Raw genomic sequence first — 230686 nt, forward strand, 5'->3', positions numbered from 1 at the left:
TATGAGTTGTATTCGGAGACGAGCGAAGGGATGATCTACGGCTGCTTAATGCATTTGATGGTGAAACGATTAGCGGGGATGGCTGATTAATATTGTCTTTATAAATCAGCTCTGAAAGCACAACCACAGCACCCTGCAATGGCTGATGGGTCACCGCAGGGCGATCGCCACCCAACAGACCAGGGATGCTCGTTTCTTTGTGGTGGGTTGTGGTACGTGGAGATGGTCGTTGAATGGGTGGCGGTGCATGGGAGATGAATGGAGATTATTATTTCCTCCCAACCGAATTACGGTCGTTGAATGGGTGGCGGTGCATGGGAGATGAACCCAAATTGTTGTTGATTTCCCAGCGTTCTCCCATGCACCCTACGGGTCGATCGAGCGGTGGTGGGAGATGAATGGAGATTATTATTTCCTCCCAACCGAATTATGGTCGTTGAATGGGTGGCGGTGCATGGGAGATGAACCCAAATTGTTGTTGATTTCCCAGCGTTCTCCCATGCACCCTACTACGGGTCGATCGAGCGGTGGATGGTGGAATAGGGCCAGTCGGTGGGGGTGATGGCGTGGCCGTGTTTAACGGGGTTTTGGTGAATGTAGTGGATGTGGTTTTGGAAATCGGCCTCATCACGAATTTGGTGTTCCCAAAACCGACGTTGCCAATAGGGGTGATCGCCTCGGGTTTGACGCGATCGACTGCTGGGTAAATCGATCGGGAATTGACGGTTGCAAACTCGAGTGGTGCGAGTTTTGATCAGCCGCCACCGGGTCGAAAAATCGTCGTCGCCTGTCGGTAGCGTCCAGATGCAATGAAGATGATCGGGCAGCAGCACCCATGCATCGATCGAGAATGGATAGGCAGCTTGGGTGGTGCGAATGGCTTGGCGCAGGGCTTGCCGGGCGATCGGCTCACAAAGCCACGGATAGCGACCATAGGTGACAGCCGTAAAAAAGTACGTGCCCCCCTCCGATCTCCAGCGCCGATAATTGGGCATCGCATCCATCCCCGCAACAGATCACCCCATCCATTATTCACCACCCCACAAATCCCACCAATCCCGTAGGGTGCATGGGAGCAAGCCCCAATAGTCACGAAACGGTTAATTCGTACTCCCATGCACCGCAGCCCGATTGCCACCCAACCGATCATGGTCGTTGGATGCGTCACAGGTGGCGGTGCATGGGAGATGAACCCAAATTGTTGTTGATTTCCCAGCGTTCTCCCATGCACCCTACATTTGTATGGGAGCCTTTCGCCAGTTTTCGTCCGCTACGGTTGGTTGAAGGGGGTTGGGGCGGGGCCCAGGTCTTGGAGCTTGCGGGCGAAATAGCTTTCGCGGTGTTGCAACTGCTTCGCCAAAATCACCGCCTGTTCGTAGGCAATGCGGGCCCGATCGCGCTGATTCAAACTGACAAACAAATCACCCAACTTTTCGTAGGTGTCCATCATTCCGTAGCCGTCCGCCGCCTCGCGGGCCAACTCCAACAGGCTGATGTAAAGACTGGCGAGCAGATCGGGTTTGTCGGCAAAGGCGGGGCGGCTGCGATAGAGAGTGGCCAGGCGATCGAGCGCTTCTCGGGCAATGCCCAACTGCTTGATGGAGCGGGCGGCGGCGGCCGTTTCGCGATATTGCAACACCGCCTCTTCCACACGATCGGCCCGGTCAAAATTGGCAGCTAACTCGCTCATCAAGGGCGGAATGAGCCGCACAATCCCCAATTCCTGATAGACCCCCAACAAGTCGCGCTGGGCGGCGATCGCCTCATCCCATTGGCGCGATCGATTCAGCAACATCACCAATTCCCGCGCATAGCGCACCTCGGCCTGGCGATGAGGCGGAATGGTGGGTTCTGTGCCCGGCGGCACGGGAACCGCCACCCAACGACCCGCAGCAATTTTGGCCCGCTCGATCGCCAGCAGCTCCCGGTAGGCATCCACAGCCGCCGCATCCTCAAACAGGCTGGCTCGCAATTGGCCGATCGCCACCAGATATTTTTCAATTCCCGTGGGATCGTCGGCCGTTCTGGCCATCAACAGGCGCGGTTCCAACACCGCCAAGGCCAACTTGGGCGCACGCACTTGGTAATAGGCCAAGCCCAGGGCCTCCAGCAGGGCCGGATCTTCAGGGATGGGCAGCGGTTGTTCGTCAGGCAAAACCAGCTTGGGGCCCGTTTGCCCCGCTTGGATCGCCTTGATTCGATCGGTCACCACCCGCGTTTCTTCCACGGCCCCTTCCCGCCAAGCCAGCTCGCCCACTCGTCCCAGGGCCGGCAATTCTGCAAATACGCCCAAAAACCGCCGCAATCGCAGTTCTCGATTCCAAAGGGCGAAGGCTTCTAGGGTTTTGCCGGCCCGCAGGGTGGCCGCCGCCTGGAGGTTCAATTCATCGAGGGCCAAACGCAGCCGATCGCGCTCCGTGGGTGACAGTTCCCGCTTCATGGGAAACTCCGGCAGCAACGGATCCGCCTCTAGCAGTTCCAGCGGACTGGGTGGAAATTCATCCTTAACCGGCCGCGAAAAGATATCAAAAATCGGCAGGTTATCCAGAAAAGGTAACTGAGCGCGAGCCACTTCCCCGGCGCTGGCCAAGACCAGGGCGATCGCCCCCGCTGACATTGCCCACCGCAGCGATCGCAGCAGTCCATTCAGGGAAAATTCGGTGCGGGAAGGAACGCAACGGGCAGGCATGGGTGAATTGTCCCCGGAAAAACTGAATGAAAAAGAGACTGGAATAAAAAAGAGACTGAACCGGGCGCGACGGGCGAGCAGCGGCGAACCGTAGTGTTACTTTACCGTAGTGTTTTGCTGGCGGCACTTGGCCATGGTTGCTGATGGTTCTGGTTTGCGCCCGCCCAACCGTTGGGATGCATTGCTGACCTTGCGGGGGGTGGCTTGCTGTTTGGTGATTGTGGCCCACTGCGGCCCGCCGGCCCAAAGCTTGGTCTGGGCTGGACAGGATTGGAGTTGGCTGCTGTTTGCGCCGGGGGGCGTGGCAGTGCGGGTGTTTTTTTGCTTGTCGGGCTACTTAATCGGTAAGGGATTTTATACCGAACGCTATCGGCTCGATCGCCCTGGCATCATTCGATATTTTCAAAACCGCGCCACCCGAATTTTGCCGCTTTACTATGCCTGTATTTTGATATCGGCAGCGGTGTTTTATCCCCACAGTTGGCAACCCAATCATTGGGGTCATTTGCTGCGGTTGCTGACTTTTACCTATGAGCATTCTTTGCCCTTTGAGTTTAATGCACCCCTATGGTCGCTTTCCACGGAAGTGCAATTTTATGCGATCGCCCCTCTTATTTTTTGGGCGAGTCGGCGCTGGCTGAAAACCGGGCAATTATTACTGGTGGCCATGGCAGCAGTGACCAGTGGATTAATGCTCTATCGGTTCGGAGTTTTTGAGTTAATTGAACAATTATTGGGCAGCACAGAGGGAAATCCCTATTTTATTCGCTATATCTATACTTTTTTGCCGGCCAATTTAGATGCCTTTCTGGTCGGTTTTTGGCTGAATCCGCTGATGCAAAAGCTGCACCAAAGCCGACCCCCAACGATCGACCCAGCGGAGGGACAAACAGACCTGATCGAGCCAGGGCAACGGTTACCGGTTCGGCCCTGGGTGGCCCTGGCTTGGGGCCGATCGATTCTGGGGCTGCCCTGGAAAGGCTGGGCGATCGGGGCGATGGTGTTGCTTTATGGGTTGGCCGCCTGGTGGAAATATCAAGGGAGCGATCGGGTGTTGTTGGTGGCTCCGGGGCTGACGGTGTTGGCGACGGGGCTGTTTATTTTTGCCTTTGAACGACGGGTTTATTTCAGTTCTGGGCGCAACCGGCCGCTCTCGCGATCGGCCATGGCGGCTAATCCGCTCCGGGCTTGGGAATTGCTCGGGTTGTTGTCTTTTGGTCTTTATGTTTGGCACTATCCCTTACTGAAGGTGATCGGCCCGTTGATCACGAATCGATCGTCCTTGGTGGCCTATGGCGAACGGTTGGGGTTGGTGTTTTTAGGGTCGATCGCCCTGGCCAGCTTCACCTACTGGGCGATCGAAATTCCGGCAATCCGTTGGCGCAAAAAAGTCCAGCGATCGCCCGAACGATCCCTTAATGATTCCAATCGCTGAGTTTGAAGCCCAAGAATCGATCGAACAATCCCGATCGCCAGATATATCGCAACAGCAAACACCAACTCAGGGCGATCGCCCCAATCAGCAAATAGTCCACCGGTTGCAACAGCGCCAACTCAAAAAACTCGCGCGTTCCCGGCAGGGCCACCAAACCGGCATAGATCCCCAATAGGCCCAAGGCCAGCAGGGAATAGCGGCGATCGCCACAGAGGGGTTCCGCTGCCACCCAAGGCCCCGCTGGCGGCTTCAAAAACGGCACAAGCAACAGGCCACAGCTTACCAACAGCGTCACCAGGGCGCTGCGGGGCACGGCCAAGAGCGCATCGTTCAAAACCACCAACTCTTCGCCCGTTTGGGTGGCGTTCCAAATGGTGGTGACCAAATAGCCCAAGTAAACCGCCACCGCGATCGGGGTGAGGGTCAAGGTCGCAGGCAAGGTGAAATTCAGCATGGACTTGAGGACGCTCTTTTGGCGCGGTTTCCCGGGCCGGGCCCACAGGGGAAATCCAAAGGTGGGCAGCCCCACCGCCACGATCGTCACCACGGCGCTGTGTTTATTCAGCAGCGGAAAGGTTCCCAGCACTTGCCCCGTACATAAAATCAACAGGGTGACGCAAAACACCCGCACCATAAACAGTTTCAGCACATCGCGGATGCCGTTGCCGATCCGTTGCCCTTCCAAAAAGGTATAGGGCAGGGTCTCGAAGGAGTCGCCCAGCAACACAATGTCGGCGGCGCTGCGGGTGGCTTTGCTGCCACTTTCCATGGCAATGCCCAGGTTGGCTTGCTTCAGGGACAACACATCGTTTACGCCATCGCCAATCATGGCCACATAGTTGCCCGCACGTCGCAGGGCCGTGACTAAGCGGGCTTTTTGTTCCGGAACGATCCGCCCAAAGATTTGATGCTCGATCGCGGCTTGGGCAAATTCCGCCTCAGTCATGGCGGCCAGGTCGGCTCCGGACACGGCCGACAGGTTTTCGCCCAAACCCACCCGAGCCGCGATCGCCCGCACGGTGTCGGGGTTGTCGCCAGAAATAATCTTCAGCCGAATGCCCGCCTCGGCAAATCCTTGGAGCGTTTCCGTCACGCTGGGGCGCAGCTCGTCGCTAAACACCAACAGGCCCAGGGGTTGCAAATCCTGGGGCAGGGGGGCGCTGTCGCGTTTGGCGGGCTTGGGCGGAATGGTGGGACTGACGGCAAACAGCAACACCCGAAATCCTTGGCGAGCCAGGGTCTGGGCCTGATCGCGCCATTCCGGGGGCAGCGGCTCCGCCAGGCCCACGCTCACCATTTCCGGCGCACCCAGGACGTAATACCCCACCACGGGCCCGGCGGTTTGCGGGGCGATCGGGTCAGGCCCAAAGGCGATCGCGCTCCACTTGCGGGCTGATGAAAAGGGAATTTCATAGAGCGGTTCTTGGCCGGGAGCGGGGCAACCGAGGGCGATCGCCTCGCTGGTGGCGTTGCCGGAACGGGTGCTGGCGGCATAGGTTCCCACCTGTTGGGTCAGGGTGGCCAAGTCCTGGCCGGGGACGATCGGCCACAGTTCCGTGAGCTGAATTCGGTTCGCCGTCAAGGTTCCGGTCTTGTCCACACAGAGCACGTCTATATTGCTCAGGGATTCCACAGCGTTGGCCTGTTGAATCAGCACCCGCTTGCCCACCATCCGCACCGCCGCCAGGGCATAGGACAGGGTGACGGTTAAGTACAAACCGCTGGGAACCAGACCGGCAATCACGGCCGATCGCTGCACTGTTTCATTGAAGGAAATGGCTTTGGCAATGAACCCGATCGCCACCAGGGCCCAAAAAAAGCAGGCAATGATCATAAAAATCCGAATCACCAAATTCACTTCCGATTGCAAGGGCGTGAGCATTTGGCGAAAGGTGCGGGCACTTTCGGTGAGTTGGTGGGCCAAGCTGTTACGGCCCACTTTTTGGGCTAAATAATAGCCACTACCGCTTAAACAAATGGTTCCCGAAAAAACAGGGCTGCCGGTTTCCTTTTCAATGGGGTCTGACTCTCCTGTTAAGAGCGATTCATCGGCGGCGATTTCTCCGGCCATCAACTCCCCATCCACCAGAATTTGATCGCCCGATCGCAACACTAAAACATCACCCGCCACGATTTCGCTCGGGTCAATATCCTGTTCACGGCCTTCGCGCACCACGGTGGCCTTGGGCCGGGTTAAAAGGGCAATTTCATCGAGTTTGCGCTTGGCCGCCACTTCTTGAATGGCATTAATCACCACGCTGCTCAAAATGACCGCCGCCACCAGGATGGCATCGCTAAAACTGCCTAAAAATAAGAAAACAACACTAATGGCAACGAAAACAAAATTAATAAAGGTAAAAATGTTTTCCCGGAGAATTTGCGCATATGAGCGACTGGTTTTCAGGGGGGCATCATTACCCTGGCCGGCGGCCCGGCGCTCCAGCACTTCGCTGCGGGTCAGACCTTGGAGATGGGGCGGAAGATTCGGCTGATTCACGGGTGACAGGCGATGGACGGGCGATCGAACTAGCAGGCCATCATACCCGGCCCGATTGGGTCTGGCTCGATCGCGAGCGATCGCCCTTGGTGCGGCGGGTCAGTGCCGAATTTCGGGATAATGGGGATCGTTACGGTTCGTTACATACTCCTTCGACACCTCACGCGATCGCCCCATGCCCCGAGATCTACGCGGCTTCTTGAAGCTTTTGGATGAGCGCGGTCAACTGCGCCGGATTACGGTTCCCGTTGATCCCAACCTGGAAATTGCTGAAATTGCCAACCGGATGCTGGCGGCGGGCGGGCCGGCCCTGCTGTTTGAAAACGTGAAGGGCAGCCCTAGCTCCGTGGCCGTGAACCTGTTGGGCACGGTGGAGCGCACCTGCTGGGCCATGAATATGGATTCGCCCGAGGAGTTGGAAACCTTGGGCCGCAAGCTGTCGATGTTGCAGCAGCCGAAGCCACCCAAGAAAATTTCCCAGGCGATCGAGTTTGGCAAGGTGCTGTTTGATGTGTTGCGCGCCAAGCCCGACATTGACCTATTTCCCGCTTGCCATCAGGTGATGAAACGGGGCGAAGAGGTGAATCTCAACGAAATTCCGATGATTCGCCCCTATCCCGACGATGCGGGCCATGTGGTGACGCTTGGGCTGGTGATTACCAAAGATTGCGAAACCAAGATCCCGAATGTGGGGGTTTACCGGCTGCAACGGCAATCGAACAATACGATGACTGTTCAGTGGCTGTCGGTGCGGGGCGGCGCGCGCCACCTGCGGAAGGCGGCGGAACGGGGCCAAAAACTGGAGGTGGCGATCGCCCTGGGGGCTGACCCGTTGTTGCTGATGGCGGCGGCCACACCGATCCCCGTGGACTTGTCCGAGTGGCTGTTTGCGGGTCTCTACGGCGGTTCCGGCGTACACCTGACCAAGTGCAAAACCCTGGATTTGGAAGTGCCGGCCAACTGCGAAATGATTTTGGAAGGGACGATCGACCCGAGCGAAACGGCGATCGACGGGCCCTTCGGCGACCACATGGGCTACTACGGCCCGGCGGCTCCCGGCCCCCTGCTGCGGGTTCATGCCGTCACCCACCGCAAGGATCCGATTTACCTGACCACCTTCAGCGGCCGACCGCCCAAGGAGGAGGCGATGATGGCGATCGCCCTCAACCGGATTTATACGCCGATTTTGCGGACGCAAGTGCCGGAAATTACGGACTTTTTCCTACCGATGGAAGGGTTGAGTTATAAAGCGGCAATCATCTCGATCGACAAGGCCTATCCGGGTCAAGCTCGCCGGGCCGCTTTGGCGTTTTGGAGTGCCTTGCCCCAGTTCACCTACACCAAATTTGTGATCGTGGTGGACAAGTCCATTAATATTCGCGATCCGCGCCAGGTGATGTGGGCCGTTTGCTCCAAGGTTGACCCCGATCGGGATGTGTTTATCCTGCCGGAAAATCCCCTGGATTCCTTGGATTTTGCCACCGAAAAAGCCGGTCTTGGCAGTCGGATGGGCATTGATGCCACCGATAAGATTTATCCCGAAATTGATCGGGAATGGGGCAAGGTTTTGGAATCCGATCCAGAGGTGGCCGCCACGGTCGATCGACGTTGGGCGGAATACGGCTTGGCAGATATTAATCTGATGGAAGTGGATGCCAATTTGTTTGGTTACGACATTCAGAGGTAGGCGATCGTGGCGGTAATCCGGGGGCTACATGTGGCGTTGAATGTGACCGATCTCGATCGCGCCGCCGAATTTTACGGGGGATTGTTGGGGCTGGAATTAATCGATCGCCCTCTGAAATTTCCCGGTCTTTGGTATGCGATCGGCGATTGGCAAATTCACCTGATTGTTGCGCCCCGGGTGGTGAACAATATTCAGGACGATCGTTGGGGTCGCAATGCCCACCTGGCGATCGCGGTGGATGACCTAGAAGCCCTGAAAACCCAACTCACCGAAGCGGGTATTTCCTGGCAAGCCAGCGCCTCCGGTCGCGCCGCCATCTTTGCCCCCGATCCCGACGGCAATCTCTTAGAATTCCAGCAATCCTAAACCCCTCTCGATCCATTGCCCATCACGCAAGCCATCGTCTGCGCTGAAATGTCGTAGTACTCACATCTCTGACAATCAGCGCGGCTAGAATAATGGGCAGCCTTCGCAATCGGTCATCAGTGGAGCAGGAGTATGGCAACTGATGCAACCTCAATTCAGAAAATTTACGATCGCCTAACTATCACTCCCGAACAGCTCAAGGATTTCTGCATTCGGTGGCAGATTGCCGAATTAGCCGTGTTTGGTTCAATTTTGCGAGACGATTTCCGCGATCGCGGAGATGATGTCAGTGATATTGATTTACTTTACAGCCTGAATCAGTCTTCAAGTCATAGCCTTTTCGACATCATGCAGATGCGCGAAGAACTAGAAAAGCTTTGCCATCGAAGAATTGACTTGATTAGCAAACAAGGAATTAAAAATAGTCGTAATTGGCTGCGCCGCCAAGAAATCTTAAATTCAGAGATGATTCTATATGCTCAAAGACAGTGCATCCAGAGATGATCAATCCTTACTGTATATTGCCGACTCCTTGCCTGATGTTTTGCGACAGATTGAGCCACTACTACCAACGCCACCTCAAAATTCATAGCCCATTAATGATCTAAGTTAGTGTCCCAGCTGTTATCACTAGTTCAGAGAGTAAATGATATGAAAACTAATACAATATCAATTCGAGAAGTCTACGATCGCTTAACCATCACACCCGAACAGCTCAGAGATTTCTGCATTCGGTGGCAGATTGCCGAATTAGCTGTGTTCGGTTCAATTTTGCGAGACGATTTTCGATCTGATGGAAAAAATCTTAGTGATGCAGATTTCTTATTTTGCTATCTGCCAAACGCAAATATGAGCTTACTGCGACGAGCAAGAATGGCAATAGAATTAGAAGCCTTATGTCACCGATCCGTTGACTTGATCTTATTAAAGGAAGTCCTGACTAGCCATAACTTAAGTCGAAGAAATGACATTCTAGATTCAGCGATGTGGATTTATGGACAGAAATCGAGATAGGGATGCAATCGTTGATATTCTCCAAGCGATCGAAGAGATTTTGTGCTCGATGGCTGGTGTCAGCCTAGATCAGCTATCTACCAACCGAGAGAAGCAAGCTGCCATTCTTTATTTTTTGATCATTATTGGTGAAGCAACCAAGCGTCTATCTTCAGAATTTAGAGCAACCCATTCAAACATTGATTGGAAGGGAATGGCAGGAATGCGAGACATTCTAGCGCATCAATATGATCGTGTTGATGTCCAAGTTATTTGGGATGTTGTACAAACGGACTTAATACCTCTATCTCAATCGTTGAAACATCTACTAGAATAGCAATAGCACTATAAAATCGTCTGACAAATCAATTAACTATGTAGTTCCAAAACTTCCTAAATAAACGACAAAAACATTAAAGTCAAAATACGTAATGTGCTTTATATTAATTGGCTTAGATTAGCTCTTAAATTCATATTTAAAACCGAAATAAACACTCTAATTTTTATACTAAAAGTAAGCAAAATGATCATAAAAATGGGCTGACAATTGCCAGCCCGTATTCTACTCGTTACTTTTAAGTTAGTAGACAAACTTAGGACTGACCCGGTAGCAAAAACCGAATCATCATATACAAAGAAGCAGCAACTAGTTGGGCTAGCATCACCGGAATTCCATACTTCAAAAAGCGGTGAAAAGAGATGCTTTTGCCGTGCAATTCAGCAATTCCAGCCGCCACAATGTTAGAAGAAGCGCCAACTAGGGTTCCATTTCCTCCCAAGGTTGCGCCATACATCATTGCGTAAAACAGGGGCAACACTTGTGGAGGAAAGCTCCCAGAATAATCCTGCGCCAAAATTTCTGGCCCAGCCATCCCTACATTCACCACATATTCCTTGAGCAGGGGAACCATTGCCACGACTAAAGGAATATTGGGAACAACGCTAGACACCAAGCCCACAAAGAAAATCAGGGCGATCGAACCCAAGAAAATATTGGTTCCGAGCATAGCTGCCAAGGCTCCTGACAAAAGACTGACCACGCCAGTTTTTTGCAAGCCGCCGATCAGCACAAAAATGGACATGAAAAACAGCAATGTGCTCCAATCCACATCTCGCAAAATGTTATTAACGGTGTCAATTTTGCTGTGATGAGCTAAGAGCAAGGCTAACGCAGCACCTAGGAGGGCAACGGCGGCGGGAGAAACAGGAATGGGTAACGACTCACCAATCACAAAAAAGACCAACACGAGCAGCACAATCAGACCACCAAAGGCTAATGTGCGCGGGTGATTAATTTTGGGATGGGGCAAGTCGTCCAGATTTTTCAGCTCTTTCTTCCAAGTGGTTCGGAACAAAATAGGAAGCAGCAGAACAAGCACTCCGATCGCCACAGCACCCCCTAGGCTAAGGCGAGTTAGGTATTCGGTGAAGGTTAAATTTACTGCGTCCCCAACAATGTAGGTGGCTGGGTCACCCACAATGGTTAAAAGTCCGGCACTGTTGGCCACAAAAACCATCAAAATCAGAAGGGGCACGAAATCTACGCCCACTTCTTCTGCCAATGGGGGAATTAAAGGAGCCAACAACATGACTGTGGTGGCGTTTGGCAAAACAGCACAAATGGGCGTTGTGATGCCCACAATCCCTAACAGTAAATTTTTGCCTTTGCCTTGGGCCAAAATCACCATTTGGGTGGCTAAGTAGTCAAAAACTTTGGTGGGTTCAAAGGCCCGCACCAAAATCATGACCCCCAAGAAGAGGGCGAGGGTTCCATGGCTCTGGCTGATGTACCCGATCGCCTCTTTCAAGCTCATTACGTGGGCAAACACCAACACCAGCGCTCCCAAAAAGGCTGCAACCGTGAGGTGAATCCATTCCGTCATGATCACCACAATGACGGTGATGAAGACAATTCCGGCAATCCAAGCGTCTAGGTTTCCGATTTGCTCTAGCATTTCCGATTCTCCTTCCATTGGCTGACGAGGTTAGCTGACGGGCTAGGCTTGGAAGTAGCCTTCTTGCAGCACAAGATTCGCCCCAAAATTTAGGCTGGTTCCCCCGCTCGATCGCCCTGCTTCAATTGAACTTAAAGACCAGAGCCGATCGATTAAGCGTTGACTACGAGATAGTGAAAGTTGCAATTTGTCCATGTCGTTTATCAATGACATAAAGCGACTTAATCCAATCAAGTGTCTACTCAAAAAAATCCAAACTTGGTCTAATTGCCCTTCAGCTAAAAACGTCTGCCTTGAGGTTGGCTAACCATGACTGATGAAATTTCTTGACGAATTGCCAAAAAGTTTCTTCACTTTGCTATTGATTTTGCAATCACCAAAACCAATAGCTCTAGGCATGTCATTCCAAGCATGGAGACAATGCATGAAGACTCAGGTGGAATCAGCCTAAAGACTGTGGGCAACTGATAGATTTCGATGAATTTCTTTTGAGTTGGCTCGGTGGATTCAAGCCTGTGTCATGGATCACAGGTTATTTGGACAGACTGCCGTTTGACGCTAGCATGGATAACTTGGGTGGGTCAATCAAGGGGCGATCGCCTAGGATTTGGCTCTAGGTACAATTCCCAAGTTCCGGTACTGTGAATAAACGAGTCAAACTCACCGTAAATTGAGTCACCAAATCGCCGTTAGACCCCGAGCAATGGATATCAAAAATGGATTCGTCGGGACAGTTGGTAATACTCCACTGATCCGGCTCAACAGCTTTAGTGACGCAACCGGCTGCGAAATCCTGGGTAAAGCGGAATTTTTGAACCCTGGTGGGTCGGTTAAAGATCGGGCGGCCCTTTACATTATTGAAGATGCGGAACGGCGCGGGTTGCTGAAACCCGGCGGCACGGTGGTGGAAGGCACGGCAGGCAACACCGGAATCGGCCTCGCCCACATTTGCAACGCCAAGGGTTACAAGTGCCTGATCGTGATTCCCGATACCCAGTCCCAGGAAAAAATCGACCTGCTGCGGACGCTGGGGGCGGAGGTGAAGACTGTGCCCGCCGTGCCCTACCGCGATCCTAATAACTATGTGAAGCTGTCGGGTCGGTTGGCGGCGGAAATCCCGAACGCCATTTGGGCCAACCAGTTCGACAACTTGGCGAATCGTCAGTCCCACTACGAAACGACGGGGCCGGAGATTTGGGCGCAAACAGACGGCACGGTGGACGCTTGGGTGGCGGCGACGGGCACGGGCGGAACCTACGCGGGGGTGGCGATGTTCCTGAAGGAGCAGAACCCCCAAGCGCAAATGGTGCTGGCGGATCCGATGGGCAGTGCGCTCTATAGCTACGCGAAAACCGGGGAGCTGACGATGGAGGGCAGCTCAATCACGGAAGGGATCGGTAATTCGCGGGTGACGGCGAATATGGAGGGCGTGCCGATCGATGATGCGATTCGAGTGACGGATCCGGAGGCGCTGGCGGTGCTGGCTCAGTTGATGAAAAAGGAGGGGCTGTTTATGGGCGGCTCTGTGGGCATCAATGTGGGGGCGGCGGTGAAGCTGGCGGAAAAACTGGGGCCGGGCCACACGATCGTCACGGTGCTGTGCGATGGCGGGTCGCGGTATCAGTCGCGGCTGTATAACGCGGAGTGGCTGGCCAGCAAGGGGCTGGTGATGCCGGATTAATGCAGGTTAAATCCCTGCAAGCCGGAGGGCGCAACGCCTTGCGCCCCTACGGAGGTGGTGGTGCGAGCGCCCGGTGAACCGGTGACGATCGGTGGTGCGTACCCGGCGCGGTAGGATAGGGAGTCGCAATTTTTGTTGCTATCCGTTTGCTTCGTCCTGTCGCTCCATCTGTCGCCATGACCGTTACCGCTGGGAACTGGGCCGCCACTGCCGGTGAGGCTGAATTGCGCGATCGCCTGTTGGATTTGCTGTGCGATCGCGCCTATCGGGAGGGGGACTTTACCCTTTCGTCGGGCCAAAAAAGCACCTATTACATCAACTGCAAACCGGTGACGCTGCATCCTGAGGGGGCGTTGGCGCTGGGGCGGTTGCTGCTGGGGCAAGTGCCGACGGGTGCGGCGGCGGTGGCCGGGTTGACCCTGGGGGCTGACCCGTTGGTGTCGGCGGTGAGTGTGGTGTCAGCGCTGGAAAACCGCCCGATTTCTGCCCTGATCATCCGCAAGGAAGCCAAGGGCCACGGCACGATGGCCTACATTGAGGGGCCGGCGTTGGAGCCGGGTTCGTCGGTGGTGGTGCTCGAAGATGTGGTGACGACGGGGGGGTCGGCCTTGAAGGCGGTCGATCGCCTGCGGGAAGCGGGCTACCAGGTCGATCGGGTGGTGGCGATCGTCGATCGGCTCCAGGGTGGCGCGGAACTGTACGCGCAACATGGCTTGGCCTTTGAGGCGCTGTTCTCGATCGCCGATGTCCAGGCCCATTACGCGGCGCGATCGACCCAACCTTAATCGATCACCCGACCCGCATTTCCGTAGGGGCGCACAGCGGTGCGCCCTCCGGTTCGATCAATTCGGGTGGGGGCTGGGCACACGCGATTCGCCTTCCAATTCGATCAATTCGGGTGGGGGCTGGGCGCACGCGGTGCGCCCCTACGGGTAGATTTTCGTATCGAATTTTGTTGTCTGAAATCTGTTTTTGGGAGCTTGTAACCGTGACTGGAACCCGCCTGCAAAACCAAGTGGCTGTTGTGACCGGGGCTTCTCGGGGGATTGGCCGAGCCGCTGCCCTCGCCCTGGCCGCTGAAGGGGCCAAGGTGGTGGTGAACTATGCGGCCTCCAGCGGGGCGGCTGAAAGCTTGGTGGCGGAAATTGCCGGGAACGGGGGCGAGGCGATCGCCGTGAAAGCCGACATGTCCAAGCCGGACGAGGTGGACGCGCTGTTGCAAGCCACCTTGGACAAATGGGGCCGGGTCGATGTGTGGGTGAACAACGCCGGGATCACCCGTGACACGCTGCTGCTGCGGATGAAGCTGGAAGACTGGCAGGCGGTGATTGACCTGAACCTGACCGGCGTATTTTTGGGCACGAAGGCCGTCAGCAAGGTGATGCTGAAGCAAAAGTCTGGCCGGATCATCAACATCGCTTCCGTGGCGGGGCAAATGGGCAACCCGGGACAGGCCAACTACAGCGCTGCGAAGGCGGGTGTGATTGGTTTCACGAAGACGGTGGCCAAGGAACTGGCGGCGCGGGGAATTACGGTGAATGCGATCGCCCCCGGTTTCATCAGCACGGACATGACCGAAGGCTTGGACAGCGAAGGCATCCTGAAGGCGATTCCGTTGGGTCGCTACGGCAAGCCCGAGGAAATCGCGGGCACGGTGGCCTTTTTGGCGGCCGACCCGGCGGCAGCCTACATCACGGGTCAAACGATTAACGTCGATGGCGGCATGGTGATGGCCTAGGGGTTGATTCGTTTTCTGCACATTCCGGAGCTAAATCATGAGAGCCACGCGCTGGGCGATCGCCCCGGAAGATGCCGATCGCGCCGCTGAAATTGCAGCGGCCACGGGCCTGTCGCCGCTGTTGGCGCAGGTGCTGATTAACCGGGGTGTGGATTCACCGGAGCTGGCGGAGCTGTTTCTCGATCCGGATTTGGCGGAACTGCCCAGCCCGATCGCGGAGTTTCCCGATTTGGCCCCGGCGCTGGATCTGTTGGCGGAAGCGATCGAACGGGGCGATCGGCTCGGGATTTGCGGCGACTACGACGCGGACGGCATGACCAGCACCGCCCTGCTGATCCGCGCCTTCCGCCACTTGGGAGCCGATGTGACCGCCTCGATCCCGAGCCGGATGACCGATGGCTACGGGATTAACCAGCGGATCGTGGAGGAGTTTCACCAAAACGGGATTAGCCTGATCCTGACGGTGGACAACGGGATCGCCGCCTACGAGCCGATCGCCCGGGCCCGGGAACTGGGGTTAACCGTGATCCTGACCGATCACCACGATGTACCGCCCCGGATTCCGCCCGCCAACGCGATCCTGAACCCGAAATTAATCGACCCAGCCTCGCCCTACGCCGGATTAGCGGGGGTCGGTGTGGCCTACGTGTTGGCCGTGGCTTTGGCCCAGCGGATGGAGCGATCGGCCCCGTGGAAATCCCTGTTGCAACTTTTCACCCTGGGGACGATCGCCGATCTTGCGCCCCTGACCGGCGTGAATCGGCGCTGGGTCAGGCGGGGCCTCAGTTTGTTGCCCTTTTCGACGGTTCCCGGAATTCGCGCCCTGCAACAGGTGGCGGGGATCAGCGTGGCCGGCGATGGGCAAGGGGACGGTAACGCCACGGCCAGCACCAGCAAAGGCCCCCTAAAACCGGAGGCGATCGGCTTTCGGCTCGGGCCGCGAATCAACGCCGTGGGGCGGATTCACCAGCCGAATGTGGTAATCGACCTGCTGACCACCGATGACAGCGGCGAGGCCCTGGAGCGGGCCATGCAGTGCGAGGAAATCAACCAGAAGCGCCAACAGATTTGCAACCAAATTGAGCAGGAAGCCCATGCCTGGTATCAGTCCAGCGATTTGGATCTGAAGGCGGCGCGGGTGATGCTGGTGGTGCAACCGGATTGGCACCACGGGACGATCGGGATTGTTGCCTCGCGGTTGGTGGAGCGTTACGGCGCGCCCGTATTTATCGGCACTTACGAAGAAGAAAACCCCGAGCAGGTGCGCGGTTCCGCCCGCAGCATCCCCGAATTCAACGTCTTTGAAGCCCTGGAATATTGCAAAGACCTGCTGACCAAACATGGCGGCCACCGGGCGGCGGGCGGCTTTTCGCTCCCGGCGGCCAATTTGCCCGCTTTTGAGGCGCGGTTGCGGGAATTTGCCCAAACCTGCTTGCAACCGGAGCATATTTGCCCGCTGGTGCAGCCCGATGTGCGGGCCAGCCTGGGCGAGCTGGATGGGGAGCTATACGAGCAAATCGACATGCTGCACCCCTGCGGTATTGGTAACCCGGATCCGGTGTTTTGGTCGCCGGGGTTGCAGGTGGTGGGTCAGCGGCAGTTGGGCCAGGATCGCAAGCATTTGCGGCTCACGGTGTCCGATGGGACGGGCCAAATGGAGGCGATCGCCTGGCGCTGGGGCGATGCATTTCCGTTGCCGCCCGTGGTGGATGTGGCTTATCAGCTCAAGGAGAACCACTGGAACGGCGCGGTGAATTTGGAATTGGACGTGGTGGCGATCCGGCCCGCTGTCGCTGGTAGTGCCCCGGTGAGATCGCCCGTCCTAGCCGATCGCCCGGCCACCTACGATCCAGCCGTAACAGCCGCCATGCCAGACAAGGTGCTTGAGCATCTTGCTCCCCCGAGTCCCAAGCGAGCCAGCTTTACCTTCCGCGATCGCCCCTACAACTGCGCCTGGGGCGATCGGGACGGCCAACCGGAACTCCGGATCCGTAACCCCGAGGGTAAAGTGCTGGCCCTTGTTGACGGGGAACCCACCGGACTGCTTGGCCCCAACCGGGAAACGGCCGAGCCGGTGGATTTGAATCATCCTTTCTTTCGATCACTGATTGCCGCCGCCAAAGGGGCCCTAACTGGGGTTGATCCCGCTAATTCAGGCCTAACTGGGGCTGAATGACCGATAGCACCCGATCGCCCCTCAACAATTCCTCCGCCGCGGCCGCCTGCATGGGTTTGGCAAACAAAAAGCCCTGGCCATAGTCACAGCCCAACTGCTCTAGGCATTGCAACTGTTCTGGGGTTTCAATGCCCTCGGCCACCGTGTGAATGTTCAAACTGCGGGCTAAGTTCACGATCGTCCGCACAATGGCGGCGCTGTCTTCCGAGTAGGGCAGATCCTTCACGAAGGAGCGATCGACCTTCAGGGCATTGATCGGGAACTGCTGCAATCGGCTGAGGGAAGAATAGCCCGTGCCGAAATCATCAATGCAGGATTGCACCCCCAACGCCTTGAGCCGTGCCAGTTTATCCACCACCGAATCGACCCGCTCCGCAATCACACTTTCGGTCACCTCAATCCGCAAACAGGCCGGCGGCAAGCCCGTTTCCATCAGGGTTCGTTCAATCTGCTGCACCAAATTCGCTTGGGCAAACTGTCGCCCCGCAATGTTGACGCTAATGGAGAGGGGGAGATGGCTATGATCCCGATGCCAGTGCGATCGCCACTGTTGCAGTTGGGCACAGGCCGCCGCCAACACCCATTCCCCCAAATGCACAATCAGATCCGTTTCCTCTGCTGCCGCCACCATCACGGACGGCGAGATCCAACCCTGTTGGGGGTGGTTCCAGCGCACCAGGGCCTCAAAGCCCACCAACCGCCGATCTTGAATGCGGACGATCGGTTGGAAATAGACCTCTAAACCGTTGTTGCTGAGGGCTTGGCGCAAATCGCTTTCGATTTGCAACTGCGTGAGGGTGCTGTGGTGCAACATTGGCTCAAAGACTTGGGAGCAGCCCTTGCCGTTAGCCTTGGCACGATACATGGCAATATCCGCATCGCGCATGAGGTTTTGCCAGTTGGCGTAGGGCTGTTGGGTGGCGGGATCCTGGCTGAGGGCCACGCCAATGCTGGCGCTGGTGTAGAAGTCATGGCCATGGATATGAAAGGGCTGTTTCAGGTGTTCCTGCACCCGATCGGCCACCCAAAGGGCTTCCTCACTCGTGCCCACATCATCCAAAATCACGGCAAACTCATCGCCCCCCAGCCGGGCCACGGTGTCGTTGCACCGCAGGCAACTTTGCAGACGGCGGCCAATTTGCACCAAGAGTTCATCGCCCGCATGGTGTCCCAGGCTGTCGTTGACCACTTTGAACCGATCGAGGTCCACATACAACACCCCAAACATCCGATTGGCGTGGCGCTGGGATTGGCTGAGGCAAACTTTCAGCCGATCGACAAATAAGTTTCGATTGGGCAGCCCGGTCAGGGCATCGTAGAACGCGTTGTAGGTTAGCTGTTCTTCCGCCTGTTTGCGGGCGCTGATGTCTTCAACCAGGGCCAGGGTGTAGGGTTGTGCGTCGCTGGCGGATTGCACCAGGGAAACGGTCACATTCACCCACTGGAGCTGACCGTCCTTGCGCAGGTAGCGTTTTTCCAGGGAAAAGGAGGAAATGTCGCCTCGCCAAAGCCGCTGGGATTGTTGGAGGTTTTCGGCCAAGTCGCCGGGATAGGTCAAATCCTGAAAGGTTTGCTGCAAAAGTTCTGCTTCTGTGTAGCCCAGGAGGTTACAGAACCGCTGATTGACATGTAAATAGCGACCGTTGGGGTCAATTTGGCAAATCCCGATCGCGGCCTGTTCCACAATTGCCCGAAACCGTTCTTCGCTTTCTCGGAGGGCTGCTTCTGAGCGCTTGCGTTTGTCAATGTCGGTAATGGATCCCACCATTCTTTGCACTTGTCCCCGGCGATCCCACTGGGCTTGACCCCGAGCCGAAATCCATTTGTATTGGCCATCACGACATCGCAGCCGATATTCCATGGAATATTCATCGATTTTGCGGTTGACATAATCGTCAAAGCCCCGCAAAACCCGACCCAAATCATCGGGATGCACTCTAGAAATCCATTCCGATCGGCGGTTGCCAATTTGATCGGCTTGATAGCCCAACATGGATTTCCAGCGGCTGGAGTAGACCACTTCATCGGACTTGGGGTTCCAATCCCAAATACCGTCATTGTTGCCCTGGAGCACCAGTTGCCAGCGGTCTTCGTTGGATTGCGCCCGATCGGCCAGGCGGGCGGGCAATTGCATCCAGCGATAGATCTGTATACCGCCAATGATCGCCAAGCCACAGCCGGTTAACCAAGTCCAGAGCGATCGACGCGAGTACAGCACCCAACCATCTCGGGGCAGGGCCGCCAGTTCCCAATGGCTGTTGCCCACTTGCAGGAACGATCGCACCGGTTGCTGGCGAGCCAAAATTGATTCCCCAAACTGTCGCTCCAGCGCTTGACCTCGCACCCACACGGCCAGATGCACCGACGATTGGCGATTAGCGCGCAAATCTTCCACCACTTGGTTAACCTTGATCGCCACTTGCACCTGGATGGGGGGTTGACTCGAGGGGGCCAACTGGCGAATGGGCATGGTGGTGTTGATGAGAAGCAGAGGCCGGGGGCGATCGAACTGGAGACGGGGGAGACAAACGGGATTTAAATCCCAGGGTAAATCCGTGGCTAATGTCCAAGAAGGGGCCCGCGATCGACCCGCTGCGATCGGCTGAGGCGGACAAGCGGCTGAAGTGGGAACTCGGGGGTTAATTTCGGTGGGTGACAACGGGGGATAGCGGTATACAACCCGCGGCCCCTGCACCACCTGCACCGCTTGGATGGCCGGATCATCGGCAATGATTGAACCGGCAAAGGCGTTGAATGCTGCGGTGTTGAGTCGCCCTTCGGTGGCAATGTAGGTGGCGAGGCTGTAGCCCAGCATGGCCCGCACCTTCAGGTTGCTTTGAATTTGGGTTTCCAGGGCCGTCAGCTCCGCCGAAATGCGCGATCGTCGATCGTATAAACGGCGATCGCGATCGGCCTGATCAAACAGCCAAGTGCCGGCCAAAATCGCAACAACAGTTCCGCTCGCAACGATCGTGGGTAGCCAAGGCATCTTCATAGACAAAACCAAATAAGCACAAAGCGACTGGGCCGCCGCGTGATTGTTGGGGCTTCGGGGTGGGTGGTGACCTCCCGACAGACAGTTGGCAGGTGAGCGATCAACTGGGCGATCGAGGGCAATCAACGGGGATCGCTATCCGATCCACGGGCGATTGCCCAGCAGTCAACGGGGAATTGATAGGCATCAACGGGGGATTAACAGGTGATTGACAGGTCGTCAACAGGTCGTCAACAGGTCGCTAGCAGGTCATGAACAGGGCAATTAACACACAGGCAACTAACACACAGGCAATGGGCGATTGACAGGCAATTAACGATTGACAGGCAATTAAGAGGCAATCAATAGGCAACCCATCGGCAATCAACAGAAGAAATCTTGGCCATTCGTCACCGAGCAGACCGGATGCAATGCTGTGATCAAAGTGATGGCATAACAAAGATCTTTGGAGGAATATCTTTGCTCAAGGGTATTCCTCCAAAGATATTCGCCCCTTCTTGCTTGGTGTTGAACAAGGTCACATTTTAGGTGATGAATGAGAATTGCACCCTTTCATATTTCGTCTGAGGTCTGGATCAAGGGGCTGGTAGCCGCTGGGCCGACGGTCGATCGAGTCGGTTTGGCTCCGGATCCCCTGCGATCGGTGACCGAGCAAACTAGTTAATCAGTGGCTGAGTGGGCGATCGGGATTGGGCCATTGCCACGGGATGCGCTTAGGAAGTGGGTTTTGAAGTGGATTGGAAAAGGAATTTTGAAAAAAGCAGCAAAATGCCTTTAAAAAATGACTAAAGAAAATGACTAGAAAAAATCACCCAAGAGCCGGTCGGCAAAATAACTTGAAAAGTGGTTCTAAAATACTTCAGAAATGGCTGAATAATGCTGGTGTTTGCCCAAAAGTCCCATGGGAGACTGGGATAGCCTGAGCTAAGAGAGCTGGAACAGGATGGATCGAGATTGACCGATCCCACACCACTTTCACCCGCACCATTTTCAAAACCTGCCGACCGGGTGATGCGAGTCTTTTTCCATTCTTGGGCCGACGGGGCCGGTTTAACCTTGCTCTTCCAGAATGCGGGAAAGCAGGGGTTGCAGCGAGCATTCTAAGGGGTTTTGTTGAGATCATCTGGCTGCAAAGGTAACAGCACTTGATAGATATTTGTGGCCCGTTCTCGCCCCTTGAGGGTAACTGGGCCAATGAAGCGGGTGGGAAAGCGGTCGCGCACATGGCGATAGGTTTCTTCTTCAATGAAAATGCGACAAAGCCCCCCATCAAAGGACTTGTCATAACTTTCCAATCGGGCGGCTATGTTCACAGTGTCCCCAATAACGGTGTATTCCAACCGGCGGACATTGCCAATGCAACCACTCATCACGGGGCCCGAAGCGATGCCAATTCGGATGGCGGCGGTGGGGCGGCCCCGATCGCGCCACTGTTGATTTAAGCGCTGGAGCCGTTGACCCATCTCCACAGCACAGGTGACGGCGGCGATCGCATCGTCACCCACCTGGTGATCGCGCGATTGGGGAACCGGTACGCCAAACAGGGCCATGATTGCGTCGCCAATGAACTTGTTCACGATGCCGTTGCGATCGAGTACGCTTTGGGTCATGGACTGCATATATTCATTCAGCCAGGGAAAGATAATTTCCGGTGGGTTGGATTCCGCGATCGACGTGAACCCCACCAAATCCGCAAACATGACCGTGGCTGGCAAAATTTGCCCAATGAATTCTCCGCGCCGCACAATTTGATGGCGGCTTTGCCAAATCACCTGGGCCACCTGCGGTGTAACGTAGCGCTCAAACAGCTCGGTGATGGTTTGTCGATCGCGCCGTTCTTTGGCCGCCAACCCCAACGAGGCCCCAAAGGAACCGCCCACCAGCCCCAAAACCGGCGGCACTAGCGGAATCCAAACCATCCATTGCAACGCTTGCCAAGCGGCCGCCAGAATGGCCACGATGCCCAAAGCCGTCATGGCAAACAACAGCAACGGTTGGCGTAGGGTCCAGCCCAGCAGCGTGCCCCCCACAGTCCAAAGCACGATCCAGCCCATTTCCCAGGAGTCGCTCCAAACCTGAAGAAGGGGCCAGCCGTCGATCGCCGCCGATAGCAGTTGACTGGCGATCGTGGCATGGATTTCCACGCCGGAGGTCAGTTGCGGGCCCTGGTCTGTGTCGCTGTAGGGGGTATAGAACCGATCGCCCAGACTTTCCGCCGTGACCCCCACCAATACCAGTCGATCGTAGAGGGCATCCAGGGGCACTCGTCGATTCAAAACATCATTGGCCGAATAAACCTGGAACCCGCAATTGCGCTGGCTGTCGGTGGGACAGGCCAAGCCGCGATAGTCCAACAGCAGTTGATAGCCATCATCGATCGCCCCCACATAGGCTCCGTCATTGCCCTGGAAGGGGGCGATGGTGGCGCGACCCAGTTGATAGAGGCCCGCTTCTTCATCAAGGGCTTCCAACGTGATCGGGTTGGGTTGGCGCTCCAGATAGTTCAGCGCCAATTGGGTTCCCAAACCAAAGACCGCTTGATCCTGCTGGTCAGCCAGGGACAAAATCGCCCGCCGTACCTTGCGATCGGGATCCAGCAGCAAATCCGACGCGGCGATCGCCCCAGGTTTGTGGATGAGGGCCGGGGGCGGCGCGATGCCCTCGCCACTGACCTTGCGGATCCCCACCAGGCGATCGGACTGGCGCAGCAACTTTTCCAGGCGATCGTTGCCCGGGGGCATGGGAAAATCCCGCACCAAATCCAGCCCAATCATCCGGGGTTCATACTCTTCCAACGTTTCCAGCAAGTCCGCCAACTTTTCATCGGATAGGGGCCATTGCCGAAACAAGCGCAAGTCCGCTTCCGTCACCACCACCAACACCACCCGTTGCTCCAAACGGGCCGGCCGCCACCGCACCAGCAAATCAAACGCGGCCCACTCTGTCCCCTGCATCCAGCCCAACCCCCGCACCATCACCACCACCACCGCCACCAACAGGGCGATCGCTGTCCCATCGCGCCAAGACAGCAACACTGACCCGGCCCATAACCGATTCAGGAGGCGAATCCATTTCGTAATGGTTTTAAGCAAGGGTTGAGCCAACATGGAACGCAGGCGACGGTGGGCGGATGGTCATGGGGATGGCCGGGCCGGTCAGGTGCTAAATCATTGCTTCGTTGATCCGCTCAGATCTCTTTGAAGTTTCTCGGATTTCCTGAAATCTTCTCGGATCTCCTTGAACCTCCTTAGATCTACTCAGATCGCTGGATTGCTATGAATTGATGATGCTTGAGATCAGTAATTGAGTGAGAGTCGCCGCGATCACCCCCTACCTTAGCCTTGAATCCTCAGAATCGCTGATTCTGGAACATTTGTAGCCTGCTTGGCTGGAGAACGAGCAAGATCCCCGAATTAGAACGAAGAGGCGTTGCGGGCCAAGGCGGCGGCTGGTTCGTCAAAATTGATACTTGAATGGTCTCCTTCTTACCCCCTAGTCCCGTCGCGATCGGGATCGGGTCAGTGTTTGGTTGGCATCGGGTCAAGGCTTAGCAAATCTCGATCGACCCGTTTCATGGATTCTCTAAGGCTTTCGCCCTCTTCCAATGCCCTGGACAAGCCTCCCCCAAAGCCGGACAATCTGAGGCGGTCTTTTTGCGATCGCCCTTTCGATCACCCGCCATGAGTCAAGCATCTACACAACCCAACACCCAACCCAAATTGATCATCCACGGCGGTGCGGGCAGCTCGCTCCAGGGCAAGGGAGGCGTGGCCGCCGTTCGGGCGCTGCTGTCCGGCATTGTGGAACAGGTCTATGAACGTTTGTTGGCCGGAGCCAGCGCCCAGGAAGCGGTGGTGCTGGGCTGTCGGTTGTTGGAAGATGAACCGCGCTTCAATGCGGGTACGGGATCGGTGTTGCAGTCCGATGGGCAAATTCGGATGAGCGCATCTCTGATGGATGGCAGCGCCCAACGGTTCAGCGGCACGATTAATGTGTCGCGGATCCAAAACCCGATCGAACTGGCGGCCTTTTTGCAAACCCAGAGCGATCGGGTGTTGTCGGATGTGGGATCGGCGGAGTTGGCGCGGGAGCTAGCCCTGCCGATCTATAACCCGCTAACGGATTTGCGGCTGAATGAGTGGATCGAGGAGCGCAAGGACAACTTCAGCAAGCGATCGATGGCTTCCACGATCGCCGAAGTCGAAGCCGGTGCGCGGTCGGACTCGGCGGGCCGCGGCACGATCGGCGTGGTAGCGCTGGATCAGCAAGGGCGCGTGGCGGCCGGCACGTCCACCGGAGGCAAAGGCTTTGAGCGCATTGGCCGGGTCAGCGACTCCGCCACCCCAGCGGGCAACTATGCCACGGCCCGCGCGGGCGTGAGCTGCACCGGTATTGGCGAAGACATTTTGGATGAATGCTTGGCGGCCAAGATTGTGATCCGGGTGGATGACGGCTTGGGCCTGGCAGCGGCCTTTGAAAAGTCGATGGCGGAGGCGGCCGATCGGGGTCGCGATTTGGGGGCGATCGGGCTGGATGCTACCGGGGCGATCGCCTGGGGCAAAACCAGTGAAGTCTTGCTGGCGGCCTACCACAACGGCACGACCCTGGGCGACACGCTGGAGTTGCCCGACGGGTTGCAAGTGGGCGGTTGCTAGGGGCGATCGGCTCCGGCGTGGCCCGTTGGATTGGTTAAATGGGACTGGTTAAAATTGACCTAGCCAAACCCTGCCGCGCCGCCATGATTGCCGTTCCTAATTACATCAGCCCTACGGATTATTTAGAGCTAGAACAAGCCAGCCCCCACCGCCACGAATATCGTCAGGGGCTGGTTTATGCGATGGCGGGCGGCACGGATAACCACGATCGAATTGCCCTTAATTTGTTAACGCTTATTAATTTGCACTTGGGTAATTCGGACTGTCGGTTTCACTCGGGCAATGTCAAAGTTGCCTACCAAGATCAGTTCTATTACTATCCCGATATTTTTGTCACCTGTGACCCGCGCGATCGCCTGGATCGCCAAGTCAAACGCTATCCCAAATTGATTGGAGAAGTGCTTTCGCCCAGTACCCAATTATTCGATCGCACCCAAAAGTTTGAGGACTATCAAAAACTGGATTTGTTAATGGAATATCTGTTAATTGCACAGGATCAACCCCTGGTCAGTTGTTATCGTCGCCAGGTCGATGGTGCTTGGGTCTTAACAGTTTACCAAACGGGCGATCAAGTAATGCTAACCAGTTTGGATTTGGAGTTTCCAATCAGCGCCCTTTATCAAGGCTTGGATTAGCGACTCAACGCTATTTTTTGATTAGCCGCTTAATATTATTTGCCAATTATTTGCCAATACAAAAGCGGCTGAAAATTCGATCGAGCACGGATTCTGTGACCTCTTCGCCAGTGATTTCCCCCAGGGCTTGAATCGCGTCCCGCAGGTCGATCGTCCAAAAATCCAGGGGTAATTGTTGATCCATGGTTTCGCAGACCCGCCCGATCGCCTGTTGGGCCCGCAGCAAGGCCGCCGCCTGCCGCTGATTAATCGCCACATCCAAATCCGCCGCCTGCACCCGACCCGATCGGGCAATTTGCAAAATCGCCTGCTCCAAATCGTCAATGCCGCGCCCTTCCGCCGCCGCCGTGTAAACCACTTGGGCAAAATCCTGGGGCAACAGAGACGAAATCGTTTCCGGAGCCACCAAATCGATTTTGTTCACCACCAAAATGGTCGGCGGCAGAGGTCGATCGGGGTCGGCGGCGCGGATTTGTTCATAGATGGCTCGATCGCCCCCCGTCCAGCCCCGGGGCGCTTCGATCACCAACAGCAGCAGATCCGCCGATCGAGCCGCGGCCCGCGATCGCTCCACTCCAATTTTTTCCACCAGGTCATCGGTTTCCCGAATCCCCGCCGTATCCAGCACTTGGATTGGGATGCCGCCCACCACCAGCCGCGATTCCACCACGTCCCGTGTGGTTCCCGGCAACTCCGTGACGATCGCCCGATCGCTACGGCTCCAGGCGTTTAACAGGCTGGACTTGCCCGCGTTCGGTCGCCCGACGATCGCCACCTTCAAGCCGCTGCGCAACAGCTCGCCCCGATCGGCCGTGGCCAACCAGCGATCGACCTGGGTAGCGATGGTTTGCAGGGCCGCCGTCACGGCGGGCAAATCCAGCGGCGGCAGGTCATCTTCAAAATCAATGCGGGCCTCAATTTCCGCCAACCAGTCCATACAGCTCGATCGCAAATCGCGAATCGGCCGGGCCAGCTTCCCTTGCACCCCCGCCAAGGCCGCCTGGGCCGCCTGGGGCGACTGGGCCCCCACCAAGTCCGCGACGCTTTCCGCTTGGGTCAGGTCAATCCGCCCATTCAAAAATGCCCGCAGCGTAAATTCCCCCGGTTGCCCCAGACGCGCCCCCTGCTGCAAACAGAGCTGTAGCGTTTGTTGCACCACCATCATTCCCCCGTGGCAGTGGAGTTCCACCACGTCCTCGCGGGTGTAGGTGCGCGGAGCTGCCATCAACAACAGCAGGGCTTCGTCAACGGTTTCGCCCGTTTGGGGATTGTGCAAATAGCCATACAAAATTCGGTGGCTTTCCCAGGGTTGGGAGCCAGGGGCCCGAAAAATTCGCCGGGCGATCGCCCAGGACTCGGGCCCCGACATCCGCACAATGCCAACGCTGCCCTGTTGCGGCACAATCGCCGTGGCGATAGCGGCGATCGTGTCTTGCTTTGTGGCCGATGCACCCATAGGTTCGGTCTGTTGCAATCCTCTGCAATGGTTCTGTTTTCAGGAATCAGGGGACTAATCTAGGGCATGAATTCGCCCAAATTAGCCCATGGGTTTAGAAAACTCATTCAGGGGCTGAATTATGAGGAGATTAACTCTCAGGAGTTGAATTCTCAGAAGTTGAATTCGAGGGCGTGGGGATCAATGCGGCCTGTTCCAAAGCCAGCTTTTGGGTCAATTGGGCCCGCAGGGTTTCGATGCGCTGCCGATTGAGTCCCAAGTCTGATTCCCCCAATCGCGAAGCCGATCGCACCTGAATTTGATTGGTTTCTCCATCTAGCAAAAATTCCACATCATCCACAAACCCCAGCAGCGGTGTGGCGAATTCTGCGTAGAGATAATCGGGCGATTCAGTAATCACGGTGGTGCGTTCCGTCGCTTTCACCAACTCGGTCAGGGCCGCAAAGACATGATCCGCATCGCCCATGATCTGGAGCGGGGCGATCGTGTGTTGCAAATCCGTGATTGGGGTTTGGCTGCTGACGCAATTGGGACTGTTGGGACAGGGGCGAAGTTGACCCGCCACAGCGCCCAAGTTTTCGGGGCGATTGCCCGCAAACAAATTGCCAAAAACAGAACCCATGACCGGCCCGGGCGCGGCCCAGGCCGTGGTTGCCGGTAGCCACAGCAGCAGGGCCGCCACCCAAGCCAACCAGCCGGGGGCGTTGCCGTTGCCCGATCGCAGCGAATGGCTTTGGGTTCTGAACTGATTTTGATCTTGTGGTTTCCCCATCACCCCACCCATAGGTTGCATCCGCCGTTTGTTAATTTTGGGTCTTGAATTGAATGAACTGAGTTGGACGAACTGAGCTTAGCCAATTGAGTTGGATCGGCTCAGTTTTTAGCCTAGTTGAGCTGAATTTTGGTCAAGTCAATTGGGCAAATCTTCAGGCCAGCACTGTTGCAAAATCAGGGATGCATCTTCACGGAGCCAGCCCGACGCTGCGGAACGGATGCGTTCGATCGATTTCCCTGGCCCTAGAGTAACGATTTCCCAAAAAGTTGGCTGGCTGGGATCAGGGTTTGGGCAAAACCACGGGCGCAAACATGAGCGCAAAAAAGGGCGCGGTAGCTCCCACGCCCTGGCCCTTAAGTTGTTTTGGCTTGAACGGAAGCTCAAACCCCACTCGATCGAGCTTGGGATTTAAGCAGCCGATTCCGCTTCGGCGGCGGCCTTCACCTTGCGAGGATCGAGCTTAATCGTCAGGTAGCGAATTACGTCTTCGCTGAGGCGCATGGCCTTTTCCATGGGGGCGATGTGGCTGCCGGTGGCGTGTTCGTAGTTCATTTGGATGTACACGCCTTCGCGGCAACGGTTGATTTCATAGGACAACCGGCGCTTGCCACGATGTTGGATTTCGAGGCCGGTGGCTCCTTGCTCCGTCAGCATCGTCCGATATTTGTTGATGTTGGCATCCACGGCCTCTTCGTTGAGGTCGGGGCGCAGGATGTACATCGTTTCGTAGAGGCGATTTGCAGACATGGATGGGTAGTTCCTTGCGGACAATAGAATGGTCGATCGGGCTGACTGGGGGGCAATGCTGAGGGCCCCGCTGTTGCCGATCGACAAGGATTCACGGGCTGTATATCATACCCCACCGAGGGGCTGCCCGATCGCCCGAATTCTCCTGATCGCCCCGATGCCGTGAACAGCGATTAGCGCACCTGCATGTGCACCGCTTCCGAGAGGCTGGGAATTTCTGCCAAGCGCCCCAAAGCCGACTGGACGATCGAGTAAATGGCCGCGACCACAACTCCCAAGAACACCGTGCTGGCCAGGGTTTGCACCACAAAGCCCCCGATCGGCTGGAAAACATACTGAATCACCAGCCCACAAAGGGACACCAAAATCGAAATCAGAATCGATTGCATGGTGTTGAAACGAATGAAATAGCTGATGTTGCTGTTACGAACCACCAACAAGAACAGCACCAAAAAGATGATGAAGCTCATGAAGGGAATTTGGTAGAGCTGAAGCAGGGGCAGCAGCGGCACATACAACACCGTCAAAAACGGCAGTTCCCGGAAGATGGAGCCACCAAAGCCCACCACATCCACCAGCGGCAGGGCATAGACCAAAGCACCAAACAGGCGATCGCGCCAAGTTGTCGTCGTTCCGCGCCAGTTCACGATCGGCATCTCCCGAGAGCAATGAATTGATCTATTTTAGACGCTGGTTTTGGGCGGGCCATGGTGCGATCGCCCCACTTGATCGCGCTTCTGCTGGCGATCGCCTGTGGATCATGGGTGGATACTCAATCATCGAGGCGGGCGGCGGCGGCTAGGTCATCAGCCGGGCGCAACCAGTGGGCAAATTCATCGGCAAAATTGCCCGCCAAAATAGCCGATCGAATCCGTTGTGTGAATCGGATTAGCTCCGTCACGTTGTGGATTGCCAGCAGCGTGTAGCCCAAAATTTCCTTGGCGCGGATCAGGTGGCCGATGTAGGCGCGGCTGAAGTTTTGGCAGGTGTAGCAAGGGCAGGTTTCATCCAGCGGCCGGAAATCTTCCCGGAATTGGGCGTTTTTCAGGTTCCAACGCTCACCCTGCACCAGGGCCGCCCCGTGCCGCGCCAGTCTTGTGGGAATCACGCAATCAAACACATCAATCCCGGCAGCGATCGCCTGGGCCATTTCTCGATAAGTCCCCACCCCCATCAAGTAGCGCAATTTGTGGGGAGGCAACAGGGGCGTGGTGGCTTTCACGATGTGCTCAATCAGTTCCGGCGGTTCCCCCACGCTCACCCCCCCGATCGCGTAGCCGGGTAGATCCAGGGCCGCCAAATCCGCCGCCGCCTTGGCTCGCAAATCCGCGTAGGTTCCCCCTTGGACAATGCCGAATAGGGCTTGATCAGAACGCTGATGGGCCTCGATGCACCGCAGCAGCCATTGGTAGGTGCGATCGGTCGCCTTTTCCACCTGTTCGCGGGTGGCTGGGTAGGGCGGACATTCATCAAACGCCATGATCACGTCGGATCCGAGGGCGTTTTGAATTTGAATGGATTTTGCGGGGGTGAAATCAATAATGCTGCCGTCGTGGGGCGATCGAAACGTCACGCCCCGATCGCTAATTTGCCGCATTTCACTGAGGCTAAACACCTGAAACCCGCCCGAGTCCGTCAGAATCGGCCCCTGCCAGTTCATAAACTTGTGCAGTCCGCCCGCCGCCTGCACGATGCCTTCACCCGGTTGCAAATGCAGGTGATAGGTATTCGACAAAATCATCTGGGCCCCGGTGGCGGCCACTTGATCCGGCGACAGGGTTTTGACATTGGCCAATGTGCCCACGGGCATAAAGCGAGGGGTTTCCACAATGCCGTGGGGCGTGTGAAAAACACCAACGCGGGCCGATGTTTGGGAACATTCAGCCACTAACTCAAACCGAAAATCGGGGGCAATAGCACTCATGAACGGGGGCAAAATTTTTCGGACTGCTGAGCGAATTTCTGAAAACCCAAAACGGATTTTTGCTAACTCCAACGATCAATCCAGACAAGGGGATTAAGCCCCTTGCTGCCCAAGACGATTGGGACTTGATCAGGGCTTCAAGATACTTTTCAAATATTCTCCAAGTCTCTTATCCCGAAAACTCGGGTAGGTTCCTGAATTGAATGTTGGATTTAGCTTTGAATGAACGGTTGGATTGAGTTGAATTGAATTGGGAAAATTGAATTGGGTTGGATGGAGTTGAACTGGGAAATTTAGCGTGCCGCCCGCACCAGCAGCCCCGTCCCCAACGCCCCAACCACCAGCAAAGGCAACCAAGCCGCCACCATCGGCGACAGAAACTCTGTGCGGGCCAAGGCATCCATCAGGAAAGCCAACAAATAATAGGCGAAAATGACCACCACGCTCACACCAAAACTGGTGGCGCGGCCAAGGCGTTGATGGCGACGATTGGCCAGTGCTGAACCCACCAAACCAAAGCCTACGCAAATGAAGGGAAATGCATATTTTTGCTGAATTCGCAGCTCTAACTTGGTGATTTCTGCTCGCTCGCCGCTCTGACGCAAAATGGCCAAACGCTCCTGGGCTTCGGCAATATTCAGCTCATTGGAGAAGCGATCGCGCACGGCCAAATCAAGGGGCGTTCGGGGTAGCTGCAACCGTTGTTGTTCAAAACGCAAAATATCGCGGTAGGAACCATCGGGAGCCACCAAATAAATCGTGCCATCTCGGAAATCCCAGGCCCGTTCTTGGGGATTCCAAACGGCAGATTTGGCGGTCACAATCTGACTGATGCCCGCCTGGGAGCGATCGATAATCGTCAGGGACAGCATCTGCTTGCCGTCATAGCGCTCGGCATAAAACACACGACTGAGAATGCTTTTTTTCTCGCCGTCCGGTTTTTCAACTTCGCTGAATTCCCGATAGAAAATATTTTCTTCCCGGAAAGAGGGTTGATTATCGTCGGTTCCTAGGGCACGCTCCAAAATGGTGGTGGCTTGGTAGTTGGCGGCGGGCACTAATGCTTCGTTAAAAACAAAAGTTAAACCCGTGACAAACAGGCTGAGTACCAAGGCCGGCGCAACAATTCGATAAACCCCAATGCCGCAACTGCGGAGGGCCACCAATTCGCTGTCGTTGGACAGCCGCCCAAAGGCCATCATGGAGGCCAACAGGGTGGACATGGGGAAAGACAGCACGATGAAGTAGGGCATTTGCAGCAACATCACCTGCATGGCCAGGTGAATGGGCAATCCTTCTTCTACGACTTTGCGCACGAGGTCAAAAACCGTGCCGACGGAAACCCCGATCGAGGAGAATGCACCAACCCCAAACAGAAAGGGCATGGCCAATTCCTTGGCCAGGTAACGATCCATCACGCTGATTTGTGGCAGCCAGTTTTGCCAAGGAGGGGCGGAGGATGGCTGGGGTACGGTGTTGGAGGTCATAGGGTGTCTGGTCGGGAATAGCGGCTGAGGGGCCTGCGAGAAGGCGAGGGTTGGAGTGGGGGCTGAGGCAGGGGCGGAACGTTAGGGCTGAAATTTGTCACCCAAGTAATATTGCCGCACCAAGGGGTTGCCATACAGCTCGGTGGCGTTTCCGGAGGCGAGGATCTGGCCTTCCCGCAAAATATAGGCGCGATCGACAATTTCCAGGGTTTCCCGCACGTTGTGATCGGTAATCAGAATCCCCATGCCCTGATCGCGCAGGCCGGCCACGATGCGTTGAATTTCGGCCACTGCGATCGGGTCAATGCCCGCAAAGGGTTCATCCAGCAACAGGAACTGGGGCCCCTCCAATCCCACGGCTAAGGCGCGGGCAATTTCCGTGCGGCGGCGCTCACCCCCTGACACCTGAATTCCCGGCGTGTGGGCCACTTTCTCCAGCCCAAAATCTTGCACCAACTGCTGGAGACGGCGCTCCTGCATCTCTCGGGGTAGCTTGGCTTGCTGCAACACCAGGCGCAAGTTATCCGCCACACTCAGGTGGCGAAACACACTCGGTTCTTGGGCCAGGTAACCAATGCCGAGGCGGGCCCGTTGGTGAATGGGTTGTTCGGTAATGTCTTGGTCATCAAGCCACACATGGCCGCTGTCGGGCCGTTCCAACCCCGTGGCCATATAGAAAACGGTGGTTTTGCCTGCGCCGTTTGGCCCCAGCAGCCCAACCACCTCCCCCCGTTCCACCGTGAGGCTAACGCGGTTGACAATTAGACGCTCACCGTAGGCTTTCTGGACGTTTTCAAGAACAATCTTCAACGGTGTACCCCCACGAAAGGATGCAAGCCGGCCAGCGGCGATCGAACAGCGGTAAATTTTAGGGCGCGGTGGGGGCAAACAGCGAAGGCACGGCCGGCGCGGCAGGCAGTCCCCCCGCCGGCCCCGAAGACGAAGGCAAGACCGTGGGCGTGGTGGTGTCCAACACTAAGTAGACCGATTCCACTTGGCGGTTGGGCAAGGGCAGCGCGATCGATCGCCCTTCATCGACATAGTAGGTGACCGTTTCGGCCCGCAGGCTATTGCCGTCTTGCAGCACAAACACATCACCCGACATCACCAAACGGCGTTCGTTGCTGAAATATTGTGCCTGGGCGGCGGTGGCTTTGAGCATCCGAGCGGGATAGTCCACCTGAACGTTGCCCCGCGCCGTCACAATTCCCGCGATCGAGTTGGCCTCTTGCACGTCGGAGATGACCGTCATCGGCTGGCGCACTGGAACCGGCTGCGTGGGGGGCGCTGGCTGGGCGATCGCCTGGGACACCTGCCCAATTCCCATCGCCGCCGCCATCAGACTGGCTCCCATGGCCCGCCGGGCCCGCTTGGCTGCGGCCCTTTGGCTCGATCGAGTTGTGCCCACTGGTTGACCCACCATAGTCATTGGTTCAAAAACGAAGGTTTAAAGGCAAAGAAGAGACGGCTAATGCTAAAGATGGCTAACTCAACGATCGCCCAGTAGCCCACTTAGCAACTGATGAGTTCGATCTCTGGATCGACGTTGCAGGGCACTTTAGGGGGCTGCTGCTTCAGTGGTCTATTGAATTTGGCAACACACCAGAGACAACCCACATTAACCCAAGAGGGGAGATCACCCGACAGCGATCGCGCACCATTGGGATTAATTAAGATCATAGGATCGCCCCAGATAGTTTAGCGAACGCTTGCAACGCCAACCGTTCGTCATTGCCCATTTGCCAAGCGGTGGTGGCGGCCCATGCCTCAAATGTCCGTGCTGTCGCTCATTTTGCCCCTACCTCTCTGCCTCAAAATTCTAAAGATTCAGAACCGATCACCCCGGTTCCCACTGGAGGCTGAATGCGTCCGGCGATTGTTGTCCGTAGTTTGTCTGTAGTTTATCTATAGTTGTTGCTGGTTCGTTGCTGGTGGTTTTTGGGAATTGGCTTTTGATGACCCTGGCAGATGGTCGATGAACTACCTAAAAATCATCTGTGCGTGATCTATGAATGGTTGCCTATGAATCGCGATCAATTAATTGCGATTTGTAAGTTGTTTTCTGACGATTATTCTTTAAATGCTCTAATTAATTGCTCTAATTAATTTTCCCAAGTCATAGATGATGCTTATTGATTTCGCTCCCGTCCCCGATCGATCCGAAATAACCAAACCATCAGCGCCACCACACCCGCTTGCAGTGCCAAATTAGGCAACACATCCGTCGGGTTTTCGCCCGCTAGCAATTTTAGTAAAAAAATGAACCCACCCAGTGCTCCCGAAGCAGCAAAAGCACCATAGAACAAGCGCCGAAGACCTCGATAGGGAGCGGCGGCCTCTGCTCGCAGTCGAGCCATGGTTTCTGCATCTAGTTGGCGAGGACGATTGGCCATGTTGGGGGATTGCCTGATGAAATTGGTGTTGGTCTGGAACGTTTGGGCGGCTTTGGGCAACCGTTTGGTTATTTTATCACTAGGTCACTCGATCGCCTGATCTGGTAACTTAAAGGATTGCTCGCGCCTAAAATTCTTTGAATTACTGATTGTGCTTATTAAGGATAAATCAATAGCGGTTCATTCATCAAAGCATCTATTAATTAATCTTTTGGTTGATTTCTTTACTTGGTTCTTAAGATTAGTTCTTGAGACTAATTTTACGGCTACTTTTGTCTTGAATAAATTGAAGCTGATTTTCGATGAATCCTAACAGGTTTTTGCAGTTCAATAAATTGATCTGGAGCATCCAATTCTGCTTCTTTATGCCTAATTAAGGCGATCGAGTTACCCCTGCTCTGATGAATTGTCTAGGGTGTCATGACTTGATGAATATTGATCGGTGGCTATGACTCCATGCAAATCACAGGGAACAGGAATGGGTTGATAGGTTCATCCAGCCAAGGACGAAAACGACTAGCTGCGATCGCGTTGTTGGGGTTTGGCGATCGGCTGGGGTTCAGATGATCCAAAACAGACAGTGCCCAAGATAGCCAGTGTCGTTCAACTCGAGGAATCGGCTATTGGTTGTGAGGGTATCTGAACAGCCTAAATTGCTACCTTTCGGGTCTTACCAACCCGACAAAGACAAGGAGCTTAAGCCCCTTGCTCTAACGACGATTAGCGCTCGATCTGTGTCAAAAAATACTGTTCAGACAGTCCTCTGAGAGAAATTTCAATCCTTTGGCGAAGCTACCTGGAAAAGGCTTTCAGAAAGCACCTCAGTAAGAATATGCTATGCTTACTGAAACTAATTCTCAAAGATTTAAATGCTCCTCAACCTTAAAGCGATTCGCTTGTTGAGAAATCTTTGAGTTAAAACAGTTTTGGAAATACTTTCACGACTTCAGGTTCGGGCATGGGGTTTGGCATCAGAGGGGCGATTGTGGGCGATCGCGCGGCAACCGGTAAGAGGGATCGCTCATTGAAATGGGAACTTGGGGGCGCGATCGGGCGCGGAATGTTGCTCACGGTCTCGATCGCCCTGGGGTTGACCCTGAGCGGTTGCCCCACCCAGCCCACGGCCCAGCGATCGCCCGGAAACCCCAAGGACTGTCCGAGGTGTGATTTTGCGGGCAAGGATCTGAGCAATCAAGACTTTGCCGGGGCGAACCTGAATGGAGCCAACTTTCAAAAGGCCAATTTGACCGGGGTGAACCTGAGCCAGGCCAAGCTGGACGGGGCCAATTTTCAGCAAGCGAATTTAACCAAAGCCGACCTGAGCCAGGCGGGCATGAACCAAGCCAAGCTGACGGGGGCGAACCTCAGCGAAGCCCGGCTCACCAAAACCTATCTTCGGGGGGCTGACTTGACCCAAGCCAAGCTGACGGGGGCCGACTTGAGCGGCGCAGATTTGCTGAACGCCAGCCCCTCCAAGCTTGATCTCAGCGGGGTCAAAACCCTGGGCACAACCTTGCCGGATGGGAGCCAAGGAAAATGAGCAGTAACCTTCCGGTTTCCGATCAGGCCTTGGTGACTGTGCGTTCAGAAGAAGTTCCTAGGACTGCTCGATCGGCGATCGTGGGGAGCCAGGGGCCCGACGCAGGGGCGATCGACCCGATGGAGGAGTCCCCGCCTAGCCATTCCCCCACCAGAAACCCATCACCCAGCAGCGCATCGCAACAAAACGCCCCCCCAAGGCGAGGGCCCGAGTTGGTGGATTGGTCTCCCAGTGCCAAAATCAGCCTTTGGGGGGCCATGGGCCTGGGCGTGGTGGTGTCCGTGGTGCTCCATGGGGCGGTGTTGTTGCTGCCAATGCCCAAGGAGCCGGACAAGGTGGCCCTGCCCCTGAGCGCCCAAGAGGCCCCCATTCGGGTCACCAATTTGCCGAAAACCACCCCGGCCCGATCGACCCCTTCTCCCAGCCCCGCGCGATCGACCCCGGCCCAACGCCGGGCCGATCGGGCCGCAACCCCAAAACCGAAAGTCAATCAGCCCAATCGGGTGGTGGTTCCCAAGCCCCAAACCGCCAAACCGGCCCCGGCTCCGTCGGCAGCACCCAGCCCAAGCCCCAATCCCACACCCAGCCCCACACCCAGCCCAAGTCCTAGCCCCGAACCTAGCCCTAGCCCCACGCCCCAAGGCTTACCGGCGTTGGCGGGGTTGAATGCTGGCGGGGCCGCTTGTGCCCCCGATCGCCCCGATGGGTGCTATTCCCTGCCGGAAAACCTCAGCATTCACAGCGTCACGCCAGAGGTGATCCAAAATTCCCTGGGCCCCGATGTGACGGTGGCCGAAATTCCCGCAATCTACGAAAACACGGAACAGGCTCGGGAATTTGTGGTGTCGGATCCCCGTCGTGATTCAGCCGATCAAGTGGTGGGTTATTACTACGTAATTTCCACTCAAGTGCGCGGTCAGGTGGGAGCCATCATTGTCGGCAGCCGCGATCGACTGCTATCCCTGGATGCTATCCAAGCGGCGGCGGGTGCGGAAATTAATTAATTAATTAGTTAATTACAGCTCTTACCTCAATTACTAAGCATAGTCGCCCGTAGGGTGAGCACTGCCCACCAAACCGTTGCTTCATGGCATCTGCAATATGGCGTGCCAATAATTCTAGGTAAAGGCTGTAATTAAAAAAAAGAGTCTTGAAAAGAGATTGAGAGATTTTTAAAAAGAAATTCTCGGAAAGAGGTTTTCGGAAAGCAGCTTGCCAGAAAATCTTTGGGCGAAATTGCCATGGCAATGTTTGTGTTAAGGCAAGGTTTCGATCAACAATTGCCATGAAAAACTCCCAAGCCGAGACATAGCCTCGCTTGGGATAGATGCTTGCTGAACATAGACAGTGGAACGCCGTGGGCCGATCGCGCAATCAGCCCCCGCTGGTCAACTGGCCCTAGCGCCAACCGGCCCGATCCATCAGTCGGAGGGCGCGATCGTTGTTGCCCCCAAACTCATTGGCACTGGCGCTAGAAGACTTGAACTGTCCAAAGCTAGACAGGGTGGGATCCAATGCCACGCCGGACAACACCGGATATTCATAGCCACTGCGGGCAAAGAGTTCTTGGGCCTTTTGGGTTGCCAAAAAGTCAAGGAACTTCACGGCTGCTTCCGGGTTCTTGGCGGTTTTAATCACGCCGCCGCCGCTGATGTTGACGTGAGTGCCGCGTCCCTGTTGATTCGGGAAGAACACACCCACCTTGGCGGCAATCTCCCGCTCAGCGGCATCTTTGGAATTGACCAAACGGGGCAGGTAATAGGTGTTGGCGATCGCGATCGACCCTTGACCCGCTGCACAGGCCTTGATCTGAGCCGTATCGTTGCCTTCCGGGGGCCGAGCGAAGTTTGCCACCAGGCCGCGCACCCAGGTTTCCGTGGTGGGTTCGCCCAATGCGCCCACCAGCTCGCCAACTAGGGATTGGTTATACACATGGCTCGAAGTCCGCACCAAAATCTTGCCGCGCCAACGGCTATCGGCCAAGGCCTCGTAGGTGGAGAGGTCTGCGGGGTTCACCAGGTCTTTGTTGTACATGATCACGCGGGCCCGCTTGGACAGGGCGAACCAGTGACCATTGGGGTGACGCAGGTTGTTGGGAACCGCCCGATAAAGGTTGGGGGCAGCGCTTTGGGACACGGGACGGAACAGGCCGGCCTTGTCGGCTAACCAAAGGCGACCGGCATCCACGGTAATCAGAACATCGGCGGGACTGTTGACCCCTTCCGATTGGATGCGCTCGATTAGGGCATCGGCGCTGCCTTCCACCAGGTTGACTTTGATGCCGGTGGCTTGGGTAAAGGCTTCATACAGTTGGCGATCGCTGTCGTAGTGGCGACCGGAGTACAGGTTCACTTCCCCTGCACCTTGGGCGTTGGCCCGGTTCAGTCCGCTCAGGGCCACGGTGGCTAGGGCTGATCCCCCTGCCAAGAACACCCGCCGAGTCAGTTTACTCGTCATTTTTCGCTCTTAGGAATGCAGTAATTGAATTTTGGGTGGCGAAAGCAGTATATCAATACTGAGAAATATTCTCAAAATTCTCTGGAATTTTTCCTAAGGACTCTCCGAATGGCTTGAACAAATAGACCTCTTGCACGAATCAGCTCGTTGCCCTCATCCCCCAACCCCTTCTCCCAAGGTGGGCGAAGGGGAGCCAGAACTGCTGGGTTACGGCGATCTCGTGGCGGGTGATCAAGTCCCTCTCCCGACTTGGGAGAGGGATTTAGGGTGAGGGTCTTGATTAATGCAAGAGGTCTAATCTTGAGGTGCTTTCGGAACTGTCCTCGGTGGCGGGCGCGGTGTTTGGGGGGAGAGCCACTGGGGAAGTGTTGAGCGATCGAGCGGGGGCTGCAAAGGGAAACGCCCGGCCCATCCAGGGGATGGCCAGGCGCTTTTAAGGTTTCAAAAGGATCGATCGGAAGTTTGGGGAATGGAAAGTTTTGGGAATGGATGGAAACGAGCGACCGTTTCTAGCCTTTGCCGGTTTGGGCCAAGACCCGATCGGCGAGTTTGTCGGGCACTTCCTGCAAGTGGTCATGCTGCCAAGAGAACGTTCCCACGCCCAAGGTGAGCGATCGCAATTCCAAAATCAGGCTTTGCATTTCCGCATGGGGCAGATAGGCCTGCATGGTGTCCCAGCCGGCCCAACCGTCCTTGGGCCCGTAGCCCATCAGTTGGCCGCGCCGCCCGGTCACTAGCTGCATGACCTTGGCGGTGAACTCACTGGGCATGGCAACTTCCACCAGGTCGATCGGCTCCAGGAGTACCGGTTGGGCTGCCGGAATGCCCGTTTTCATGGCCACGTGGGCCGCCATCTTGAAGGCTTGCTCGGAGCTGTCAACGGAGTGGTAGGAACCATCGGTGAGGGTCACGGCCACATCGACGATCGGGAAGCCCAGGGGCCCGCGATCGAGCGCTTCTCGCACCCCCGATTCCACACCGGGGATATATTGCTTGGGCACAACACCGCCCACAATCCTTTGCTGGAAGTCGTAGCCTGCGCCGCGTGGTTGGGGTTGAATGTCCAAATACACATCCCCAAACTGACCATGGCCGCCGGTTTGGTGCTTGTAGCGCCCATGGATTCGGGAAACGGGTTTGCGAATGGTTTCCTTGTAAGGCACTTGGGGCAGGTGGGGAGCCATGGGCAGGTTGTACTTGCGCCGCAGTCGATCGATGGCGATTTGCAGGTGAATTTCCCCTTGGCCCCAAAGGATGATTTCGTGGGTGTCGCCATGTTGTTCCCAGCGGACGGCGGGGTCTTCGTCCGTGAGCTTGGCCAGGGCGGCGGTGAGCTTCACTTCGTCGCTGCGGTTTTCGGGAACGATCGCCCAAGCAAAAACCGGCGGCGGTAATTCTGCTTTGGGCAACTCATCCCGCCCGATCGCCCGATCGAGTGCCAGCACCTCTCCGGTGGCCACCCCGTCCAACCGCCCAAGGGCCACAATATCGCCCACTTCGGCCCGGCTCAGGGATTTTTGTTGGCTGCCCATCAGGCGATAGAGGCCACCAATGCGAACGCCATTGAGGCTCATGCCATCTTCGATCGCGCCATTCCAGACCCGAGCGATCGATAGCTTGCCCCCTTGGCTGGCATACATGGTTTTCAGCACCTGCACGATCGGGCTATCGGCATCGGGGGCGATCGCGTCCACCCCGCGCTCGGTGGCCGTCACCGTTGCGTCTGGGGCTTCCCGGAGCAGGGCATCCAACAGCGGTCGCACGCCCAAGTGCTGTTCCGCCATGCCCACAAACACCGGCACGATCTGATCGGCTCCCAACTCCAGCCTCAGATCCACCAAAATTTCTTCTTCGCTGGGTTGAATATCCTCCAGCAATTTTTCCAGCAGCACATCGTCATGGTCGGCCAAGCTTTCCAGCATTTCGTGGCGAGCCACTTGTTCTTCCGCCCGCAAATGTTCGGGCAGCGGCACGGGGTCATCGCCTTCCGCGTCGGGGTGGTAGTGATAGGCCGTTTCGCTGACTAAATCGATGTAGCCGATCGGGCTGTTGCCTTGGCGAATCGGGTATTGGTGCAGCACGATCGGGCGGCTGGAAACGGGCCGCAACACCGACAAAATATCGGCAATGGGACTCGATGCCCGATCCATTTTGTTAATGAACAACACATGGGGAATTTTCCAGGTGTCCAAAAACTGAAACAAAGGAGCCAACACAATGGCGCGATCGATCATTGGTTCGCAAACCACCACGGCCGCATCAACCCCGACCAAAGCGTTGTAGGTTTCTGCGGCCAACTCCACGGAACCTGGGCAGTCAATCCAATTAAATTGCACATCCTTATAAGCGGCGCTGGCCACATTTAGCTCCAGGCCCATGCCCCGATCGCGCGCTTCCGGGGAACTGTCACCCACCGTATTGTTATCTTTAATGCTGCCCTTGCGCGTGGTTGCGCCCGACAAAAACAAAATACTTTCCAAAAGCGTCGTTTTGCCACTGGAGTAGGGACCCACAATGGCAATATTTCTGATGCGGGGGGTACGGTCACCTTTCATGAAAACCTCCATGGGAATGAAAATTCCCAGTAAAAAATTGATGTCAGCTCAATGCAGGCTGAAATGATTGCAGACTGAGAAAATAGAACTAGGGAAAATAGGACTAGGGATGAAGTGCAGAGTTGATCAGTGTGATGTCTGATCAATATCAAATTCAAAATCTTGCAAAATTTGATGAGAAATCAGATCAAGATCAAATTCATGCCTAATTCATGCCTAAAAGATTCCCGATTCCCAATGAACGAGAACAAGAGAAAAATGCTCGGCTAATGCTCGGCCAATGTTCGTCAAATACTCAGCAAAGATTCAATGAACGCCGTAATGGAGCGTTGCCAGGGGCGAGCGTCGTAGGCTCAGTGCTCAAAGCCACTGGATGAAATTTGCAAAATTGAGTTGACTAGATTGAATGGATCAGATGATTGGCGAGTAGAAAGAATTATGGTGCGATCGCCCGTTGACAGGGAAAAGGAGGAGCGATCGGGACTGTCTACCAGAAATCTGATTGGGTTCTGACTGGGTTCTGATTTGGCTCTGATTTGATTATGAGTGCTTGCAGAATTCTTTAGGCCAATTACTCAATGGTTGTTTATAAATTCGCGCAGTTTATCAACTGTTTTTGGTTTTTTGTTAGGGATTGTGAATAAAAATTAACTCGTATTTGAATCGCTGCCAATTCAAGCTAGGTCAATTCCTTTGGTTAAAAATTTACCGATCGATCGGGCGGCGCTTGGGGTTGGGAGTTGGATCCGGCGATCGATTCGCCATCCACAATCCTCAATTTTAGTGACCCAGAAGCCAGCGACTTGGCCGCTGGCTCCCGAAACCTAGGATATGGCTGGGGTTTCCGGTTCATGGGACTTGGCTTGCAAAACCGCCAACGCCCATTGCCGGAATTGCAGATAGGTCATCAGTTCGATCGTGCCGGAGAGCAACATTTGCGAGTAGCGATCTTCCAATTCCTGCAACCGCTGAACCGCCACCGATAGCGGCATATTCAGCAATGCTTCGGAATCATCCAGCAGGTTCACCGTTTCGCTGAGGGTTTGGCGGTCTTCCTGCTCAATCAGCGCCTGGCAACTTTGGAGATAGAGCTGAACGGGGCGATCGATCTCCTCGTAGGTTTCCGGTGACAGATTGCCGTCAATGAACATCAACCGATAGCGCTCTGCCAAATCTTGGGCTGCCGCCAGGGCTGCCTTGGTTTTGTTGCCATGAACTTCCTTAATTTCGGTCAAGGCTTGGCGACTGCTTTTCACCAACTGGCGCGATCGGCGCGATCGCAGCCAAGTGACCAACAACCCCGCCGCACTGCTCAAGCCCAAAACCAGCAAATATTCCTGAACAACCTGGTTTTCTTCAATGAACCGCAGCCAAGCCGATCGGGGATCCCCTTTTTCATAGGTTTCTGTCGCGTCCGGAGCCATATAAACCCCACCCCGTTGCAACAGGCCAGCCGGATCACCATCGGCCAATTCTGGATAAAAGCTGGCATATTGACGCGCCGTGGCCAAAATCGACCAAGCCATTAGGCCCACTTGGTCGGCGGGGGCATCGCCTCGGGCCATCAAGCCAATTCCCGTGGACAAGACTGGCAAATCCTGGGGCGGCTCGGGGCGCAGGGGGTCATAGGTTCCGGCGGGAATCACCGAAGAGCGATAGGACTCAGGGAAGCGCACCGCCAGGTGATTGGTAATGGAGGGGGGAATTTCCAGCAAACGCAGGGGTGGATCGCTGGTAATGGCATTTTGAATGATGCTGCTGGATCCCAAGGGGCCCACGTAGGCCACCATATCCAGCTCTCCGGCCTTCAACTTAGCCAGGCCTTCCTTCAGGGGAGGCGCACTGGTGATCACTCGCAAGCCGCTGCGGGTCAAGATTTGGGTGGTGGTGAAGTTGGTGCCGCTGCCCTGAATCCCGATCGCCACCCGTTTGCCGTTGATGTCGGTCAGGGTTTTGAAGGGAGAGTCGGCCCGCACCAACAAATGCAGATATTCATGGCCCAAAATGGCGACGGTCTCCACCTGGCCACTGCGCAGCAGATCGCGGGAAACGTCAAGTTGGGCGAGGGCAAAATCAACCCGACCTTGCACCAGGCGATCGAGGTTATCGCGGGAACCATTGGAGTTTTTGTCGTCGGTCAGCTTCAGGCTCACGATTCGATCGGTCGATCGCCCCAATTGCTCGCTAATCAGGTCATAGCCCACACCGGCCTTGCCCGCAGAAATCGAGACCGTGTTTTTGGACTGGCCGCAACCGCCAACCCCAATCACCCCCACAATCACCAGCGACACCAGGCCCCAGCCCCGTTGTTTGAGCTTCACCATCAAAAATCCCCCGAAAAATTCCCAAAATACTAAACCATACGTCCAAAATTATGCGTCCAAAATTATGTATCCAAGAAATGCGCCCAAAATTATATGTCCAAAAAATGCATCCAAAAAATATGCGCTTACACCATATATCTAAAAACATTCAACCTAAAAATATTTAACCAGAATACAGGCTTTACCTAAAATAATTGGCACGCCATATCGCAGATGCTATGAAGCAACGATTCGGCGGGCATTGCCTACCCTACGGGCTACTGAAAATATTCAATCAAAATATAAACAAAAAGCGGGGCCACCCTGGGTCATGTCATGAATTAGGATCACGACTCCAGATTAGCAGCCCCGTTTTTTGAGTGTCGCCTTTTGAACACTTTAGCGACTGGGATTTGGACAACGTTGAATTAGGTGATTTTTAACCAAGTGATTGTTGATCAGATGATTAATAAAAATCTAGCCAGCAATCAATCGTTGTTTGAATTCAGCCAATCCAGTTCAAGCGCTAAATTTCAGCATAGGCGCGATCGATCAGGCGCTTGGCAACCGTTTGGACACCCGTGTGATAGTAATAATTGGTGCTCATGTCCAAAAATGCACCAACATAATCCAGCTTGTCATCGGCAATATCCACAAACCCTTGTAGGTGTTGCAGGATGGTTTGGGGACTGAGACCGCGATCGCTCACAAAGTTCCCCATCCAGCTCGAAACCGAGTTGAACGCTTGGCCAACAAATGCCACCTTGTCAGTGCCCGGAATCATCTTTTGAATATTCCGGAAAGCCTCGTTTTCTTCCAGGCTGGATTGGGTGGCGCTGCCGATCCAATCGCCGGCCGCTTTGATGAAGTTCGGGCCCAAGGGCACTAATCCATCCAAGCAAACCATGGCGGCCATCCGCATTTTGGATTCCCCGCCGTAGTCGGCCAAGGAACCCAAAAAGTCGCCAATGCTGTCGCCGGGAATGCCATTAATTTGGCAATAGGCCAGCAGTTCCACCACAATTTTCATTCCCAAATCGATCGCTTGGGCCTTTTCGGGTTTGGGGGTCAAATTTTGCAAAAAGCCCAAAAACGAAATATCTTGCCCCACCTTATTGGCCATGGCAGCCGTGCCCAAGGCGCTGGCGGCCGTGTCCACGGTTTGATAGAGCCAAACGGCGCGTTGATAGCCCTCGCCTTCGTCGTTATAAAGCTCGATCGCCCGGTCTTTGATTTGGGAAATTAAGCCCGGATCGTCTTCGCCCGTGACGGTTTTGATCGTGCGATCGAACCCAATCAAGTTGTCCCACTCGCCGGGAACCACAAAATCCAACGCATTCAGAACCGTGATGGTCATGCCGCTGGTGGGCAATTCATCAACCAATTGCACAATGGATTTACCCATGAATTTTGATCCTCACTAAGACACAGGGTTTCCAAACAAGAAACAAACAACAAGCTCAACCGAAACTAGGCAAGGGCTAGACTTAAGCTAATAGCGTGACTCTTTTAGATTGTGGGGGCAAGGTTTCGGAATCAGTCGTTATAACAATGGGCTTAATCCCATTGCTGCCTAATGGTTAGGCAACGGTGATAGCTATTTGACCTGATTGATCAAAATTAGCTTGCCACGCTATTAAGTCCAAACTAAGCGCCAATTCGGAAAATAGAAAAGCCAACTACTTCAAACGGGCCAAGCCTGAGAGATTAAATTTCTCAATCCAGTCTTCCCGATCGCTTGGTTTGAGCGTCGTAGACTGCACCTTCACCTGATAGCGATCGCCCACCAAGACAGCCGTTTGATTTTTGCCCACTTGAACGGCAGGATAGCCGTCAATGTCATCATCGCTGCTTTGGAATTTGCTGAGACCGCTCGCATTGTTCGCCAAGTCATTAATCGACAACTTGGCCACTTCTTCGCCCGACTTCTTCAGTTTGGCTTCCGCAAATCCTTTCTTTTCCTGTTGGAAAACCAGGCTGTAGCCATCGCTAGTTTTCGGGAAATACTTATTCAGCTTGCCACCCGCCACTGGCTTTTTATCAATGGGCGAGGGGCTGACGCTGGGGCTGGGTTTGGGCGATCGACGATTGGAACCACGATCGGTGGACTGATCACCGGAGCGATCGACCACCGTGGTTGACGTGGGACTGGGAGCCGGGCCGCGATCACTGCGATCGTTGAGGGCCACACAACCGCCCACCACCAGCAACAGGGTCAAAACAGCACCCGCCAGCCAACGACCGGCCTTAGACGGCGCATTCATGGGCAAATTTCCTTATCATGAGGGTTTGGTCACTTGTTTTCCAGTCTAGGCAGCGTTTTTCATCACCGGACAGATGTGCCCACCGCCCGAGAAGATGGGTTCACCACACTTGGCAGCGATCGGCGCAAGCAGGGGAATTGAATTCGGATCGAATTGGCCTCGGGATCCATCTAACTAGTCCAATTAATCCAATCGATTACATTCGATCAATTCAGTCAATGATTTAAGAATTGGTTAATGATCGATGGGGACTGGATGGGCGATCGACCCGATCGCTCCGGTGCGGAACGGTTGCTGGGGACGGCAAAACGGCAACCTTGAAGAATGATGGATTTTGCTCCATCGTCCCTGACCTTCTGGAAATTTCGGCGTTTTTTAAGGCTAAATTTAACCCGTTGCCTGGGGTGAATTCTAGAAAACCTGATCAAAGCATTTTCAATGCATTTCAAGGTATTTCAAATCAATTGCTGATTGTCTTGAGGTTGGGCCCGTGATGCGTGCGATCGATCCAAACGATCTGAATGATCCCAATGCTTTCAATGACTTACTAGATCCATCGATCGATCAGTTAATTGCTCGATCGATCGGCCAGTTGGCTCGCCCGGTGGTGATGCCCGAGTCGATCGAGCAGTTGACCGAGGTGATGGCGGCCTGCGCGGCCCAACACCAGCCGATCGCCCCCTTCGGCAGCGGCAGCAAACTGGCTTGGGGCGACCTGCCTAAGAAATCGCTGTTGCCCGTGGGGTTGGGTCGGCTCGATCGCCTGGTGATGCATGACGAGGCGGACTTGGTGGCCACCGTGGAAGCGGGGATGAAACTGCGGGATCTGCAAGCGGCCTTGGCTCCCTCGGGTCAGTGGTTGCCGATCGACCCAGCCTTTGCCGAAACGGCCACCCTGGGCGGCATTGTGGCCACGGCGGACACGGGTTCCCTGCGCCAACGTTACGGCGGTATTCGGGATTTGCTGTTGGGCCTATCGATCGTCCGTTGGGATGGGCAAATCGCCAAAGCCGGCGGCCGCGTGGTCAAAAACGTGGCGGGCTATGACCTGATGAAGCTGTTTACCGGTTCCTTTGGCACGCTGGGGCTGCTGGCGACCTTGACCGTGCGGACTTACCCGATTCCCGAACAGTGCCAAACCCTGCTGCTGTGGGGCGATCGCCCGGCCCTGGCCCAGGCGGCCCAAGTCCTCCGCAATTCCACCCTCACCCCGATCGCCCTGGACTGGGTTTGGGGTAATCCGGCCCTGCCGGAGCGGGCGGTGGGCTTGGCCCTGCGGTTTGGCAGCGTGGCCCCCAGTGTGGCGGAACAGGTGCGCCGCTCGATCGCCCTGGCCGAGCAGTTGGGCTTGCAATCCCGGGTGTTGAGCGAACCGGAGGAGGCGGACTTTTGGCAGGCCAGCCGCGCCGCCAGCACTGCCCCCACAGCCGATCGCCCGATCACGCTCAAGTTTGGTGCATTGCCCACGGCGGCCCCGGCCCTGCTCGATCGCCTGGCCAGCGGCCCGATCAGCCAAGGGCAAATCCACGCCAGCAGCGGCCTCGGTTGGGCCAGCTTCGGGGCGATCGAAGGCGACTGGCTGCGGACTTCCCGTTGGATTCGGCAATTGCGGGCCGCCTGCGAAGCGGAACAGGGATTTTTGACGCTGCTGCAAGTGCCCCCTGAACTGACCCATCAGTTTAAGCAATCGGATCGCTGGGGCGATCGCGGTTCTGCCCTGGCCCTAATGGGGAAAATAAAACAGCAGTTCGATCCGCACCAGCTCCTGAATCCCGGCCGATTCGTGGTTTAGCGCCAGGTTTAGCCCCAGATTATGGAGGGCGCACGGCGGTGCGCCCCTACGAATTGCCATCGCCTAATTGGTTTCACCCCACCGACCCATGCAAACGAGCGATCGCCCGATTCCCGCCAAAGAGAGCAACTTTCTGGCCCAAAATCCCCATTTGGGTGAATTGGCCGCCGGTCAGCGATCGGGCTTTGACCCCGACTCGCCGCCCGACCCGAAGCTGCTCGATTCCTGTGTCCATTGCGGGTTTTGCCTTTCCACCTGCCCCAGCTACCGCGTGCTGGGCAAGGAAACCGACTCGCCCCGGGGCCGCATCTATCTGATGGATGCGATCAACGAAGGCACGGCCCAGCTCGATCGCACCACCGCCCAGCATTTCGACACCTGCTTGGGTTGCCTGGCCTGCGTCACCACCTGCCCGTCCGGGGTGAAGTACGACCAACTGATCAGCGCCACCCGGCCCCAGGTGGAGCGCAACGTGCCCCGATCGCTGCCGGAACAGGCCCTACGGACGCTGATTTTCCAGATTTTTCCCTATCCCGATCGCCTGAAACTGCTGATGCCGTTCCTGTTGCTCTACCAGCAATCGGGCTTGCAAACCCTGGTGCGATCGACCGGTCTGCTCAAAAAATGGCTGCCCAACCTGGCGGCCATGGAAGAAATTTTGCCGCGCCTGAGCTGGGACACCCTCAACCGCGACTTTCCCGAAACCATTCCCGCCCAAGGCTCCCAGCGCTATCGGGTGGGGATGATTCTTGGTTGTGTGCAGCGCACCCTCTTTAGCGGGGTGAACGCCGCCACCCTGCGGGCCTTGACGGCCAACGGTTGCGAGGTGGTGATTCCGCCCAGCCAGGGTTGCTGCTCGGCCCTGCCCGCCCACCAGGGCCAAACCAACCAGGCCCAGGCGATCGCCCGCCAGATGATCGATGCCTTCGCGGCCACCAACCTGGACTACATCATCATCAACGCCGCCGGTTGTGGGCACACGCTCAAGGAATATCACCACATCCTGCAAGACGATCCGCAATACCGCGATCGGGCCGTTGCCTTTGTGGAAAAAGTGCGCGACATCCACGAATTTTTTGTGGAAGTGGGTTGGATTGCGCCGCTCCAACCGATCGCCCCGGAGCCGGTGACGCTGGTTTATCACGACGCTTGCCACCTGTTGCATGGCCAAAAAATCAGCGCCCCACCCCGCGACCTGTTGCAGCAAATTCCCGGCGTGACCCTGCGCGAGCCGATCGATTCGCAACTCTGCTGTGGCAGTGCCGGGATTTATAACCTGCTGCAACCGGAAATCGCTGACGAACTGGGCGAACTGAAGGTACAAAACCTGACCAACACGGGAGCCGACGCGATCGCCTCACCGAATCCGGGCTGTTCCTTGCAAATTCAAAAACATCTCGGCTTGCAAAATAAAACTGTGCCGGTTTTGCACCCGATCGAACTGCTCGATCGCGCCATGCGGGGTGAAGCATTGCCCAAGGGCGATCGCTAGACTGGGTTTAGGGCCTGTCGTCAAATCGCCTGAAACCCTGATTCTGCCGTTAGCGGATCGTGGGGGGCAAGGGGCTTGAGCATCTTGTTACGACGATTGAGGCACGGAAAATCAACTGTTTCAGCCTCACATCGAGAGACATTCAGAAATGACGACACTCCCTAGCCCCATCAATAAGCCAGCCTGTCAGTTCGGCCATGATTGATGCAATGGATTCCCGCTATCTGTCTCCCGCAGAGTTTCTCGCTTGGGAAGCACAACAACCATGGCGGCATGAATACCTCAACGGTCGAATCTATGCCCGGGCTGACAGCACGCTGGATCACAACACGATCACGGCGAATTTTGCCATTGCGCTGAAGCGTCACCTTCGGGGTAAATCCTGTGGAGTATTCATCAGCGAAGTGCAGGTGCATGTTTCCGAAAAAGGGCCCTATTTCTATCCCGATTTGGTGGTGACTGGCGATCCTCGGGATTTGCGATCGCGCCAGTTCATTCAATATCCCTGCTTGATTGCGGAGGTCTTGTCGCCCGGAACCGCCGAGTTTGATCGCGACCAAAAGTTTCAGCAATACGCGCGGATGGAATCCCTCAAGGAATATGTGTTGATCAGCAGCGATCGCCCGGCTCTCGATCGCTACTATCGGTCCGAGGATGCTGCCCCGAATTGCTGGGAACTGACCCGTTATGGGGCAACTGAGTTTAATCCCAAGGCGATCGATTTCGATCAGCAACAGCGCTTACTAGCTGAAATTTCCTTTGTACTCCAAAGCCTGAACTTCAACAGCACTTTGGCGATGATCTATGAGGAAGTTCGGTTCGATCGCAATCTAGACAATGCGTCTGAGTTGGCTTCGGTGTCTGATGATTCAGCCCCTTGAGGCATTAATCAACCTTGGCTGCTTGCCAAATTTGCTCAACCATCAGGCGTGGTGATGGGTTGAATTGAGCCAAGGTTGGCGACAGAATTAACCCAGGCTGATCTTGAGGAATTTCGTCATATAACCCTTCTTGTAATTGCAGAATGGTTAAGCGATTTTCGAGGGGATCCACAATCCAATATTCAGGAATTCCCGCTGCGGCATATTCCGAATATTCCGATCGCTTGTAGCGGTAATCCCGCCCGATCGAATCGAGGCTGACAATTTCCACAGCGAGCAAGGGCGACGTTTCAAAAACCGCCGATCGCCCCGCTAATTCCTGAACCTGCTCCCGTTTCACAACGCATAAATCCACCACACGCGATCGCCGAAATCCTGTTCTGACACCAATTTCGGAAAATACCATCCAAGGTAGGTTGTTTTGACCAATTACCTGGCGAAGATAGTCACTTAAAAACTGAGCAATCAAAAAGTGCTCGATTCTGGGTGGATTCATGGGAATCAGTTCACCATCCACGAATTCATAACGAACATCACTGGCCGCATCATCGGTTTGATGATTCAGATAGTCCTCAAAGGTCAAGAGGCAATCGCGAGTTGTAACCATTGAATTCTGTCCTGATGTTGGCTATTTTGGTTCTTGTTTGAAATCTTGATTCCATTAAAGTTCGAGATAGCTTGGGATTTTGTCTGATCGTGATTTGGGCTAGTAATTACAGCCTTTACCTAGAATTATTGGCACGCCATATTGCAGATGCCATGAAGCAACGGTTTGGTGGGCATTGCCCACCCTACGGGCAACTGTGCTTAGTAATCGGGGTAAGGGCTGTATTGTGATTTTAAGTAACTTGAACTGGCAATTATTCAATTGCTAAATGCTGGAAAGTTAACGCGATCGGGCGGTTGCCAGCCGCAGGAATTTGATCGCGCAGAATGATGGATTGTTCATAAACCAAGCATAGCTGACTCTTGCCGGCCGGTAGGGCGATCGGCAAGTTCAAATCCAGGGATTGGTTACGGGATAAAAGCTCACTGCGCCACAGGAGTTGATCATCTAAAAAGATGCTGAGTTGCTGATTGGTCACAGGCACTGTCGCTTGAATTTTGAGCTGTCGAGTTTGAGACCGATCGCTCTGCAAATCCAGGACGGTCATGGGGGCCAAACCCCAGCGTTGACCTTGGCGATTGCGATCCAAACCGCCGCGAATTTCCACACCGCGCACGGTTCCGAACTGCACGAGGTCTAGCTCCGGCACGGCGGTTTTCAGGGGGGCGGCTTCCGGATCCAGGCGATCGCGATTGGCAGGATCCGGGCTGACGGGGGCTGGGTCGAGAAAGGGCGAAAAACGCAACAGTCGCGCCTGATCCAAATCAACTAGGCCTTGCCAGGGGGCTGGCTTGGGAATAAACACCACACGCCCCATGCCCGGCACGGTGGTTTGGGCGATCGGGTGGCCCAATTGGGCATAAAACTCCTTTTCACATCCCCGGGCCAGGCGATCGACATAGAGGTTAATGCCCGCAAAATCGCCTAATTGAAAGAATCGCCGAAAAAACTCCCACTCGTCCCTGCGAAAACAGCGGCGCTGGCGTTGGGTTTGGTTTAAATCCGGATGATCGGGCAGGGCCAAATATTGCCAACCGGCTTCGAGGTAGGGGGTGAGCTGGCTGGGGTGCAATCGCCCCAAGTATTGCCCCACGGTGGCCTTGTGGTGAAACCGGCTGAGGGCGTGGGTGCTGGGATGATGGGCAAAAAAAGGGCAGGTGCCATCGCCACTGCCCACGCCGTTTCCCCCTGTTACGCAAAAGGGCCAGTCCAAAACAGCCGTGCCTGGCTGCTGGGCCACCAGGGCCATGTAGGGCTGAAAGCTGGGATCTAGGGGTTGTGCGCGGGGTTTGAGGCCATAGCCGCCGATTAAGTCCAGCAAGCAGATGCCTGCTACGGCCAAGGCGGCCCAGCGGTTCCATTGTCGCGTTCGGGCCGATCGGCTTGCATCCGGCTGCCAACCCAGGCTGCATAGGGCCAGGGCGATCGGGAAGACCACCGTACCCCGTCCGGCCACGCGATTAAACGAAAACCAGGGAAACCACTGCAAAATCGGTAAATCCCAGGGGCGATAGGCGATTAAACAGCTCATCAGCAAACCGAGGGGCACAAAAGCCGCCCACCAGCGCCGCCGTTGCCAGCAGCCGATCGCCCCCGCCAGCAACAACCCCCAGCCAACCACCCCATCAAAATCTGTTTCTAGGGGACTGGGCAGCACGGCTCGCCACCAGCCGGCCGCCGCGATCGGGTTGATTTGCGGCCAATAGGGGGCCAAAAGGCGCAGGGGATGGGCAAACCAAGCGCGATCGAAGGTGTTGCTCCAGTCCAACTCCTTGGCTAACTGCACGATGGGAATCGCCGGCAGCAGATATAACCAAGCGGCCCAAATGATGAGGGCGATCAATCCCCACTCGATCGGGCGGAAGGGCGGCCAGCCATAAATCCAATAGCCAAGCCGGAGCTGCCAATCTTGGTTCTTTGCGTCCTGGTGGGCATCGGCGGCCAGCTCAATTGCTTGGGTTCGCCACCGCCACCACCTCACCGCCAACATCCATCCCCCCGACAGCACCAGCGACAGCAGCCCAAACCCCGCCACATAGCCCAAGTCCTGGCCCAAGCTCAGGAGCACCAACGCCCCGCGCCCCAGCCACCAGGCCCGCCCGATCGCCCGGCCCTGCACAAATCGCCACACCAACACAAAATCCGTGGCCAGGCTCAGACCTAGCCAATGGACGATCGCCATGTTGCTGTGAAACGGAAACTTACAAATTAGGGCGTAGATGTTCAAAAACACCGCCCCGATCGCTGTTAGGATTGCCCGCCGCTCCCCAAAGTCCGGCTGCAAAATTCGCGCGATGCCAAAGAGGGCGATCGCCACCGACAGCAGAAAATATAGCTTCAGCCAAGGGCCCGCCCCGCCCAGACTGAAGAGCAAGGCATAGAACAAATCTCGCTCCAGACCCCAGGCCTGGAGAGCCACTTGCCCCCCGTAGGGATAAAACACCCGATCGCTGACTAAATCGATATGCGGCAGGGGCCACCAGTGCCAATGCTCCCGCACATAAAATCCCATCGCTTCCCAGAGATCCGTGTCCCCCGCTCCCACCACGGGGAGCCAGGGCTGGGGCCCCAAAATCAAAACCCCCAGCAGACCATACAACAGCGCCGCCAACCACCACCCCTGAGGATGTTGTGTTCGGGCGCTGCGCCAGGCCGCTGCCAGGGCCTTGGTCTTAGTCTTGAATATATTCCGCACCGGTGGCCAAAGCCTGTTCTGCACGCATGAACTCTCGGCCTAAATAAGCCGCATGATCCAGCATTGAAACCGGTATCGGCTGGGTTTGTTCGAGCAATTTCACACAGAGTTCCTTGGCGGTGCGTCCGGTATAGAGGGCCTCGGCCGTGCGCGGAACAGAACCCTTCGCCGGAATCACCTTGCCGGTGACCGGATCCGTGGCCAAGCCCCGATCGTTAATCACGGTGCTGTAGTGCTTGGCGCAAATTAAGGCCTGTTCCCGATCGAGGTAGATCACGAAATAGCCAGCCGGGTCGAGGTCTAAAGGCCGTTTGGATAATTCATCGTCGATCGCCTGGCGTGTTTCCACAGAATTGAGGGTCATATCAACTGACATATTGACGGGTAGATGAATGGATCAATTATCAGATGAATTTGATGCCTAATCACGGTTCACATTGCCAAGCTGCGACGAAATAAACCGATCCATCCAACCATTCAAGTAGGCAATATTAGCCGATTGATGGGTCGGGTCAACCGACTCCAGGGGATGGGGAGCCAAGCCACGCAGAGCTGCCGTGGTGACACAATACATGGACTTTTGAAATGATTGGCAAATTTTCACCAATAAATCGTCTTCATGGCGCAGGCTATTTTCATAGAATTGATGCAAATAATCGGGCACAAAATGCCGCATGTCCTGCATCAGGAGAGTCGGCGGAATGCCTGCGCCGCCCACGGGTAACGGGTCAGCGTAGAGCGCACCATAGGCAAAATCGCCCTGTTCGGTGGGAATGCGGGCCGCTTGGGCATTGTAGGAAATCGTGCCGCTGAAGGGGGTTCCTCGGAAAAAGACCGCCTCCACGTAGGGCACAGCCGCATCCATCAGGAAGGTCATCTTGGCCGATCGGGGCACAATGTCATAGGTCACCCCGCCCAATTCCACGGCATATTCAATGGGGGAATTGGCCCCCGCCACCAGACCATCTTGGATATGTTGAACGACTTGGGGAATGGTGGTGATTTTGCGGCGATCGTACTGATCTGAAAGGCTCATGAACATGTCGCTCATGATTCGCCAAAATTGCCCCAAAGCTCGGTAATAGGCTAATTGCCGCACTTGTTCTAGCAAAAACTCAGGAAAGAGCTGATCCATTCCCAAGACGATCGGGTTTTTGGCGAAACGGGCCCGAATCGCTTTTTTGGCAAGGGCAATAAATTCTGGTGAATCTAGATAGTTATCATATCGGCCGCCCCCATGCCAGAACATAGCCTTCATGCAATATTCGGCATATTCAAAATTGATTCGATCGTGCCGCCAATGTTTCAGTAACTTCGGTAGCGAAATTTCGCCATTAAAGTATTTAAAAAATGGAAAAAATCGCAAAAACTGATGCAGAGCAATATAGTTTAGGTTGTTAGAATAGGCATCTAAAATAATGCCGTAGCTATGCAAAATGCCCACCACTTCCAGCACGTTGCTGGGGCTGTCTTTCAGCATGGCTTCCCCTTGTAAGAGCCGCTCGATCGTGCTGTTTAGGGGATGGGTGGCAGTCATAGAGAGCATGGGTTGAAAACCTTAAGCTGGGGCAATGGTGTTGAAGTTCGCAGCTTGAATTCACAGCTTGAATTTGCGGTTTAAACTCGTGGCTTGAATTCATAGCTTGAATTCGCAGTTTGAATTCACAGTTTGGGAACTGACAATTCTAATGATCGGGTCTGATGATGGTCTGATTACTGATGATGATCTGATTATATGAGGATCCCAAAGGAGCAATCAGAATCGGCCGGCGGTTGGTGATGTTTGTGCCCGATCGCGGGGTGATGATGGGCGATCGGGCAGTGCCAAGCCCTGAAACGGGGCCTGAAGCGGTGATTATTTAGGGACTGTGATGGGCCGCTAGGGCGATCGCGGTGGTGACCGGCTCGCTCCAGTAGGCTAGCCAACTGGGTTGCAGACCAAACAGGGCGATCGGGACAGCCAAGGCAATGGCCGGGGCCCGATCGAGCCAACTCACCGAGGGCAAATTGGCCACCCGCTCCGTCAGCCGCCCAAAAAACGACTGATTCAGCAAAATCAGGAAATAGACCGCCGTTAGCCCCGTGCCAACCATGCAGAGCAAGGTATAGATCGGATAGGTGGGGAAGCTGCCTCGGAAGATCAAAAACTCCGCAATGAAGCCCGCCATTCCGGGAATGCCACTGCTGGCCATCACCCCCAACACCATCAACGACCCCACCACCGGCAACCCCCGTTGGGGATTAAACAACCCGCTGAGGGCGCTCAGTTGGCGAGTGCCCACCTTTTTATAAACAATCCCCACCAGCAGAAACAACAGGCCAGAAATCAAGCCATGGGCCACCATCTGAAATTCCGCACCCATGAGGCTGACGGGGGTGGCCGCTGCCGTCGCCAGCAAAATAAAGCCCATGTGCCCCACGGAACTGTAGGCGACTAGGCGTTTCATATCCCCATTGGCGATGCCTTCGGAAATGGCGGCAAAGGAACCATAGAGCACGCTCACCACGGCCCAGGCGGCCATCCAAGGGGCAATTTGGGTCCAGGCTTCGGGGAACATGCCCAACCCAAACCGGATTAAGCCATAGGTTCCCAACTTCAGCAGCACACCGGCTAGCAGAACGGAGATGGGTGTGGAGGCTTCCACGTGGGCATCGGGCAGCCAGGTATGGAGAGGAACCAGGGGAATTTTGATGCCAAAGCCCACCACGAGCAGCGCCAGCAGCAAGAGTTGGGACGCGGCGGGCAAGAGGGATTCGGGGGCGGTGGCTTGGGCGATCGCAAATTCCCGCAGGGGTTCATAGCCAAAGGTGCTGAAACCGGCGGCGCTGGCTAATCCTAGGAAGGCGGCCAAGATCAAAATTCCAGAAACGGCCGTGTAGATCAAAAATTTGGTGGCCGCATAGCCGCGCCGGGCCCCGCCCCAAATGGCAATTAGGAAATAGAGCGGGATGAGTTCTAGTTCATAGAACAGGAAGAACAGCAGCAGGTCTTGGGCTAGGAAAGCTCCATAGACACCGCTGGTGAGTAACAACAGCAGGCTGTAGTAAAACCGGGGGCGGTTGATGGCTTCGTTGGTGCTGAAGATGGCGATGCCGACCAGCATGGTGTTGAGCACCACCAGCGGGAAGGAGAGGCCATCGATGGCGAGGCTGTAGCTGAGGCCGAGTCGATCGATCCAGGGGAAGGATTCAACCAGGGACAGGCGATCGGTGCCGGGGTCAAACTGGGTCACGATCACCCCGGTAATAATCGTCAGGCCAATCCAGTTCAAGATGGCCGCCTGGCGGGCCTGGGTGGCGTTGACTTTGCCGGGCCAAAGGGCGATCGCGATCGCGCCGACAATGGGAATCCAAACCAACAAACTCAGCAGCACAGTTTTTGCCTCTCTGTCTCAGCAATCAATCATCAGCAACCAATCATCTATCTCAGCCATCAATCAGCCGTTTACTTGCCCGTGGCTCGCCCGTGACTTGCCTGCTATTCGCTTCTGAATCTTCCGTTTCTTGCCCACTGGGTTCCTAGAACCACAGTTGCGCCAAAGACCACCCAGCCAAGACCACCATCATGCTGACGCTGATCAGCACCACCAAAACGTAGCCTTGGGATTGGCCAGAGGTGCTATATTTCAAGCCCTCACCACCAAATAGGGCCGCTACCCCGACCAAATTCACCAGGCCGTCAATGACGTAGCGATCGATCCAGGCCGTGAACCGGGCCGCCGCCCCGACCACGAGGGCAATGGTAAACCGATAGATTCGATCGATATAAAAGTCGTAGGCCAACAGGTCTTGCAGGGCTGGAATCGGCAACTTCACCGGCCGCGCCACAACCCCAAAGCTATAGATGGCAATCCCGATCGCCGCGCCCAGGGCCGCCGAAGTCACCAGGGCGATCGTTTCTGTGATCGGAAATTGCAGCATTCCCACTCGGGTTAACAGCAGTTGCCACCGCTCCAACATCAAGGGAACCAACAGGGTCAGGACGATCGAGGACACGATCGGCACGGCCATAGTCCAGCCCACCTCCGGGGCCCGGCGAGTTTTGGGTTGTGTGGAGCCACCAAACACCAGCCCAAACACCCGGGCCAAGTTCAGTGCCGTCAAGCCATTCACCAACAAGACCACCGCGATCGACCAACTGGGCATGGCTGGCTCACTGAGCCACCGCTCCATGGCCCAAAAGGATCCCAAGGGCAACAGGGCGACCATTCCCATGGAGCCAGCCACAAAAGCCATAGTCGAAACGGGCATTTTTGACCATAGGCCGCCCATTTGGGTCATGTCTTGGGTGCTGGTGTTCAGAATGACACCGCCAATGCTGGTGAACAGAGCCGCCTTCGCGATCGCATGGGTCAGCAGCAACAGCAACGCCACATCCGTTTGTTGCAACCCCACCGCAATGAACACCAACCCCAGATAGGCGCTGGTGGTGTGGGACAGGGCCCGCTTCAGGTCAATTTGGGCAATTCCCACCAACGAAGCCCCGATCGCCGTCATGGTTCCCAAGGCAATGGGAATCGCCGACCCCAAGGGCGACAGGGCCAACACCGGAGCCAGCTTAATCAGCACATAGGCTCCACAGGCCACCACGATCGAATTCCGCATCAGGGAAGCTGGATTGGGCCCTTCCATGGCTTCGTCTAGCCACAGGTGCAGCGGAAATTGGGCACATTTGCCCGTGGGCCCCGCAATGAGGGCGATCGCCAGCAAACCTGCTTGCCAGTCCGTTAACTGAGCCGTTTGGGCCCAATCCGCCAAGTCCGAAAAATTCAAACTGCCGCTGAGGGTCGAAAGGGCCAATGTCCCCATCAGCAGCAAAATATCCCCCACCCGCTTGGTCAGAAAAGCATCGCGGGCCCCCGTAACGGCCAAGGGCTGTGCATACCAATAGCCCACGATCAGATAGGTGGAAAGGGTCAGCATCTCTAGCAGGCAGTAGCTCAACAGCAAAGAATCGCTAATCGCTAAGCCGCTCATGGCCCCTTCAAAAAAGCCCATCATGGCGAAGAATCGCGCTAAGCCCCAGTCCTTTTCCAGGTAACCCAGAGAGTAGACCTGCGCCACCAAACTCAGCCCCGTGACCAGCTCCATGGCCCCCAAACTGACCGGCGAAACCTCCAAGACAAAGGAGAGCTTGAAATCCGCCACCTCCAGCCAATTAAAACTGAGGTATTGCGCCTCCTGACCCCAAAACTCCCGAAACAGCCAACCGCCGTGGATGGCGGCCAAAATCGTCATCAATAGGTTGATGTAGGCGGCGGGCCGGGGCCCCGTGCGTCGGATGGTTCCCGTGGCCCAAGGCAGGGTCATCAACGCCCCAATCAAGCCATAGGCCGGCACAAGCCAGACGGTTTGCACCAGCCATTGAGTCAGAGGGGGTAAGGCGGTCATGGGCGATCGCGTTCAAGGTAAGGGTGAACAGGAAAATTTAAAAAGGCGCAAAAAGGCGCAATCAGGCGAAAAAGACAGCAATAGAGCTAAAAACAATCAGGCGCGAAACCGACGGCAAGTTGGCCGGCCATCGTTAAGCCTAGCAAGTGATTGGATCGGTTTTGATCCTCTGCGATCCTCAGTTTGGCATCCCCTGTAGCTGGGTTCGTGCCGCTGCCAAGGGAATTGCGCCCGGGGCGATCGGGTATTTTGACCCCATGGTCTAGTCGAGCAACTTCGGTTGTTCGGTTAGGGCCGGAATCCCTACGCCTTTAGGCTGGGGAGGATATCAACGTTGAAGACGATGATCCAATGTTTTTGATCATTTCATGCAAAGGTCATGCAAAGGCGTTGATGGGATGCCTTGGGCAATCGAGATCAACTTTGCAATTCCTTTGCAGGGGGATTAATTTTTCTGATTTTCTGATAAGCGAACGAGGGCTTAACCGCAAGTTATCAAAACGATTGAGATTAAAAAAGCTGATTGGGGACGCTTTTCACTACACTAGGGAATAGGCAAACTAGTTAGTAAAGCGTTCATTCCTGCCCAGGTAGCAATCCGTAACGAATCGTTGCGGGGCGAATTGCCTTAGGTGCTGCCCCCTGTAGCCTAATGCTTAGGGAGCCGTAACTAGGCTTGGGAAGTTCGTCAACGCTATTCTGCGGGGGAATCGCGGGTTTAGTGGGTTTTTTTACGAAAACCCGCGTTCTATCGTGCGTATTATTTCCAATTCTTGAGAAATAATGGCTAGCGCCAGATCCCCAAGGGGGGTACGATAAATGCCGCGATCGCACTAGCGCAGGGACGATCGTCCTTGGAAACAACCAAGGCGTTCTACAACATTCGCGTTTACGACACAACATAAGGAGTTCGGCAATGCCTATTGCAGTCGGAATGATTGAAACCCGTGGTTTTCCCGCCGTTGTGGAAGCCGCTGATGCGATGGTGAAGGCCGCTCGGGTGACCTTGGTGGGCTACGAGAAGATTGGTAGCGCCCGCGTGACCGTGATCGTCCGTGGCGATGTGTCGGAAGTGCAAGCTTCCGTGGCCGCTGGCGTGGAATCCGTGCGCCGCGTGAACGGTGGTGAAGTGGTTTCGACCCACATCATTGCTCGTCCCCACGAAAACCTGGAGTATGTGCTGCCGATCCGCTACACCGAGGCAGTGCAACAGTTCTCGGAATAGTCATCCAAGCGCGAAGTTGGCTGCGTTAGGCTTTGACGCAATTTCAGCGGGCAGCAGTTTTTAAGCGATCGAGCATGAGAATCAGTCGTCTCCATCAGCGGGCAAACCCCAGGCCACTGGGGGGCTTAAGCCATTGGTGTTGAGATCAAGGTTCCGAATGCACTGGCATGACGCGATCGCCCTATCGAAATTGGTTAAGACCTAACTTCATCCAACGGGCTAAAAATTTTTGTTTGGGTCTGATAACGACTCGATCGCACTGTCGGTTAGTCAGTGCTTGTCCCGATATTCCGAAACAATGCAATTTATTGAATTGCAAAGCGTTTTTAGAACTTTCTGATCGAGGCGATCGCTTCGATCAAGTCAGTGGCTAAAACGGATAGGAGTGTTGAGGGTGAGTCCTCGTAAAAAAAGCTTCAAAGTGCCTGTTGTTTTCGCGATCGTTCACAGTGCTGGTTTGAATCAGTTGCTATGCAAATTGCACGGGTCTGCGGCACGGTGGTTAGCACCCAAAAGGAACCCAGCCTACGGGGTGTGAAGTTTCTGTTAGTGCAGTTGGTCGATGCGGCCGGTCAGCTCACGCCGAAATATGAGGTGGTGGCTGACGGGGTGGGGGCTGGCATGGATGAATGGGTGCTGGTGGCCCGGGGCAGTGCTGCTCGTCAAGTGGAGGGGGGCGAAGGTCGTCCAATTGACGCGGCGGCCATTGCGATCATCGACACCGTGAGCGCTGAGAATATGCGCTTGTACAGCAAGAGTGATGAAGACCGGCTGCTGTTGCCCAATAATGCCCGGTTGCCGAATTAGGGTCACCAGTGCGGAGTTACCAGGAATGGTCTAGGGACTTACTTCTAGGTCTGTTCCAGGGATTTGCAATTAAGGGTGGCTAATGGCAATGGGGACTCATGGCAGCTTGGGTGAATGGCAACTGAAGTGCGGCGATCTAGTGGTCAGGTCAACTCAATGGAGTCACTTGATCATCTAAATCAACGACATGGAAGGCAGCCAGTTTGGCCCTGCCAGCCTGGGTCGCAAACGCAGCCACCTGCACCGCGATTGAGTAGGAAGCTTCCTGGTTGCAGCATTCGCTAGCGAATCGCAGCAATTGTTAGTGAAGTCGTGACGGAGGTTTTAAGCATGGGATCGCGAGGGGCAAATGGAACGGTTATTGATCGGAAGTCACTGGCTTCCGATCAATCCGTGCGGCCCGCCATCCATCCCACGGCTCAAGTTCATCCGTTCGCCAATGTGGTTGGTCAAGTAACGATCGCCGCTGGGGCAAGGGTGGGGCCAGGCACATCGGTGCGAGCCGATCGGGGCGCAGCGTTCCACATCGGTGCGGGGGCATCGGTGGAAGATGGAGCGTTGATCCATGGGTTGGCCGACGGCTGTGTGTTGGGGGATGACGGCCAAGATTATGCGGTTTGGATTGGTGAATCGGCGACAGTATCACACCTGGCGCTGATTCATGGCCCCGCCTACATCGGCAGCGATTGCTTCATTGGCTTTCGATCGACCGTGTTTAATGCGCGGGTCGGCGATGGCTGTATTGTGATGATGCATGTGCTGATTCAAGACGTGGAAATTCCGTCGGGGCGTTATGTGCCGTCGGGTTCAACGATTCTGACGCAGGAACAGGCCGATGCGTTGCCGGTGGCTCGGGAGCGCGATCGGGAGTTTGTGCGCCAGTTGGCCGGGTTGGATCATTGGCCTGAGGGGGCGATCGCCAACCCGACGGGCAATTGGCCCGCCAACGGTTCTGCTGTTCAAGATTATCGTTCTGAAGGTTCTGGGGGTTCCGTGGTTACGACGACGTTGAGCGCCGAGTTGGTGCAACAGGTTCGCCAATTGCTGGCTCAGGGATACCAAGTCAGCGCTGAATATGCCGACGCACGCCGCTTCCGGGCCAATGCCTGGACGAGCTGCGCCCTGCCGCGATCGGCCTATGAAAGCGACGTGCTGACGGCCCTAGAAGGCTGCCTGCGTGATCACGCGGGTGAATATGTGCGGGTGATCGGAATTGATCCTGCGGTTAAGAAACGGGTTTATGAATCGGTTGTCCATCGCCCGGGCGACAAGGTGGGTCAAGGCACGGTCACCAGTGCCAAAGCCGGCCAACCGAGCAGCAACGGCAACGGCTCCAAAGCTCCGACCAGCAATGGTGCGGTTGGTGGTGATTTGGCCACCCAAGTGCGCCAACTGCTAGCCCAGGGCTACCAAATTGGTACGGAACATGCGGATCCGCGCCGCTTCCGGGCCAATGCTTGGACGAGCTGCAAGCCGATCGACTCCACCAGCGAGTCCCAGGTGTTGAGCCAGCTCCAAGGCTGCTTGACCGACCATGCGGGCGAATATGTGCGCCTGATTGGGATTGATAAACGGGCTAAGAAGCGCGTTTTTGAATCGGTGATTCAACGGCCCGACGGCTCCGGAGCCAAGGCGGTGACCGGTGCTTCGGCAGCCGCTGCCAGCAATGGTGCAGCGGTGGCTACGGGTGGCATTTCGGCGGAGGCAGCAGCCCAAATTCGGCAACTGGTGGCCCGGGGTTGCAAAATCACGGCGGAATTTGCCGATGTGCGTCGCTTCCGAGCCAACGCTTGGACAACTTGCGGTTCGGTGCAAGCCACTTCGGAACGGGAGGCGATCGCGTCCTTGAGCGCCTGCATGGCCGAGCACGCCACCGCCTATGTGCGTTTGGTGGCTGTGGAACCCGGCAGCAAGCGCCGCGCCGCTGAAATCATTGTTCAGCGTCCCGGTGTGCAAGCGGCCAACAATGCGGTGAGCTTCAGCGCTCCTGCGGCGGCCAGCACCAATGGCTCTGCTCCGGTGAGTGCCGGAAACGTGCCCGCTGCCGTGGCCCAGCAAATCCAAAAGCTCCTGAGCCAAGGCTACCGAATTGGCGCTGAATATGCCGATGCGCGTCGGTTCCGGGCTAATGCTTGGACGAGCTGCGGCGGACTGGAAGGCTCCTCGGCTAACCAAGTGCTGGCGGCCCTGACGGCTTGCTTGGCAAATAACCCCACAAGCTACGTGCGTGTGATTGGCATCGACCCGACGGCCAAGAAGCGCGTTTACGAAGAAGTGGTTCAGCGTCCCGGTCGCTAAGACCCGGAGGCCCCCATCCCCCTATTCGGCTGCCGCATGATGACCCTGCAACCGCTACATCCGGTGGACGATCGCCAGTCCTGGATTTCCGGCGAAGTGACGCTTGATCCAACGGCGACGATCGCCCCCGGGGTGCTGTTACAGGCGGATCCGGGCAGCCGAATTACGATCGGCCCCCACGTGACGATCGGGATGGGCGCAGTTGTCCATGCCTGTCAAGGGGGGCAGATTGTCCTGGAAGCCTCGGCCCATCTGGGGGCCGCTGTGCTGCTGATTGGCGCGGTACGGGTGGGCCGATCGGCTTGCATTGGCCCCAGCACAACTGTTTTGAACCAGTCGATCGCCCCTGGTCAGCGAATTGCGCCGGGTCAATACTTAGGAGATTCAGACCTAGGAGATTCAGACCTAGGAGATTCAGGAACTCAAAATTCAAATCCGGGAAATTCAGGGGCTGAAAATCCAGGGGCTAAGAATCTAAATACGGGAGATTTGAGGGCTGAAGATTTACCGGCCGCCGCTCAGTTCAACCAGAGCCTGATCGCCCCCAGCCCGCAACCAACCGCCCCGGTGACCGACGACCCGCCCGATCCGTTGCCCTCTCCCTGGGATGAGGACGATGAAGAACGCCAGGATCGGAGCGGCCGTTTCTATCGCCCGGGATTTTCCGGAAGTCCTTTTCCGCCTGCACCGCCCGCCGCGCCGCCTTTGCCGGAACCCGTGCCCTACCAAGCACCGCCGGGTTTGGCCCCCGGTGTCAGCCCCATCCAGCCGCGCCCGATCGCCACGCCAGCCATTCTTCCCGGCACTTCAGCAACCTCAACCACTTCAGAGCCGCTGACCTCGACACCGACTGTGGCCGAGCCGCCGCCCACCCCAAGCGCGATCGTTACCCAAACCACTGAGCATCAAATTGTGGAGCAAAAGGTGGAAGTCTATGGGCGCAGCCACGTGAATCGGTTGCTGTCCATGATGTTTCCCTATCAGCAATCCCTGAACGGAACCCATGGAGCCGGTCAACTGCCCTCTGCCCACTCGCCAGGCGCGGATGATCGGGATGAACCCTGAGTCCCTGTTCACCCGATCGCGCCAATCTATGTGGCGGGCCGAACCCGTGGCAGGCCTAAGATAGAGGCAGCAATGTTCTGAATTGCCCCGATCGTTCCCCTTGCGTCCCTCCCTTTTCTCCGATGACCGCTGCCACTCCCGCAAATCAATCTGCCCTCGGCATGGTCTCAACCCGCAGTTTTCCGGCAATTGTCGGCACTGCGGACATGATGCTGAAATCTTCGGGGGTGACCCTGGTGGGTTTCGAGAAAACCGGTAGCGGCCATTGCACCGCGATCGTGCGGGGCAACGTTGCTGATGTGCGAATTGCCGTGGAAGCTGGCGCAGAAACTGCCGGACAATTTGGGCAACTGGTGGGCAAAACCGTGATTCCGCGGCCGCTGCCTAACTTGGATGCGGTGTTGCCGATTCGGCCACCCAGTTGGGACGCTTTGGCGGAAATGCCCCGCAGCCCGTTTGCTAATCAAGCGGTGGGCTTATTAGAAACCGTCGGCTTTCCGGCCATGGTGGGAGCCGCCGATGCCATGCTCAAGGGAGCCGATGTGCGGTTGGCCGCCTACGAGACGATCGGGGATGGCCTTTGCACCGCCATCATTCGCGGCTCCGTGGCTGACGTGGGTATGGCGATTCAAATTGGCATGGCTGAAGCAGAACGGATTGGCCAACTCCATGCGGTGATGGTGATTCCCCGCGCCTTGGAAGACTTGGAACGGGCCTTGCCCTTGGCGGAACATTGGCAAGCGACAGTGGAAACTCGCCGAGCGATCCCGATCGAGCTGCATCAAGTGGAGCGGCGGGTGATGCAACCGGTGGCCCTGCCGGAGCTGCAACGCTTAGAACCGGTGGAGCTGCCGATGCGTGAGCCTCAGCAGTTGGAACGCTTTGAGGAGCGCCTCTAGGACGCGCTTGGGTTTCGTGATGGTTGCCTGATTGAAGCCAATCTGCATCCGGCCAAGCTGCAACCAGCCAAAACCTGCAAATTGAATAGCCAAGTTAATCGCCCCTGGGCATGATGATTGCGCCAGGGGCTGATTTTAGCGACGGGCCGTTACCGTGCCCGTCAAGTTGGCCAGTAGGGTTTGCACCGCCGCATCATACTGGGGATCGACCCGATCGGGGGCGGATCGATCCCCAATCGGCAGCGGGGGTGGGCCATCAATGGGGCGATTCGGCTCAATGCCGGCTTGGTTGATATCCCGGTGAGATGGGGTTTCATATTTAGCAATGGTCACCGCCAATCCGGAGCCGTCGGCCAAATCAAACAGGGATTGAATTAACCCCTTGCCAAAGGTGCGTTCGCCCACCAATTGGGCCCGGCCGCTATCTTGCAGCGCTCCAGCCAAAATCTCGCTGGCGCTGGCGGTTCCCCGATTCACCAATACCACCAACGGCGCGTCGGTGAGGGCATTGCCGCTGGCCTCAAAAGAGTCGAACACCCCTTGGCGATTCACCGTATAAACGATCGGCCCGCTATCAATCCATTGTCGGGCGATCGCAATGCCCGCCTGTAGCAGTCCGCCGGGATTATTGCGCAGATCGAGCACAAACCCCTCAGCCCCTTGTCGCGACAGTTGCTTGATGGCGGTGGCCATTTCCGCCGCTGCGTTGCCATTGAACTGGCTGAGGCGCAGGTAGCCAATATTGCGCCCCTGATCGCGCCGCAACTCCGCCACTACCGGATTAATCGCAATGCGATCGCGCACCAAGTCGTAGTCCTTAGGTTCCGGTTCCCCTGATCGCTGAATTTGCAATCGCACCTGACTGCCCGAGGGGCCGCGCATTCGCTCCGCCGCTTCATCCAAGCTCATGGCCTTGGTGGGGATGCCGTTAATGCTCAGAATTTGATCCTGGGGCAAAATTCCCGCGCGATCGGCCGGTGAACCCGCCAAGGGAGCCACCACCGTCAAAGCGCCCGTTTCGGGATCGAGCGCGATTTGTAACCCCACCCCGGTCAGTTCCCCGGAGGTGTTGGTTTGCAAACTGCGATATTGCTCCGGCGACAGGAATCGGGTGAAGGGATCCCCCAAGACCGCCAGCATTTCTTGAATCGCTCCATAGGTTTCCGTTCGATCGCGCAAGGGCTTTTTCAGCGCCTTTTCACGAATCCACCACCAGTTTTGATGATTAAACGTGTCGTCTATATAAGCGCGGTTAACAATTCGCCATGCTTCACTCAGCAGCTTTTGCTCCTGGGTCATGGCCCAAGCGCGATCGGTGGGCCCACCCAGCCACAGCAGCAGCACCCATAACCCTAGGAGGAGTCCAACCCTAAATGGTTTTTGAATCAGATTCTTAAGCATGAAACCGATCCTAACTGCTGAAAGGGGCTTCCTCAAACCCTACCCAAAATTGTTTAACTTGCGCGGTCGAGTGACAACCCGGCCCGGCGCGATCGCCCCCTGAGCCATCCCCTTCCTGAGAATGGCTTACGGACTCCCCGGATGGGTCAGCGCCATAGCCAGGCACTCCCGAAGGCAAAGTAAATCCCCCCCTCCGCGCGATCGCACCACTGATCGGGTCTCCGTATCAGGTTGGGAGGATTTCCAGTGTGTTAAATTTTTTAAAAAGCGCCATGCATTTTTAAGTTTCAGCCTCATCCGTTTCCAGCAAGGGACTCCGCAGCTATGTCGAAACTGTACGAATGGTTCGACGAGCGTTTGGAAATCCAAGCACTCGCCGACGACGTGACGGACAAGTACGTTCCGCCCCACGTCAACATCTTCTACTGCCTGGGCGGTGTCACGCTGGTCTGTTTCCTGATCCAGTTTGCCACCGGCTTTGCCATGACCTTCTACTACAAGCCCACCGTGGCAGAAGCGTTCTCGTCGGTGCAATACCTCATGACCGACGTGAGCTTTGGCTGGCTGATCCGCTCCATCCACCGCTGGTCTGCCAGCATGATGGTGCTGATGATGATCCTGCACGTCTTCCGCGTGTACCTGACCGGTGGTTTCAAAAAGCCCCGCGAACTGACCTGGGTAACGGGTGTGGTGTTGGCCGTGTTGACCGTTTCCTTCGGTGTGACCGGCTACTCGCTGCCCTGGGACCAAGTGGGCTACTGGGCTGTGAAGATCGTGTCCGGCGTGCCTGAGGCGATCCCGGTCGTCGGCTCGACCATTGTTGAACTGCTGCGCGGTGGCGAAAGCGTTGGCCAAGGCACCCTCACTCGCTACTACAGCCTGCACACCTTCGTCCTGCCCTGGATGATCGCCGTGTTCATGCTGATGCACTTCCTGATGATCCGCAAGCAAGGGATCTCGGGCCCCCTCTAAAGATGCGCTACCGGGTGTGGCTGGCTTGGTGCTCATTCGCCGGTTGTTGAGTTGTGTATCACCGTCTTGAACTCCCTCGGGAGCTTTTTTAGGATTGGTCTTCAGGATTGGTCTTAAGGATCGTTCAGGATCGGACTAAAGAACACAGGGAGCAACCGGCTCCACCCTTGTCCCACCTGCCGTTTTAAATTCCCTTCACGGAGAAGCGTTTAGCGATGTCCATCCTCAAAAAGCCGGATCTGAGCGATCCGAACTTGCGCCTGAAGCTGGCCAAGGGCATGGGTCACAACTACTACGGTGAACCCGCTTGGCCGAACGATTTGCTCTATGTGTTCCCGGTGGTGATCCTGGGAACCTTCGCCCTGATGGTGGGTCTGGCTGTGCTGGATCCGGCGATCGTGGGTGAACCGGCGGATCCGTTTGCCACGCCGCTGGAAATTCTGCCGGAGTGGTACCTGTATCCGGTGTTCCAAATCCTGCGGATTCTGCCGAACAAGCTGTTGGGTATCGCCTGCATGGGCGGCATTCCTCTGGGCTTGATGCTGGTTCCGTTCATTGAGAACGTGAACAAGTTCCAAAACCCCTTCCGTCGTCCGGTGGCCATGGCTTCGTTCCTGTTTGGAACTGCCTTTGCCATCTGGTTGGGTATCGGCGCAATCATGCCGATCGACAAGTCCCTGACCTTGGGCCTGTTCTAAGGCAGCGGGTTTGCTGGACAACTGCTGAGACTGATTGCGGCGATTAGTTGCTATCAGTTGCCATTGATATCAAACGGGGCGATCGATTCAGTTCGATCGCCCCGTTTTGATTGGGTTCTTGATTGGATTCTTGATTGAATTTTTGCTTGGTTTGAGCTTTCTGTTTAGTTTCATCTTTCTATTGCTGGCTTAAGCTCAAGTGCCGAATTGCCTATTTTGGTTGTTGTATTCCGTTTTTGTATTCTAAAGATCTTGTCTTGAGCTTAGCAAACTGATAAGCGGCTTTCGTTTTGCAGAGCTAATTGAGAATTCCCTGATTTTTAGACCGTTTTTGAGCAAATTCGATTGACTTTCCCTGGGGGCATGAGTATCATCTTGCTCAATAAATCCTAAAAGCCGATCGGAATACCGGGGTTTATAAAAAACAGCCTGCCCCCCTTCAGCCAAGCACCATGCGATTGTCTCTCCTCCAATCCCTGCAAGCTCTCCGCTCACAGCTCGACCCCCTGAACTCAAAGGCCCAGCGCCTTGGCCGTCGCACAGCCCTGCGATCGATCGCCCTGGCCGTGGCCAGCGGACTCAGTGTTTTGGCACTGTCGCCCACCAGCACCAATGCGGCGAGCGCACGCCTAGGCAATCCGTCTCCCCAAAATCAGCCGTTACAAATTAGCCAGAACAAGCCTGTAGAAATTACCTTGGTGACCTATGCCGTTACCAGGGCTGCCTACGACAAAATCATCCCGTTGTTCGTGGAGAAATGGAAACGCGAACAGGGGCAAGAAGTTGTTATTAATGCTAGCTATGGCGGCTCCGGATCTCAAACGCGCGCGGTCTTGGATGGTCTAGAAGCGGACGTGGTAGCGTTGGCTTTGGCCGCAGATACCAAGCGCCTAGAAAAGGGCGGTTTGATTAACCCCGGTTGGGAAAGTGAAGCGCCCAATAATGCGATCGTGACGCGATCGGTGATTGCGTTCGTTACCCGTCAGGGTAATCCCAAGGCTGTGCGCAATTGGCCAGACTTGCTGAAGCCTGAAGTCAACATCATTACCGCCAATCCCAAAACTTCCGGGGTGGCTCGCTGGAATTTCCTAGGCCTTTGGGGTTCCGTTACCCATACCGGTGGCAGCGAAGAACAAGCCTTGGACTATGTGCGGCAGGTTTATCGCAAGGTGCCGGTGCTGCCCAAGGATGCTCGCGAATCATCGGATGTGTTTTTCCGGGCCAATCAAGGCGATGTGTTGCTGAACTATGAAAACGAAGTGATTTTGGCCGGACTGCAAGGTCAACAATCCCTGTTTTATGTGGTTCCACAAACCAACATTTCGATCGACACGCCTGTAGCAGTGGTTGACAAAATTGTTGACCGTCGTGGCACTCGGGCGGTGTCGGAAGCTTTCGTGAAATTCCTATTCACGCCAGAAGCCCAACGCGAATTTGCCAAAGTTGGCTTCCGTCCTGTGGAGCCTGGTGTTGTCCGCGAGTTTGAAAATAAATTCCCCAAGGTGAACAAGCTCTACACGGTCAATGATTTTGGCGGATGGGATGCCGTCAATAAAAAGTTCTTTGATGAGGGTGCAATCTTCGACCAAATCTATACCAACCGCTAGTGAAAGATGCTTTTGAGCAACATCAAAAGTAATTAACTTTCTGGAGTGGCCTGACTAGTTTGTTGAAGAATGTCGAGGTTAACTCAAAGGCAGTTTTTGCAAGTTCACGAAAATGAGTGAATTTGCGAAGGCAGCCTTTCCTTGTAAGCAAAGACGTTAACCTCGAATGACTTCTCTGATGATGTTGTGTGGTCTTGTTTGCCTTCATTGCTTGCCTCTAGTGAATTATCTCGTCAATTGACGTGACGCTTCCTTCCTCGCTCCCTAATCGTGGCTTTACCTAAACTGTTTCCTTCATTACCGAATTTGGACTCTCTGGCTTTTGAACGAAAGACCGGAGAGTTTCAGCCCTCGATCGAGGTCGATTTGGCGGCGAATCCTGATGACGATTCCCCCGAGGCGATCGCTTGGTTGCATGTTTTAGAAAGTCCGGTTCCGCAATCGAAGGGTTTGTTTTGGGGCACGATGGCGTTGGCATTGGGTCTGCATCTTGTGCTCGGCTTCATTTCCACTGGAGATGAGGCAAAAGCACCGCCCACCAATCCTCAAGAGAAAAAGGTGCGCATCGTGCAGTTGCCCATGCCGGGCCAGCCGATCGCGAAGGCAGCCCCCCTGACACCGGCACGACCCACACCGCCCGCGCGATCGCCCATTCAACGACCAGCGACTAATCGCCCCCCTGTGCGCCCCGCCCAGCGGCCGATCGTGCAGCGGCCTCGCCAAACCCCGCCACCCGCGACGACCCCGCCTGCCACCACCGCACCCGCGACCACTGCACCCGCGACCACCGCCCCACCCGCCACCGGAGCCAACCCCTGGCAAGACTTTCCACAATATCCAGGGGCGAAACCAGGCTGCTTTAATTTGCAGTCTTGCCTCAGTACGGGCACATCTCTGGCGGAAGTGTCGCAGTTTTTCCAAAAAGAATTGGCGGCTCGCAAGTATTCAGTTCAACCGGCTAATGGTAGTGCCAACGGCGGGATTGTTTTGCAGGTTTCCCGTGATGGGTTAACGCAATTTTTGAGCATTTTGAATGCGGAGGAATTGGGGGCAATTTATGTTTTGTCAGAGCAGCCTGTTGGCTTGGGAGATTTGACCAAGGCGATCGAAGTGCCGAATGAAATCTACAGCGTGCTGAGTGGTTTGGCGGCAGAGGATGCAACCGCCGCTCAGTTTGCTCAACCCAATGATTTCTTCCCGGCTGGCACGGCTCGATCGGAAATTGCTGCCATGAAGTTTGTGGCTGGCGAAGATCCCACGACGTTCTTTGATGCCTATTTCCGCACCAACCTGGTTAACAACGGCTTTGATCCCCAAGAAACCAATCAGCAATATGGCGGTGGTTTTGTTTATCGCGTGAAAAAAGCCAGCTTGGTGCTTTACCTCAACCTAGTACCAACGGCTGACAACAGCGGCACGATCGTGGTTGTTTGGCGGGTTGCACCTCAATGAGACATTAACCCAGCCGCACAAAACCAGAATTACCTGGGCGATCGCTTGTTTAATTTCCAATGATCACCTTCCACAAAATATGGATTCATTGATCGCCCGATCGTAGCCATTGTTCAGGAACCCAAATAGGAGCTAGGAATCGATGTCGAATTTGTTTCAGTTGATTGCTGTTGGTGGGCCGGTGATGATTCCCATTGTCGGGATGTCGATCGCCACGGTGGGTTGTGGATTAGAGCGATCGTGGTTTTGGTATCAACTGTTGAGCCGTGAAGATCGAATTGTGCGGGAAGTCTTAGAAGCCGCCCATTACAATTTGGCAGATGCAGCAGCGATCGCCCGCCAAGCCAAGGAATTGCCGATCGGGCGGTTTTTATTAGCCCCTTTGCGGCTCCAAGATCCCACCCCAGAAACCTTTCGTCTCGCCCTGGAAACAGCAGCCGATCGCGAGTTTATTGAAATGCATCGTGGGGACAAACTCCTCGAAAGCGTTGTGGGCATTGCCCCGCTCCTGGGTCTGTTGGGAACAGTGACTGGCTTGATTGCCACCTTTGCCAACCTCAACATCGGCGGCTCTGGCGGTGCGGAAGAAGCCAGCAAAGCAGCAGCCGGGATTGGGGAAGCCCTCACCACAACGGCCGGAGGAATGATCGCGGCGATTTTAGCCTTGAGTATTCTCAGAATCTTAGTGACTTTCCAAACTAAGCAAATGCAGTACTTTTCCCAGGTAGGCGCTGCCCTCGAACTGATTTATCGGCAGGTCTGGTATGAAGCCAACCGAGATGATTCAAACACGAATGTGTCAGAAGCAGAATCTGACTCAAACTTGAATGGCATCAATCTAAGATCTGAAAAAACTGCAACAACTAACTAACTCATGCCAAGTTAAGTTATGAATAAAGCTTGATCGATGCAGAGCGCAAAACAGTTTTCTAGGAGCACATGATATGTATTCCCGCAATCGTCGTAATCAGCCTTCTTCGCAGATTCCCGAGGTTAACTTGGTGCCCATGATGGATGTGATCATGACCATTTTGACCTTTTTTATCATTGTCTCCATGACCTTGACGGGGAATAATAGCGCCCTGAAAATTAACCTGCCCAAGGCAGATGCTCCCCCAGCCAGCAAAGAAAAAACGCCCGACCCGCTGATGGTGAGCCTGTCCAGTACTGGGCAAATTTCGGTGGGTAGCCAACTGGTTTCCGAAGCAGATTTGATCTCGCAGGTGCAAACCTATTTGAGCAAAAGTCCCGAAGGTGCTGTTTTATTAAAAGCCGATAACAAAGTTGCCTATGAGCAACTCGCCAAACTCTTGGGTAAGTTGCAGCAAGCCGGGGGCGATCGCGTGTCATTGGCGATCGAGTCACCCTAGAGGATTATTTGAAAAAACTTTAATTTGACTGGAATCTTGATCTATTTCACTATTTATTGATCATGCTAATTAGTGCTCGATCGGCGATCGCCCTGGCTGGCTTGGGGCTGCTTCTAGGAGGCTGCTCCAAACTCGACACGGAAAAAATTTCCGCTCAAATTCAGCAGGAATTACTCAACGCCAAAGTACCGGTCAACCAGTTGCGTTGTCCAGCAAATTTAACCCCTCGGACGGGGCAAACTTTTGAATGTGTGGGCAAGCTGGAACCGGAGGGCAATTTCTTTGTGGCTGTGACCCAAGTGGACGATCGCGCCACCATTCGTTGGGAAGTGATTAACTCTTGGCGGCTGTTGGATTTAGGTTCTTTGCAGACTGATTTACAGACAGCCTTAGCGGTTCAAGAATCAACCAGCGGCACCAGCAACAGCCTAAAAATTGACTGTGGACAACCCTATCGAGTGGTTTCACCGGGCGATCGCTTTGAATGCCAAGTGATTGGGGCGGGCCAGGTGCGATCGATCACGGTGGATGTGCGCGATCAGGGGCAAATCACCTGGCAAACGCCCCCGCCGGCCTTGACGGCCCAGCGGCCCAGCAATCTACCAGCCCAGGCGATCGCCCCCGAAACCAGTTCCACCCCCGCCAGCACCGATCCCGCCACCGCCACCACACCGGCTGCCCCGCGTTCCGCCCCGGCGGCTGCCCCAGCTCCCGGCCCAGCCAAGGATGCAACCGGCTGGACAGAATTAGCCGACTAACCGGCCTGGGTTGACCTGGGGAGATTCCGGCGTTTAATGGCCAACCCAAATCACTTCGGGGCCGTCTTCGTCATCTTCCCAGTCTTCGTCCTCGTCAAAGTCCTCATCATCAAACTCAACCCCATCACCGCGCAGGGGGCGATCGAGCAGGGTGGGCAACTCCAAAACGACGGGGCCCAACTGATCCAGCCAATCCCAAACCCGCTGCAACAGCCCATCCAAGTTATGGCGGGTGGCGGCGGATACCTTCAGGATCGGTTCCGGGTGGTGGGGTTGCAGCTCCTCGATCAGGGTATCTACCCAATCGGCATCCACCGCGTCCACTTTGTTAATGGCTAGGATCTGCGGGCGATCGGTCAGGCCGCGCCCATAGGCCTGTAGCTCGTTTTGAATCGTGTGATAGGCCGCGATCGGGTCTTCTCCTGTCGCATCCACCAAGTGCAACAGCAGCCGTGTCCGTTCAATGTGCCGCAGGAACTCATGGCCCAGACCCAAGCCCTCGTGGGCCCCTTCAATCAAACCAGGAATGTCCGCAAATACCGTGCCATCGCCCGTGGGCCGGCGCACCACGCCCAAGTTCGGCACGAGGGTGGTGAAGGGGTAGTCGGCAATTTTCGGCTTGGCCGCCGAGAGCGCGGAAATCATCGTGGACTTGCCCGCATTCGGCAGCCCCACGATCCCCACCTCCGCCAGCAGCTTCAGCTCCAAATACAGCCGAAATTCTTCGCCGGGTAACCCAGGCAGGGCCAGTTCCGGTGCGCGGTTCCGGTTGCTCAAAAAATGGGCATTCCCGAGGCCGCCCTTGCCCCCTTTGGCGATGCAAATCCGCTGGCCGGGTTGCACCAAATCGGCCACCAGTACCCGGGTGTTGGCATCATAAACCGCTGTTCCGCAGGGCACTTCCACCACCAAATCTTCGCCGCTGCGGCCGGTGCAATTGTTGGGGCCGCCGCGCATTCCGTCTTGGGCCTTGAAGCGGGCGTTGTAGCGAAAGTCCAATAGGGTTTGTAGGCGATCGGTGGCGACAAAGTAAACGGAGCCGCCCCGGCCCCCGTTACCGCCAGCGGGGCCCCCGGCGGGCACATATTTTTCCCGACGAAAGGCAACGATGCCGTCGCCCCCGTTGCCAGCTTGGACGACGATTTCTGAATGATCAATAAATTGCATGAAATAGTGGCGCGAAATGACGGGAAAGCAGCATTGGGGAGGTCCAGCAACCCTAGCCGGGGATCGCAGATGATCCGGGGGATGAAGGCTCGCGATCGAGCTAGCGGTGGCTTTGGGTTGGGCGGAGATCCCCGATCGCCCCCAGAACCCACCTAGCAGTAGGGGGTGATGTCTTCACCACAGTCGTCTGCCAAGTAGGAGAGAGCACGGAATCGCAACCCCATGAGCTGGTCGTAGAGTGGGTTGAGCTTGCACATGGGGGGAATGTGGGCCAGCTTGCGCCCAAAAACGACCACATCCCGCTCGAAGGGGCATTGGGCGGGGATCATTTTACAGAGAAAGTGCGCAACTTTGGGATTGTGAATTTCCAAACCATCGAGCCAATGGCGCACGGGGTTGAGCACATCGCCCCGGTGTGGGTCGGGGTGGGTCTGAATCGGCTCGGCGCAATTGAGGGTTTGTTGTAGGGCTTCAAAGGCAGGAATTTTGCGGCCAAGGGCGGTGCTGAACTGCCGAATGAGCTGATCTTCAGAGTCGGAGTAAATGCCGTCAGCGATCGCCACCATCACGGCGGTGCGCAGGAAGTTGTCCGCGTGGTGGGGGTCGTCTCCGAGTTCGGCGGCCAGTTCTTCGGGGGTGAGGGGTTCGAGGATGGCTTCGGGGTCGAGGGTTTCGTGGGTGAGGGAGGTGATGATTTCCCGTTCTTCTTCATCAAGGTGACCATCGGCCCAAGCAACGGTGGTCAGGCCTCGCAACCACAGCAGGGTACGAACGCGATCGGATGGTTCTGCCACAAGAGTCATAAAAACTGACACCTAATCGCAACTTTGTGTCTCAATCCCTTTGTGTCTTGATCAATATCCTAAGAGGGGCGATCGCGCCCTGGCCCGCAGTACCCACTTCTCTTAACAACTGATCTTTGAACAACGGATCACAACTGTTTTAACAACTGAATCTGGCTGGTGAATTTGGCCAAGGAATTGGGCTGATCGGTTGAAACTATTGGGCGGCTGGCGGGGGTGGCTCCGGCTCAGTGCGCGAATCTGAGTGAATTTCCGAAACTTTACTGACCAGGAATACGAGCCGGAACGGTTGACCCATGGCTTTTTCAAGAAATTCTTCGAGCAATTGGGCTTGAAAGGGCGAAATGCTCTCGGCCGATTGAACGGTGAGGCGAACTTCTGGTGGGCTGGCCAGCCAGTTAACGCTGCTGTCAATGAGCTTTACGCGCCGGAAAGTGAGGGTTCGATCGAGCAGGGCTTGGCGCAAGCTGGCTTCTAGCCGGGCCTGGCGCACCAGTTCGGAAAAGCTGTAGGTCAACGGCACGGCTAACAGTAGGGTCATGCCGACGATCGCGGTCATACCGTGGCGGCCGGTTTTCAGGGGCAGTTCCCCCAGAATCCAGAAGGTTAGCGCCGCCGCCAAGGCAATGCCACAGAGGTTTGTCAACAGCAGTAGGGCGGCCCCTTGGGCCAACAGACCATAGCCCTGGGAAATGGCGAGACCAACGGTACAGGCGGGCGGCATCAGGGCCACGGCGATCGCGGTTCCTGCCACGGTTCCCGAAACCTTGGGCTGCACCATGGCATAGGCGCTGACCGCTCCGGCCACGAGGGCCACGCCTAAATCCAACAGGTTGGGATTTCCCCGGGCCAGCACTTCACTGCCAAAGGCGGGAATGCCCGCCAACCAGCCAACCAAGGCAGACAGCCCGATCGCCAGAAACACACCACAACTGAGCGACCCAAAACCCCGCCGAAACAGAGACCAATCGCCCGCCACAACGCTCCAGGCGATCGCCCGAATGGGCAACATCAGGGGAGCGATGATCATGGCCCCAATGATGACGGCGACGCTGTTGGCCAGCAGTCCAAAGGAGGCAATCAGACAGGCCGCGAGGACTTGGGTGAGATAGGGGCGATCGATCCGCGCATCTTCCCAGAGCATGTGATTGAGCTGGGCCGATCGCTCCGGTGACAAGCGCTGCCACTGAATCAGCCGCTGACGGGCGGCCTTGCCCCATTGCCAAAGGTCAGACCGGCTAGCCCGCCACCCCCCTTGCCTGATCCACCCCGACTTGTGCTGCTTTTGTGCCATGAACTGGCTCCTGATTGCTGGACTGCTGTGGGATTGGGCAGGCTCCATTATCGATCGCGCCCGCAGGAGGTTGACGGCGCGATCGGTGCGGTGCGATCGGGGGGGATGGAGAGGATTTGGATGCCCAATCCGCGTCGGCTGTTGATTGGCAGCGATTGGGGGCATGGAGGGGCGATCGGAACTGTCATCGGAACTGCCAATCGATCCCAAGCTCAGGGCATGGTTGGGGTAATCTTTAAAGAGGATGCAAAAAAATTTCATGTTTCTTTAGCTTCCAGGGATCACGATTCAGGTCTGAATTCCTTACCCTGTGGAATTGACCCGCTGGAATTGCCCCTGTGACGTTGGGCGAACAGACCGCCTAACGCCATCGCCGCCAATTGCCTCTCACTTGCCACCCGCCTGGGGTTAAACCATGGCCCTCGACTTGCCCGATCGCACCACAACGGACGCTTCACCCGCACCCATGCCACCGACCCCGATCGATGACGAGATCCTTGATCTGGATGACGAAGCCCTTGACCCTGGAGATGACCTGTGGCTCCCGGGAACTGCTTGGCTGAGCGGCCCCCGGGGGTTGTTGGTGGGACTGGGGGCGGGGGTGTTGGTCAGTTTGGGGGTGAGCTTTGCCCTGGGAGGCCGCAATCCCCAAGCGCAACCCGCCGTGGCCCAACAGCCCGCGACGGCCCCCGCGCCCCCGGCGACCGGCAGCGAACAGCCGGTGACCATTGCCACCGCAGAATTGGCCCAAGTGAGCCGGACGATCGAAGCCAGCGGCACGATCGAGGCCCGCGAGCTAGTGCCCGTGCAACCGCCGGGTACTGGGCTAAAGGTGCTGCAAATTTTGGCCGATGAGGGGCAAGTGGTGCAGCAGGGGCAAACCCTGGCCATCGTGGATGATTCCTTGTTGCGCACCCAGTTGGGTCAAGCCCGCGCCCAGGCCTTGGAAGAGGAAGCGGCCCTGGCAAAGTTGCGCAGTGGGTTCCGGCCGGAGGAAATTGCCCAGGCCCGCGAGGCGGCCCGCCAGGCTGCGGCGGGGGTCGATCGCGCCAGAGCTGACCTGGCCCTTTCAAAATTGCGAGTCGATCGCAACCAGTCCTTGGCTAATGAGGGGGCAATCTCGCGCGATCGCCTGGATGAAGTGATTACCCGGGCCCGGGGCGACGAGGCGGCCCTCGAACAGGCCCAAGCCCGCTTTGCGGAAACCCAGCAGCGTTACCGCCAGTTAGCCACCGGTAACCGCCGAGAAGACATTACCCAAGCAGAAGCCCGCTTTTTGCAGGCGCGTGGCCGGGTGCGCCAAATTATGGAGCAACTCAAAAATTCGCGAGTCTTGGCTCCCGCGCCGGGGGTGATTGTGAAGCGGGAAACCACCGTGGGCAATGTGACGGCCAATACGCCGCTCTTCCAAATTGCAGCGGTGGGCAAGCTGGAACTGCATTTGAAAGTTCCCGAAACCCAACTCCGGGGTATTCAGCCGGGGCAACCGGTGCAGGCGATCGTGGATGCCACCCGGCAGGTGATTAACGGTCGGGTGCGCGAAATTGACCCCACGATCGACCCCCAATCCCGCCTGGCCACGGTCAAGGTGGAGCTGCAACCCTCGCCGGGACTGCGCACGGGGATGTTTTTGCGGGCCGCCGTGGGGGTTTCTATGGGTCGCGGCTTGGCGATTCCGGCCAAAGCGGTGTTGCCACAGCCGGATGGCACGGCGATCGCCTATCGCTTGAACCCCGACAACACGGTCAGTGCCCAGCGCGTTGAAGTGGGCAAGGTGCTCCCCGATGGGCGGGTGGAAGTGCGCAGCGGCTTGCAAGCGGGCCAAGGAGTAGTGGTCAAGGGTGGGCCCTACCTGAAAGATGGCGATCGGGTGCGTGTGATGCCCAATTAAATGCCCCGATTAATGCCCGCCGATTAATGGCTCAAACGCCTGTTGATCAAGTACCTGTTGATCAAGTACCTGTTGACCAAAGTGCCCATTGATCAAGGTACCTGTCGATCAAATGCCCGTTGTATCGATATTTCCAGATGCCTAATGCCGTCACTTCGGACGAACGGATTTTTGACCGATGAGTAACTTCAACCTGTCCGCTGGTTCGATTCGGAAACCGATCCCCACGATTTTGGCCTGCTTGGTGGCGGCCATCTTGGGGGTTGCCTCCTTTTTGAATTTGGGCATCGACCAAAGCCCAAATATCGATGTACCGGCGGTATCCGTCACGGTGATTCAACCCGGCGCGGGGCCCGTGGAGCTGGAAACCGAGGTGACCAAAAAGGTGGAGGACGCGATCGCCGCCTTGGGCAACATTGACCAGATGACCTCCACGGTGACCGATGGGCGATCGTTCACGCTGGTCAACTTTGTGCTGGGAACCGATGCCAACCAGGCCACCAATGATGTGCGCAATGCCATCTCCCAGATTCGATCGAGCCTGCCCGCTTCGGTGGATGAGCCGTTGGTCGATCGGGTGGAATTCAGCGGCGGGGCGATCATGACCTACGCCTTGTCGGGTGAGGGAAAATCTGTTGAAGAATTGAGCGATTTGGTCGATCGCACCATTGCCCGGGAATTGCTGTCCGTGTCCGGTGTGGCCCAGGTGGAGCGATTGGGGGGCGTGAGTCGGGCAATTCGGATTGATTTGGATCCGGGGCGACTGTCGGCCTATGGGATTACGGCCACCCAGGTGAATGACCAGGTGCGCTCGCTCAATGCCAACTTCCCCGGCGGCCAGGTGGATGTGGGCGGCAGCCAGCAAACGATTCGTACCTTGGGCAGCGCCCGCACCCTCAGCCAACTGCAAAACTACCGAGTTACCCTGCCCAATGGCGGCACGATTCCCCTCGCGAGCCTGGGCCGTGTCAGCGACAGTTTCACGGAACCCAAGGAAGCGGCCTTTTTGAACGGGGAGCCGGCTGTGGCCTTTTCCGTGCTCCGCAGCACCGGCAGCACCCTGGTGACCGTGGAAGAAAGCGTCACCAAAGCGGTGGCGGAACTGCAAAAGCGCTTGCCCAATCTCAAATTTGATTTGATTTTTAGCGACGCGGATCCGATTCGGATGACCTATCGATCGACCGTTGAGGAGCTAATTTCTTCCTGCATCCTCACCACGATCGTGGTGGGAATCTTTCTACGCAATGTTCGCTACACGCTGATTGCGGGGGCGGCCCTGCCGTTGTCGATCATCCCAACCTTTGCGGTGATGCAAATGCTGGGCTACACGCTCAACAGCATGACCCTGCTGGCCTTGGCCCTGGCGATCGGGAACTTGATCGATGACGCGGTGTGCGTGGTGGAGGATGTCGATCGGCACTTGAACATGGGCAAATCGCCCCGACAGGCGGCCTTGGATGCGTCGTCAGAATTGGGCTTTTCCCTGCTGGCCACCGCCGGAACCCTGATCGGCGTGTTCTTGCCGGTGGCCTTCATGGGCGGCATTCCGGGGCAATTTTTCCAGCCCTTTGGGGTCACGGTGGCCGTGTCCACGGTCTTTTCCACCACCGTTGCCTGTACCGTCACGCCCATGATGAGCGCCTACTTGCTGAAACCCAAGGCCAACCTGGAGCTGGTGGCAGAGGCGCAATCGACCGAAACCCAACCGGGCCCCTATCGCCGGGTGCTGGTTTGGGCCCTGCGGCATCGGGTCGCCACCTTGATGATCGCGATCGCCTTTTTCATTGCCAGCTTGCAGTTAGTGCCCTTCATTCCCAAAGGTTTGTTTAGCAGCGGTGACACGGGCCTCAGCACCGTGGAAATTGAACTGCCGCCGGGCACGCCCCTCGAAGAAACCGTGGAAGTCATGAGCCGTACCTACGGCCTGCTGAAAGCAAATCCAGCGGTCGATCGGGTGTTGTTTGCCGCTCGCCAAAACAACCTGGCCACGGGGTATGTGAACCTGAAACCCGAAGACCAACGCAGCATTACCCAGCGGCAGTTTGAGCAACAGATGCGGGAACAGTTCAAGTCGATCGCCGGGGCCCGGGTCACCTTCCAAAGCTTGCAAAGCCGAGGCGGCACCAGCAAAGATCTGCGGATTGTGCTCAAGAGCGAAAACCCGGAATTGCTGACCAAAACCGCCGCTGACTTGGAGCGACAAATGCGCGGCCTGTCCGGTTTGGTGGAAGTCACCTCCAGCGCCAGCCTGGTGAAGCCAGAAGTGGCCATCATTCCCGATGTGCAACGGGCAACGGACTTGGGCGTTTCGGTTCAGGCCATTTCCCGCACCGCCACCCTGGCCACGATCGGGGATAACGAATCGAGCTTGGCTAAGTTCAACCTGAGCGATCGGCAAATCCCGATCTGGGTAAAAATTGCCCCTCAATTCCGCAGCAACATCGAAACCCTCGAAAATTTGCGGGTTCCCGGTCGCAACGGAGCCATGATTCCCCTCACCAGCGTGGCGGATATTCAGCTCATCAGCGGGCCCGCCCAAATTAATCGCTACAACCGATCGCGCCAGGTCACCCTAGATGCCAATCTGCAAGGCATCTCCCTGGGCACGGCCTTGGAACAGATTCGTTCCCTGCCGGCCATGAACCCCTTGCCCCCCGGCATTGAAGAAGAACCGGCCGGCGATGCCAAAATCATGCGCGATATTTTCAGCCGGTTTTTGTCCGCGTTGGGGTTGGGCGTGCTCTCGATCTACGGGGTGTTGGTGCTGCTCTATAACAGCTTCCTTTACCCGATCGGGATTTTGGCGGCCCTGCCGTTGGCCACGGGAGGCACTTTCCTGGGCCTGTTGGTGATGCAAAAGGAACTGGGTCTCTTTGCCCTGATTGGGATTGTGTTGCTAATGGGGCTGGTCACCAAAAACGCGATCCTGCTGGTGGACTTTGCCCTCGAAGCGGAACGCCACGGACTCCCCCAATCGAAAGCCGTGATTGAATCCGGTGTGGCCCGCCTGCGCCCCATTTTGATGACCTCCGTGTCAACGGTGGTGGGGCTGTTTCCTCTGGCCTTGGGTTTGGGAGCCGGAGCCGAAGAGCGCAGCCCCATGGCCGTCGCCGTGATTGGTGGATTCACCACCTCAACCCTGCTGACGCTGCTGGTGGTGCCTGTGTTGTTTACCTATGTGGACAATATCCAGCATTGGTTCAAGCAACTGGTGGGGATTGAGCCGCGTCGCCGCCGTCGATCGACCATTCGCAAAGTTCTGGAGTCGTGATCTCCGCCACAGGAACGCCCCCTAAGAACGGCATACAATCAGAGCAGAACCGGCGAACCTAAGCCTGGGGGTGTCTTGATGTTGGTCATGCTCCTGAACAGTGGCTTGTTGACCCCTAAAGATGTTTGCCAAGGTTGCCTGTGGGCCGATCGCACGGGTAACCCGCGTTGGCAGAATGGTCATCTCTCCTGTGCCCATGCGGTGCGGCCTGCCGCCGACAACCAACCCGCTTGCTATGAGTGTGAGATGGGTTTTCTCCTAGCGGATGTTTGCAGCCACTCGGGTTAAGTCTTTAGCTACGCGATTTTCAGTGACCTGTGGATGGCGGGTGTGGCAAGTGGGTTGTCCATGCCCGCCTCTTGTTATTAGATTTCCTATCAAACTTCCTATCAAATTTCCAAAGCAATTTCACCAATAGCCCAATCCTGTAGCTAAATCGATCGACCCAATGGGGTGACTGCATGAGGCGGCTGAACTGAGATTAGAAGCTCTATTAAACGAGAATGCTTTAGTTGGGTGAGGTTTCCATTCGCCTTGATGGGAATGATGCGACTTGTTAGCGAATTTCCTGGCGAATTCTGTTCAGATATTTCATCAAGATAGGTTAAGAAACCGTGATTTAAACTTGGGTTAAACTTCAGATCTCGATCGAGCCTAATCGGCTGGTTGCTCAGTTTCATGGATGATTTCTCAATTAGCCGGTAATTGGCCGATAATTAGCCGGAGGGTATGCTGATTGCCCCACAAAGCCACGGTAAAAATGGGAAGGAACCGGTTAAGAATCGATCGATGCAAGAAATTAAGTAATTTTTGATCGCTTTTTGTTGTTTTAATGGCTTCTTCAAAAATGCATCAATCGACACTTTTCATCGGAAATTTTTGCTAATTTGGGAAAATTCGGCCGCTAAACAACCCAAGAGAATTTGTTTAGATTTCTACCGCCCAAGCAAGTATTTACAAATTTTACAAAAATCGCACTATTTTGCTCGGCATTCCTTAAGAAAACCGATCGCTCCCTCAATTCATCTGGGAACTGACGCTAGGCTAGATTTGTGATTCGATCTTGCCCCCGCTGTGGCCACCCATGCTCGACCCCCACGGGCGATCGGGGATGGAAATCACGGAATGGCGATCGGGTCATGATTTTCCCTTCTCTTTTGGCATGAATTCCCCGAAGGATTGGTGCTTTTGGCTAACCCTTCCGTGGCTTCTGCACCGGATCTAGCGCTACCAGCTCACGACTTAATTGCTTTCCTTCGCCTTAACCAACCCATTAGCCGCATCAAGCTAGCCTAATCAAATTCAACCGCGCCCAATGAAGTTGGCTGTTTTGAATTGGCTGCCCTGAATTAATTCCTTTGAATTGGCTGTCCTGAATCTACCCGCATCAGCTCAATGCTTCTGAGGTTCAGTCTTTGCCAAAGGAAGCTCGCCTGATCCAGTTTTCTGAACATTTTTGAACATTTGAGATAACCAATCACCCGCTTGATCGCTGCAAGGTTGTTGCCATGGCAGCGCTGTAAGGGGTTGCTTTGTGCTGCCTTGGCACAACGGCACAACATTGGTTGAGAGTCATGAAAGTGAGTGGAACTATGGCTATTGCAACTAAGCCTGATCAAGATCAGCCGGTCAGTCAACCCTCTGGTGCTGTCTCTGCGAATGCCCCAATGAGTCAATCTGGATCGGCTGGGTCGGCTGGATCAAAGGCTTCTGGATCGAAGGGTTCTAAAACTGCAAAGGCAACTGATTCCTCGGCGGTTGATAAGCGATTTAAGGCGTTGGATTTGGTGATGAAACGCCAACAATATCGCCAGGATGCTTTGATTGAAGTTCTGCACCGGGCCCAAGAAATCTTTGGTTATTTAGAGGAAAAAACGCTACTGCATGTGGCTCGATCGCTCCAATTACCTGCGAGCCATGTGTTGGGTGTCGCCACGTTTTATCACCTCTTTTCCCTCAAGCCCAGCGGTGAACATACCTGCGTGGTTTGTTTGGGAACCGCTTGCTATGTCAAGGGGAGCGGCGATGTGCTGAATGCTTTGGAAAAACACACCGGTATTCAGTCGGGAGCCACCACCAGCGACGGCAAAGTTTCGTTGGTGACGGCCCGTTGCATTGGAGCCTGCGGCATTGCGCCAGCGGTGGTGTTTGACGGGCAAGTGGCGGCGCAGGTGACCACAGAACAGGCGATCGCCCGCATTGATCAGTGGCGTGGTGATGCATGAATCGTTGGGTTGCGAATCGTGGTTACCTGTGGCCTGCCCGCAGCCTGCCCATGATTCGCCCTGAATGACCTACTCGAAATGACGTGCATTATCCGTTAATTTGCCGTCCCGTTTGTCGCCCCGTTTTCCCCAATCTGCTGACCAAGCTGCCTGAGGAGTCCGAATCCATGGATGGTCATGAACTGCTCGATCTCGCGGAACAATGTGCCCAGGCGAAAAAGCCCATTCGTGTACATTGCTGCACTTCCACGGGCTGCCAAGCGGCTCGATCGCTCGAAGTTAAAAAAGCCCTTGAAAAACGGGTTCAGGATTGCCAACTAGCCGATCGCGTGGAAGTGGTTGGCGTGGGTTGCATGGGGTTTTGTGGCCAGGGGCCGATGGTGGAATTGGACTCCACCGATCCCCAGGTAACAACCACCCATTACGAAAAGGTGACCCCGGAACAGGCCCCCTCAATTATTGACACCATTCAAGGGGGCCAAACCGATGCCCTACAGGGCAATTCGCAACACCCATTTTTTGCGAAGCAGTTGCTGATTGTGCGGAACCACAGCGGCAAAGTTGACCCGGAGCGCATTGAAGAATCGATCGCCCTTGGTGCTTACCAAGCCCTCCACCATGCCCTGTTTGAACTCACCCCAGAAGCGGTGGTTCAAGAAATCTCGAAATCGGGCCTGCGGGGCCGAGGCGGTGCGGGCTATCCCACAGGGTTGAAGTGGGCCACGGTGGCCAAAATGCCTCCCGGCCAGAAGTATGTGATCTGTAATGGAGATGAAGGGGATCCAGGCGCATTCATGGATCGCAGCGTTCTGGAGAGCGATCCCCACCGGATCCTAGAAGGCATGGCGATCGCGGGCTATGCCGTGGGAGCTGACCAAGGGTTTATCTATGTGCGAGCGGAATATCCCCTAGCGATTCATCGCCTGCAAAAGGCCATTCAACAGGCCAAGCAAAAGGGATTTTTAGGGAGCCAAATTTTTGGCTCGGGTTTTGATTTCAAGGTGGATATTCGGGTGGGGGCTGGGGCCTTTGTTTGTGGCGAAGAAACGGCCCTGATTGCTTCCGTGGAAGGCAAGCGCGGCACTCCCCGCCCCCGGCCGCCCTATCCGGCCATTTCGGGCCTCTGGCAAGCGCCCACCCTGATCAACAACGTGGAAACCTTCGCCAACATTGCCCCGATCATTCGCAAGGGCGCGGATTGGTTTGCGGGCATTGGCACGGAAACCAGCAAGGGCACCAAGATCTTTTCCTTGACCGGCAAGGTTTGCAACACCGGCCTCATTGAAGTGCCGATGGGTATTAGCTTGCGAACGATCGTGGAAGAAATGGGCGGCGGTGTTTCCGAAGGGCAGGTGAAAGCAGTCCAAACGGGCGGCCCCTCGGGCGGCTGCATCCCCAGCAGCTATCTGGACACGCCTGTGGATTACGAGTCCTTGGCGGCATTGGGGTCAATGATGGGATCCGGCGGCATGGTGGTGATGGATGACAAAACCAGCATGGTGGAGGTGGCGCGGTTCTATATGGAATTTTGCCGCAGTGAGTCTTGTGGGCGCTGTGTGCCTTGCCGGACGGGCACGGTTCAACTCCATGATTTGCTGACCAAGCTGGTGGAAGGTCGGGGCACGGCCTTTGATCTGGCGCAAATGGAAAGCCTTTGTCAGGTGGTGCGCCACACCAGCCTTTGCGGGTTGGGCATGTCGGCTCCGAATCCGATCGTGAGCACGTTGCGCTATTTCCCGGAGGAATATCAAGCCCTGTTGCAGCCCGATCGCTGGCGAATTCCGGCGACGGTTTCTTGAGGGAGATGCATCAGGTTGAACCTAATCATTAAACCCAGTGGTTGAACCTAATGATTGAACCTAATGATTGAACCTAATTACTGATCTTTTGCTGATCTTCTTGGGCTGATCGAAGCAAGCAATTTCATGGGACTGAAGGGATTTAACGTATGGCTGTCGTAACGCTGACAATTGATGGGGTGGCGGTCGCCGCTGAAGCAAAAGCCAGTATTTTGCAGGCGGCGCGATCGGCTGGCATTGCCATTCCCACCCTGTGCCATTTGGAAGGGGTTTCGGATGTGGGAGGCTGTCGTCTTTGTGTGGTGGAAGTGGCGGGAATTAACAAACTATTGCCCGCCTGTGTGACCCAAGTGGCCGAGGGCATGGCGGTGCAAACCAACACGCCCACGTTGCAGTCCTACCGCCGAACCTTGGTGGAATTGCTCTTTGCAGAAGGCAACCATGTTTGTTCCGTTTGCGTGGCCAATAATCACTGTGAATTGCAGGATATGGCCACCACGGTGGGGATGGATCATAGCCATTTTGCCTACCAATTTCCCAAGCGAGATGTGGATGTTTCCCATGAAAAATTCGGACTCGATCGCAACCGTTGTATCTACTGCACCCGCTGCATTCGAGTGTGCGACGAAATTGAAGGAGCCAGGGTTTGGGATATTGCGTTCCGGGGCGAACGGGTCAAATTAATTGCCGGTTTGGATCAGCCCTGGGGTGATGTGGAGGCTTGCACATCCTGCGGTAAATGCGTGGATGCTTGCCCCACGGGTGCTTTGTTTAAGAAAGGATCAACGGTTGCGGAAATGACGCGCGATCGCGATCGCCTGCAATTTTTGCAATCCGCCAGGGAGGAACACCAATGGACACGCTAACCAATCCCGCTCAAGGGGCTGCGGTGGCCACGGAAGGAGCCGATCGCCCCAAATTGCGCTTTGCAACCGTTTGGTTAGGGGGCTGTTCCGGTTGTCACATGTCCTTTTTGGACTTAGATGAGTGGCTGTTTGAGCTGGCGAAATACGCGGAGGTGGTGTTTAGCCCCGTGGGCAGCGATGCCAAGATTTTTCCCGATCAGGTGGATATTTGCCTGGCAGAAGGAGCCGTTGCCAATGAGGAAAATTTGGAATTTATCCAAAAGGTGCGATCGCGCAGCAAGCTGTTAATTTCCTTTGGCGATTGTGCGGTGAATGGCAATGTAACCGCCATGCGCAATCCGAGCGCCACCGTTGAAGAAATTCTCGATCGTTGCTATCTGGAATTGGCGGATTTATCACCGCAATATCCTCGAGAGCCGGGCATTGTGCCGCCCTTGATTAAACAGGCCTTGCCCGTCCATCAAGTGGTTCCTGTGGATGTGTTTTTGCCTGGTTGTCCGCCCTCGGCTGCCCAAATTCAAAGCGCCCTGGAGTCACTTTTTACCGGCGAAGCCCAAGCAGCCAATCTGAAATTCGGTTAGAAACAGGGGGCAGCAATGGCAGGCGGTCGACGGCGGCAACCATGGCGAATTTGGCTTTCGAGGGGACTCTTGATCGGGGCGATCGGGCTGATCTTATCCCTTTGGAGCTTAGGAGTTAGGGCCAATTCCCCCAGCACCTGTCAATACAAAGAGCACCCCCTATTTGGCAAGGTGCAAATTGTTGAATCCTTTCCTGATTTTACGGTGCAGGTTGTTGAAGCATTCCCCGATTTGAAAGTGCAAATCGTCAACGCATTTCCCGATCGGTGTGGTGAGTGGCAATTTGTCAATGCTTTCCCCGACTTCAAAATCAAATTTGTGACGGCATTTCCTGACCTCAAAATTCAGTTTGTCACCAGCTTCCCTGGCTTAACATAAGCGTAACCCCAGTGAAGTAGGGCTGACATTAGCAGAAATTAGCCATTGAAAATGGGCAAATTGGACTGCGGTAATCCTCTGAAATTATGCGAGCATTATGAGTTCCAAACTGGTTATTGATCCGGTCACCCGCATTGAAGGTCATGCCAAAATCTCCCTGTTTTTGGATGATGCGGGAAAGGTTGAAGATGCCCACTTTCATGTGGTTGAATTTCGCGGATTTGAAAAATTCTGCGAAGGACGACCCATGTGGGAAATGGCGGGAATTACCTCCCGCATCTGTGGCATTTGCCCCGTGAGCCACTTGTTGGCCTCTGCAAAAACCGGCGACAAAATTTTGGCCGTGCGTGTCCCGATCGCGGGTGAAAAGTTGCGGCGGATGATGAACCTGGGGCAAATTTTGCAATCCCATGCCCTCAGCTTTTTCCATCTCAGCAGTCCAGATTTTCTGTTGGGTTGGGACAGTGACCCAGGCCAACGCAATGTTTTTGGATTAATGGCGGCGAATCCGGACTTGGCGCGGGCGGGGATTCGGTTGCGGCAGTTTGGCCAAACGGTGATTGAGCTGCTGGGAGCGCGCAAAATCCATGCGGCTTGGCCGGTTCCTGGCGGGGTTCGCTATCCCTTGTCCGATGAAGGAAAAGCTTGGATTCAAGACCGATTGCCGGAATCACGAGCCACAATTTTAAGCGCGATCGAACTATTTGAATCGTGGCTTGATGCCCATCCGGTGGAAGTCGATGTGTTTGGTAAATTTCCATCGCTCTTTATGAGTTTGGTGGGTGACGATGGACGCTGGGAGCATTACGGCGGTCATCTGCGCATCATTGACAGTGAAGGGCAAATTGTCGCCGATCACCTTTCGGAAGATGACTATCAATCCTTCATTGGCGAAGCCGTTGAACCCTGGTCTTATCTGAAGTTTCCCTACTACAAACCCTTGGGCTATCCCGATGGTGTGTATCGCGTGGGGCCCCTGGCTCGGTTGAATATTTGCGACTTCATTGGCACGCCAGAAGCCGATCGGGCCCTGGAGCGATTTAGACAGCGGGCCGGTGGGCGAGTGGCCACTTCTTCGTTTTTCTATCACTACGCTCGATTGATTGAAATTTTGGCCTGTGTTGAGGCGATCGAACAGTTAGTGAATGATCCTGATGTGCAGTCGCCTCGGGTGCGGGCGGAAGCCGGCATTAATGAACTGAATGGCGTTGGTGTGAGCGAAGCACCTCGGGGCACGTTGTTTCACCATTACCAAGTGGATGAAAACGGCTTAATCCAATCGGTGAATCTGATCATTGCCACGGGTCAAAATAACTTGGCGATGAATCGTACCATCAAACAAATTGCTCAACATTATGTTGAAGTCAGTAGCGATGGATCGATTCCAGAGGGAATTTTGAATCGGGTTGAAGCGGGAATTCGAGCCTTTGATCCTTGCTTGAGTTGTTCAACCCACGCGGTGGGGCAAATGCCGCTGAAACTAGATGTGTTCAATGCCGATCGGGTACTGATTCAGACTCTGGAGCGGTCTTCCTAGGAATTGCAGGTGAAAAATTGAGTTTTGACTGAATTAACCACCGATCGATGGGTGAGCAACCCCTTGAACTCAATGACCCAATGACTCAGTTGAAACAGTTCAGTGGCATTGACCAGAATTTCGTTAGTTTTTGAGGTGCGATCGCCCTATGGTTACCCATCTTCCATCCCCGATCTTGGTGATTGGTTATGGCAATACTCTCCGCAGTGATGACGGTGTGGGGCCAGCGGTCGTCCAAGCCATTTCCCAATGGCAAAATTCACAACTTCAAACCCTCATTTGTCATCAATTAACCCCGGAGTTAGCCGATTCGATCGCGGGAGCTGGCTTGGTAATTTTTGTTGATGCCTTAGACTGCAATGCCCTGAAAATGTCTGCTCCCAAAACCCAACTGCGATCGCTAGATTTGGGAATTCGCCCACCCACCCCAGCTTCCGCAACGGTCACCGCTGAAAATCTAGAAACTCCAAGTCTTTTGGGCCATTTCTATCAACCTGAAAGTCTGCTGCACATGACGAAATGGCTCTATGGCCATGTGCCCCCGGCTTGGTTAATTGCAGTGCCTGCGGTGTCCTTTGAGTTGGGCTGCGAATTTTCTGAAATTGCCATTCAAGGAATGCAACGGGCGCTGGTTGTCATTCAAACCCTGATTGACGAGGTACAAGGCATGACGACTCATTTTCCCTCGCTTCATCTGCCTAGTGAATCGCTGAAATTACCCGTCCAAATCTAAATCAATTGCCCGCTGTTCTTCTTTGTGTTTTTTGCTGGAGTGATGACCATGAAACGCCACCAAACCATGACCCTCGACGGTAACGAAGCTGTTGCCAAAATTGCCTACAGTCTCAGTGAACTAATTGTTATTTACCCCATTACGCCCGCTTCGCCCATGGGGGAATGGTCTGATGCTTGGGCAGCCCAAAACAAACCCAATCTTTGGGGATCTGTGCCAAGTGTGGTGGAAATGCAGAGCGAAGCCGGAGCGGCGGGCACGCTGCATGGGGCGCTCCAGGCGGGATCCCTGGCCACAACATTCACGGCTTCCCAAGGGTTGCTGTTGATGATTCCCAACATGTACAAAATTGCTGGGGAATTGACCGGTGCGACCTTGCATGTGGCTGCCCGATCGCTCGCGGCCCAAGGGTTGTCCATTTTTGGGGATCACAGCGATGTGATGGCCACGCGGGGTACGGGTTGGGCGCTATTGTGTTCGGCTTCGGTGCAAGAAGCCCATGATTTTGCTGCAATTTCCCACATTGCGGCCTTGAAATCTCGAGTGCCATTTCTGCACTTTTTTGATGGCTTTCGGACTTCCCACGAAATTCAAAAAATTGTTCCCGTGGATGAAGATCATTTGCGAGCAATGATCCCCGAAGCGGCGATTTTGGAGCACCGCAATCGCGCCCTCACTCCCGATCGCCCGGTGATACGTGGCACGGCCCAAAATCCCGATGTTTATTTCCAAGGTCGGGAAACCGTCAACCCGTTTTATCTTGCCTGCTCGGAAATTGTGAAATCCGTAATGGCGGAATTTGGCAACCTGACGGGACGGGTTTATCAGCCCTTTGAATACGTGGGTGATCCGGAAGCGGAATCCGTGGCGATTCTGATGGGTTCCGGTTGCGAAACCGTTGAAGAAACGGTGCAAGCCCTGAATCAACAGGGACAGAAATTGGGAGTCTTGAAAGTTCGTTTATATCGTCCTTGGAGCGCGGCGGATTTCCTCACCGTATTGCCCACCAGCACCAAACGCATTGCCGTGCTCGATCGCACCAAAGAACCCGGTGCATTGGGCGAACCGCTTTATTTGGATGTGGTGGCAACGGTTCAACAATCGGCGCAACACCAGGCGGTCAAAACCATGATCGGCGGGCGCTATGGATTGTCTTCCAAGGAATTCACACCGGCCATGGTGAAGGCGGTGTTTGAAAATCTGCAATCGCCGGAACCCAAGAATGGATTCACGGTGGGAATTGTGGATGATGTGAGCTTCACCTCTCTGGACTTTGACCCCAACTTTGCTTTGCCGGGCGATCGCACCTTTGCGGCCATTTTCTATGGCTTGGGGGCCGATGGAACCGTGGGAGCCAACAAAAACACGATCGAAATTATTGGCGACAGCACCGATCAATATGCCCAAGGCTATTTCGTCTATGACTCCAAAAAATCAGGGGCGATGACCGTTTCCCACCTGCGCTTTGGGGCTGACCCCATTCGGGCCCCTTACCTAATTGAAGGTGCGAATTTCATTGGCTGTCACCAGTGGATGTTCCTGGAACGCTACGAAATTTTGGACAAGGCCCTTGATGGCGCAACGGTGCTGATCAACGCGGCCTATCCGGCGGAGGAAATTTGGGATCATTTGCCGCTAGAAGCCCAAGAAATCATCATTCGGAAGCAACTGAAACTTTGGGCGATTGATGCCTATAAAGTGGCTCGTGAGAGTGGCACGGGCGGTCACATTAATATTCCAATGCAGGTTTGTTTCTTCACCTTGACGGGGGTGTTGCCCCAGGAAGAAGCCCTCAATCAAATTCGAGCGGCGATTCAAAAAACCTACGGCAAAAAAGGTAGCGCCGTGGTGAATATGAACCTGCGGGCGGTGGATAACACCCTGTCGAATTTGCAAGAGGTGCCGATTCGATCGGCCCAATCCACCTTGCACCGGTTGCCCATGGTGTCCGATCGCGCGCCGGATTTTGTGCGCAATGTGCAGGCGGCGATGATGGCGCGGGAGGGCGATCGACTGCCGGTGAGCGCCTTGCCCTGCGATGGCACTTATCCCACGGGCACGTCCCAATGGGAAAAACGCAACATTGCCCAGCAACTGCCTGAATGGGATCCAGAGGTTTGCGTGCAGTGTGGTAAGTGCATCGCCATTTGTCCCCATGCCACCATTCGCGGCAAATCCTACGATCCGGCCGCTTTGGGAGATGCGCCGGCCGGGTTCCGGGTGGCCGACACGCGCGACCCGGACTTCAAGGGCGAAAAATTCACCATCCAAGTGGCTCCGGAAGACTGCACCGGCTGCGGTCTTTGTGTGGAAATTTGCCCCGCGAAGGATCGCAAGCGCCCCTCGCGCAAGGCGCTGAATTGGGTGAACCCCAACGAGGTACGCGACGCGGAGCGGACGAATTGGGACTTTTTCTTGGGGCTGCCAAATCCCGATCGCGCCAAATTACATCCCGATCGGCTGCGTCAACAGCAATGGCAAGAGCCGCTCTTTGAATTCTCAGGAGCCTGTGCCGGTTGCGGCGAAACGCCCTACCTGAAGTTGGTGTCCCAATTGTTTGGCGATCGGGCATTGATTGCCAACGCCACCGGTTGCTCCTCGATCTATGGCGGCAACCTGCCCACCACCCCTTGGACTAAAAATGCCGATGGCCGCGGCCCCGCCTGGGCGAACAGCCTGTTTGAGGACAACGCGGAATTTGGCCTTGGGTTCCGCCTGTCCGTGAATCAGCAAGCCACCTTTGCCAGCGAGCTGCTGAAGCGGTTGGCTGGGGAGCTGGGTGACAGCACGGTTCAAGACCTGTTGCAGGCGGAACAGCGCACCGAAGCGGAAATTTGGGAACAGCGCGATCGGGTGGCCAGCCTGAAAATGCGCCTCCCCGAGATCAATCACCCCGATGCTCGGCGGTTGCTGGCCGTGGCAGACTACCTCGTCAAGAAATCCGTCTGGATTGTGGGGGGCGACGGTTGGGCCTATGACATTGGCTTTGGTGGTTTGGATCATGTCCTGGCCAGCGGCCAAAACGTCAATGTGTTGGTTTTGGATACGGAGGTCTATTCCAACACGGGGGGGCAAGCTTCAAAATCAACGCCCCGAGGCGCGGTGGCTAAGTTTGCCGCTGGTGGTAAACCCGCCGCCAAGAAAGATCTCGGGGCGATCGCCATGACCTACGGCAACATCTACGTGGCCAGCGTGGCCATGGGGGCCCGTGACGAACATACCCTGCGGGCTTTTCTGGAGGCAGAGGCCTACGACGGCCCCTCGCTGATTTTGGCCTATAGCCACTGCATCGCCCACGGCATTGACATGAGCAAGGGAACGACTCACCAGAAAGCTGCGGTGGATAGCGGTCGTTGGTTCCTCTATCGCTATAACCCGGATCTGGTGGCCCAGGGCAAAAATCCGCTGCATTTGGATTCCCCTGCGCCGAAGATGCCTGTGGCGGCGGCCATGGATATGGAAACCCGCTTCAAGATGTTGAGCAAAACCAACCCGGCCGCCGCGCAACAGTTGGCCCAACAGGCGCAGGCGGACATTAACCACCGCTGGCGGTTCTATCAATACCTGGCGGCCCAGTCGATCGGGCAGCCCCCAGCAGCCGATCGCCCCAGCCCAACGCCGCCAGGGGAAGCTGCGTCTTCCTCGGAACCCAAGCCGGTGTCCTAGGCTCCGTTCCTGAAATCCCCTGACTGAAATCCCCTGAATGAAGCCTTGGATGGGCTGATCGCCCGATCGGCTCACCCCGTCCCAGTTCTCTTCGCCCCTAGCCTCCCCACCTAGCGCCCTAATCTAGCGCCCTAATCTATGGATCTGCACACCACCTATCTGGGTCTCACCCTTCGATCGCCCCTAGTACCTTCGGCCGCTGCTCCGCTCACCAGTTCCCTCGATCACCTGCGTCGCTTAGAAGATGCCGGAGCGGGGGCGATCGTCTTGCCCTCCCTGTTTGAAGAACAACTGGTGCAAGACAGCTTTGAGCTGCACCACCATCTCAGCCATGGGCGCGACAGCTATCCCGAAGCCCTCACCTACTTTCCTGAGCCGGAAGCCTTCCGCCTTGGCCCCGAGCATTATCTCGACCACATTCGCACCGCCAAAGCCGCCCTCAGCATTCCGATCATTGCCAGCCTCAATGGCTATTCCCCCGGTGGTTGGGTGGAATACGCCCGATCGATCCAGGAAGCCGGGGCCGACGCGATCGAACTAAACCTTTACTTTGTCCCCAGCGACCCGAACATTTCCGGCCTGGATATTGAGCAATCGTTCCTCACCACCCTGCGGGCCGTCAAAGCCGAAGTGGGCATTCCGGTTGCGGTCAAAATCAGCCCCTACTTCAGCAGCCTGGCCAACATGGCCCAGCGCTTTGACGAAGCCGGAGCCGATGCCTTGGTGCTGTTCAATCGATTTATGCAGCCCGATATCGACCCGATCGAGCTGGAGGTGCGTCCCGTGCCCTATCTCAGCTCCGCCAATGATTTGCGGCTGCCCCTGCGCTGGATTGCACTGCTCTATGGCCGGTTAGAGACGGATCTGGCAGCCACAGGTGGGGTGCAACATGGGGCCGATGTGGTGAAATTGCTGATGGCTGGGGCCAAAATTACCCAGGTTTGTTCCGTGCTGTTGCGCCATGGACTGGAGCATTTGCGCGTTCTGGAGCGAGAACTGGTGGCCTGGCTAGAGGCTCAGGAATATAACTCCGTTGAGGAATTGCGAGGAGTGATGAGCCAAGTCCATTGCCCTGACCCCAGCGCCTACGAACGGGCCCAATACCTGAAGACGCTGCAATCTTTCCGGGTGGATGCGGGCCACGGGTTGATTCTCGATCCACCCATTCACAGCGGCTTCTTGCCTTCCTGAGATTGAACAAGCCTGGGGGCGGAGATTAGCACACCCGCCCCAGGCGCACCGGGTTTCGGGCCGATCGCCTCGCTAGAGTAACCCAGCCAAGTGCAGCGGCCCGCGGCCGCTAATCAACTCCAACGCCAGCGCCAGGAAGCCCAGCATGGCCAAGCGACCATTCCACACTTCCGCCGCCGTGGTCAAACCCCATTCCCAACGCTCTTGGGGATAGATCTTGGCCTTGTCGGGCGGGTGCAAGGTTTGGGCCAGGGTCATGCCCTTGCCATCTAGGGTTTCGATCGCCAGGTTGGCCAAATCCTCAATGAAACCCGGATGGACATTCAAGGCAGGCACGCGGTGGAAATTATGAATTCCCGCTTCTTCGGCCACTTCCCGATATTCCATGTCAATTTCTTCAAGGGTTTCGATGTGCTCAGACACGAAACTAATCGGCACCACCACCAGGGTTTTCACCCCTTGGGCGGCCAGTTCCTTGATCGCATCGTCCGTGTAGGGCTGCAACCACTCGATCGGGCCCACCCGGCTTTGATAGGCCAGTGTATGTTGGTTGGGCCGATTCAGGGTGCGAATAATCCGCGCTACGCAGTCTTCAATTTCTTGCTGGTAGGGGTCGCCCGCCTCGGTCACGTAGCTGACGGGCACACCGTGGGCACTAAAGAAAATGTGGGCGCTGTTGGGATCTTCACAGCGATCGAGTTCCGTGGCAATCAAATCCGCCATGGCCCGCAGATAACCGGGGCGATCGTACCAAGACTGCACCACGCGATGGTCGATCGTTTGCAGGGTTTGATCCTTTTCCATCAGCCGCTCAATCAGGCGGAAGCTGGAGCCGCTGGTGCTAATTGAAAATTGCGGATAAAGCGGCAAAATTGCCAAGTTATCTACGCCATCCCGCTTGATCTGATCGAGTGCTTCTTCGGTGAAGGGATACCAATAGCGCATTCCAATGTAAATCTTGGCATCGCGGCCCCGTTCCCGCAGCTTGCCTTCCAGGGCGCGGGCCTGGTCTTCGGTGATTTGCCGCAGGGGTGAGCCGCCACCAATTTGCTTGTAGCCCTCTTGGGATTTGGAAGCCCGCAGGGTGGAGATCAGCCAGGCCAGGGGCTTTTGCAGAATTGGGCTGGGCAACCGGATAATTTCGGGATCGGAAAATAGGTTAAACAGGAAGGGCCGCACGTCTTCCAGCTTTTCCGGCCCCCCTAGGTTGAGCAATAAGACCCCATCTCGACCCATAACCTTTTGCTTCCCGTTCCGCTGTTGGTGTTTCTTTTCAGATTCTTAACTGATATTAACAATATCTTGAGGTTTGCGCTGACGGGCGATCGCCCCATCATCTGAACCTGGCAAGGGAACCCGGCAAGGGACTTCGCAACTGTCTGAAACACAGAATCCTCAAGGCGTTCAGTCATCGACCCTAATTTGATGAAGGGCCGTCTGACGGACGATTGCTATTGTCAATAATGTTTTAAGGATGCTTTGTGGCTACGATTCTACGGGATTTGAGTTATCGCTACCAGTGGCTATACGACAACATTTCGCGGGTGGCGGCCCTGGCGGTGGGCGGTGAGGGGCGCTTTCGTCAACTAGCGTTACAAAACTTCGATTGGCAACCGGAAACCCGGGTGCTGGATCTCTGTTGCGGTTGGGGGCAAACAACGGCGCTGTTGGTGGAGCGATCGAACTGCGTGACCGGGTTGGATGCTTCGCCCAATGCCCTGGCCCGGGCCCGATCGGCCGTGCCCCAAGCTACCTATATGGAAGCTTTTGCGGAAGCCATGCCCTTTCCGGACGGTAGCTTTGAGGTGGTTCACAGCAGCGCCGCCATGCATGAAATGGAGGCTGAACAGCTCCGCCAAATTTTTCAGGAAGTCCATCGGGTGCTGGTTCCGGGGGGCTGGTTTCTGTTTTCCGATTTCCATGCCCCCACCAACCCGCTGTTTTGGCCGGGGGTGGCCGCGTTCTTCTGGCTGTTTGAAACGGAAACGGCTTGGGAATTTGTGCAAACAGATGTGCCGGGCTTGCTGGAGTCGATCGGGTTTTGTGATGTGTCTCAAGCGTTTTATGCGGGTGGCTCGGTGCAAGTGCTGCGGGCTAAGCGTGCTGCGGGCTAAGTGTCCTGATTGGGCTTAGCCTTGCGAGTTGCTCATGCGATCAATTCCCGTGCGATCAATTTCCACGATCAATTGCCGTGCGATCAATTCCCACGATCAATTCCCGTGCGATCAATTTCCAGACGATCAATCCCCACACCGGCTGGCCCAGCGTGGGGATTGATGAGCAATGGGTTGGTTTAGGTCGCCAAACGGTAGCCCGATCGCCGATCAAGCCCTTGAGATTCTGTTTCCTGCGGCTTGTTTAAAAGCCTGAAATTGGAGCTTGAAATGAGAGCCGGAAATTAGAGCCTAAACGGTGAAATCCAACCCCGCAGGAAGTAGAACACGCTTTGCAGGTATTCCGTCACCACCTTGGTGCTGACCGTGAGGCCTTCGGAGTTGGGAATCAGATCCGGAATGGAGAAATAGCGCCAGGGGATGGGGGTGATGTCCGGGGCATCGTAGGGCAGGGTGTAAAAGTCTGCCGGTTGCGGCACAACCCGGAAACCAACGGACTCGAACGCCAGGGTCGATCGCCGCATTTCGATCGCGGAGGTGACCAAGGCAATGCGGGCCCCCTGGGGGTTGGAACCAAACTCATCGCGCACATCCAGGGCGCTGTTGCGCACGTTCACCACTTCCCGTTTTTGGGCAATTTCGCTGCGGGGAATCACGATCGCGCTGGCTGGCACGCCCATTTCCTGTAACAACACGCTGATATCAGACGATTCCGCCGCCCGGCAGCGCGTGGCCGTGCCGTCTGGGTTCCGGCAGTCGCTGCTCACCGGTCGCCAGTAAGCGTTCAGCTCCGGCCGGAACCCCGCGCTCACAATAATTCGATTGGCCCGGCCAGCGCGATACAGTTGCGCCGCCAATGTAATTCGATCGCCGCTTTCGGTCAGCTCAATGCGCTGTTGGCCAATCCCCGCCACACGGGTTGTGCCATTCCCCAGCAGCACGATCGCCTCAACGGATCCCCGATCGCCATAGCCCTGCATGGACACGGCTTCGCGCTCCAGTTGCCCCGCCAGCAAAAAACCGATTGCTGGGGTGCTAAACAGCAGCAACACCGAAAAGGCCCAAGCCGCCACCCCATTGGCCGTGAACTTGCCCGGCCCTTCGCGCAGCACCCAGCGCGAGAGCAACAGCAGCGACAGACCCAGAGGAGTCAGAAGCAGGGACAGAAGGCTGCCCACCGATTCTGAGGTGCGGCCACCGGGGTTCATAAACGCGATCGTCAGCAGTGCCGCGATCGTGACAATGCCAAAGCCGGTGTAGTAGGCCACCGGGATGAACTTGACCTGAAACAGGAAGTACCAGAGCAGCCAGCCGATAAACAGCCAAATTAAGATAAAGGTCAGGGTCTCAAACATTCCAAATCACCCACGTCGGCGATCGACCTACCGGTTAGTTTTAACCGCAAGTTTTAGGGCAATGGTAGAGGAATTTTGCCGCTTTGAAACCAGAAGCCTAACCCCCAGCGCTTTTTGAGCGATCGACTGCTGATCGTAAACGCCCCTCACCCATTGCTGACTTTAGAAATTCCTTAACAATTTCCTGGATCCAACGGATTGCCCCGATCGCCCCGTGGCCCCGTCCGGTGGCCGCCTGGTGGGCCGATCAACGACAGGAGCAACCCCAGGTTGGGGCCTGCGGCTGGGTCTGCGTCGTTTTGCCTGGGGCTGTTGTCTTCCTCCTGCGTGTCTGTTGCTCAGCACCTCAAACCGGTGAACGGTTCGATCGACCATTGCCAATCATGCTTAACCTGAATTGCTACACCAAGATTTCTATGCTCAGCTCATGCAGCAAATGCAGCAATGTAATCTAATGAACTTCGCAATCTAATGAACTTAACGCACTGATCATGATCTAAATTGTGACCCCCCTAGGGCTGTATGGTGGTTAAATTTCGATTTGTTCTAGAATTCAATAAATCTTTAAAAGACTCTGCTTAATCTATTCTTGACGCTGCCGAATCGTGGTGTTATACCAAATTCGGCTGGGTTAATTTCTTGATCAATTAAGCGGATGATCTAAGTTAACCATCGAATTGTTGCTTACTCTTCAAAAAATGGATCCTGCGAATTGGGTCATTCATGAAGCAAAATCTCTGGGCTATCTTTTGAATGAAAACAACGAGCTACTCTGAGTTTTGATGGAGTGACAACAGCTTGATGGAACCTTCATCTTGGTTGATGTAAAGTCAACCTACGATCAGTCACAATTTGCAAACTGGTTGCTCGCAAATTGTTGATGCCTTGTGATTACCCTTGATCAAATTATTCTCCACTGAGAAAAAATATGTCTGGAATTCGCGACGTTGACGGCGACCCCAGTGGCACTTGGGCAGACTTGAGCTGGTCTGATCTCAGCAGCGAAGAGCAGTCCCTCTGGGGTGAGTTGGGATGGGATGAGTCGAGCTGGGAAGAAGATACGGATCCCCCAGCCAGTGATGATGAATATTGGGAAGATTTGAGCGCTGGTCAGCAAGCGGCTTTGACGAAGCTTGGCTATACCCAGGCCCTTTGGGACGAGGAATAAAGACTGCCTGAAATTTGCTCCCCCAAAGCTTTTTCACTGAAAGCGCACTGAAGATTACGAAAACAAGGGGTTAATGCTCCTTGTTTTTTATTTTATTTCTATTTCTTGTTTTACGATTTTGCTTCATCTATTAGATCGCTTGTATCAATTGCTTGTTTTGCGATTGTGTTTTATCTATTGGCTCTCTTGTATCAATTTCTCGTTTTACGATTTTGCTTTATCTATTAGCTCTCTTGCATCAATCACGATTCTTATCTTAAGTCGTTTGCCATAAATCGTCATCTCACAGGCACTATTTTCAAGCACTAGTAGGGTGGGCAATGCCCACCTCATAATTACTTCATGGTATCTGTGATATGGCGTGCCAATCGTTCTAGGTCAAGGCTGTATTTTCAAATTTGCCAAATTTACCAGATTGATTTAACTGGATATTAGAATTTTGGGGCCTCTGGGTTGTGCTGTTTGCCCTCAAGGCTGGCTGGGTTTTCCCAGGGGCAGGGCCTGTTGAGGTTGGTTAACTGGCCCGATCGGGAAAGCCGATCAGCAAACAGCAATTCAAGTTTCAATCAATTGCAGTTACTGGATTGGCGCGACGATCCATGGGAAGCACTATTGGGGAAAAACTCGCCTAGCAGGTGACATCCGAAAGACCGGCTCATGGTGACCTTTCCTGAGCAAGGTCTGGCCGATGCTGAATGAGTAGTAATCGAAAACGGTGATTGAAGACAGCAATTGAAGGCTTCAAGACTGCTGCTTTTTGATTTCTCACAGCTAATGACCGATCGAGTTTGTCTATGTCTCCTGTTGCTTTGCGTTGGCGTTTGGTTCTGCCCTTGGGATTGGGTCTGTTAATGGGGGTTGTTGGGGAACTGGGGCAGCCGTCGATCGCCCAGGCCAATCCCCGATCGACCCCCGTGCTCAACACCAGCAATCAGTTACCCCCATCGGTGCGATCGCGCATCTTGGCAGTGGCGGCCCGGGATTTGGGTCAAGCGCCTGGGAACCTGACCATTCGCGAAGCCACCCGCGCCACTTGGTCAGACAGTTGCTTGGGTTTGGGTGGGCCAGCGGAACTCTGTGCCCAAATGCAAGTCCCGGGTTGGTCCGTTGAAGTGAGCGAGCGTCAATCCTGGGGGCCGCCCAGTTGGTTTTATCGCGCCGATCAAGCGGGTCAGATCATTCGCCAAGCGGTGGGTTCCCGATCGCTCACGCCAGAAGTGGAACAGCGGTTGCTGCGACAGGCGGAACGATCGCTGAAGTTGCCGTCTCGATCGCTCACGGTCACAGCCCTGAAACGTAGAACCTGGGATGGCTGCATGGGGGTTTATGACGCGCCGCTCACGGCCTGCACCATGATTGCGATCGACGGTTGGCAAGCCATTTTGAATCAGGGCGATCGGGCCTTTGTGTTTCACCTCGATCGCGCGGCCAACCTCGTGCGCTACAACCAAGCCGCCAGCAACGGCACAACCGCCATTGCTCCCATGACCAGCGACCTCCCCACCCTCGGCAATGGGGAGCGATTCCAGATGCACATCACCGGCGGGATTGCCGGTCGCCAGGAACGTTGGACTTTGATGGAAGATGGGCGATTGGTGCGGCGCATCAACAATCAAGCGCCGGAGTTGGTGGGCCAACTGTCTGCCAATCAGCGAACGGAATTGGAACAGGCTCTGGATAACAGCATGTTGTCCAATCTCTCGGGCCTCAGCTACTTGCCCACACCGGGAGCCGCAGACTACCAAACGGTGACCCTGACCGATCGGGGAGTTTCGGTGCAATATGCCGATCTGATGCGCGATCGACTGCCCCAATCCATTCAGCAAGTGACTGGTGCTTGGGAACGGGCGATCGCCAGCCTGCAAGCTCCCTAGCCGATCGCGTCGGTCTTGGGTGGATTGGCCCCTCAAGACCGACGCAATCGCTGCTCAATTTGCTGCAAAATTTGGGGCTTGGCGCGATCCAACTCCTTCCGCAGATAGGCCTTGCCCACCTGCGGATCCGCTGCGGGCATCTGTGAGCTTTGGTCAGCCCACTGACGCAGCATTTGGCAATTGGCCGCCGTTAGGTGAATCTTGGCCACGTATTGGCAACTGTGGGGATCCTCAAGGGCAAAAAACAGCAACCGATAACAGCTCTGCTTGGCCAACTGCCGAGCCAACTCCAAATTGCGGGGCTGTTTCAAATCCAAATAGGACGGTAGCCATTTGGCCCGCCGCGTGCCATCCCCGATCGACATATAGAGCACCGTCAGCCACAGCACCATCGGATGGGGAGACATCATGCCCATAAACCGACTGTAGCAACTGCTGCCCTCTTCGCTGGATTGGATGGCGCGAATCATTTGGCGCGGCAACATAATCCAAACCGTTGCCAACGGGTCGCCACTGGTGGGCAGCAGGTGAGGAAACACAATTTCCGCCACCGGTTTGCCCTTGGGCCAAGACTGCAACCGACAGAGCACATCAGGATCCGCATTGCTCGATCGACCCCGCGATTCAGACCCGCCCTCACCGCCGAGGGAAGCTCCGGGCAAGGTCGCCCGCTGGAGTGTGCTTTCAATGCGACGACTAATCAGCCGGCCGGGACTGTAGCGGTGTTCCATCGGCTCCAAGGCTTGCAAAATATCGCTCACGGACGCGGGGCGATCGTCCGGCTTTTTCGCCAAGCATTGCAAAATCAGTGACTCCAGCGGCTTGGGCACTTTCAGCCCCGGCCGCGCCTCCGCAAAGGTCATGGGCGGGCTGTCCCGGTGTACCTTATACCAACTGCCAAAGGAATGGGTTTCCGCCCGCAGGGGCATCTTCCCCGAGAGCATTTCAAACATCACCACGCCCAGGCTATAGATATCAGCCCGGCCGTCCAACTCCTTGCCTTCCATCTGCTCCGGTGAAGAGTAGGCCAGGGTTCCCATGAAGTGGCTGGTTTGGGCCGCATCCCCCTGCATGAGCTTGGCGATCCCAAAATCCAAAATCTTGACCGACTCACCCATGTCCGGATCTTGCACCACCAGCAGGTTGCTGGGTTTGATGTCTCGGTGGACGATCGGGCAAAGGCGATCCTCAAGCAAAATGCCCTGGTGAGCCGCCTGAAGCCCCAGGCAAATTTGATGGGCCAGATTGAGAAAACGCGGCAGGGGCATGGTTTCCCGCTTGAAGATCGCCCCCAGGTCTCGGCCTTCGAGATATTCCATCACATAGAACGGAACCTCATCTTCGCTGACCCCGTAGTCCAACACCTGGACAATGTGCTTGCTTTTTTGCCCTAACAGAAAACAGGAGCGGGCTTCCCGTTTGAAGCGATCGCGCATTTTCTGGTTCAGCAAGGTTTGAGACAAAAACTTCACGGCCACGGGCGCATCCAGCAGGATGTGCTTGGCTCGGTAAACGCGACCCATAGCACCGCGCCCGATCAACTCATCGAGTCGATATCGGTCGGCTAGCACTCGGCCAAGATTCGGGTCGCTCATAGCGTCTGCGCTCTTCTGCTGGGCTGATCGCAAAAATTAGAAATCGTCAAATCAAACCAAGAATGCAACAAATCCGGTGAATCCTATCAGTATCCCCGATGCCCAGGTGGTGATGCCCAGGTGGCGATCGTCAATCCTGGGTATGCAGTCTTGGGTACTCAGGTACTCAGTCGGCGGGGCCAGACCGTGAGATCAAGCGTTGAAATTCTGCGGATTCGGTCGCACCCAGACTAACTGGTCTATTTCCTCGTCATGATCCTTGCCAAAGGAACTCGATCGAACACCCGAGCGAGCAGATGCCCGAGTGAGCAGATGCTTAAGGGAACGGATGCAACAGATCTAACTGATTTAACTGCTCCAATAGCCATATCTGACCTGATCAGAGCCATCAGGAGCCGCTCCCGAAGACCTGTCTAGAAGGCTAGGGTAAGCAAACCAACCAAAATTAAAGCAAAAAGTTGATGAACAATGCGATTGGCGGCAGGAGACCTTAAGGGCGATCGCCCGCCAGGAGTAGGGAAAAAATGGAGCGGCGGGGTTGGTTGAGGAGAGCTGGCAGGGAGAGGAAGCGTTGGGCCCGATTCCCCAATCATTGTCGCCTACTCCCAACTGATGGAGCAAAGGGGTCGATCGCGCCCTTGTGCAGAATTGGGCCCTTTGGCGGCTCAGTTTTGTGGCCCTGCTGCGAGTGGAGAGCGCGTCGATCACTTGTCGGTTGCAACTGTGGAAACGGTAAAAACCGTGCCGATCGCCTTGGGCCAAGCCAGAATTGGGGAAATCCAGTTTGCAGGCATCCGTGAAACGTTCGGAATGTGCGGAATATGCAGAATTTTTTGAATTGGCGCAATTTGCGGAACTTGCGAAATTTCTATCAATTCTGGGAATTGGTCGCATCCATCGTTAAGTTTGTGTTGAGCTTTGCCCCTAGAGTTTTCACCTAGAGTTTGCCCCTAGAGCTTTCATCGCGAGTCTGCACCTGAATTTGTGTCCGGTTGGGGGCCCGCCGTCTCCGCATTGGTTTTCCAGTTAAGTTTGATGGTCTTTGAACAAATGGTTGCTTCCTCAACTCCCCAGTTAATCCCGATCGTCTTGGCCGGTGGCAAGGGTGAGCGGTTTTGGCCCCTCAGTCGCCGTCAGTTTCCCAAGCAGTTTCTCTGCTTGGATGGCAGCGGCCGCAGTTTGTTGCAAGCCACGATCGATCGCCTGATTCCGTTGGCGGGGGCGGCGGAGCATGTTTGGGTTGTGACGGGTCAGCACCTGGAAGCCACGGCCCGCGAACAGTTGCCAGAATTACCGGCAGCAAATTTTGCGATCGAACCGGAAGGGCGCGACACGGCCCCGGCCCTGGCTTGGGCAACCCTGGAGGCGGCCAAGCAATATGGTGATGAGGCGGTGTTGGGCTTTTTCCCGGCGGATCACTGGATTGGGGACGGGGAAGCGTTTGCCCAAACCCTGGCGGCGGCGGCGACCTTGGCCCGCACGGAGGGGGTGATCGTCACCTTGGGCATTACGCCAACCCAGCCGGCCACGGGCTATGGCTACATCGAACAGGGCGAGGCCTTGGGGGACTTTGCGGGCCTGCCGGGTTATCGCGTCAGTCGATTCACGGAAAAGCCCGATCGCGCCCGGGCTGAACAGTTCCTCGCCAGCGGTCGCTATAGCTGGAATAGCGGCATGTTTGTGTTTCAGACCAAGACGGTGATTGCGGAATTAGAACGGCACGCCCCGGAAATTATTGAACCGCTGCGGGCGGAAGGGGTGGCCGCCTATGGCAAGGTTCCCAAGCTGAGTGTGGACTATGCGCTGATGGAAAAGACCGATCGCGCCTGCATTGTTCCGGCGGCCTTTGCTTGGGATGACCTGGGCGATTGGAATGCGATCGAGCGGCTGTTAAAGGGCGATCGGGCTAATGTGGATTTGGCTCAACATTTGGCTTTGGAGACAACCGGGGCGATCGTCTACAGCAGTGATCCCGAAGAGTTGGTGGTCACCATTGGCCTAGAGGATGTGGTGGTGGTGCGCGATGGGAATGTGACCCTGATTGTGGCGAAGGATCGCACCCAAGATATTAAGGCGGCGGTGAAGGCGGTGCAGGAGCATCCCGAATGGCTCGATCGGCTCTAGGGCATGTTTAGGTTGATGTCGCTAGGGATTTTAAGTTGTGTTTTAATCACAGAGCTTTGCTTGTGCTCGTTTTCCTATGGCTTTGCCCCCTGTGCCGGCCGCTTGCTGGCTGATTAAATCTGAACCCATAACTTACTCGATCGCCCACCTAGAGCGCGATCGACAGACCATTTGGGATGGCGTGCGGAACTATCAAGCGCGTAACTTTCTGCAAGCGATGCAGCCGGGAGATTGGGCGTTTTTTTATCACTCCAACACGGAGCCGCCGGGAATTGCGGGCCTGGCGCAGGTGGCTGTGGCCAAGGTGGTGGATCCAACCCAGTTTGACCCCAACAGCCCGTATTTTGACCCCAAGGCCAGTCCCGATCGCCCCCGTTGGTTCACGGTGGAAGTGGCCCATTTGCAAACCTTCGATCGGTTCTTACCTCTGGAATTGTTGCGATCGCAATTCACGGCTGATGAGTTGCTGATTTTGCGACGGGGAAACCGCCTTTCCGTTACGCCGGTCGATCGCCCCGTGGCTGAGCGATTGCTAATGTTGGCCAGCTCGCCTCAAACCGCGCCTTAAACCTAAATAGAAAGCTAAAAGAGAGCCAAACGGGGGCCCAATTTAACAAATTAGATTGGGTCTCTCAGCTCCATCAAACCCCATCAAACTCCACCGAACGCCAGCAGGCTGAGGGCTTGAGTGCCTGGCTCCGGCTTTGGGAAATTGCGCTTTAACCAAATTTTAAAGATAGGTTAAGCTGAGGCAACTGCCATTTTTGCTACGGTCGAGAGCGCGTCCGCCCCCAATCCCCATGATTAGCCAAGCCATTGCCCGCTACATCGAAGGTACCGACAGTTCCCACAAACCCTGGTTGCTGGTACAGCTTCGCCTTGCCAAATTGGAAGAGCAGCGCGATCGCCTTTCACCAGCGGAATATTCCCAAGCCCTAGCGGACATTCACCAAGACTTGATGAATTTGGGTGAATGGTGGGTCGGTCGCGAACAGGAAATGTTTCGACCTCATGGGCCAGGCGGCAACGAGTAATGACTAGGGCGCAACGAGCTACCACGGAAAATCCCGATCGACCGGAATCGCAATCGATCGACCTGCACGATCCGCAGTACTACTTCAACCGGGAACTGAGTTGGATTCAGTTCAACCGGCGAGTGCTGCACGAGTCTATGGACGATCGCAACCCCCTGTTGGAGCGGTTGAAGTTCTCTGCGATCTTCAGCTCCAACTTGGATGAATTTTTCATGGTGCGCGTGGCGGCCCTTAAAAAGCAGGTAGAAGCGGGCGTGGCCAAGCGGCCCCCCGACGGGCGATCGCCCCAACAGCAACTGGTTGAAATTGCCGAGCACCTGCGCCCGATCGTGGCCGAGCAACATCAACACTACGCCAAGGTGTTGCGCCCCCTGCTGGCCGAACAGGGCATTTACCTGCTGGATTACGTTGACCTGAACCAAGAGCAGCGGGCCTATCTCCATCAGCTCTTTGAGGCGGAAATTTTCCCGGTGCTCACGCCCCTGGCGGTGGATCCGGGTCATCCCTTTCCTCATATTTCCAACCTCAGCCTGAATCTGGCGGTGGTGGTGCAGGATCCGGAAACCCAGGAAGATCACTTTGGGCGGGTGAAGGTTCCCGAAAGCTTGCCCCGGTTTTTGCCCCTGGCGGCCGATAGCCTGGATCCGGCCACCCTCAGTGCCGATTGGGTGGGGGTCAATCCCGGTAAGCCGGTTTGGGTTTGCGTGGCGATCGAGCAAGTGATTGCTCATAACCTGGAAAGCCTGTTTCCGGGCATGAATATCCTGGAATATCAGCCCTTTCGGGTCACCCGCAACGCGGACATCGCCGTGGCGGAAGATGAGGCCGATGATCTGCTGCTGGCGATCGAACAGGAATTGCGAAAGCGGCGCTTGGGTGGTTCCGTGGTGCGGCTAGAGGTTCTGGACACCATGCCCACGGAAATTAGCGATCGACTGCTCGAAGAGTTGGAAATTACCGCCGAGAGCGTCTATCCCGTTACCGGTCTGTTGGGGCTGCGGGACTTCATGGCCTTTTTGGGCTTGCCCCTGCCTCACTTGAAAGATCCGTCCTGGAACCCAGTGATTCCTAAGCGGGTGCAGCGCCTGCCGGAACCTTCGGAAAATGTGCAATCCCCAGAGGAAGAGGAAGTCAGCGACTTTTTCACAGAAATTCGCCGCCAAGACTTGCTGCTACACCATCCCTATCACTCCTTTTCGGCCACAGTGCAGCGGTTCATCACGGAAGCAGCCCGCGATCCGAACGTGCTGACGATCAAGATGACCCTGTATCGCACCTCTGGCGACTCCCCGATCGTCCATGCCCTGATTGATGCGGCGGAAAACGGCAAACAGGTGGTGGTGTTGGTGGAACTCAAGGCGCGGTTTGATGAAGAAAACAACATCAACTGGGCCCGCAAGCTGGAAAGCGCCGGGGTGCATGTGGTTTATGGCTTGGTGGGCCTAAAAACCCACACCAAGATTGTGCTGGTGGTGCGCAAGGAGCCGGAGGGACTGCGCCGCTATGTCCACATTGGAACCGGAAACTACAACCCCAAAACCGCCAAGCTCTACACCGATGTGGGGCTGCTCAGTTGCCGGCCGGAGCTGGGAGCTGACTTGACCGATTTGTTCAATTACCTAACGGGTTATTCTCGCCAACGTGCCTATCGCAAGCTGTTGGTGGCCCCGGTGAACATGCGCGATCGAATGGTGGCCTTGATTCAACGGGAGCGCGACTGGGCCCGCCAAGGTCAACAGGGGCGGGTTGTGGCCAAAATGAATGCCCTGGTAGATCCGGTGGTGATTCGGGCGCTGTATGAGGCCTCCCAAGCGGGGGTGCAGGTGGATTTGATTGTGCGGGGAATTTGTTGTTTGCGGCCGGGTTTGCTGGGCCTGAGCGACCACATCCGCGTGGTCAGCATTGTGGGCCGCTTTTTGGAACATTCCCGCATTTTCTATTTCCACAATGGCGGCCAAGATGAGCTGTATATTGGCAGTGCCGATTGGATGCCCCGCAATTTGACACGGCGGGTGGAGGCCGTCACCCCGATCGAGGATCCTGATTTGGTGCAAGAATTGCAAGCCATTTTGGGTGTGATGCTGGCTGACACACGCAACGCTTGGGAACTACAGGCGGATGGGATCTACATCCAACGGCAACCCCTTGGCAAATCGGATCCCCAAGCGTCTCAGGTGGTGTTGATGCAGTTGGCGGAACAGGAAGCGGTGATGAAGGACGACGATTAGGGGTTGCCAGGGGTGGATCGGTTGCTAGTGATTGACGAATGGCTAGTGGTGGATTGATTGCTAGTGGTGGCAGAGTTGCCTGATGCCGAAAACCCGGTGGCCGAAAACCCGGAGCCGATCGCCCCTGAACTGATTCGGCAACGGCTTCGATCGGCCATTTGCGATCGGCCCCAGGACTCGGATTTATACGTGCAGTTCGCCCAAGTGCTGGCCCAACTGCAACGGTGGCCGGCGGCGGCCATGGCCCTGTGGCGGGCGGCGGAGTTGGCTCCTGCTAACTGGCGGCTGTGGCTGCAAGGGGCCCAGGTGGCGGAAGGGCTGGGCGATCGCCCGATGGCGATTCGAGCTTATTTGCGATCGCTCCAAGCCAATGGCAACGGGGCCACCTGCTGTTTTCGGGTGGCGCGGCTGCTGCGGGAATTGGGGCGCGATCGGGAAGCGGCCGACTGTGAGCGCTGGCAACTGCCCCCCGCAATCGTCCAGGAATTTGCGCGGTTGGACTATCCCTTGCATTTGTGTTCCGCCGCCAATTTACCCGCAGAGCAAACCCGCTGGCTGGAGCCGATCGCCCCCTACCCACCCCTCAAAGCTGCCCGGATGTTGGGGCCTGTGCATCCGCACTTGACTCCAGACACCGCCCCCCAACTGCCGCCCTGGCCTCGCCCCGGAGTGGTGGCCATTCCCCAAGGGCGGGCCCAAATTTCCCAGTTGGGGATCTGCATCACCACGGCCGACCATCAAGTCGTTCAGGAACTGTCCTCGGGGATTGCGCCTTTGCAGGCGGTGAGCCAGCCACCGCCCGTTCGGAAACTGTCGGGCACGGCGGCCTTTTTATCTGTGCGGTTTCGGCCCAACTATTGGCATTGGATGGTGGACTGTTTGCCCCGGTTGGCTTGGTTGGCGGAGGCAGGGTTTGAGCGATCGGCGATCGATTGGTGGGTGTTTGATCGCCTCGACTATCCCTTTCAATTCGCCACCCTGGAGCGCTTGGGCATCAACCCCGATCGCGTCGTTTCGAGCGATCGTCATCCCCACCTGCAAGCCGATCGGCTCTTGGCCTTGCCGCCCTTGGGCCGCTGTACTCCCATTTCCGACAACACTTTCACTCCCCAGACCCGCGACTTTTTGCGACGGGAATTTTTACCGCTGGCAACGGCGATCGACCCGGCCCACTGTCCCGATCGGCTCTACATCACAAGGCGCAACAATGTGCAGCATCGCCGGTTTTTAAACGAAACGGAAATTTTGCCCCTGTTGACCCAACGGGGGTTTCAGGCGGTGGATCTCGATGGCCTCAGTCCGGGTCACCAAGCCGCCCTGTTCCAGCGGGCCCGCGCCATTGTGGCTCCCCATGGCGCAGGTTTAACCAATTTGGCCTACGCCGAACCGGGCACAACGGTGATTGAGCTATTTCCACCGCGTTATGTGGCGAATTTCTTTTGGTTGGTGGCCAACTGTAGCCATTTGAACTATTGGGCCTTGTTGGGGCGCGAAACGTTGCCACCTTTGCCGATCGGGGATTGGATGGCCCAGGCCCAAGCCTATCGAGATGACTTGGAAATCGATCCTCAGGCCCTGGCCACCATTCTCGATCGGGCAAGTCTATAGAAATCAGTCCAAAGAAATCAGCCAAAATCAGCCAACTTATTGAACACCCAATCACCGAGTAAACCTAGACCAAAGCTGGAGCGAGATCGGCTGCAGTCAGTTGGTTGGGGGTGAGGTTGGCGATCTTGGCCAGCAGCGTTGTGCCGTTGCTGAGGTTCAAAAAGCCATCGCTCACGGTCAGGCTGAGGGATTCAAAACTGAGTCCGGTAGGCAAAACGAGCCGATCGATTCCGTCTTCAAAATCGAGAATCGTCTCAGTGCCTTCCCCAATCACAAAGCGATCGCTCCCTGTGCCGCCGATTAGGGTGTCTTCGCCCCGATCGCCGCTGAGCAAATCATCGCCATCGCTGCCAAACAGGAGATCCGCTCCCCGACCGCCAAAGAGCAGATCGTTACCAGTTCCGCCGCAGAGGGTATCCGCCTGTTGGTTGCCAAAAAGTGTGTCGTTTCCGTCACCGCCACAGAGCAGATCCGCGCCTGACTCTGCCGTTTCCCCGGGCGTACTGCGATCGCCAAAGATCACGTCATTACCCGCACCGCCCAACACTGTATCTGCGCCCAGGTCGCCCGAGAGGAAATCATTACCCACCTCACCATTGAGCCAATCGGAGTCCCGACCGCCAAACAGGAAATCATCCCCTTCGCCACCAAAGAGATAATCCGTGCCCTGTTTGCCGCTGATCAAGTCATTGCCCGCCAGCCCCAAGAGATGGTCACTGTTGGGAGTTCCGGCCAAGGAATCATTGCCCTCAGAGCCAGTTTTGGGAGAGATGGACTGGGGAATGGTGGGATCCGTCAACGTATCGCAAGGACAAACGGGCAGTGTCCGATCCGAAAGCGGCGTGGAATCAACGAGCAGTTTGCCAACGAGCGGGAGGCGATAGGATTGGGGGTCGCCGTTGGTTTTGAGAACAAACTGTCCTGAGTAGTCGCCTGCTTTGCCACTGAGCCTGAGGGTGATGGGAACTGCCTGACCCGGCAGCACCACTTCCGGCAGCGGGCCAACCAAGCTGAAGCCGTTGGGCAGTTCGAGACCCAGAATTTTGAGGGAATTGGGGCTGAGGCTGGTGATCGTCAGGGTTTGGAAGGGATTGCCGCTATCTTGGTTAGCCCCGAAGCGGACGGGAACATCCGTGGCGTTGAGCAGGGTGGGGCCGTTGTTGCCGAGGTTGATGGAGAAGTAAGCCGGAGCCGGGGGAGCCGCCACGATCGGGCTGCTGGGCGCGGGCGCAGGAGCGGGGGTAGGAGCGGGCCCCGGCGCAGGAGTGGGAGTTGCGGGTGGCGCGTCGTTGTCGGTGATGGTGACGTTCGCGGTGGTGGTAGAACCAAGCTGAATGCCGCTGCTGGGGCCAGAAATGGTGAGGGTGGCGGTTTCAGTGCCCTCGACCAAGGCATCATCGAAGACGGTGAAGGTGACGGAGCCAGTGGTTGCCCCGTTGGGGATGGTGATTGTGGTGTTGCTGAGGTTGTAGTCCCCGGTGGTGATGCCCGTACCGGTCACGCCGAGGGTGACGGTCTGTGCGCCACTGACCGCCGCACTGGCGGTGGCGGTGACGGTGATGGCGGTGGCGGCGGCTTCAGAACCAGAGGCGGGGCTGACGGAGAGATTGACTGTAGGTACAACAGAACTAATGGTTGCACTTACTTGGTTAGAAGTGTTCTTGATCGGTACACTGGGATTGTTTACATCTTCATAAGTTGCACTGGCAATGTTATTAATCCCCTGACCAACTGTTGTCTGATTAACTTGCCGCTGGAACGTAAATGTTCCCGAACTTCCTGGCGAGACCGTTCCAGTTAAAGTGTTTGCATACTTAGTGACATCGCCAGTGGCCGTATTGCCACTTTGTTCACCACCCAAAAGATTATTAGCAAGACTGCCACTAAAATATTGAATTGTTCCGCTTGTTGTCTGTACCGAACCAAGCACATGCTTAGTATCAATTACAGCATCGCCATCGTTATCTTTTGCCCAATTATTTTGAATCCCATCTTCAGTAATGACTACATTACTGGCAGTCAAAATCACATTCCCGCTTCCGACTTGGCTGTCAGAAATGTTTTTGTACTGCACAACGTACTCAATAATATTGCCTGGTGCAGGTTGCTTGGGGGATGTCGAGAGAGTTCCATCAGTTCCTTGAACAGTTGGCCCAGTTCCCTGCAAGATCCGCGATTGTTTTAGCTGCTGAAGAAATCCAGTATAGAGACGGTTAATCGTATCGTTTTTTACCGAATCGTCTGCTTCGCCGTTACCATTGGCATCAATGAATGCCGTGATGGGCACAGGAAAACCCCGCTCAATGTTGGTATCCGTTGAAAGAGGTGTACTGGCGGGCAGATCAATACTGACTGTATAGTCAGCAGTTGCGTTGACGGCTAATGGCCCAATTTGAACGGGGTTAAATGAACCTACTGGGTTACCGTTTACAATGCCGCTGCCGCTTGTATAGTTAAAAACTGTGCCATTGTATGTGTAGATAGCAGATGCAGAGCCATAGGAAATGGTTACGATCGTACTGCTGGGCAAGTCAGTCAAGTTGGCTGGTGCAGAAGGTCGTAAAGAAATATAGGCTGCAGAAGTACCTGTATTCTTAACCGTGTTAGTGAAGGAAACTGCTCCTGGGTTGATGGTGCTTCCCGGCGATAGAGTTGCACTAACTTGGAAAGATTTATTGGTAAAGTCGTCGCTGTTACTTGTTGGCCCAATTGCATCAGGAGAATTGCTAGGGCCGTTGACAATATTTGGTGACATGCCAGAGAAATGGTCTGTAGTTGTTTAGTGCTGGAAAATGATTTGGACTACGTTTGGCAAAAACTGGGTGATGTTGTGATCAGCCAGGCAGATCACTAAATCTTTGGCATCAGTCAACGTAGATCACCCCAAGTTTCATCAGAACAGATCGTATTAGTGACAATTCTGACCAAGAGTGCCGAGATATCCAGCAAGCGAGAGAGATAATTCCTTCCCAGTCTTGTATAAATTAACTCCTAGGAAGAGTCAAGACTAGATCTCAAGCTTGATGAGTTGTCTAAGAAAGTTCTTTTATATACAATCAACTTGCATCGATTTACGGATCAAAAAACTTGGAAAAGTTCGAAGAAAGTCGATTTTCAGGCAAAAAACAAGATCAAGTTCTAATTGGTTAGATGTTAAGTTTAAAGAAAAGCTCAATTTGGTCGAAAAAAAGCTTGATTTCTAGATAAATAGATTTAGTTTTATAAAGTAGATATTTGGTTGATCTCAAAAAGGTACTTAAATGAAATCATTCAATTAAAGTTTGATTGTTGGGGGATGGATGATAAGCAAGATTGTACAAAGCCAGCTCAGACGAAGTGCCTGTCTAGGATTGGGGTTTGATCTTCGCCTGGTTTCGGTTGTTCAACAATCAGAGGTCTTCTCCGTAGGTTTCAGGAATTCTACGGAGAAGATGATTGCAAATTGTCCGCTTGTGATGATTCAAAACGAACCTAAGCCGGAGCGAGGTCTGCTGCGGTCAGTTGGTTGGGTGCGAGGTTGGCGATCTTGGCGAGCAGTGTTGTGCCATTGCTGAGGTTTAAAAAGCCATTGCTCACCGTCAGGTTCAAAGAGTCGAAACCCACACCCAAGGGCAAAACGAGGCGATCGATGCCGACTTCAAAATCGAGAATCGTATCAGTGCCTTCACCAATCACAAAGCGATCGCTCCCTGCGCCGCCGATCAGGGTGTCTTCGCCCCGATCGCCGCTGAGCAGATCATCGCCATCGTTGCCAAACAGCCAGTCAGCCCCCCGACCGCCAAAGAGCAGATCGTTACCCATTCCACCGCAGAGGGTATCCGCCTGTTGGTTGCCAAAGAGCGTGTCGTTCCCGTCACCACCGGCCAGCCAATCGGTTTCTGCGCCACCCCATAGCCAGTCAGGGTCACCTAGCCCTAAGAGTTGGTTGTTTTCGGCATTGCCCCACAGGATATCTGCGCGATCGGAACCGGTTTGGGTGCGATCGGGCATCAGCAAGGGCGGTTGACACCCATAACCGCTGTCCCCGATCGAGAAAGAACTGAGGCTGGGGGGAACCTGTCCAGCAACGGGGAAATCATAGATTGCTGGTTCGCCGTTGGTGCGCAGAACAACGCGCCCGTCATAGGTTCCTGGTTGCTCCGTGAGCGCCAAAGTTACTTGGAGGGTGGTGCTGGGCAGAACAACGGGCGGCAGGGGTTCCAAAATGGAAAAGCCCTTGGGGAGTTGTAAATCCAAGAGCTTCAGGGGTTCTGAGCCAATGTTGGTGATGCTGATCACCTGTTGGGGCCGGGCTGCGCTGTCTGTGGTTGCTGAGGGTTGGGTGAGCTGTATGGGGGCGGTGGTGTCGTCGAGGATGATGGGCCCGCCCCGATCGAGAGTCACGATCAGTCGAGGCGGCAGGGGCGGCGGTGGGGCGATCGGGCTGCTGGGGGAAAGTTCTGGGCTGGGGGCGATCGGGGCCGGAGCCACAAAAACTGGAGCAACAGGAGCCGGAGCCAAACCACCAGCCGGACTCAGGGGACTGGGGGAGCTGATGGCCCCGTCGTTATCTTCGATCTCGATCGTTTGTACCAGGCTGCCGCCGAGGGTCAAGCCACTGGTCGTTGCTTTCAGGGTAATGGTGGCGGTTTCGGTTCCTTCCACCATCGCGTCATCCATCACCGTGAAGGTGACGGAGCCGGTTGTGTTGCCGCTGGTGATGCTGATTTGGGGTTGGCTGAGCTGATAGTCTTCCGGGGTGATGTTTGCCCCGCTGACTTGGAATTCAATGGTTTGGTCACTGACAACGGCCCGGGAAGCGGTGGCCGTAACGGTGATGACGGTTCGATCGGTTTCGGTTCCTTTGTTGTGGCTGACCGAGAGATTGACGGTGGGGTTGGGTGTGCTGGTGAGGGAGAAGTCATCGATCGCCAACCCATGATCATCCCCCGTGTCATTTCGCTCCACCCAACGAAGCCAGAGGGTGTCATTGTGGGCCCAGCTCAAGCCGGACAGTGCGCCTCCAACGCCCGCAACCCGCCCCGCAACATTCCCGTCAACCATGCCAGCCGTTTCAGTGGCAACGGGCGAAGTCCAATTGAATCCACTGCCCGGCGCTGTCCAGGTTGGAACGGTTGTGAAACTGCTACCAAAGCCATATTCCAACACCATGGTTTGCGCAGTGGCGTTTCCCCCATTTCGCCACTGTTCACCCGCAAAGGAAATTGTGAGATGATTAATCGTCGTGCCAGTGGTGTTTTTGGCCGCAAACGCGATCCATCCGGCAATGTTTCCGCTGGCAGGACTCCCGAAATATGTACCGCCTGAGCCAATGCCGCCTAAGGCTCGATCGCTCTCTCCAGTAATGCCAAAGCTATAGAAATTGCCTGTGTTGTCGTTGCCTCGGCTCGATCGATAAATTGTTAAAGCCTGGCCAGGAGCGGGCTGGCGAAACAAATACCAGCCGGGCAGCGTAGTGTTATTAGTCCAAGCTAGATCACTGTTAGAGCCACTCGAATTGAGAGTGTTGAAGTTCTGACTATAGGAACCGCTAAATGAAATAGCCATTGATGCACCCTGGCTTCAAGTCTTTTTAATGACGGGTTGTTTAAGTTATGAAGTCGGTAGTAATTTTATCTTGAATAGGATGGTAATCGGTATCACAAAGAACGGACTCTAGGCGAGCTACGCTTATCAGTCCTATGAACAGTCATCACCATAGCGATCATTAACAGCGCCAAAAACGCAAAAACAAGGAGCGAAGGCCCCTTGTTTTCAGCAGTCTTGAAAAACTGGCTTAAAAGGTATGTTTAATTGGTCTGAGTCGATCGGCAACCATCCAATCAGGCTTGAAATTGAGAAGCCTACACCCGATCGCCCAGCCTCAGCGAGCGATCGAATGTAGGAGCATTCACAACCTCAAATTCAACAGAATCACCTGTCAGAAAAGACCCACAGAATCCGCGCTTTAGGCACGGCTCAGGGGCGTTGCCGGCACAAAGCTCGGCACCACCACATCGCTGTTCTGTTTGGTCAGTTGGTCATACAACCGGTTGGTGTTCGGGAAGTTGGCCGCTGGCAGCGTCGGGAACCGGCGATAGGGAACCGTATCCTCACCGAAGCACTCCGCATATTCCGGCGTGTTCAGCATGGCCGACACAAAACCCTTCAGACCTTCCGTCGCCAGAATTTGGTTGTACTTGCGGATTTCCACCTGGTTCAGCGGTGCCCGACCCAAGAAATGCTTCAGACCCAGTTCGATCACCTTCGTGTTCGGATAGGGGGCATAGAATTCCTTGGTGTACAAGCGAGAGCCGCCCAATGACTCGATGAATTCCTTCATCGTGATTTCGCCATTGCCCAGCTTGCTTTCCAGCGCCGTGAACTCAGCCCGCACGATGTAAGGATCCAAGTCACGCTCAAAGACCTGACGATAGGCCGCCGCGATCGCCGTTTTCAGGGCCACCTTGTCGGTCGTGGTCGTCAGCTTGAAGGTCTTGGTTTGCTCGCGACGACGGCTCACCCCTTGGCCAGCGCGGTTGCTCGCATCTCCTTCCGTGCGGATCGAGAGCGGTTGTCCCAGCTCCACAAAGCGCGGTGCTTCCGGTTCCGGCTTGGTCAGCACGCCCTTGAAGCCCAAGTTACCCGGACGAGTCGTGCGCAGGGCTTGGCCACCCGCCGTCAGATAGCGCTCGTAGGGAACCGTATCTTCCCCAAAGGCTTCCGCATATTCCGCCGTATCGAGAATTGCATCAATCAAGGCATAGAACCCTTGCTTGGCACAAATGTCGAAGTACTTGTTGGTTTCGTTGCGACCGTAGGTGGGGCGACCCAACAGGCGACGGTGAATATATTCCACCGCCTTCATCACGTACAACGAACTCCAGTAGGTCTTGCGGAACAAATCCGACTTGGCCAACTGACGAATGAATTCCTTGACCGTGATGTTGCCGTTTTCCAGCTTGATTTCCGCCACCGTCAGGCGCTGGCCTTCATACACGTCGCGGCCAAACACTTGCAGGTAGGCAGCGCGGATGACGGCTTGGGTGGTGCTTTCCGAGAAGCGAATGCTGGCGGTCTTCACCGACTTGCCAATCCCGGGCAACTGATCCAGCTTGAACACCTTGGGCCCCATCGAGCCAGGAGCCTTGCCCACTGCACCCGGGTTGCTCAGTTGGTTCTCAATCCCGGCACCACGCTTGATCAGAATCCGGCGGGTATCCTTGCCAAAGGGCGCAGGTCGGTTCTTGGGATTGCGGGTTTCTTTCGGGAAAATTGCCCCAAACTGAATTTCCAGCGGATCATTACCAACCCCGTAGGGATGCTGATCGCGCAGGGGTTGCACATAGTCCCCAAAGGTGGTGATGAATTGGGGAACCTTGCGGAAGGGGGCGCTGTAGTTGAACAGGTCGATCTGCGGGCCCCAGTTGCGGCACTCTTGGGCTTCTTGACCCAGACCGCGCAGGTAAGGCACGGTTTCTTCGCCAAAGTAATCCGCATATTCTTGCGAATCGACCAGGGCATCGACCAGGGCCGCCAAGCCGCCACTCGAGACGATCGAGAAGTACTTTTGCACTTCTTCGCGGGACGAAGGGCCACGACCCAGAATGTGACGGAAAGCGAGTTCCAGGGCACGGCTGTTGATGAACGGCTCAAAGAACTGCTTGCGGTACAGGGGCGACTTGGCCAAACGGCGGATGAATTCCTTCATGGAAATTTCGCCGTTTTTGACCTTGGATTCCAGGTCAGAAATCCCCAAGGAGTAAGCGCGGGTGATGTCGCGCTCAAACACTTGGCGATAGGCCGCTTTCACCGCATCGTTCTTTTCGGTGGCCGACAGGCCGGGCTTCATCGCGTACTTCACGCGCTTTTCAGCGGCGTTGGCGTAGATTTGCGGCAGGGCCAGACCCTGTTGATCCGCCGAAGGCCGCTGACGCACCTTGTTGGACGGTGTGGGGGCCTTGAACTCCGTTAGCAATACGTCAAAGTATTGCTTGACGATTTCCGTGGCGTTGGCATCATCGCGGAAGTAGGTGAGGGCCGCTTGCTTCATGCCCTCGATCGCCACGATCGTGGCGGCCGTGGAACAGGCGTTTTCGATGATTTCGCGCAGACCACGGGTGTTCACGGCGATGATCGTCGGGTCACCGGCCACGATCGCGTAGGTCACATAGCGCAGAAACCAGCTCATGTCCCGCAAGGACTTTTGCATGTTCCGGGGGCCATAGCGGGCAACGCTAATGGGCCGGAAGCCAGCGGGAATGGGCGCGGAGGGGGTCAAGAAAAAGTCGCGCAGACCACTGAACAGGCCACCGCCGCTGCTCTTGGCTTCCACGTAGGTGACGGTGCCGAAGGTCATGCCTTCTTGCACCGTCTTGGCTACGGGGTTGGTGGTGGTGGCCATTACCGGTTCATCCGTTGGCGGCTTTTCCAAGAAAGCCAGGGGCGAACCACCGGTAAAGATCTTGTTGGCTGCTCGCGAGACGATGATTTCGGCGTTAACCGTCAGGACTTGAGCAATGGCCAGTCGTTGAGCACCGGAGCTAAAGAAAGTTTTAAGTTCGCTGAGTTCCGCTGGGGCTAGGTAGCGATCTTGTTGTTCTGCTTGGGAAATTTTAGATACGGGAACAGTGCTGTAGAGCTGCGGACGGGCAACCGAGCTTCCACCACTTGCTTTAACGCTCATGAGATTCTAATGGTCCTTTTCTAAGTCAGGTGAACGACCGTACCGGGTTCTGTGACATTGGACAGAACCTTTAGCCCTTAGCCTCAGGTTGGCTCGACGCTGGCAACCCTCAACGGCTGTCGGCGAACATGGAAGGGACGATCTCAACTCAATATGGTTGTGAATCCACCCATTAGACTAAAACGATTCTGTGCGTGGGGCGGCCTTTGTTAAGAAGTGTGTATGCTTCTCAGGCGGGCGATCGCAGGCATTGGAAGGGCAGGGGGTGCGATAGACTCGATCGCGGTGATTACCCTTGCGAGTCCTCGTTTCAGCCTCTTTTCAGCAATTCCTATATAAACAATCAACCCAATCAACCCCCTATTCAATTCCGATGGAAGCACAGCGCACCGCCCAAACCCTTGCCGCCGTCCAAAAGCTCTACGATACCTATCCGTTTCCGCCAGAACCCCTGTTGGATGAACCCCCGCCGGGCTATAACTGGCGCTGGAATTGGCAAGCGGCGCATCAGTTTTGCACGGGCAGAAAGCCGGAACGCGCTGATATTCGAATTTTGGATGCGGGTTGCGGTACGGGTGTGGGCACTGAATATTTAATGCATCTGAACCCGGAAGCCAAGATCACGGCGATCGACCTGAGTTCAGAGGCGTTGGGCGTGGCTCGGGAACGGTGTCGGCGGACGGGCGATCGGGTTCGCGGAGGCGATCGCGTAGAATTCCGACACCTCAGCCTTTACGATGCCCAGGAAATTTCCGGCAAATTTGATTGGATCAACTGCGTTGGCGTGTTGCACCACCTGCCCGATCCGGTGCGAGGCATTCAATCCCTGGCCGCCAAGCTAGCTCCCGGTGGCCTCATGCACATTTTTGTTTACGGGGAACTGGGTCGTTGGGAAATCCAGTTGATGCAGCGAGCGATCCGCCTGCTCCGTGAAAGCCCTACGGGCCCGGCAGATTCCAATCCCTATCGTGATGGTGTTCAGATTGGACGATCGCTATTTGCGGCCTTGCCCGAAACCAATCGGTTGGTGCGGCGGGAACAGGAGCGCTGGTCGATGGAAAACCAGCGGGATGAGTGTTTTGCAGACATGTATGTCCATCCCCAGGAAGTGGACTACAACATCGACACCCTCTTTGAATTAATTGAGGCTTCGGGTCTGGAGTTCCTGGGCTTTTCCAATCCTGATTACTGGCAGCTCGATCGCCTCTTGGGCAGCAATCCGGAGCTGATGGCGCGAGCCGAGGGCTTGAGCGATCGACAGCGCTATCGCCTGGTGGAATCGCTGGATCCCGAAGGAGCCACCCACTACGAGTTTTGGTTAGGTTGCCCGCCGGTCAATCGCCTCACCTGGGAAGACTCCAGCGCCCTGGCCGCGGCCCTACCGAGCCTGAATCCCTGTATGGATGGCTGGCCCAGCCGTTGTCTATTTAATCAAGACTATCGGATTGTCAGCTTGGACGATGCTACGTTCCAGTTTCTCAGTGCCGTGGCCGCCAACGAAACCGCTGACCAACCCCAGTCGATCGCCCAACTCCTGAGCCAGCAGCCGGGCTTCACCCTCGAAAACGTGCGATCGTTGCTTGATCAGCGCCTGTTGTTGCTGACTCCCCAACGCTAATTCAATCCCTAGCCAACCACCCGCTAAATCCGGGCGCAGTCAAAATAGCTCCCCCCAGCAACCTCGCCCATTTCCCGTGAAAAACGCGCAGCACCTGCGTGGTACAATCGCACCTGGCTTAGGGCCGCCGGGCCAGCATTCAACAGCCAGGAGTTTGCAACCGATGGACTCTCCAACGGTCGAACCAGTCACCGCCATGCCGGAAGTTTCTCCCGAAGCGATCGAGGGCACTTCCGAAAACGGCGCAGCCATGGAGGAATACTACAAACTCCAACGGGAGCTATTAATCGGCTCCTTGGTTGTATCCCTGGTGATTTTTCTGTCTGTTTGGGCCACCTACAGTCTCAACACTGCCCTGAGCTATTTGCTGGGAGCGCTGGTGGGCATTGTATACCTGCGAATGCTGGCCAAAGATGTCGCTACCCTGGGTAATGGCAAACAGCAATTGAGTAAAACTCGGCTAGCACTTTTTGTAGCCATTTTTCTCATTGGTGCTCGAGTTCAGCAACTTGAGCTGTTGCCAATCATCCTTGGTTTTCTGACCTATAAGGCTGCTCTAATTTTCCACACGTTGCGCGCGATCGCAAAGCCCAACCCTTAGGCTAATTGCGAGAGCAATCTCGTCAAATGCCTATGCAAAACAGCGTTGCTATGTTCGATCTTTTTTCAAACATTCCGTTCTCTCCGCTAGCAGAACTGGAAGTTGGTCAACACTTCTATTGGCACATTGGCAACTTCAAGGTACATGGGCAAGTTTTCCTTGCCTCTTGGATTGTCCTAGGGCTACTGATCGTTACTTGCATCTTGGCAACTCGTAACATTCAGCGAGTACCGTCGGGATTGCAAAACTTCATGGAATATGCCTTGGAGTTTATCCGCGACCTTACCAAAACCCAAGTGGGCGAAAAAGAATATCGAGCATGGGTTCCCTTTGTTGGCACCTTGTTCCTATTCATTTTTGTGTCGAATTGGGGTGGTGCACTCATTCCTTGGAAACTCGTTGAGTTACCGTCTGGTGAATTGGCTGCTCCTACCAACGACATCAACACAACGGTTGCCCTGGCACTGACCACATCGGTCGCCTATTTCTATGCAGGATTGAGCCGAAAAGGGTTGGGTTACTTCGCCGATTACGCGCAGCCGACCCCGATCATGGTTCCCTTCAAAATCATTGAAGACTTTACCAAGCCGCTGTCGTTAAGCTTCCGTTTGTTTGGTAATATCCTAGCGGATGAACTTGTGGTGGCTGTACTGGTCTTCCTGGTTCCCTTGTTCGTGCCCATTCCGCTGATGGTTTTGGGGCTGTTCACGAGTGCAATTCAAGCCCTGATTTTTGCAACTCTGGCGGCATCCTACATTGGTGAAGCAATGGAAGATCACCACGGCGAGCATCACGACTAACGACCCCATTTTTAGGGGTTGTGAAACGGAGTCGTGAAAGCATCAATTGGGGATTGTTTCCCTTCTAATTACAAGACTCTCAACAACAATTCAAGGACGGACTACGACAATGAATCCTACGATTGCTGCTGCTTCGGTTCTGGCTGCTGCTCTGGCTGTGGGTTTGGGTGCAATTGGCCCCGGTATCGGTCAAGGTAATGCGGCTGGTCAAGCTGTGGAAGGGATTGCTCGTCAACCGGAAGCAGAAGGCAAAATCCGTGGCACCTTGCTGTTGAGCTTGGCGTTCATGGAAGCTCTGACGATTTACGGTCTGGTGGTGGCACTGGTGCTGCTGTTCGCTAACCCCTTCGCTTCGTAAATTTGGTTTTCGGCTTTTGCGAACGAGTTTTACCTGAGGCGGCGAAAGGTGCTTGCTTGATGCGAAAGCCTTTTGCTGCCCCAACTCGCGAAAAGGGGCTGTCAACCATCTGCTGGGAGTAAGCGAAATGCTATACGCACTCGTACCAACGCTGTTGGCAGCGGAGGCAGAAGGGGGTCTGTTTGACCTTGATGCCACCCTGCCCCTGATGGCAGCGCAGTTTCTAATTTTGGCTTTGATTTTGAATGCGGTTTTGTACAAGCCCCTGGGACAAGCCATTGACCAACGGGCCGACTACATCCGTGGCAAGCAACTGGACGCACAAGAGCGCCTGGAGAAGGTGAAGTCGTTGACGGCGGACTATGAAAAGGCTTTGGCGGAGGCCCGCCGTAAGTCTCAGTCCATCGTAGCGGATGCCCAAGCGGAGGCGCAAAAACTGGCGGCTCAGACGGTGGCAGACGCACAACGACAGGCCCAATCGGAGCGGGAAGCGGCTCAACAGGAGATTGACAGTCAACGGCAGACGGCTTTGGCTGCCCTGGACGGTCAAGTGGCGGGGCTGAGCCGTCAGATTGTGCGGAAGTTGTTGGGTTTTGAGTTGGGATGAGGTTGTGATGACGAACATGTTTTTGGGTTCGATCGCCCCTCATCTGTTGGCCCATGGATCGTTCGGGATTAACACCGACATCCTGGAAACCAATGTGATCAACCTGGCGATCGTGTTGGGGGTTCTGGTCTACTTTGGTCGTGGCTTCTTGGGTAACCTGCTGGGAACCCGGAGAGCGGCGATCGAAGAGGCAATCACCGAAGCAGAAAAGGCGCAAGCGGAAGCGGTGAAAGCCTTGGAAGAGCAACAGCGCAAACTGGCTCAAGCCCAGGCGGAAGCAGAGCGAATCACTGCTGAAGCAAAGGTTGCGGCTGAGCGGACGAAGGAAGCCATTTTGGCGAAGTCCACTCAGGATGTGCAACGGATGCGCGAGGCCGCTTCCAGTGACTTGGCGGCTGAGCAAGAGCGTGTGATTACGCAATTGCGGCAGCGGGCTGTGGCCGCAGCGCTGGAGCAGGTCAACGACCAATTGCGCTCGCGCTTGAATTCGGATCAACAGCGGGATTTGGTTGATCGGAGCTTGGCCCTGATTCAAGGGGGAGGGAACTAACGATGCAAAGCAGTTCAATGATCGCCAGCATCGCCGAGCCTTACGCGCAAGCTTTGATGACCTTGGCTCAAAAGGAAAGCTTGGTGGAGCGTTTTGGCGAGGATGTGACCTACCTACGAGGTTTGCTAGCAGCCTCGGATGAGCTGGGCGCTCTCTTGGCTAACCCGTTTGTCAAGGCGGACGATAAGAAGTCTGTACTCGATCGCCTGGCGGGTGAAACTCTGCACCCGTTGACGGCGAACTTTTTGAAACTCTTGGTCGATCGCAAGCGGATTGCGCTGTTGGATTCGATCGCCCAGAAATATCAAGACCTGCTGCGCCAGTTTACGAATACGGCCTTGGCGGAAGTGACTTCTGCGGTGGAACTGACAGAAGAGCAACGCCAAAGTGCCATTGAGCGGGTGAAACAGCTCACCGGGGCCGCCAGCGTGGAACTGGTGACGAAGGTCGATACCGATTTGATCGGCGGCGTGATTATCAAAGTCGGCTCGCAAGTGGTCGATGCCAGCCTGCGTGGTCAATTGCGACGCATGGCGCTGACTTTGGGCGCGATCTAGCTCTGTTTGTGAGCAAATCCCGAGGGCCGCAACCAAGATAAGCACCCCAAACGCTGGAAACAACGTTGAAAACTAGGAGTCGCAGACCGTGATTGCAATCAGACCGGACGAAATCAGCAGCATTATTCAGCAGCAGATTGAGCAGTACGACAAGGATGTCAAGGTGGCCGACGTGGGCACCGTGCTGCAAGTGGGTGACGGGATCGCTCGTATCTATGGCCTGCAAAATGCCATGGCTGGTGAGCTGCTGGAGTTCGAGGACGGTACTGTGGGTATCGCACTGAACCTCGAAGAGAACGATGTGGGTGCTGTGTTGATGGGTGACGGCCTCAACATCCAAGAAGGCAGTACCGTTCGTGCCACCGGTAAGATCGCGGCGATTCCGGTGGGTGATGCGGTTGTGGGCCGGGTTGTGGATGCGCTGGCTCGCCCGATCGATGGTAAGGGCGACATTGCCTCCTCGGAAACCCGTCTGATCGAATCGATGGCCCCTGGGATTATCGCCCGGAAGTCCGTGTGCGAACCGATGCAAACCGGTATTACGGCAATTGACTCGATGATTCCGGTCGGGCGTGGCCAACGGGAGCTGATCATCGGTGACCGCCAAACGGGTAAGACCTCGATTGCGATCGACACGATCATCAACCAAAAGTCCGAAGATGTGATTTGCATCTACGTGGCGATCGGGCAAAAGGCCTCCTCCGTGGCCCAGGTGATCGATGTACTGAAGGAATCGGGCGCGCTGGACTACACCATCGTAGTGGCCGCCAACGCCAACGCCCCCGCTACCCTGCAATACTTGGCCCCCTACACCGGCGCTGCCATTGCTGAGTACTTCATGTACAAGGGCAAGGCTACCCTGGTGGTTTACGATGACTTGTCCAAGCAGGCCCAGGCTTATCGCCAAATGTCCCTGCTGCTGCGTCGCCCGCCCGGTCGGGAAGCTTACCCCGGCGACGTGTTCTATCTCCACAGCCGCTTGCTGGAGCGCGCCGCCAAACTGAGCGATGAGTTGGGTGGTGGGAGCATGACGGCTCTGCCGATCATCGAAACCCAAGCCGGTGACGTGTCGGCCTACATCCCGACCAACGTGATTTCGATTACCGACGGTCAGATCTTCTTGTCCGCTGACCTGTTCAACTCGGGTCTGCGCCCGGCCGTGAACGCTGGTATCTCCGTATCCCGCGTGGGTTCGGCTGCCCAAACCAAGGCCATGAAGAAGGTGGCCGGTAAGGTGAAGCTGGAACTGGCTCAATACGACGACTTGGCTGCTTTTGCACAGTTCGCCTCCGACTTGGATAAGGCAACCCAAGATCAGTTGGCCCGTGGTCAGCGTCTGCGGGAACTGCTGAAGCAGCCCCAATACGCACCTCTCGGTGTGGAAGAGCAAGTGGCGGTTATTTACGCCGGAATTAACGGCCATTTGGATGAAATTCCGGTCAACCTGATCACCAAGTTTGTGGCGGGTCTGCGGGATTACCTGAAGAATAACAAGGCTGGCTATGGTGAAGCTGTGCGCAGCACCAAGCAACTGACGGAAGAGGCGGAAACCCTGCTGAAGGAAGCGTTGACTGAGTACAAGCAAACCTTCTTGGTTGCTCAGTAATCATCGCGAATCAAGCGATCGCCTAGGGGCCTCTACCCCGGGCGATCGCGCCCCCTAGCGACTCAGGCGACTCAAAGGACTCCACAGCTATGGCAAACCTCAAGGCAATTCGCGACCGAATTCAGTCCGTTAAAAACACTAAAAAAATTACTGAAGCCATGCGCTTGGTTGCCGCCGCAAAGGTGCGCCGAGCCCAAGAGCAGGTAAACAACACCCGCCCCTTCGCCGATCGCCTGGCCCAAGTGCTCTACGGCTTGCAATCGCGCCTCAAATTTGAAGACGTAGATCTGCCACTCCTGCGGCAACGAAGCATTAAAACCGTAGGTATTTTGGTGGTTTCAGGCGATCGGGGCCTGTGTGGTGGCTACAACGGTAATGTGATCCGTCGGGCCGAGCAACGCAGCAAAGAGCTGCTTGCTGAAGGGGTCAACGTCAAAATGATCGTGGTGGGTCGCAAGGCAAACCAATACTTCAGCCGCCGGGGTCATGACATCGCGGCTGTTTATGACGGTCTAGAGCAAATCCCTAGCGCGTCGGAAGCATCGCAAATTGCAGACGAGCTGCTGTCGCTGTTTCTCTCGGAAGCAGTCGATCGCGTTGAACTGGTCTACACCAAATTTGTATCGCTGATTAGCTCCCGTCCCGTAGTCCAAACCCTGCTGCCGTTGGATCCGCAAGGTTTGGAAGCTTCGGATGACGAGATCTTCCGGCTGACGACCCGTGGCGGACAATTCCAAGTGGAGCGTGAGCGGGTCGATTTGCCCACCACACCCTTGCCGCGCGACACCATCTTTGAGCAGGATCCGGTACAGATTCTGAATGCGCTCTTGCCGTTGTACCTGAACAACCAACTGCTGCGGGCCCTGCAAGAGTCCGCCGCCAGCGAGTTGGCTGCTCGGATGACTGCCATGAGCAACGCCAGCGAGAACGCCAAGACCCTGATTGGCAGTTTGACCTTGACTTACAACAAGGCACGGCAGTCCGCTATTACCCAAGAAATCCTGGAAGTGTGCGGTGGTGCTGAGGCGCTGCGCTCCTAGGGATTGGCTAGGGATTCGAGAGAAGAACCATGAGCACGACCTATCAGGTTGAAATTCAGCACGAAGGGCAAACCCACGTCCTGCAAGTGGCGGATGACACGCCCATTTTGACGGCGGCAGCAGCGGCGGGGCTGACGCTTCCCAGCTCTTGCAATGCGGGGGTTTGCACGACCTGTGCTGCCCGCGTAGTGGAAGGGACGATCGAGCCAGGCGACAGCATGGGCTTGAGTCCGGATTTGCGCACGAAGGGGTTTGCGCTCCTTTGTACCGCCAAGCCCCGTTCTAACCTCAAAATCCAAACTGGTTGTGAGGATGAGGTTTACGAACTGCAATTTGGTCAATTCCAAAAATAAATTTGGACTTGGGAAAACTTGGCTGTTGGGCGATCTCTGGATCGCTCGATTCAAACCGAAATCTGCAAAGCATCAGGTGCAAAATCTTGACCCTAGATTTTGATTCGCCTGGTGTTTTGTCTTTTCGGCAGTTGAGCGATCGGGACAGAAATCACAGACTCGGAACGGCCCTCAAAGATTAGCTGTCTGAGGAAGGATGTTAAAAACTGTTAATCCAAGCGAGGGTCAACGGGCTTCATGCCTGAGAATAAGTGTTGATTTGCCGGGGAGGACACCGAGTGCGGTCTCAGGACTGTCGCTGGTGGATTTCGAGCTAAGGGTTAAACGACCTGGCTTAGAAAATTTCTCGTTGCTCCCGCTGCCTGAGCAATCGCAGCGATGCTAGTCGTTTCCTCGGTGGAAGCCCCAATCTCCAGTCAAAACTTTTTTCCTTTCGGAGGAGTTTATTCAATGAGTATCGTCACGAAGTCAATCGTGAATGCCGACGCTGAGGCCCGCTATCTCAGCCCCGGCGAACTGGATCGCATCAAGGCTTTCGTGTCCACCGGCGCTCAACGCCTGCGCATTGCCCAAATCCTGACCGATGCCCGTGAGCGCATCGTTAAGCAAGCCGGCGAACAACTGTTCCAAAAGCGCCCCGATGTGGTTTCGCCCGGCGGTAACGCTTACGGTGAAGAAATGACCGCAACCTGCCTGCGCGACCTGGACTACTACCTGCGTCTGGTGACCTACGGCATCGTGGCTGGCGACGTGACCCCGATCGAAGAAATCGGTTTGGTGGGTGTGCGCGAAATGTACCGCTCGCTGGGTACCCCGATCGACGGCGTGGCTGAAGGCGTGCGTGGCATGAAGGCTGCTGCTGCTGGTCTGCTGAGCGGCGAAGATGCAGCTGAAGCTTCGGCTTACTTCGATTACGTGATTGGCGGCTTGAGCTAAGACCTGGGTTCTCCCTCGCTAGCTTGACTTGCTTCGGCTTTAATGAAAGCCATTTCCTTGCAAAACCGACTTATTCAAAAACGATCATGCAAGACGCAATTACCTCCGTCATCAACTCCTCCGACGTTCAGGGCAAGTACCTCGACTCGAGCGCTCTGGATAAGCTGAAGAATTACTTCGCTACCGGCGAACTGCGCGTGCGCGCTGCTAACGCGATCGGCGCTAATGCTGCCACGATCGTCAAGGAAGCTGTTGCTAAGTCGCTGCTGTACTCCGATGTGACCCGTCCCGGCGGCAACATGTACACCACCCGTCGCTATGCTGCTTGCATCCGCGACCTGGACTACTACCTTCGCTATGCCACCTACGCCATGTTGGCTGGCGATCCTTCGATCCTCGATGAGCGCGTGCTCAACGGCCTGAAGGAAACCTACAACTCCTTGGGCGTGCCCATCGGCACCACCGTGCAAGCAATCCAAGCCATGAAGGAAGTGACCGCCGGTTTGGTGGGCTCTGACGCTGGTAAGGAAATGGGCGTGTACTTCGACTATATCTCCTCGGGCTTGAGCTAAACAACAAATGGCTTGGCTGAATTTCGACTCACCGGGTTGATGGTTGTGGTTTCCCCTGTTGGGTTGAAATGAGTGAAGCCACGGGGTCTGGGATAGTTGCTGAACGCTCAAAGTTGCATAGGCTCCGCGATCGCGTTGTCTGGTTAGCTTTGGGGGCAGCACGGCTCAGACCTCGTTGTTTAAGGACTTGGTCTGAATTTTGGTCAGATTTGTCGTTGAAGTCACAAAGGTTTCTCGCCATGCGGATGTTTAAAATTACGGCTTGCGTGCCGAGCCAAACGCGAATTCGGACGCAGCGCGAGCTGCAAAACACCTTCTTCACGAAGCTGGTTTCCTACGACAACTGGTTCAAGGAACAGCAACGCATCCAAAAGATGGGTGGCAAAATCGTGAAGGTCGAGCTGGCTACGGGCCGCCCGGGCACGAATACGGGTTTGCTGTAGATTGGCAAACTGTGAACCGCCTGATCGGTTCCTTCTGTCCTTTTGGGGGCGGGTGGATCGATCGAGTCGGTGACCCAACCCTCAGTCATTTTTGGAATTGGCACACCAATTCCGAACTCAGCCGATCGCGAGTGACAAGTGAGCCTGCCTACGGGTAGCTGAAACTTGTGGCTCGCGATATTGTTTTGAATAGGTATTTTGCATCAGCATTGTTTGAAGTCAGCAGCACTTGGCCTCCGCTGGTGGGGTTGCTTCCTGGTTGTCTTTGCCCCTTGAGGTTGCCTGCAATCCATGGCCCAACGTCGCCCCCTTGTTTGGAGTGATTGGCTCACACAGTTCCGAACCTCCGTGGGGTGGTCGGCAGTGGGCTGGGCCGACGAAGCCCGTTGGTTGCGTTGGCTCACCTTCTTTTGGCTGTTTGTGGGGTTTCTGATTTTGCTATCTGCTTCCTACGCCAGTGCGGAAGCCACGGAAGGAGACGGTTGGTACTACTGCAAACGGCAATTACTGTGGATTGCGGCGGGCTTGGTGGGATTCCAAACGGCCGTTTCCCTGCCCCTGCGTTACGTGCTGGCGATCGCCCACTGGGGATTGCTAGTCACCCTAATGCTGATGTGGGCGCTGCTGGTTCCTGGTCTTGGCCGATCGGCCAACGGAGCCGTTCGCTGGATTGAAATTGGGGTCTTGCCAATTCAACCCTCGGAACTCCTAAAGCCCTTTTTAGTGCTGCAAAGTGCCCGCATTTTGGGTCAGTGGGAACGGTTGACCGATCGCCATCGCTGGTTTTGGCTGGGAACCATCGGTGCAGTGTTGTTGGGGATCTTGTTGCAACCCAATCTCAGCACCGCAGCGGTTTGTGGGATGACCGTTTGGCTCCTGGCGCTGACGGCGGGCTTGCCCTATGCCTATCTGCTCAGCGCGGCAGGAGGTGGGCTGGTTTTAGGGTTAATTAGCATCAGCCTGCGCACTTACCAGCAGCGGCGAATTGCCTCCTTTCTCAATCCTTGGGATGACCCCCTAGGCATTGGCTATCAATTGGTGCAAAGTCTCCTGGCGATCGGGTCGGGGGGCTGGTGGGGGACGGGGTTTGGCCTCTCGCAACAAAAATTAGCCAGCCTGCCCATCCAGTTCACTGACTTTATCTTTTCAGTGTTTGCGGAAGAGTTTGGCTTTGTCGGTTCCCTACTGTTGTTGACTCTATTAGTCGTTTATGGTGCATTGGGCCTGCGAGTGGCTGCCAATGCGAGCGATCGCTCCCTGCGACTGGTGGCCGTCGGTGCTGTGTTGCTGCTGGTGGGCCAAGCCCTGGTGAACATTGGCGTGGCAACTGGTGTGCTGCCAACTACAGGACTGCCGTTTCCCCTCATGAGCTATGGCGGTAGCTCGATTATTGCCAGTCTGTTTCTAGCGGGGTTGCTGATTCGGGTGGCCCGCGAAAGCAGTGCGGCCACGGTGGTTCCCCTCGATCGCCGCCGGCCCCGTCGGCCTTAAAGACGCACCGCGATTTGTACTATCCCCGTAAAGGGAACCGGGCGATCGTATCAAAAAATACTCGTGTTCTACCGATAGTTAACAGCCATGACCATGCTGCATGATTGTTGAATGGCGTACAGACTGAAGCCACCAAAAGTTCAGAGCTACTCTCACTTTACGCGATCACTGACTTGATAGTCACTGACCTCACGAAAGAGTGAGCTGAACTCAGAAATTCATGAAAAATTTAACGATTTTGGGTAACTGCAAAGCGCCTTGAGTGAAGACTGTTAACGAGTTTTTAGTCAAACAATTTTCCTTGAGCGGGCATAGTTGCGATTCAATAGCTCGCTGAAAGCAACTTGAATGCCGTTTAAAGCAACTCAAAGCTAATAGGCTCAAGTTTTAAATCTCAAATCATCAATCGCCCCAATCATCAAAATCAGTCAAACATCAATCAAAAATAGTACAGCACTCATCAGCTATGAGCCAAACAAATTGCATGAAATGAACCGTCTTGAATAACAGTTGCTAGATCCTTGCTTGACGCTTGATCACTAATTTCCTCCTTCCTCTTTGGATTGCTGTCGATGTTATCTTCTTCTGGGCATCCCGCCAAAGCCGACATCTTAATTGTGGATGACTTGCCAGACAATCTCCGTCTGCTGTCTTCCATGCTGGAGACCCATGGCTATCGCGTTAGAAAGGCAATTAGTGGTCGATTGGCATTAAGTGCTGCTCGCTTGGCTGCACCAAATTTAATCCTTCTGGATGCTTGTATGCCAGATTTGGATGGATATGAGGTTTGTCGTTATTTAAAAGATGATCCTCAAACTCGTCATATTCCTGTTATTTTTATTAGCGCTTTAGATCGCCCAACCGATAAGGTTCATGCCTTTGAAGCCGGTGGAGTTGACTATATTACCAAACCTTTTCAGGTTCAAGAAATTCTGTCGCGAATTGAGAGCCAACTACGGTTGTATGCCCTTCAGGAAGAATTGCGCTCGGCTAATCGTCGCCTGACTGAGCAGAATGAACTGCTACACAAACAAATTGTTCAGCGCCAGAAAGTTGAAATTGAAATTCGGCTGTTGCTGGCGGCTTCCCAGGCGATCGGGCGAGCCTCGGATTTTGATGCATCCCTCGAAGCCATTTTGCGGCTGACTTGCCAAACCATTAAGTGGGATTGTGCAGAAGCCTGGGTGCCAAATGCCCACGGGACGGCGCTGGAGTGTAGCCCCAGTTGGTATGCCAGTGACCCATCTTTTCAAGCCTTTCGCCAAGCCAGTTTGCAGCTTCAGTATCGATCGGGAGAAGGAATGCCCGGCCGAGTTTGGGCCCAGCGCCAGGCGGAATGGCTGGAGGATTTGAGCTATCCGGGAATTTTTGCCCGTTCAGAGCTGGCCGCTAGTGTCGGTTTGCGATCGGCCTTTGCGGTTCCCATTTTGGATGGCTCCCAGGTTTTGGCGGTCTTGATGTTCCTGCGGCGACAGGCCTCGACCCTCGATAACAAAATTTTGCATCTGTTGGAGGCGGTGGGGACTCAGGCTGGAGCCTTGATGCAACGAAAACAGGCAGAACAGGCCCTGCGGGACTTGGCCCGGCGCGAAACCGCGATCGCCCGAATCATCACCCGAATGCGGCAATCCCTGGATCTGGATGAAATTTTTCTGGATACAACCGATGAGCTACGGCGGGCCCTGCTCTGCCATCGAGTGGTGATCTATCGGTTTAATCCAGACTGGAGCGGTCAATTTTTGGTGGAGTCTGTGGCCGATGGTGTGCAGCCCTTGGTTAGTCCGAGCGGAGTCACCAAGGATGTGGATCACTTGAATCCCGCCCTGTGCCACAAAACTTGGCAACTGACCCAAGGCGGCCCCTTCAACTTGGGAGCCAGTTATGTCAGTGCCAGCGATGTGGAGCAGGCGGATTTGGCGGACACCTGTTTGGAATTGCTCGATCGATTGGCGGCCAAAGCCTTTATTTGTGTACCCATTCATTGTGGACGGGAACTGTGGGGAGTCCTGGGAGCCTATCAAAATGAACGCCCCCGCACTTGGAGCGAATCAGACATCAAAATTCTGGTGCAAATTGGAGCACAACTGGGAATTGCTGTTCAACAAACCCAATTGGTGCAACGTCTTCAACACCAGTCCACGGAATTGCAATTGGCAAAAGAATTAGCCGATTCTGCCAACCGAGCCAAAAGCCAATTTCTGGCCAACATGAGTCATGAAATTCGGACTCCTTTGAATGCGGCTTTAGGCACAACTGATCTGCTGCTACAAACGCCCCTAAACCTGGAACAGCAAGACTTAGCCCGAATCTTAAAAACCAGCGGCGAGCACCTGTTGTCGTTAATTAATGACATTTTGGATTGGGCAAAAATTGAAGCTCGGGAAGTACAGCTAGAGTCCATTCCCTTTGATCTAAATCAATGTATTGAAACCGTCGATCACCTCCTGCGGCCCCAAGCCCAAGCGAAAGGATTAACGCTTTTGACATTGCTGGATAGTAATGTGCCTTGGACGGTGGTAGGTGACCCCACAAGACTGCATCAAATTTGCATTAACTTGGTGGGTAATGCCATTAAATTCACGGATCAAGGACAGGTGGTTTTTCAAATGTCTTTGGAATCCCAATCAAACAAGATGGTGATAATTCACTGTGAGGTGCGAGATTCGGGGGTGGGGGTCTTGCCGGAGCATCGTCACAAGCTGTTTCAGTCTTTTTCGCAGGTGGACGCTTCCACAACCCGTCGCTATGGGGGCACTGGGTTGGGGCTGGCCATTTGTCGGCAGTTGGTGGAACTGATGGGGGGAGAAATTGGCTACGAGGCCAATGTGGGCGGGGGCAGTACGTTTTGGTTTTCAGTGCCCTTGCAGCGCCAGGCGTTGACGGATGAGGTGGAGCAATGGTCTTTTTTGCGCCAAGAACGGTTGCTGTTGGTGGATACGGATCCCCGCCAGCAATTGTTGATTGGTTCTCAGGTGCGGGCTTGGGGTGGGCGTTTGGATCGTGTGTCGGCGGATGAGGTGTTTGGGGCGATCGAGACGGCCAGCTACAGCGAAAACCCTTACACGATCGCCCTTGTGAATTTGGAAGATTTGGATTTGACTTGGGAACCGTTGCAGCGACAAATTCAGCAGCAACCGGCCTTGGCCGCTTTGCACTGGATTCTGTTGCTGAAGCCAGAAGCGCGATCGCTGGGCCATCAACTGGTGGTTCAGGGGGTGATTAAGCATTACCTGACGATGCCGATTTTGGTTTCGCAACTGCTGGATGCGTTAACGGCGGCGGTGCGTCACGAGTCACCAACTTTGCCTGCGGTGCTGGAGTCGCCCACGGTGGCTGAGCGTGATGGGCGATCAGCGGCGCGATCGCTCCATCCCCTGGTGCGGCCGGTACATTGCAAGATTTTGGTGGTGGAAGACACGCCCCTGAATCAACAAATTGTCTTGCGGCAGCTCAAGAGTTTGGGTTGGGAGAATGTGACCTGTGCTGACAATGGCCAACAGGCGCTCGATCGACTGCTGCGCGAGCCGTTTGACTTGGTGTTGATGGATTGCTTGATGCCGGTGATGGATGGCTATCAGGCCGTGCAACGGTTACGGGCGGAAGCGGGCCCCAATCGGGATGTGACGGTAATTGCCATGACGGCCAATGCTTTGGCTGGGGCCCGGGAGGAATGTTTGGCGGTGGGCATGAATGACTACATCAGCAAGCCCATTAGCTTGGCGGGCTTGGCGGCGGTGCTCGATCGCTGGGTGATTCCCATGAGTCGCAATTTGCATACGGAAGGCGACTTGCCCCCGACGGAACCGACTCCCAAGCCAATGCTGAGCGCTGGAAATTCCGCTTCTGAGTCAGCGCCGCCGATCGATCGGGAACGGTTGATGGAGATTTCCATGGGCGATCCGGAAGTGGCCCGTGAAATTCTCAGTATTTTTGTGGAGGGCATTCCGGAATATCTGGAAGCCCTCGATCGGGCGATCGAAAGCCAAAACATCAAGGAAGTCTATCGGCGGGCCCACCAAATTAAAGGTGCGGCGGCCAATGCTGGCGTTTTGGAAATGCCGGATTTGGCTTGCCAACTCGAAACCAATGCCCTGGCCGATCGGCTCGATCGGGCTGAAATTTTGTCAGCTCAACTACGGGATGTGATGAATCGCGTTTGTGCCTATACTCAGCAGCTTGATCAAATCGATCAAATCGATCAAATTCAGGCCACCCCATCCCGACGTTGAACCGTTGATTAACCCTGTAAACCTCGACGCTGGCAACTGAAAACGAATGAAACGTTAATTCAGCCCCCCGTGGCGAGGGCCGAGCTAGTACCGAATGTGCAAAGTAACCGTGGCTTGGATCGTCTGCTCACCGGCCACCACGGGGGTGCTGGCGGCGGAGTCGGCCACGCCTCGCAGCATGGGGCTGGGGATCGACATCATCGCTCCCTCTACCTGAATGCCCATCACTTCCTGCCGAGTTAGCCCCAAGGTTGCCAAAACCGCATCGGCCTGGGCTTGGGCATCACGGGTTGCTGCTGCCAGGGCCCGATTGCGGGCCGCGTTGTTGGTGGCATCATCGATCGTGAACTGCACCCCATCCACACGGGTGGCTCCCGCTTTCACGGCCGCATCCATGAGCGCTCCGGATTCGGTGGCGGCAATTTCAAAGCTGACCGTGTTGGTGGCCACAAAGCCCACGGGTTTGCTGTTGTTGTCGTAATAGGGGCTGAGATAAACGCCCGTGGTTTGCAGCTTTTGGACATTGCGACCCCGCAGCAGCGCCACCACCGCGCTCGATCGCTTGGCCATTTCCGCTTGGGCCGCTTCGGCGGTGGCGGCCCGGGCTTCCACCCCCAGGCTCACGCGGGCAGTGCTGGCGCTGACCAGTTCACTGCCTCGGCCCGTAACGGACAGGATTCGATTGAGCCGCTCTTGGGCTTGGGCAGGCAGAGCAGCGGCGATCGCCACAATCATGCCCAGCCCGATCGCCCCCAAGCGCAAACCAACGGCTGTTTCAAGGCGGGGAGATCTGTGGGAATTCAGCAAGCGCATCATGGCAAGGGTTAGCCATCCCTAGGGATGGGGTTCAATGGGTTCGTCGCCGCCAACCCCGATCGCCGTGTCCTGAATCGTCGCGCCTGTGAGGGTTAAGTCCAGCATCGACGCGCCGGTCACGTCCACGTCATTGAGGGTGGCGGCTGTGAGGTTTACCCGATCGAGCCTCGCTTGGGTCAGGATGGCATTGGTTAAGAATGTGCCGGTTAAATTAGCGTCTGTTAGGTCAGCACCGGTCAGATCGGCCCCTTCCAAGTTAGCGTTGGTTAAATCAGCCCCCCGCAAATTGGCATGGCGCAAGTCAGCCCCAATCAGGTGTGCTCCTTGCAGGTTTTGCCCCGCCAAGTTGGTCGCCGCTAAATTACAACCACCACAGAGGCCCGTTGCCAAAAGTTCTTTGAGGTCAGTGGGAGCCGTGGTTGCAGCGGGCTCCGCCGCCGCCCGCGAACCTACCGCACCGAGGAGCGCCGCTGCCAAGACGACACCACTAAGCCAACGCAGATGCCGATCGGTCATCACTCCTCCTGCTTGCCCCGTGGAATGGGTTCTGGCAATGGTGAGCCGGGGGCAAGAACCTTTACTCTGAGCCTAGCGCGATCGCCCTGATCCCTCCGTGATCGGAGATGAATCTTAGGATTTAGCCATCGATAGCAATCTGCGAATTTGGCAAACTGAATTTTGCAGAATTCAAGACGATCGTTTAGGTTTCCGTCGCGGCAGGCGTTGGGGGTGAGGCGATCGGGACAGTGGCTTGCAATTGCGCGATCGCCTCCAGCATTTCCCGCTCAAAGGTCACCTGGGCCCGATTGGTGCGACCACCCACATAGAGCGATCGACCCTCTTGCAACAGCCAGATTTGTGAGTGGGAAAAATAGCTCATCACCACGCCCACCATCAGCAATCCAAAGCCCAAGTAGACGATCGGGATGCTGGGATCCGCCTTGATCTGTAGCCCCGTGCTGCCAATCAAGTCATCCACGGCCAAGGTGAGGGTACGATCGCCCAGGGTAATTGGGGTCGATCGGCCCACCCGCGTGGTGGCGATCGGGCGGCCCGTCGCGTCATAGATCAGCACCGCCCCTTGCAAATCTCGCGCCAGCAGCGAAACCCCCTCGCTCAAGTCCGGTTTGGTGGGAACCCAAGTGCCCCAAATCCGGCCCGCGCCCGGCAGGTTCAGCTTGCCCATGGGTAGCTGAATCGATGGACTGTTGTTGATGCGTACCTTCACCGCTGCGATGCCCCAGTCGGTTTGGTACATGGTCACCCCTCGGTAGCGCAGGGGTTGATTCACAAAAATAGTTTGTCGATCGCGCTCTTGACCCGCTTGATCCAACACCGACAAATCTGAATAAAACTGGTCGATGTTGCCGTCCGGTAAATATTCAATCCAGAAGCGATTAACCTTCACAGACCAATCTCGGGGCACATTACCCGCCGCCAAAGGGCCGCCGTCAATAATATTGGTGACCTGAAACGTTTGGCCGCTGGGAATCATTTCTTGGGCAATGAAACCAGTGAGCGCACCAATAATGCCGCCCAATAACACAATCAACATCCCCGCATGGACAATAATCGGCCCAATGCGGCCCACAATCCCCTTGCGTGCATACAAGCTGCTGCCTTCCGCAAAAACTCGGTAACCTTTGGCTTGCAAGAGAGGAGTGGCCGGGGCGATCGCGCTGCTGGCTTCCCCCAAGTCCAACCGGGCACTGAGGGCCAATTTCTCAAACTGTCTGGGGGCCCGGTAATAACTCCAATGTTGGGCAGCTTTTAGGGCTGGCCATTGGCGCAGGGCAGTGCAGGCGGCCAAGCTCGTGCCAAACAGCACCAACAGCCCCAAGTACCACCAGGTGCGATAGACGGTGTTCAGCCCCAAGGCCAGCAGCACTTTCCAGCTCAGGAAGCCAAACAGGGCCGGATCCTCTGGATAGTTTGCTTGATAGAACTCTAAGCCCTGGCCCTGCTCAATGACCGTGCCAGTGATGCTGGCCACTGCAATCACCAATAACAGGACGATCGCTAACCGCAGGTCAGCAATGATGCGCACCCCTGCGCGCCACCAGCTCCGCCCGATCGCCCCATCCAGGGGAGTTTGCTGCAATCCGTCATTTGCATCCATGGTTTTTGCCCTGACCTCAGTACTTTGGTCTTCCCTTAATTCGCCCTAGTGTGCCGATCCTGATGATTAGCGCATGATTAGCGCTGTGTTTTTGACCCTAATTCCCTAGCGTCTCATGGGGCTGGCAATCCGTTGACTGGCAATCCGTTGGCTATTCACCCTAGCTGATCGGCAACCGACTGAGCAGCGAAAATACGCCGAATCCCACCAATAACGCGCCACTGGTGGGCACAATCCAGCCCGATCGACTCCGCAGCGCCAACAAGCTCTTCAAAGAGGCGGCAAACGTGCCCACCAACACCAACGGCGACACATAGCCGATCGCATAGGCCAACAACAGACCCCCACCCGCGATCGGGTCGCGAGTGGCCGAAACCCATGCTAACAGTGCCGCTAAAACAGGCGTGCTGCAAGGGGAAGCCGCCAGCCCAAACGTTAGCCCCACCAAGTAGGATCGCAGCGATCGGGGAACCCCCGTCGGCACAGGAATCAATTGTCCCAGGGATGGAAACTGAAAGGGCAACACCTCCAGCAGATTCAGCCCCATCACGATCGCCACCCCGCTCACCAGCAACGGCAAGCCCCAACCCACCTGGCCATAAACCCGACCAAACCAGGCCGCCGCCACTCCCATCACCGCCAAGGTGGTGGCCAAGCCCAGGGCAAACCAGAGGGATTGCACCGCTGCCGCCCAGCGCGATCGCCCATCGGCAGGTTCCGACTCGCCTGAGGTGTCATACCCCCCGAGATAGCCCACCGCGATCGGCAACATCGACAACATACAGGGGGTCAAGCTGGTGAGCAGGCCCGCCCCAAGCGTTACCAGCGCACTCCCCAAACTGGGATGAGCCAACTGTGCTTCCACCAACGCCGTGGCCCACTGTGCCAGGTGATATAAACCCGTTTGTACTGATTCCCACACCTGCGATCGCCCTACTTGTTCAGGAACTGGCTGGTTTGCCCTGGCCCAATGGCATGGCCCCATGGCATAGCCCTATGGTTTACAGGATTAATTTTAGGGGGTGGATGGAAATTGCCGATCGCCCCAGTTGCCCACCGCTCGGGTTAATCAACGGCTTCGCTAGCTAGTCCAGCAACCAATCTATCAATCCCACCGGTTCCCAAATCAACACCACCCAACTCAGCAGATACAGCCCGATCGGCAACAACCGGTAGCCCACCGCCCCTCTGGACTCTGTTTTGGCCCAGTAGCGCCAATGGGCAAAAATCGCCACTGCCGTCAGCACAAACCAAGGAATCAGGCTCAGAACGGTAAACCCCAGGGCCAAGCTTGCTGCCTGCAACCAAGCTTGATAAGCCGCGTCGTTGTGACCAAACAGATAAGGGTCATTGATCCAAGGCTGTGGCACTTTTCCTAAAATTCGGGTGGCTTGGAGGCAGGCCCCCGCTCCGGTGATCAGTAAGCTGATTGGGGCGATCGCCAAAATCCAGTGAGCCACCGTCATGCCCCGCCGCGCGATCGGGTGCATCATCACGGGCCGCAAATTCAGCCGAGGAAAGGATCGCATCCACTAAGACCCAAAAAAAGTAATCAACTAATCAACAGCAACCAATCGCAATGAACCCAAAAACCAAATAGCACCCAATTACAAAAATCAGTAATCAATCAATAACAATTAACCAATAACAATCGAAAAAAACAGCCAATACCAACCAATAAACAGCAACCAATAAACAGCAATCAACCAATAAAATAGGCTGGCCGGGTAACCCGACCAGCCAGCAAGCTTAGGAACGCGCAGACAAAGCGGTTGCTACTGAACCACCAATTTCACATTGGCATTTTGCAGCCCAGGACGCTTCACCTCCGCCAGCGTCTTATTCACCGCATATTTTTGGTTGATCGAATTGATCAGCTCCGTTTGGTTGTGCTTCTTCGCCACACCCCACAGATCCGCAATCAGATCGTAGGAGCCGTCAGCATTGCGCGACCAGCCCAGGTCATATTCCCCTTCCAGGATCGCAACCAGATCAGCGCGAACCCGTTGGCCGTTATAGCCACGCACATCGGCGCTGGTTTTGGTCTGAATGCCCAGGTCGCACAGGGATTGGCGCAGGATTTCCACATCAGTAATCTTGGTGCGCAGGGTGCTGAAGTGAGACATGAGGGTTTCCTCCTGTGGATGGAAATTGCGTGAACGACAACAACTAGGGGTTCAATGGCAAGCACGAAGTTGGGAGGCTTCGATGCTTGGTTTCAATGCGCTAGCCAACCGGGGTTCCAGATGCTGAACGGGTTGGAACTGGGGGCTAGCCCTCCTCCCGTTGGGAGACGGGAGAAAGCTTGGGGGTCACCACTCCTGGCGGATGTAGTCCGCGACAGCAGCGGCGGCAGGACGGGCACGCTGGCGGGCCCAGTCGCGCAATGCCGTTACCTGCTCGGTCATGGTTCTCGACAGCGGCAGGGTTGCCTTGATCGCTGCGATGATGTCGAGTTGGGTAAACTCGCGATCTTGGGCAAAGGCTTCGTACATGGCCGCGAAGATGGCCTGTTCGATTTCTGCGCCGGAGAAACCATCGGAAACTTTGGCAAGTTGATCCAAATCAAAGCGGGAGATTTCAGAACGCCGCTTTTCGAGGTGGATTTGGAAGATTTCGCTCCGTTCGTCCTGGGTGGGCAAATCGACGAAGAAGATTTCGTCAAACCGGCCTTTGCGCAGGAACTCGCCGGGGAGCCGATCGACCCGGTTGGCCGTCGCCATCACAAACACCGGGGAAGTTTTTTCCTGCATCCAGGTCAGAAAGGAGCCAAAGATGCGGCTGGAAGTTCCTCCATCGGAGTCGGCGGAACCGGCGGAACCGGCGAAGGCTTTGTCCAGTTCATCAATGAACAGGATGACGGGGGAAATCGACTCGGCGGTTTTGAGCACCATCCGCAGGTTCTTTTCCGATCGCCCCACGGTGGAGCCGTCGTAGATCCGCCCCATATCCAGGCGCAGCAGGGGCAAACCCCACAGCCGGGAGGTGGTTTTGGCAATCAGAGACTTACCGCAACCGGGCACACCCAAAATCAGCATTCCCTTCGGTTGGGGCAATCCGTATTCGCGGGCCCGCTCGGTGAAGGCGTTGGAGCGCTGGGTCAGCCACCGTTTTAGCTCTTCGAGACCGCCGACCGATTCGATCGTCTCGTCTTCGTCCATGTACTCCAAAATGCCGTTGCGACGAATCAACTGCTGCTTTTCGGACAGGACGATTTCGACTTCCGATTCGGTGAGCTTGCCGGTGCTCACATGGGCTTTGCGGTAGACCTTTTCGGCTTCGTCACGGGTGAGACCGAGGGCTGCTTTGAGCAGTTTCTCACGGGCGATCGGGCTGAGAGGGCGCGATCGGGTCTCTTCGAGTTGTTCACCCAACACCTGATCGAGTTCGTTCAGGGTGGGCAGGGGGAAATCCAACACCACGACTTCTTTTTCAAGCTCGATCGGGATTTCTTGAACCGGCGACATCAACACGATCGTTTTCTGCATCCCCTTAAACTGGGCGATCGCGTCTCGCAGCCAGCGCTTCACCCCTGGTGAGTCGATGTAGGGATGGAAGTCTTTGAGGATATAGATCCCGGGGTCGCGTTGGCGCACAATCCACTCGATCGCGGCTTCCGGCGAAACGGTGTTGTGTTGCGTCACCGTGCGGGGTTGGCCATATTCCACCACCCCATGGGTCACCGTCCAAACAAACAGACGGCGGGGTTGCGTTTTGGATTGGGCAAGGCGGGCGATCGCCTGTTCAGCGCGTTCCTCTTCATAGGTTAGGAGGTAAACCAGCGGATATTGCGCTCTGACCAGGACGCTTAGTTGCTCTTGCATAACCCTCGACCCATTCCGCTTGAGTTGGACATGCGACGGACTAGCTCAGAGACTGGAAATTGCTCTCCATCTAGCCCAACGTGATTAGCCAAAGTGATTAGTAAGTATCTAGCGAGTCCTGAGCGAAATCCTTAAGGGGCTAACCCGCAACCGGAACTGAAGCCATTTGGCAGTTGCTTCAGCAAGGTACAAGGCTTTCGCTGTTGGAATCGTCCGTGTCGCTACTGGGAGCTTCCTCCTCAGCGGACTCCGGAGCACCAGCCCGAACCGTCAGGGCCCGTTCGATCGACAGCGTATCTTCGGCAAGAATGCCAGGCTGGCTTCCAAGACCAACCAATTCACCGTCACGCAGGACTGTGGAGGTTTGACAGACAGGGCAGCTATAGACCCGGTGGGTACGCCCGTAGGGTTCGCTGTGCTCGTCAATTACCTCAGGGTGTTCGAGGTAAAAAGCCACGGCCCTTTCGACAATTGCGGACATGGGTTCCGACTCAACTGCCGCCCGGATTTTGAGTTGACGATGCAACTGTTGGGGGAAGTAGAGCGTGACTTTTTGCTTGTCCTGTTTGTCTTGCATATAACTACAAATGAATTACCCGGGTATGAATGTTAAGGTATCGGGGCAACGCTAGTCTGTCAAGACAGAAAGCCGTCTTGCTGTCTTTTTCGTAATCTTTCTTTACAAAAATCCAAGCCTTCATGGCTCAATTCACGGCGCTAAAACGGGTTAATCGGTGATTGGGTGGAACTTTGAGGGCGATCGGCTGCGATACACTCAGCAAGGGATTTGCAAACGGCGACGCGATCGATCATTGACATCCGCAATTGGCATTCGTGATTGACATTCGTGGCCGTTAGTTGCCCCGCCTATTCACCCGATCGAGGAGTTCGCACCATGCTCGATGAACAAGCCAAAAAGACCATGCTCCGGAAAATTCCCCACGGCATCTATGTTTGTGGCGTGCGGGATGAGGCGGGCGAAGATGTGAACGCCTTTACGGCCAGTTGGGTCATGCAAGGCTCGTTTAAGCCGCCTTTGCTGGTGAACTGTGTGAATCGGGAATCTGGTTCCCACGCCATGATTGAAGCGAGCGGCGTGTTTGCGCTGACGGTGTTGGAAGCGGGCCAAAAGGATTTGGCGGCTCAATTTTTTAAGCCCCGTCGCCGGGTGGGCAACAAGTTTGAAGACATCGAGTTCTACTTGGGCGAAGCGACGGGCTGCCCAATCTTGCCTGACTCCCTGGGCTATGTGGAATGCAAGGTGGTTGGCTCGATCGCCCATGGTGATCACACGGTTTTTGTGGGCGAAGTGATTGGCGCAGGCATCCATCGGGAAGGGGAAGCCCTCACCCTAGAAAGCACCGGCTGGAACTACGGCGGCTAGGTGTGGCTTGGTTAACTTCCTGGCTGAAATTGGCTGGTTTCGTCAGCTTGTTTCAGTTGGCCCGTTGTAGTTAACCCATGGATTTTGCCCATGGATATTGAAGCGGCTTGGCAATTCCCGATCGAACCTCCCCCGGTGGACTGGGTGGCGGCGGTGCAATCAATGCTCGATCGCCTGGATGCGGTGCAGGTGGGCAACCCGAAGGCGGCGGATCTCAAAGAAAGTCGTTCACCGCAAGGCGATCGGGCCCGGTGGCTGGCCCAAGTGTTGTGGGAACGGGGTTGGCGTGATCCGCGCACCTTGGCCGGGTGGCTCTCGGCGGAGCACTATCAACCCACGGGGCCGGAGGGGTTTGGCTCCGAAATGGCCCAGGCGATCGCGCGGTTGGTGTTGGCCCATGAACGGGGCGATCGGGTGGCCATTTGGGGAGATTTTGATGCGGATGGCGTGACGGCCACGGCGGTGCTCTGGGATGGGTTGGGGCAGTTTTTTCCCCAGGGCGATCGGCTCACTTATTTTGTGCCCGATCGCCTCAAAGAGTCCCACGGGTTATCCCGATCGGGGTTGGCGGCCCTGGCAGCGGCCGGTTGGCAACTGATCGTGACCTGCGACACGGGCAGCACCAACCTGGCGGAGTTGGCGATCGCGCGGGATTTGGGCTTGGAAGTGATTGTGACCGATCACCACAGCTTGCCCGACCAACGGCCGGACTTGGTGGCGTTGGTGAACCCGCGCGCACTCCCGATCGATTCGCCCTTGGCCAGTCTTTCGGGTGTGGCCGTGGCCTACAAATTGGTGGAAGCCCTTTACCAAGCCTTGCCCACGGTTCCCCAACAGCCCCTCGCGGCCTTGCTGGATCTGGTGGCGATCGGGCTAATTGCGGATTTGGTGGAACTGCGGGGCGATGCTCGGTACTTGGCCCAAGTGGGATTGCAGCATCTCCAAAAAACCGATCGCCCCGGATTGCAACTGTTGCTGGAGCGATGCAAGAAAACGGGCGATCGCCCCTCTGATATTGCCTTTGGCCTGGGGCCGCGCATCAATGCGGCCAGCCGCATCTATGGCGATGCTCACTTTTGCATTGAACTGCTGACCAGTCGCGATCGCGATCGGTGTCGCCAATTAGCTGACCAAGTGGAAGCGGCCAACAGTCGCCGCAAAGCCCTGCAAAACGATGTGCTGTGGCGGGCCCGATCGCGCCTGGCCGCCGCCGATTGGTCTACCACCGCCGTGATTGTGTTGGCGGAAGCGGGTTGGCCCTTGGGCGTTTTGGGGCTAGTGGCGGGTCAACTGGTGCAGGAATTTAACCGCCCCGTGGTGTTGCTGACCCTGGAAGGCGACATGGCGAAGGGATCCGCTCGATCGCTCCCGGGTCTGGATTTTTATGAAGTCCTGAAGCAACAAACCCATTTGCTCGATCGATTTGGGGGCCATCCCCTGGCAGCGGGGTTGGCTTTGCCGGTGGCCAATCTGGATTTGTTTACCCAAGCCCTGGAACGGGAAGTGCGTCAACGCTGCCCAGCCCGATCGCCCCAGCCCATCACGGCCGATTTGACCGTCACCGTGGCAGACCTGTTGCTCGATCGGGGACGGGCCCTGTTTCAAGCCCTGAAGTGGCTGGAACCTTGCGGCATGGGAAACCCGGCTCCGCGTTTGCTGATTCGGCAAGTTCGGTTCCAAAACCTGCAAGTCCGCCGCCTGCACCTGGGATCCCAAAAATTGCGGTATCTCTACACCCGCTTTGAAATTCAAGATGATTCGGCTACCGAACCTTTCCCGGGCATTTGGTGGGACTGTTTGCCGGAAGCCATTCCCAAGGGTTCCTGTGACTTGGTGGCGGAGTTGGATTTCAATGCCCGCGATAAGTGCTATCAATTGCGGCCCTTGGCAGTGCGCCCAGCCGATCGCCCCTTGGTGCGCGATCTCGCTGGTACGATTCCCGTTTGGGATTATCGGCAAGGGTTACCTGCCGCCGAATTGTCATCGCCCACCGCAATGTTGTGGGTTGATCAATGTCCCACCCGTTGGGAAGACTGGCAGCAAATCGCCCGCCAAGCCCTAGACGATCAACGCCCGATCGCCCTGACCTATCAGCCAATTTTGGAACCCAGTCCCGATCGCACCTGGCAAACCCTTTTGGGAATGGCGAAATATCTCAGCCGCACCGGCCAACCCGTCGATCGAGCAGTCTTATCAGCACGATTAGCCCTCAGCCCCCAGGCAATTGAACTCGGCCTCAATGCCCTGGCGGCGATCGGCCTGAACCCAATGGAGCAGGATGGCCACCTGAGGTTTCAACCCCAAGCCTTGGATGCGATGGAAACTGAAGCGACCACCCGATCGCGGGCGATCGCACAATTTTGGGCGATCGTTCAAGAAGAGCGCTTTCACCATCAATATTTCGCCACCATGCCCCCAGCAGCACTTCAGGATCTGGATCCGCGCCTCCAACCCCATTGATCACCCTTGATCGCATGATCGCAACAATCGCGAAGGGAGAAAAGTGGGAGTTCAGCCAGTTGCAAACCCTACTCTCCAATAAGCATGACAGCTCCCGTTTCCAAGCCACAGAAGATCCGTTTGCCATCGGTGACCACTGCCCGGCCAGGCGCTGGCAAACTCAGGGTTTTTAGCAGGCGATCGGTCGATAGGTTCCAAAACTGAAGCGTGCAATCATCCCCTGTGCTGAGGAACCAAGTGTTATGGGGAGCAAACGCGATCGCTCGCACTGGCCCTTGATGGCCCCGTAACAATTGGGTAGTGGGTTTGGGGGAGGCCAGGGATAGTTGAATCGTTGCTCCTTGGGCTAGGGCGATCGCCCGTCGATCAGGACTCCAAGCCAGAGCATTCACCGGCTGTGAGAGTGACCATCGCCGCTGAATTTTGGACTGTTGTAAATCCAGCAACTGTAGCCCGCAGGACTGCCCGCCCAATAATGCTGATCGACCGCAGGCACTAATCACAGCGTTCAAGTCGGATCCTTGCGGTGCGTGTACTTCCGCAGAGCACTGTTGCTCGGTGGCTGACCACCGCAAAGTTGATCGCCCCGCTTTCAAGTCCCAATGGCAAATCGTTCCTTGGGTATCAACACTCCACAATCCAAACCCGTCAGGTGCAAACCTCAAAGCGTTAATCCCAGCCCCGAAGTTTAACCACCGTTCATCCAGTGTTGCCCCCACCCGTTGCCGCCGACCATCCCAAATCCAAATCACACCATTGGCGGAACCGATCGCCCACAGATACCCATCCCGACTCGCCGCCAGCGCCGTTAGTTCTCCCTCAAATTGCCGTGATTGTGGTCCATTTGCCGCAGCATCAAGGCCCTGTAGTTGCAGCCATCGATCATGGCCGATTGTTCCTAGCCGTAATCCCGAAGCTTCGAAGACCATGGCGATGACCGGGCCCTGATGGTTCAAGATTGGCCCGCGCACGGCGCTGAAGCGATCCACCATGGATTCGGGGGTGTTGGTGGCCGGTGGCGCAGGAGGGCGCGCACTAGACTTTTGGCGTGCCTTTCGATTCCGTTGCAGTTCCTGAATTTTTTGCCAATCTTGTCGAGCCAGATAATCAGACCCCTTGCGCCTAGCCACTTCATAGCGCAACTCATAGGCTGCTAAGTAGTCCGGCTCTAGGCGAATTGCGTCGTTCAGATAGTTTTGGGCCGCCGTGTAGCTCCCTCGTGCCATGCAGTCGATCGCATAGCCATAAAAAATTTGAGCAGGCGATCGGGCAGGCCCAGGCCGGGATGAGACCCGAACACGATTAGCCCTGGCTGTTGTGCCTTGGGTTGTGGCGGGTGACGGCGGTTGTGAAGGCTGGTTGGTTACGGGTTGAGTGCCGATTTGGGTCAGGTGTTCCTTGATTTGCCGATAAGCTGCATTAATTTGCTTGAGTTTTGCTTCTGCGATCTTGCATAGCTCCGGATCCTCAGTAAATCGATCGGGATGCCAAACTTTGGCTAATTGGCGATAGGCTAACTTGACTGCTTCGATTGATGCATCAGCCTGAACTTCTAGTAATTGATAGCACTGAGTCAGAGTCAGTTGAGACACGCAGCGACCACCTCATCTGGTGTTGATGATCGTAAGGCGATTATCAATCAACTTCAAGTATTCAAGGAGCTTTCATCAACTGATCTGAATGCCTGATCTGATCAGCTAATAGAAGTTCAGTAAAAATACGGTACTAATCAATCAAGTTCGATTGATTTTTGATCAAATCAGTCATTAAGATTATTCATAAATTGTTATCCAGCTATGGTTGAACTGATTTTTAATCTGGCATGAATGAATTGCCACTCAATTATGGTTGATCTGATTTTTAATCTGGATCGTGCTTCTTCTCGAACTACCCTCTAAAGTCGTTGCCTTTGAACTTAATTTGAAAAATTCTCTGGCTTATAAAAGCTTGAATAATTCACCAGAGAATATGTAGTTAAAAGGCAACAACTTTTGAGATTTGGGTACTAGCGCTAATGACTTGAGTTCATCAAGCGTTGGCGAAATTGAAAACGGGCACTTGCAAAATTTGCAACGAACTTGGGTTGAAACGGTAAGCGTGGGCTAGCCATCCGCAAAGCCGGAAGCAGCGTGATGATTGGTAGAACCTAGTGCAATCATCGGTAGCCAAACGGTGAATAGGCTGCCTTGCTGTAATTCGCTATCGAGTTCAATTTTGCCGTGATGCAATTGAACGCACTGGGCAATGATGGCTAAACCCAATCCAGTGCCGGGAATGTCAGCGACGTTGGATCCTCTGGTAAATTGTTGAAAAATCCGTTCCTGATCGGCGCTACAAATGCCGATGCCATGGTCGCGAACTTGTAGGAGTAGGAAGTTACTTTGTTCCGATAGAAAGACCTCGATCGTGCCGCCATTCGGTGAGTATTTGACGGCATTGTCCAAGAGGTTGTTGGTAATCAGCCGAAATAGGCGAGCATCGGCCCAAATTTGAGAATGATCTAGGCGATCGTGGATCGTGATGTGACACAGGGCGGGTGCAATTTGTTGGCAACGATCGACCACCTCCCTCAGCAAGGCAGAGACATCTAACCAGGCAGGTTCAAACCGCAATCGGCCGGAATCAGCCTCAATTAAGACCGTGAGATCGTTAAATTCCGAAAGGGTTTTTTCCGCTAAACAACCGATCCGCTTCAGGTAGGCTCGCTGTTGTTCGGCGGGCCAATGATCCCAAAACCGATCCATGAGTTGGGCATAGGATTGAATGGCTCCGATCGCGCTGCGGGAGTCATGGAGGGCGATCGCGGCTAGTTGGTTGCGATCGATCAATTGCTGTTCCAGCGACACCTGACAGCGCCGGGCTTCGCGATCGGCCAAGCATCGGCTGCTCACCGCATCGAGCATGGCCCGCCCTTGCTCGGGAGTCCAAGGCAACCCCACCACGCCCCAAATGCCGCCATGGGTGAGGGCTGAAACCAACGGCGCGATCGAGGAGGGCAGGGGACGCATCACCACCACCAAAGAGGGCAGCCCCGATTGGCGATATAGCCAATCCACTAGTGCCAGCATTGGCTTCACCGTTTCCGGCATCACCAACAGCACCAACAGTTCCACCTTAGCCAGCTCACGCAGGGGTGGATCCGTTTGGGATCGCAATTGGGCTAAAGAGTCGATCGTCCAGTGATCAAACAACACATGGCCAGACTCCTGAATTAGAGATTCCCAAATCAGGCGTTCTGAAGTCTCATTGCCTCCAACCAGCGCCACAATCAGAGACTGTGACTCGGAAGGAACCGATTCGTGGCTGGAGCCGGAAGCTGTGGGTGGGCGATTGGGCACACTGGCCGAATTGGAAAAATTCATGAACACATGCTTAAACCTCGTCGGCGGCGATCGATGGCTGGCGATGCAACCCCATCCCCCTAAACATCGAAACTTCGCTTCCGTAAATGCCAGATTTTAATTATCAACTTGCTGGTGGGATTCAGACCAGTTGAAGCGCTGCAAAACAGTCGTGAAAATCCCGATCGCAGCGCTGGCAGAAACTACCGCACCATTAAACAAAATGACCAATCCGGCTCTGTTTACTTTGCACGAAGTTGGTTTGGATAGGTCGCAATTTTTCCGTTTTGATCGCCGGCCGGTGATGTCGATCAAAACTGAAAAGTTGATGCTTGTTGCCCCTAAATTTCAATCGTACCGCCCTTAGCTCCCGTGTCACCAGTGGATTGAGCGACAGAAAGGCTAAAAATGCTCCTGAATGCCAAGATCCACCGCTGAGGCTGAATTTCAGGCTGAAATTCTGGAGTGGGTTGCTGGAATTGATGGAAATTGACTGGGTATGGACTGGATCGGGACTGGATCTGAATCTGGCACAATGGGCCCAAGATCAAAGCCGGCCCCCATTTCAGGGGCCGACGCAGCCGCCAGCGATTCCAGTTTGTCTTTAAAGGGCTGGGGTTTGCCAAAGTTGCGTTACGTCGTATCCCAACTCCCCTAACATGCGACGCAAGAGCGGCAGGCTGAGGCCAATCACATTCATGTGGCAGCCTTCGATTTTCTCCACAAACAGGCCGCCGCGACCTTCGAGGGCAAAACACCCGGCGCATTGCATGGGTTCGCCCGTGGCGATGTAGGCCGCAATTTCGGCATCGGTGGGGGTTGCGAAATGAACACGGGTGGTGGCGGACTGGATCAACTCCCGATCGCTCGCCAAATCAATCAGCACATGGCCCGTGTACAGATCACCAATTTTCCCCCGCATTTGTTGCCAGCGCTCCATGGCCTCGGCGGGTGAGTCGGGCTTGCCATAGACTTCCCCATTCACCAACAGCACGGAATCGCAACCCAAAACCACGATCGAGCTGCCCAGTTCATGGGATCCCAATAGGGCCTGCCGCAGGGCCGGCTCCTGCCGCAGCCGATTGACAATCACCCGTGCCTTGCCCTGGGCCAGCACTTGCACCAGTTGTCCTGGATCAAAGACGGTGACGGAATCCTCATCGAAGTCACTGGGACAAACGATCGGGGGAATGCCTGCCATCTGGAGGAGTTTGCGGCGAGCAGGAGAGGCGGAAGCTAACACCAGTTGCAAGGGGTTAGGCATAGTCTTGGTCAGTTAGTAATCGAAAGGTTAGGGAATGGGGTTGACGGGGGTGAATCGGGGGTGAATCCACGGATGAGGAAGCGGCGGAAGTTCGGGTGAAAGGGTGGCGGTTGGCCTTGGTCAGGATTGTCCAGACCCTACCAAGGAAACAGGGCAACAGCCTTGCCATTGCCCTGTCTGAATGATTGACGCGGTAGCGATCGATCGCTACCCAGCGCTATCCAGTTGACTGCCATTGATGTTCGATCGCCACTTCGCCATCGATATTGATCGCCTGAGTGTGGCCGATCGCCCGTTGGTTGTCGCTGTCGCCCCAGTTGAGGCCAAGTTGCCTAGTCTACGGAGAACGATCGAACAACCGTTTCAAACATGTCTTTCACCTTGTCCCAACGCCCTTCGGAGGCGGAAATGTTCAAGGTGTAGAGCTGGCCACGGCTGACGGCAACGCTGGCCAGGTTGTGGCGCTCTTGGTTAGGCAGCTTCACGGCATATTCCAGCAAGTAGTAGGTTTTGCCGTTGGCTTCTCGGGACTCGGCGTTCACCAGTTCGGCGGTGCGTCCGGAGCCGGGCGGGGCGATCGCACTCTTAGAGAGGCGATAACCCACTTCGCTGGGAGTTCCCAAATCGGGCAGGGCTTTGCCGCTGGGAACAGGATTGATCACAACGCTGACGTTTTCGGTTTCTTGAATCAGGTCATGGAAGACCACATCGGGCCCGCCGGCCACTTTGACGGCCACCCACCCGATCGGGTACAGGAATCGATAGCCTTTGGTGGCATCAATGTAGGCCTTCAAGCCGCTGGCCGGAGCGGCGCAGGCTTGCAGCGCCACCACAACCGTCAGCAACAACGCGATCGCGAGGCGTTTCCAAGTGGAGCGGTTCAGGGACGAAAATTGCATGGGTTTCGAGTTCGATCGGGCGTTGCAAAACGGAGCATGAAGGACTGCTGCGTCCTCAATCACGAGGGATGACACGCGGGATTAGATTACACGCGGGATTAGTTGTTGATGATCGACAGCATCGTTATGATCGCGACAATCACAACGACCCGCATCACTGACCCGCATCACTAATAATTTCAGATGCCGCCTAGCGGGTTGGCTAGCGAGCAATCCAACGCGATTTCATCTTAAACCGCCCCGGCCCCGGCCGATCCAGACCCAGCTCGGGAACCGGCGAATCCGGATCACGCCGCCCATTCTTCCAGATTTCTTTTGATCCCCATTCGGAGACCCGCTCGATCGCCAATATGGCTCGCAAGGGCGTGATCACAGGGCGGCCCCAAGGCTTTGCCGATCGGGTCTATCTCCCACTAGACAACACCTTGGCCATTTTGGGCGATCAATCCCCGTCCATTCCCCTTGGCCTCTGTTGCTGTTTGTGAACCAAGCGGCTAACCTGACAGCTAAGAATTCTGAAAAAATTGTTCCTCAGGAACAGTTCAGTATCATCGTCAGCACTGAGACTAAGCTAATCCTTCGGTGTCGCTGACTCGTTAGATGACGGTTGGGTCACGCATCTCCCCGTTCTTTTTGAACCTTCCTCAACACTGCCTCCGATGAAGATCCTGAAAGTCCAGACGCTCCGCGGCCCCAATTATTGGAGCATTCGCCGCCATAAGCTTGTCGTTTTGCGTTTGGATTTGGCGGACTTGGCTGATCGCCCCTCCAACGAGATTCCGGGGTTCTACGAAGGACTGGTGGAAGCCCTGCCCAGCTTAATGGAGCATCACTGCTCGCGGGGCAAGCGGGGTGGTTTTCTGGAGCGGGTGCGCGAAGGCACGATGATGGGGCACATCGTGGAGCATGTGGCCCTGGAACTTCAGGAATTGACGCAGATGCCCGTGGGGTTTGGGCGCACGCGCGAAACCTCAGAGCCAGGGGTTTATTTGGTGGCGATCGAGTATGAAAACGAGCGGGCCGGGCGGTATGCGGCCCGAGCGGCCGTGCGTCTGTGCCGCAGCATTGTGGACTCGGGCAGCTATCCCCGGGCTGAGCTGGAGCAAGACTTGCAGGATCTGGAGGAAATTCGGGCAGAGGAAGCCCTTGGCCCCAGCACGGAATCCCTGGTGCGCGAGGCAGAGCGCCGGGGAATTCCTTGGCGGCAGTTGGCGGCACGCTCCCTGATTCAGTTGGGGTATGGGGTTCGCCAAAAGCGGGTGCAAGCGACCCTGAGCGATCGCACGGGAATTTTGGCGGTGGAGTTGGCCTGCGACAAGGACGGCACCAAGCGGGTTTTGGCCGATGCGGGCGTGCCGGTTCCTCGGGGGACAACGGTTCGATACCTAGACGAGCTACAGGATGCGATCGAGGAGGTCGGTGGCTACCCGATCGCGATCAAGCCCTTGGACGGCAACCATGGCCGAGGGATCACCCTGGACATTGAATCTTGGGAAGCGGCGGAAGAAGCCTACGAAATGGCCATGGCCGATTCCAAGTCCCAGACGATTTTGGTGGAGCGGTTTTATAAGGGGAATGACCACCGGGTGTTGGTGGTCAATGGTCAGGTGGTGGCCGTGGCGGAGCGCGTACCGGCTCGGGTGATTGGAGATGGGCGATCGACCATTCAGGCGTTGATTGACGAAACCAATCGCGATCCGCGCCGGGGCAGTGGCCACGATAATGTGCTCACCAAAATCACGATCGATCGCCCCTTGGAGCAAATGCTGGAACGGCAAAGCCTGACCCTCGATACCGTGCTCGATCGGGGCGAAATTTGCTATCTGCGAGGCACGGCGAACCTGAGTACCGGCGGCATTGCCATCGATCGCACCGATGAAATTCACCCGGAAAACATTTGGTTAGCCCAACGGGTGGTCAAAATCATTGGCTTGGACATTGCCGGGATTGATATTGTTACGCCCGATATTTCCCGCCCCCTGCGCGAAAACGGGGGTGTGGTGATTGAAGTGAACGCTGCGCCGGGCTTCCGGATGCATGTGCAGCCCAGTGAAGGCATTCCCCGCAACGTGGCGGAACCGGTGCTGGATATGCTGTTTCCGCCCGGGTCGCCGGCCCATGTGCCGATCGTGTCGGTGACCGGTACCAACGGCAAAACCACCACCACTCGCCTGATTGCCCATATCTATCGCCAAACGGGACAAGTGGTGGGCTACACGACCACCGACGGCACTTACATTGGGGAATATATGGTGGAACCCGGGGACAACACCGGCCCCCAAAGTGCCAACCTGATCCTGCAAGACCCGACCGTGGAAGTGGCCATTCTGGAAACGGCTCGGGGAGGCATTTTGCGATCGGGCTTGGCGTTCGATCGCTGCGATGTGGGCGTGGTGCTGAATGTGGCCGCTGACCACCTGGGGCTGGGGGACATCGACACGATCGAGCAAATGGCCCGCGTGAAAGCGGTGGTGGCGGAAGCCGCGGCCCCCGATGGCTATGCGGTGCTCAATGCGGATGATCCCCTGGTGGCGGCCATGGCGGAGCATGTGTTGGCCCAAGTCACCTATTTCTCCATGAACCCGGAGAACCCGATCGTGCGGGAACATGCCCGACAGGGAGGCTTGGCCGCTGTTTATGAAAACGGCTACCTGTCGATTCTCAAAGGCGATTGGACCCTGCGGATCGATCGAGCCGAAAACATTCCCCTCACCCTGGGCGGAAAGGCCGCTTTCCAAATTGCCAATGCCCTGGCCGCCAGTTTGGCCGCCTTTGCCCAAGGGGTGCGCATTGAAGCAATTCGTCAGGCCCTAATGACCTTCACGTCCAGTGCCAAGCAGACCCCGGGGCGAATGAATCTGTTTGATTTGGGTCGCTACCATGCCCTAGTGGACTACGCTCACAATCCCGCTGGCTATGAAGCAGTGGGCGTGTTTGTCCAAAACTGGCCCGGCACCAAGGTGGGTGTGGTCGGTGGCCCGGGCGATCGCCGTGATGAGGACTTCCAATTGCTGGGCAAGCTGGCGGCCCAAATGTTTGATGAAATTCTGATCAAGGAAGATGACGACAATCGCGGCCGGGCCCGGGGCAGCGCCGCTCGCCAAATCGAAGCGGGCATCACTGCCGCTCGCCAAGAAGGGATCGCGCGGGTTCGCCGGTTTGAAACCATCCTGGATGAAACCACGGCGGTGAATACGGCCCTCGATCGGGCGGTGGATGGCGGGTTAGTGGTGGTTTTCCCGGAAAGTGTCAGCCGCGCCATTGACCTGATTGAGGCCCGCGGCCCTCGGGAGACCACGAAAACAACGCCCACCCCCAAAACCCCGATCGCCGATCCCGCTAGTAACCGCACCAGCCAGCACAGTGAGGTGAAATCGGTCTAGGCTAATAGCGGTCTAACTAAATCCTACCTTTCCGCGAGCTGAGCCAATGATGTCGCCAAGCTTGTTTGCCCCGGCCCTGCCGCCGATCGAAACCGTCCGTACTGGGCCGTTAATTCGGCGGTTAGACTGTGGTGCACTCGCGATTGTGGAGCAGATGCCCGTTGAGGCGGTCAATCTCAGTTTGTGGGTCAATGCTGGTTCAGCGATCGAACCTGAACCCATTAATGGCATGGCCCACTTTTTGGAGCACATGGTGTTTAAAGGGAGCGATCGGCTCGCCCTCGGGGAATTTGAACAGCGGATTGAAGCTTGCGGAGCGGTCACCAACGCCGCCACCAGCCAAGACTACACCCAGTTTTATTTGACCGCCGCTCCCCAGGATTTTGCGGCCCTGGCTCCTTTGCAATTTGACGTGGCATTGCGGCCCCAGTTGCCGGCCGCGGAATTTGACCGGGAGCGCCATGTGGTGCTCGAAGAAATTCGCCGTAGCCAAGACAATCCCCGCCGTCGCACCTTCCAAGCGGTGATGAACCTGGCCTTTGAGACCTTGCCCTATAACCGGCCGGTGTTGGGCCCCACGGAAGTGATTGCCCACTTGGATGTGCAGCAGATGCGGGACTTCCATGATCGCCACTATCGCCCGCAGTCGGTGACGGCCGTGGCGGTGGGTAATTTGCCGCCGGAGCAGCTATTCGAGATTTTGGAAACCGGCTTCAACGAGGCCTGGCGCGATCGGGACTGGTCGGGTTTGCCGGTGGCCACGCCATCGTTAATTCCAGAGTTGCCGTTTGATCGCGTTGAACGCCGGGAAATCATTGACCCATCGTTGCAACAGGCCCGCCTGATCATGCTCTGGCGCGTTCCGGGGCTACAGGACTTGCGGGAAACCTATCCGCTGGATGTGTTGGCGGCGGTGTTGGGCCATGGCCGCACCTCGCGCCTGGTGCGGGACTTGCGGGAAGAGCGGCGATTGGTGTCCAAGGTTTCAGCCACCAATTTGACCTACCGTGCCCAAGGAACGTTTTATTTGGCCGCCCATTGTGAGCCGGAGCATTTGCCAGAGCTGGAAGCCCGCTTGCAGGATCACATGGCGCGTATTGGTTCGGAACCGGTGAGCATGGCGGAGGTCGATCGGGTGCGGGCGCGGGTGGCTAATGGGTTTGTGTTTGGCAATGAAACCCCCGCGAATCGATCGAACCTCTATGGCTACTACCAAACCTTGGTGGGCAATGTGGATGCGGCCCTGCGATATCCCGATGCTGTCCGTTGCCTGACTCCAGAAGATTTGCAGCGGGCCGCCCAGCAATATTTGAATCCCCAGGCCTATGGGTTGGTGATTCTGCGCCCCGCTGCTGCTCAGGGTTAGGGCTAAGGATCAACGAGGATTGGGCGATCGCTGCGGATGGCCGCTGGCCGCCTCAATCGCATTGGATTTCGGGGCTGCCTCAATGGCTGAGTTACCCGATCGCCTCCTGACCAAAATTCAGGGGGAGATCTTGAATTCGGCCCGGGCCCACCGCCTGGATGGCCTCCTTGAGATCCACGTTGCCGGTGTAGAGGGCGCGACCGACAATCGCCCCCGTGACTCCCACCGGCTCCAGGGCCAGCAGCCCCAATAAATCGGTGACGGAACTGATCCCCCCGGAGGCAATCACGGGAATGGAAATCCCTTCCGCCAGCTCGCGCAGGGCTTCCTTGTTGGGGCCTGCCAAAGTGCCATCCCGGTGAATATCCGTGTAAACAATGGCCGCCGCGCCCCAGTCCTGAACGCGCTGGGCCAATTCCACCGCCCGCACTTCGGAGGTTTCCAGCCAACCCCGGGTTGCAACCCAGCCATTGCGGGCATCAATGCCAATTACGATCCGCCCGGGAAATTCCGCGCACCAGGCGGCCACTTCGTCCGGCTGTTCCACGGCCACGGTTCCCACAATCGCTCTGGTGATCCCTAGCTCAAACAGGCGGGCCGCGCGATCGCGGGTTCGGATGCCGCCTCCCACTTGAATCTGGATTGGGCGATCGCCCAGTTGTTGGGTAATGGCCGCGATCGCCTGGAGATTCACGGGTTCTCCCGTTTTGGCCCCATCCAAGTCAACCAGGTGCAACCAACTGGCCCCCGCCGTCATCCACCGCTGGGCAACCATCACCGGATCATCACCAAAGGTTTCCGCGCGATCGTAGTCACCTTGAAAGAGCCGGACACAACGTCCACCCAACAGATCGATCGCCGGAAAAATATCCATGGCTAATCCTCATCCTTCAGAAAATACAAAATCGAAAATCCCAATCAATCTACCTGAAGGCTGTAATTCGCAACATAGGGCATTAGCCAGGTTTTGGATGGCCCCCTGCATCGAAATGGGTTAATCAACAGTTTCAGGTTGTCGAGATCGCACCCAATTACGCTTAACCGCGCTCGATCGCACCCAATGGCAATTCTGAATGGTAATTCCGAAAAGCCAGCGAAAACAAACGATCGACCGTGAACGCCCCCGTTGGGTTTCTCGGTCGATCGTCCGTCACCCTTGAGTTTTAGGACAATGCTTAGGAATTTTGTCCTTGCGGGAGCAATGGCCAGAAGCCACCTTCCGAACGAACTCGCTCCCTCCACCATCCATCAGTGAATCTCAGCCCCAGTCAGCTAGCTCCGCAGGCGCATCCTTGAATCATGGATATTAGTCATTGATAAACATGCTGCTAACTGACGTGTCTTCGTGGATGCGCCAAATGGTTTCGCCCAGCACATTCGCCACCGACAAAACCGTGAGCTGGTCAAAATGGTGGTGATCCATCATGGGAATCGTGTTGGTGACAATCACCTCTTCAAATAACCCACTGGACAAGCGCTCGATCGCCGGAGGAGACAACACCGCATGGGTGGCACAGGCATAAACCTGGCGTGCCCCTTCCCGACGCAGCATCCGGGCCCCTTCCGTGAGCGTGCCGCCTGTGTCGATGATGTCATCCACCAAAACGGCCGTTTTGCCCTTCACGTCACCAATGACGTTCAGCACTTCCGCCACATTGTGCATTTGGCGGCGCTTGTCAATGATCGCCAGGGGCGCATCGTTCAGGCGCTTAGCAAAGGCCCGGGCCCGCGCCACCCCTCCCACATCGGGCGACACCACGACAATATCCGACAGGTTCTTGCTTTCGAGGTAGTCGATCAGGACTGGCGCACCAAAAACATGATCGAGCGGAATATCGAAATAGCCTTGGATTTGCGCTGAATGCAAGTCCATGGCCAACACCCGATCGGCTCCGGATTTCACAACCAGGTTCGCCACCAGTTTGGCCGTAATCGATTCCCGGCCGGCCGTCTTGCGATCGGCCCTGGCATAGCCGTAGTAGGGAATCACAGCGGTGACTTGGCGCGCCGAAGCCCGGCGGCAAGCATCCACCATGATCAACAATTCCATTAGATGGTCATTCACAGGGCGACAAACCGGTTGGATCAGATAAACATCACAACCCCGGATTGACTCCTGAATTTGAACATAAAGCTCACCGTCGGCGAACCGTTTGCGAACCATTGGTCCCAACGGTAACCCCAGGTATGCAGCAACTTCTTCGGCCAAGGCGACATTTGCCGATCCTGAGAAGATGCGAAGTCGGCTCTTTTCCGTCACTTCGCGATGCGAAGTCGGCAGCGGAGAAGTCGCAGAGCAAATCACGGCAGACCCTCGAAGCGCGTTCATGGCAATCTTAGCATTTCCTTCCAATTTTCTTTGGATTTGCGTCCCCGCATTCAATGACATGGGTGGTTGTGAGCCGATCGCCAAGGGTAGTCGTCAAGGCTTGACCAGACGGCTGATCAGGCTCCGTGACGACGGGAATCAGATAACATCCGTGAGCAATTGCTGCTGCAGGAATCTGGTCAGGAACAGTCAGAAACCTTTGCACGATCGGGCGGCAATTGTGACAGAAAACGGGGGCAGTTTAACGAGTTCAATGGGGCGATCGACCATCCCCTAGCCCGATCGGCTAGGATGAGTCCCGAGGGTTGCCCAAACGGGCAATTCAACACCCAGCCCAACCCCCAACATGGGCAAAACCCTGACTGGTGGTGCGGGCCACCGCGAGTTCTGGCCAGTTCCCGAGTCGATCGCAACGGGACAAGCCCAGGCTGCATCTGGCGGCAGATGCGGCTCAACTTGCTACCCCCAAGGAAGCGGCTAGGGACTCAGCGGAATCGCTAGCCAATGGAGATCCAACCCAATGGATCTTCAACCAACAACCGCCGCCCAGTTTCTTGGGCGGTTGTGCCGGGCGATTGATTGATCGCAGACCTGGGATAATCAGGGGAAATGGGGGTTGGGTGACGACAATGCCGCTAATCGCCCCAAGTCTGATCGGTTCATTCAGCCCTATAAATTGGTTTTAGCGCCGGTTGCGTCTGAACAATCAAAATCACCCGACTCCTTTAATGGTTCGATCAAACAATTGATCAGTCCAATGGGGCGATGCAAGTCACGGAATAAATTGGTTTTTTCTGAATTTCGTCTGAGTTTCGCCTGAGTTTTTGCTCGATCATCGCCTGACTATTGCCTGACTGAATTGCCATTTCAACTGTTCTTCGATCGCCCCGAGTCCCATGCAACCGTCCCTGCCCCCCGGAACTGTTCTCCAAAATCGCTATCGCCTTGTGGAAGTGTTGGGACAGGGTGGCTTTGGGCGCACCTACCTGGCGGAGGATTTGGGGCGATTTGGCGAGCGCTGTGCCCTCAAGGAATTCACGCCGCCCGTGGGCGATGCCTACGCCCTCGAAAAATCCAATGAACTGTTCCGGCGCGAGGCAGCGGTTCTTTACCAAATCAATCACCCACAAATTCCCAAGTTTCAAGCCACCTTTGAGGCGGAAGGTCGCCTATTTTTGGTGCAGGACTATGTGCAGGGCAATACCTATCGATCGCTCCTAGATAGCCGCCTGCACCATGGTCAGCTCTTTGCGGAAGGGGAAGTGTTCTACCTCTTGCAACAGTTGCTCCCCGTGTTGAGCTACCTGCACAATTTGGGAATCATTCACCGGGATATCTCGCCGGAAAACATTATTCTGCGGGAGCATGATCGACTGCCCGTGTTGATTGACTTTGGGGCCATCAAAGAAATGGCCACCCGCTTCCAACAACCGGGAGCCACGGCCGTGCAGGCCACCACCGTCGGTAAAAGCGGCTATGCCCCCAGCGAACAAATTCAAACCGGCCGCGCTTACCCTAGCAGCGATCTCTATGCCTTGGCCGCCACGGTGTTGGTGTTGCTGACGGGGCGAGAACCCCAGGATTTGCTAGACGATCGCACCCTTACCTGGCATTGGGATCAGTATGTGCCCCTCACACCTGCCTTGGGAGATCTGTTGCGGCGGATGTTGGCCTATCAACCGACGGAGCGCTATCCCTCTGCCTCCTTGGTGCTTCAGGCATTGCAGGAGGTGACGTTGGATGCGACGGCCCGCCCCGTGGCCCAGCCGCCCTCCACTTCACCCCCAACTCCGGCAGCGCCGGCCCCAGCCGCTAATCCCACGGGAACTGTCCCTTCAACCATGGCGACGGTGGTGGTGGGCCGGGCTGCGCCGCCTCCGATCGCCCCTCGATCGCCCGCACCGGCCCCGGCTCCCGGCCCCGATTGGAGCGTGGAACCCCGAGGATCCTTGATGGATAACCCTTGGGCGGTGACGGTGTTAGGCGTGTTGTTGGTGCTGGGGACGGGAGTGGGTTCCTGGTCGCTGGTGAATCAATTCCTGAGCCGATCGCCCAACAACAGCAATCCCACACCAACCGCAACGGTTTCCGAAAGTCCGCCGCTGCCTAGCCCATCCCCCACGCCATCCCCCACCCCGTCCCCTAGCCCGATCGCCTCACCTGTGGTCTCCACCCAGCGGTTGAACCTTCAGCCCGCCGGGGATTTTGAAGATTCCCGCACCCTGGGCGAGAACGAAACCCTGATCTATCGTTTCCAGGCCGGTGCTGAACAACCCCTCAGCATTTCCGTGGCAGGCAATAACGTGATCGCTAGTCTCCTGGCTCCCGATGGTGACCCGGCGGATCGATCGAGCCGGGATCTGCGCCAATGGGATGGCGTGATTGCCGTGGCTGGTGAATATGCCCTGCAAGTGCGCGTGGCCCCCGGTGCGCCCAGGGGAGACTACCGCCTGCGCTTACGGCTAGCGGCGGCTCCCGCTTCCCCCAGTCCGGAGCCAAGCCCCACGCCAACGCCCACCCCGACTCCGGAGCCAACTCCCAGCCCCAGCCCAGAACCAACCCGCCAACCCACCTCGCGCAACTTCCGAGGCGTGACTCAGCCCCAGGTTCCCCAAACCTTTGGTTTTGAAGCCCAGGCGGGTCAGCAAATTTCAATTAGTATTCCTTCCGGTTTGCGAGCCACGGTGTTTGGCCCCAATGGCCCGATTCCGGATATGGAAGGTCTGGAAGGATCCGTCAGCTTTGAAGCGCCTGTGGGCGGGAACTACGGCATTGAAGTGTCTTCGGATTTGGAAATGCCCTTTGAGATTGCCGTGCGGGTTCGGTAGAAACCGTGATTGAACCCTCGAAGCAAGGGGCAGAACGGCGATCGGCCTGAGAGTGCTGAAGCCGATGGAAGCGTGCTAAATCAACAGGAGAATGGGGATGAGCGAAAGACGACCGCAGCAACTGGCGATCGCGGGGAGCGATACGGAAGTGGGCAAAACGGTCTTTGTGCTGGCACTGGCGGCCTATTGGCAGCAGCATTGTCAAAAACAAGGGGCCTTGGGCCTGCTGAAACCGGTGCAGTCCGGGGAGGGCGATCAGGAAATTTATGGGGAATTGTTTGCGGATTTGAATCAAAGCCCCGAGTCCTTTAATCCCATTCGGTTGCAGGCTCCCTTGGCTCCCCCGATCGCGGCGGAACGGGAAGGCAAAACGATCGACCTGGCCTTGGCCTGGCAAGCTCTGCAAACCCTCCAGAGCGATCGCTCCTTCATTTTGATTGAAGGGGCCGGAGGCTTGGGGTCGCCGGTCACTTGGGAGTTGACCTTTGCGGATGTGGTGGCCGCTTGGCGGTTGCCGTTGGTGTTGGTGGTGCCGGTCAAGTTGGGGGCGATCGCCCAGACGGTGGCGAATGTGGCCCTGGCTCGTCAATTCCAAATTCCGCTGCGGGGCATTGTGCTGAATGAAGTGACGGCCGTGAGCGCGGCCGATCGAGAGGCTTTAGCCCCCATCGGCCTGATTGAAAGCCTGACCCATGTGCCGGTGCTGGGCTATTTGCCCCATGTGGACAATTGGCGCGATCGCGCGGCTCTGGCCACAGCGGCGGCACACCTGAACCTGGAGCCATTGGGTATCAGCCCCTATTGAAGTGGCTGATCAATCAGGCAGAAGTGGCGGCGCTGGCGATGTCTCTGGTGATCGGCAGTTTAATTTCAAAGGTTGTGCCGTGGTGGGGAATCGATCGACAGTCGATCGAGCCGTAGTGACGCTCCACAATAATTTGATAGGCGATCGCCATGCCCAATCCTGTGCCTTTGCCAACGGGCTTGGTGGTATAGAACGGGTCAAATAATTTGGCGCGGGTCACCTCATTCATACCAATACCGTTGTCGGTAATTTCAATTTTGATCCAAGACAAATTGAGGGTCTGGGTCGTGATCGTCAGGGTGGGTAATTCTTGGGCCGGGGGAGCCGTTTGCCAGCGTTCTTCGATCGCATCAATGGCATTGACCAACAGATTAATTAGAACCTGATCAATTTGCCCGATCGTGCAGTCAATGGCAGGTAAAGAGCCATTTTGACGAATGATATTGAGATCGGGTTTTAGCTCCTGAATCCGATGGCTCAAGATCATCAAAACCCGATCGATGGACTCGTGGAGGCTGGCCGGTTCCTTGGCTTCGGTGGTGACGTGGGAATAGATTCTGAGGGATTTCACAATTTCCCGAATTCGATTGGTTCCCACGCGCATGGAGGTAAGCAGCTTGGGAAAATCATCGGCAATGTAATCTAAATCAAGGGTCTCGGGATGGGCGATCGGGACGAAATGAGGGGTTTTGGAATATTGCTGGTTGTGGCGATCAATCCTCTCTTGGTAAGCAATCACGGCTTCTAAAAGTTCCGTGGCATATTCCGAAGCGTGATGCAAATTGCCATGTACAAAGCTCACGGGATTATTAATTTCGTGGGCGATTCCGGCCACCAATTGCCCTAAGCTGGATAGTTTTTCGCTTTGGATGAGGTGGGCTTGGGCTTCTTGCAGTTCTTGAAGGGCCGTTTCTAAATCTTCAGTGCGATCTTGCAGGGCCAAGCGAGATTCCTGAAGCTGTTGGTTGCTGTAAATCACTTGGTTAAGGAGCGATTCTTGTACCACCACTCGCCGAATATTGTTGAAAAGATAGGCGGCAATGCTGGCGGTGAGGCTTAAGCCCACGAGAAAGGCCGCGATGCTGTTAGGAAACAGGAAGGGCGAAAAAATTTGATGGGGCAAAACGAGCAGGGACATTTCCCGATCGCCCACGTTAATGGATTGGGTGCAAATATCCCAAGGGCCTTTCCAAGGACAACGCAAGGCCTGCTGGGCCCCAACAGTCCAAGGGGCTGTGCTAGCGATCGGGAGGATGCGATCGAAGCTACTGGGATTGGCTAACTGGGATTGCAGATAATCCACCGGGCGATCAAACAGGAAGATATCCAAATCCAACACGCCCGTTTGTCCACGGGTGAGGTGGAGCGATCGGGTAATTTCCGTTTGGGTCACAAACCAACCCTGGTCGGTTCCCTGCACCGTCAGCAGCCGAGGATCTGGATTGGACACAATCATCGTCAAGGGCCGCTGAAAGGACTGGGCCCGCTTCAGCCAACTGTTGAGGGCTGGGGGGATGGTTGCTCGCTGACCGGGTTGCCGACCGCCAAGGGACTGAATGCCTTGTCCCAGTTGAAATTGAATATAGGGCCCCGTTTGGGGATCGGTCTGAATCCAAGCCGTATCGGCCGTGTTGGCCACATCGGACAGAAGGTTTTGGCTGATGGATTGAAATTCGGCGGCCGAGGCGGGGCGACGGCGATCGAACATCAAAGCCCCGGCGCGGGTGGTGCGGGTAATTTGTTCTAAATCATCACGGAGATTGTTGCCCAATTGTTGGGTTTGCTGTTGCAGTTGGGCGCGGGCTTGGGCCAAGTCCCGATCGGCCGCCCAGTTGGCCGCCCAGGCCGACAGACCCACTCCCACCAACAAGGCAATGGCAACGGGCCCGTAACGACGATAGGGAACAGGTGTTAGCGATGGGGCAGGGGGTGGGGGTGGCGCAGATCCCGGCCGATCGGTTCGACGAGCAGCGACAGGCATGATTAAGCAAGAGGGTGTCAAGGGAGTGGTGTTGAGGTGGGTGTTTTGAAACGGGAGATGAGCTGGGGTGACGGTCAACCATTCGGTGGCTTGTGTGGGCCCATGGCTCCAGCGATCGATTGGCTCCGAGGTGGAAGGGGCGGGGGCTTGACGGAGGTGAAACAGCCTCCAGAAACGCTCTGGCCAGCGCGTGGCACTTGACGGTAACTTCTTCACGATCAAAAACTTGCTGATTGGATCCATCCCGATAGGGAACGATCGCGGGTGGGGGTTAGTGGGGCCAACGGTCAAGAATCGGTGATGGGGCCATGGTTTGGGGGCAACGAATCAGGTCACCGCCCCGAGAGCCAGTGAGTGACCCGCTGGCGGCTGTAGCGATTGACACCCTGACCTTCATCCTAATTGAGAATAAGTTTTAATAAATAATTGACTTGATTACAATTTTCAAATTTCAGATGCTGAATTCATAAGCACAGCGTAATTCTGTGCTGAGTTTTAATCGCGTTTAATGGCAAGAAGCACGATCCGCTGCCCGATCGCTTGCCAGGGCTGGCTCCTGTGGCTCAAGATGGGCCTAGTTTCAGTTCACGAACTGGTTTTATGGCTAGTTCTATGGCTGGCGTGGATCAGCCTGGTTTTGGTTGATCAGCTTTTTGGATATTGCTCTCGTTATCGGCATTTGCGCCCTGTCCCTATGGCTGCCGGATTGGTTCACGATCGAATCACGATCAACACGGCCGGGATTTGGTTCTTGGTGGGATTGGGGGTGACGGCGGATTTCGGGTTGGCGGCTGCGAGCGCGATCGGCTGTGTGGTGGGGGGCTATTGGCTCAGCCCAGACCTGGATATTCGATCTCACCCATTCCAACGTTGGGGCCCGCTGCGTATCATTTGGATTCCTTACCAAAAACTGATTCGCCACCGCTCCACCTGGTCTCACGGGCCGCTGATTGGCACGACCTTACGGGTGCTGTATTTGGTGATCGCCCTGGGGCTGGGATGGTTGCTGCTGTTGGGATTGGCGGCGATCGGGTTTTCCCTGTTGGGTGGGGCCGATCGCTATGCCAGCTTTGAGGCGGTCACCTTGGCCCAAACCCGGGCGATCGGTCAATGGCTGTGGGTTGATCAATTCCCGTTTTTGGTGGCGGGTTTTGTGGGGCTGGAGGTGGGGGCCCTGTCTCATATTGCAACGGATCATCTCAGCTCTTGGCAAAAGCGACGCGCCCGCCGGGCCAAGCGATCAACCAGCCAAGCCCGAGGTCGATCGCCCGGTACTCGCACCCCATCTCGCACCCCAGCTTGCACCCGTCGATCGCGCAGCGGCCCAACTCGCAACCCCCAACCTAAGCGGACTAAACGGACAACAAATCGGCCAACCTCATAGCCAGCGACGACGCAGAAAATCCAAAGCGGTGCAGGCGCTCACGTGGCGGATCCATTCCCGATCGCGCTGGATCCCGAGGCGCATTTCATGGGTGGTGACCCCATCGGGCCCGGCAATGCCCGCATAAACCAGGCCCACGGGCTTTGCCTCACTGCCGCCGCCGGGCCCGGCCACCCCGGTGATGCTGATGGCCCAAGTGCTGCCAAGGCGATCTCGTGCCCCGATCGCCATTTCCTTGGCTGTTTCATGGCTGACGGCTCCGAAGCGATCCAACGTTTCCGCCGAAACCCCCAACAGGGCTGTTTTGATTCGGTTGTCGTAGGCAATGATGCCACCGAGGAAGTAGGCGGAGCTGCCGGCCACCGCCGTCAGCAACTGCCCCAAACCGCCACCAGTGCAGGACTCTGCCACTGCCAGGGTTTCGCCTCGGTCTTGGAGCGATCGACCCACCACGATCGGCAACGTATCCTGATCCAAGCCATAGCAATCGGGCCCCACCCGATCGCGAATTTGCGCCACCATCGGCTCAATTTTGGCCAGGGCTTCGGCCGCCGTTGCTCCACAGGCCGACACCCGCAACTTCACCGATCCTCGGTTGGCATAGGGAGCCACCGTTGGATCCGAACTGGCTAAATAGTCCGCCACCCGTTCCGCCAAGGCCGATTCGGAAATGCCCCAAAACTTCAGGGTTTGGGAGACAATCGTTTGGCGCGACCACCCGTGATCTCGCAGGTAAGGCACGGCCACTTCCGCCCACATGGTGCGCATTTCGCTGGGCACACCGGGAAAGGTCATCAACAACAACTCCGGAACCGGTTGCCAAATCATGCCCGGAGCCGTGCCCACTCGGTTGGTCAAAATGGCCGCGCCAGCCGGCAGCAGAGCCTGCTTGCGATTGCTGGGAACCATGGTGCGGCCGCGCTGGGCAAATTTTTGTTCAATGTCGGCAATGACGGCCGGATGTTCCACCAGGGGCACATCGAAAAACTGGGCGATCGCTTCGGTGGTTAGGTCATCGGGCGTGGGGCCCAGGCCACCCGTAAACAGCAAAATGCGTGATCGTTGGCAAGCGGTGGCGATCGCCCGTTGCAGGCGTTGGGGATTGTCGCCAACCACCGTTTGGTAATAGTGGGGAATGCCCAATGCCGCCAGTTGTTGGGCCAAAAACTGAGCATTACCATTGAGAATGTCGCCAAGCAACAGCTCAGTGCCGATACAAATAATTTCAGCGCTGGGGGTCATTGTGCCAAGCTCCGCACAGGATCAAACCAGGATCAAACGAGGATCACCGAACCATTCAACCATCAAGGCGACACTGAGTCAGTCCTAACTGATCAGGCCTAATTGATCAGGCCCATCCGTCAATCATCATCGTCTCGGACTTTGCCCTTAACAGATCGTGGGACAAGGGGCAAAACAAGGGATGGAACAAGTGCTGGGACAAGGGGTAGGACAAGGGGTTTAAACCCCTTGCCTGATCATGGGTCTGATCATGATTGGAGCAAGACGGTCAAATGCTCTGGCCCTCGGCTTTGCTCTCAAACTTTCGCCTTAATTTTCGCCTTAATTGATTGCGAACGAATCGCGTGAATGATTAATTCTCAGTCTAAGCTTGATTAGCCCTCGATCAACAGGGGCAAATCGGTTCCATTGTAGCGCTGAAATTTTCAGGTTCCAAGCCATTTCAAGCCGATGTTCTCTCGGTTTTTTCGCGATTTCATCTTAAATGAGAAATTGAAATGAGAAATTGAGAACCACTCGATCAATCTTGGCCAATTTGACCCAAAAATGGAGTGGCGATCGACTGGGTTTGCTTGGGACTTGCGATCACCAATCATTGCGATCATTGGGATTTTCTCTAAATAATTACCCCTGCCTAAGGAGGAGAGCCATGGCGACATCGAAAGAATTCACGAGTTTTGATGCCATGATTCAGGAAGCTGAAAAACCCGTTCTTGTGGACTTTTATGCCACTTGGTGCGGCCCTTGCCAACTGTTGTCGCCTGTGTTGGAGGAGGTGAGTGTGCGGCTGCATGATCACCTGCAAGTGGTGAAGATTGATGCCGATCGCTACCCGGATTTGGCAACTCAACACCAGGTGACAGCCTTGCCGACGCTGATTTTGTTTAAGGATGGCCAGGCGATCGATCGAATCGAAGGGTTTATGAAGGCGGATCAGCTCATTGCCCACTTAGAGCGCAAACTTTAGGGCGAAAACTTTAGGACGCAAACTGAGCTAGAGGGGCCCATAACCAAAGGGGCAATCATCAGGGCCAATAACGATTTCGGGATGGGCTGCAATCAATGGATCTCGTGTTGTGCCACATGACGGTGGATTTTGATGCCCTGGGGGCGGCGGTGGGCTGGGCCTGCCTGCACCCGGGGGCCAAAATTGTGCTGGCGGGTGGCGTGCATCCGGGAGTGCAGGCGTTTTTGGCGCTCCATCGTGATGAGTATCCTTTGATTGAGCGGCGATCGGTGGATCCGAAGCGGATTCGATCGCTCGTGGTGGTGGATACCCAACAGCGCGATCGACTGGGGAAGTTGGCGGAATGGCTGGACTTGCCCCAGCTAAACTCGATCGCCCTCTATGACCATCATTTGGGTGCGGTGGGAGATATTCCCGCCACCCAACAACAAATCGAAGCGGTGGGGGCCACCACCACCCTGATGGTGGAACAATTGCAGCGGGCTGGCGACTTGCAGCGGCCCCTCACACCGGCTGAGGCAACGGTGATGGCCTTGGGGATCCATGTGGATTCCGGATCTTTGACCTATGAAACCGCAACGGCGCGGGATGCGGCGGCCCTGGCTTGGTTAATGGCCCAAGGAGCCAGCGTCAGCGCCATTGCCACCTATTTGGATCCGAGTTTGTCGCCCCTGTTGCAACGGCTGTTGGCCGAAGCGATCGACCAGGTGCATGGCCACCCGGAACAAACCCAAGTGGTGGCCGGGGCCCGCCTAACCTGGGTGTTGCTGACGGCAGATCAATACGTGCCCGGTCTGTCAACGGTGGCTGCGCGGTTGGTGGACACGATCGGGGCCGATAGTTTGCTGTTGGGCACGCTCTACAGCACCCGAGAGGGGTCTCGTGGCCAGCGGCTGTCTCTGGTGGGCCGATCACGGTTGGTGGGCCCGGACTGGGGAGCATTGTTGGCTCCTTGGGGGGGTGGCCATGCCCAAGCGGCGGCGGGTACGGTGCATTGGGATTCAGAGCCAGCGGAGCCGATCGAACCGGCGGCGACCTTGCTGAAATCACTGATGGCGGCCTTTGCGGCTCAGTTGCCCCATCCCCCGATCGCGCGGGATTTGATGTCGTCACCCGTGCGGACGATTTTGCCGGAAACCTCGATCGACGAAGCCCAGCGGATTTTGTTGCGCTATGGCCATTCCGGCCTGTCCGTGGTCGATCGGGGTGGGCAGTTGGTGGGAATTGTGTCCCGGCGAGATTTGGACATTGCGCTGCACCACGGGTTTCACCATGCCCCCGTCAAGGGCTACATGACCACCCAGCTCAAAACCATCACCCCGGAAACGACCCTAGCGGCCATCGAAGCCCTGATGGTGACCTATGACATTGGCCGGCTCCCGGTGCTCGATCGGGGGCAACTGGTGGGGATTGTGACCCGTACCGATGTGTTGCGCCGGTTCCATCGCGATCGACAGCAACAGCCCACCCATGCCTTGTCAGACCCGATCGAGGCGATCGGGAATTTTTGCCCCCTGCTGTCTCGGCTCACTCCGCCCTTGCGACAACTGCTCGATCGGGCAGCGGCTTTGGCCCAGGCCAAGGGCTGGCAACTGTACCTGGTGGGGGGTGGGGTGCGCGATTTGCTCCTGAGTGACGCGGCCCAGGCGCTGCACCTGTCGGATTTGGACTTGGTGGTGGATGGTTGCCATCAACCCCGGGCGAATCCTCCAGAGGCCTCAGCGGCCATCGCGCCAGACACCGGAGCCGCTGTGGGCTTGGCCCAAGCTCTGGCCCAGGACTATCCCGGGGTGCGCTTACAAGTCCATGGGCAATTTCAAACGGCCGCCCTGTTGTGGCATCGAGATCCGCTGTTCGATTCCCTGTGGGTGGACATTGCCACGGCGCGCACGGAGTTTTATCCCTATCCAGCGGCGAATCCGGAAGTGGAAGCCAGTTCTATTCAACAGGATTTGTATCGGCGCGATTTCACAGTGAATGCGTTGGCGGTGCGTCTGACGGAACCCAATCCCGGTGAGGTGCTGGACTTTTTTGGGGGCATGGTGGATTTGGGCGATCGGCTGGTGCGGGTGCTCCATGCCAACAGCTTTATTGAGGATCCCACGCGGATCTATCGAGCGGTACGGTTTGCGGTCAAGTTGGGATTCACGATCGAAGCCCAAACAGAGCGCTATATCCGCTATGCCATGGCTCAACTGTCGCCGCTGGAGGGGCAGCGCCGTCAACCTGCCCTGGAAACCCGTTTGAAAGCCGAGCTGAAATATATTTTGCAGACGGATTTTTGGTTGCCGGCCCTGGATTTGCTCGATCGCCTGGAGGCCTTACGTTGCATTCACCCTACGCTGAAACTGACCCGATCGCTTCGGCAGGCGGTGCGCTGGGTAGCCTGGGTTTGGGCGGCCGGGGTGTTGGCTTGGGGGGACGATCGGGCGGTGGCAGGTCTCCATCGTTGGGAACTGTTGCTGGAAACCCTGTTGGCCAGCTTGGCCCCGGGCGATCGAGCTGAGGTGGCACGCCGCCTACAACTCACCGAAGCCAGCATTCAACGGCTGGAGCAACTGGCGATCGCGGAAACCACCTTGCCCGCAAAATTGGCCCAATGCGATCGCCCCAGCGACCAAGTGCGGGTCTTGGAATCCTGGAGCCGACCGCTGCTGTTGTTGGTCAGTCTCCACAGCGATCGGGTGACACGGCGGCAAATTTGGCAATACCTCACCCGCCTGAGCCAAGTGACCAGCCCTTTGAATGGCAAAGATCTGCAACAGTTGGGCTATGCACCGGGTAAGCAATTTCGAGAAATTTTGGGCCAGTTGCGGGGAGCCTGTTTGGATCGGCTGGTGGGCGATCGCACCGAAGCGATCACTTGGGTGAAAACCCACTATCCGCCACAAAGTCCGGTGGACTGAGGCTTCGGGGGCGATCGCAACCCAGGGCCAGGGCCGCAATTGTTGTGAATCTTTACGAAAGAAAAACTCTTGACTTATTCTTAAGAGTTGAAGCGGCATCCACCCCTCTCCGATGCCCCGAGGTTTGCTTTGAACCCTTCTTCTCCCCAACCGCAACGAAGCCGCTGGATTGCTCCCTTGTTTTTGGTTACCGCTGCCTGTGCTTCCATGCTTGGCGCGGGAGCGGTGGCCGTTGTGCGATCCGGCGAAATGAACCTCTTCGGCATTCGGTTCGAGTCCCCCCCAATCCTGAACTGGTTGGCGGGAGAAGAGCAGTCCTTCCCGCCGCGTGAAGGTTGGCCGGTATCCAAAACCGCTGAACAGGAGTTGGATCCAGCCGATCCCAGCATTCCTGACCTAGTGCTGCAGCAAATTCGCAGCCATCCTCACCGGGATAGTTCAGCGGCGATTCGCAGCCAACGCATTGCCCCGATCGAGCGGCCCGTGCGCAACAGCTCTCGACCAGCGGAGTCCACCGCCGATCGCGCGCCCCTGGCCAGCCCCAGCCCTTCGGATAATCCTGATGGCAACGCGCCACCGACCGACAGCACACCGCTGGTAGATCCCTCCGGTGGGAATTCGGGCACGGCCAACCCAGCAACCGATCGTCCCGATCGCCCCGATCGCTCCAATTCAGGCGATCGCGGTTCAACGGTCGATCGCTCACCGTCGGGAACCAGCACCCCCGAACCGGCTACTAACTCAGCCCCCTCAGAAACCCGCCCCGCGCCCGATCGCCCCGCCAACCCCGAGCCGCGACCCGTCACAGAACGCCGACCGACCACAGAGCGCCGCCCCGCGCCGGAGCCAGCCGCCGTTGAGCGTCGCCCCAGCGGTGGCAGCTCCAGCGCCCCAGCCAGCGGCGGGGCATCCGGTGCTAGCAACGGGGGCAGCGCTGGCAGTGGTTCCGCCCCAGACAGCAGCAGCACACCCTAGAGGCATGGCATACCCTGGCTGCGAGTTCTGCGCCCTTGATTTGATCTTGATCCCTGATCTTGATCCCTAATTTTGATCCCTGACTAAGCCGCAGGCGCGAATCCCCAGCCAGCCCTAAACTGCTCATGCCAAACCTGCCAGCCCAAAACCACCACGCTATAATTCAGAGCGGTCGCGGTAGCCCGTTCCGGCATTGCCTAAAAGCGATTATGCGCGCACCCTAGCTCTCAACTAGCGCTTGACCTCCTGATCCCCGATCGCCTTCCCAGTACTTTCACCCGCGAGTTTCATGAGTAACCCGCTTGTCCATGCCTTCTTTGTTGGTCGCGCGATCGCTGAAGTGGTAAACGAACAAATCGAGCGAACTGCCACCGATTGGTTGAGCGAGCTTGGGAAGTTCGATGCCGAACAGCGGGAAAACCTGCGCCAACTGGTTGAAGAGGCCCTGGCCAGGGCCCAACAGGCCGAAGCCGCCGCCACCAACGGACGCACCAGTAGCAGCAGAGCTTCCGGCGGCGACGACGTGCAAGCTGAACTCGATGATCTGCGAGCCGAAATTGCCCGCCTCAGGTCAGAGATTAAGCAATACCGCAGCGAAGCCAACCCAAGCTAGAGTCGAGACGCACCGCACGGAGTCGAGGGTGAAAACGTACGACAGCAAAGCTTACCGATGGAACCGCGAGCGGTACTCCCGCCCCCGCCGCTTTATTGATATCTGGACTTTTGTCACCCTTTGGCTGTTGTGGCTTTGGATTGATACCAAGCCCTGGAGCTATCGCGGAGGCATGACGGAGGCCAAACAAAAGGCCCGCCGCCGCCAACAGGCCATTTGGGTGCGCGATACGCTGCTCCAGTTGGGGCCCACGTTCATTAAAGTGGGTCAACTGTTTTCGACGCGCGCTGACCTGTTCCCTGCGGAATATGTGGAGGAACTGTCGAAGCTGCAAGACCGCGTACCAGCCTTTGGCTATGACCAAGTGGAAGCGATCGTTCGCCAAGACTTGGGCAAGCCGGTGCAGGAACTTTTCCAGAGCTTTGACCCCATTCCTCTGGCGGCCGCCAGTTTGGGCCAAGTTCATAAGGCTCAATTGCGATCGGGCGAAGAAGTGGTGGTGAAGGTGCAGCGCCCGGGCCTGAAAAAGCTGTTCCAAATTGATTTGGCTATTCTGAAGGGCATTGCTCGCTATTTCCAAAACCATCCCCGTTGGGGCCCTGGTCGGGATTGGTTGGGCATCTATGAAGAATGCTGCCGGATTTTGTACGAGGAAATTGATTACCTAAACGAAGGACGCAATGCCGATCGCTTCCGGCGGAACTTTCGCCATGCGGATTGGGTGCGTGTACCCAAGGTTTTTTGGCGCTATTGCTCACCTCGGACGATTGTTTTGGAATATGTCCCCGGCATCAAAATCAGCCACTACGAGGCCCTGGAAGCGGCAGGCCTTGATCGATCGACCCTGGCCGAATTGGGAGCCAGGGCCTACCTGGAGCAAATCCTTGAAGGGGGCTTTTTCCACGCGGATCCTCACCCGGGCAACTTGGCGGTGAGTCCAGATGGATCGCTGATTTTCTATGACTTCGGGATGATGGGGCAGATTAATGCCAATGTGCGCACGGGGTTAATGGAAACCTTCTTTGGCATTGCCCAAAAGAATGGTGAACGGGTGATGAACTCCCTGATTGCGCTGGGGGCGCTGCAACCGACCGGAGACACGGGGCCCGTCCGTCGATCGATCCAGTACATGCTGGACAACTTCATGGACAAACCCTTTGAAACCCAGTCCGTGACAGCCATCAGCGATGATCTGTATGAAATCGCCTACGGCCAGCCTTTTCGGTTCCCGGCGACATTTACCTTCGTGATGCGGGCATTTTCAACCTTGGAAGGGGTAGGCAAGGGCCTAGATCCTGAGTTTAATTTTATGGAGGTCGCTAAACCCTACGCGATGCAACTGATGAATGGAAATCAACCGGAGGCTGCCGGAGACTTGCTGGGCGAGTTAGGTCGCCAGGCAGCGCAAATGAGTTCAACGGCCTTGGGTTTGCCGCGTCGCATTGATGACACGATCGAAAAGCTCGATCGGGGTGACCTGCGCTTGCGAGTGCGGGCCACGGAAACCGATCGCGTATTGCGTCGCCTGAGCAACGCCCAAGTAGCCACCAATTACTCAATCCTGACTGGTAGCTTTGCCCTCTGTAGTGCCATCTTGGTGGGCACAGGATACGGATGGTTTGCAGTGATTCCCGGTGGCATCGGCCTCCTCCCCGCGATCGCTCTCTTGCGCTTGCTGCGGCGGATGGATCGCTATGAGAAGATGTTCTAAAGTCCTAGGGGTTGAGGGGTGATACCCCTCATTCCTCGACGCGCTCCATAGCAAACCAAGCTCGATAGACCGCGATCGCTGCCACCCGCGCTCAGCGTCCGGTTGGCCGCCAATCCTGATTGCCCCTGTTCTACCCCCGTCCCGTTCGCCCATGAAGTTTCGAGCCTCGGGATTGACTGATCGCGGAATGCTGCGAAGTGTCAATCAAGATAATTTGTTTGTCGATCCTGAAGGTCGGTTATTCATCGTTGCGGATGGAATGGGCGGCCATGCGGGCGGACAGGAAGCTAGCCGCATTGCGATCGAAGTGGTTAGCCAAGTGATCCTGCAATCTTGGGAATCAGAGGCTTCCTCTCCGGCCCTGTTGGAAGTGGCGATCGAGAAAGCCAACGATGCCATTTTGGATGACCAAGTTCGCCATCCGGAACGGGCCGAAATGGGCACGACGATCGTGGCGATTATGCATCGCGATGATCAGTGGTGGCAGGTGCATGTGGGTGACTCGCGCCTCTATCGATCGCGGGAGGAACACCTATTGCAACTGACCAAGGACCACACCTGGGTGGCCCGGGCCGTTGAAAGCGGCGACCTGAGCCAAGAACAGGCGCGATCGCACCCTTGGCGACATGTGTTGATGCAATGCCTGGGACGACGAGAGCTGGAGCTAGTGGAAATTTATCCCCTTGAGTTTCGATTGGGGGATCAACTGCTGCTCTGTAGTGACGGTCTCACGGAGGAATTATCCGACTCCGAAATCTTGCATCATCTTTGCCAAATGCCCTCGGCCCACCAGCTCGATCAGTTGGTGGAGCGTCTGGTGCAGTCCGCCAAAGATCGCGGTGGTCGTGACAACATCACCGTTGTTCTTGTGGCCAGCGAAAGCACTGAAGAAGATGAAGAAGAGGAGTTTATTCCCCTTGGCCCCGTGGACGATGAACCGTCCGAGGGCATGATTGATGAAACCTTGCCTTTCCCAACGGATGATGATTTTCCACCGGAGCTTGCACCCCTGAGTTAATCGCCCTGAGCTGCTTACCCCCGACTCATGAATCTGAGTCAATTGCTCGCAAGTCCATTGCTCTAAATCAATGACCATCAGATTTGATTAACTGGGGTGAATGATCCTGAGTTGATTGCTGCCGCGCGAATCACCCACAATTCGCGGTTTAGCGATCGGGTGTCTTCAAGCAAGGACTGGTGGTGACGAGTCATTGGTCTGACACTGGGGACTTGTAGTTTCCTTTGGCGTACTGAGGACGATCGGGTCACAATCCTTCGACTAATTTAAGCTTGGTTTCTGATCCCTAGGTTTGATAATCTCCTAGAAGCTGCCTGTACAGTGCAAGTCAAGTCTAAGTTGGTATTTCATAGCTCAAATTTCTGATGTGAGATCAATGCTTGAAACCTTTGACTTTGGTAACTGCTAGTGATTCATGAAAGGCAGAATCTTGTGCATGGAAATTGAATTTGGGGGTTTTCAGTGATGTTAAAAATTCCTGTGCAAATGACGCAAGCCAACAGAACTCAGCCTAAAAATTTTGATGCCAATCCCGATCGAGTAAGCGCGATCGCCCCTTCAATTCGTCATTCTTGGCGGCGATGGGTTCTGTTGCCACTGCTGGCATTGAGTTTGAGTCTAACCTTGCTAACTGGTTGGTGTGGATTGACAGAACCAGCCTGGGCAGAAAACTACAACCGATTCTCTTTGGTGGGCGCAGACTTTTCCAATCAGGATCTGCGAGATGATGACTTCACCAAAGCCAACCTGCGAGAAGCAAACTTTCATAACGCTAATCTTGAAGGGGTTCGCTTCTTTGCCGCAAACTTGGAATCAGCAGATTTGAGTGGTGCAAATTTGCGAAATTCCACCCTTGATTCAGCCCGATTAGTCAATGCGAATTTGACCAACGCGGTGTTAGAAGGAGCCTTCGCCGCCAGCATTAATATTCCCGGTGTCAAAATCACGGGAGCGGACTTTACCGATGTGTTGTTGCGATCGGACACCTTAGACAAGCTTTGTGCGGTGGCGGATGGGGTGAATCCAGTGACGGGCCGGGCCACGCGCGACACGTTGTTTTGTCCCTAAGGTTTTTCTCTCGGGTCTTTCCCTCGGGTGGTTTCCAAAGGTGTGTTCCAGAGGCCTCAAGGGTCATCCATTTTGGTGTCTTTTTCGGTGCTGAGTTATGTCTATCGACAATGCCGATCGCTTCTTAATTGCCGCTGCCCAAAGCGAACAGATTCGACAATATTTCAAGTCTGTGAAAACGCCCCAAGAATTTGCCGATGTGGCCTGTCGGCTGGGTTATGAATTTAGCCCTGAGGATTTGAAAATGGCCGTTGCAGAACATAGCCAAAATGTGACCCAGCGAAGACATACGGGCGTGTGGGAATGGTTGCGCACCGTGCCCTGGATTGAACGCTAGCGATCGACTTTCGCTGTAGCTCAAACCCAGCAAATGACTCAATTCAACATGCTGGTTTAGAAAAACAAAGCCAGTAGACCAGTTCAGTAAACCAGTCCAAGCATCCGTAGTTGAGAAATATCAATGGACTTTCTGAATCCGCGCTTGGCGGGGCGACGGGTAGGGGTTTTGTTGCATGAGGGACTGCGGGGCCCACGGGGCAAAACGGGTCTCGCCTTCTTGCGCTACAGCGCGGCGGAGGTGGTGGCGGTGATCGATCGCGATGCGGCCGGTGCCAGTCTGGTTGCTTTAACGGGGATCGATCGCCCGGTTCCCGTGGTGGCCAGTGCGCAGGAGGCGATCGCCCTAGGGGTCGATACGTTGCTGATTGGGATTGCGCCTTCGGGGGGAATTTTGCCGACGAAATGGGAAACGGAACTGAAGGAGGCGCTGCGGGCGGGGGTTTCCCTGGTGAATGGCCTGCATCGTCCCCTCAGTCAAGCGCCCGATTGGGTGGCTTGCCAACAGCCGGGGCAGTGGATTTGGGATGTGCGGGTGGAACCAACGGGCCTGACGATCGGGTCGGGGTTGGCGCGGTTGCTGTCGGGGGCGCGGGTTTTAACCGTGGGTACAGATATGGCGATCGGGAAGATGTCCACCACCTTGGAACTGTGCCGAGCAGCCCGCCGCCAGGGCCGACAAGCGCATTTTGTGGGCACGGGTCAAGCGGGGTTGATGATTGCCGGGCAGGGGGTGGCCCTGGATGCGGTGCGGGTGGATTTTGCGGCGGGGGCAGTGGAGCGGGCCCTGTTGCAGGCGGCCCAAGACGCGGGGGGCTTGGGCGAAGGGGACTTGTTGGCGATCGAGGGCCAAGGCTCGTTGCTGCATCCGGGATCGACAGCCACCTTGCCGTTGCTACGGGGATCGCAGCCCACCCATTTGATTTTGGTGCATCGGGCTGGTCAAGTTCATTTGCGAGATTTGCCCCATTGCCTGATTCCGCCATTGCCGGACGTGGTGGCCCTTTACGAAGCGGTGGCACGAGCGGCCGGAACCTATGCAGCAGCGCCCGTGGCAGCGATCGCCCTGAACACGGCTCACCTGTCGGATGCGGAAGCAAGGGCCGAGTGCGATCGGGTGGCGGCCCTGACCGATCTCCCCTGTACAGATCCGGTGCGCTACGGAGCAGAGTTACTGCTGGCTTCGATTGGCGTTGATTCGTTCGATCAACAAACTTGATCTGCTCGATGATTGGGTGGCGATTAATCAATTAGTCAATTAATCAATTAATCAATGCTGATCAATCCCAATCAGCGCTAACAATCAGTGTTAATTAGTGCCTAGTTAATTAGTGCCTATTGGTTAATTAGTGCCTATTGGGATGGAATTGTGGAGGAGGACTGGCACCGATCGAGCGATCGCGCTCGTTGAGGTTTGCAAGGATTTCCCCAAGCGATCGAGCGAGCGGGAATATTCATCAGCACCGTGCTTCTTGCGCCGATGATGCTATTTGCGCCAATACGCACGCCGGGGGCCACAAAACAATCCGTCGCAACCCAAGTGCCGTTGCCAATCACCACCGGTTCCACCAATAACCCAAAGGTTTGATCGTGAATATCATGACTGCCGGTGCAGAGATAGCTGCCTTGGGAAATAATGCAGTGGGAACCCACTTCAATGCGATCGAGACTGTAGAACGTGACATGATCTCCAACCCAAGACCAATCACCAATTTGCACTTTCCAAGGATAGGTAAATCGAGCGCTCGATCGAATCACCACGCGCTTACCAATCTTTGCCCCAAAACAGCGCAATAACCAACAGCGAAACCCATTAGCCGGGTGGGGAGATAGGGGAAACAAAGTGCCTTGAATCAGCCACCACAACAAAATAAACCAGCCGGGCCGCCCTCGATCGAACCAAGATTGATCATAGCGACTGAGATCGAACCAGGCCGGTTCATCGGTCACCACAGGATTCACCCGATCGTGGTGGGCATAGGATTGGGTTGCCCGCTCAAAATTATGGGGCACAGTCATAGGCGATGCCTCAGGAATGGATTGACGACGAAGCCGATCGGGGGCTGGATTTGGGTTGTTGCTGTTGGTTCAACTGCCCGCCCGACTTGCGCAATTCGTAGAGCTTAACCCCAATTTGAAACTCATACTGACTCAGCAACCGGCCATAAACATAACCAGGATAACCATCCAAAAATCCCAGCCGAATAATATAAAACAGCACAAATCGAATGAAGGGTTTCATGGGCAACCGCACCCACAGCCGCTTCAGGGCCCGCTTCCGTTCCACAGCATTTCCAAACAGATTGCCCTTCAAGGTTCCGTCTTTGCCGCGCCCTTCTAATAGGTTTAAATACACCTGGGCTTCCCAATTGGAATAGCGATTGTGGCGAGCTAGCCATTGGTAAATATCCCGGAAGTCAATATGCAGCATGTCTTCCTTGAGATAGCCCACTTGGCCATGGCTTGGGTTGATCAAAACATGCTCATGAACCTCGTTGTCTCCCGTGTTGCGAATTTCTTCGGTTCCCAGGTTTTCGTAGCGACCCGATTGATGCTTAAACAGTCGTAGATTCCAATCGGGATATTTACCCCCATAGCGAATCCATTTCCCTAGGAAAAAGACGCGACGATTGAGATAATAGCCTGCGAAACCGGGACGGGCGATCGCCTCAGCAATTTCGTCCCATAGCTCCGGGGTAATTCGCTCATCACAATCCACAATCAAAACCCATTCATTTCGAAAGGGCAGATTTTCCAGCGACCAATTTTTCTTTTTGGGCCAGCGACCATTGAACTGAAATTGCACGACGGTTGCGCCGTAGCTTTCGCAAATTTCAACGCTGCGATCGTCGCTGTGGGAATCCACCACAAAAATTTCGTCGGCCCGAGCCACGCTTTCGAGACAGGCGGGCAGGTTGGCCTCTTCATTTTTGGCCGGAATGAGCACGGAAACGGGAACCGTGTTGCTGGTGATCTGTTGCGGATGAATGGTCATGCTGAAGGGGGGTGAGACAGCAGTGAATGGCGAAAATGGAGGTGATTTAGCGAAGAACGAATCCGAATCGAGCGAATTTTAGAGCTAATTGGGAATGGGGACATCGACGATGCTCACGGGGCCAAGCCTATAATGCCCGACGACCCATGAGGGTGCGGAGGATAGCCCACAGGTAGCCCAACTGACCATAGGCATAGACCAGGTTGTCGAAACGAATGGCAGGATCCCGCCAGTGGCGGAGGGCTTTCCAGAGGCCGCGCAAGAACCGATCGCCCGCCAAGCCAAACTGACGCAGACCCGCTCGCCCGGCCAGTTGTTCGCGATAGCACTCACTGATGCCTTGCCACCAGGCGCGATTTAAAAACCACCGGGGACTCAATCGCTCTGGGGCAACGTTGTGGGCGGCATGGGCGGCGGGAATGTAGCCCACTTGCCAGTTCAGTTCGATCGCCCGTTCGGTCATCATCAGTTCTTCGTTCGACAGCAATTTTTTCCCCACGCGCCCTAGGCTGGGATCAAAACCGCCCACCCGATCGAGAAAAGACCGGCGAATTGCATAATTCAAGCCGCGCGGTGTTTGTCCCGGATTGTGAATGATGATCGGTTGATCGCCCAAATCATAGGCCCCCAAGGGTTCAGTCATGCCATCGGAAAGCCAGCGCGGGCGCGATCGCCCCGGGGGCCACAGCAGGGTAACGCGCCCTCCGGCAATGGCCAGGTGATCGTTTTGGGCAAATGCTTCGTAGAGCATCCGTAACCATTGGGGGCTGGCTTCTGCGTCGTCGTCCAAATAGGCGAGCAAATGACTGCGGGCGGCTTTGGCTCCGGCATTGCGGGCCACAGATAAACCTGTGATCGATTCGTAAACGTAGCGCAATCGGGGGTGAATCAGGCGTGCTTCCACCACTTCCCGCGTGCGATCGGTGGAAGCATTGTCCACCACCACAATTTCGTAGGGGAGCGTTGCACCGCAATCTTGGCTCAGCAGACTATCGATCGCCCCGCCCAAATATTCCGCTCGATTGTGGGTGCAAATGATGGCAGAAATTAAGGGTTCCCGCGCGTTGGTTTCTGGGCCTTGAAACTCCGAAGTTTGGGTGTTTGGAGTGGGTGAGTCTGGTGTTGCTGAGTTTGGAGTTTGGCTGGCTGGAGTTGGGGTTTCTGAAACTGGCGACTCAGTGGGGAGAGGTTCCGGGAATAAAGCGCCCATAGCACAACATTGGGGAATCGAAAGATTGGGGAAATCGAGGGCTTGAAGATCGAAAAATTGGGCGAATCCAGGGTTCGGAGATCGAAAATTGCGAGATTGAAAATTGGGCGATCGAAAATTGCGAGATTGAGGATTCGAGGTTTCCCTGAACCTAGGGTTTGCGAGGGCCGCGTTGTGGGCTGCGGTTCAGGAGCTGGTGCAGGCGATCGCGAAAGGCATCCACCCCAAACAGGCCAAGGGCCTCTTGCCGCAGCCATGCCCCATCACAACGGCGATCGCCCCTGGTCGTCAAGGCAGCAATGGCGGCGCGGGCTACGGCTTCCGAGTCCCGGTGGGGCACCCGCCACCCCAATCGACCATCCTGCAAGGGGTCGGCGGAACCGTCGTCATCGCCGGAAATGACCGGTACGCCCGTGGCCATGGCTTCCAGATAAGCAATGCCAAATCCCTCTTGGGAGGGCATGACGTAGAGGTCGGCGGCTCGGTAAAAGTCGGGCAGGGCCTCCGTGGGCACAAAACCCGCAAACACGACCCGATCGCCCACTCCCATCTCACAGGCCAGGGCCTCCAATCGCGGGCGATCTTCGCCGCGACCAATCACCAGATATTTCACGTTGGGCACGGCTCGGGCAATCAGTGGCAGGGCCCGAATGGTCACATCCACCCCTTTGTAGCGATCGCCCGGCCAGAGCCGCGCCACGGTCATCAGCACTTTGCAATCGGCTAAGCCATACTGCGTCAACAGTTCCGGAGGCTTGGGCCCTGGTCGAAATACTGTGCCATCCACCGGACAGGGCATCAGATCCACCCGATCGGGATTGAGCTGGTTGGCCTGACTGGCGCGATCGCGGGAATAGCGACTAACAATCCAAAGGGCATCGGCCCGCTGCAAAGCCCGGCGAGCCGGAGGCGAGAGGGGATCCCAAACTTCCTTGCCGTGGGTCAGCACCGTGTAGGGGATGCGCCGAATCTGGCAAATCCAGGCGATCGCCTGAACGAGGTTGATGTGGCCACAAAACACTTGGCGCGGTGGCGCAATCCACAGATTCCAGGCCAGGCTGGCCAGCATTTGCAACCGCCCGATCGCCCGGGACTTGGCCCCACCAAAACAGTTAAATTCCAAGCGCCCTTCCCCGATCGGGGGTTTAGCCATGGGGCGATCGCGCAAAATCCAGGCCCGGCCGCGGCGGTTCGGTTCCGCCACACAGGCGTAGGCCGTCAACAAATTTTGGTTATAGGTTTGGATGCCGCCCTCGTTGTCGAACACCTCAAGGAAAACGAATGCATCCCACTGACTGCCCCGCGCTGATCGAGACCGTGGCTTAGCCGAAATGGGTTTTGATGGAACGTGCTGCATGACGAATCAACCACCCAGAATCCTACTCACGACTCGATCGCTCAATGGCATAGCTAATGCAGAACTCAATGAATGCATGGCCCCACAGTGCATGGCTTGAAAAGGCGTGACCCCACAATAGTTGGTCATATTGAGTGACCACATAATGTGTGACCGTGACCCCAGTAATGTGCGACCCAAATTATGCGCGACCTAAATCATGCGTGACACAACCTAGGGCTTGGTCTAAATAGCGCACGACTGATCATGCATGACTAAGCGACGGAACTGGATGATTAGCCCCGGTCACTGAACCTGTTAACGGTAGTCTGCATTTCCAATGTCTCCGATTCCGCTCGGGACTGCCACTGCTGGTGGTGCTGTTTGTGGTTCTGTGGGCCTGTGCTAGGGAAATTGAATCGGGATTGCACCTGAATGAATCTGCCGATCTCAACTGTCCCCTATCAATTTACCCAGGGTTTTTCCGTGGGAATCCGGTTAATTTGCATACCTATACGCAGGCCCGTAACCCAAGGCTGGGCGGTTGCCCGATTCTGAGGTGATGCTTGAACGGGCCTGGCCAAGACGACTTCAATGATCAGAATCGAAATGTGGTGCGGATAGTTCCCACCACGATCGCCCCGCGATCGGCCTCATGTTCCGCTTGGGTGACCACGAAAACGCCGGGGGTGATGGAAATTCGATCGCCCACCTTAAACCGATAGAAGGTTTCCAGGTGCATTCCCTGGCCCGAATCGTCTTCCACATCGCCCGTGCCTTTCACCAAGCGCAGGGGCTGACCCACCAAAAAGGCCCAAAGATCGCCCTCGCGGCCAAAGGGATCTGACCAGGCTAAGGACACCGCATAGGTGTTGGACAAGGCCGTGGCTTCCCGATCGATGTAATTTGTCCAAACCCAGCCTCCCCAGGCCGCCAGGGTGAGAGCTTCCGATAGCCGCCATTGCAATGTGCCGCTGAGGCCGTGGATTTGGGCCGGGGAATCGAGCTTGCCGGACAGGTCGGCGTTGAGGCTGCCGGTGAAGGTGTTGAGATAGCCCCGATCGTCGTAGGCGTTGATGTAGGCGATGCCCGTGAGCAAGGTGGCCGCCGGTTTGGTCAGCAGTTGCACTCCCCAAGCGCTGCGATCGCTCCCAAAGATGCCCTGATCCGGTCGGGCGCTGTTGCCTGCGCCGTAGGCAAATTGCAGCCGCCCCCGCTCCCACAGCAGCCAATCTGCCCCCACACCCCCATCCAGGGCCGCCAGCTTAAACAGGGGGCTGCCTTCCGCGAACCGAGAAATGGCCCCGCGGCCGGTGTCAAAAAAGGGCGAGTTGGCCGTGAGGACGCTGCTGAGGTCAAAGCCGACGGGCCGCAGGGTCAAAACCACCCGATCGCCCCAGGCCGCAAATCGATAATCCAACAGGTCTAACTGGATGTTGTTGTCCAAATCCGTTTGGAACGAAAGGCGGGCCATATCCGTGCCCAAGGATTGGCGACTGGCATAGCCGTTGTTGCCCAGGTTGCCCGTGGCCAGTTGCAGTCGCAGCCGATCCTTCCCCGTGAAGGAGGTGACAAATTGCAAGCGGGTCAAGTGGGCAAAGGTGGCGGGATTTTCGTTATCACCGGGCGGATTGTCGCCCGCGGCCGCCGACAGACCAAAAATCGTTTCGCCCCCCATCAACAGGGTGGGGCTAAAGCGCTGACTTTCCAGGCGCGTGGTGGTGGCCTCCAGGCGGTTGACTCGTCCCGTGAGCTGCTCCAGTTCCGATCGAAATTCCGTTTGCAGGCGGCTCAGGGCGGCCAGGTCGTCCCGTTGCACTGCGGCATCGGTGGCTCGATCGAGCTGGGTTTGAATCGCCTCTAAGCAAGCGGCTAAACCGGCAGCAAACTCAAACCGGCCCAGGGGCCGATCGCCTCGAAACAGTCCATCGGGATAGCCCGCCAAACAGCCGTAGCGCTCCACCAGGGATTGCAGGGCCTGGAATGCCCAATCGGTGGGTTGCACATCGCTGAGGGCAGAAACGGAGGTGACCTGGGCTTGGGCGGGGATCTCGGCTTCGGGGGCGCTCAGCTCAGTTCCCACAGGTTCGATCGGTTCCAGGGTTTGGGCCGCAACTCCGCTGGCTCCTGCCACCAGTCCCACCAGCACGCCCACAGCTCCCAATAGGGATGATCCCAAGGCCGATCCCACCATGGCCCTGAACAGGAATCCAGTAACCCACCGGTTCCCGTCTGCCCGTTGCGATCGCCCTGAAGGGGTGATGGCCCCGATCAAGTGTTCATGCACTGGGTGTTCATGCACTGGGTGTTCATGCACTGGGTGTTCATGCACTGGGTGTTCATGCACTGGGTGTTCATGCCTTGATGGATGCCCTGATTGATGCCTTGATGGATGCCCTAATGGGTGCATGTTGGGCTGCGGAATGGCCGTCGCCGCCTTGGTTTCCGCTTCTGAATCTGTTTCTGCTGCTAACGCTGCTGCTGCCGTCATCCTGCCCAGACTCCCTTTACACACCACAGGCAGATCGCCCCTGCTGCAATCCCTAACCAACCGTTGATTAACCCCAGGGGCTTTCACTCGGGTATGGATTTCGGATCGAAACTATCACAGGCCCATTCCTTCAGGACGATTTCGCGCGGAAGTTGAGCCTAGAAAGGTCGATCGCAAGGATCACCTAACAGCACGCTGCCGCACCCCCCCGAAGGTTGATCGCGCAGGAGCGATCGCACATCAAAGGTAAACGCCGCGTAGATGTCCTCCACCGTGTCTGCCTTGGGCTTTTGAGCCAAGCCGCGTGCAATCAACTGCTCATCCACGGGCGGATCCTCATAGGCCAACACGATGCGGGCCGCCTCCGCCGCACTCAGAAAATGTACCGTTTGCATCCCACAGCTCGCATCGGTGTTTCCTTCCAAGGCTTGACCGAGCGATCGCCCCAAATCATTCCCCGAAGCATCCACCCCCAGCAAACCTTGGTTGCAACCATTGGAGTCACCCCGACCGCGGCCGTGAATCCCCACCAACTCCCCATCCCCATTCAGCACCGGGCCGCCGCTCATTCCCCGCCGAGTCAGGTTGTCGTAGAGCACGCTATAGCCCCCATCGCTTAAGGGACTGGGGGAAATGGCCACCAAGGCCCCAGAGCTGGAAATCCGTTCACGGCGGGCGCTGTCGTCCTCGGGATTGGGCCAGCCAGACACCACCACCCGATCGCCCCGCCCCATCCGCCGGGAATTGCCCATCACCGCCACGGGATAATCCAGATTGCTGGTGAAACGCACCAGGGCCAAATCCATCCCCGCGATCGCGGAACCCATTTCATCCTGTTCATTGCCCAGGGGAATGATATTGCTCGGATCACTTTCGTCATCAATGAAATGCACCTCACCATCGCTGGTGCGCACCCCATAGACCGTGCCCCGCGTCCGCACCACATGCAGCGCCGTTAGGGCGTAGTAGGTTTGTCCCTCCCGAGCCACCAGCACCCCCGACCCCGGATTCCATTCCTGGCGCTGTTCAATGTCTCCCTTTTGCAGACCCTGGGCAATCACCACCGTGACTTGCGAGGCGATCGCATCCACCTGATCCAACGTCAACGCCTGCACAGCCCAAGCGGGAATCGTGGCCACAATCATCGCCGCCCCTACCCACAGCCACCAGCGAACACAGCGATGGTGCAACCACCGCCGCCCTTGCTGGGTCAGTGTGACAAACAGTGATGCGATAAAGCAGCCCATAATTCGGCTCAATCATCTAGAGCCTCTTTCCCCCCTAGGCTACAGGAGTCAGGAGCCTGGCAAAAAGTTTCAGGTTGCCAGATCTTGCCCTGCATTCGTCTGCTTAATTCCGTTTAATTCCGTGAATCCTGATGCTTAATCCTGTTGACTCTGAGTTGAACTCTGTTAATTCTGAGTGGGTCTCGTCCTGAATTGGTTAGTCCGTGGACTTTTCCTGAACCCCGCGCATAATCCGAGACAGTTCCGTTTTTTCGTCCACGCTGACCCGCGAAGGGGAACCGCTGATGATTTTTTCGTAGTTGCGGAACGAGTCGCGAATTTCTGGGCCGTTGCGACTGATGGTGTATTCGCGAATGCCCTTATCGTGTTCCGAGCCTCGCATTTTGAACACGTTAATGGCCCGGCACATTTCCCCACGAATTTCCACATACTGCAACATCAAAATGGTGTCGGTGATGGTGGAAATATGGGAATCGGTGATGGCGTGGGATCCCATAAATTGGTCAGTGGTGTTCGTGAAGAAACCGGTGATTTCTTCTTGCTTGGCGAAGCCCGTCACCCCAATCACGAATTGGCGGAAAGCATTGTTGCTGACCCCCCGCGCCAGGGCTGAAAGGGAGTCGATCGCGATGCGGGAGGGTTTAAACTCAGCAATCTCAGACTTGATGATCTGCAAGTGATCTTCCAAGCCCGCTGACTCCGGATAGGCGCAGAGAATTTTGAGCAACCCACGGCTTTCCAAATCCTCAAAATCAATGCCCCAGGAATAGGCGTTTCGAGAGAGTTGGGCCCGCGATTCTTCGTAGGCAAAGAGGATGGCGCGTTCGCCATTTTGGCAAGCGTCTTCAATGAATTTACTAACCAGCAGGGTTTTGCCCGTACCGGTCGCGCCTGTGGCCAAAATAATCGAATCCTTGAAGAAGCCGCCGCCACACATGGAGTCGAGGGTGAGCACCCCGGACGATACCCGCGCGTTGGACGATCGCTGAGTGAGGCGCATGGCCCCCAGCGGGAAAATGCTAATTCCTTGGTTGGTGATGGTGAAGGGATATTCTCCCTTCATGTGGGTTGTGCCCCGCAGCTTCAGAATTTCGATCGTGCGGCGACGGCGTTCCCCCTCCAGCACGTTGCGGACGATCGCCACGTTATCCGACACAAATTCCTCAACCCCAAACCGCGCCACGGGGCCATATTCCCGCTCTCGCTCCGTGGTCATGATGGTGGTCACGCCCACTTGCTTCAGGCGGGCCACCAATCGAAAAATTTCCCGACGCACCACCGAAGCCGCGTCATACTGCTGAAAAACGGCGGTGATTGAGTCGATCGAAACCCGCTTGGCCTTGTATTTCCGGATGGCGTATTGAATGCGCTCAATCAGGGCTGACAGGTCAAAATTGCCAACAATATCTTGCCCTTCTGGATCCGGGGAAGCATCCAAAATAAACAGCTTTCCCGAATCGACCAACTGTTGCAAATTCCAACCAAAACTGCCCGCGTTCTTGATAATGTCGGCGGGCGATTCCTCAAAGGTGACAAAGATGCCCGGCTCGTCAAAATAAACAATTCCGTTATAAAGAAACTGGATCGCAATTAGCGTTTTCCCAGTACCAGATGTTCCGCTTACGAGTGTTGCTCGACCGACAGGCAGCCCGCCATGGCTAATGTCGTCAAAGCCCTCAATCATCGTCCGAATTTTTTGAACACCGGTCATAGTGATATCTGTTTATATCTGTTTCCTAAGGAATCAACGCTATCGGAGTAGCCAGTCATTCAGCCATCAGTGCCAAGGAAATGCCAGGGAATGGAAAGCCAGGGAATGGGAATGGTGTCTGAGGATTGGGGCCCCTAACCCGATCGGGCATGGCCCCTGGGGGTTAACCATCACCAAGGGGCAGATCCAGATTGCCAAATGGAGAGGCTCAATTGCCGAGCATGATACCGAGCACAATGCTAAACGCAACAGGGATCGAACCTGATTGGGGCTAGATGGGGCAGTCGATCGGGGTGTGGGGCCCGCGATCGCGGCACACCGATGCAACCGATGCACCGGAGCGAACCCACCCGCCGGGCATTTGGGGGTTGGTTTTGCCGTTCCCGATCGCCTCGGAGTCTAAACAGCATCCCACGATCCATCGCAAAACCCTACTGATTCTAGTATTCAGCCTCATCATCCGCCAATTCTTCATAGAGCAGGTCAAGGCCAATCAACACCCGCTCGCGATCGGACAAATCGCCAATAATTTTCCGCACTGGCGGGGGCAGAATTTTTGCGAGGGTTGGGGTGGCTAAAATCTTATCCTCCTCAGCAAGTTGGGGATTTTTTAGCACATCGATGACCTTCAGCGCATAAACCCCTTGAAACTCATCTTCCAAAATATTCTTCAGGGTTTTCAGGGCACGGACTGAATGGGGAGTATTTCCTGCTACGTATAACTTGAGAACGTAGGTTTTTTTGAGGGGACTCATAAGCAATACAACGAGTTGAGTTTAGGAAGTTCTGTCCACGGGAATTTGGGTAAATACAAGACCCGTTGAGAATGCAAGGTCACCGGAGTCCCTAAAACCGGAATCAGATCCATGCCAATCACAGGACTCTCCCCAAGGGCTGGGGAAAACTTACTCCCAATCTGTTATCGAGCAGACCACGCTCCAGTCATCATCCTCAAAATTCAGTTCATCAATGGCAGTTTGATGGCAGTTTGATGACAGCTTGGTCGAAATATGCCGAAATCTTCTGTTGACAGCTTGTACTTACTGGTCAAATTGACTCTTGAACCGGATAGGGTCACCTGCACTCAGAACGTGAGAAGGAACGCGAAAATGGCTCGATGCCAACTGCGACGACAACGATTGACCGGGAGAAACCAGAAAAATCAAAGCATTAATCTTAGAGCTTCTGGAGCAGCTCTTGGCTAACTTGTAAACGAACAATAGCCCAAAGATCATGGAACCTGATTTTATTTAATATAATAACCCGATTGTCAAATGGTAATCAGAAAATATTCTTAAGTTTCCTGATTTGAATCAATTAATCTATGAAGCCTTCATTCTTGACGAAGATCAATGATAATTTGATTAAAAAATGACGTAAAAATTATTTCTGAGTGTGATCTAAAAGCAGCAATTTAAAAATGAATTACAAGAGTGATTGCAAGTGGCTAGCCGCGTTTTCGCCCTTTGCCCAAAATTGTTTGATGATTGTTCGATGCACAGATCTATTAATTCGCATAATTTGATTCGCATAATTCACAAGCGCTGTATTGTTAGACGATCAATTAGGGCCCATCACTCGCGAGGGATGGAGCGTCGGTACATCTCGCACAGGTGGGCAATGATATCAATGAGCGTGAGCCGATAGTCTAGAAGAATTTCTTCACTGCGTCCTTCCAGCTTGAGTTGAGTGGCAAGGGCATCCATCAACTCCATGTGAATTTCTACAATTTGAGAAACAGACATATCCGCAAAGAAAGCCTGCTCTACAAAGCGATCGACCCGCATATTGACGGTTCCATCCTCTGCAAAATAGGCCAGGACAATTTCGCGATATTCGCTTCTCAATTCCTGTAGGAGAGCGTGCCTGTCTTCGGCGGGCAGGTTTCTGAGAAAAAGTTTGGGTTCGCGCTTGTAATACACACCTAAATATCCTAAGCGCTCTTTGAGTTTGTCTGTCAGTCGTTTCTGTTGCTCAAGCAGGTTCACTGCATTACTAGGGACGGCAGATGCGGGGGCAACGTTTGTCTGACCAAGGTTGGAGCTGATTGGCGTTAGGTATAGGAAATTGTTGATGGCGCGATCGATGGATCGGCGGAAGATTTCGAGGTCTTGCTCTGAGGCAATCACTTCAGCCGCATGATAAATCCAGGGTTTTTTGGGTAAATTCTGCGATCGGGAACACCAAATAACTGCCGGAAGAATGATGTTAGCGGTAGAGAGCTGCTCAATGGTTTGCTCAAGCAGTGGATCCTCTTGAATAATGAGACAATCAATTTCTTGCTGGTTTTGCTGAATGGCAGCCAAAAATGATTCTAAAGTTTCGTGGTATTGCGTTTGATAACGAGCAGTATCAAGGATTTTGCATAGGACTTCAGTGCTCTCTGATGAGTTTGTGAGCGCAGTAATTTCTAAGTAATATCGCACGATTTTCGCAGAATGGGGTTAAACAAAAAGGGGCTTTGCTATCTTGAGCTTGAAGTGGCTCTATCCTAGTGGGTTTTGCCGATTAATGGCGATCTTGAGGGTTGCTGGGGGCGCGATCGGGAATGATTTTTAATAATTTTTTACTGTCACCAATATAAGAAATCAAAATAGGGAGATCGAATGATTGGGATCAGTAGGACAACGGGCTGATCATGCAGGCCATGGCCAGTTCTGGTGCAGAACGGGACGAGTGGTTGATGATGAAAGATGGCTAGGAGCCGTCCGGGAGCATTTCCTCTGGTTTGTTGCCAGGGTGATCCTCGGGGTCAGTAATACAGGGATAATTTAACTCAATTGCTGGGTGCTGGTGGGTGCTCCACGGGCCAGGGGGCTGCCCGTTTGGGGAGTTCACTGGGGCGATCGCCAGGCAGAACCCACCTTGCCAACTCGGGGGATTGGGCGATCGGGCAGGAGCGACCGAAGGTCAAGGAAAGCCAACGTTAGAGGCCCCCTCACCAAAATTTAAACCATCAGTTCGAGCCATGGAAAAACTAGGGCGATCGGCAGTTGGGCCGCCGAGAGCACCAGTAGTTTCTATGGAGGCAGAATGAAGGAGAATCCAGCGTTGCGAACCCTGGATAGCAGTGAATTGGGAAATACAATCGGGATGACTGGATTCGAACCAGCGGCCCCCTCGACCCGAACGAGGTGCGCTACCAAGCTGCGCTACATCCCGAGGCAGATTCCGCGATCGAGCCAGTGATTTGACCGGCGCGAAATTTGACCTTCAGAATTATAGGGGATTGTGAGCCATTTGCACGCAACTGGATGAGGAATTTTTTGATTTTTTTCGCGCCATTTTCTTGTGCGCCATTTTCTTGCGCGCCTAGTTTGACCAGTTTCCTCTTGCCAGACCTGTTTTGATCACTCGTCTTGCTCAGCCCAGCCCCCGAGCTACAAAACCGATTCGGCCAGCGCTCCATCCACCGCCGTTTCCCGAAACTGAATGGAATCTTGGCGGGGATCCGCGTGGCTCACCTCCAACCAGAGGCGATCGCCCGGCGACAGATCGCGATGGAACCGCGTTGCCAGCTCCACCCCCAAATCCTCCAGCAGCACCGCCGCCAGCCCATCATCCTCGCGCAACCACCGCAACATCAGTGTTTGCCAAGGGCCGCGGTTGCGTCGTAAATATTCCAAAATCCAGTAGCGTGTGGTTTGACGCTCCACCAAAGTCGCTTCATAGGCTGTGGAACTCACCCCTTGCACCAACTCCTGCATTTCGTTAATCGAAAAGGGCAGGGTTTCGCCTCGCAGGTGCGCCTTAATTTGAAAGTGACCCAAGAGATCGGTGTAGCGGCGAATGGGTGATGTGATTTGGGTGTAGGTATCCAGGGCGAGGCTGGAGTGGCGGGCGGGCGTGGTGCTCATTTCGCTGCGGGGCATACAGCGGCGGATGGCACAGGCGCGCACGGGGCCCGCTGGCAACAGCATCAATTCTTCTGCGGGGGGAAGTTCCGGTTGGGGTTGGCTGCGGAAGGGCATCGGCAGGCTATGTTCTTGGCCGTAGCGGGCGGCCACTTCCCCCGCCAGAATCATCATTTCTGCCACCAGCCCCCGTGCGGTGGAATCGCCCAGGACACGGATTTCAATTTCGTCATCCTTGACGGCGATCGAGGTTTCGGGCATTTCAATGCGGATTGCCCCTTGGCTGGCCCGCCAGCTTTCGCGGCGCTTGGCCCACTTGGCCAGGGCTGTGAGTTGTGGCTCGTCGGTGATGCCCAAATCGAGCATTTCGTCCACGTCGTCGTAGGTGAGGCGGTAGGTGGGTTTGACGTGACTGGCGCGAATTTGGTAGTCCGCGACGGAGCCATTTTCGTTAAGGACGATGCCGAAGCTGAGGGCACAGCATTGCCGGCCTTGCACGAGGCTCATGGGGCCGGTGGCCAGCTCGTGCGGAAACATGGGCACGGGGCCCGTGGGCAAATAGACGGTGGTGGCGCGGCGGCGGGCTTCGAGGTCTAGCTCGTTTCCGGGTTCTAGCCAGCGGGTGGGATCGGCAATGTGCACCCAAATGCGCTCGGTGCCATCGCTGAGGAATTCCAGGCTGAGGCCGTCGTCAATTTCTCGGGTGCTTTCGTCGTCGATCGTGTAGGTTTTGAGGTGAACGAGGTCGAGCCGATCGCGATCCAGATCGGGGGGTGGGGATTCGAGGTACGCACGGGCCACATCAAGCACCTTGGCAGAAAAACGGGTGGGCAGTTGCGATCGCCGCAAGTGCAAATTTTCGTGGGGACTCCACAGGCCCAGGGCCACAAGCAGATCAAATGCACCGCGTTCGGTGGTCGGGCGATCAAGCTTTGCGAGTAAGTCTAACGCAGCCGATCGATTGGTCATTTCATCGCCTTGGACGGCATACCGTTCCAGTAATTCAAGGCGCTGACGAAATGGGGAATCGTCGGGAATTTCGGGGCGATCGCCCGGGTTGCTGATGGCTGATTGAACCCACTCGCAAAAGGCCTGCTGTTCCTGTTCTCGCTGCCGGGTCAGCTCCTGTTGGCGGCGCATTTCTGAGACTTGGCTAGCGGGTCGAGGTTCGTAGCGATCGCCCTTCTGCTTAAAAAATAGCTTATCCTCGCTCAGCATCCGGTGAGCAGCGTAACAAGTGACCGGCGAAGCTTCCGAAAAAAGAATGAGGCTCAGTTCCTTGGCATCCACGGCGCGGTTGTCTTCCTCGCACAGCAGTTCCCAAGCCACTTCCAAACTGTCGGGGTCAAAGTAAGGCGCTGTGGCGGCTCGAAAGGCAGCAATGTCGGCGGGCTGAAACCCACCCCCAACGGTGTAGGTCACATCCTGGGGACGGATCTTGTGGTTTTTGCCCTGCTCGCCGATCGCGATGAAGAGTTTTTTGCCTTCTGGGCGATCGATTGTGGCCAACACCCGCTCGTCATCGAGTCGCAATTCAACCAGCGTTCCTTTGTCCATAGACTCGACACCAAGCCTGCACAGTTCGGCTCTTAGTGTAGGGGATTGACTGGGCCCGCGAACCGATCGCCCGGGAGAGGTTGTCGGCCGGAATTCAGAGCGTTAATCAACCGGTGGGTTAGGTTGAATGGACACATACAATTGCTTTCAATTGCCTTCAATCGCTTGTGGCTCCAACGTTGAGTTTCAATGTTGAGTTTTGCCATTGCTGCCACCCTCGCTGTAATCACCTCGCGGTCAGTCGCTGAAAATCTATGGCTACCTCAACGGTTAATCTGCCCTACTTCGATGCTTTGTTGGGCTTGCTGGATCGATCGCCCGCTGTGCAAACGGCCTTCCGCCGCCACGTCCATTGGGGCTATTGGGCCGATCCCGATCGGGCCCAAATCAGTCCCGCCGCCTTTGATGAAGCGGCCGAGCAGCTCACCCGTGAGGTGTATGGCACAACGCGGATTCAAAATGGGGCCAAGGTGCTGGATGTGGGCTGCGGGTTTGGCGGCACGATCGCCAGCCTGAATCAACAATTTTCAAACCTGCAACTGACGGGGGTGAACATTGACCCGCGCCAGCTCGATCGGGCGAAACAGTGGGTGACTCCGCAAAATAACAACACCATTGAATGGGTGGAGGCTAACGCGATCGAGCTGCCTTTTCCGGATGCGTCTTTTGATGTGGCGTTGGCGGTGGAATGTATTTTTCACTTTCCCGATCGACAGCGATTTTTCCAAGAGGTGCGCCGTGTTCTGAAGCCGGGTGGTCAATTGGCTATTTCAGACTTTTTGCCCAGTGATTTGTTAGCACTGTTGCCTAATCTCAAATCTCCTTTGGATAGTACCGGGTTTTATGGTGGGTTTGACTTGAGCTATACCCTCAATTCCTATCGAAACCTGGCCCAAGAAACGGGATTTCGGCTCACCCAGGCTCGGGATATCACGGTGGAAACTTTGCCAACCTATAGTTGCTTTCGATCGATGGCGGTTGATAATCAATGGTTCGATCCGTCGGCGATGGTGCAAACCTTGGCGGTCGAGGTGGTCAGCCGTCTGCGGGCGCTCAACTATTGGATTTTGCAGTTCGATCGTTGGTAAATCTTGGGTGCGCAGCTTTGAAGCCTTGAAGTCTTGAAGCCTTGAAGCTTGCAAGTGTTTAAGCCCGCAAGGATTTAAGCCTGTAAGCAAACTTCTCAGTGCATCAATGGTTCAGTTCATCAATCCATAATCCATTAGTTCGTCGATCTATTAGTTCATCTAGTTCGTCGATCTAGTAGTCCATCTAGTTCATCAATCATTAGTCCATTAGTCCTTGAGACAGGAGATTTTGAAAACGTGTCTTCAAATATGAATCGATCGCCCATTACCGGTAAAACGCGATTGCTCGGCGTAATTGGGGATCCCATTGGCCATTCCCTCTCGCCAGTGATGCATAACCAGGCGATCGCCAGTTTGGGGGCCGATGCGGTTTATGTGGCTTTTCCGGTCAAGCCCGCAGACTTGACTAAGGCGATGGATGGCTTTGCGGCCGTGGAGGTGTTGGGACTGAGCGTCACCATTCCCCATAAGCAGGCGGTGATGCCCCTGTTGGCAGAGATTTCCGATGTGGCTCGATCGGTCGGGGCCGTCAACACCCTGTGGCGAACCGATCGGGGCTGGGCCGGAACCAACACCGACGTGGACGGCTTTGTGGCCCCGCTCAAGGCGTTGCGTGCCCATTGGCAGGGGGCCACGGCCCTGGTGTTGGGCACGGGGGGCGCGGCTCGGGCCGTGATTGCCGGAGCCAAGCTGTTGGGGTGCGATCGGGTGGTGGTGGCCGGGCGCGACCCCCAAAAACTGGCGGCCCTGCAACAGCACTTTGGGCCCCCAAACCCCCTGGCGATCGCCCTAGAAACGCTGGTGTGGTCAGACCTCGATCGGGTGCTGCCGGCCGCCGATTTGCTGGTGAACTCGACTCCCGTGGGAATGCATCCCTTGGCGGCCGACTCGCCCCTTTCGATCGCCCAATTGGCCCTGTTGCCCCCCAGCAGCATTGCCTACGATTTGATTTACACACCTCGTCCCACGCGCTTTTTGCAAATGGCGGGCGATCGGGGCTTGCAGACGATTGATGGGTTGGAAATGTTGGTGCAACAAGGGGCGGTGGCCCTGTCCCGCTGGTTGGGTCAGCCGGCCCCGGTGGCCGTGATGCGATCGGCAGTGGAGGCGTTTTTGGCCCCCGGATCTTGACCAGTTGTTGAGTAGCTGTTGAGTAGCCCTTTTGAGACATCCCCTAAGAGTCTGCAATTCTGATTGACATACTCCCTGCCCTAAAGGAACGGGGATTCTCTAAGCCTCGCGACTTAGATTCCTGCTTCTTAGCAACTGCCTCCACCCCAAAGGTTTCTCGGTCTTATGTTTGCTCCACAGGCTTAAATTCCCGGATGTCCCTCGGTATGTGTTCAGTTGTAGTACAAAGCCGCCCTCAAAGGGCGGGGTTTCAGACCCAGAAGTTTTGTTGATGAATCGATCGACGATCGTGCCCGCATTGGCCGCTGCTGCCTTCACCCTGTTGTCCTCCGTTGCAGCTTGGGTGGTGGATGATATCGCCCGCGATCGATTTGTTGGAGAAGCCCGCTCCAACCTCCTGTCTCGCTTGAGCGCCAAGCGGGCCCGGCTGGAATCGGCCCTGAACGCTCGCATTCAAACGGCCCAAGGCATTGTTCCCTACGAGCTGAACGCGGGGCCTCTGTCCCAAGGGCAATTCAGCGCCTTTGTTCGATCGCTCATGCAGCAGCAACAGGGCGTGATTGCGGTCTTGTTGGTGCGATCGGCCCAGCCCGGTCAGCCGCCGGCCCTGAATGATCCCCAAAAACTGCAAATTCTGACCTATCCGCCAAACACGGAAACCCAAGCCGTTTTGGATGACTACCGCCAACAACAACAGCGGTTTAAACGCCTCATTCCCAGTGGTCTCATTTCCCGATTGCCCCAGCCCTACACCAACCGGGCACGCTACTTGGGCTACATCCCCGTTTGCGATGGGCGCTGCTCCAGTCGATCGCCCCTGTTGGGCATGGTGGTTGTGATTTTTGATGAGCTGGCCCTGCTGGCGGATGCGGACTTGCTCAACAACGACAACAGCACGGAATACGCCATCTATGAGCATGGGGCCAATGGGGTGGGGCGGTTGCTGTTTGGGTCGGCCACCGTGTTTGATCGCGACCCGGTGATTCTAGAAATTCCGTTGCTCACAGGGCGCTGGCAACTGGCCGCCGTGCCCGCCCAAGGTTGGACAGTGGTGTCCACTTCCATGCTCTGGTTGCGGGTGGGCGAAGTGGTGGCGATCGCCCTGGGCACGGTGTTGACCTTCCTGTTGGTGCGCCAACCCATGCGGCTGCGAGTGGCGATCGCCCAAACTCGTGAAACCAACCGCCTGCTGCGAGAAGAAATTCTCGATCGACAACTGGCCGAAGCCAAACTGCAAAGCCTGGCGGAACAACTGGAGCAACGGGTGCTGGAGCGCACCGCCGAACTGTCCAAAGCTTTGGAACAGGTGCAAAAGGCGCAGGTGCAGGTTGTCCAGTCCGAAAAAATGTCCAGCCTGGGGCAGTTGGTGGCCGGCGTGGCCCACGAAATCAACAACCCGATCAACTTCATTTACGGCAATTTGGGCCATGCAAAGGACTACATCCATGGCCTGTTGGGTTTTTTAGAGTTATTGCACCAGGAGCAACCGGAACTCTCCCCCACCTTGACGGCCTATGCCGAGGCGATCGACCTGGAATTTCTGGAAGACGACTTGCCGCAACTCCTGAAATCCATGGAAATTGGTTCCGAGCGCATTTGCGGCATCGTGCAATCGTTGCGGATTTTTTCCCGGTTGGATGAATCGGATCTGAAGCGGGTGGACATCCACGAAGGCATTGACAGCACCCTGACGATTTTGAACCATCGCTTGAAGGGCAGCGACACCCAGCCGGCCATCCTCATCCACCGGGAATACGATCCGGCCATGCCTTCGGTGGAATGCTATGCGGGTCAGCTCAATCAGGTGTTTATGAACCTGTTGGTGAATGCGATCGATGCGTTGGAAGAGTCTGGCACGTTGGATCCACAAATTACGATCGCCACGGCTCTGCTTGACCCCAATCAGCTCCAAATCCGAATTATCGACAACGGCCCGGGAATTGCCACGGCGGCCCAATCCAAGATTTTTGATGCATTTTTCACAACAAAGCCCGTAGGCAAGGGAACGGGGATGGGGCTGTCCATTTCCTATCAGGTGGTGGCCGATCGCCACAAGGGATCGCTGGAATGTGTGACGGAGCCAGGCCAGGGAGCCACATTTGTGATCACCATCCCGATCGAGCAACGGCCGGCCCTGGCCGAGTCTTCGGCCGTTGATCCAGCACCCTTAACAACCTAGGGGCGATCGCAAAACTCATCAAAACTCAAGAAAAGACTCCCCAGTCCAGAACCCTGAAAGCTAGGATCAAATCGTCAGGAATCTTTTCTTGGGCCGAAGCAAGTCTATTGGGCTGATTGCTGATGGATGATCAGCATCGGGCTTGCGCAATCAGGGTTGGTGCATCGCATGGGTTAAATCACGGTTCATGGATGAGTTGGCGATCGGTGATTGGTGATTGAGATGGGCGACTCATGATTAGCCACCCGCGATCGGCGATTCAATAACCGAGATCAGTCAATTCGGTGACTGAGGCAACGTTCTTGGCCAATGGGCGAACGCGGGCCGGGTTTCCACAGTAGCGCCCCTTGCCCCAGCATGTTGATCAGTCCCGTTGGTTCCATTATTCAGTTGATTCGGTCTTGGCCGTCCTTAACCCAGTCTTTCAAAACCGTTTATTCGTCGGGGATGTTTCGGAGAGTTAGGGTTAATCAACAATGTCAGAATCCAGTACCCCTTCAGCAACCACCCTCAGAATCCTTGAGGCGGGCCAATCTATTCTGCCGATCGAAGTGCAACCCCCTGCGGACTTAGGCAGCACCACGACCGATGCTGCTGCCGCCATTGATTCCGCCACCGACTCCGCCATTGATCAGAATTCCCCCATTGAGCGCCTGTTATCGACTGCCAGCGAAACGATGGTGGATGTTGTGACCCATAGCCAAGTGTTGCTTGCGGTGGTGCAGCCGGACAGCTTTGAAGTGGACATGGCCAATGCGGCATTTTGTCAGGCGGTGAAGCTAGCCGGTCGTCAAGAGTCAGTGCGGGGTTTGGTGGCCGTTGGCCGATCGCTCGCGGATTTGTTGCCAGGACTAGAGGCCGAAGTCTTGCGCGATTGGCTGCGGCGACAGGTGGCCTACCGCCTGTTGCTCGATCGCCACCCCAAGGACAGCCGAATTCGGCGGTTGCTGAATGCGCCGAAGTTGGTGCAAGTGGCCGATCGCTGGTTGGAATTGTGGATGCGGCCGGGGGCCTTGGTGTTCGAGTCGATCGCCCCCGATGTGCAAACCCTCATGGAAGCCTCCACTTCCTTGCCCTCCTTTGAAAGCGCGTTTCAGTTGGAATGGTGCCAATTCAAGGGGCAACTGTTGTTGGAAGGCTGGGATGTGACCGCGCGGGAGCAATTACGCCGGTTGGGTCGCCTGTTGCTGAATGGCCATTCCATCTTGCAGCCGGAAAAATTCCGGGAAGTGGGGCAATCCATGCGATCGCTCTTTTCCGGTGATGCCACCTTTGTGTTGCGCACCGATGGCGATCGGCTGCAATTAACCCTGGGGAATGAGGCACGGCTGCGCACCGTCCGGGGCTATGACCTGGGGGACTTGCGCGAATCGCCCTGCTTGGCGGCCATGCAGTTGGAGCGGGTGACGATCGTTCGGGATTTGGCCACCCAGGCCGTCACCCCCCTCGAACAGGATTTGCGCGATCGCGGGGCCCGATCGCTGCTGTTGATTCCCCTGTTGCTGCGGGATAAGGCGGGCGATCGTCCCCCCTTGTTGATGGGGCTAGTGGGGGTGGCCAGTCGTCTGCCCGATAACTTTGACCTGTTGGACATCAATCGAGCGGAACTGCTGCAACCTTCCTTGGCCGTGGCCTTGCGCCAGGCCGGCCAGTCCCACTTCAGCAACATCCACCCGGCCGTGGAATGGAAATTTTTGCAGGAGGCAGAGCGGCGCAGTTGGGGCCTGCCACCCCAGCCGATCGCCTTTGAAAATGTTTATCCGCTCTATGGTATCTCCGATATTCGCGGTTCATCCCTCGCGCGCGATCGAGCCATTCAAACGGATTTGCTGTCCCAGTTTCGGCAAGCCCTGGCCATTCTCGATTGTGCTTGTGCGGCCAAAGACCTGCCCCTGTTGCGGCAACTGCGCTTGGACTTGCAGGAATATATCCACAACCTCGAAGGCGGCGTAACCGTGGAAGCGGAAGTGCGCGGGGCCCAATACCTGCGGGAAAACATTGAAGACGACTTGGATTATCTGGCCGGATTGGATCCAGCCACCGCCGCCGCCGTCACCGCCTATCGCCAAGCTTGCGACAATCCCCACGGGGCCGTCTATGAAGCCCGCGCTGAATATGACCACTTGGTGAGTGAAATTAATCGGCGGATGCGGGAAACCTGGGATCGCTGCCAAAGCAAAATGCAGTCGATCGCCCCCCACTACTGCGACATTGAATCCACCGACGGCATTGATCACATGATCTATGCCGGTAGCTCCATCTATCCCGACTTCACCAGCTTCCACCTTCGCAGCCTGCGGTACGAGCAACTGCGGGCAGTCTGTGCCTGTGCGCGGATGGGTTTTGAAATTGAGCGCACCCTTAGTGACCAATTACGCTTGACGCATCTTGTGCTGGTGCAGGGTTCCACGGTGGATATTCTGCATGATGAAAACACTGAGAAGCTGTTTGATGTGCGAGGAACCCGCGACACGCGCTATGAAATTGTCAAAAAGCGGATCGACAAGGCCCGCGATGCGATCACAGGAGAACGAATTACCCAGCCCGGCTGCCTCACGGTGGTCTATGCCACGGAGGACGAGGGCCACGAATATCAGGAATATTTACGCTACTTGGAGCGCGAGGGCATGATTGGTTCCAAGCGCGAGAGCGGCGAGGTGGAATCGCTCCAGGGGGCCAATGGGTTGCGGTTTATGCGGGTGGCCGTGTTGCCGCCAGAACCCGATCGCTAACTTCCGGTCGATCGCCCTGGTGATGACGTGGTGATTAGCGGTGATGAATTCAGGACGGTCGAAGATTTGCCCGGTGGATTATTAATTGAGATCGCTAGTTGAGATTGCTGGTTGGGATTACTAGTCGAGATCGCTGGTTGAGATCACTAGTTGAGATCACTAGGCGATCGAACCGTTCGTAACCGGTGTAATTGTCCGGAATTGCGGGCTGCTTTGAGGATGGCCAGGGATAGGAAGTGGGCCCCGCAACCCAACTGTTGGGAAGCAGCCCCCCGATCTCTGTTGGTTACTGTGTAGATGAAGTAGGCGACTATGCAAAGTTGGACAGAGGGCTATGTGGCCGAAGTGGACTACACTCATGGGTTTTATCGGGAATTAGCCCCCACACACCTCAATTACGTGTTGTTGTGCAAGGGGCTTCAGGCTCCCCCGCTCGATCGCGCCTTCACCTACTGTGAACTGGGCTGCGGACAGGGCAACACCACCAATTTGCTGGCGGCTGCCAATCCGCAAGGGGATTTTTATGCCACAGATTTCAATCCCAGCCACATTGTTCATGCCCAAACCTTAGCCCGCGAAATTGGCCTCAAAAACATCCATTTTTTTGATGACTCTTTCCAGGATTTTGCCGATCGGGCAGAGTTGCCGGACTTTGATTTCATCACGCTCCATGGCGTTTTTTCTTGGATTTCGCCCGAAAACCGACAGCAAATCGTTAACTTTATTCGCAAAAAATTAAAAGTTGGTGGCGTTGTTTATCTCAGCTACAACGCCATGCCCGGTTGGTCTGCATTTTTGGGAATGCGAGAGCTAATTCAAGCGCAGGTGCTCTCCCAATCGGGCCCCATTACCAAACGATTTGATCTGGCTCTGAATTTTGCCAAAGCTATTGCTGAACAGGAGGCCATTTATTTCAAATCTCAGCCAGCCGCGCTCGATCGGCTCCAGCAAATTTCCACCATGTCTCGTAACTACTTGGTGCATGAATATTGCAATCGCCACTTCACCCCGCTGTTCCATCGAGAAGTGGTGGAACTGCTGGATGAAGCCAAGGCCAGCTTTTTGGTTTCGGCCCACTTGGGCGACCAAATGGAACACTTTCGATTGCAGCCTAACCAGTTGCAAACCCTGCAAACCATTGAGGATCCCGTGCTGCGGGAAACCTTGCGGGACGTTTATACCAACCAATCATTTCGACGGGATATTTTTGGGCGCGGAACCGTGCCCCTCGCCTCTTTGGCCCAGCGCGATCGCTTGGATCAGCAAACCTTCGCCCTCACGCTGCGATCGCCCCAAATCCCCAAGGAATATCCCTGCCCGGTGGCAACGGTGCACCTGGATGCGGAACCCTTCAAAACCATCATTGCTGGCTTGAGCGAGCGCCCCCACACCATGGCTGAGCTGGCTCAACAATTACCCAAACTGGCTTGGCGCGACTTGCACCTTTCCTTGGCGATCGCGGTGGATGGGGGGTGGGCGATGCCTGTGGTTCCCCAAGCTGCCGTCAAAGCGACCCGCGAAACCTGTCATCGGTTCAACCGGGCGATTGCTCGGCGCGCCCTCACAGAAAACAAAATTCAACTATTGGCCGCGCCGCTGGTTGGCAGTGGTATTGCGGTTGATCAAACAATTCTGTTGTTTTTAGAGTCCATGTGGCGCAAAACACCGGGCCCCGAATTAGCCTTTGAAACCTACAAACGAATGGGGCTAAAGCTGCAAAAAAACGGTGAAACCGTTGAGAGTGATGCAGAAAATTTGCAGCTTCTGAAAACCTCTTGGGAGCAATTTCAATCCCAAACTGGCCCCTGGCTAAAATCCCTCCAAATTTTGTAGATCTCTTGTTCTTCCAATCAGACCTCCCCTAGTAGTGCGACAGGCTTAATTCGGTGGGTCAAAGTTGCGGAATCAGTTACAGAAACAAGGGGCTTAAGCCCCTTGCTGCCTAACGATTAGGTAACAGGAACAGTCGAATTGATTGACTAGAACAAGCTTGTCGCGCTACTAGGATTGGGCCGGAGCGGCGGGCTGGTCGGCGGCCCCGTTGGGGTTGGTGGCCGGGGGATTGGTCGCTGGTGGGTTGATCGCCGGTGGGTTAATGGGTTTGGCGATCGGGCAGGCGGCGGGATCCGGCTCCTGGGGAATGATCGTCACTGGCTTGGCTCCCTTGGGCAAACCCGCTTGGGTCGGGGCCAACATTTGGCTCACCACCATCACAGCGCGTTTGTTGGCTTCATTGAGCAAGCCCCGTTGGCAGGCGGATTCCGTGACCCGATCGAGCGCTGCCTCTTGGGCCCGGGCCATCAGTTCGGGGCCCGAGTCGGGGCCGAGACCCAAAAAGCCCCGATCGTAGTCATAGACGCGCGATCGACCCACATCGATTTTGCGATCGAGAATTTCCGGGGCCGGCAACCGAATTTCTAGCTTGCCATCGGCTCCTTGGCGCACGTCTTCCGGTTTCAGTTTGTTGAAGTCAATCCCGGCGCTGATTTCCCCATAGGCGATGTAGAGCAGCTTGGTGGAACCGACGACGAATTGCCCCAACACCCGATCGCGCTGGGCCGGGACGATCGCCTCCATCGAAAACACCGTGGTCGTCAGTTCGCTGGCCCCGCGAATTTGGTCGATCGTCAGCGATCGTACATCGGCCTTGGCCGGTGGCTGCGGTGTGTTGAAGGGAGCCGCCACAAAGTCGCTAATCCCCTTGCCCCAGTTGCCAATCCCCGCCGCCGACGTAGCCACGATCGCCACCAGTCCCCCGGTCGCCATCAGGGCGAAATTATTGCTGAGTTGCCGCCATAACCCCGGTTGCCTCGACGGGGCGATCGGCTGGGGAGGTTGGGTGGGCTGAGCGCTGGGGGGACGTTGATCGACCTTCATAAACAAAGCCTGGGGAGAGAATCGGACGAAGACGTTTGGGGAGTCAGGGGCCACAGCAATCGCCGGGGGCAAGGGGCTTAAGCCCCTGGTCTGGTGCGGTGGTCTGGTGCAGTTAAAGCTTGAAATGTTGGACTAAGCCATTGCCAGCAATTCTAGCAACTCAGCTTCTGAAATACAGACCAATCCCAGGGATTGCGCTTTGTCCAGTTTGGAGCCAGCCTCCTCGCCCACCACCACATAATCGGTTTTTTTGCTGACGGAGCCGGTGACCTTGCCACCCGATCGCTCGATTAGCTCCTTTGCTTCTGGACGAGTCAGGGTGGGTAGAGTTCCGGTTAGCACAAAGGTCTTACCGCTGATGGCCGCGTTGGTTGGCTGGTCGATCGCCTGATCCGGATCCGGGTGAGCAGCCGCCAAGGACAACCCCGCCGATCGCAACCGATCGACCAGCGATCGATTGGCCGCCGACCCGAACCACTCCCGAATCGACTTGGCAATTTCCAACCCAATCCCGTTCACCGCCGTCAACTCCTCTTCGGTGGCCGTGGCCAGGGCTTCCACTGATCGAAACTGGGCCGCCAGCAGCTTGGCATTGCTCGATCCGATGTGGCGAATTCCCAGGCCATACAGCACTCGTGCCCAGGGCTGACCGGTCGATCGGGCGATCGCGCTCACCAGTTTCTCCGCCGACTTTTGCCCCATCCGCTCCAGGGTCAGCAACGGCGCGATCGTCAGCCCGTACAAATCCGCCACGGACTTGACCAAGCCCGCCTCGCTCAACTGCTCCACCAACTTTTCCCCCAGCCCATCAATATCCAACGCATCGCGGCTAGCCCAATGGCGCAGGCTGCCCCGGACGATCGCCGGACAAGAGGTATTAATGCAGCGCATCACGGCCTCATCGATCGGCTGCACCACCGCCTCGCCACAGGCCGGGCAATGGCTGGGCATTTGCACCCGCGCCGCGCCGTCGGGCCGCAGTTCCGGCAACACCCGCAACACCTCGGGAATAATTTCCCCCGCCTTGCGAATCACCACCGTGTCGCCTAGGTGCAAATCCAACTCCAGCAGTCGATCGCGGTTGTGCAGCGTCGCCCGGGCCACGGTGGTTCCCGCCAACTGCACCGGCTCCAGTTCCGCCACCGGGGTAATCGCCCCCGTCCGCCCCACCTGGAACGTCACCGACAGCAACCGCGAGGGCGCTTCCTCCGCCGGGTATTTGTAGGCGATCGCCCAGCGTGGAAACTTGTTGGTGAAGCCCACCGCCGTTTGCAGGGCCAAATCATCGAGCTTAATCACCGCCCCATCGGTCATGTAGGGCAAGTCGTGCCGCGCCTGATCCCACCGTTGGCAATAGTCCCAAACGGCCGCCAGGTCAGCACAGCGATCGCGGTTCGGATTCACCCGAAACCCCCAAGCCGCCAACTGTTCCAGCGACTCCCAATGGCTGCGGGGGTGATCGGGCCAGTCCAGCTCCTCCGGCCACTGGAGCGTGTAGGCAAAAAAGTCCAGCTTCCGTTCCGCCACAATCCGCGAATCCAGTTGGCGCAAGGTTCCCGCTGCCGCATTTCGGGGATTCGCAAACAGGGCCTCACCCGCCGCCGCCCGATCGCGATTGATTTGCTCAAAACTGCTGAGGGGCAAAAACGCCTCCCCGCGAATCTCCAACCGGGCCGGTGGATTGGCCGTATTCAACCGCAACGGAATCGATCGAATCGTCTTGATATTTTGGGTAATCTCCTCGCCCGCAATCCCATCGCCCCGCGTGGCCCCGCGCACCAGCAGCCCCTCTTCATAGGTGAGGGCGATCGCCGAGCCATCGATTTTTAGTTCACACACATAGCGAGCCGGGTTCGCTGCCTGAAACAGGGGCAATTCCTCCAGAACGGGCGATCGCTCCCCGGTTCCAGCCACCTTTTGCCAGCGATCTTCCCAAGCCCGCAATTCCGCCAAATCAAAGGCATTTTCCAAGCTGTAGAGGGCGATCGCGTGTTGCACCGTTTGGAACCGCTCGGCCGGGCGATCGCCCACGCGCTGGGTGGGGCTGTCGGGTGAAACCAGCTCGGGATATTGGGTTTCCAGTTGCTCCAGTTCCCGGTAGAGGCGATCGTACACCGCATCTTCCATCACGGGATTGTCCAGCACATAGTAGGCGTAGCTGGCTTCCTGGAGTTTTTGGCGCAGTTGGTCGGCGCGGCGGGCCAAGTCAGCGGGGGCGGGCATGGGGTGGCAAAGGGGCGATCGATCTCGATGCCATTGTCGCTATTCCGGCCGGGAATGCAAGAACCTTCCGGATGGCGCACGGGGCGATCGCTAGTAATGGTCAGGTAGATGCACCCTGACGATGTTCCCCCGGCCCCGGCTGGGGGATTTTTGTTGCAAATTTTTCAGCTACGATCCGAGGTAGTCCCCCGCTTCAAGGACGCGGATCATGACTTGGCTCGAATTGCGCGATCAAACGCTTCAGCTCTCAGCAAAAGATCGGTGGCGATTGTTATGGGCGATCGCGCGATCGCTGCTCTGGCCTGCAAGCCTTCCCAAATCCGCATTATCTACAACAGAAATCGATCAGACCCCCCAAAAATCACCAACTGATCTAAGCCAATATCGCGGCGTACTATCCCTTTCTGAAGATCCCTTAATTTATCAACAGCGGATTCGGGATGAGTGGGCAGGATCGTGAATCGCTATCTTCTAAATGCCAATATTTTAGTCTGATCATTATGCGAGGAGAGTCATGACTATTCAGTTTCAATTCTCGCCAGAAAAAGCCGTTGAAGCAGCAGCGATTCTTCTGAAGCTACATGGCGGCCCTATGAAGTATTTAGGTCTGCTGAAAATGCTTTATATTGCCGATCGAGTTGCCTTGGAACGGATGGAACAGCCCATTACTGGCGACTGCTATGTCTCTATGGACTATGGGCCTGTTCTCAGTTGTGTTTACGACTTAATTAAGGGCAAGACAGTTGGTAACGCTCTGCCACTTTGGTCAGTATCAATTGCGTCCTGCCCTAAGAAGCAAGTTTATTTACGAAATGATCCGGGCAAACAACATCTTTGCGAAGCTGAAGAAGAAATTTTAGAGGAGGTCTACCAAAAATTTGGACATATCAATCCCTTTGAAGTTGCTGACTGGACACATGGTTTACCAGAATGGAAAAATCCCCACGGCTCGATGATTCCAATTGCGGTGAATGATGTTCTTCATTACCTTGGAAAAACGGACTTAGAGATCCAAGCGATTGCGGAAGAGGCTGCTCGCGAAGCATACCTCAATGGGGCTTGGCATGGCTGATCTGGTTATTGAAATCGGACATGCTTTCCTAATTGATACACCACCCAATGGAGAGCATCTGTACATTGCAATTGCTTTGATCGGCGATGGTCGATACTTATTTGTGAATGTGACAACTCGTAGAGCCAGCTCCGAAACAACCTGTATCCTTGATCCTGGGACTCCAGGTTTACCCGGTTTTATTAACCGAGAATCTGTTGTTGCTTACCAATATGCTCGTGCATGGAGTCTAGAAGAATTATCTAGGGTGATTAAGCCTGGTAGCCGAGTCCCTAAGTGTATTTTTTCAAATGAAATTGTGTCTAGAATTCAGAATGGTGGTCTGATTTCAAAACGACTTTCCAATCAATTCAAGACTGCTTTAAAAACATTCTTAAATCAGAAATAAATCAGGAAGTGCCTGTGAGGTGATGGTTTTTGATAACTGATTGCTTACACCGCAAGACTTTCGCCAGCTCATCATTACTGAATTACGGCACGACCCCTGCGCCGATGCGCGTGACGAGGCCTATGGTGAGACCAGGTTAGCGCTGGAGACCTTCCCGATCGCCCCACCGTTGACCTGGGAAGAGGCGATGGAACAACCCATCTACCTTGATCCCTAGCCAATAAAGAGGCTAAAGTTTTTGGACATGGAAGAGCCTGTTTCCCCCCAAATTCCCAGTTGGCTTGCTTGGGCGATCATGAATGGCCAAAAGCGCCAGCCCACATTCCTGGGCCATATTGTTTTGGTTCTGGTGCTTTTGAGCTTGGTTGGGATTGCTTATTATGTTTTGTTGCTCGTGAGTAGCCAATGGGAGCAAAAATGGATCACTGCACCCCAACGGCTCACTAAGGAACAAATTGCTTTACAAACAGCATGGCTAAAGCCGAAGCCCTCTGTGAAATCAAGATTAATTTTTCAACTTCAGGATGTTGAGGTCTTGATTGATCGCAATGCTTCAATTATGGGCTTTTTCTATAAACAGTATTATATTTCGCTAGCGATGATGTGTACGTTGGGGGCGATCGCTGTTATTTGTCTATTTTTTATTAGTAAAGAAGGTTGGGGCGAAGTCAATAACGCTGTCATCAATATTTTTGTGGTTTCTTCGGGGGTGGTTCTTTTTTACGGTAATTTGTCTTTGACTTTTAAGCAAGAAGAAAACATCAAAAATAGCCACGCCATTTATTTATCTTGCTTGAGCCTCAGAAATGAGCTGCTGAGTTATTTGGCAACCCGGCAAAACACGCGCGGTGTTGAGGAAAAACCAGAATCATTCATTCATTATGTTGACAAAAAGTTGATGTCAATTAGTTTGATTCAACTGGGCTTTAATCCTGGTCAACTGTCGGACGTTCCTAAGCCTATTAACACCTTGTCAACTCCGGCCATTACGCCGAAGAGTCCCTAGGTATTGATGCTGAAATTTTGAAAAATGAGTGCTTGGTTGTTGTGACTTTGCGGTGGTTTTTAAATGATGATCATGTCTGTTTCTAGTGGTGATCGGTGTTTCATGTTTTTGGGGCAAGTTACCCGATCGCCCGTTGGCTGCTTTTCCACAAACTGACGGGCGATCGGGCGAGGGAAACTAGTCAATTTTTTGCAAATAGATGCAGTGGCGATCGCCCTCAGTCATTGGAGTTTTAAAGGCATCTACACCCAAAATTTCTGCGCCCCAATGGCTGAGGGGATCTTGCAGGCTGGCTTCCTCCTCTGCGCTCCAGCGACCTCGGTACAAAATCGCAACGCCTCGCGGGGCCAACATCGGCAGGGCGTAGCTGGCGCAAAGATCCGCTGCACCCACGGCCCGCAAGGTCACCAGGTGAAAATTCGGTTTGGGGCCCGGTCGCCGCACGAACTGCTCTGCTCGATCGCACGCGGTTTGTACATTGCCCAACTCCAATTCCGCGATCGCCTCCGCCACAAACTGAATCTTTTTGCGCGTGCTATCCATCAGCAACCATTGCCATTCTGGAAAGGCGATCGCGCCCGGTAGCCCTGGAAAGCCGCCCCCGGTTCCCAAATCGGCCACGGTGATGGCTTGCGAGGCCCGCTGGGCCAGTACCGGTTGCAAAATCGGTGAAAATAGACCCCGCAGCGAATCCCAAAGATGCTTTTCCCAAAAGTCCAATGGTTCCGTAATGCGGGTTAAGTTCATCCGTTGGTTACCCGCCAAGATCACCTCATAGAGCCGCTGAAATTGGGCTTGGGTGGCTGCGTCGGGCTGCCATTGCAGGGTTGACTGCCAAAGGTCGATCGGGTTCGGTAAGGCGGGCGCTGTGGGAAGGGTCATGGCCATGGGGAGCAAGCTGCTAGGCAATTTAAGCGCAATCTGGCCCCGTTAACGTATTCCTTGAGTGCAATCGCAGCATGATTCCAACGGTAGTGGTGGCGGGAACCCACAGCGGAGTGGGCAAAACTTCAGTGGCGATCGCCCTGATGCGAGCCTGGACACGGCGCGGATGGGTGGTGCAGCCGTTCAAAGTGGGGCCCGATTTCATTGACCCGGGCCATCACCGCCGGGCCACAGGTCGCCCGTCCCATAATTTGGATGGTTGGATGCTTCCTAAGGCAACAAACCAAGCGCTGTTCGATCGCGCCGTGGCCGGAGCCGATGTGGCGGTGATTGAAGGAGCCATGGGGTTGTTTGATGGTTATGGCGACCAAGAGGCGGGCAGCACGGCCGAGCTGGCCAAGTGGTTGAACGCGCCTGTGGTGTTGGTGCTGGATGGTCGGGGCCTGTCGCGTAGCGGGGCGGCCCTGATCTGGGGCTATGAAACCTTTGATCCGGATTTGCGGTTTCTGGGTGCAATTTGCAACCGGGTGGGCAGCGGAGCACATTTGGATCGGATTGCGGGGGCTGCTCGCGATCGCGTGCGGATGCCCATTTTGGGCGGTGTGCCCCGGGATGAGGCCGCATTGATCGATCGCCGCCACTTGGGACTCAAAATGGCCGATGAGGATCAGTTGGGGGAGGAATATATCGATCGGCTGGCGGACTTGCTGGAAACCCATCTGGACTTGGATCAGCTCTGGCAACGGTTGCAACGGGAGCAACCAACCTCGAAGCCTGAACCACGCGCACCGATCGCCCCAATTGCTGTCAGTCGTCGATCGCCCCACAAAATCGGGATCGCACGCGATCGGGCCTTTTGTTTTTATTACGAAGCCAATTTAGATTTTCTGCGCGATCGAGGGGCGGAGTTGGTGGAATTTTCGCCCTTGGTCGATCGGCCGCCCGCCGATTGTGACGCGCTCTATCTGGGGGGTGGCTACCCGGAGCTATACCTAGATCAGCTTGCTAACAACACCGATTGTTTAACGGCCATTCGCCAAATGGCCGCGGCCGGCAAACCAATCTATGGGGAATGTGGCGGTTTTATCTATCTGTGCGATCGCCTGACCCTGGCCGATGGCACGGGGCGATCGCTCTTGGGTTTATTACCGCTGCAAATCCAAATGACCCGCCGCCCCAAGCTGGGTTACGTGGAAGCAACGATCGCTCCTGGCGGCCCTTTGCCCTCAGGAGAAACCATTCGTGGCCATCGGTTTCACTACTCGGAAGTGGCAAACCCCGAAGCGGCCGGGGCGATCGCCCAATGCTATGACCTCTTGACCTCTCGGGGCGATCGGCTCACGGAAGGCTATTGTGTCGGTTCCGTCTTGGGTAGCTATGTACATTTGCATTTCGCCAGCAATCCCCAAGTGATGACCGCCTGGCTCGATCGCATCCCCGCTGCCATGCATTGAAATGTAATTAATTGAGTGGAGTTTTTACTGATAAAAACGATTTCAATTGGGTGGATGTTGATCAAGTTTGACCCACAATTTTCTAACGGCCACTAAGACTGATCGATTCATTTGTAATGCTTCAACTGTTGCTCGGCCGATGGCTGTTTTTCCTGCTATTTGACTGGCATTACTGATCCAACCAAAATGCTCCACCCAAACCTGCTTTTGAGGATGAAATAATGGAACTGTTTCACCACTTTCTGGATCAATGGCTGTCTGTTGTGACCCTTTATAACGATTACAACTGGGACAAGCGAGGCAGAGGTTATCAAGATTGGTTAATCCACCAGCAACTCGAGTTTGAATATGTTCAACTTCAAGGTTGATTGCTATCAAAGCAGCAGCGCTACGGCAATAGGCACAACAATCCTCAAATTGATCGCTTAGCTTTCGGCGCAGTTCAACGGGAATATATTCACTCATACCACTGCAAAAGCTTGCAACCGCTGAAGCGTATAAAGAGCTTTAGCCTTTAGGAGGTTTAATTGATCAATCTCAGCCAAAATCTCGTCTAGTCGAATTTGTTCATCGCTGCTTAAGCCATTCATATCCTGACAGTTACGAGACAACAGCTCACGCAACTCCGCTTGTCGATCGCTCGTGAGCTGACTGTGGGCTAAGGTGGTTAATTCTGTGGGACTCAGCCCAGCTAAGCAGTCTGGATCTTGCAATAAATGTAATAAGACATAGCGCTGAAAAAGATTTTTTGCCTTTCCAGAATCGTGAATTAGAGCGCCCATAAGCCGATCGAGCAGGTCTAACCGATCGCCCTCTGGCAGTTGCAGAATAGCTTCGAGAAGCTGGGATTCAGTCATGGTCTGGGGTGTCAATTTTGCATGAAGCCCAATTACTCTCACTCTAACGCGCCCCAATGCTGGACTGGAAAGAGATCCGTGTCCAGTTGGGCTAATTAGCATTTTTTCACGGTGGCCAGCGCTACTTGAGCCATGACTCGCGATCCAGACTCTAGGTTTTTTACTTGAATTACAATTGAGTTATATGGTCATTGAAGTTAAATCTAATGAGCACCTCTTCTTATTCCGATCGCGTTGCCCAGCGCCGGGCTGGGATTGGCAAATTTGCCAAACAACAACCGGACGTGATGCGTGCCTTTCGGGAACTGAACCGGGTTGGGGGCGAGGCCCGATCGCTCGATGCCAAAACCAAAGAGTTGATTTCCCTGTCGATCGCCGTGGCCCTGCGCTGCGATGACTGTATTGGCTTCCATGCTCAAGCCTGTTTGAATGCTGGCGCAACGCCGGAGGAAATTTCAGACGCGCTTGGTGTGGCGATCGTGATGGGAGGCGGCCCCGCGCTGATGTATGCCAGTCATGCGATGGATGCGGTGGCAGAATTTAGCGCGGCGGCGGAATCGGGACAGTAGTTCGGCTCTGGGTTGCGCCAGGGGTTTGTTCAGCGAAAAGGCAAGTTTTCAGACCCAAAAACCCGATCGAACCCTTGAGAGTCGATCGGGCTAATCGTCATTGAATTGATCGTGGGCTAGGCCCTAAACGCTGGGCCCAATCTGAGCACCAATTGATGATGACTAATCACCGATAGAAACCAAGAATGTTGCTTCTCCGTTGGCGTGGCGGCCAGAAATGACCAATCCTGAAATTGCTTCTCCATCGCCCATCTTGTGAATTGTCAGTTCAATGATCTTTGGGTCATCAAAAGCGGCAACCAGGGCCCGTTGACCTGCCTCTGCATCATCGATGTTGTCCAAAATCAGAGAAGCAGAGAGTTCAGCCTGGAAGTCATTTAACGATCGCAGCTCTGAAATAATTGCTCGCGGTGCATCTATTGATCGTCCATAGACCATCTTCCATGCATCCCGATAAGCCTTACTCCAGTGCTTACCCACAAAATACTTGTACTTCTTCAGCGCTACGTAGCTGAGGTCATCTTCGGGCTTCAAAACCTCATAGAAAACAGCGCTGCCAAGAAGCGACTGGGTGGGGCCACCATAAATTTCTTCCAAGTCAGTTACATACTGGGGTGAATTTTTGCGCGCAATCATGAACTTTTGCTCCGCAACCAATAAAGAGGGAAATTGCAACACTAAGTGGATCAACCTCGTGAATCAGTTTGCATTCCCCCCGGTTTTTGGCTTCTTGAAATTCAGATTCAATACTGATTGCTTTAAGAAGACAAAAAACCATGCTGACTCATGATTGCTTGATAGTGTATTTTGCTGCTTTGACGAAGCTATCAAGAAAAATCGATTTTTGCAATCCCTGCCATCATTTCAAGGCTGAATTGATTTGTTAGAAGTATTGCCGCTGTGATCAATTGATACCAAATTAGACCATTTACTTGTATAAACAATGACCTTGAGGAAATAATTCAAAATAAATCTGAGAAAAATTTAAACTAAAATTTGGTTTGGAATCTATATCGATAAAAATCAAGCAATTGATTGATGATTTCGTGAATTTGAATGCATGAACATATGTCTTTAGCTAAAATTTTGATTGCCAAAGTAGCAAATTTTGATCGAAGTCAACGTCCATTGAGGCCAAGGCTTGCTATCGATAGGGCTGTCATTAAGATGATGCGCTTTCGTCGCAAGGACTCGCTGATCCCAAGCTGCGATCGATCCTGAATGGACGTTGACTGGATCGCTGAACCGAACCGAAACTGACGGACTGAGGATTAGCCCAAGGCGAACTTCAAACGCATCATCAGGCGGGGAATGTAGGTATAAAACCGATCATGGCGAAGCTGAATCGCATCAATGCTGCAACTGCCGCAATGGACTCCTGGCGGCGGAACGGCAATCCGCTGCACCACTTGGTCGGAAACGCCGGCCCAGGGCAAGTGACCCACGGGACTTTGCAGGGAGCGGTTTAATTCCGACTCGTTGCGCCAATCGCTGCTGATGAAGTCCTGTTCGGTGCGGGGGGCGGCGATTTTCCAACCGACGCGATCGCGGAAGTTGTTCACGGCCGCTTCCAGGTTGCTGGGATGGGCAATGGTGGCCGCTTGCCAGAGCCGCAACTGCACGCTGAGACCAAAGCGGCCGTTGCTGGCTGCGAGCCAGGCTTGGTCAATTTCGCGAATCAGGGCCGGGTCAGTCAAGGCGGGGCCGGCCGGTGGCATGGTGGCAGATTCGGGGGCCAACAGGCGGCGCGTGAGGCGATCGGCCTCGACCCAGTTTTGGGCTTGCAGGTGGGTTTGGAGTTGGGCAATCAGTTGGCGGGCTGCTGCGTCGGTGGCTGGGGTTTCAGTTTGGCAAGTCCCAATGGTCGATCGGGCAAATTTGCCAGCTCCGAAGTAATGCACAATCTGGATTTGTTTGGGCTGGCCGGCCATGGGTCGCAAGCTGACGTAAAGCCCATGGGCCGAGGCGGGTGTGCCATAGAGCCGATCGCCATTATTGGGTTGCGCACGAAACTCGCCATCAAAGGGCAAGCGGGAAAAGTCCGCATCGGGAGCCAATTGCCGATAATCCTGAACCACGGCGTTTCGGATCAGGTTTTGCAGATGCCCGTTGCGGGTTTGTGTCAACACCGTGAGGGTGAGGGGGGTTGTGCCGGAAGATTCGGCTCCCGCTACTGGCCCCGCCACCTGATAGGTCAAGGTGGTGTTGGATCCCCAAGTCGCCATGGTTTCGCAGGTGAGGCGGGTTGGGCTGGCTTGGGTTGGGCTGGCTTGGGTTGTATTGGTTTGGGTTGTATTGGTTTGAGCTGTAATGGCTTGAATCGTGCTGGCTTGAGCCGTGCTGGTTTGGGTTGTTGTGATGGGAATCGCGTTGGTTGGGCCTGCGTTGGCCTGCGCCGCGATCGGGTGGGTGGCGGTGGCCATGAGAGCCAGGGTGAAAGCATGGCCCCATCGCTGGAAAAGCGCGAGTTTCAACATAACGGAATCACAAAATGACGGAATGGCAAGCAATTGGGTTCGCTATCCCTGTTATCCGTTCCGTTAGCGCTGGACTCAGGAGCAATGGACGCTTCCTGAAGTTGATCGCCATTAACGGGCGATCGGGGGCTGGTTGCTGAAGTGGTTATAGGCGGCGCGGGAATAGTCGCGGATGGCTTCGGCGGCCTTGGGATCGTTGGGGGCCCGTTCTGCCAACACGGCAATTCCGTAGCGACGGCCGTTGGGGGTGTCTACCAAGCCTGTGTCTGCCAACAGCTTCGCCAATGTGCCGGTTTTGTGGGCCACCTCGCCACCTTTACCAACGCCCTTCGGTAGCAGACTGTTGGCCGCCGTACCGCGCATGATGCTCAACAGCCGATCGCGCGATCGCATGGAAACCAATTCGCCCCGGTTAATCAATGCCGTTAATTGCACCAAGTCCCGAGCGGTGGTGCGGTTCAAACCGGTAATGTCCGGCAGCAAGTCGCGGATACTTGTGCCCTGTAGCCCCCAGGATTGAAACCGCTGGTTCAGGGGGCCGGAGCCGCCCGTGCGGGCCATGATCATGTTGGTGGCGGTATTGTCGCTGATCACGATCATTTGGCGGGCGGTGTCGATCGCGGAGAATTTTTGGCCCGGTTTTTGATATTGCATCGTGCCCGCCTCGGGAGCCACAAACCGCGCCTCCATGGTCAGCATTTCATCAAGGCGAATTTTGCCCGCATCCACATCCTGAAAAAAGGCCACTAGGATCGGCACTTTAATCGTGCTGGCGGCGGCGACCGATCGGGTATCGTTCCAGGCGGCAAAATCTCCCGTATCCAAATCCAAGGCAGCCGCATGAAGAATTAGGCTGGGATAGCGAGCGGCAATTTTTTGGAACTGATCGCTCAATGAGGCGATCGGCTGGCGAAAGGCGGATCCCGGCGGCGGCAACGCGGGGCTGGCCAGTTGTTTTTGGCCTTGGCGCACCACTTGGTTAATTTGTGTGCCAGCGGGGGAAGCGGTTTGGCGCATGGCCGGATCAAAGGCCATCAACACCGTGCCCACGATCGCCCCTAAACCAGCCCCCACAATCAAAGTGCGCAAAGCCTGTAACCACAGGGGGTCGCCCTTGCTGCGGCGAGTGGGTGGCCGGTCTGGGGCCGTTGGGCGGGGCCGGGGCGATCGCCCGTTGGCCTGGCCCGGTTCCGGGGTGGTGGGCCGGGTCAGCCGATCGACCGTACTTTGCAACCAATTTTGGTGAGCGGGAGGCCGAGCACGGGAACGACGCGCACCGGGCGGCGGGGGCACAGCAGCCAGGGGCCGAGGGGCAGGCAAAGGGCGAGGGCGATCGGGCGGTTGGGGCATGGCAAGTTCGGTTTCAGCCCAAAATTTGGCGGCCATCCCGAGCCAATCTCAAGATCGGGATGGCTGGCATTTTACTGGCCAGAGTTGGGGCGCGGCAAATGGTCGATCGCCCAATTCAGTTGTTTAATGGCTCCCCACAACAGCGCCACATCATTTTGGGAAGGATTTGCCCGCTGCAAGATTCGCCGCAATTTTTCCATGCGACTGCTGGCCGTGTGGGGATATAAAAAGCCCGATCTCAACAACAGATCTGCCAAATCTTGATGGAAATGCTCTACTTGCTCAAAGGGGGCCAGGGCGATCGGCTCGGGGGCAACTTGGGGGTAAGGAGCAACCTCGGGGCCAGGGCTGGTTTCTGGGGCTGGGCGGGCCCACTCATAGGCACAAACCGCCACCGCTTGGGCCAAGTTCATGGAGGGATAGTCATCGCTGGTGGGAATGCGGATGAGTTGTTGGGCATATTTCAGCTCGTCGTTGGTTAAGCCCCGATCTTCCCGCCCAAAGACCAACGCCGCCGATCGCCCGGCCCGCAACCAGGGCAAGGCCGCCGCTGGTTGCCGCACCGGCACAGGAGAATCCCAATCTCGCCCGATCGTGGCTCCAACTCGATCGCACCCGGCCAAGGCCTCGGGCAAGCTGACCACCTCGATCGCTTCCTCCAGCAAATCCCGCGCGTGGATGGCCATTTGCAGGGCTTCGCGCCCCAATCGATCGCATTGGGGATTCACCAACACCAGCCGCCGCAACCCAAAATTCTTCATCACCCGCGCGACGGAACCCACATTCAGCGGCCCGGCCGGTTCCACCAGCACGATCGTTAAAGACATGGTTCAAGAAAGGTAAAAATCAAAAGGCAAAAGGCAAAAAACACAGAGAAAAAAACACATAGAAATAGAACGGCTAGCCCAAATTTTCCTTTTTCCTGCTCCCTTCTTCCTTTTTCTCCTCACCCTAGTAGCGTGACGGGCTTAAGGCCTTGGGTCAAAGTTGCGGAGTCAGTCGTGGTAACAAGGGGCTTAAGCCCCTTGCTGCCTAACGATTAGGTGACGGTAACAGTCATGCAATTTGATCAAGCGAATTAAGGTAGCCGTGCTACTAGGGGCCCTGTAGCCGTCGCCAAGTCCATTGGCCATCCGGCTGTCGATGCCAACGCAGCAGTTGGGCTGGCGACTCGCCGCCGTAGGGATCCGCCGACTCGGGCAGCCGACCCAGGGCCCGACGCGGCGCAATGGTGGCCAGGGCGATCGCCTGTTCCGGGGTGCAAAGTTGCCAACGAATCAGGTTCAAAACCCCCTCCAGCAGGCTGAGGGTTGTGCCCGACAAAGTGCCATCGGACAGGCGAGCTGTGCCGTTTTTCACCTCAATGGTGCGTTCATCCCAAGGATAGATTCCGTCGGGCAACCCCAAGGGAGCCAAGGCATCGCTCACCATAAACAGCCCCCTGGGGCCCTCGCTGGCCCGCAACAGCACTTGCAACATGGTGGGACACACATGCACCCCATCGGCAATGAAGCCACAGCGCACGCCCGATCGAACAATGGCCGCACCCAAAAGACCCGGTTCCCGATGGTGCAGTGGCGGCATGGCATTAAAAGCATGGGTGACCATGGTGGCTCCCCGATCGAACGCGGCCATGGCTTCCGCTGCCGTGGCCTGGGAATGGCCAAGGCTGACGGTAATTCCGCGCGATCGCAGCCAATCGATCGCCTCGCCCGTAGGATCCAATTCCGGCGCGAGGGTCATCTTGGCCACCTGGGCCGCGTGGGAGCCAACCACCGCCGCCACCTGATTGACCGTCAGGGGCAACAGGAATTGCTGTGGATGGGCCCCGCGCTTTTGTGGATTCAGGAACGGCCCCTCAAGATGTGCGCCCCAAATTTCCGCCCGATCGCCCGCTGGGTATTGGGTTCGGTAGTCCTGATAGGCCGCCAGCGTGGCCAGGCTTTGGTGAACTTTCTCGATCGCCGTGGTCACAATCGTGGGCAAAAAAGCCTGCACCCCTTGCCGCCACAGCAATTGGCAAATGCGATCCACTTGGGGCAAATCGGCCAAGGTCAGGTCTGGAAAGGCCAAACCCAAGGCCCCGTTAATTTGCAAGTCCACCCCACCGGGCGAGAGCCAATCGCCATGCAGGTCGATCGCATCGGCATTCAGCAGCGTGTCCGCCCGATCGCCCACCCCAAAAATCTTGGGATCATGGGGGTCAATTTCCGCCACCAACCCCCGATCGTCGCAGGTCAGGTCATAGAGTCCCGGTCGATCGATCAGTCGGGCGCGGTGGATGCGTCGATTTTGCCAATGGGTCATCGATCAATCATGATTGGGTGGCTTTGGCGGAAGCTCAGAAACTGAAGCTCAAAAATCGGGTCTAAATCGAGTCTAAATCGAGTTGATCACACCAGCTTGGTGCTGTGTGATCGCGCCAACGCCTTAAATTTGAACAGGTTAACCGACTCTTTCCCCCTGCACAACCATGGCCACCCCCGCCTCCCCCCTGATTGGCATCATCATGGGCAGCGATTCCGACCTGCCCACCATGGAAGCCGCGATCGCCGTTTGCGAAGAATTTGGCATTCCCACCGAAGTGGCGATCGTCTCTGCCCACCGCACACCCGATCGGATGGTGAATTATGCCAAAACTGCCGTTGATCGGGGCTTGAAAGTGATTATCGCAGGCGCAGGCGGCGCAGCTCACTTACCCGGCATGGTTGCCGCCCTGACGGTGTTACCGGTGATTGGCGTGCCCGTGAGCACCCGCCAGCTCAGTGGCGTAGATTCCCTGTATTCGATTGTGCAAATGCCGGGGGGAATTCCCGTGGCCACCGTCGCGATCGGGAATGCCAAAAACGCCGGACTGTTGGCGGTGCAAATGTTGGCGGCCCATGACCCCGAGCTGTTGGCCAAGGTGCAAGCCTATCGGGACGGCTTGCGGCAAATGGTGGAAGACAAACAAACCCAGCTCGATCGCCTTGGTTACCGGGCCTACCTGCAACAGGGTTAATTAGCGGCTGAGAACCAGAGCCAAGAACCAGAGCCGAGAAAGCATGGCTCGATCGCCCCGGAGGCCTGGGCAAAGACCTCAACCGCTTCATGGACTCCGGGGCGGCGACAGGACTTGTATCAAATTTGACTTCTAAAATTTTCTCAAAAACGTAAAACCTGAGTCTCTCTTGTGCCGGTTAATCATCGGTGAACTCGTGTCCTATGGCCTGAGTTAGCGATCGGCCTTTGGGAGATTTGCACGATTTTAGGGGCGATCGTGTCTAGGATGGCCGCTCAACCATCCCCCGTGGATTACTTCGCTCCTTGCATTGATCGCGATCACTCATGCCAATTGATATTTTGATGGCAATGACGTGATTGGGATCATGCCCAATTAATAAGTTTAAAAATTTGATAAAGTTTCGTCTAATCTTGAGCTGTTCCTAAATTTTTCATGAACAACCGTTCGATTATCATCGAGCTGGTGTGCTTAAGGGACAACTACGAACTCCACACTCTCCACAGCCACGTTCTCCACAGCCTTCTTTCCCTGCGAAAGATTGTCACGCTCTTCCCTTCTAGCCAGTCCCGATCGTTTCAAAATCAGACACTGAATCAGACTCTGAACGTGCTGATTGGGTTCCCCGTCTATCAATCCATCTGCCCCCTCTGATGCGTGGTTTGGTTGGGGTTCTGGGACTTTGGGTCACTGGTTCTGATCGCTTCAATCAGTTTGATTTATCGCAAGATTTCCGCGATCAATAGCCTGTAGGGGGCAATCCCCTTGAATGGTTCAACTCCCTCTCAAATAGATGGTTTCACCCCCAATTGCTGAGACCCATGATGAAGCCGCTTGGCCTATTTGGCAACGGTAGATCAGTGACTTCTGACTGCCCATGACTTATAGATTTGTTCTGTTTTTATCATTTTCAATTGTTTTTTTGTCAAATCATGTTCGCTTTGATACGCAAGGCTTCTGTTTTTTCGATGATCTGTGCCAGGATCCGTTTAGAGGTTTTCGTGATTTTTAATCAACTCCGCTACTCGCAGATTTTTGACACATTTCCCAATCAATTCCATCAAATAACTCAATTGCGTACTCGGTTTGATGATGGATAGACTTCTGACCCGATTTTGGCTTTAGTGCTGGCTGACTCTTAACGCTGTCGGTGATGAATTACAGGTCAGTTGCAGACAGGTTGCAAATTATTAACGCATCAGCCCGATTCCTTGTAATTTTCTTTTGGGATCAGTGATTTCAAGTCCCATAAAAACGGGAATAGTTATTTAGGGGAACTTAGATTTAGCAATGATTTTGGTCTTCAACTTATGCTTGGAAATCGAACTGAATTCCAGGCGCTCCAAGGGCTTGGCCGTGAGGCATTTATGGGAAACCTGAAGGGCCAGTGCAGGATCTGACTTGGTGGCGTTGATTGCCGATTCTGTTGTTGCCATGCTGGTAATAATTATGACGGAGTTTGAGGGGGGAAAGGGGGATGCAAGGGCTGTTGGCGGAGAGATGGAAAGGGTGCAGAGGTTATGGAGCGATTGTCGGAGGTCAAGCCGTTTGCGACTGGTTTGCAACCGCAGGGAGTGCAGTTGGTAATGGATCAAGAAACTGCTCAAGCGAATGAGCGGGCCCTGCGAACTTTAGAGCGGGCAATTGTGTTGTCAGAGGGTCAGTTTTCTCTGGTGTTGGTGCGTTGTAGTTATGAGCGCTTGCGTCAGAGTGTGTTGGATTGGGTGGCCGATCGCTCGGGAGAGGGACAGCCGTTCGATCGGGTGACTTGCCTGGTGGTTCCGCCCACCATCAAAACGCTCTATCCGTTGGTGGCGGCGATTTCGGATCCCTGTCCGCCCCGGGCGGTGATGGTGCTGGGGCTGGAGATGGCGGAGTCGCTGGATACAGTGTTTGCGCTGGCGAACCAGATGCGCGATCGCTTCAAGCAGTTGCCGTTCCCGATCGTGTTGTGGCTGACGGATGAAAGCCTGGACAAGCTGAAGCGGGTGGCTCCGGATCTCAAGAGCTGGGCCGCCACGCCGGTTCGGCTGGAGATGGACACGCAGGGGGTGATTGACTTTTTGCGGGAGCGGGCCAGTCAGGCGTTCGATCGGGCCTTTGCGGCTTCGGCGGGCTATTCAATCTATCAACTGCCGCCGGCCTTGGCGGAGGCCCGCCACCGGCAGGAGCTGGCGGCGGCGCGGGCGGACTTGGCCAAACGGGGTGTGCAGTTGGATGTGGATTTGCTGGCGAGTGTGGAGTTCCTGGAAGGGTGGACGGCCATGGGCCGGGGGGACTATGAGCTAGCGCTGAAGATGTTTGGCAATGCGTTGGACAGTTGGCAAACTTTGGCCCAAGCCTTGCGCCCAGCGGCCGCCAATACCAACGCCAACGCCAACGCCAATGAGCCAGAGCCACCGGCCGCTGCGAACATAGAGGGGGCGATCGCCCTGCCCCGGTTGCCCATTTCCCCGATCGAAGCCCAAGTGCGTTCAGGCCTGTTGCGGTTTTATGTGGGGTTTTGCCATGCACGCTTAGCCCTGGGCAACAGCAATCCCGTGGAATTGCCGGAAAGCCAGTCGGCCCGGGCCCAGCGCTGGCGACTGGCTCGAGAAGCGCTACAGGCCTGTGCGGATTGTTTCGCAGCGCTCGATCGCCCCGATCTCACGGCCAAGTTCATTGGGTCATTGGGGGAAGTGCTCCAAGAACTCCACGACTGGTTGGGGCTGGAGCAATTGGCCCAGGTGGCAACGGCGCTCCATGGCGCACCGGATCATCCGGGGAACCGGGCTGAGTTGGCTCGGGACTGTTGCTTTTTGGCGGAAGTGGCCCTGGTGCAAACCCGCTGGGAACAGGCCTGCGAGTGGGCGGAGCGGGCCTTGAACCATCTGTCCCATGCCAGTGCCCATGACCCAACGGCCCTGGGGCCCGATCTGTTGCGGGCGGTGCGGTTGCGCCAAAGCCAAGCTTGGTTTCTGTTGGGGGAAGCCAATTGGCATTTGGGGCGCTCTGGTTTGGCCATCAGCCATTTGGAGCGGGCCCGGGCCACGGTTTGGAACTTCGAGCAACCCCAGTTGACGGTGCGGTTGTTGTCGCGGTTGCGGGAGGTTTATTTCCAGCAAACCCGCTACCTGGATGCGTTCCGAACGAAGCAAGAACTGCGGCGCGTGGAACACCAATGCAGTTGGTTGGCGTTTATTGGCGCGGGCCAACTGCAACCGCAACCGGCGGCCCTGGTGGACGATGGCATGGTGTTGCCGGTGGCGGCCCCGGAAATTGCCGCCTCTGGCCGCCAAAAAGATGTGGAAAATTTGATCGCTCGCTTGGCCCGGGCCGATCTGAAGCTCACGGTGGTGCATGGTCATTCGGGGGCGGGCAAGAGTTCGCTGCTGAAAGCCGGTTTGGTGCCGGAGTTGCATCGGCGGGCCTTGGGCGATCGGGATGTGTTGCCGGTGACGATCGAGGTTTATACAGACTGGATCGCAGCCACGGAAAATGCCCTCGATCGAGCGGCTGACCAAAAGGGTCTCGACAACGATCGCACCCTCACCACTTGGGACGACCTGGCGATCGAGGCAAATATTGCCCTGCCCAGTTTGGATCTATCGGTCAACAGCCAAGGGCTACGGTTGCGGGCCCTGCTCGATCGGCTTCAGCAGTTGAGCCAGCAAAACTTTGCCATCATTCTGATCTTTGACCAGTTTGAGGAATTGTTTTTCCACTGGCCCACGGTGGTCGATCGCCAGCCCTTCTTTGAGTTTCTGCGCGATTGCTTGAATGTGCCCTACGTCAAGCTCATCATCTCCATGCGGGAAGATTACCTGCACTTTCTGCTGGAGTGGGAACGGGCCACGGACTTGTCAATCATTGACGACAACGTGTTGGCCCGCCAGGTTCGCTATTACGTGGGAGACTTTTCGCCCGCCGATGCCCGTGCCACGATCCAAAGCCTCACGGAGCGATCGCGCCTGGGCCTGGAACCCGACCTGATTGATGCCCTGGTGGGCGAATTGGCCCGCGAAACCGGTGAAGTCAACCCGATCGAGCTGCAAGTGGTGGGGGCCCAACTCCAGGCCGATCGCATCGTCACCCTGGCCGAATACCAGCGGGAATATGGCTCCAAAGAAGTGCTCGTGGAGCGCTACTTGGAAAACACCATTCGCGACTGCGGCCCCGAAGGCGAAAACATCGCTCGCGAAGTGTTATTCCTGCTCACCGCCGAAAATGGCACTCGCCCCCTCAAAACCCGCACCGAGCTAGCCGTTGAACTGGGAGCCAGCGATGGGCAACTGGAACTGGTGTTGAACATTTTGTCCGGAGCCGGTTTGGTGGTCATGTTCCGGGAGTCCACCGCCGACTTCTATCAACTGGTGCATGACTACCTCGTCACCTTCATTCGCCAGCAGCGCCAAGCCGACGAACGGGCCCGCTATCGTCTCACCCAGTCCCAACTGAACGCCATCCTCAAAAAACGAATTCAGGAACTCTATGCTGCTGGCGCAGTGCTCGGAATTTTGTTTTTGTCGTCCTCCAGTTTTGCGGTGTTGTTGGGGGCCGATGAAATCAGCGCCCAAATTGATGCCAGCACCGCCGTTTCGGAGGCCCTGATTGGTTCCAACCAGCCCTTTGAGGCCCTGCTCTCGGGTCTTCAGGCCTGGCAGCAACGGAGCCAACGTCAATGGCTGCTGTGGGCCAAACCCAACGCCCGCTTGGCCACGGAGCTGAAGGTGGGAGCCAGTTTGCAGCAGGCCCTCAAGCATGTGCGGGAGGTGAACCGCATTGAAGGGCGCTTGGGCCATGTGGAAATAGTTTGGGACGTGAGTTTCAGTCCCGATGGGCAATTTCTGGCCACGGCCAGTAGCGATCGCACCGTGCGGTTGTGGCAGCGCAGCGGAGAACCCCTGGCGGACAACCAAGGGCGACCGATCGTGCTGAACCATGAAGGGGCCGTGACCAACGTGGTGTTCAGTCCCGATGGGGAATTTTTGGCCACCAGCACCGGCAAGCGGGGAACCGCTGGCAAATTGCGACTGTGGAACAGGGCGGGCAAATTGGTGCGGGAATTGGGTGAACATCCGGCCCGCATCAACAGCGCCGCCTTCAGTCCCGATGGGCAACTGATCGCCACGGCCAGCGACGATCGCACCGTGCGTCTGTGGAACCTTCAGGGCCAGGTGGTGCGCCAACTGACCACCCACGGCGGCCCCGTGCAATGGGCCAGCTTCAGCCCCGATGGGCAACTGATCGCCACGGCCAGTGACGATCGCACCATCAAGCTTTGGAACCTGGATGGCCAAGAACTCGCCACCCTTCGCGGCCATGGCAACAGCGTCATGAATGTGACCTTCAGCCCCGATGGTCAATTCCTCGCCTCCGCCAGCCTGGACAAAACCATCCGCATTTGGACTCGATCGGGCAAACCCGTGCGCATGTTATCGGGACACCGGGATGGTGTCTTAAGCGTGGCCTTCAGTCCCGATGGGCGCTATTTGGCTTCCACCAGTGAAGACAAAACCATTAAATACTGGACGTTTTGGGGCAACCTAGAACAAAACTTTGCTGGCCACACCGATCGGGTCACCAGTGTGGCCTTCAGTCCCGATGGGTCTACCCTGGTCACCAGCAGCTACGATCGCACCGTTCGGTTTTGGCGTTTGCAGCCGGAATCAATCACTCAAATCACGGCCCACACCGATCGCATCTATGGCGTAGACATCAGCCGCGATGGGCAAACCATCCTGTCCGCCAGCCGCGATCAACAGGTGAAACTGTGGGATCGCAACACCTATCGCCCCACCCACTTCCAGGATCCCGGCGGTGGGGTGCGAGTGGCCGCCTTCAGCCCCGACAGCCGTTGGGTTTTGGTGGGCAGCAACGATGGGCGGGTGCGGCTTTGGTCGCGATCGGGCCAACTGCAACGGGTCTTTGCCGATGAACTGGTGCTGCGGAACAACCCGATCGAATCCAACAACATTTCCAGCGTGGCCTTCAGTCCCGATGGCAAACTGATCGCCGCCACCTATCGCAGTGGTCGCGGTTACTTGTGGCAACCGGACGGCAAACAGGTGGCCGCCTTCAAGCTCACCTCCAGCGACGATCGCGCCAAACGACTCAATAGCATCACCTTCAGTCCCGATGGTCGCATCCTGGCCACGGGTGGAGATGATGCCCTGATTCGGCTTTGGACGTTGCAAGGGGAACCCATCCGCACCCTCGCGGGCCACAGCAGCTTTGTGAATGATGTCACCTTCAGTCCCGATGGGCGTTACATCGCTTCTGCCGGGGACGATAGCACCGTCCGCCTGTGGAGTGCCAACGGTTCCCTGCTGCAAGTGTTGGGTCATGGGGATGCGGTCAACAGCGTGCGGTTTAGCCCCAATGGTCAGTTTTTGGCCGCCGCCAGTTGGGATGGTTCCGTGACCCTTTGGAGTCTGGATGGCAAGATGATCAAGGTTTTTCGGGAGCACAAATCCGGCGTGGGCGGCGTGCGGTTCAGCCCCGATGGCAAGCTGTTGGTATCTGGGGGGTTTGATCAGCAGTTGGTGATTCGCGATTTGGACTTGGAAAACTTGCTCGATCGCAGTTGTCGTTGGCTTCAGGATTACCTGCGACCCAAGGGCGAAGCGGCGGGCAACTTGACGCAACTGGCGCGGGCCTGCCGCAATCGCTTTCGCCCCTAGTCGATCGATCCAATCAGGCCAATCCAGCAAATCAGGCCAATCCAGCAAATCAAGCGAATCGATCCCCAGCGAATCGATCGACTGGTAAATCCAGCCCTTGCTACTGAATCGACTAAATCGACGGCCTATCCAACACCAGATCCCGCGTATCCCCTAGGGCAGCATCGTGGCGGCGGCAGCTCGCATCTTGGAAAGGGCAGTCCGTTCAATTTGGCGAATCCGTTCCCGGGTGAGGTTCAAATCTGCCCCGATCGCCGCCAATCGGGCATCCCCTTGAATTAAGCCAAACCGCCGCATCACCACCAGTCGCTCCCGTTGATCCAACAGGCCCAGTAGGGTCACCAAAGCGGCGCGATCGTCCACCGCATCCAACACATGATCCAGATTCACACTGGCATCGGGAATCAGGTCGATCGCATGGTCAGAATCGCAATGATTCGTCAGCGGCGCATCCAAACTCTTGGGCGGCCGACCATAGGCTAGCAACGTCTGCAATTCCGTAACCGTCAGCTCCATCGCCACCGCCACCTGCGCCGTGGTGGGCGGGTGGCCCAACTGCCCCGACAGTTGAGCTGTCACCTTCCGCACCTTGCGCAGGCGATCGTTCACCTGAATCGGTAGCCGAATCGTCCGGCTTTGGTTGGCCAAGGCCCGCGCCACCGCCTGCCGAATCCACCAAGTGGCATAGGTGCTGAACTTGTAGCCCAAGCGCTCATCAAATTTTTCAGCGGCGCGATCCAGCCCCAAGCTGCCCTCCTGAATCAGATCCAGCAAATCCAGGCCCCGACCGGTGTAGTGCTTGGCAATGGACACCACCAGCCGCAAATTCGCCGCCACCAGCCGCGCCTTGGCCTGCCGCCCTCGCCGGGCGATCGCCTTGGCCCGCGCAGACTGGGGCTGATCTCGATCGCGCAGGGATTGCCAAGCCCGAATGGCCGCACCCAGTTCTCGCTCCTGTTCCGTGGTGAGGAGGGGAATTCGCCCAATTTCCTGCAAATAGACGCGCACCGTGTCAAAGTCAAGGGTTCTACGCATGATCGTGAGTGCTTCTTGCTTGCGACTTGCCGAAAAAGACTGCTAGCAATCCTCAGTCATCCCCAAAGGCAGCTCCAGAGATTGCCCCACAGACATCCCCACAGACATCCCCGCGAGAACGGTCACTGAGGGACGAGTTTGTAACGACAGCTTGGTGAATAGCGTTCGCTCTGGAGGCGACCTTGATTGGTGACTTCGATTGGCGACTTCGATTAATGTACAATATTCGTACAAATATCACAAGGCTAAAATCCTCAACGAAAAATCCTCAACGAAAAACCCTCAGCCCAGAATCCTCAGCCCAGAATCCTCAGCCCAGAATCCTCAGCCCAGAATCCTCAGTCCAGAGTCCTCAACGAAGCCGATCGCCCTTGGGAAGAGGGTAATCATGACTTTGAGCGTGAGTTTGAGCATGTTCCAGGATGGATGTCCCCTCAGCGAGAAGGTAGTGATCAAGGTAGTGAGCATCGATCGCCCTACTCGCTGGTTGAGCTAGCTAATCACCAAATAAAAAGCGGGAGCCATCATTCACTGGCTCCCGCTCCGTCATCTCTACCAATATTTTTTTTTGCAACAAGTTTTGCAACAAAAAGCTGAGGGGATAGATCATCCCCGCTGGCAAGCTTCTACAGGTTGCCGCCCCGGAAGGCCAAAATAAACACAATCACCGGGCCGGCAATCACTAGAAGTGCCAACGTGGTCAGTTGCCCCACCACCAACCAGTTAATGCCGCCGATCGCATCCGTCAGTGCTTCCATAGTCTTCCCAGTCCCTTTAGGTCTTGAAATCGGTTTTGAGTCGTTTTTGAGTCATTGATGATCTGAGACGCTCTGGATCATGAATGACTCGTTGATGCTCTGATCAGGGTCTGATCATGGGCCGAGTGGCTGGGCCAAGCTGGTTTCTAAGCCAGATGTTGCCACCCATCATTGCGAAAAATCGATTCAATTATCCTACGGTTGGCGACTCGGGAGATTTAAGAAAGTTTACAAAAATCCATCTCGACTCCCATGAAGCGGCTGGGGTTGTCTGCGGGTCGGCCGTGGGCTGGCGAAGTTGACCCGATCGCCCAATCCCCATCGAGCCTGAACGCATCCGTTTGATAGAATATCTCCGTTCGGGCGCTCGCTCGGTGGCATGGCCTGAGCGCGCTGTGTTGGAAAATACGGAAAAATCCTATGACGATCGCCTTTCAACTCGTTCTTTTTGCGCTGGTTGCGTTGTCGTTGATCTTGGTTGTGGGTGTGCCAGTGGCCTATGCGCTGCCCCAAAGCTGGGATCGTTCCAAGCCCTTGCTGTACCTGGGTTCCGGTGTTTGGTTCCTGTTGGTGATTGCGGTGGCCGTTTTGAACTTCTTTGTGGCTTAGGGTTCGATCGCAGCCGCTACCACAAGTCAAACCAATACCAATAGCCATTCAAACAGTAGCCCTGAGCCGCTGTGCAAGGTTAAGAGCAAGGTTGATGGGGGCGATCGCTTGCCCCTAATTTGTTTTGGCCAAATTTCTTGGCGAATTGAGTTTCTTGGCCAATTGAGTCCAGTTTTGAGTGCAACATGGCTGTTTTTGAAGGAAGTTTCGATCGCGCTGGATCACAACGATTTGCCATCGTTATTGGCCGCTTTAACGACCTGATCACCAGCAAATTACTGGCCGGTTGCCAAGATTGCCTCAAGCGCCATGGGGTGGATATTGACCCCCAAGGCCGCCAGGTGGACTATGTTTGGGTTCCCGGTAGCTTTGAAATCCCTACCGTTGCCCGCCAATTGGCCCTCAGTCAGCGTTACGATGCCGTGATTTGCCTGGGTGCAGTGATTCGCGGCCAAACGCCGCATTTTGATTACGTTTGCGCAGAAGTTTCTAAGGGAATTGCTGCTGCCAGCTTCCAAACCGGTGTGCCGGTTGTGTTTGGCATTGTCACCACGGACACGATGCAACAGGCTTTGGAGCGGGCAGGCATTAAGAGCAACTTGGGTTGGAACTATGCCATGAGCGCCCTGGAGATGGCGAGTTTGATGGCACAGGTGCGAACCGTGGCTCCGGCGGTTGACGCACCCCCGATCGCCCTAGGATCTTTGCCTCCCACCCTCTCGGAAGCCTAAAACCCCCAAACCCAAATTGTCGCGTGATCAATTGTGGGTTGATCGCGCGATTAATTCATGATTAACGAGCATTAACGGGTATTAACGGGTAACAATTTGTTCGATCGCCTGCTTCAGTTCTTCGGCACTGAGATCCGTGATCACAAAGACTTCTTGAATTGTTTTGCCCTTGCGTGCAATTAACTTGTAGCCGCCTCGGATCGGTACGGAAACTTTGAGCTGTAATTGGGGGCTGTTGCTGCGACCATGGGAGAGCACGGCCGGCGTGATGGTGCTGATGCCCGCCACTTGGGTTAGCTTTTCCAAAATCGGAATTAGCCCATCCAAATGAGTGGAATGGTTCCAAACCAGTCGCCCTGAAGTGGGGGCGGCTTTGGCTTTTTTGGCGTTTTTTGGGGACTGGTCTGGCTCGGGCGATCGGGAATTGGCTTGGGGGGCAGGAATGGCGGCGGTGGGTTGTTTTTTGGATTTTGCCATGACGTGGGGCGCTGAATTTAGGCGCTTTCTAGGGGAGCCATGGTTAGTCCTTCGCGGCTCAGTTGTTGGTGATAGAGTTCTGCTTGTTCTTGGGGGCCAACCCAAACAATGGCTTGTCCTTCGTTATGAATTTGATAGGTTAATTTCCAAGCCCGATCGGTTGTCATATTTGGAATATATTTCGACAAGCAATTGGCGACGTGATTGAAAGTGTTCACGTCGTCATTCAAGACAATTACTTTATAGTTTGGATAGGTTTTGCGGACGGTTTGATCGGTTCGTTCAGGAGTCTTGACCGGGGCTGTGGTGGCAGCCCGATGCAATGGTTGAGGGGCGAGCACAGCAGTCATAGGGGCGATCGAGCGGTAGTTTTGCGGGGACAGAAAGCAGCGATCGGTTGAGCCAAATACGCAATGATCAGACTGATGCAAATTGTAACAAAATGATTTGGATTCGCGGCTCGATCGCACCACTAGCGATCACCCGCCCGATTCAATGCCAAATTCAACAATTGCTCGGCAATGCGGCGAGCAGCTCCGGGCGGGCCCAACCGTTGCCGGCCATTGTCGATTTTGGCCTGCCATTGGGTTGAATCTCGAAGTAATTGCTCGATCGCCCCCGGGAGTTCCGTTGGCTCCTGAATCCAAGTGACAGAGGGGCCCAACAGACGGGTTTGGGCCTCCGCAAAAGCGGGGGTGAATTGGGGCCCGTTGCCCGACAGCGTAATGGCCGGCTTGCCCAAGCCCACCACCTGTTCCGTGGCAGTGCCAGCCGTGGCGATCGCAAAGTGAGCCGCCTTGGCCCAATCCCAAAACCGATCGCTAGCCAGTTCCAACTGGGCCAACCCGCAATGCCATTGTTCCCCGGTACTCGATCGCCAGCCGGCCTGCTGAAGGGCCTGCTGAAGCGGCGCACGATCGATTCCAGGGGCGATCGCCGCCTGCAACATCACCACCCGTTGGGCCAAATCGGGCCAGGCTTGCAACGCCGTCAACATGCGTCGCCAATTGTCCAGCACCTCTGGAAAACGTGACCCCGGCAACAGCAACACGCGCAAGGGTGACCCCGGCTCCGGCCGAGCGCAATCGGGCAAATCTCCCGTGAAGCCGTCCATCATTGGATTGCCACAGTCAAAGGTGCGATCGGGCAGCCAGCGCCGCAAAATCTGAGCCGTCAGTGTGTCGCGCGGAAACAAACCCCGACAGCGCGATCGCCCCATCAACCACCGTTCCCAGGGCAGATAAACCGAACCCGACCAGCCCTCCCAACGCCGGGATCCCAAAAACTGCCCTTGACTATCCCGCAGGTAATATTCCGATTTGGCCGTGCCCACAAAGCCATAGGGTGCGCCGCTGGCCCAAGCAAACAACAGGGGCACAATGTCACCCACCGCCAACACCAACAGCGGTTCTTTGCTGGTTGCCCGGTGTGTTTGCACCCACTGCCGCACCGATCGCCACTGTTGCCAAGTCAGGCCCACCAGCCCCCCGCGCATATCTCGCAGCAGTTGGCCCGCGTCCATATAAACAAAGCCGCCCGACGGCAGGGTTTTCACTTCGCCAATAATCGGGATTCCGGCGCGTCGGTAGGCGTTTCCTTCTCCCACCAGTGGCAAAGCGAATCGATCGGGCTGGGTGGGCAACTGTGCAAAGGCTTGCAGAATTTGCACCGCGATCGCGTCTTCACCATGGCCATTGCTGATGCACAGAAGCTTCATGGCACGAACCGATCGGTCAGCCGTTTTGGCACAACAACATCCATCAGGATCATTCAGCTCAAAAGACTAGTTAGCTCAAAAAACTAAGCTCAGAATCAAAGCGGGCGGCGGGAATCGAACCCGCAACGACAGTTTGGAAGACTGTAGTTTTACCACTAAACTACGCCCGCGAAGGCTGGTGGTTGGGTTTTTGGCAACCCGGGCAATCATTCTATCAGAGCCAAGGCCGATCGCACCGTCTCCGGTCAATTTAATTTCGGTCTGGCTTTGGCCATCCGATCGGGGGTTGGGCGGTGGTGAATGTTTGGCGGCGGAGAGGCTGGCGCTACGTGATGATGGGGGGCGATCGGGTGGGCTAGGTTAGATTGGCGGTGGCGCGGTTGGTGAGGCGAGGCGAGGGCAATGGCGAACCGGTGGGGCTGGCTGTTGGCGGTGGGGCTGTGGGGCCTGCCAAGCGCGGCGGTGGCAGTGGAGCCGCGCACCATTGAGGGAACCCTAGACGGCACAGAAGCCAAGCTAGATGACGGCAGCTTTTACGACAGCTACGAGTTTGAGGGCCAGGCTGGCGAGTCGGTGGCCATTGCCCTGGATAGCTCGGAATTTGATACCTATCTAGTGTTGCTAGACCCAGCAGGGAAATCCCTGGTGCAACGGGATGACGGTGAGGGAACCAATGCCCGCTTGGCAGTGACATTGCCCCAATCGGGCCGCTATCGAGTGTTGGCTACGTCCTATAAACCGGGAGCGAAGGGAGCCTATCAACTGCGCCGGCAACCGGCTACTGCGGCGGAGGTGACTCGCTTCCAGCAAAAAAGTGAAGCCGATCGCTTGTTTCAACAAGGCAACCAACAGTATCGAACCAGTCAATTTCGTGAGGCGATCCAGTCCTGGGAGGCCGCCTTGCAGATTTATCGCACGCTTCGAGATCGCCAAGGAGAAGCCAACGCTCTGGGCAATCTGGCCCTTGGCTACAATTCCCTCGGGCAATATCAGCGGGCGATCGAGTTTCACGAGCAATCCCTAGCGATCGATCGCGAGATCAGTAATCGTCAAGGAGAAGCCAGCACTTTGGTCAATCTGGGCAATGCCTACTTTTCCCTCGGGCAAGTCCAGCGGGCGATCGACTTTTACGAGCAACCCCTGGCGATCAATCGCGAGATCGGCGATCGCGAAGGAGAAGCCAACTCCCTGGGCAATCTGGGCCTTGGCTACAATTCCCTCGGGCAATATCAGCGGGCGATCGAGTTTCACGAGCAATCCCTAGCGATCGATCGCGAGATCGGTAATCGCCAAGGAGAAGCCAGCACTTTGGTCAATCTGGGCAATGCCTACTTTTCCCTCGGGCAAGTCCAGCGGGCGATCGACTTTTACGAGCAATCCCTGGCGATCAAACGCGAGATCGGTGATCGCCAAGGAGAAGCCGCCTCCCTGGGCAATCTGGGCAATGCTTACTATTCCCTCGGGCAATACCCGCGGGCGATCAACTTTCACGAGCAACACCGGGCGATCGCGCATGAGATCGGCGATCGCCAAGGAGAAGCCAACTCCCTGGGCAATCTGGGCAATGCCTACCGTTCCCTCGGGCAATATCAGCGGGCGATCGAGTTTCACGAGCAGTCCCTGGCGATCAAACGCGAGATCGGCGATCGCCAAGGAGAAGCCAACTCCCTGGGCAATCTGGGCAATGCCTACCGTTCCCTCGGGCAAGTCCAGCGGGCGATCGAGTTTCACGAGCAGTCCCTGGCGATCAAACGCGAGATCGGCGATCGCCAAGGAGAAGCCAACTCCCTGGATAATCTGGGCGCTGCCTACCAATCCCTCGGGCAATACCAACGGGCGACCGAGTTTCACGAGCAATCCCTGGCAATCCAACGCGAGATCGGCGATCGCCAAGGAGAAGCCAACGCCCTGGGCAATCTGGGCAATGTCTACAATTCCCTCGGGCAATACCAGCGGGCGATCGAGTTTCACGAGCAATCCCTGGCAATCAATCGCGAGATCGGCGATCGCCAAGGAGAAGCCAACGCCCTGGGCAATCTGGGCGCTGCCTACCAATCCCTCGGGCAATACCAGCGGGTGATCGAGTTTCACGAGCAATCCCTGGCAATCAATCGCGAGATCGGCGATCGCCAAGGAGAAGCCGCCTCCCTGAGTAATCTGGGCAATGTCTACAATTCCCTCGGGCAATACCAGCGGGCGATCGAGTTTCACGAGCAATCCCTGGCAATCAATCGCGAGATTGGCAAT

Annotated in this window: 182 protein-coding genes, 2 tRNA genes and 1 riboswitch (1 of these 185 cut by a window edge); of the genes, 102 read left to right on the forward strand and 82 right to left on the reverse strand. The window is 55.8% G+C overall.

What is annotated here, in order from left to right; translation table 11 throughout:
* Positions 1 to 509: 509 nt before the first annotated feature.
* Together H6G52_RS05330 and H6G52_RS05335 are read right to left on the reverse strand one after the other, a co-directional pair.
* On the reverse strand, positions 510 to 995 hold the full coding sequence (locus H6G52_RS05330; protein ID WP_190526934.1) for a transposase: 486 nt from the start codon (positions 993 to 995) through the stop codon (positions 510 to 512).
* Between the two features lie 275 nt (positions 996 to 1270).
* On the reverse strand, positions 1271 to 2689 hold the full coding sequence (locus H6G52_RS05335) for a hypothetical protein (RefSeq protein ID WP_190526936.1): 1419 nt from the start codon (positions 2687 to 2689) through the stop codon (positions 1271 to 1273).
* 133 nt (positions 2690 to 2822) lie between these two features.
* Here H6G52_RS05335 and H6G52_RS05340 point away from each other — a divergent pair, with 133 nt between their 5' ends.
* Complete coding sequence (locus H6G52_RS05340; protein WP_190526938.1) at positions 2823 to 4124, forward strand: acyltransferase; 1302 nt, start codon at positions 2823 to 2825, stop codon at positions 4122 to 4124.
* Here the strand turns inward: H6G52_RS05340 and H6G52_RS05345 are convergent.
* Complete coding sequence (locus H6G52_RS05345; protein WP_370567674.1) at positions 4105 to 6621, reverse strand: HAD-IC family P-type ATPase; 2517 nt, start codon at positions 6619 to 6621, stop codon at positions 4105 to 4107. The two genes, H6G52_RS05340 and H6G52_RS05345, sit on opposite strands and share 20 nt — an antisense overlap.
* 2 nt (positions 6622 to 6623) lie before the next feature.
* Here H6G52_RS05345 and H6G52_RS05350 point away from each other — a divergent pair, with 2 nt between their 5' ends.
* The 6 genes from H6G52_RS05350 to H6G52_RS05375 all read left to right on the forward strand — a co-directional run bounded on the left by H6G52_RS05350 (position 6624) and on the right by H6G52_RS05375 (position 10004).
* Positions 6624 to 6824 (forward strand): hypothetical protein, encoded by a 201-nt coding sequence (locus H6G52_RS05350; protein ID WP_190526939.1) that lies wholly within the window; start codon positions 6624 to 6626, stop codon positions 6822 to 6824.
* A complete protein-coding gene (locus H6G52_RS05355) occupies positions 6797 to 8308 on the forward strand; it encodes a UbiD family decarboxylase (RefSeq protein ID WP_190526941.1) in 1512 nt (503 codons plus the stop codon). The genes H6G52_RS05350 and H6G52_RS05355 overlap by 28 nt, the downstream gene beginning before the upstream one ends.
* A gap of 6 nt (positions 8309 to 8314) precedes the next feature.
* Positions 8315 to 8674: a VOC family protein gene (locus tag H6G52_RS05360; protein WP_190526943.1), complete on the forward strand. Its 360-nt coding sequence runs from the start codon at positions 8315 to 8317 to the stop codon at positions 8672 to 8674.
* Positions 8675 to 8806: 132 nt separating this feature from the next.
* Positions 8807 to 9178, forward strand: a complete 372-nt coding sequence (locus H6G52_RS05365) for a nucleotidyltransferase family protein (protein ID WP_190526945.1) — start codon at positions 8807 to 8809, stop codon at positions 9176 to 9178.
* A 147-nt stretch (positions 9179 to 9325) separates the two neighbouring features.
* Complete coding sequence (locus tag H6G52_RS05370) at positions 9326 to 9688, forward strand: nucleotidyltransferase family protein (RefSeq protein ID WP_190526947.1); 363 nt, start codon at positions 9326 to 9328, stop codon at positions 9686 to 9688.
* A complete protein-coding gene (locus H6G52_RS05375) occupies positions 9669 to 10004 on the forward strand; it encodes a DUF86 domain-containing protein (protein ID WP_190526949.1) in 336 nt (111 codons plus the stop codon). The genes H6G52_RS05370 and H6G52_RS05375 overlap by 20 nt, the downstream gene beginning before the upstream one ends.
* A 256-nt stretch (positions 10005 to 10260) precedes the next feature.
* Here H6G52_RS05375 and H6G52_RS05380 read toward each other — a convergent pair whose 3' ends face one another.
* A complete protein-coding gene (locus H6G52_RS05380; RefSeq protein ID WP_190526951.1) occupies positions 10261 to 11622 on the reverse strand; it encodes an ArsB/NhaD family transporter in 1362 nt (453 codons plus the stop codon).
* A 6-nt stretch (positions 11623 to 11628) separates the two neighbouring features.
* Positions 11629 to 11791: riboswitch (cyclic di-AMP (ydaO/yuaA leader) on the reverse strand.
* A 534-nt stretch (positions 11792 to 12325) separates the two neighbouring features.
* On the opposite strand from H6G52_RS05380, the gene H6G52_RS05385 reads away from it, so the two are divergent.
* The 4 genes from H6G52_RS05385 (at position 12326) to recJ (H6G52_RS05400) (ending at position 17217) form a co-directional block, all read left to right on the forward strand.
* Complete coding sequence (locus tag H6G52_RS05385) at positions 12326 to 13303, forward strand: cysteine synthase A (protein WP_190526953.1); 978 nt, start codon at positions 12326 to 12328, stop codon at positions 13301 to 13303.
* A gap of 176 nt (positions 13304 to 13479) precedes the next feature.
* Positions 13480 to 14088: an orotate phosphoribosyltransferase gene (gene pyrE / locus H6G52_RS05390; protein WP_190526955.1), complete on the forward strand. Its 609-nt coding sequence runs from the start codon at positions 13480 to 13482 to the stop codon at positions 14086 to 14088.
* 203 nt (positions 14089 to 14291) lie between these two features.
* Entirely contained in the window at positions 14292 to 15041 is a 750-nt protein-coding gene (gene fabG / locus H6G52_RS05395; RefSeq protein ID WP_099534767.1) for a 3-oxoacyl-[acyl-carrier-protein] reductase, read from the forward strand.
* A gap of 37 nt (positions 15042 to 15078) precedes the next feature.
* Positions 15079 to 17217 (forward strand): single-stranded-DNA-specific exonuclease RecJ, encoded by a 2139-nt coding sequence (gene recJ / locus H6G52_RS05400; protein ID WP_190526957.1) that lies wholly within the window; start codon positions 15079 to 15081, stop codon positions 17215 to 17217.
* Here the strand turns inward: recJ (H6G52_RS05400) and H6G52_RS05405 are convergent.
* A complete protein-coding gene (locus H6G52_RS05405) occupies positions 17189 to 20212 on the reverse strand; it encodes a GGDEF domain-containing phosphodiesterase (protein ID WP_190355476.1) in 3024 nt (1007 codons plus the stop codon). The two genes, recJ (H6G52_RS05400) and H6G52_RS05405, sit on opposite strands and share 29 nt — an antisense overlap.
* 535 nt (positions 20213 to 20747) lie before the next feature.
* On the opposite strand from H6G52_RS05405, the gene H6G52_RS18720 reads away from it, so the two are divergent.
* A complete protein-coding gene (locus H6G52_RS18720) occupies positions 20748 to 20876 on the forward strand; it encodes a hypothetical protein (protein ID WP_255508494.1) in 129 nt (42 codons plus the stop codon).
* Positions 20877 to 21312: 436 nt separating this feature from the next.
* On the opposite strand, the gene H6G52_RS05410 is transcribed toward H6G52_RS18720, so the two are convergent.
* Positions 21313 to 23319: a CHASE2 domain-containing protein gene (locus tag H6G52_RS05410; protein WP_099532768.1), complete on the reverse strand. Its 2007-nt coding sequence runs from the start codon at positions 23317 to 23319 to the stop codon at positions 21313 to 21315.
* 573 nt (positions 23320 to 23892) lie between these two features.
* On the opposite strand from H6G52_RS05410, the gene H6G52_RS05415 reads away from it, so the two are divergent.
* Both H6G52_RS05415 and H6G52_RS05420 read left to right on the forward strand, forming a co-directional pair.
* Positions 23893 to 24867 carry an isoaspartyl peptidase/L-asparaginase gene (locus H6G52_RS05415; protein WP_190526959.1) on the forward strand — a complete coding sequence of 325 codons (975 nt, stop codon included), beginning with the start codon at positions 23893 to 23895 and terminating at the stop codon, positions 24865 to 24867.
* 83 nt (positions 24868 to 24950) lie between these two features.
* A complete protein-coding gene (locus tag H6G52_RS05420) occupies positions 24951 to 25502 on the forward strand; it encodes a Uma2 family endonuclease (RefSeq protein WP_190527164.1) in 552 nt (183 codons plus the stop codon).
* A 46-nt stretch (positions 25503 to 25548) separates the two neighbouring features.
* Here the strand turns inward: H6G52_RS05420 and mnmE are convergent, their stop codons facing one another.
* The 9 genes from mnmE to H6G52_RS05465 all read right to left on the reverse strand — a co-directional run bounded on the left by mnmE (position 25549) and on the right by H6G52_RS05465 (position 34284).
* Positions 25549 to 26958 (reverse strand): tRNA uridine-5-carboxymethylaminomethyl(34) synthesis GTPase MnmE, encoded by a 1410-nt coding sequence (mnmE, locus tag H6G52_RS05425; protein WP_190526961.1) that lies wholly within the window; start codon positions 26956 to 26958, stop codon positions 25549 to 25551.
* Positions 26959 to 27088: 130 nt separating this feature from the next.
* Positions 27089 to 27730: a DUF1499 domain-containing protein gene (locus tag H6G52_RS05430; RefSeq protein ID WP_242026218.1), complete on the reverse strand. Its 642-nt coding sequence runs from the start codon at positions 27728 to 27730 to the stop codon at positions 27089 to 27091.
* Between the two features lie 411 nt (positions 27731 to 28141).
* Positions 28142 to 28480, reverse strand: a complete 339-nt coding sequence (gene rpsF / locus H6G52_RS05435) for a 30S ribosomal protein S6 (protein ID WP_099532772.1) — start codon at positions 28478 to 28480, stop codon at positions 28142 to 28144.
* Positions 28481 to 28653: 173 nt separating this feature from the next.
* Positions 28654 to 29127: a Tic20 family protein gene (locus tag H6G52_RS05440; RefSeq protein ID WP_099532778.1), complete on the reverse strand. Its 474-nt coding sequence runs from the start codon at positions 29125 to 29127 to the stop codon at positions 28654 to 28656.
* Between the two features lie 125 nt (positions 29128 to 29252).
* Positions 29253 to 30404 (reverse strand): tRNA guanosine(34) transglycosylase Tgt, encoded by a 1152-nt coding sequence (gene tgt, locus H6G52_RS05445; protein WP_199312189.1) that lies wholly within the window; start codon positions 30402 to 30404, stop codon positions 29253 to 29255.
* A gap of 293 nt (positions 30405 to 30697) precedes the next feature.
* Positions 30698 to 31819 carry an LptF/LptG family permease gene (locus H6G52_RS05450; RefSeq protein WP_190355538.1) on the reverse strand — a complete coding sequence of 374 codons (1122 nt, stop codon included), beginning with the start codon at positions 31817 to 31819 and terminating at the stop codon, positions 30698 to 30700.
* Between the two features lie 153 nt (positions 31820 to 31972).
* Positions 31973 to 32701, reverse strand: a complete 729-nt coding sequence (gene lptB / locus H6G52_RS05455; RefSeq protein WP_190355482.1) for an LPS export ABC transporter ATP-binding protein — start codon at positions 32699 to 32701, stop codon at positions 31973 to 31975.
* 58 nt (positions 32702 to 32759) lie between these two features.
* Positions 32760 to 33320, reverse strand: a complete 561-nt coding sequence (locus H6G52_RS05460; RefSeq protein ID WP_242026220.1) for an LptA/OstA family protein — start codon at positions 33318 to 33320, stop codon at positions 32760 to 32762.
* Positions 33321 to 34020: 700 nt separating this feature from the next.
* Positions 34021 to 34284, reverse strand: a complete 264-nt coding sequence (locus tag H6G52_RS05465; protein ID WP_190526963.1) for a DUF3493 domain-containing protein — start codon at positions 34282 to 34284, stop codon at positions 34021 to 34023.
* 1024 nt (positions 34285 to 35308) lie between these two features.
* Here H6G52_RS05465 and H6G52_RS05470 point away from each other — a divergent pair.
* Both H6G52_RS05470 and H6G52_RS05475 read left to right on the forward strand, forming a co-directional pair.
* Entirely contained in the window at positions 35309 to 35824 is a 516-nt protein-coding gene (locus H6G52_RS05470; protein ID WP_190526965.1) for a pentapeptide repeat-containing protein, read from the forward strand.
* A complete protein-coding gene (locus H6G52_RS05475) occupies positions 35821 to 36828 on the forward strand; it encodes a hypothetical protein (protein ID WP_190355484.1) in 1008 nt (335 codons plus the stop codon). Before H6G52_RS05470 ends, H6G52_RS05475 begins: the two co-directional genes overlap by 4 nt.
* A 4-nt stretch (positions 36829 to 36832) precedes the next feature.
* Here H6G52_RS05475 and H6G52_RS05480 read toward each other — a convergent pair whose 3' ends face one another.
* The 6 genes from H6G52_RS05480 to H6G52_RS05505 form a co-directional block, all read right to left on the reverse strand.
* Complete coding sequence (locus H6G52_RS05480; protein WP_190526967.1) at positions 36833 to 37111, reverse strand: hypothetical protein; 279 nt, start codon at positions 37109 to 37111, stop codon at positions 36833 to 36835.
* Between the two features lie 111 nt (positions 37112 to 37222).
* Complete coding sequence (locus tag H6G52_RS05485; protein ID WP_190526969.1) at positions 37223 to 38281, reverse strand: Fe(3+) ABC transporter substrate-binding protein; 1059 nt, start codon at positions 38279 to 38281, stop codon at positions 37223 to 37225.
* A 509-nt stretch (positions 38282 to 38790) separates the two neighbouring features.
* Positions 38791 to 40836, reverse strand: a complete 2046-nt coding sequence (locus tag H6G52_RS05490; RefSeq protein WP_190526971.1) for an elongation factor G — start codon at positions 40834 to 40836, stop codon at positions 38791 to 38793.
* A gap of 824 nt (positions 40837 to 41660) precedes the next feature.
* The gene (locus tag H6G52_RS05495; protein ID WP_190526973.1) at positions 41661 to 43160 is read right to left on the reverse strand and encodes a TAXI family TRAP transporter solute-binding subunit; all 1500 of its coding nucleotides are present in this window, start codon (positions 43158 to 43160) and stop codon (positions 41661 to 41663) included.
* Positions 43161 to 43665: 505 nt separating this feature from the next.
* A complete protein-coding gene (locus tag H6G52_RS05500) occupies positions 43666 to 44544 on the reverse strand; it encodes a hypothetical protein (RefSeq protein WP_190355488.1) in 879 nt (292 codons plus the stop codon).
* Positions 44545 to 44818: 274 nt separating this feature from the next.
* Positions 44819 to 45403, reverse strand: a complete 585-nt coding sequence (locus H6G52_RS05505; RefSeq protein ID WP_099533307.1) for a hypothetical protein — start codon at positions 45401 to 45403, stop codon at positions 44819 to 44821.
* Between the two features lie 493 nt (positions 45404 to 45896).
* Between H6G52_RS05505 and H6G52_RS05510 the strand changes: the two genes are divergently transcribed.
* The 3 genes from H6G52_RS05510 (at position 45897) to H6G52_RS05520 (ending at position 49568) form a co-directional block, all read left to right on the forward strand.
* The gene (locus H6G52_RS05510; RefSeq protein WP_242026230.1) at positions 45897 to 47195 is read left to right on the forward strand and encodes an FAD-binding oxidoreductase; all 1299 of its coding nucleotides are present in this window, start codon (positions 45897 to 45899) and stop codon (positions 47193 to 47195) included.
* 88 nt (positions 47196 to 47283) lie between these two features.
* Positions 47284 to 48687, forward strand: coding sequence for a (Fe-S)-binding protein (locus H6G52_RS05515; protein ID WP_190526977.1), 1404 nt, complete (start codon positions 47284 to 47286; stop codon positions 48685 to 48687).
* A 209-nt stretch (positions 48688 to 48896) separates the two neighbouring features.
* Positions 48897 to 49568 carry a Uma2 family endonuclease gene (locus H6G52_RS05520; protein WP_190526979.1) on the forward strand — a complete coding sequence of 224 codons (672 nt, stop codon included), beginning with the start codon at positions 48897 to 48899 and terminating at the stop codon, positions 49566 to 49568.
* Positions 49569 to 49572: 4 nt separating this feature from the next.
* Here H6G52_RS05520 and H6G52_RS05525 read toward each other — a convergent pair whose 3' ends face one another.
* The 6 genes from H6G52_RS05525 to H6G52_RS05550 all read right to left on the reverse strand — a co-directional run bounded on the left by H6G52_RS05525 (position 49573) and on the right by H6G52_RS05550 (position 58243).
* Positions 49573 to 50175, reverse strand: coding sequence for a Uma2 family endonuclease (locus H6G52_RS05525; RefSeq protein WP_190526981.1), 603 nt, complete (start codon positions 50173 to 50175; stop codon positions 49573 to 49575).
* A 253-nt stretch (positions 50176 to 50428) separates the two neighbouring features.
* Complete coding sequence (locus H6G52_RS05530) at positions 50429 to 52870, reverse strand: hypothetical protein (RefSeq protein WP_190526982.1); 2442 nt, start codon at positions 52868 to 52870, stop codon at positions 50429 to 50431.
* Positions 52848 to 53234 (reverse strand): DUF4346 domain-containing protein, encoded by a 387-nt coding sequence (locus H6G52_RS05535; protein WP_099533300.1) that lies wholly within the window; start codon positions 53232 to 53234, stop codon positions 52848 to 52850. The genes H6G52_RS05530 and H6G52_RS05535 overlap by 23 nt, the downstream gene beginning before the upstream one ends.
* Before the next feature lie 57 nt (positions 53235 to 53291).
* A complete protein-coding gene (locus H6G52_RS05540) occupies positions 53292 to 54416 on the reverse strand; it encodes a CO2 hydration protein (RefSeq protein WP_190526984.1) in 1125 nt (374 codons plus the stop codon).
* A gap of 313 nt (positions 54417 to 54729) precedes the next feature.
* A complete protein-coding gene (locus tag H6G52_RS05545; RefSeq protein WP_190527171.1) occupies positions 54730 to 56241 on the reverse strand; it encodes an NADH-quinone oxidoreductase subunit M in 1512 nt (503 codons plus the stop codon).
* A gap of 148 nt (positions 56242 to 56389) precedes the next feature.
* Entirely contained in the window at positions 56390 to 58243 is a 1854-nt protein-coding gene (locus H6G52_RS05550) for an NAD(P)H-quinone oxidoreductase subunit F (protein ID WP_190527173.1), read from the reverse strand.
* Positions 58244 to 59177: 934 nt separating this feature from the next.
* Between H6G52_RS05550 and H6G52_RS05555 the strand changes: the two genes are divergently transcribed.
* The 5 genes from H6G52_RS05555 (at position 59178) to H6G52_RS05575 (ending at position 64555) form a co-directional block, all read left to right on the forward strand.
* Complete coding sequence (locus tag H6G52_RS05555) at positions 59178 to 59486, forward strand: carbon dioxide-concentrating mechanism protein CcmK (RefSeq protein WP_099533298.1); 309 nt, start codon at positions 59178 to 59180, stop codon at positions 59484 to 59486.
* A gap of 471 nt (positions 59487 to 59957) precedes the next feature.
* A complete protein-coding gene (locus tag H6G52_RS05560) occupies positions 59958 to 60293 on the forward strand; it encodes a EutN/CcmL family microcompartment protein (RefSeq protein ID WP_099533297.1) in 336 nt (111 codons plus the stop codon).
* Positions 60294 to 60605: 312 nt separating this feature from the next.
* A complete protein-coding gene (locus H6G52_RS05565; protein WP_370567675.1) occupies positions 60606 to 62591 on the forward strand; it encodes a ribulose bisphosphate carboxylase small subunit in 1986 nt (661 codons plus the stop codon).
* Between the two features lie 36 nt (positions 62592 to 62627).
* The gene (locus H6G52_RS05570) at positions 62628 to 63656 is read left to right on the forward strand and encodes a hypothetical protein (RefSeq protein WP_190526986.1); all 1029 of its coding nucleotides are present in this window, start codon (positions 62628 to 62630) and stop codon (positions 63654 to 63656) included.
* A 122-nt stretch (positions 63657 to 63778) separates the two neighbouring features.
* Complete coding sequence (locus H6G52_RS05575; RefSeq protein ID WP_099533294.1) at positions 63779 to 64555, forward strand: BMC domain-containing protein; 777 nt, start codon at positions 63779 to 63781, stop codon at positions 64553 to 64555.
* Between the two features lie 135 nt (positions 64556 to 64690).
* On the opposite strand, the gene ctpA is transcribed toward H6G52_RS05575, so the two are convergent.
* Positions 64691 to 65965 carry a carboxyl-terminal processing protease CtpA gene (ctpA, locus tag H6G52_RS05580; protein ID WP_370567161.1) on the reverse strand — a complete coding sequence of 425 codons (1275 nt, stop codon included), beginning with the start codon at positions 65963 to 65965 and terminating at the stop codon, positions 64691 to 64693.
* Positions 65966 to 66280: 315 nt separating this feature from the next.
* On the opposite strand from ctpA, the gene petB reads away from it, so the two are divergent.
* The 7 genes from petB (at position 66281) to H6G52_RS05615 (ending at position 72813) form a co-directional block, all read left to right on the forward strand.
* Positions 66281 to 66928: a cytochrome b6 gene (gene petB / locus H6G52_RS05585; protein WP_099533293.1), complete on the forward strand. Its 648-nt coding sequence runs from the start codon at positions 66281 to 66283 to the stop codon at positions 66926 to 66928.
* Positions 66929 to 67143: 215 nt separating this feature from the next.
* On the forward strand, positions 67144 to 67626 hold the full coding sequence (gene petD / locus H6G52_RS05590; RefSeq protein ID WP_099533292.1) for a cytochrome b6-f complex subunit IV: 483 nt from the start codon (positions 67144 to 67146) through the stop codon (positions 67624 to 67626).
* Positions 67627 to 68078: 452 nt separating this feature from the next.
* Positions 68079 to 69233 (forward strand): sulfate ABC transporter substrate-binding protein, encoded by a 1155-nt coding sequence (locus H6G52_RS05595; protein WP_190526988.1) that lies wholly within the window; start codon positions 68079 to 68081, stop codon positions 69231 to 69233.
* A gap of 270 nt (positions 69234 to 69503) precedes the next feature.
* Positions 69504 to 70685, forward strand: coding sequence for a hypothetical protein (locus H6G52_RS05600; RefSeq protein WP_190355498.1), 1182 nt, complete (start codon positions 69504 to 69506; stop codon positions 70683 to 70685).
* Between the two features lie 142 nt (positions 70686 to 70827).
* Positions 70828 to 71556 (forward strand): MotA/TolQ/ExbB proton channel family protein, encoded by a 729-nt coding sequence (locus tag H6G52_RS05605; protein ID WP_190526990.1) that lies wholly within the window; start codon positions 70828 to 70830, stop codon positions 71554 to 71556.
* A 73-nt stretch (positions 71557 to 71629) separates the two neighbouring features.
* Positions 71630 to 72055: a biopolymer transporter ExbD gene (locus tag H6G52_RS05610; RefSeq protein WP_099532899.1), complete on the forward strand. Its 426-nt coding sequence runs from the start codon at positions 71630 to 71632 to the stop codon at positions 72053 to 72055.
* Positions 72056 to 72117: 62 nt separating this feature from the next.
* Entirely contained in the window at positions 72118 to 72813 is a 696-nt protein-coding gene (locus H6G52_RS05615; protein WP_190526992.1) for a DUF4333 domain-containing protein, read from the forward strand.
* A gap of 33 nt (positions 72814 to 72846) precedes the next feature.
* Here the strand turns inward: H6G52_RS05615 and obgE are convergent, their stop codons facing one another.
* From obgE to H6G52_RS05630, 3 genes are all read right to left on the reverse strand, one after another.
* Positions 72847 to 73980 (reverse strand): GTPase ObgE, encoded by a 1134-nt coding sequence (gene obgE / locus H6G52_RS05620; protein WP_190355502.1) that lies wholly within the window; start codon positions 73978 to 73980, stop codon positions 72847 to 72849.
* A 152-nt stretch (positions 73981 to 74132) separates the two neighbouring features.
* Positions 74133 to 74783, reverse strand: a complete 651-nt coding sequence (locus H6G52_RS05625) for a Mo-dependent nitrogenase C-terminal domain-containing protein (protein WP_190526994.1) — start codon at positions 74781 to 74783, stop codon at positions 74133 to 74135.
* 196 nt (positions 74784 to 74979) lie between these two features.
* Positions 74980 to 76338 (reverse strand): DUF389 domain-containing protein, encoded by a 1359-nt coding sequence (locus tag H6G52_RS05630; protein WP_242026223.1) that lies wholly within the window; start codon positions 76336 to 76338, stop codon positions 74980 to 74982.
* 154 nt (positions 76339 to 76492) lie between these two features.
* Here H6G52_RS05630 and H6G52_RS05635 point away from each other — a divergent pair, with 154 nt between their 5' ends.
* The 13 genes from H6G52_RS05635 (at position 76493) to H6G52_RS05695 (ending at position 94215) form a co-directional block, all read left to right on the forward strand.
* The gene (locus H6G52_RS05635; protein ID WP_190355503.1) at positions 76493 to 77968 is read left to right on the forward strand and encodes an efflux RND transporter periplasmic adaptor subunit; all 1476 of its coding nucleotides are present in this window, start codon (positions 76493 to 76495) and stop codon (positions 77966 to 77968) included.
* Positions 77969 to 78146: 178 nt separating this feature from the next.
* Complete coding sequence (locus tag H6G52_RS05640) at positions 78147 to 81239, forward strand: efflux RND transporter permease subunit (RefSeq protein ID WP_190526996.1); 3093 nt, start codon at positions 78147 to 78149, stop codon at positions 81237 to 81239.
* Between the two features lie 78 nt (positions 81240 to 81317).
* Positions 81318 to 81527: a hypothetical protein gene (locus H6G52_RS05645; RefSeq protein WP_099535036.1), complete on the forward strand. Its 210-nt coding sequence runs from the start codon at positions 81318 to 81320 to the stop codon at positions 81525 to 81527.
* A 775-nt stretch (positions 81528 to 82302) separates the two neighbouring features.
* Positions 82303 to 82464: a hypothetical protein gene (locus H6G52_RS05650; protein ID WP_190526997.1), complete on the forward strand. Its 162-nt coding sequence runs from the start codon at positions 82303 to 82305 to the stop codon at positions 82462 to 82464.
* A gap of 442 nt (positions 82465 to 82906) precedes the next feature.
* Entirely contained in the window at positions 82907 to 83464 is a 558-nt protein-coding gene (gene hoxE, locus H6G52_RS05655) for a bidirectional hydrogenase complex protein HoxE (RefSeq protein WP_099535037.1), read from the forward strand.
* Between the two features lie 167 nt (positions 83465 to 83631).
* The gene (locus H6G52_RS05660; protein WP_099535038.1) at positions 83632 to 85263 is read left to right on the forward strand and encodes a NuoF family protein; all 1632 of its coding nucleotides are present in this window, start codon (positions 83632 to 83634) and stop codon (positions 85261 to 85263) included.
* Between the two features lie 149 nt (positions 85264 to 85412).
* Positions 85413 to 86129, forward strand: coding sequence for a bidirectional hydrogenase complex protein HoxU (gene hoxU / locus H6G52_RS05665; RefSeq protein WP_190355508.1), 717 nt, complete (start codon positions 85413 to 85415; stop codon positions 86127 to 86129).
* On the forward strand, positions 86117 to 86710 hold the full coding sequence (locus H6G52_RS05670; RefSeq protein WP_190526999.1) for an oxidoreductase: 594 nt from the start codon (positions 86117 to 86119) through the stop codon (positions 86708 to 86710). Before hoxU ends, H6G52_RS05670 begins: the two co-directional genes overlap by 13 nt.
* Before the next feature lie 15 nt (positions 86711 to 86725).
* Positions 86726 to 87088, forward strand: a complete 363-nt coding sequence (locus H6G52_RS05675; protein WP_199312191.1) for a hypothetical protein — start codon at positions 86726 to 86728, stop codon at positions 87086 to 87088.
* Positions 87089 to 87185: 97 nt separating this feature from the next.
* Positions 87186 to 88625, forward strand: a complete 1440-nt coding sequence (locus tag H6G52_RS05680) for a Ni/Fe hydrogenase subunit alpha (protein ID WP_190527001.1) — start codon at positions 87186 to 87188, stop codon at positions 88623 to 88625.
* Between the two features lie 148 nt (positions 88626 to 88773).
* Positions 88774 to 89358, forward strand: coding sequence for a hydrogenase maturation protease (locus H6G52_RS05685; RefSeq protein ID WP_190527003.1), 585 nt, complete (start codon positions 88774 to 88776; stop codon positions 89356 to 89358).
* Between the two features lie 48 nt (positions 89359 to 89406).
* Positions 89407 to 93024 (forward strand): pyruvate:ferredoxin (flavodoxin) oxidoreductase, encoded by a 3618-nt coding sequence (nifJ, locus tag H6G52_RS05690; protein ID WP_199312205.1) that lies wholly within the window; start codon positions 89407 to 89409, stop codon positions 93022 to 93024.
* A 138-nt stretch (positions 93025 to 93162) separates the two neighbouring features.
* Positions 93163 to 94215: a dihydroorotate dehydrogenase-like protein gene (locus H6G52_RS05695; protein WP_190527007.1), complete on the forward strand. Its 1053-nt coding sequence runs from the start codon at positions 93163 to 93165 to the stop codon at positions 94213 to 94215.
* Between the two features lie 72 nt (positions 94216 to 94287).
* On the opposite strand, the gene hemH is transcribed toward H6G52_RS05695, so the two are convergent.
* Positions 94288 to 95451, reverse strand: a complete 1164-nt coding sequence (gene hemH, locus H6G52_RS05700) for a ferrochelatase (protein ID WP_190527009.1) — start codon at positions 95449 to 95451, stop codon at positions 94288 to 94290.
* A gap of 245 nt (positions 95452 to 95696) precedes the next feature.
* On the opposite strand from hemH, the gene H6G52_RS05705 reads away from it, so the two are divergent.
* The gene (locus H6G52_RS05705; RefSeq protein ID WP_190527011.1) at positions 95697 to 96329 is read left to right on the forward strand and encodes a methyltransferase domain-containing protein; all 633 of its coding nucleotides are present in this window, start codon (positions 95697 to 95699) and stop codon (positions 96327 to 96329) included.
* 284 nt (positions 96330 to 96613) lie between these two features.
* Here the strand turns inward: H6G52_RS05705 and H6G52_RS05710 are convergent, their stop codons facing one another.
* Entirely contained in the window at positions 96614 to 97684 is a 1071-nt protein-coding gene (locus H6G52_RS05710; RefSeq protein ID WP_190527013.1) for a YdcF family protein, read from the reverse strand.
* A gap of 928 nt (positions 97685 to 98612) precedes the next feature.
* On the opposite strand from H6G52_RS05710, the gene H6G52_RS05715 reads away from it, so the two are divergent.
* Both H6G52_RS05715 and H6G52_RS05720 read left to right on the forward strand, forming a co-directional pair.
* Positions 98613 to 98852: a hypothetical protein gene (locus tag H6G52_RS05715; RefSeq protein WP_099535049.1), complete on the forward strand. Its 240-nt coding sequence runs from the start codon at positions 98613 to 98615 to the stop codon at positions 98850 to 98852.
* 794 nt (positions 98853 to 99646) lie between these two features.
* Positions 99647 to 100726 (forward strand): hypothetical protein, encoded by a 1080-nt coding sequence (locus H6G52_RS05720; RefSeq protein WP_190527015.1) that lies wholly within the window; start codon positions 99647 to 99649, stop codon positions 100724 to 100726.
* 32 nt (positions 100727 to 100758) lie between these two features.
* Here H6G52_RS05720 and H6G52_RS05725 read toward each other — a convergent pair whose 3' ends face one another.
* Entirely contained in the window at positions 100759 to 102321 is a 1563-nt protein-coding gene (locus H6G52_RS05725) for a serine/threonine-protein kinase (protein ID WP_099535051.1), read from the reverse strand.
* 1050 nt (positions 102322 to 103371) lie between these two features.
* On the opposite strand from H6G52_RS05725, the gene H6G52_RS05730 reads away from it, so the two are divergent.
* The 5 genes from H6G52_RS05730 to H6G52_RS05750 all read left to right on the forward strand — a co-directional run bounded on the left by H6G52_RS05730 (position 103372) and on the right by H6G52_RS05750 (position 109315).
* Positions 103372 to 104445, forward strand: coding sequence for a mannose-1-phosphate guanylyltransferase (locus tag H6G52_RS05730; RefSeq protein WP_190355517.1), 1074 nt, complete (start codon positions 103372 to 103374; stop codon positions 104443 to 104445).
* Between the two features lie 76 nt (positions 104446 to 104521).
* Positions 104522 to 105013: an EVE domain-containing protein gene (locus H6G52_RS05735; RefSeq protein WP_190355518.1), complete on the forward strand. Its 492-nt coding sequence runs from the start codon at positions 104522 to 104524 to the stop codon at positions 105011 to 105013.
* 232 nt (positions 105014 to 105245) lie between these two features.
* Positions 105246 to 105479: a hypothetical protein gene (locus H6G52_RS05740; protein ID WP_099535054.1), complete on the forward strand. Its 234-nt coding sequence runs from the start codon at positions 105246 to 105248 to the stop codon at positions 105477 to 105479.
* Positions 105479 to 107707, forward strand: coding sequence for a polyphosphate kinase 1 (ppk1, locus tag H6G52_RS05745; RefSeq protein WP_190527017.1), 2229 nt, complete (start codon positions 105479 to 105481; stop codon positions 107705 to 107707). Before H6G52_RS05740 ends, ppk1 begins: the two co-directional genes overlap by 1 nt.
* A 66-nt stretch (positions 107708 to 107773) precedes the next feature.
* Positions 107774 to 109315, forward strand: coding sequence for a glycosyltransferase family 61 protein (locus tag H6G52_RS05750; protein WP_190527019.1), 1542 nt, complete (start codon positions 107774 to 107776; stop codon positions 109313 to 109315).
* 64 nt (positions 109316 to 109379) lie between these two features.
* Here H6G52_RS05750 and H6G52_RS05755 read toward each other — a convergent pair whose 3' ends face one another.
* The 3 genes from H6G52_RS05755 to H6G52_RS05765 all read right to left on the reverse strand — a co-directional run bounded on the left by H6G52_RS05755 (position 109380) and on the right by H6G52_RS05765 (position 117980).
* Positions 109380 to 111176 carry a calcium-binding protein gene (locus H6G52_RS05755; RefSeq protein WP_190527021.1) on the reverse strand — a complete coding sequence of 599 codons (1797 nt, stop codon included), beginning with the start codon at positions 111174 to 111176 and terminating at the stop codon, positions 109380 to 109382.
* 1610 nt (positions 111177 to 112786) lie between these two features.
* Positions 112787 to 114862, reverse strand: coding sequence for a calcium-binding protein (locus H6G52_RS05760; RefSeq protein ID WP_190527023.1), 2076 nt, complete (start codon positions 114860 to 114862; stop codon positions 112787 to 112789).
* 400 nt (positions 114863 to 115262) lie between these two features.
* The gene (locus tag H6G52_RS05765; protein ID WP_099532133.1) at positions 115263 to 117980 is read right to left on the reverse strand and encodes a phycobilisome rod-core linker polypeptide; all 2718 of its coding nucleotides are present in this window, start codon (positions 117978 to 117980) and stop codon (positions 115263 to 115265) included.
* Positions 117981 to 118353: 373 nt separating this feature from the next.
* On the opposite strand from H6G52_RS05765, the gene H6G52_RS05770 reads away from it, so the two are divergent.
* The 15 genes from H6G52_RS05770 (at position 118354) to H6G52_RS05840 (ending at position 133741) form a co-directional block, all read left to right on the forward strand.
* Positions 118354 to 119598, forward strand: coding sequence for a bifunctional 2-polyprenyl-6-hydroxyphenol methylase/3-demethylubiquinol 3-O-methyltransferase UbiG (locus tag H6G52_RS05770; protein ID WP_190527025.1), 1245 nt, complete (start codon positions 118354 to 118356; stop codon positions 119596 to 119598).
* A 163-nt stretch (positions 119599 to 119761) separates the two neighbouring features.
* Positions 119762 to 120199, forward strand: coding sequence for an ATP synthase subunit I (locus H6G52_RS05775; protein ID WP_234406577.1), 438 nt, complete (start codon positions 119762 to 119764; stop codon positions 120197 to 120199).
* 32 nt (positions 120200 to 120231) lie between these two features.
* Positions 120232 to 120999: a F0F1 ATP synthase subunit A gene (gene atpB / locus H6G52_RS05780; protein WP_234406579.1), complete on the forward strand. Its 768-nt coding sequence runs from the start codon at positions 120232 to 120234 to the stop codon at positions 120997 to 120999.
* 109 nt (positions 121000 to 121108) lie between these two features.
* Positions 121109 to 121357: an ATP synthase F0 subunit C gene (gene atpE / locus H6G52_RS05785; RefSeq protein WP_099532136.1), complete on the forward strand. Its 249-nt coding sequence runs from the start codon at positions 121109 to 121111 to the stop codon at positions 121355 to 121357.
* A gap of 127 nt (positions 121358 to 121484) precedes the next feature.
* Positions 121485 to 121964, forward strand: a complete 480-nt coding sequence (locus H6G52_RS05790) for a F0F1 ATP synthase subunit B' (protein ID WP_190527027.1) — start codon at positions 121485 to 121487, stop codon at positions 121962 to 121964.
* A gap of 7 nt (positions 121965 to 121971) precedes the next feature.
* Positions 121972 to 122514: a F0F1 ATP synthase subunit B gene (locus H6G52_RS05795; RefSeq protein ID WP_234406580.1), complete on the forward strand. Its 543-nt coding sequence runs from the start codon at positions 121972 to 121974 to the stop codon at positions 122512 to 122514.
* A gap of 2 nt (positions 122515 to 122516) precedes the next feature.
* Positions 122517 to 123071, forward strand: a complete 555-nt coding sequence (gene atpH, locus H6G52_RS05800; protein ID WP_099532138.1) for an ATP synthase F1 subunit delta — start codon at positions 122517 to 122519, stop codon at positions 123069 to 123071.
* A gap of 88 nt (positions 123072 to 123159) precedes the next feature.
* The gene (atpA, locus tag H6G52_RS05805) at positions 123160 to 124677 is read left to right on the forward strand and encodes a F0F1 ATP synthase subunit alpha (protein WP_190527029.1); all 1518 of its coding nucleotides are present in this window, start codon (positions 123160 to 123162) and stop codon (positions 124675 to 124677) included.
* A gap of 89 nt (positions 124678 to 124766) precedes the next feature.
* Complete coding sequence (locus H6G52_RS05810) at positions 124767 to 125717, forward strand: F0F1 ATP synthase subunit gamma (protein WP_190527031.1); 951 nt, start codon at positions 124767 to 124769, stop codon at positions 125715 to 125717.
* A gap of 29 nt (positions 125718 to 125746) precedes the next feature.
* A complete protein-coding gene (locus H6G52_RS05815) occupies positions 125747 to 126070 on the forward strand; it encodes a 2Fe-2S iron-sulfur cluster-binding protein (RefSeq protein WP_099532141.1) in 324 nt (107 codons plus the stop codon).
* 450 nt (positions 126071 to 126520) lie between these two features.
* Entirely contained in the window at positions 126521 to 127006 is a 486-nt protein-coding gene (apcA, locus tag H6G52_RS05820) for an allophycocyanin subunit alpha (protein ID WP_099532201.1), read from the forward strand.
* Positions 127007 to 127092: 86 nt separating this feature from the next.
* Complete coding sequence (apcB, locus tag H6G52_RS05825) at positions 127093 to 127578, forward strand: allophycocyanin subunit beta (RefSeq protein ID WP_099532143.1); 486 nt, start codon at positions 127093 to 127095, stop codon at positions 127576 to 127578.
* A gap of 239 nt (positions 127579 to 127817) precedes the next feature.
* On the forward strand, positions 127818 to 128021 hold the full coding sequence (locus H6G52_RS05830) for a phycobilisome linker polypeptide (protein ID WP_099532144.1): 204 nt from the start codon (positions 127818 to 127820) through the stop codon (positions 128019 to 128021).
* A 291-nt stretch (positions 128022 to 128312) separates the two neighbouring features.
* Complete coding sequence (locus tag H6G52_RS05835) at positions 128313 to 129512, forward strand: FtsW/RodA/SpoVE family cell cycle protein (protein ID WP_099532145.1); 1200 nt, start codon at positions 128313 to 128315, stop codon at positions 129510 to 129512.
* A 572-nt stretch (positions 129513 to 130084) separates the two neighbouring features.
* Positions 130085 to 133741 (forward strand): response regulator, encoded by a 3657-nt coding sequence (locus H6G52_RS05840; protein ID WP_190527033.1) that lies wholly within the window; start codon positions 130085 to 130087, stop codon positions 133739 to 133741.
* An 84-nt stretch (positions 133742 to 133825) separates the two neighbouring features.
* Here the strand turns inward: H6G52_RS05840 and H6G52_RS05845 are convergent, their stop codons facing one another.
* The 8 genes from H6G52_RS05845 to H6G52_RS05880 all read right to left on the reverse strand — a co-directional run bounded on the left by H6G52_RS05845 (position 133826) and on the right by H6G52_RS05880 (position 141077).
* Positions 133826 to 134557: an SIMPL domain-containing protein gene (locus tag H6G52_RS05845; RefSeq protein ID WP_234406581.1), complete on the reverse strand. Its 732-nt coding sequence runs from the start codon at positions 134555 to 134557 to the stop codon at positions 133826 to 133828.
* 18 nt (positions 134558 to 134575) lie between these two features.
* Complete coding sequence (locus tag H6G52_RS05850; RefSeq protein WP_190527035.1) at positions 134576 to 135073, reverse strand: pentapeptide repeat-containing protein; 498 nt, start codon at positions 135071 to 135073, stop codon at positions 134576 to 134578.
* Between the two features lie 184 nt (positions 135074 to 135257).
* A complete protein-coding gene (locus tag H6G52_RS05855) occupies positions 135258 to 136658 on the reverse strand; it encodes a cytochrome c biogenesis protein (RefSeq protein WP_370567677.1) in 1401 nt (466 codons plus the stop codon).
* Between the two features lie 178 nt (positions 136659 to 136836).
* Positions 136837 to 137598 carry a cytochrome c biogenesis protein CcdA gene (locus H6G52_RS05860; protein ID WP_190527180.1) on the reverse strand — a complete coding sequence of 254 codons (762 nt, stop codon included), beginning with the start codon at positions 137596 to 137598 and terminating at the stop codon, positions 136837 to 136839.
* Between the two features lie 163 nt (positions 137599 to 137761).
* Positions 137762 to 138205, reverse strand: a complete 444-nt coding sequence (locus H6G52_RS05865; RefSeq protein WP_190527039.1) for a hypothetical protein — start codon at positions 138203 to 138205, stop codon at positions 137762 to 137764.
* A 246-nt stretch (positions 138206 to 138451) separates the two neighbouring features.
* On the reverse strand, positions 138452 to 138802 hold the full coding sequence (locus H6G52_RS05870; RefSeq protein WP_099532151.1) for a DUF1257 domain-containing protein: 351 nt from the start codon (positions 138800 to 138802) through the stop codon (positions 138452 to 138454).
* A 186-nt stretch (positions 138803 to 138988) separates the two neighbouring features.
* Positions 138989 to 140500 carry an AAA family ATPase gene (locus tag H6G52_RS05875; RefSeq protein WP_099532152.1) on the reverse strand — a complete coding sequence of 504 codons (1512 nt, stop codon included), beginning with the start codon at positions 140498 to 140500 and terminating at the stop codon, positions 138989 to 138991.
* 178 nt (positions 140501 to 140678) lie between these two features.
* Positions 140679 to 141077, reverse strand: a complete 399-nt coding sequence (locus tag H6G52_RS05880) for a hypothetical protein (RefSeq protein ID WP_242026224.1) — start codon at positions 141075 to 141077, stop codon at positions 140679 to 140681.
* A 318-nt stretch (positions 141078 to 141395) separates the two neighbouring features.
* Here H6G52_RS05880 and H6G52_RS05885 point away from each other — a divergent pair, with 318 nt between their 5' ends.
* On the forward strand, positions 141396 to 141884 hold the full coding sequence (locus H6G52_RS05885) for a flavin reductase family protein (RefSeq protein WP_190527041.1): 489 nt from the start codon (positions 141396 to 141398) through the stop codon (positions 141882 to 141884).
* A 90-nt stretch (positions 141885 to 141974) separates the two neighbouring features.
* Positions 141975 to 144344, forward strand: a complete 2370-nt coding sequence (gene recJ / locus H6G52_RS05890) for a single-stranded-DNA-specific exonuclease RecJ (protein WP_190527043.1) — start codon at positions 141975 to 141977, stop codon at positions 144342 to 144344.
* A gap of 68 nt (positions 144345 to 144412) precedes the next feature.
* Here recJ (H6G52_RS05890) and H6G52_RS05895 read toward each other — a convergent pair whose 3' ends face one another.
* Together H6G52_RS05895 and H6G52_RS05900 are read right to left on the reverse strand one after the other, a co-directional pair.
* Positions 144413 to 145936, reverse strand: coding sequence for a DnaJ domain-containing protein (locus H6G52_RS05895; RefSeq protein WP_190527045.1), 1524 nt, complete (start codon positions 145934 to 145936; stop codon positions 144413 to 144415).
* A 510-nt stretch (positions 145937 to 146446) separates the two neighbouring features.
* Positions 146447 to 147706, reverse strand: a complete 1260-nt coding sequence (locus tag H6G52_RS05900) for a sensor histidine kinase KdpD (protein ID WP_190527047.1) — start codon at positions 147704 to 147706, stop codon at positions 146447 to 146449.
* Between the two features lie 151 nt (positions 147707 to 147857).
* On the opposite strand from H6G52_RS05900, the gene H6G52_RS05905 reads away from it, so the two are divergent.
* The gene (locus H6G52_RS05905) at positions 147858 to 148052 is read left to right on the forward strand and encodes a hypothetical protein (protein ID WP_190356025.1); all 195 of its coding nucleotides are present in this window, start codon (positions 147858 to 147860) and stop codon (positions 148050 to 148052) included.
* Between the two features lie 237 nt (positions 148053 to 148289).
* Here H6G52_RS05905 and H6G52_RS05910 read toward each other — a convergent pair whose 3' ends face one another.
* Both H6G52_RS05910 and psbP read right to left on the reverse strand, forming a co-directional pair.
* Complete coding sequence (locus H6G52_RS05910; RefSeq protein WP_190356024.1) at positions 148290 to 148949, reverse strand: nucleoside triphosphate pyrophosphatase; 660 nt, start codon at positions 148947 to 148949, stop codon at positions 148290 to 148292.
* A 332-nt stretch (positions 148950 to 149281) separates the two neighbouring features.
* Positions 149282 to 149848, reverse strand: a complete 567-nt coding sequence (psbP, locus tag H6G52_RS05915; RefSeq protein ID WP_190356022.1) for a photosystem II reaction center PsbP — start codon at positions 149846 to 149848, stop codon at positions 149282 to 149284.
* Positions 149849 to 150198: 350 nt separating this feature from the next.
* Between psbP and H6G52_RS18725 the strand changes: the two genes are divergently transcribed.
* The 3 genes from H6G52_RS18725 (at position 150199) to H6G52_RS05925 (ending at position 154597) form a co-directional block, all read left to right on the forward strand.
* Positions 150199 to 150333, forward strand: a complete 135-nt coding sequence (locus H6G52_RS18725) for a hypothetical protein (RefSeq protein ID WP_255407483.1) — start codon at positions 150199 to 150201, stop codon at positions 150331 to 150333.
* Between the two features lie 174 nt (positions 150334 to 150507).
* Entirely contained in the window at positions 150508 to 153231 is a 2724-nt protein-coding gene (cphA, locus tag H6G52_RS05920) for a cyanophycin synthetase (RefSeq protein ID WP_190527049.1), read from the forward strand.
* A gap of 46 nt (positions 153232 to 153277) precedes the next feature.
* Entirely contained in the window at positions 153278 to 154597 is a 1320-nt protein-coding gene (locus tag H6G52_RS05925) for a pitrilysin family protein (RefSeq protein WP_242026225.1), read from the forward strand.
* A 91-nt stretch (positions 154598 to 154688) separates the two neighbouring features.
* Here the strand turns inward: H6G52_RS05925 and hisA are convergent, their stop codons facing one another.
* Positions 154689 to 155471, reverse strand: a complete 783-nt coding sequence (gene hisA, locus H6G52_RS05930; protein WP_099532160.1) for a 1-(5-phosphoribosyl)-5-[(5-phosphoribosylamino)methylideneamino]imidazole-4-carboxamide isomerase — start codon at positions 155469 to 155471, stop codon at positions 154689 to 154691.
* Between the two features lie 432 nt (positions 155472 to 155903).
* Positions 155904 to 156926, reverse strand: a complete 1023-nt coding sequence (locus H6G52_RS05935) for a ribose-phosphate pyrophosphokinase (RefSeq protein WP_190356020.1) — start codon at positions 156924 to 156926, stop codon at positions 155904 to 155906.
* An 896-nt stretch (positions 156927 to 157822) separates the two neighbouring features.
* On the opposite strand from H6G52_RS05935, the gene H6G52_RS05940 reads away from it, so the two are divergent.
* The gene (locus H6G52_RS05940) at positions 157823 to 159754 is read left to right on the forward strand and encodes a protein kinase (RefSeq protein ID WP_190527050.1); all 1932 of its coding nucleotides are present in this window, start codon (positions 157823 to 157825) and stop codon (positions 159752 to 159754) included.
* 97 nt (positions 159755 to 159851) lie between these two features.
* The gene (bioD, locus tag H6G52_RS05945; RefSeq protein ID WP_190527052.1) at positions 159852 to 160559 is read left to right on the forward strand and encodes a dethiobiotin synthase; all 708 of its coding nucleotides are present in this window, start codon (positions 159852 to 159854) and stop codon (positions 160557 to 160559) included.
* Positions 160560 to 160572: 13 nt separating this feature from the next.
* Here bioD and H6G52_RS05950 read toward each other — a convergent pair whose 3' ends face one another.
* Positions 160573 to 162540, reverse strand: coding sequence for a sensor histidine kinase (locus H6G52_RS05950; RefSeq protein WP_190527054.1), 1968 nt, complete (start codon positions 162538 to 162540; stop codon positions 160573 to 160575).
* Between the two features lie 694 nt (positions 162541 to 163234).
* Between H6G52_RS05950 and H6G52_RS05955 the strand changes: the two genes are divergently transcribed.
* On the forward strand, positions 163235 to 163924 hold the full coding sequence (locus H6G52_RS05955) for a metal-binding protein (RefSeq protein ID WP_190527055.1): 690 nt from the start codon (positions 163235 to 163237) through the stop codon (positions 163922 to 163924).
* Here the strand turns inward: H6G52_RS05955 and H6G52_RS05960 are convergent.
* Positions 163919 to 165166 carry a competence/damage-inducible protein A gene (locus H6G52_RS05960; protein WP_190527057.1) on the reverse strand — a complete coding sequence of 416 codons (1248 nt, stop codon included), beginning with the start codon at positions 165164 to 165166 and terminating at the stop codon, positions 163919 to 163921. The genes H6G52_RS05955 and H6G52_RS05960 overlap by 6 nt on opposite strands.
* A 649-nt stretch (positions 165167 to 165815) precedes the next feature.
* On the opposite strand from H6G52_RS05960, the gene trxA reads away from it, so the two are divergent.
* The 9 genes from trxA (at position 165816) to H6G52_RS06005 (ending at position 175979) form a co-directional block, all read left to right on the forward strand.
* Positions 165816 to 166133, forward strand: coding sequence for a thioredoxin (gene trxA, locus H6G52_RS05965; RefSeq protein WP_099532169.1), 318 nt, complete (start codon positions 165816 to 165818; stop codon positions 166131 to 166133).
* Positions 166134 to 166228: 95 nt separating this feature from the next.
* Complete coding sequence (locus H6G52_RS05970; protein WP_190527059.1) at positions 166229 to 169039, forward strand: CBS domain-containing protein; 2811 nt, start codon at positions 166229 to 166231, stop codon at positions 169037 to 169039.
* 129 nt (positions 169040 to 169168) lie between these two features.
* On the forward strand, positions 169169 to 170014 hold the full coding sequence (locus tag H6G52_RS05975) for a hypothetical protein (RefSeq protein ID WP_190527061.1): 846 nt from the start codon (positions 169169 to 169171) through the stop codon (positions 170012 to 170014).
* A 289-nt stretch (positions 170015 to 170303) separates the two neighbouring features.
* Positions 170304 to 170627, forward strand: coding sequence for a DUF6825 family protein (locus H6G52_RS05980; RefSeq protein ID WP_190527063.1), 324 nt, complete (start codon positions 170304 to 170306; stop codon positions 170625 to 170627).
* Between the two features lie 28 nt (positions 170628 to 170655).
* Complete coding sequence (locus tag H6G52_RS05985; RefSeq protein WP_347343107.1) at positions 170656 to 172338, forward strand: AarF/ABC1/UbiB kinase family protein; 1683 nt, start codon at positions 170656 to 170658, stop codon at positions 172336 to 172338.
* 151 nt (positions 172339 to 172489) lie between these two features.
* Complete coding sequence (locus H6G52_RS05990) at positions 172490 to 173356, forward strand: protein phosphatase 2C domain-containing protein (RefSeq protein ID WP_190527067.1); 867 nt, start codon at positions 172490 to 172492, stop codon at positions 173354 to 173356.
* A 465-nt stretch (positions 173357 to 173821) separates the two neighbouring features.
* Positions 173822 to 174424, forward strand: a complete 603-nt coding sequence (locus tag H6G52_RS05995; RefSeq protein ID WP_242026226.1) for a pentapeptide repeat-containing protein — start codon at positions 173822 to 173824, stop codon at positions 174422 to 174424.
* Positions 174425 to 174521: 97 nt separating this feature from the next.
* The gene (locus H6G52_RS06000) at positions 174522 to 174761 is read left to right on the forward strand and encodes a Nif11-like leader peptide family natural product precursor (RefSeq protein WP_099532175.1); all 240 of its coding nucleotides are present in this window, start codon (positions 174522 to 174524) and stop codon (positions 174759 to 174761) included.
* Between the two features lie 123 nt (positions 174762 to 174884).
* The gene (locus H6G52_RS06005; protein WP_190527069.1) at positions 174885 to 175979 is read left to right on the forward strand and encodes a DUF1611 domain-containing protein; all 1095 of its coding nucleotides are present in this window, start codon (positions 174885 to 174887) and stop codon (positions 175977 to 175979) included.
* A gap of 134 nt (positions 175980 to 176113) precedes the next feature.
* Here the strand turns inward: H6G52_RS06005 and hpsU are convergent, their stop codons facing one another.
* The 5 genes from hpsU to H6G52_RS06030 all read right to left on the reverse strand — a co-directional run bounded on the left by hpsU (position 176114) and on the right by H6G52_RS06030 (position 182588).
* Positions 176114 to 176779: a hormogonium polysaccharide biosynthesis acetyltransferase HpsU gene (gene hpsU, locus H6G52_RS06010; protein WP_190527071.1), complete on the reverse strand. Its 666-nt coding sequence runs from the start codon at positions 176777 to 176779 to the stop codon at positions 176114 to 176116.
* A gap of 10 nt (positions 176780 to 176789) precedes the next feature.
* Positions 176790 to 177755: a glycosyltransferase family 2 protein gene (locus H6G52_RS06015; RefSeq protein ID WP_190527072.1), complete on the reverse strand. Its 966-nt coding sequence runs from the start codon at positions 177753 to 177755 to the stop codon at positions 176790 to 176792.
* 127 nt (positions 177756 to 177882) lie between these two features.
* On the reverse strand, positions 177883 to 178965 hold the full coding sequence (locus H6G52_RS06020) for a glycosyltransferase family 2 protein (RefSeq protein WP_190527074.1): 1083 nt from the start codon (positions 178963 to 178965) through the stop codon (positions 177883 to 177885).
* Between the two features lie 151 nt (positions 178966 to 179116).
* Entirely contained in the window at positions 179117 to 180232 is a 1116-nt protein-coding gene (locus tag H6G52_RS06025; protein ID WP_370567676.1) for a glycosyltransferase, read from the reverse strand.
* Positions 180233 to 180899: 667 nt separating this feature from the next.
* Positions 180900 to 182588: an iron uptake porin gene (locus H6G52_RS06030; RefSeq protein WP_190527076.1), complete on the reverse strand. Its 1689-nt coding sequence runs from the start codon at positions 182586 to 182588 to the stop codon at positions 180900 to 180902.
* Between the two features lie 77 nt (positions 182589 to 182665).
* On the opposite strand from H6G52_RS06030, the gene H6G52_RS06035 reads away from it, so the two are divergent.
* Positions 182666 to 182848, forward strand: a complete 183-nt coding sequence (locus tag H6G52_RS06035; protein ID WP_190527078.1) for a hypothetical protein — start codon at positions 182666 to 182668, stop codon at positions 182846 to 182848.
* Between the two features lie 102 nt (positions 182849 to 182950).
* Here H6G52_RS06035 and H6G52_RS06040 read toward each other — a convergent pair whose 3' ends face one another.
* The 7 genes from H6G52_RS06040 to H6G52_RS06070 form a co-directional block, all read right to left on the reverse strand.
* Entirely contained in the window at positions 182951 to 184039 is a 1089-nt protein-coding gene (locus tag H6G52_RS06040; RefSeq protein ID WP_199291642.1) for a serine protease, read from the reverse strand.
* A 196-nt stretch (positions 184040 to 184235) separates the two neighbouring features.
* Entirely contained in the window at positions 184236 to 185750 is a 1515-nt protein-coding gene (gene kaiC, locus H6G52_RS06045) for a circadian clock protein KaiC (RefSeq protein WP_099532182.1), read from the reverse strand.
* A 271-nt stretch (positions 185751 to 186021) separates the two neighbouring features.
* Positions 186022 to 186165, reverse strand: a complete 144-nt coding sequence (locus tag H6G52_RS06050) for a hypothetical protein (RefSeq protein WP_190527080.1) — start codon at positions 186163 to 186165, stop codon at positions 186022 to 186024.
* A gap of 25 nt (positions 186166 to 186190) precedes the next feature.
* A complete protein-coding gene (kaiB, locus tag H6G52_RS06055) occupies positions 186191 to 186505 on the reverse strand; it encodes a circadian clock protein KaiB (RefSeq protein ID WP_099532183.1) in 315 nt (104 codons plus the stop codon).
* An 819-nt stretch (positions 186506 to 187324) separates the two neighbouring features.
* Positions 187325 to 188176, reverse strand: coding sequence for a circadian clock protein KaiA (locus tag H6G52_RS06060; RefSeq protein ID WP_158234342.1), 852 nt, complete (start codon positions 188174 to 188176; stop codon positions 187325 to 187327).
* Positions 188177 to 188838: 662 nt separating this feature from the next.
* A tRNA-Pro gene (locus H6G52_RS06065) sits at positions 188839 to 188912 on the reverse strand.
* 218 nt (positions 188913 to 189130) lie between these two features.
* Positions 189131 to 191161: a ribonuclease catalytic domain-containing protein gene (locus tag H6G52_RS06070; protein ID WP_099532185.1), complete on the reverse strand. Its 2031-nt coding sequence runs from the start codon at positions 191159 to 191161 to the stop codon at positions 189131 to 189133.
* A gap of 254 nt (positions 191162 to 191415) precedes the next feature.
* Between H6G52_RS06070 and H6G52_RS06075 the strand changes: the two genes are divergently transcribed.
* The 5 genes from H6G52_RS06075 (at position 191416) to H6G52_RS06095 (ending at position 200124) form a co-directional block, all read left to right on the forward strand.
* Positions 191416 to 192249 (forward strand): class I SAM-dependent methyltransferase, encoded by an 834-nt coding sequence (locus H6G52_RS06075; RefSeq protein ID WP_190527082.1) that lies wholly within the window; start codon positions 191416 to 191418, stop codon positions 192247 to 192249.
* Between the two features lie 249 nt (positions 192250 to 192498).
* Entirely contained in the window at positions 192499 to 193380 is an 882-nt protein-coding gene (locus H6G52_RS06080; RefSeq protein WP_190527186.1) for a shikimate dehydrogenase, read from the forward strand.
* Between the two features lie 271 nt (positions 193381 to 193651).
* On the forward strand, positions 193652 to 195559 hold the full coding sequence (locus tag H6G52_RS06085) for an ATP-binding protein (protein WP_190527084.1): 1908 nt from the start codon (positions 193652 to 193654) through the stop codon (positions 195557 to 195559).
* Positions 195560 to 196035: 476 nt separating this feature from the next.
* Entirely contained in the window at positions 196036 to 198291 is a 2256-nt protein-coding gene (locus tag H6G52_RS06090; RefSeq protein ID WP_190527086.1) for a GAF domain-containing protein, read from the forward strand.
* 312 nt (positions 198292 to 198603) lie between these two features.
* On the forward strand, positions 198604 to 200124 hold the full coding sequence (locus H6G52_RS06095; RefSeq protein ID WP_190527087.1) for a methyltransferase regulatory domain-containing protein: 1521 nt from the start codon (positions 198604 to 198606) through the stop codon (positions 200122 to 200124).
* Between the two features lie 168 nt (positions 200125 to 200292).
* Here H6G52_RS06095 and H6G52_RS06100 read toward each other — a convergent pair whose 3' ends face one another.
* Positions 200293 to 201168 (reverse strand): DUF4230 domain-containing protein, encoded by an 876-nt coding sequence (locus tag H6G52_RS06100; protein WP_190527089.1) that lies wholly within the window; start codon positions 201166 to 201168, stop codon positions 200293 to 200295.
* 132 nt (positions 201169 to 201300) lie between these two features.
* Positions 201301 to 203391 (reverse strand): NAD-dependent DNA ligase LigA, encoded by a 2091-nt coding sequence (ligA, locus tag H6G52_RS06105; protein WP_190527092.1) that lies wholly within the window; start codon positions 203389 to 203391, stop codon positions 201301 to 201303.
* 514 nt (positions 203392 to 203905) lie between these two features.
* Here ligA and H6G52_RS06110 point away from each other — a divergent pair.
* Genes H6G52_RS06110 through H6G52_RS06125 form a run of 4 tightly spaced genes read left to right on the forward strand, consistent with a single transcriptional unit; the run spans position 203906 to position 205857 of the window.
* Complete coding sequence (locus H6G52_RS06110) at positions 203906 to 204463, forward strand: Panacea domain-containing protein (protein WP_190527094.1); 558 nt, start codon at positions 203906 to 203908, stop codon at positions 204461 to 204463.
* On the forward strand, positions 204456 to 204851 hold the full coding sequence (locus H6G52_RS06115; protein ID WP_190527096.1) for a hypothetical protein: 396 nt from the start codon (positions 204456 to 204458) through the stop codon (positions 204849 to 204851). Before H6G52_RS06110 ends, H6G52_RS06115 begins: the two co-directional genes overlap by 8 nt.
* Before the next feature lie 40 nt (positions 204852 to 204891).
* On the forward strand, positions 204892 to 205068 hold the full coding sequence (locus H6G52_RS06120) for a hypothetical protein (RefSeq protein WP_190527098.1): 177 nt from the start codon (positions 204892 to 204894) through the stop codon (positions 205066 to 205068).
* A gap of 27 nt (positions 205069 to 205095) precedes the next feature.
* Complete coding sequence (locus H6G52_RS06125; protein ID WP_190355996.1) at positions 205096 to 205857, forward strand: hypothetical protein; 762 nt, start codon at positions 205096 to 205098, stop codon at positions 205855 to 205857.
* 59 nt (positions 205858 to 205916) lie between these two features.
* Here H6G52_RS06125 and H6G52_RS18730 read toward each other — a convergent pair whose 3' ends face one another.
* Positions 205917 to 206042 (reverse strand): hypothetical protein, encoded by a 126-nt coding sequence (locus H6G52_RS18730; RefSeq protein ID WP_255508495.1) that lies wholly within the window; start codon positions 206040 to 206042, stop codon positions 205917 to 205919.
* Entirely contained in the window at positions 206035 to 206739 is a 705-nt protein-coding gene (gene rsmG / locus H6G52_RS06130) for a 16S rRNA (guanine(527)-N(7))-methyltransferase RsmG (protein WP_190527100.1), read from the reverse strand. Before rsmG ends, H6G52_RS18730 begins: the two co-directional genes overlap by 8 nt.
* A gap of 77 nt (positions 206740 to 206816) precedes the next feature.
* On the opposite strand from rsmG, the gene H6G52_RS06135 reads away from it, so the two are divergent.
* The gene (locus H6G52_RS06135; RefSeq protein WP_190527102.1) at positions 206817 to 208196 is read left to right on the forward strand and encodes a cobyrinate a,c-diamide synthase; all 1380 of its coding nucleotides are present in this window, start codon (positions 206817 to 206819) and stop codon (positions 208194 to 208196) included.
* A 42-nt stretch (positions 208197 to 208238) separates the two neighbouring features.
* Here H6G52_RS06135 and H6G52_RS06140 read toward each other — a convergent pair whose 3' ends face one another.
* Positions 208239 to 208661: an HNH endonuclease gene (locus H6G52_RS06140; RefSeq protein WP_190527104.1), complete on the reverse strand. Its 423-nt coding sequence runs from the start codon at positions 208659 to 208661 to the stop codon at positions 208239 to 208241.
* Positions 208658 to 209053, reverse strand: coding sequence for a hypothetical protein (locus H6G52_RS06145; protein WP_190527195.1), 396 nt, complete (start codon positions 209051 to 209053; stop codon positions 208658 to 208660). The genes H6G52_RS06140 and H6G52_RS06145 overlap by 4 nt, the downstream gene beginning before the upstream one ends.
* Positions 209054 to 209259: 206 nt before the next feature.
* Here H6G52_RS06145 and H6G52_RS06150 point away from each other — a divergent pair, with 206 nt between their 5' ends.
* Positions 209260 to 209622, forward strand: coding sequence for a carboxymuconolactone decarboxylase family protein (locus H6G52_RS06150; protein WP_190527106.1), 363 nt, complete (start codon positions 209260 to 209262; stop codon positions 209620 to 209622).
* Between the two features lie 162 nt (positions 209623 to 209784).
* Here H6G52_RS06150 and H6G52_RS06155 read toward each other — a convergent pair whose 3' ends face one another.
* The 5 genes from H6G52_RS06155 to nagA all read right to left on the reverse strand — a co-directional run bounded on the left by H6G52_RS06155 (position 209785) and on the right by nagA (position 215756).
* Complete coding sequence (locus H6G52_RS06155; protein WP_190527108.1) at positions 209785 to 210258, reverse strand: hypothetical protein; 474 nt, start codon at positions 210256 to 210258, stop codon at positions 209785 to 209787.
* Positions 210259 to 210893: 635 nt separating this feature from the next.
* Positions 210894 to 212099, reverse strand: a complete 1206-nt coding sequence (locus H6G52_RS06160) for a GUN4 domain-containing protein (RefSeq protein ID WP_199312195.1) — start codon at positions 212097 to 212099, stop codon at positions 210894 to 210896.
* Between the two features lie 111 nt (positions 212100 to 212210).
* A complete protein-coding gene (locus H6G52_RS06165; protein ID WP_190355288.1) occupies positions 212211 to 213485 on the reverse strand; it encodes a serine hydrolase in 1275 nt (424 codons plus the stop codon).
* Between the two features lie 35 nt (positions 213486 to 213520).
* Positions 213521 to 214276 (reverse strand): RNA methyltransferase, encoded by a 756-nt coding sequence (locus H6G52_RS06170; RefSeq protein WP_190527110.1) that lies wholly within the window; start codon positions 214274 to 214276, stop codon positions 213521 to 213523.
* A 268-nt stretch (positions 214277 to 214544) separates the two neighbouring features.
* A complete protein-coding gene (gene nagA / locus H6G52_RS06175) occupies positions 214545 to 215756 on the reverse strand; it encodes an N-acetylglucosamine-6-phosphate deacetylase (protein ID WP_190527112.1) in 1212 nt (403 codons plus the stop codon).
* A 166-nt stretch (positions 215757 to 215922) separates the two neighbouring features.
* On the opposite strand from nagA, the gene purE reads away from it, so the two are divergent.
* Complete coding sequence (gene purE / locus H6G52_RS06180) at positions 215923 to 216450, forward strand: 5-(carboxyamino)imidazole ribonucleotide mutase (RefSeq protein ID WP_190355285.1); 528 nt, start codon at positions 215923 to 215925, stop codon at positions 216448 to 216450.
* Positions 216451 to 217970: 1520 nt separating this feature from the next.
* Positions 217971 to 223112: a WD40 repeat domain-containing protein gene (locus H6G52_RS06185; protein WP_190527114.1), complete on the forward strand. Its 5142-nt coding sequence runs from the start codon at positions 217971 to 217973 to the stop codon at positions 223110 to 223112.
* 153 nt (positions 223113 to 223265) lie between these two features.
* On the opposite strand, the gene H6G52_RS06190 is transcribed toward H6G52_RS06185, so the two are convergent.
* Both H6G52_RS06190 and psb30 read right to left on the reverse strand, forming a co-directional pair.
* Positions 223266 to 224147, reverse strand: coding sequence for an RNA polymerase sigma factor RpoD/SigA (locus tag H6G52_RS06190; protein ID WP_190527190.1), 882 nt, complete (start codon positions 224145 to 224147; stop codon positions 223266 to 223268).
* A gap of 626 nt (positions 224148 to 224773) precedes the next feature.
* Complete coding sequence (psb30, locus tag H6G52_RS06195; protein WP_099532928.1) at positions 224774 to 224905, reverse strand: photosystem II reaction center protein Ycf12/Psb30; 132 nt, start codon at positions 224903 to 224905, stop codon at positions 224774 to 224776.
* Positions 224906 to 225325: 420 nt separating this feature from the next.
* Here psb30 and psbZ point away from each other — a divergent pair, with 420 nt between their 5' ends.
* Both psbZ and ribH read left to right on the forward strand, forming a co-directional pair.
* Entirely contained in the window at positions 225326 to 225514 is a 189-nt protein-coding gene (psbZ, locus tag H6G52_RS06200; protein ID WP_190355283.1) for a photosystem II reaction center protein PsbZ, read from the forward strand.
* Positions 225515 to 225699: 185 nt separating this feature from the next.
* Positions 225700 to 226245: a 6,7-dimethyl-8-ribityllumazine synthase gene (gene ribH / locus H6G52_RS06205; protein WP_099532930.1), complete on the forward strand. Its 546-nt coding sequence runs from the start codon at positions 225700 to 225702 to the stop codon at positions 226243 to 226245.
* Positions 226246 to 226326: 81 nt separating this feature from the next.
* Here the strand turns inward: ribH and H6G52_RS06210 are convergent, their stop codons facing one another.
* The 4 genes from H6G52_RS06210 to H6G52_RS06225 form a co-directional block, all read right to left on the reverse strand.
* Positions 226327 to 226596: a DUF2103 domain-containing protein gene (locus H6G52_RS06210; protein ID WP_234406825.1), complete on the reverse strand. Its 270-nt coding sequence runs from the start codon at positions 226594 to 226596 to the stop codon at positions 226327 to 226329.
* Positions 226597 to 226739: 143 nt separating this feature from the next.
* Positions 226740 to 227072 (reverse strand): ATP-dependent Clp protease adapter ClpS, encoded by a 333-nt coding sequence (gene clpS / locus H6G52_RS06215; protein WP_099532939.1) that lies wholly within the window; start codon positions 227070 to 227072, stop codon positions 226740 to 226742.
* A gap of 122 nt (positions 227073 to 227194) precedes the next feature.
* The gene (locus tag H6G52_RS06220) at positions 227195 to 228439 is read right to left on the reverse strand and encodes a lipid-A-disaccharide synthase-related protein (protein WP_190527118.1); all 1245 of its coding nucleotides are present in this window, start codon (positions 228437 to 228439) and stop codon (positions 227195 to 227197) included.
* A gap of 99 nt (positions 228440 to 228538) precedes the next feature.
* A tRNA-Gly gene (locus tag H6G52_RS06225) sits at positions 228539 to 228609 on the reverse strand.
* A gap of 232 nt (positions 228610 to 228841) precedes the next feature.
* Here H6G52_RS06225 and H6G52_RS06230 point away from each other — a divergent pair.
* Positions 228842 to 230686 carry the 5' portion of a tetratricopeptide repeat protein gene (locus H6G52_RS06230; RefSeq protein WP_190527120.1) on the forward strand. It continues 2631 nt past the right edge of the window, so only the first 1845 of its 4476 coding nucleotides appear in the window; it begins with the start codon at positions 228842 to 228844; its stop codon lies beyond the right edge, outside the window.

Origin of the sequence: Limnothrix sp. FACHB-881, assembly GCF_014698135.1 — a bacterium.
GTDB lineage: Bacteria > Cyanobacteriota > Cyanobacteriia > CACIAM-69d > CACIAM-69d > CACIAM-69d.

Bases quoted from the DNA above. Each gene is read 5' to 3' on its own strand.
- kaiC (WP_099532182.1), bottom strand. From the start codon at position 185,750: ATGACCGGTGTTCAAAAAATTCGGACGATGATTGAGGGCTTTGACGAC.
- clpS (WP_099532939.1), bottom strand. From the start codon at position 227,072: ATGACTGCTGTGCTCGCCCCTCAACCATTGCATCGGGCTGCCACCACA.
- H6G52_RS05770 (WP_190527025.1), top strand. From the start codon at position 118,354: ATGGAAGCACAGCGCACCGCCCAAACCCTTGCCGCCGTCCAAAAGCTC.
- atpH (WP_099532138.1), top strand. From the start codon at position 122,517: ATGCAAAGCAGTTCAATGATCGCCAGCATCGCCGAGCCTTACGCGCAA.
- H6G52_RS05500 (WP_190355488.1), bottom strand. From the start codon at position 44,544: ATGGGTAAATCCATTGTGCAATTGGTTGATGAATTGCCCACCAGCGGC.
- rsmG (WP_190527100.1), bottom strand. From the start codon at position 206,739: ATGACCCTTCCCACAGCGCCCGCCTTACCGAACCCGATCGACCTTTGG.
- H6G52_RS06075 (WP_190527082.1), top strand. From the start codon at position 191,416: ATGGCTACCTCAACGGTTAATCTGCCCTACTTCGATGCTTTGTTGGGC.
- H6G52_RS06185 (WP_190527114.1), top strand. From the start codon at position 217,971: ATGGAGCGATTGTCGGAGGTCAAGCCGTTTGCGACTGGTTTGCAACCG.
- H6G52_RS06095 (WP_190527087.1), top strand. From the start codon at position 198,604: ATGCAAAGTTGGACAGAGGGCTATGTGGCCGAAGTGGACTACACTCAT.
- H6G52_RS05845 (WP_234406581.1), bottom strand. From the start codon at position 134,557: ATGATGCGCTTGCTGAATTCCCACAGATCTCCCCGCCTTGAAACAGCC.
- hpsU (WP_190527071.1), bottom strand. From the start codon at position 176,779: ATGACTGTGCCCCATAATTTTGAGCGGGCAACCCAATCCTATGCCCAC.
- H6G52_RS05475 (WP_190355484.1), top strand. From the start codon at position 35,821: ATGAGCAGTAACCTTCCGGTTTCCGATCAGGCCTTGGTGACTGTGCGT.
- H6G52_RS05685 (WP_190527003.1), top strand. From the start codon at position 88,774: ATGGTTACCCATCTTCCATCCCCGATCTTGGTGATTGGTTATGGCAAT.
- ribH (WP_099532930.1), top strand. From the start codon at position 225,700: ATGGCTGTTTTTGAAGGAAGTTTCGATCGCGCTGGATCACAACGATTT.
- H6G52_RS05480 (WP_190526967.1), bottom strand. From the start codon at position 37,111: ATGGCAATTGTTGATCGAAACCTTGCCTTAACACAAACATTGCCATGG.
- nagA (WP_190527112.1), bottom strand. From the start codon at position 215,756: ATGACCCATTGGCAAAATCGACGCATCCACCGCGCCCGACTGATCGAT.
- H6G52_RS05995 (WP_242026226.1), top strand. From the start codon at position 173,822: ATGTTAAAAATTCCTGTGCAAATGACGCAAGCCAACAGAACTCAGCCT.
- H6G52_RS05490 (WP_190526971.1), bottom strand. From the start codon at position 40,836: ATGAAAGGTGACCGTACCCCCCGCATCAGAAATATTGCCATTGTGGGT.
- petB (WP_099533293.1), top strand. From the start codon at position 66,281: ATGTCGAAACTGTACGAATGGTTCGACGAGCGTTTGGAAATCCAAGCA.
- H6G52_RS05520 (WP_190526979.1), top strand. From the start codon at position 48,897: ATGGATTCCCGCTATCTGTCTCCCGCAGAGTTTCTCGCTTGGGAAGCA.
- H6G52_RS05515 (WP_190526977.1), top strand. From the start codon at position 47,284: ATGCAAACGAGCGATCGCCCGATTCCCGCCAAAGAGAGCAACTTTCTG.
- H6G52_RS05760 (WP_190527023.1), bottom strand. From the start codon at position 114,862: ATGGCTATTTCATTTAGCGGTTCCTATAGTCAGAACTTCAACACTCTC.
- H6G52_RS06100 (WP_190527089.1), bottom strand. From the start codon at position 201,168: ATGAAGGTCGATCAACGTCCCCCCAGCGCTCAGCCCACCCAACCTCCC.
- H6G52_RS05955 (WP_190527055.1), top strand. From the start codon at position 163,235: ATGGCTGCCGGATTGGTTCACGATCGAATCACGATCAACACGGCCGGG.
- H6G52_RS05615 (WP_190526992.1), top strand. From the start codon at position 72,118: ATGCTAATTAGTGCTCGATCGGCGATCGCCCTGGCTGGCTTGGGGCTG.
- H6G52_RS05900 (WP_190527047.1), bottom strand. From the start codon at position 147,706: ATGAATTTTTCCAATTCGGCCAGTGTGCCCAATCGCCCACCCACAGCT.
- H6G52_RS05935 (WP_190356020.1), bottom strand. From the start codon at position 156,926: ATGAACGCGCTTCGAGGGTCTGCCGTGATTTGCTCTGCGACTTCTCCG.
- H6G52_RS05370 (WP_190526947.1), top strand. From the start codon at position 9,326: ATGAAAACTAATACAATATCAATTCGAGAAGTCTACGATCGCTTAACC.
- H6G52_RS05380 (WP_190526951.1), bottom strand. From the start codon at position 11,622: ATGCTAGAGCAAATCGGAAACCTAGACGCTTGGATTGCCGGAATTGTC.
- hoxU (WP_190355508.1), top strand. From the start codon at position 85,413: ATGGCTGTCGTAACGCTGACAATTGATGGGGTGGCGGTCGCCGCTGAA.
- H6G52_RS06160 (WP_199312195.1), bottom strand. From the start codon at position 212,099: ATGTTGAAACTCGCGCTTTTCCAGCGATGGGGCCATGCTTTCACCCTG.
- H6G52_RS05640 (WP_190526996.1), top strand. From the start codon at position 78,147: ATGAGTAACTTCAACCTGTCCGCTGGTTCGATTCGGAAACCGATCCCC.
- H6G52_RS05940 (WP_190527050.1), top strand. From the start codon at position 157,823: ATGCAACCGTCCCTGCCCCCCGGAACTGTTCTCCAAAATCGCTATCGC.
- H6G52_RS05575 (WP_099533294.1), top strand. From the start codon at position 63,779: ATGACCGCTGCCACTCCCGCAAATCAATCTGCCCTCGGCATGGTCTCA.
- hisA (WP_099532160.1), bottom strand. From the start codon at position 155,471: ATGGATATTTTTCCGGCGATCGATCTGTTGGGTGGACGTTGTGTCCGG.
- atpE (WP_099532136.1), top strand. From the start codon at position 121,109: ATGAATCCTACGATTGCTGCTGCTTCGGTTCTGGCTGCTGCTCTGGCT.
- H6G52_RS05715 (WP_099535049.1), top strand. From the start codon at position 98,613: ATGTCTGGAATTCGCGACGTTGACGGCGACCCCAGTGGCACTTGGGCA.
- H6G52_RS06015 (WP_190527072.1), bottom strand. From the start codon at position 177,755: ATGACCATTCATCCGCAACAGATCACCAGCAACACGGTTCCCGTTTCC.
- H6G52_RS05465 (WP_190526963.1), bottom strand. From the start codon at position 34,284: ATGGCCAATCGTCCTCGCCAACTAGATGCAGAAACCATGGCTCGACTG.
- ppk1 (WP_190527017.1), top strand. From the start codon at position 105,479: ATGACTAGGGCGCAACGAGCTACCACGGAAAATCCCGATCGACCGGAA.
- H6G52_RS05765 (WP_099532133.1), bottom strand. From the start codon at position 117,980: ATGAGCGTTAAAGCAAGTGGTGGAAGCTCGGTTGCCCGTCCGCAGCTC.
- H6G52_RS05740 (WP_099535054.1), top strand. From the start codon at position 105,246: ATGATTAGCCAAGCCATTGCCCGCTACATCGAAGGTACCGACAGTTCC.
- H6G52_RS05840 (WP_190527033.1), top strand. From the start codon at position 130,085: ATGTTATCTTCTTCTGGGCATCCCGCCAAAGCCGACATCTTAATTGTG.
- H6G52_RS05795 (WP_234406580.1), top strand. From the start codon at position 121,972: ATGACGAACATGTTTTTGGGTTCGATCGCCCCTCATCTGTTGGCCCAT.
- H6G52_RS05680 (WP_190527001.1), top strand. From the start codon at position 87,186: ATGAGTTCCAAACTGGTTATTGATCCGGTCACCCGCATTGAAGGTCAT.
- rpsF (WP_099532772.1), bottom strand. From the start codon at position 28,480: ATGTCTGCAAATCGCCTCTACGAAACGATGTACATCCTGCGCCCCGAC.
- H6G52_RS05525 (WP_190526981.1), bottom strand. From the start codon at position 50,175: ATGGTTACAACTCGCGATTGCCTCTTGACCTTTGAGGACTATCTGAAT.
- H6G52_RS05560 (WP_099533297.1), top strand. From the start codon at position 59,958: ATGCAAATTGCACGGGTCTGCGGCACGGTGGTTAGCACCCAAAAGGAA.
- H6G52_RS05790 (WP_190527027.1), top strand. From the start codon at position 121,485: ATGCTATACGCACTCGTACCAACGCTGTTGGCAGCGGAGGCAGAAGGG.
- H6G52_RS06125 (WP_190355996.1), top strand. From the start codon at position 205,096: ATGGAAGAGCCTGTTTCCCCCCAAATTCCCAGTTGGCTTGCTTGGGCG.
- H6G52_RS05775 (WP_234406577.1), top strand. From the start codon at position 119,762: ATGGACTCTCCAACGGTCGAACCAGTCACCGCCATGCCGGAAGTTTCT.
- H6G52_RS05670 (WP_190526999.1), top strand. From the start codon at position 86,117: ATGGACACGCTAACCAATCCCGCTCAAGGGGCTGCGGTGGCCACGGAA.
- H6G52_RS05605 (WP_190526990.1), top strand. From the start codon at position 70,828: ATGTCGAATTTGTTTCAGTTGATTGCTGTTGGTGGGCCGGTGATGATT.
- H6G52_RS05950 (WP_190527054.1), bottom strand. From the start codon at position 162,540: ATGCCTGTCGCTGCTCGTCGAACCGATCGGCCGGGATCTGCGCCACCC.
- H6G52_RS06080 (WP_190527186.1), top strand. From the start codon at position 192,499: ATGAATCGATCGCCCATTACCGGTAAAACGCGATTGCTCGGCGTAATT.
- H6G52_RS06085 (WP_190527084.1), top strand. From the start codon at position 193,652: ATGAATCGATCGACGATCGTGCCCGCATTGGCCGCTGCTGCCTTCACC.
- apcB (WP_099532143.1), top strand. From the start codon at position 127,093: ATGCAAGACGCAATTACCTCCGTCATCAACTCCTCCGACGTTCAGGGC.
- H6G52_RS05675 (WP_199312191.1), top strand. From the start codon at position 86,726: ATGGCAGGCGGTCGACGGCGGCAACCATGGCGAATTTGGCTTTCGAGG.
- H6G52_RS05880 (WP_242026224.1), bottom strand. From the start codon at position 141,077: ATGCAAGACAAACAGGACAAGCAAAAAGTCACGCTCTACTTCCCCCAA.
- hoxE (WP_099535037.1), top strand. From the start codon at position 82,907: ATGAGTCAATCTGGATCGGCTGGGTCGGCTGGATCAAAGGCTTCTGGA.
- H6G52_RS05635 (WP_190355503.1), top strand. From the start codon at position 76,493: ATGGCCCTCGACTTGCCCGATCGCACCACAACGGACGCTTCACCCGCA.
- H6G52_RS05570 (WP_190526986.1), top strand. From the start codon at position 62,628: ATGATGACCCTGCAACCGCTACATCCGGTGGACGATCGCCAGTCCTGG.
- petD (WP_099533292.1), top strand. From the start codon at position 67,144: ATGTCCATCCTCAAAAAGCCGGATCTGAGCGATCCGAACTTGCGCCTG.
- H6G52_RS05595 (WP_190526988.1), top strand. From the start codon at position 68,079: ATGCGATTGTCTCTCCTCCAATCCCTGCAAGCTCTCCGCTCACAGCTC.
- H6G52_RS06155 (WP_190527108.1), bottom strand. From the start codon at position 210,258: ATGATTGCGCGCAAAAATTCACCCCAGTATGTAACTGACTTGGAAGAA.
- H6G52_RS05865 (WP_190527039.1), bottom strand. From the start codon at position 138,205: ATGCGATCCTTTCCTCGGCTGAATTTGCGGCCCGTGATGATGCACCCG.
- H6G52_RS05835 (WP_099532145.1), top strand. From the start codon at position 128,313: ATGGCCCAACGTCGCCCCCTTGTTTGGAGTGATTGGCTCACACAGTTC.
- hemH (WP_190527009.1), bottom strand. From the start codon at position 95,451: ATGGGTCGAGATGGGGTCTTATTGCTCAACCTAGGGGGGCCGGAAAAG.
- H6G52_RS05410 (WP_099532768.1), bottom strand. From the start codon at position 23,319: ATGTTGGCTCAACCCTTGCTTAAAACCATTACGAAATGGATTCGCCTC.
- H6G52_RS06170 (WP_190527110.1), bottom strand. From the start codon at position 214,276: ATGTCTTTAACGATCGTGCTGGTGGAACCGGCCGGGCCGCTGAATGTG.
- H6G52_RS05510 (WP_242026230.1), top strand. From the start codon at position 45,897: ATGCGTGCGATCGATCCAAACGATCTGAATGATCCCAATGCTTTCAAT.
- H6G52_RS05630 (WP_242026223.1), bottom strand. From the start codon at position 76,338: ATGAAATTTTTTTGCATCCTCTTTAAAGATTACCCCAACCATGCCCTG.
- H6G52_RS05660 (WP_099535038.1), top strand. From the start codon at position 83,632: ATGGATGGTCATGAACTGCTCGATCTCGCGGAACAATGTGCCCAGGCG.
- recJ (WP_190526957.1), top strand. From the start codon at position 15,079: ATGAGAGCCACGCGCTGGGCGATCGCCCCGGAAGATGCCGATCGCGCC.
- H6G52_RS05730 (WP_190355517.1), top strand. From the start codon at position 103,372: ATGGTTGCTTCCTCAACTCCCCAGTTAATCCCGATCGTCTTGGCCGGT.
- H6G52_RS06000 (WP_099532175.1), top strand. From the start codon at position 174,522: ATGTCTATCGACAATGCCGATCGCTTCTTAATTGCCGCTGCCCAAAGC.
- H6G52_RS05385 (WP_190526953.1), top strand. From the start codon at position 12,326: ATGGATATCAAAAATGGATTCGTCGGGACAGTTGGTAATACTCCACTG.
- trxA (WP_099532169.1), top strand. From the start codon at position 165,816: ATGGCGACATCGAAAGAATTCACGAGTTTTGATGCCATGATTCAGGAA.
- H6G52_RS05815 (WP_099532141.1), top strand. From the start codon at position 125,747: ATGAGCACGACCTATCAGGTTGAAATTCAGCACGAAGGGCAAACCCAC.
- mnmE (WP_190526961.1), bottom strand. From the start codon at position 26,958: ATGGGTGCATCGGCCACAAAGCAAGACACGATCGCCGCTATCGCCACG.
- H6G52_RS05485 (WP_190526969.1), bottom strand. From the start codon at position 38,281: ATGACGAGTAAACTGACTCGGCGGGTGTTCTTGGCAGGGGGATCAGCC.
- H6G52_RS05540 (WP_190526984.1), bottom strand. From the start codon at position 54,416: ATGCTCTCTATGACTGCCACCCATCCCCTAAACAGCACGATCGAGCGG.
- H6G52_RS05375 (WP_190526949.1), top strand. From the start codon at position 9,669: ATGGACAGAAATCGAGATAGGGATGCAATCGTTGATATTCTCCAAGCG.
- bioD (WP_190527052.1), top strand. From the start codon at position 159,852: ATGAGCGAAAGACGACCGCAGCAACTGGCGATCGCGGGGAGCGATACG.
- H6G52_RS05405 (WP_190355476.1), bottom strand. From the start codon at position 20,212: ATGAAGATGCCTTGGCTACCCACGATCGTTGCGAGCGGAACTGTTGTT.
- H6G52_RS05330 (WP_190526934.1), bottom strand. From the start codon at position 995: ATGCCCAATTATCGGCGCTGGAGATCGGAGGGGGGCACGTACTTTTTT.
- H6G52_RS06070 (WP_099532185.1), bottom strand. From the start codon at position 191,161: ATGGACAAAGGAACGCTGGTTGAATTGCGACTCGATGACGAGCGGGTG.
- H6G52_RS06020 (WP_190527074.1), bottom strand. From the start codon at position 178,965: ATGGGCGCTTTATTCCCGGAACCTCTCCCCACTGAGTCGCCAGTTTCA.
- H6G52_RS05810 (WP_190527031.1), top strand. From the start codon at position 124,767: ATGGCAAACCTCAAGGCAATTCGCGACCGAATTCAGTCCGTTAAAAAC.
- H6G52_RS18720 (WP_255508494.1), top strand. From the start codon at position 20,748: ATGAGAATTGCACCCTTTCATATTTCGTCTGAGGTCTGGATCAAGGGG.
- psbZ (WP_190355283.1), top strand. From the start codon at position 225,326: ATGACGATCGCCTTTCAACTCGTTCTTTTTGCGCTGGTTGCGTTGTCG.
- H6G52_RS06190 (WP_190527190.1), bottom strand. From the start codon at position 224,147: ATGCGTAGAACCCTTGACTTTGACACGGTGCGCGTCTATTTGCAGGAA.
- H6G52_RS05505 (WP_099533307.1), bottom strand. From the start codon at position 45,403: ATGAATGCGCCGTCTAAGGCCGGTCGTTGGCTGGCGGGTGCTGTTTTG.
- H6G52_RS05710 (WP_190527013.1), bottom strand. From the start codon at position 97,684: ATGTTTGAGACCCTGACCTTTATCTTAATTTGGCTGTTTATCGGCTGG.
- H6G52_RS05735 (WP_190355518.1), top strand. From the start codon at position 104,522: ATGGCTTTGCCCCCTGTGCCGGCCGCTTGCTGGCTGATTAAATCTGAA.
- H6G52_RS06165 (WP_190355288.1), bottom strand. From the start codon at position 213,485: ATGGCCGCCAAATTTTGGGCTGAAACCGAACTTGCCATGCCCCAACCG.
- H6G52_RS06150 (WP_190527106.1), top strand. From the start codon at position 209,260: ATGAGCACCTCTTCTTATTCCGATCGCGTTGCCCAGCGCCGGGCTGGG.
- ligA (WP_190527092.1), bottom strand. From the start codon at position 203,391: ATGCCCGCCCCCGCTGACTTGGCCCGCCGCGCCGACCAACTGCGCCAA.
- pyrE (WP_190526955.1), top strand. From the start codon at position 13,480: ATGACCGTTACCGCTGGGAACTGGGCCGCCACTGCCGGTGAGGCTGAA.
- H6G52_RS05875 (WP_099532152.1), bottom strand. From the start codon at position 140,500: ATGCAAGAGCAACTAAGCGTCCTGGTCAGAGCGCAATATCCGCTGGTT.
- H6G52_RS05535 (WP_099533300.1), bottom strand. From the start codon at position 53,234: ATGACCCTCAATTCTGTGGAAACACGCCAGGCGATCGACGATGAATTA.
- H6G52_RS06115 (WP_190527096.1), top strand. From the start codon at position 204,456: ATGGCTGATCTGGTTATTGAAATCGGACATGCTTTCCTAATTGATACA.
- H6G52_RS05960 (WP_190527057.1), bottom strand. From the start codon at position 165,166: ATGACCCCCAGCGCTGAAATTATTTGTATCGGCACTGAGCTGTTGCTT.
- H6G52_RS06040 (WP_199291642.1), bottom strand. From the start codon at position 184,039: ATGGGCTGCTTTATCGCATCACTGTTTGTCACACTGACCCAGCAAGGG.
- H6G52_RS06005 (WP_190527069.1), top strand. From the start codon at position 174,885: ATGGACTTTCTGAATCCGCGCTTGGCGGGGCGACGGGTAGGGGTTTTG.
- nifJ (WP_199312205.1), top strand. From the start codon at position 89,407: ATGAAACGCCACCAAACCATGACCCTCGACGGTAACGAAGCTGTTGCC.
- cphA (WP_190527049.1), top strand. From the start codon at position 150,508: ATGAAGATCCTGAAAGTCCAGACGCTCCGCGGCCCCAATTATTGGAGC.
- H6G52_RS05335 (WP_190526936.1), bottom strand. From the start codon at position 2,689: ATGCCTGCCCGTTGCGTTCCTTCCCGCACCGAATTTTCCCTGAATGGA.
- H6G52_RS05850 (WP_190527035.1), bottom strand. From the start codon at position 135,073: ATGACCGATCGGCATCTGCGTTGGCTTAGTGGTGTCGTCTTGGCAGCG.
- H6G52_RS05450 (WP_190355538.1), bottom strand. From the start codon at position 31,819: ATGGATCGTTACCTGGCCAAGGAATTGGCCATGCCCTTTCTGTTTGGG.
- H6G52_RS05885 (WP_190527041.1), top strand. From the start codon at position 141,396: ATGCTCGATGAACAAGCCAAAAAGACCATGCTCCGGAAAATTCCCCAC.
- H6G52_RS05355 (WP_190526941.1), top strand. From the start codon at position 6,797: ATGCCCCGAGATCTACGCGGCTTCTTGAAGCTTTTGGATGAGCGCGGT.
- H6G52_RS05555 (WP_099533298.1), top strand. From the start codon at position 59,178: ATGCCTATTGCAGTCGGAATGATTGAAACCCGTGGTTTTCCCGCCGTT.
- H6G52_RS05830 (WP_099532144.1), top strand. From the start codon at position 127,818: ATGCGGATGTTTAAAATTACGGCTTGCGTGCCGAGCCAAACGCGAATT.
- obgE (WP_190355502.1), bottom strand. From the start codon at position 73,980: ATGCAATTTATTGATCATTCAGAAATCGTCGTCCAAGCTGGCAACGGG.
- kaiB (WP_099532183.1), bottom strand. From the start codon at position 186,505: ATGAGTCCCCTCAAAAAAACCTACGTTCTCAAGTTATACGTAGCAGGA.
- atpB (WP_234406579.1), top strand. From the start codon at position 120,232: ATGCAAAACAGCGTTGCTATGTTCGATCTTTTTTCAAACATTCCGTTC.
- H6G52_RS05695 (WP_190527007.1), top strand. From the start codon at position 93,163: ATGGATCTGCACACCACCTATCTGGGTCTCACCCTTCGATCGCCCCTA.
- H6G52_RS06145 (WP_190527195.1), bottom strand. From the start codon at position 209,053: ATGACTGAATCCCAGCTTCTCGAAGCTATTCTGCAACTGCCAGAGGGC.
- psb30 (WP_099532928.1), bottom strand. From the start codon at position 224,905: ATGGAAGCACTGACGGATGCGATCGGCGGCATTAACTGGTTGGTGGTG.
- H6G52_RS05415 (WP_190526959.1), top strand. From the start codon at position 23,893: ATGAGTCAAGCATCTACACAACCCAACACCCAACCCAAATTGATCATC.
- H6G52_RS05870 (WP_099532151.1), bottom strand. From the start codon at position 138,802: ATGTCTCACTTCAGCACCCTGCGCACCAAGATTACTGATGTGGAAATC.
- H6G52_RS05910 (WP_190356024.1), bottom strand. From the start codon at position 148,949: ATGCCTAACCCCTTGCAACTGGTGTTAGCTTCCGCCTCTCCTGCTCGC.
- H6G52_RS06135 (WP_190527102.1), top strand. From the start codon at position 206,817: ATGATTCCAACGGTAGTGGTGGCGGGAACCCACAGCGGAGTGGGCAAA.
- H6G52_RS05720 (WP_190527015.1), top strand. From the start codon at position 99,647: ATGTCTCCTGTTGCTTTGCGTTGGCGTTTGGTTCTGCCCTTGGGATTG.
- tgt (WP_199312189.1), bottom strand. From the start codon at position 30,404: ATGAGTGCTATTGCCCCCGATTTTCGGTTTGAGTTAGTGGCTGAATGT.
- H6G52_RS06090 (WP_190527086.1), top strand. From the start codon at position 196,036: ATGTCAGAATCCAGTACCCCTTCAGCAACCACCCTCAGAATCCTTGAG.
- H6G52_RS05725 (WP_099535051.1), bottom strand. From the start codon at position 102,321: ATGAGCGACCCGAATCTTGGCCGAGTGCTAGCCGACCGATATCGACTC.
- H6G52_RS05460 (WP_242026220.1), bottom strand. From the start codon at position 33,320: ATGACTATGGTGGGTCAACCAGTGGGCACAACTCGATCGAGCCAAAGG.
- H6G52_RS18725 (WP_255407483.1), top strand. From the start codon at position 150,199: ATGGCTCGCAAGGGCGTGATCACAGGGCGGCCCCAAGGCTTTGCCGAT.
- H6G52_RS05610 (WP_099532899.1), top strand. From the start codon at position 71,630: ATGTATTCCCGCAATCGTCGTAATCAGCCTTCTTCGCAGATTCCCGAG.
- purE (WP_190355285.1), top strand. From the start codon at position 215,923: ATGGCCACCCCCGCCTCCCCCCTGATTGGCATCATCATGGGCAGCGAT.
- H6G52_RS05645 (WP_099535036.1), top strand. From the start codon at position 81,318: ATGTTGGTCATGCTCCTGAACAGTGGCTTGTTGACCCCTAAAGATGTT.
- H6G52_RS05340 (WP_190526938.1), top strand. From the start codon at position 2,823: ATGGTTGCTGATGGTTCTGGTTTGCGCCCGCCCAACCGTTGGGATGCA.
- H6G52_RS05430 (WP_242026218.1), bottom strand. From the start codon at position 27,730: ATGGGGAAACCACAAGATCAAAATCAGTTCAGAACCCAAAGCCATTCG.
- H6G52_RS05365 (WP_190526945.1), top strand. From the start codon at position 8,807: ATGGCAACTGATGCAACCTCAATTCAGAAAATTTACGATCGCCTAACT.
- H6G52_RS05980 (WP_190527063.1), top strand. From the start codon at position 170,304: ATGAGTAACCCGCTTGTCCATGCCTTCTTTGTTGGTCGCGCGATCGCT.
- H6G52_RS06220 (WP_190527118.1), bottom strand. From the start codon at position 228,439: ATGAAGCTTCTGTGCATCAGCAATGGCCATGGTGAAGACGCGATCGCG.
- H6G52_RS05925 (WP_242026225.1), top strand. From the start codon at position 153,278: ATGATGTCGCCAAGCTTGTTTGCCCCGGCCCTGCCGCCGATCGAAACC.
- psbP (WP_190356022.1), bottom strand. From the start codon at position 149,848: ATGCAATTTTCGTCCCTGAACCGCTCCACTTGGAAACGCCTCGCGATC.
- apcA (WP_099532201.1), top strand. From the start codon at position 126,521: ATGAGTATCGTCACGAAGTCAATCGTGAATGCCGACGCTGAGGCCCGC.
- H6G52_RS06140 (WP_190527104.1), bottom strand. From the start codon at position 208,661: ATGAGTGAATATATTCCCGTTGAACTGCGCCGAAAGCTAAGCGATCAA.
- H6G52_RS05625 (WP_190526994.1), bottom strand. From the start codon at position 74,783: ATGACTCTTGTGGCAGAACCATCCGATCGCGTTCGTACCCTGCTGTGG.
- recJ (WP_190527043.1), top strand. From the start codon at position 141,975: ATGGATATTGAAGCGGCTTGGCAATTCCCGATCGAACCTCCCCCGGTG.
- H6G52_RS05495 (WP_190526973.1), bottom strand. From the start codon at position 43,160: ATGGTGAAGCTCAAACAACGGGGCTGGGGCCTGGTGTCGCTGGTGATT.
- H6G52_RS05990 (WP_190527067.1), top strand. From the start codon at position 172,490: ATGAAGTTTCGAGCCTCGGGATTGACTGATCGCGGAATGCTGCGAAGT.
- H6G52_RS05970 (WP_190527059.1), top strand. From the start codon at position 166,229: ATGGATCTCGTGTTGTGCCACATGACGGTGGATTTTGATGCCCTGGGG.
- H6G52_RS05420 (WP_190527164.1), top strand. From the start codon at position 24,951: ATGATTGCCGTTCCTAATTACATCAGCCCTACGGATTATTTAGAGCTA.
- H6G52_RS06110 (WP_190527094.1), top strand. From the start codon at position 203,906: ATGACTATTCAGTTTCAATTCTCGCCAGAAAAAGCCGTTGAAGCAGCA.
- H6G52_RS06035 (WP_190527078.1), top strand. From the start codon at position 182,666: ATGGATGCCCTGATTGATGCCTTGATGGATGCCCTAATGGGTGCATGT.